The organism is Blautia sp. HCP3S3_H10_2 (genome assembly GCF_052122375.1).
Taxonomy (GTDB): domain Bacteria; phylum Bacillota; class Clostridia; order Lachnospirales; family Lachnospiraceae; genus Blautia_A.
On sequence record NZ_JBQKCL010000003.1, the window covers coordinates 115,344 to 320,580 of the forward strand.

Below are 205,237 nucleotides of genomic sequence, written 5' to 3' on the forward strand. Positions count from 1 at the left end.
GCGTTTCTGTAAAAGACAACGACAAGATTGTCGAGACCATGAAGGCAAATGAGACTGAAATCAAATCTGAGGTTCTGGCCGATGAAGTGGTTTATGGCGAGACCGATGGTTATGTGAAAGAGTGGAACATTAATAAAGAGCATGTAACTCTGGGTGTTACCAAACTGTAAGAAGTTGCGATTTAACAATGTTTTCACGTTAGTTTATATGTTTTGAGATAATTTTGCTTTATACTTAGAACGCAGTGTGTGAAATCTCAGCAAGGGAGAACCTGCTAAGATTTTGCACCTGTTGTTCTAACCTGCCGGATAAAGTATCATATCCGGTATTGCAATGGTTACAGTTACGGTTCACTGCATTGGCAAAGACCATGTCATTTGTCATGATCTTTTGCGGATGTTAATGAAACATATACAGGAGGGACAAAATGATTGATAAACAGTTTGACAAAGAAACCTTCAAAAAAAGTGTAAAAGATAACGTTAAGTTTCTTTACCGCAGAAAGCTTGAAGAGGCTACTCAGGAGCAGCTTTTCCAGGCTGTAAGCTACACTGTGAAGGATGTTATCATCGATAACTGGCTTGACACCCAGAACGCGTATGAAGAGCAGGATCCGAAGATCGTATATTATATGTCCATGGAGTTCCTGATGGGACGTGCCCTTGGAAACAACCTTTTAAACCTTGGTGCATATGGTGAAGTTAAGGAAGCTCTTGAGGAGCTTGGAATCGATATCAACGCACTTGAGGACCAGGAGCCGGATCCGGCACTTGGAAACGGTGGTCTTGGAAGACTTGCAGCATGCTTCCTTGATTCTCTTGCAACACTTGGATATTGCGCATACGGCTGCGGAATCCGCTATCGTTACGGTATGTTCAAGCAGGAGATCAGAGACGGATATCAGGTTGAGGTTCCGGATGCATGGCTTGAGAACGGCTATCCATTCGAGCTTCGTCGTCCGGAATATGCGAAAGAGGTACACTTCGGCGGATATGTAAGAGTTGAGTATGACCAGGCAACCGGCCAGAACAAATTCATCCATGAAGGATACCAGGCTGTAAAGGCTATTCCATATGATATGCCAATCGTTGGCTACGAGAACAATGTAGTAAATACACTTCGTATCTGGGATGCAGCTGCTATTGAGCAGTTCGGATTTGATTCCTTTGACAAAGGTGATTATAAGAAAGCGGTTGAGCAGGAGAACCTTGCAAAGGATATCGTAAATGTACTTTACCCGAATGATAACAAGATGTCTGGTAAAGAGCTTCGTCTGAAACAGCAGTACTTCTTCGTATCTGCAAGTATCCAGGCAGCAATCGAGAAATATAAAAAGACACATGATGATATCAAGAAGCTTCATGAGAAAGTCGTATTCCAGATGAATGATACTCATCCGACTATGGCTGTTGCAGAGCTTATGAGAATCCTCATGGATCAGGAAGGCCTTGGCTGGGATGATGCATGGGCTGTAACTACCAAGTGTGTAGCTTACACCAACCATACCATTATGTCCGAGGCACTTGAGAAATGGCCGATCGAGCTGTTCTCCAGACTGCTTCCGCGTGTATATCAGATCATCGAGGAGATCAACCGTCGTTTCATCATCGAGATTCAGAATAAATATCCTGGAAACTATGAGAAAATCAAAAAGATGGCGATTATCTATGACGGACAGGTTAAGATGGCACACCTTGCAATCGTTGCAGGCTTCTCTGTAAACGGTGTTGCAAGACTTCATACAGAGATCCTGAAGAATCAGGAGTTAAGAGACTTCTATGAGATGATGCCAGAGAAGTTCAACAACAAGACCAATGGTATCACCCAGAGACGTTTCCTTCTTCACGGAAATCAGAACCTGGCTGCATGGGTTACAGACCATATCGGACCAGACTGGGTTACAGATCTTTCCCAGATCAGCAAGCTGAAAGTATATGCTGATGATGAGAAAGCCCTTCAGGAGTTTATGAACATTAAATTCCAGAACAAGCAGCGTCTTGCAAAATACATTCTGGAGCACAACGGGGTTGAAGTTGATCCTCACTCCATTTTCGATGTACAGGTTAAGAGACTTCATGAGTATAAGAGACAGCTTCTCAACATCCTTCATGTAATCTATCTGTACAACCAGATCAAATTACATCCGGAGATGGAATTCTATCCAAGAACCTTCATCTTTGGTGCAAAAGCTTCCGCAGCATATGAGCGTGCGAAAAAGATCATCAAACTGATCAACTGTGTAGCTGATGTTGTAAACAACGATCCGGCTATTAACGGCAAGATCAAAGTTGTATTCATCGAGAACTACAGAGTATCCAACGCTGAGATGATCTTCGCTGCAGCAGATGTTTCCGAGCAGATCTCCACAGCAAGTAAAGAGGCTTCTGGTACAGGTAACATGAAGTTCATGCTGAACGGTGCCCTTACACTTGGAACCATGGACGGTGCAAACGTAGAGATCGTTGAGGAGGTTGGCCAGGAGAACGCATTTATCTTCGGTATGAGCGCTGACCAGATCATCAACTATGAGAATCATGGCGGATATGATCCGACCTTTATCTACAATACAGATACAGAGATCCGTCAGGTACTGATGCAGCTGATCAATGGTACTTTCTCCAGCGATACAGAGCTGTTCAGAGATATCTATGATTCTCTGCTGAGTACAAAGAACTGCTCCAGAGCAGACCAGTACTTCATCCTTGGAGACTTCAGATCCTATGCGGAAGCTCAGAAGAGAGTTGAGAATGCTTATAAGGATGAGAAGAAGTGGGCAAAGATGGCACTTCTGAATACTGCATGCAGCGGTAAATTCTCTTCCGACAGAACCATCCAGGAGTATGTAGATGATATCTGGCATCTGGATAAGGTTACGGTTACAAAGAGCAGCGAGGCAGCTGAGAAATAATAGAATCTGTGGATTCTGCGCAGCTGATTGTGTAAAAAGGAAATTTCAGACAGCACAGGATGTGCAAAAGAATAATAAGAAATGATAAAAGCTGTGTTCCGTCAGAATATATAAAGTTCTGGTAGGAACACAGCTTTTTTATAATTGCGCTCCAACTTTGGCATTGAGTTTGGTTTGTAGATATGCCATAATAAAGATATCACTGTAGTTATAAGAAATGTGGCAAAGAAAGCGGGAAATATTATGAAACCTGTTGTATCGATCGGAAACCAGAATTTTAAATCCATACGTGAAAATCACAATTTTTATGTGGATAAAACCGCATTCATTAGAGAATGGTGGGAGAATCAGGATACAGTTACTTTGATCACACGTCCAAGGCGTTTTGGAAAAACCTTGAATATGAGTATGGTGGAGCATTTTTTCTCTATCCAGTCAAAAGAAGATGGAAAGCTGTTTGAAGGGCTGGAGATATGGACGGAAGAAAAATACAGGAAAATTCAAGGACAGTATCCGGTAATTTTTCTTAGCTTTGCGTCTGTAAAGGGAGATACCTATGCAGAAGTAAGAGAAGGAATTATCCAGACTATTCTGGATCTGTATGCGAAATATGATTATCTGCGCCAGGGCGATGCATTAAACGAAAAAGAAAAGGCATATTTCGACTATGTAAATGCAGATATGTCGAATACGATTGCTGCTATGGCTCTTCGAAGATTATCTCTTTGCATGAATTTGTATTACGGTAAAAAAGTGTTGATCCTATTGGACGAATATGATACGCCGCTTCAGGAGGCTTATATAAAAGGCTACTGGAATGAACTGACTTCTTTTATGAGCGGCTTGTTTAACTACACATTTAAAACCAATCCGTATATGGAGAGAGGGCTGCTGACTGGAATTACCAGAGTCAGCAAAGAATCTATATTTTCAGATCTTAACAATCTGGAAATTGTGACAACAACCTCTGGTAAATACAGTACTTCATTTGGCTTTACAGAAGACGAGGTTGCGAGTGCCTTGCAATTATTTGGTCTGCAGGAAAAACAGTCTGAAGTAAAGAAATGGTACGATGGGTTTCATTTTGGCACACAGACAGATATTTATAATCCATGGTCTATAACGAAATATCTTGATACGGGAAAATTTGACAGCTATTGGGTAAATACCAGCTCCAATTCCCTGATTGGGAAACTAATTCAGGAAGGGGCTCCGGATATAAAAATTGCTATGGAGGATTTGCTGGATGGAAAATCAATGGAAACAGTTATTGATGAAGAAATTGTTTTCGAACAGCTGGAGAATAACAGCATTGCAGTGTGGAGTCTGCTGTTAGCCAGTGGATACCTGAAAGTAGATAAGGCTTCTGCTGATGGCGCAGGAGGGAAATATGTCCTTTCACTGACGAACTATGAAGTGAAAAATATGTTTCGGCGGATGATACAGGGATGGTTTGGAAAAGCCACAGTTAAGTATAATGATTTTATAAAGGCGCTGCTGTCTGATGATGTTGACTATATGAATCAATATGTGAATCAGGTGGCAATGCAGACATTTAGTTATTTTGATGCTGGCAAAACACCTGGAGAGCCAGAAGAGCCGGAACGTTTTTACCATGGTTTTATACTGGGGCTCATGGTAGAATTGGCAGATCAATACAGAATCACTTCTAATCGTGAAAGCGGCCTGGGAAGATATGATATCATGCTGGAACCGTTGGACAAGGGAAGACTGGCATATGTGATTGAATTCAAGGTGCACAAAGCCGGACGAGAGAAAGACTTGAAAGAGACAGCCAATAATGCTCTGAGGCAGATCAGGGAAAGAAATTACGATGTTGAACTTCTGGCGCGAGGAATTGAAAAAAGTAGGATTCGGTATCTGGGATTTGCTTTTGCAGGAAAAACAGTTTTGATAGAGCAGACGCTACTGTGAATGAACAGTAGCGTTCTATCATTCCTGGCATACGTAGTAATATTTAATAGTCTTCTTTCTGCCAATATTCGTAAGGCAGCATATGGTACATTTTCCTTACCGTTTTTCGCTGACTGGAGTATAACTCTGCCAGTTTTCGTTTCTGGATGTAGAGATCTTTCGGCATTTCTTCAAGGTCATATGGAACCTTGTCATTTACATAATATTTTTCAAAAGAATAAAAATCAGCTTTGCAATGGGCTGCCTTATATGCATTTTCTACAAGCTCATGAGTCATCTGGTGGTGGTGATGTCCATATTCGCCATGGGCATTGTGGGTGGCAACCTGCTTCCAGTTTTTATAATTCAGAATTGTGGTAATGTCCGCTTCCATGTCTTTTTTCCAGAATTTCCAACTGCTTCGTTTTTTCCCGATTTTATCCGGATAGGAAAGTATCAGGTATTTATCCCCCGTGGCGTCCATAACTGATTTGAATTCAGCACTGCGTACCGGGTCATTTCCTCTGGTCATACAGACTACCAGATAATTATCCTCGATCAGATGCCGACCGCCCCAGAGCAGATCATCATCTGGGTGGGCAACAAACATCACGTTATCGTAGCCATCCAGATTTAGGCTGTCCAGATCTGTGGTGGTTACATGTGGCAGATTCAGGTATGGGAAAACAAGATAAAGCTGTTTAGCACCCCAAATAATTGCAATTGCAAGTATTAGAAATAGCAGCAGTCGCTTCCAGTGGTGCTGCAGTTTTTGCAAAAGGGAAGATACTTTTTTTATTCCTTGATTCATAACAGGTACTCCAGTTAAGGTTATTTATTTTATAACTATATTCACAATTATACTAGGTTTTGAATGAGTTACAAGAGATATCATGAAAGCTTAAGAATTTTTAAGAATTTCCAACACACTTTAGTTAACGGTGGACATGGAAGTATTAAGACTGCTATACTAACAATAAAAGTTTAAATGCATTACGAAATACGAGGTAGAATGAAAATGAGAAAAATGGATATACTTTTCATTTTTGGCGTTATCGCCTGCTTTATTGCTGCATACCAGGGAATGGTATTCAGTCCGTCCTTTACAATGATATTTGTAGTGGTGGGAATGGGCTTTTGCATTGTGGGAGAACTACTACATATGCTACAAGAAGCAGAAGTGCCACAAGGAATAAAGAAAATATGTGGAATCGTCAGTGGTATTTTATGTGGAATTGGAATGATCTGGGCATTTCCAGCAGTGATCATATATGCCACAGGGGATGACTGGATGAACGGATGTATGAGAGCAGCAGGAATAGTCAGTGTTTTTTTGTGTGGAATATGGCTTGGATGGAAGTGGAAAAAAGGAGAAATCCGTCCCGCAGTATGTGGAAAAGCTGTGGAATTAATACTTTCGTTGGCAGCAGCCTGGCTGGCCGTATTTTGTGGACTCAACAGTGTGGCATTGCTGCCTTATGGGGTGGGACTTTTGTTGCTTGGGCTGTCCAGACAGCTGGAAGGAAAGAAGAGAACCCGGAAAATTGTATTTTTTGCGGGAATGGTGCTGATAGCAGTTTTCCCTGTTGCACTGATGATTTAGGCTAGACTTTCACTCATAGTGATGTCTGCGTAAGCAGACATGTCCGTTTAGTTAAAAGGTTATAATGCATGTAAATTGCGGATAGTATTTTGCGCACAATAAGGGCTTGTTAGGAGAAGCAATGTTAAGGATATCTATAAAATCAGCAGATTGTAACAGAAATAATAAAAAAAATGGATGGACACATCATATAAAAAGAGGCAGCATAGCAATTATATTTTCGCTGGCAATGATGACTTTAAGTGGATGTAGTCTTTATGATATTGCCGGTTTATTTTCAGGACTGGGAAAAGGAAGCGAGGCATTGTATGTAAATGAGGGCAGTCAGATGCCATTGGATGAAGGAAAAATTCAAAATGCGCAGGAACAGGATTCAGAGAATGAAAATCTGCCGGTGCAAGGAGAGAATTCTGGTGATGAAACAGAAATACTGCCAGGTGCCCTCTGGCTTGACACAGATGCAAACGTGATTCAGGCACATGGCGGGCAGATCCAGCTGATGCCGATACCGGATGGAACTGGTGGTAAAACAGAGAAATATGTATGGGTAGGAGAAGATAAATCGTCAGGGCATCTTGGCAATGATGTGGCAGTTTATACTTCTGATGATCTGTATCACTGGGAATTTCAAGGTGATGTACTCCGGGCGATAGAATCAAGAGAACAGCTGGATGAGGACTCCTACTTTCAGGAATTATATCAGGACTGTTCCAGTGAAGAACTGGATGAAATTTATAACTGTATTAACAAAAATACGGTTATAGAACGCCCTAAGATGCTATATAATCAGAAAACTGACAAATACGTGATCTGGTTTCACAGTGATGACAGTACGGAGAAAAACTCCTACAAGTATGACGTTGGCATGGCCGGTGTGGCAATCAGCGATTCACCGGCAGGTCCGTTTAAATTTCTAGGCAGATACAGACTGAGCCAGTGTCCCAAAGACCAGATCGACTGTTTTCCCTCTTCCAAGGGAGAAGCAAGGGATATGAATCTTTTCCAGGATGATGACGGAACCGGGTATATTATTTATACAAGCGAAAATAACAAAACCTTGTATATTTCCAGGTTAAATGAGGAATATACATATCTGTCCACAGAGCCGGAAAAGGCTGTTTATAAAGAAGATTTCATACGGATTTTTCCAGGCGCCATGCGGGAAGCTCCGGTTCTGTTTAAAGGGGACAATGGCAGGTACTATATCATGTCTTCCAGCACCACCGGCTGGATGTCCAACCAGGCGAGAGTCTGGTCTGCGGATGAGATCTTCGGTGAATGGAAAAATGATGGGAATCCATGTGTAGGTGAAGATGCAGATATTACCTTTGATACACAGAGTACCTGTGTGTTCCGGACGAAAGCTGGACAATGGATTTACTATGGAGACAGATGGAACAGCAGTGACCTGGCAGATTCCAGATATGTGTGGCTGCCCATTGAGTTTGCTGGAGATCAGGTGGAAATCAGGTGGAGTGCAAGTTGGAAAAATGTACTATAATTTTGTGATATAGTTTTTCTTCCAGAAGTTCCATAAAATCATAATAGGTTCATTTCTTCCTGGATGCGGTGAAACAGATGGGTGAGTGCAAACATAAGTGTTTCGTAATGCATATAGTCAAGTGTATTTTTATCTGCAAGAATCTGCAGGCTTGCCGGAAACTCTTCATCAGATTCCCAGAAGCGGATAATAAGTGGAAGAAACGGAAATAATTCCAGTTCACAGGCTACATCCCCTTTGTTTAGAGGCTTTCCATGAAGTGTCTGGCATGCGCGATGCAACTCTGCTGTTTTTCCATCAAAGAAATCTGCATTATGCTGAAAAAATCCGCCGTTTTGAGTGAGATTTCCGGTTTTGACAGAAGAAAGAGCACTGATATTAACAAACTCATGAGCCAGGTGACAGTGCTCCTTTGAATTGCAGAGAACGTCATATATGGTCATTGTTTCATTGTAATCAGCTGTATTGACAGTTTGGAAATTATCGTCAGACCATTGTACGTTTCCGAAAAATCTGTCAATGCGATAGATATGACCAACAAATGGCAGATATAAATAGTTCAGATTAGCTTTGAGGGAAAATTTTTGAATCATATGTTCCTGATCATAACTAAGAAATGTTTCGGCCATGATATTTTTCATTTTCTCATAATTTGAATTCGAATTTTGCATAAAAGTCTCCTTTGCGATATTTTGGTCTGGCGAAATCATCAATATTCATTTGTCCGCTTCCAACGAAAACTGCTCAGTAAGATAAGCCAGAAACTTACGTGTGGCAGCAGAAAGCTTTTGAGGTCTGTACATAACCAGTCTGTAGAACTCAAATGGAAAGTCTTTAATTTGAATTAGAGAAATCTTTTTTTCATAACCTTTAATGCTGTTGGCATTGAGAATGGACACACCCTGATTTTGAGAAATCTTCAGTAACTGACTGGGAGTATTCTCTACAGGGATAAATTGTGGAGCAAGGCCTCGAAGCTTAAACGCGGAAGAAGCATACTGCATGGCAGAAGGGGAAACATATGGCGGGAAAATAAGAAGTTTCTCGCTGGATATTTCCTTCATGGTGATGCTTCTTTTTCTGGCAAAACGATGCTCTCTGGAAACTGCCAGATAAAAAGGCAGATTATCCAGCTTTAGAAATGCGTGATCCTTTGCAATTGCATATTCCAGGTTATTGGAAAAGATAATATCAAGATTCTCAATCTGTTCTGTTAATTCATGAAGATTATAAATGTTAAAATCAATCTGAACTTCTGGGTGAAGTTTCTCAAAAGGAATTGCATAATCTGATAAAATTTTCTCAAAATCATATCCATCCAGAGCACCAATTCGTATAGTAGACAGCCGGTTCATGGAAAGCTCCTGGGCATCACGTATAGAGGCCTCAATTTCTGCAAGGAGCGGTTTCCAGCGGTCTTTCAACAATTCTCCGGCATAAGTAAGCTCAACAGACCGGCTGGTGCGCTGGAACAATTTAATACCCAGTTCAGCTTCCAGATGTTTGATCCATTTGGTGACTGTAGGCTGGGAAATATAAAGGACTTCTGCCGCTTTGGAAAAACTGTGATATTTGGCGGTGAGAAGAAATATCTGCATTTCTGACAGACTGATCTTGTACATAATAGTATCCCCTTTCGAGATCAAAACACAGGTTACATAAAATATTCTGCAAAAAATCGGAGTCTTAAGATGTTGTCATAAGTATACCACAATCTATTACGAATTAGAATAGATAGATGCGAAAAATGCTATTGGACGAATGAAAAGCAGAGAGTATATAATCATGCCAGATGGAATGTTAAAAAAATATCAAATATAAAATAAGAGAGTCTGAGAAGGGGGAAAGATGAAGAATAAATTAAATGCAGATACATGGACGCTGGCTCTGGGAATTGCTTTATTTCCACCATTATGGGCAGTGATCGCTCCATATCTCAAGGTGAGTACAGGCGCAGTTGCACTGATCTGTGCAGGACTTTATGTGACCAATGGAAATAAAAGAAAAGATGCAGTAAAAATTTCTGTCGGGTTCCTATTAGGAGATTTCTGGGCTGTTGCAGCTCTGAAGGTTATGGATACATTAAAGCTGAATGAAGATCTGGAACTTTTTGGAACCTTGTTTGTGCTTGGAGGTCTGGCAGTAATCATTTCCGCTCTGGTTCCAAAATATATTTTCTGCCCGGCATGGCTTTGCGGATGGGCAATCGGACTTACGATCCTGGCTCCAGGCGGCTGGGAGAATGTTGGGACTGTACCGGTTCAGATCGGAGTGGCAATGCTGGTGGGAATCTGGTATGTAGGGGTGTTTGTAGATCTGGTACAGAAAAAAACACTAAAATTTTTGGATAGCAGAAAGGAAAAGCAGTCATGAAAAAAGTAGGCGTAAGCAGAGAAGAAAAAGAACTGTCCTATTACAGATTTTTTGAGCAGGATCTGGCACAGATTCCGAAGGAAAAGATTCAGATTCTGGAAGCAGGAGCTGCAAAGGTCAAAGCGGTACCTTTTGATGAGAAAAATCTGTATCTGGAAGGAAAAGATGAAGAATATTGTCAGACCGGATATGGGATCATGGAGGACGGAACCGGATTCGTATGCAATACTACATACATGCCTAATGTAACGGTAGAAATGCTTGACTGGTGGTTCCCATGGCACAGTGTAGGCTCTGATCTTCGATACAAGATATGGGATCCGGAGGATCATTATTTTGCAAGAGCAGACCGTGTAGATTATGTATGTGATCCGTCAGTACCAATGAACGAGAAAACCTGGGGAGTCAGTCATTATATTATGGAAGATGTAGGACCGGGGCCGGAATTTCTGAAACTGAATTTCAAGAGACCGGCAGATTTTGGCTATGACGAAAGTATTATCGGAACAAAGAAATGCAGTTCCATGGTATGTGCGATCGGAGAAAGCAGCTGTGCGGCAGCAATGACTCATAAATGGTATCCATATAAAGATGGGGTAATGCTCTGTTCAAGATTCTGGATCGGAATGGGAGTTGTTGATGGAAAGATCGTAAAAACCCTTCCAGAAGGAGTTTCCATACCAGAAATTGTTCCGCAGGGACTGTTTGCCCATAGTATTAAAGAATTTTCCAATCTGGCAGCGATTTTGCCGGAGGTTTATGAAGAAAATAAAGGAGAACTGTAAAGAAAGGAGAAAAGTTATGATTTCATTAACCATTGATGGAAAAAAGATTCAGACAACAGAGGGTACTTCTGTGCTGGAAGCTGCTCTGCAGAATGATATCTATATTCCCCACATTTGCCATCATCCGGATCTGAGTGATATTTCTGCATGTAAGCTCTGCTATGTACAGGTAGAAGGACAGGAAAAACCGGTAACCTCCTGTTCTCTGAAAGCAGAGGAAGGAATGGTCATCACAACTGCAAATGAGAAGATCACACATCTTCGAAACCTGGCAATGGAGCTGATTCTTGCAGCACATCCGGAAGACTGTTCTACATGCCCGAAATATGGAAACTGTGAGCTGCAGAATCTGATTCAGTATATGGGAGTTTCCGCAACAAGAATGCGTGCAAGGGTAAAAGGTTTTGCCTGTGAAACAGGAAATCCGTTGTATGACCATGATATGAACCGTTGTATTACCTGTGGACGTTGTGTACGTGCCTGCAATGAACTTCGTGGTGTAGGAGTTCTTCAGTATAAGAAAAAAGATATGGAGAACTATATTGGTACTTTGCACGAGCGTCTGTTAAAAGATGAGGACTGCAGATTCTGCGGGGCATGTGCAGAAGTCTGTCCGACTGGAACGATCCGTGACAAGATAAATTATTCAGCAGTAGAAAGACAGGAAAAACTGGTTCCGTGCCGTGCAACCTGTCCGGCAAACACAGATGTTCCGCGTTATATCCGTTTTGTAAAAGAAGGAAAATACGAAGAGGCAGCAGCAGTTATCCGTGAAAAACTTCCACTTCCCAAATGTCTTGGTCATGTCTGCTCTCACGTATGTGAAAGCCAGTGCAGAAGAAAAGAAGTAAATGAAGCGGTTTCTATCCGGAATATCAAACGTTACGCTATGGAGCATGAAACAGGAAAGTACTGGAAAAACTGTGGAAAACAGCTTTCGGATACAGGGAAAAAGGTGTGCATCGTAGGCGGCGGCCCGGCGGGTATGACAGCAGCTTATTATCTGAGAAAACAGGGACATGCTGTAACAGTAAAAGAAGCACTTCCAAAAGCAGGCGGAATGCTTCAGTATGGAATTCCTTCTTATCGTATGCGAGAGAGATTGTAGATGAAGAAGTAGAATTTATGCTTCAGACAGGAATCAACCTTGAGACAAATACAAGGGTAGAAAACGTAACAGATCTGAAAAAGGAATATGATGCCGTATTAGTTGCCATTGGAAATCACACAGGAACACTTCTTCCGATGGAAGGAAATGATGCAACAGGAATTCTTCTGAACATTGATTTCCTCAGAAATGCATCTATGGGAAACGCAACGGGAATGGGCAAAAAAGTAATTGTGCTTGGCGGTGGAAATGTTGCTTTTGACTGTGCGAGAACAGCCAGAAGACTTGGAGCAGAAGAAGTTCATGTAGCATGTCTGGAAGCGCGGGACAAAATGACTTCTGATGATGAAGAAATCCAGCAGGCACAGGAAGAAGGAATTCAGGTTCATCCAGCACAGACTTTTGAGCGGATTCTGAAAACAGAGGAAGGTGCAGTTGCGGGAGTTGGATTTTCTGATATTGCTTCCTTTACGTTTGATGAAAACCGCCGTGCGATTATTGAAAAAGTAGAAGATTCTTACCATGAAATTCAGGCAGACACTGTTATTTTTGCAGTGGGACAGAGATGTGGACTGAATCCGGAAGCAGGGCTGGCAAGAGGAAGAGCTAACTCGATCGTGGCTGATCCGAAAACACTGGCTACAGATGTAGAGGGAATTTTTGCCTGCGGAGATGTTACCTATGGAACAAAATCTGTTGTTCTTGCGGTTGCAGACGGAAGAAAAGCAGCGGAATCCATTGATAAATATCTCGGCGGAAATGGAGATATTTCAGAAGTACTGGCACCTGTAGAGGAACATAATCCGTCGATTGGAAAGGCCGAAGGCTTTGGATATGAAAAACGCAGACAGCCGGAGGTTTTGTCGGTAGATGAACGTAAAGACAATTTCCATATGGTAGATCACGGAATTTGTGAAGCACAAATCTGTGGAGAAGCCTCACGTTGTCTGCAGTGTGATCTGAGAATGGACATCACGAAGAGTAAGATCTGGAGCGAGTATGGAAAGGAGGAAGAAACATGCTGTTAGAAAATACGAAAACAGATATGGTGATAAAAGAGATCAGTGAAAAAGACAGCCAGACACTTAGTGGATTTCTGGGAAATCTGACAGAGCATGTAACCGGTGAAATGGTTGCTGAACTGGTGCAAAAACCAGCAGAGCATATAGTGATCACTCTTGCGAATGCAGATGCAGATCAGATGCTTGCCGTTCTGTATGAGAAGTACGCAAAGGCTGTTATGGCGGGGGCAGCAGCTGCTGCAAAAATTTCTGGTGCAGATTCCTATATTGTAATTCTGCCGGAAAAAGCGCGTGCAGAATCTGTAGAAAAAGCAGCCAGTGAACTGAATATTTCCGGACAGACAGAAATTATCTATGGAACCTGTGTAAAAACAGCTTATAAAAAAGATATCATCCTTCATCCATTGACCTGTTTCAAGATAGCAGCACTTCTTGCAGGGGACAACGCGGATTTCTGCCTGTTGTCTGTGGATGGAAAAGAACCGGTAAAAGTTCTTTATGGAACAAAAATCAGAGATCTGGTACAGCCATCCAAAGGACTCCGGATCGGAAATCATCTGTATGGTCTTTCCGTACTGGATAAAACGATCGGAACAGAGATTCCAGAAGAAAACGGAGTTATGGAATCTGTATCTGATACACAATGTGCAGTTAATCTGGTTCAGAAAATGGTTCATACCATGAGGGAGAGAAGCTGTGGACGATGTGTATTCTGCAGGGAAGGTCTGGTTCAGATTGACAGTGCTCTTCTTGATCTGATGAATGGAAAAGGAAAACAGACAGATATTTCCCTGATGGAAGAAATTGCCGGAGTCATGGAAACAGAAAGCAACTGCAGTCTCGGACAGACAGGGGCAGGTAGTGTAAAAACACTGACAACAGAGTTTGAGAGTGAAGTAAAGGAACATCTTTCCGGAAAATGTTCTGCCAAAGAATGCCTGGGTCTGGTGCACTATTATATTGACCCGAAACTCTGCAAGGGAGAAGGTGCCTGTGCTGAAATCTGTCCGAAGCATGCGGTAGAAGGTGGAAAAGGATATATTTCCGTAATTGATGAGTATGAATGTGTGAAATGCGGTAAATGTGTAGATGCCTGCATTCACGGCGCTGTGAAATCTATAAGCGGACGACTTCCGAAACTTCCGGATGAACCGGTCGCAATTGGAGGAAACAGGAAATCAGAAACAGAAACAGTACGCAGAGAGCGTAAACGTGTACGTCCGTCTGCAAGGCTTTTTACAAAAAAAGTAAGTGGTGCATCTGCAGTGAAAGATATTGCTGCAGAATCAAAAATTACAGTAAAGGGGAATCTACCAATGAGAGAAATGAATGCAGACGTAATCATTGTTGCGGCAGGTCCGGCAGGTCTGGCAGCAGCAGTAACAGCAGGAGAAAACAACTGTCCTGCATCGTGATCGAGAAATCAAATACAACAGGTGGAGCTGCCAACATGGGTATGGGACCACTTGGTATTGACACAAAAGTACAGAGAAGACAGTTCAACCAGATTACAGTCGAGAAAGCCCTGGATCTGCATATGGATTATACTCACTGGAGAGTAGATGCAGATTTGGTATCCACATATTTCTCAAAATCAGCAGATACAATTGAATGGCTGGAAGACATGGGTGTGGAATTTGCCGGTGCATTTAAATATTTTGCAGAATCAGAAGCGACCTGGCATATTGTAAAACCGGAAAACGGAGTGATCGGACCAAGAGCAGCTGGCGGAATGGTAAAAGCCCTGACAAACCGTGCCAAAGAATTAGGCGCACAGTTTGAAATGGAAACAACTGTAACAGAACTGATTAAAGAAGATGGAAAAATCTGCGGCGTCATGGCTGTTGATAAAGAAGGTCAGCAGATCAAGGCAACAGGAAAAGCAGTTATTGTTGCAACTGGTGGATTTGGAAATAACAAAGAAATGCTGGAAAAAGAGTTCAATCTTCACCTTGGAGAAGACTATTATCCGTTTATGATCCCGGGAATCACAGGTGACGGTCTGAATATGATGTGGAAAGCAGGAGCCATGAAATATGGTGCAGGTATTGAGGCTATCTATCAGCTTCCGGACAACCTTAACTGGTTCCTTCTGGATGCAGTTCTGCGTCAGCCGAACCTTCTCATCAACCAGCTTGGTGAGCGTTTCATGAACGAAGACCGTATGGGAAATACAACTTTCACAGGAAATGCACTGGCACTTCAGCCAGGAAACTATGGATACTGCATCATGGATGGAAATATCCTGAAACATTATAAGAAAAATGGTCCGGATATTGAGGACATCGTACATCCGGCAGATGCATTCCAGGCATTTGAACAGCAGGCAGCAGTGGCTGTGGAACAGGGCTATGAGGCATACTTTGAGGCAGATACTATTGAGGAACTGGCTGAAAAACTGCAGATTGATGAAGCTGTGCTGCGAAATACAATTGAAACTTATAATGAAATGTGTGACATTCATTGTGATACACAGTTTAATAAAAATCCGAAGTTCCTTCATAAGATTACAGGAAAAGGCAAATATCTGGTGGGTAAATTCTATCTTGGAGCATATGGAACCATCGGCGGCATTCGTATCAACAAATACTGCGAAGTACTGAATGACGATTATATGCCGATTCCTGGACTTTATTCAGCCGGATCAGATGCCAATACTATTTATGGTGACAGTTATAACTTTACACTTCCGGGAAATACAATGGGATTTGCAGTAAACTCCGGACGTATGGCAGGAGAATCCGTAGCAGAATATATTAACGAAGAAAACTGAAGATGAGTACAGTCAGGCATACTGCCTGACTGCGTAAGAAAGGAAAAACTATGAGCTATAAAGTAATGGGTATCACAGCAGGAAGAAAAAACAGCAACAGTGAGATTTTACTGAAAGAAGCACTTATGGCATGTGAGGAAAAAGGTGCAGAAGTTACCATGATCAATCTGAAGGATTATAATATTCTTCCATGTACCGGATGTACTTCCTGTACAAAAAATATGTCCATGGGAAAAAATGCCGGAAGTATTCTTGACAAGAAAGACGATAAAAAGAAAATTATGGACGTTATGCTAGCTCAGGATGCAGTGCTTTTTTCCGCACCAACCTATGATCTGATGGCCTGTTCCACATTTATCACGTTTGCACAGAGAAGTCTGAGCTATGAGACATCATTTCTGGAGACCCTTGGTGCGATCGAGCATAAAGACCGCATTGCAGGTCTGATTGCCGTAGGTGGTTCAACAAGAGCATGGCAGTCTATGGCACTGGAGAGTATGCAGGCGGCTATGTTTACAACAGATATGAAAGTTGTGGACATGATTCTGGGAACCAGAGTCCCGGGAAATGCACAGTGTCTCCTTCAGGATGATCTGGTGGCACGAGCTCACAAAATGGGTGAAAATATTATGGAATGTCTGGAGCTTCCTGTAGAAGAACGCAGATGGATGGGCGAAGAAGATATGGGCTGGTGCCCGAACTGTCATTCCAATGCACTTGTTCTGGGGGAGAAGCAGTGGGATGGTCTTTATTATCCGGTAGAATGTCAGGTATGTGGTGCCGGTGGAACCCTGGAGCAGACAGATGGAGGAAAATGGATTTTCAAAATTCAGAAAGACGGACTGTTAAAAGACAGAACGACTGTAGCAGGACGTGCCAAACATCTGGAAGAAATTGCAGAAACACAGGGAGGATTTTTCTCCAACCCGGAAAGTATGAAACTTGTAAAAGAAAGACTGGAAAAGTATAAAAAGAAAACTTTCAAGACTGTATAAAGAAGAAAAACGGGCAATTGCTATGGGAATTCCAGACAGGCAATTGTCCGTTTTGTATTTTTCTTTTGTTTTGCAGATTAACAAAACACTTTGCAGGATATTATCTGCCGAATATTATATCAAATCCTCTTCAATTCATAACTCCGTGTACCAAGTCCAATCTTCTCCCCATGATCTAACGTAGCTTCCCATTCCACATTTGGATTGGAATCCATGAAGTGATTATGATGGCAGTGCCAGTCTGGTTTCGCAAGGTTATCACCAAGCTGGCTGTTGCGGATTGGTTCTGCTGCAAGACAGGCATCTACGCAGGCCTGGTCAAGGGCAATAGGATCGAAGCTTGCGAACATTCCGATATCCGGAAGGATTGGAGCGTCGTTCTCGCCGTGGCAGTCACAGTTGGGGCTTATATCCTGAACCAGGGCAATATGAAAGCATGGGCGGCCATGACAGACTGCTTTTGCATACTCTGTCATTTTGCGGCAGAGAAGCTCATTGGAATTGCTGTGAGGATTATGAATGGCATCAAAGCTGCAGGCACCGATACAACGGCCACAGCCTTTGCACTTATCATAATCAATAACAGCTTTTTTCTCAGGGTATGTAATGGCATCACTTCCGCATTCTTTGGCGCAGCGCTGGCATCCACGGCAAATGTCCGCTTCGATAACCGGCTTTCCGCTGTTGTGCTGGGCCATTTTTCCGGCACGACTTCCGCAGCCCATACCGATATTTTTGATAGCACCGCCGAAACCGGTAGCTTCGTGACCCTTGAAATGAGTAAGACTGATAAATACGTCTGCATCCATGATGGCGCGGCCGATTTTGGCTGTGTGGCAATATTCTGCATTTTCTACAGGAACCTCAATATCATCTGTTCCCCGGAGTCCGTCACCGATAATGATCTGGCAGCCTGTGGTAGTGGTATTGAATCCATTGAGATTGGCACAGTCCATATGCTCCAGGGCATTCTTACGGCTTCCAGGATAAAGGGTATTACAGTCTGTAAGGAAAGGCATTCCGCCCTGCTCCTTACAAAGATCAGCTACAACTTTAGCGTAGTTTGGACGAAGGAAAGCAAGGTTACCAAGCTCTCCGAAATGCATTTTGATGGCAATGAATTTGCCATCCATGTCAATGTCTTTGATTCCGGCTGCGATACAAAGCTTTTTCAGCTTGTCCAGCTGGCTGGTGCCTACTTTGCAGCGGAAATCGGTGAAATATACGGTTGATTTCTCCATGGGATCCTCCTTGTAAATCTGTTAGTTATATTATATTCCTGCAATCTGCCCGCTCCACTTTGCGAGAAATCTTACCTTCTTTCGGTTGGTGTAGCTCGCTGCACCAACCTCAATCGGACAAAATCTCCCACAAATTATGACGCACATTTTGCAAAAAGTCTTTTGGTGGTACGCTTTAGAAAAAGTGCAGAATTTCATCAAGTTCTCTGCGCTTCGGACGGCTTGGTTCTTCGCCCGCTTTACCAACAGCGATAACAGAAACGATAGTTTCCTCCACTGGGATGGAAAGAAGTTCGCGGATTTTATCAGCGTCGCGAAGTCCCATGATCAAAGTAGAAAGTCCAAGCTCTGTAGCTTTCAGAATCAGGTTTTCGTTCTGAAGTCCGAGGTCATAACAGCCCCAGCCATTGCCGAGTTCGTTGTCAGGAGTGCCATCTGTCTGGAAACCGGCGCGGTTATGTACGAAAGTGGTGACGATTAAAGCTGCGTACTCTGTTTTACTATCGTTGTTTGCATATCCGAGACATTCCTGGCGAATCTGAAGCTTCTTATCCTCTGATAAAACACAGTAATAGCGGCCGGTCTCTGTGTTTTTCCAGGAAGGTGCCTCCTGAGCTGCCTTTATAAGCTCCTGAATCTGCTCTTTAGTCACATTGGTGTCAGGACTGTACTTGCGTACAGTTCTTCTTTTTTCAATTAGTGTCTGAAAATCCATGATAAAACCTCCTCATTTGCTTTAATTATCTTTGGTATTAAGCCACTCCTGGATTGTTTCAGGGCTGACCTTGATGTAATGCGAAATTTTTTCAATTTTCACTCCGTCTTCTGCCATGGAAAGGGCGGTTTCTTTTGCAAGCTTTAATTTCCCTTGCTCTTTTCCAAGTTCAAATTCTTCACTATAAAGTTCTTCCAATTCACGACACATATACTTCATTCCCTTCGGTGTTTCTTTTAATTCAGATACTCGTTCAGCAAGAACTTTGCTATACATTCTCGCTTTGGGAATAGGTTTCTAATGTTTCAGTTTCCGAAAAAATCTTTTTTACCATATTCACTTCTCCTTTCCAGGAGACCTGAATATGTACTTCAAAAATCTCCTGCTCTTAGTTTGGTTTGAAATTAAAAGCATAGATTTCTGAATGATGTTTAGAATTTACAGATGATGCAAATGCACCTTGAAATTAGAGAAAATATGCTTTGGGTATATTCTAGCACAATTTTTTGTTTGTGAGAAGTACGATTTTATATGAAATAGATTCAACAAGTGTAAAGCTATTGGTTTTAAACATATCAGTTCCAAGTTATTTATAAAATTTTTGTAAAGAGAGAAAAAAAGGTTGTCAAATTATATTGAGATGCGTATACTGAATACAAGAACTAAAAGTTCTTTCTTCATCAAGGATGAGTCCTGTGACGGTTCTGACAGGACGGTAAACTAAAAAATGACCGAGAGATGAGTCCTGTGACGGTTCTGACAGGACGGTAAATAAAAAAATGACCGAGTGATGGAGACATAGTGGCGAGAGGAAAGTTCCTCTCGCTTTATGCTATTTGTATAATTTAGAAAGAGGGAAATTAGTGTATCTGCCAGAAAATGACTATCAGATACTAAAGCTAACGGATGCTTTTTTTCAAGCATACCCTAATCCACCTTATATAGAAATATTAAAGAAAAAAGAGAGAGCCTATAATTGTCTGTTATTTCAAACTCATTACAATTATTGTATCTGCATTCCATTTCGAAGTGAAATTTCCCATTTGTATGCATATCATTTTAAAAAATCGAAGAGATCAAAAAAACATAAATCTGGTTTAGATTATTCCAAGATTGTGATTGTGAAAAATCTGGAATATATAGGAACGCAAAATGCAATTATAGATCACGATGAATTTAAGGAGACAATGCGTCATATGGAAAGAATAAAAAAGGAATCGTTGAAATTTGTGGAAGATTATGTAGCGCATATGGACAAAAGACAGTTATTGCCAGAAAAAGAATTTAAAAGAAGGTATACATATTCAACTTTAAAATATTTTCATGATGAATTAGGAGTGAAAGAAAAATGATATACGAATTAAAAGATACAAGTAAAGCCTGCGCTCTTTTTACTGGCTGGCAGGACAGTGTAGTCTGGTCAGCTTTGCAGGGAGTGATGGGAAAAATATATGTGGATTCCCTGGAAAAGCCGGAGAGTGGTGCGGTTATGCTGGGGGATTTTTGTTTTCTGAGTGGGAGGCCTACGGAAGAAATGGCGCTTTTTTGCCCGGAAGACTGTGAATCTAAGGAGTTGATTCTGGTTCCACAAAATGAAGAATGGGCACAGATGATCGAGAAATGCTATGGAGAAAAGGCGGAAAAGACAGTCCGTTATGCGATAAAAAAGGAGCCTGGAATTTTTGACCTTGTGAAACTGAGTGAGGTAGCAGCAAGCTTACCGAAAGAATATGAGATGAGAGTGATCGACCAGAGTCTTTTTGAAATTTGCAGAAATACTCCGTGGAGTAAAGATCTGGCAGCTAATTATGAGGATTACAGTCAGTACGAGCTGTTTGGACTGGGAGTAGTAATTATGAAAGCTGGAGAGGTTGTAGCAGGGATTTCCTCATATTCGGGGTATCATGGAGGAATTGAAATTGAGGTGGTAACGCGGGAGGACTACCGCAGAAAGGGACTTGCGTATATCGGCGCAGCGCAGCTGCTTCTTGAATGTGATAAGCGTGGACTTTATGCAAATTGGGATGCTGCGAATAAAATGTCAGTAGGTCTGGCGGAGAAATTGGGATATCATTTTAGCCATGAATATTTTGTCTACAAAGTAAAAAGGCAGTGAAATATATATGTTCTGTTAAAGCTGCTATAGCGTAAAATTATGTAAATACATGATTTCTGCGTATTGTGAAGCGTGTTGCCGAGAATGGAGAGGTAACATTCAGTGGGGCGGTTACAGAAAACAGTAAGTTGAAACGAACTGAAAAATATGTTAAACTTATGCGCAGCTGTAAGAGCAAAATTAACGAGAAAGGGTAATTTAAGTTACAGATCACGGAATGAACAGTAACCAATCTCAGGCTATCTTTTTATGAAGATAGAGTTAAAATATGAAATTGATTAGAAACTTCAAGAACCGAAAAGAGGAGAACTTATGACTGGATTTGAAAAACTGGAAAACAGTTTAATAGATGTAATAAAAGAAGAACAGGCGAAGCTTGGCTTTAAAGAGGAGAAGATTCATTTATATTATCCACTTTCCTCTTTAAATCATTTCTTTTCCGCAAAGGACAGTGCAGAAGAAATGCTTATCCGTCTGCAGAATATGCCAAGGGAGCTGACACAGAAGCTGGGCGAAGTGTCCGTGTCCCATAAAGGGGACAGATTCTGCTTCTACATTCCGGAACCGGGAAGCGTCTATGTTCATGAAAATATGAAAGAAAATGAATTTATCAAGGTTCTCATCGAACTGGTTCAGCAGCATGACTGCACCAAGGAGAAACTGCTGTCGTTGTTTGCTTCCTACTGGGGAAAAACAGAGTGCCAGGAGATGGACAACGGAGAATTTGATTTTTATATCCGTTTTGTGGATAAGGCAGATGACACGTATTATTATTGCTTCAAGGATGAAGGCTTCCATTTCATCTATCATAGATTTCTGCCAGAGGACTACGAGGATTTTGGTTTTTGAGAAAACCCTGAAAGATCAGCTGATATAGATATTTATGATTTTTACTGGTAAAACTTTCTTTAATTAGAGAATAAAAGATTTTTAACGCTGATGTTATACTATACTGTTACAAGGCATATAGTATTCAATAAGAAAATGAAATTGGAAAAAATCGCTATGATGAATTATTTATGGGGCGGTATGATTCTTCTTGGAATTATCTATGGTGCCTTTGCGGGGAACCTTGACGCAGTAACCGAAACTGTTATAAATTCTGCAAAAGAAGCGGTAAGCCTGGTAATCGCTATTGCCGGAATCACTGCATTCTGGACCGGAATTATGAAAATCGGGGAGCAGGCAGGACTGGTGGAGAAGCTTGCGAAAAAAGCCAGGCCGCTGCTTCTTTTTTTATTTCCTGAATTGAAAGATCAGGAAAAAGCAAGCTATTACATATCTTTAAATTTTCTATCTAATTTTCTTGGACTGACACATGCCAGCACCAGCTCTGGGCTTTTGGCATTCCAGGAACTGGACCGGCTGAATGGACACAGTACCATAGCCAGCAGATCCATGTGTACGTTTCTGATCATCAATGTTTCTTCTTTACAGCTTTTACCAATCAACATGATCGCATACCGGGCACAGTATGGAAGTCCCGCTCCTGCAGCGATTGTAGGACCGGCTATTTTTGCCACCGGGATGAGTACGCTGGCAGCGGTGATTTTTTGCAAGGTGACAGAATCCAGGCATTAGAGCGCGTTCGTCCTGAGCACATTAAATAGCAATAGTATTATAGCAGGAGGCCTATGAAAGTTATCAATTATCTGTCCGATTTAATGATACCTTTTCTTTTATTCATCGTTATCAGTTCCGGCCTTTTGGCAAAAAGAAACATCTATCAGGATTTTCTGGATGGAGCCCGGGATGGATTGAAGACAGTAATTTCAATTTGTCCCACACTGATTGGACTTATGACGGCTGTAGGTGTCCTGCGCTCTTCCGGGCTTCTTGGTTTTCTGGGAAAATTCCTTGGAAAAGCAACTGGTTCTATTGGATTGCCAGGTGATATTGTTCCACTGACATTCGTGCGGCTTTTTTCCTCAAGTGCCGCAACCAGTCTGCTTCTGGACATTTTCAAAGAGCATGGAACAGAATCCTCCGTAGGTTTTATGGCTGCGGTTATTCTAAGTTCCACTGAGAGCGTGTTCTATTGTATGAGCGTTTATTTTGGTATAACAAAAGTGAGAAAGACAAGATTTGTTTTACCTGGGGCACTGATCGCAACAATCGCTGGAGTAGCAGCGGCAGTCTGGATTACGATTCTGGGAAAATATTAAAGTTCTATTTAACTGTTAATTTTAAAGTGCCGGAGGCTTCGGCGTCAATGGATGCTCTCTATAGTACATTCTTGTAAAGTTAAGGAATTTTTGCATATCCCCACTGATATATTTCCCCTTTTTCCACACCATTCCAATTTTTATGCGGATAGGTGGATTAAGGGGAATTCCTGTTATCCTCGCATCTGCGAACCGGTCAGTCATGCTGGAGTAAAGGAAGCAGCCATATTTTCCGGTTCTGACAAACTGCAGTGTGGTATAAATCTGACTGCTGCGCATGACGATGTTCGGAGTGTAGCCGTCCATTTCGAAGCGAGTCCTTAACAGCTGGTTCTGTACGGAATCAGCGTTGAAAAAAATCAATGCTTCTTTTGACATTTCTTTTGTAGTAACAAGTTCTTTGCCCGCCAGCGGGTGATCTTTACTTACACAGAAAACAACCTGGTCGTTGGCCAGGACAGCGTTGTAAAATTTATCAATATTGTACTGCTCCATATTTACCAGAGCCAGATCCAGGGTATCGTCCTGAACCAGATTACAGGCGCGGACGGAGCCATACTCTTCCAGGACTACAGCAATTTCCGGATATTCCTGATGAAATGCGGTGAGAAGGTCCGGGAAAAATACAGTGCTCAGCATTGGCGGAATTCCAATGCGAAGAGGTGGCTTTACTCTTGCCATGCTGGAGTAGTCAGCCTGGAGTTCTGTGCAGTACTGGAGAATATAGGTGGCTTTTTCATAAAGTGCCTCGCCTTCCTGTGTCAGGACCAGTTGGTTTCCCTTTCTATAGAAAAGGCTGATACCGAATTCGATTTCCAGGTCACGGATGGCTACGGAAACGGTAGGCTGGGTGACGTATAATTCTTCCGCTGCTTTGGTAATGCTGTGACAGCGGCTGGCAGTGCAGAAATATCGAAGCTGGTTTAGTGTCATGATGGCAAATACCTCAATTCTAATTCATCTTTCATAAAAATACCACATACATATAATAATTTCCATATTTATTTTAAATTCATATTGTTTCATGGTAATACTGCACAAAATATATCTGTAAAAATTGAGAATATAAAAAATTTTTATAGGGTTATGCAGACCATTAATTTGTTTTTTTATACATACAAGGACTATAATAAACTCATCAAAGGAAACGTGTACGGCCGGTACCTTTCAAGAGAGATTCATACAAGAAGACTGATAAGTAAGACAGAAGCGTAAAGTAAAAAATCAAGAATAAACGATATCACAAAGAAAAAGAAGTGAAAGGAGATCAATAAAATGTCTCACACAACAATCACACTGCTGTTTCTTGTGTTTACGATCATTAGCTTCATCCTTGAGAAAATTCCACTTGGACTTACAGCTTCGATCTGTGCGATCGGATTGACAATTACCGGAGTTTTGGATGTATCTACAACGTTTTCACAGTATGTAAACAGCAACGTAATCCTTTGTGTTGGCATGTTTGTGGTAGGACAGGCCCTATTTGAAACAGGAATGGCTAATAAAATCGGAGGGCTGGTTACCAGATTTGCCAAAACAGAAAAAATATTGATCATTGCAATTATGGTAATCGTAGGAGTAATGTCCGGGTTCTTATCCAACACAGGCACAGCGGCAGTGCTGATTCCGGTAGTCTGTGGAATTGCAGATGAATCCGGCTATTCAAGAAGCCGTCTTCTTATGCCGTTGGTATTTGCAGCAGCACTTGGCGGAAATCTTTCCATCATCGGTGCACCTGGAAATCTGATGGGAGTAAATGCACTTCAGGAAATGGGACTTTCCACAAGTTTTTTTATGTATGCACCAGTTGGAATTCCAATGCTTCTGATTGGAATCATTTACTTCATTCTCATCGGGTACAAGCTTCTTCCAGACGGAAAAGGAGCGAATGGAGCGGCTGTTGAGGAACAGAAAGACTTCAGCAACGTTCCGAAATGGAAACAGATTGTTTCATTAGTCGTTCTGGTACTTGTAATCCTTGCGATGATCTTTGAGGAAATGATCGGAATCAGCATTCAGCTTTCGGCATGCATCGGAGCGATTTTCCTGGTGCTGACAGGAGTTCTTTCTGAGAAAGAAGCGCTGAACTCTATTGATCTGAAGGTGGTATTACTTTTCGGAGGTTCTCTTACACTGGCAAAAGCCTTGGATACAACAGGTGCTGGAGAACTGATCGCAGATAAGATCGTAGGACTTCTTGGAGCAGATCCGAATCCAGTAGTACTTCTTCTGGTAATCTTTATTGTAACCTGTGCGCTGACAAATTTCATGTCAAACACAGCCACAACAGCGCTGATGATTCCGATTGCAGTTTCTCTGGCCAACAACCTTGGCGCAGATCCAAGAGCCGTTGTAATCGCCACGGTAATCGCAGGTTCCTGTGCATATGCAACTCCAATTGGAATGCCTGCAAATACCATGGTAGTAGGATTGGGCGGATATAAATTTAAGGATTATGTGAAATCAGGCCTGCCGCTGATTTTGGTATCCTTTGTAATCTGTATGGTTCTGTTGCCGATTTTGTTCCCATTTTATCCGTAAGAAACAGGAAGATAAACAGAAACGTAAAACGTAACCAAAAAGGCAATGTAAATTTAACATATATCAGGAGGTAAATCATGACTAAGGAAAATGGAGTTAAAGTATTAACAGACATGGTAGCAGATTTTGTTGCCCACATTGGAAAAAAATTACCAGACGACGTGGTGGCAAAGCTGGAGGAGCTTGGTTCCCAGGAAAGCGCAGCACTTCCAAAAGTACTTTATGAGACAATGACCAAGAACCAGGGACTGGCTGTAGAACTGAATCGTCCAAGCTGCCAGGATACAGGAGTTCTTCAATTCTGGCTTAAATGCGGAACTAATTTCCCATATATTAACGAACTGGAAGGGCTTCTGAAAGAGGCAGTGGTACAGGCTACCTTTGCAGCACCGTTAAGACACAATTCCGTAGAAACCTTCGATGAGTACAACACAAAGAAAAATGTTGGAAAAGGAACTCCGACTGTGTGGTGGGATATTGTTCCAAACAGCGACAAATGTGAGATTTACGCATACATGGCAGGTGGCGGCTGTACTCTCCCAGGAAAAGCAATGGTACTTATGCCAGGTGCAGGATACGAAGGTGTAACCGATTTCGTTCTTGACCAGATGACAACCTATGGTCTGAATGCATGTCCTCCGCTTCTTGTTGGTGTAGGAGTAGGTACTTCTGTAGAAACAGCAGCTCTCAATTCAAAGAAAGCGCTTATGCGTCCGATCGGTTCTCATAACGATAACGCAAATGCGGCAAAAATGGAGCAGCTTCTGGAAAACGGTATTAATGCAATTGGTCTTGGACCGCAGGGAATGGGTGGAAAATATTCTGTAATGGGTGTTAATATTGAGAACACGGCCCGTCATCCATCTACGATTGGTGTTGCAGTTAATGTGGGCTGCTGGTCACACCGCCGTGGCCACCTTATTGTAAATTCGGATCTTACAGTAACATGTGATACACATTCCACATGGAAATTTAATGCATAATCGGAGGGAAAAATCATGATAGAAATCAGAGGAGATAAAAAAGTTCTTATTACACCAATCAGTGCAGAAGATCTGGCTGATATTAAAATCGGTGATATTGTATGGCTGGACGGAGATCTGATGACCTGCCGTGATGTGGCACACCGCCGTCTGGTTGAGTACGGAAGAGAGCTTCCGTATGACATCAAGGACAAAGCGATTTTTCATGCTGGCCCGATTGTCCGTAAGATTGAGGGTACAGAGGATGAGTATGAAATGGTTTCTGTGGGACCGACAACCTCCATGCGTATGGAGAAATTTGAGTATGAATTTACCAAGCTTACAGGTGTGAGAGTAATTGTCGGAAAAGGTGGAATGGGTCCGAATACGGAGCGTGCGTGTAAAGAATTCGGTGCGATCCATTGTGTATTCCAGGCTGGCTGTGCAGTTGTTGCTGCCACAGAGGTTGAGAAAATCGTAGAGCATCACTGGGATGAGCTTGGAATGCCGGAAACCTTGTGGTGCAACAAGGTAAAAGAATTTGGTCCGCTGATCGTGTCAATCGATGCACAGGGACGTAATCTTTTTGAAGAGAACAAGGTTGTTTTCAATGAGAGAAAAGAAGCTGCAAAGCAGGCTATCTATCCGGAAGTTAAATTTATTAAATGATAAAAATTTCTTTTCTATTGTTTTTTAGAGAATAGATAAAAGAGCGATAATTGCAAATAAAAATATCCTGAAAGTTACAATAATTTTGGGTGGTATCAACATGGATTGTATCAACCTGGATGTTGTAACTTAATCAGGATATTTTTATTTTTAGAGAGGCGGGAGATTTATTTTCCCCCACCCTTCAGTTTGATATATCAGTCAATCTTCAGAATCAATTCTAACACACGTCTAGCGCAGTGCTCCAGCTGGGCACGTCCAAGCTGGCCAATTTCCATGGCTTTCTTTACACGGTCTGGGAAACCGGTTCCCATTTTTACATCATTTCCAGCCTGGATTTCTTTATAATGTTCTGCTCTTGTCCACCAGTCTGTGGTGACCATACCCTGGAAGCCCCACTCGCCGCGGAGTACATCTTCCAGAAGCTCACGGTTCTCGGAAGCACGGTGACCGTTGATAGCATTGTAGGAGGACATGATGGTCCATGGCTGTGCCTCTTTTACAATGATCTCAAATCCTTTCAGATAGATCTCACGAAGTGCTCTTTCGGAAACACGGGAATCACTGTGCTTTCTGTTTGTCTCTTTATTGTTAGCTGCAAAATGCTTTACAGAGGCAGCAATGTGCTGGGACTGGATACCTTTTACCATAGCAGCACCCATTTTTCCAGCGATCAGCGGGTCCTCGGAATAGTATTCGAAGTTTCTTCCGCAAAGAGGATTTCTGTGGATGTTTACAGCCGGGGTAAGCCATACGGCAAGGTTGTTTTCCTTGACTTCTTCTGCGCCAGCCTGTCCTACCTGCTGAACAAGTGCCGGGTTCCAGGTGCAGGCAAGAAGGGTTGCACATGGCCATGCGGTGGTATCCATGCAGCATTCGCCAGTGATACGAAGTCCGGCAGGGCCATCAGCTGTCATAATGGATGGAACACCATAATCCGGGAGATTTCCAAATCCAAAAGTATTGGAAACACCTACGTTTGGCTGGCCGCCAAGAAGATGAAGCAGATCATCATCGCTTAACTGGGCCATGAAGTCATCCAGGGAAAGTTTGCCTTCTGCAACGTCAATAAACTGCTTTTTGCCATAGTTATCAAACAGGGCACCTCGCGCACAGCCGCGTACACCAGGGGTAAGACCCTCTTCTGTGCCAGGCTCCATTTTTTCAAATACGCATTCGTTCATGTCGTGGCATTCAGACTGTGGAAGTTCCTCGAAGCTTCCGTCAGAGAGCATACGCTCTTTCAGGCTGGTTGGAACCAGATGGGCACTCAGCTGTCTGGTGATCACGTTTTCCTCAAGCTCCATGGCCTGGATTCCTTCTTCTGCATCTCTTACAGATGTTCCGATGTAGAAGTGGTAAGTACCTTTTTCCAGAATATATGCAGATTTCTGGATTTTTCCAAGGTCATCGTAGGATGCCATGTCAGCTTTTGCAAAGGAGAGGCGGATCAGCTGTGTCTCGCCTGGCTGAAGAAGCCTTGTTTTTGCAAATGCAGCAAGCTGGCGGGATGGTTTTTTCAGAAGCCCCTGAGGTGCTTCGAAGTAAAGCTGTACAACCTCTTTTCCAGCCATGTCACCGGTATTTGCTACCTGAACTTCTGCAAAAATCTGATCTTCGGTTTCCCACATGGCTGTGTTATCCAGGGAAAAGGTAGTGTAGGAAAGTCCGTATCCAAATGGGTAAATGACTTTTTCCTGTGCGCCTGGAATGGTTTCAAAGTAACGGTATCCTACATAAATGTCTTCTGTGTAGTTTACATAATCAAAAGATTCGTGGAAGTTTGCAGTAGAAGGATAATCATTAACATCTGCTGCAAAAGTATCGGCAAGCTTACCAGATGGATTTCCTTTTCCGGTAAGAAGCTCTGCCATGGCAAGTCCACCTTCCATGCCGCCCTGCCATCCAAGAAGAGCAGAGGAAATCTGATCGTCATTTTTTACCCAGGAAAGGTCAATGATTCCGCCGATGTTAAGAATGACTACAATGTCGTCGAAACGCTCTTTTACCATTGCCAGCATAGCCTTTTCGCGGGCTGTTAAGTAGAAATCGCCATCTGGGAAAACTTCGCCGGAGATTTTTGGCATGGTGGTTTCGTTATCCCATGGATTAAATTCGTTGTTGCACTCGATGCTGGAACGGTCCCAGCCTTCTCCTGAGAAACGGCTGATCACAACTACAGCAACATCTGCGAAAGCTTTGGCTGTGTCTGCAAGGGCAGCGGGAAGCTCTGGTTCCACAGTCATTCCAGGAGCTGCGCCTTTTTCATACTGGTGCATGATGTCGGTGCGATAAAATGTGGATAATGGCTCATAGATCTGAACTGCGTTTTCCTGCATTTTCAGTCCATCATAAAGGTTGTGCACATAAGCTACTTTAACGTCGCCGCTTCCGCCGCCGCCTTTTACATAGTCGAAACTGCCTTTGCCAAAAAGTGCGATGCGTGTACCTTCTGTGAATGGAAGCAGATTTTTTTCATTTTTTAACAGAACCATACCTTCTTTGGCTGCTTCTTTGGAAAGCAGGATGTGCTCCTTACTTGCGGTCACACGGCCTGTTTCTTTAAGGGGAAGGTTTGGCTGGAATTTAACGCGGGTCCATTTATTCATTTGATCGTGTCCTCCTGTTTTTTATTGAGATATGTTTGGTTTAAGAAATTAGTTCTCTGTCTTGATAAATTTTATTATAGGTGAATATATGGAGATATACTAGAGTATTTATTGCTTCTTTTATGGGATTTTATTGATATTTTGTACTGATTATTCTATAATTATATAGAAAATAGTGGTAGATTTTGATTTCATTCCTGTAATTCGTATTATCTGTTCCGGAATATATTTTGTGGGAAGTATTTTCAAAACACGCATTAAAGTTGAGGGGGAAGAAACAAATGCAGATTGAATATGAAAACGTATTGGACGATCACCTTGGAAAAATTCATTTCTCAGTTGTAAATACATGCGACATCTTGATCCCGGCACACTGGCATGAACATCTGGAAATCATTTATATGATAAAGGGTAACATTACGGCTGCTATTAATGATACAAATTATGAACTGAAAGAGGGAGATATTTTTCTGGTAAATACCAATGATATCCATTACACGCTCACTCATGGAGATTCCTGGTATTATCTGCTGCAGATTCCACCTGTTCATCTGGAACGGATTTCTGCCAGCTGGAAGGGAATGAAGTTCTTAGAATATATGCCTGCCAAACCAGAAGAAACAGAAGTGATAAAAGATATACAAGGGATAGAAAAAAGAGAAGAAACAGAACTGGCGAAGCTTCGGGAGTTGCTGAAAGCCGTATTTGAAAAAATCGCAGAATTGTATGATGAGAAAACGAAAGGCTATCATCTGTTGGTTCTTGGTGAGGTTTACCGGTTTTTGTATCTGCTTTATACGAAGGGAATCATAGCAGAAGAAATGGCAGAAGGAAGACAGAGCACCAGGCGTGATCTGAAGCGAATGAAAATGTGCATGGAATTTGCGCAAAATCATTATAGTGAGGATATTTCCCTGGCAGATGTGGCAGGTCTTTTATCTGTCACACCAGAACATTTCTGCCGCTTGTTTCGCAAATATACAGGACAGACCTTTCTTGCGTATGTAAATCAGATCCGGATGGATCATTTCTATAATGATCTGCTGGAGACTGACGAAAATATAACATTCCTTCTGGATAAAAACGGGATCACCAATTATAAGGGATTTTTAAAGAAATTCAGGGATATTTATGGGGAATCGCCGCGGGCTGTGCGACAGAAAAAAAGACAGTTGTCTTTGGGAATAACAGAAAGTTAATCCGGGACAGCTGTCTTTATACAGGCTGTTAAAATACGATCTGGATACTATAACTGCGCCTTGTTTTTTACCAGCATTTCATGAATGATATTCTGGGTATAAGCTCCCAGATGTTTCTTATCTTCTTTTTCCAGCTGATCGACGTAAATCGGTTTACCATATTCCAGAATGACATGGGTCTTTTTGATCTTTGGGAAATGGTTTTCCCAGATATCAGCAGAACCGCTGATCGCCATGGGAATGATCGGACAGTTGGTCTTGGTTGCAATCTTGAAGCTGCCTTCATGGAACGGCAGCATGTCCAGCTCACTCTCGTTTTTGTTGCGGGTACCTTCCGGGAAAATACAGATGGAAATACCGGATTTCACCTTTTCGATAGCGGTAAGGATGGTTTTCAGACCCTGCTTCAGATCCTTGCGGTCAAGGAAGAGACAGTGAAGACGCTTCATCCAGGTAGAAAGAAGCGGAACTTTTTCCATTTCTTTCTTCGCTATGTAACCAGTTCGGATCGGGCATCGCGGATAAGTAAGCGGCACATCAAAGAAGCTCCGGTGATTGCCGATGTATAGAACCGGTGTGTCTGTAGGAACATTCTCCTCGCCAATGACGGTAAGCTTCACACCTGCCACCCATAAGATGAACCGGAATACTGCCTGGACAATCCGAAGGGAACTGATTTCTTTTGCCATAGGATTGAATTTTCCAATAATCCACTCCACGAAAAGGATGGGGATGGAAAGAATCAGGAATCCAACCACTACGATCACGCATAAAATAAAACGAATCATATGATTTTCCTTTCTGTAAATATGTCTTTTATCCTTTTCTTCATTATATGTAATTTTGAAAAATCTTGCAATAAATCTTTTCTATCCCACATAGAATAAAATAAATGAAAACTGCAGCTGTGAGCGGCAGGGACTGGCTAAGGTGACCATGAAAAAAACGACAGCACATTTTATGGTTCTGATAGGGTGCTTATTTTTACTTAGTGGATGCCGGTTTATCCGGATTGAAGATGAGCCGCGCAAGCCTTTGGAATATTCCATTGTAAAAAGTGAAGACATACCACAAGAGTTAAAGACTTTAATACAGGAGAAAAAAGAAAAAGAATTCCAATTGACATATCAAAGTGAAAAAGACCTGTTTCTTATAAAAGGATATGGGCTGCAGATGTGCGGTGGCTACAGTATTTCAGTAGAAGAGCTGGGGGTGACATCCCAGGCTGTTTTTTTTAAGACCCAGCTGATCGGGCCATCAGACAGAAAAGCAGAGCTTAGCCCGCCCTCGTATCCGTATATTGTAATCAGGACAGAATATAGGAAGGAACCTGTAATTTTTGAGTAGGAAATAAAAAGGAGTGGAAAATCGTGGAATTAAGAAAAGAAAGTGTGCAGATGCTTCATGTAAAAAGCCGGGCAACCAGTCAGGTGACTTTTGATACGGATTATAATGTGCCTGATGCGAAGCCGGATATGGGAAGGCTGATCCAGAGTAAAGGGAATATTTCCATGGAGGAAGTACGCCTTAGCGATGGAAAAGCATTTATCAGCGGAAATCTGAACGTGGATATTCTTTATGTTGGAGAAGAAGACCAGAAAGTAAGCAGTCTGGCGGCAAAACTGCCTTTTGATGAGACATTGAACCTGGAAGGAATCGCTGGGGGTGATAAAATATGCCTGAAGTGGGAGATTGAGGATCTCAGTGTACACATGATCCATTCCAGAAAATTGAATATTAAGGCGATCGTTACCTTCTATGCAGTCGTGGATGAAATGACAGGTGTGCAGCTTCCCGTGGAAATCAGTGGAGAAAACGTTTCTGTAAAAAGAAAAAAAGTACGGTTAATGAGTCTGATGGTACATAAAAAGGACACTATGCGGATCAAAGATGAGATCACGCTTGTGTCCAATAAACCGAACATTGAACAGCTCTTGTGGTATACCATCGAAGTCCGCGGGATGGATCTTCGACCAGAAGATAATGTGGTGAAAGCAAGGGGAGAACTTTCAGTTTTTGTTTTATATTCTGGTGAGGATGAAGAAAATCCGCTTCAGTGGGCAGAATATACGTTGCCCTTCAATTCAGAAATGGAATGCACCGGCTGCACCGGAGATATGATCCAGGATATTGGCTATTCTGTTATCAATCAGAGTATTGAGGTGAAGCCGGATTCGGATGGTGAAGAACGGGTAATGTGCGTAGATGTGGTTCTGGAACTGGATATGAAGCTTTACCGGGAGGAAGAGCATGATCTGATCCTGGACGTATATTCTCCTTTGAAAACCTGTAATGTACAGGGAAAAGAGGTGTGCCTGGGAAGCCTGCTTGTCCGTAATGATTCCAAATGCCGCGTGGCTGACCGGATCGAGCTGAAAGAGAGCCAGGGGAAGATTCTGCAGATCTGCCACAGCCAGGGCCGGGTAAAAGTAGAAAAAACGAAGATCGTGGAAAACGGAATCCAGGCAGAGGGAATTGTATTTCTGAAAATCCTTTATATAACCGGAAATGATGATATGCCATTCTATTCGGTGGATGGAATGATTCCTTTTTCCCACATAATAGAAGCAAATGGAATAAAAGAAGACAGCATCTTTTTCCTTCAGTCGGATCTGGAACAGCTGTCCACGTCTATGATCGACAGCAATGAGATAGAGGTAAAAGCAGTGATCCGTCTGGATACGCTGGTGCTTCAGTGTGAGAAACAGCTGCTTATCGGCAAGGTGGAGGAGCAGCCCCTTGATATGCAGAAAATTCAGTCGATGCCGGGAATCACGGTGTATATGGTAAAAAACGGGGATACAATGTGGGACATTGCAAAACGATTTTACACCACTGTGGAGGAAATCTGCGCGCAAAATGAACTGGAGGATGACAAGGTTACACCTGGGATGCCATTACTTTTGGTGAAAAAGGTGGAAGGGTAGAATCTTTTTGGGAAAATATGGCGTGAAGCAAGGCGTGTAAGGAATGAGAAATTTCCTCGAATAAATGTATTGAAAAAAATACAAAAATATCTTACAATAAAAATATTGATAAATTGTATACAAAGTACAAAAGGTGGTTATTTTTTCACGGTAACCAAAAGCGGAGGGAATTATGCGTTTACGTGCACTTGCAAAAATAAATCTGGGACTTGATGTGGTTGGGAAACGTGCGGACGGATACCATGAAGTCCGTATGATCATGCAGACCATACAGATGTATGATGTACTGGAAATTGAGAAGAAAGCAGAGCCGGGGATCACACTTACTACGAATATTCCGTATGTTCCGACGGATGAGCGGAACCTTGTATATAAAGCGGCGAAAATGCTTATGGATGAGTTTCATGTGGAGGAAGGCCTTACCATGAATCTGGAGAAGTTTATTCCGGTGGCAGCTGGTATGGCTGGTGGAAGTTCGGATGCTGCGGCAGCTTTTGTGGGAGTGAATAAACTGTTTAATCTGGGGCTTTCTGAGGAAGAGCTGATGAAGCGCGCGGTGAAGGTTGGGGCTGATGTTCCTTATTGTGTGATGAGGGGAACTGCCCTTGCAGAAGGTATTGGGGAGAAACTGACCAGGCTTCCGCGGGTGCCTCATTGCTATGTCCTGGTTGGGAAACCTGGGGTAAATGTTTCTACGAAGACAGCTTATGAGAATCTGCGTCTGGATGATCCGGCAGTGGTGCATCCGGATATTGACGGAATGGTAACTGCTGTCCGTGAGGGGAATCTTGACGGACTGATCGCCAGGATGGGAAATGTATTTGAGCCGGGAATCATCGGGAAATATCCGGTTATCCAGGAAATCAAAGATCTGATGGAAAATAACGGAGCACGTAAGGCCATGATGAGCGGAAGTGGCCCTACTGTATTTGGGATTTTTGACAGCAAAGAGAAAATGGAGCAGGCAGCAGCTGTCCTTCGGGAGAGCAGACTGGCGAAGACTGTTTTTGCCACAGAAGTTTTTTAGGAGGGAACACAAATGACAAGTGATTTTACAGTGCATATGGACGAGTACCTTCCATTACGGGAAGTTGTTTTTAATACATTGCGTCAGGCGATTCTGAAAGGAGAGCTGAAACCAGGCGAGAGACTGATGGAGATCGCCCTTGCTGAGAAGCTGGGAGTGAGCAGGACTCCCATCCGGGAAGCTATGCGTAAGCTGGAGCTGGAAGGTCTGGTAGTGATGATTCCAAGACGTGGAGCCCAGGTTGCCAATATTACAGAGAAGGATCTGAATGATGTCCTGGAAGTGCGGATCACCCTGGAGAATATGGCCATTGAGAAAGCCTGCGCCAATATGACAGATGAGGATATACAGAAGCTGGAACAGGCTGCGAAGGATTTCCAGGACAGCACCGCAGATGGAAATCTGGTAAAGATGGCAGAAGCAGATGTGAATTTCCATGAGGTAATTTACCAGGCGGCAGATAATAAGAGACTTATGCAGGTTTTGAACAATCTTCGGGAGCAGATTTACCGGTATCGGGTAGAATATCTGAAAGAGGATGAATCCAGAAACCGTCTGGTGAAGGAGCATGAGGAGATTACCCAGGCAATCCGGAACCGGGATGTGAAGAAGGCACAGGAGCTGTCTTTTGAACATCTGGAGAATCAGCGTGTAGGAATTATTCAGGCGATTAAAGCAGAAGGATAATATCTGTGAGAAAGAGAATATAATTTTATAACTTGGGAAACACTGGGAGAGATACCTGGTGTTTCTTTTTTTATTAAATATTAGTTGATTGTAAAAAAATAAGAAAGCGACTGCAAGAAATGAATAAAAATGACAATATTGTTATAATTTCAAAAGACATTCGTGCCAATGAAAGATGCATAAGAGAGCGCCTGGCAGATTGCGGGGACATCCAGATCCGGAGGATGCGTCTTGGGGATGAGAGAAAAGTTGACTGCCTGATGGTTTATATAGAGGTGGCAACTTCCAATATGATGCTGGAGGATTCTGCTATTGGGAAGATGGTAGGGCATTTCTGGGAGATTTCACCGGAGGAGATCAAACAGTTTGTGGAATATAACAGTCTTGGAATTGCAGATGTAAAGAAGCTGACGGACATGGAGCAGGTGTTTGCAGGAGTGCTCTCTGGGGACGCCGTGTTCTTTATGGACGGATTTGACCAGGCTATGAAAATTTCCAGTGAGGGATATCCGAGTATGGGTGTCACGGAAGTGGAAATGGAAAAGGTGCTTCGTGGTTCCAAAGAGGGTTTTTCAGATTCCGTAAAAACAAATTCAGCACTGATCCGGAAGCGGCTGCGGGATACCAGACTGAAGGTGGTTGAATTTCACATGGGAGAACGCTCTCATACATTGGTGCAGATGGTTTATATGGAAGATCTGGTGCGTGAAGAATTTTTGGAACAGGTGAAGGAAAGGCTGGGGGCGTTTCGCATTGATGGAATCCTGGACAGCGGAATGCTGGAGCAGCTGACAGAGGATTCCTGGTTTTCCCCATTTCCTCAGTATCAGACGACAGAGAGACCGGATCGTGCGGCACAGGAAATCCTGAATGGAAAAGTGGTATTGTTGTGCGACAATTCCCCGGTGGCACTTGTTTTACCAGGCATTTTCAACAGTTTCATGGAGAGCAGTGAGGACTGGTATAATCGGTTTGAGATGGCGTCATTTCTCAGGTGTCTGCGGTATGTGGCACTGGCGGCGGCAACCTTACTCCCAGGGCTTTATCTGGCTGTGATCCGTTTTCACACGCAGATTTTGCCAACGAATATGATTCTGTCTTTTGCTCAAGCCAGAGAGGGAGTGCCTTTTTCCAGTATTGCGGAGTTAGTGCTTCTGGAGCTGTCTTTTGAACTGATCCGGGAGGCTGGGGTGCGAATTCCTGGCGCTTTGGGAAATGCTATGGGAATTGTAGGAGGACTGATCGTCGGTTCTGCAGCAGTAGAGGCAAACCTGGTCAGCCCTATTGTGGTCATGGTGGTAGCGATAACAGCACTAGGTTCGCTGGCGATACCTAATGAAGAATTTGCTTCAGCGTTTCGGCTGCTTAAGTATTTCTTTCTGTTTCTTGGCGGATATCTGGGAATTTTTGGAATTGTGACGGGAATATATCTGACAGTGTCACATCTGGCAGGACTTCTCAGCTTTGGTGTCCCATATTTGATGCCTTTTATAAAACAAAGTTCTGGAAATGGGACTGGAAGCGGGATTGTGCGTGTACCCTTCAGGAAAAGATGGAGAAGACCGCTGTATGCAAAGGAAGATGAGCGTGTGCGCTTAAAAAAGACAGAGAGTGGAAATTGTAAAAATGGAGGGGAGAGCGAATGAAATTTGCAGAAAACAACCGGATTTCCCAGCGGCAGCTATACAGGCAGATCGTGATCGCTTTCATTGCACCGTTTTTGTTATGTCTTTTTGGAAAAAGACAAACGCTGGGGCTTAGTGGGCTGACAGGTACAGTTTTAGCGCTAATTGCAGTTTTGTTCTATGTGATTTTTCTTGTTCGCCTCCGCCATGCTTTTGGGAATCCATGTAAAACAGCCGGTCAAATCGGGGGCCGGCTGGTGGGAGTATTCTTTCTTATATATTGTATTTGGGGAGCGACGTTTCTGCTGGATCTGTTGGGAGAAATCGTAGCGGTCAGTCTGGGAACTGGTGTAGCGAAGGGGTGGCTTTGTCTGCTTGCATTGCTGGTGTGCAGTATGGGAACACACAGGGGAATTCAGCGCCGGGGTAGAATCGGAGAAGTGTCAGGTGGCGTGGTACTGGCTGCGGTCTTGCTTATGCTGTTTTTGTCCATAGGGCAGGGGAAATGGGAATATCTTCAGGAGATGGTGTGGAATTCGTCGTTTTCAGAAAAAAAAATCCTGGAAAGTGGGTATGGAGTGATATGTGCATTTTCGGGACTGGGGATGTTGCCCTTTTCGCTGGACCAGACAGTGAGAAAAAAAGAAAACAGTACAGGAAAGACGGTAAGTCTTGCCGTTTTCACTCTGGGAGTTTTACTTATTCTTACAGAATTGCTGCTTTCGTCTGTATTAGGCTGGGGCCGTCTGAAATACGAGAACTATCCCATTTTACCCTTGCTTGCAGGCGCTGATCTGCCAGGAAATGTGCTGGCCAGATTCGACATACTCTGGATGGGATTTCTCTTATACAGTCTTTTGTTTTCTATAGGAAGTCTTCTGCATTACGGTCATTTAATTGTGGAAAAATCTGGTCTGGGAACAGGGCGGCTGTGGATACCGCTCCTTGTTTACGGGGGAATTGTGGCTGAAATGGGAGCCTGGAGTATCCGGGATTATTTCCCTTTATACCTGGAATATATATTTGTGCCTGGAATGTTGATTATTCAAATTGTATTTTTTATTATAGGAAAAAAGAGGTGGAAAAAGAAGCTTGCTGCAGCGGCATGTGCCAGCGCGATTTTCTTTCTGACTGGCTGCGGTGGCGTGGAACCGGAGAAGCGCTTGTATCCTTTGGCTCTTGGTGTTGACCTGAATGGTGGAAATCTCCAGGTGACTTATGGAGTTCCAGATCTTCCAAAATCCACTGGACAGGAGAAAAATGGAGAAGATCAGGGAAATGCCGCCCCTTCCATTGTGGGGGAAAGCTTTGAAGAGATTGAGAATCTCTATGGCCGTACACAGGAAAAATACCTGGATATGGGGCATCTGGAAATTTTAGTCCTTGGCCAGGCGTTATTAGATGGTGGTCGTTGGGAACAGGCGCTTGCTTATCTGAAACAGGAATCTGTCATAGGCGAAAATGTTTACGTGTTCTGTTGTGATAATGCTTCTGAAGCTGTAGCCTGGACAAGTCCTCAGGAAACTTCCCTGGGAGAATATCTTCTTGGACTTCTGGAAAATAATCCAAACGGAAGTCCTGGGCAGGCGGTGACACTCCGGGAGGTTTACCACGAATTTTACGACCGGGGCGCGTTGCCGTCATTGCCGGAAATTAAGATTCAGGGAGCGGAATTGGAGGTGATATTCTAAACGGACATGTCTGCTTACGCAGACATTACCATGAATGAAAGTCGATTGCTCCGCACCGTTGGCGCTCCCGCAATCGCCGACTGTATTCGTAATCCGGGCTATTGCCCTACTTACGCATACAGTCTAGCCCGTGCGATATCCATGAATCCACTATGCAAGCATGCTGGATTCATGGCTGCCGCACAGGACTTTCATAGTAAAAAATGAGGAATGGAGTATGCCATTAACAAAGACAATTCGGAATACATTTTTGCTGGCAGAGGGAAAGGTACTGGACTGGTATGAATAATTAAGAAAATACAGGAAATACTCCTGATAACAATAATTACTGGAAGTAAAGCCAGTAATAATAAAAGTTTTCGGGGGTATTACCATGTCATATTTAAGAAAAATTCAATATCATATATTAGCAGCGGTTTTACTGTCAGCATTGCTTTTCAAAAATCCGGAAGTGATAAATAGAAATTCAAAGGTTCTGGCCTGGTGGGGAACCATTTATCCACAGTTTTGTTTTATGGAAATGCATGAAGAGGAGAATATGCCACAGAAAGAACCCAAATTTCATTTCTGGATTGCGGAGAAAGTTTTGGAAATCATAGATTGATGGAATCCCATCTGTTTTCTGCCTTGCACCATAGTGACTTTGGTGTTAAAATGGGGGGACAAGATGGCAGAAATGACACAGGGAATGTTACTGGAGTGAATAGTAACCAATGATTTTCTGCCTATTTTAATATGAATTTGGAGACAGATAAATGAAAATAGACAGAGATGCTCCTGTAGGGGTATTTGATTCCGGTATTGGAGGGCTTACGGTTGCCAGAGAGATCATGCGAAATCTTCCGGCAGAGAAAATCGTGTACTTTGGAGATACAGCCCGCGTTCCATATGGAAGCAAATCCAAGGAGACTATTATAAGATATTCACGTCAGATCATCCGCTTTCTGAAAGAACAGCAGGTAAAGGCAATTGTGGTTGCCTGCAATACGGCAAGTGCCTTTGCCCTGGATGCAGTCCGGGAGGAATTTGACATTCCCATTCTTGGTGTGATCGAAGCTGGCGCGAAGGTTGCCGCGCAGGTCACCCGGAACAAACGGGTGGGAATAATTGGTACAGAGGGTACGGTAGGAAGCGGCATTCATGCAGAAATGCTGAAGAAAATTGATCCGGAAATCACAGTGATCGGGAAGCCTTGTCCGCTCTTTGTTCCGCTTGTTGAGGAAGGATGGACACACGATCCGGTGACGGTGGAGGTGGCAACCAGATATTTAAGAGAATTGCAGGAGAAAGATATTGATACTTTGATCCTGGGCTGTACGCATTATCCGCTGCTGCGTTCCACCATTGGTCAGGTTATGGGAGATGGGGTTCAGCTTGTGAATCCGGCGTATGAGACCGCATTAGAGCTTGGGAAACTGCTGAAAGAGCAGGACATGCAGAGCACAGGTCAGGGACAGTCTGATTTCCCATACCGATTCTATGTCAGTGATCTGGCTGAGAAATTTAAGGGCTTTGCTAATTCTATCCTGCCATTTGATGTAGAGAAGACGCAGAAGATTGATATTGAGAAATATTGAATAACGAAATCTAGTTGCAAGTAAAAGAAAAGTTGTGAAATCTGCTTTAGCAGATTGGAAGAAATGGAAAGATCATAATGGAAAAAGAAGTTTTAATTCATGTAAGAGGTTTACATATGATGGACACTCCGGAGGGAGATGAGCCTATCGAGATCGTGGTGCCGGGTGAGTATTATTTCCGCAACGGCAGCCACTATCTCCGCTATGAGGAAATGCTAGACGAGCATGGCGATCCTACTGTAAATTATATCAAGATTTCTCCACGGGGAATGGAAGTACGGAAAAAGGGACAGGTAAATACCCATATGGTATTTGAGCAGGGCAAGCGGAACATGGCACTTTATACCACACCGTTTGGCACTTTGGAAATGGGAATTTCCGCCACCAATCTGGAATTGAAGGAAAGTGACAGCAGGCTTGACATGAAAGTAAAGTATTCCCTGGATCTGAACCAGGAGCATGTGGCAGATTGCTGTCTGGATATTCATGCGCAGGAGAAGACTGCGTCAGGGTTTGTATTGTAGGTACTGTTGAGCTGAGATATTACAGAAACTATATAAAGATATTTTTATAAGAAGACAGCAGGCGTTCGTTTGATGGAATGAACTCCTGCTGTTTTCGATTTGGTAAGTTTAGTTTATTTTCCCTTTTATATTTAAAAATACTTTTCAAATATCGGCAGAACTGCTGCTATTTCCTGAATTGTTATCTGAAACGGTAGTGGCAGAATCCGGTATGGGAATCAGGATTTTCAGATGGAACCAGTGGTCACTGGCGCTGACATCCACCGCACCGCCGTACTTTTGGGCGACATACTGCACACTTTTTAATCCATATCCGTGGAATCTGGAGTCTCCTTTGGTAGTGGCAGGAAGTCCGGTATCCAATTTAATTTCGCCCTCGTAATAATTCTCGAAAAGAATGATCAGAAAATTCTTTCTGGAATGTGCATTAATGTGAATCAGCCTTTTTTCCTTATCTGCGATCCTGGTCTCGCATTCTATGGCGTTATCCAGTGCATTTCCAAAAATGGAGCTGATATCCATGGCGTTCATGAATTTGAAAAGGGTTCCGTCGATCACGCTGGTTATGGTAATCCCGTGTTTCTGACAATACATGGTTTTCATTGTGAGAACTACATCTATCACCGTATTTCCAGTCTTGTTCTGGGCTTCATAATTCAGGAGGTCTTCTTCCATCTGGTTTAGATATTCATTTCGCTTCTTGGTATTTTCCTCCGCACGTAAGACGATGATGTGATGCTTTAAATCATGATACTTGTAGTTGATCATTTCAATTGCATCACGGGCCTGTTTGTACTGTGCGTACTGATTGTGGAGAAGGTTCTGCACACTATCCAATTCGTAGCGGATACGCATATTCATACGCTGCACATGATAGGTATACATGATGGCGACACCACTTAAGTCCACCAGAGTGCGCGCATTATAAATCTGGTCGGAATAATTTCCATAGATCGGAAGTCCTGGGACAAGGAAGCCAAGGTTGCTCATAACGAAAACTGCAAGTCCTATAAATGCATAGGAAATAAGCTCGCCGGTGGTGATCAGTGCATCCTTTTCCTTTGGGTGGTAATGGTAGTATACGAAGTCAAATAGGGCAAATACAATTCCATAGCAGATGACTAGCACAAGGATTCTGACTGCCATGGAAGTTATGGGAGGGTCGTGATGCAGCAAAAGCAGTTCAAACTGCCATTCGAAAGAAGCTGCGAATTCTGCAATGATAAAGGAACGGATTGCGTAATAAGCAGCATCTCTTACGTTTACTTCTGCACACAGGTATATGAAGCCGTACATAATGCATAATGCTGCGACCATACACAAAAGCCATAGAACATTATTAAGATCAGGCGTCAAACCAAAAAGGGCAAGCTGTAAAACCAGAGTTCCTACAGCGGTAAACACAAATTTCGATGTGCTTATCCGGGGTCTGAGCAGTCTGAGGCAGATCATGCAGGAAAGCCATTCTGCAATTGCAGTATATATTCGAGGTATATTTGGTGATATTGGAAGTGGCAGCATATTAATGTTCTCCCCAATATTTCGTCAGATCCTGAAGAAATGCATTCTGGCGTGGCCGACCAAGGGGAAGGCTTTCTCCTTTTACCTGGGCGCATTTATCCTGGATACCGTCTACATGTGCAAGGTTGATCAGGTAACTTTTGTTTCCACGGGAAAATCCATAGTTACAAAGTGCTTTTTCGGCAGCGCTTATAGTGCCGGGAGAAATGTATTCTCCTGTGCAGGTATGGTAGATCAGATTGTGTCCCTGAACTTCTATATAGTAAATATCAGCTGTATCAAGGCGGACAACGCCTCCTTTTATCGGAACGACAACATAATGCCTGTCGCGTTTTTTTAGTTTAGTGATAGCCTGGCTGATACGCTCTGCAAATGCAAAGTAGGAGATGGGTTTCAGAATATAATCCATAGCACCTACTTTATATCCCTGTATGGCGTATTGGGTCATATTTGTAATGAAAATGATGACTACACTGGAATCAATATTTCGAATTTCTTGAGCGGCAGTCATACCATTGATAAATTTCATCTGAATATCCATCAGGATAATGTCAAATTGTGATTTATATTTGGAGGTGATTTCGTCTCCGTCATGATATACGGTCACAGCTATTTCTTCGTTGGAATTTCTCTGATATTCCTGTAGATAATCTGTTAGCTGCTGTACATATTCTTCTTCATCTTCTACGATAGCAATTCTGATCATATGTATTTCCTTTTTTTCTCTATATATAAATTGTAATTTTTTCTATATTGAGTGTGCTTAAAAGCAGAGCGTACTGAAAAGTGGTGAAATCATGTGAATGCATGAATTCTGTGAATCGCGAAGCGTGTTGTTGTGAACAGTTACAATTATATATAGTTTGCCAGATGTACGCAAGCGGTAAAATTATAGCATCTTTCTGAAAATAGTAAATATGCACAAAAATATAAAACAAAAATTGTAAAACAAGCACAATGCATATAAAGGCTTAACTTTGGTAATCAACAATTAATGCAAAAAAATAACAGTTCTTGCAAGAAATGGCAGCTGCAGAATTTTTTATGCTATATTGCATTCACGACAAGGGAACAAGAGATGTTCCAGAAAAAAAGGAGGACAACAATATGAAACAGAGAAGCAGACGTCTGATGGCACTGATGATTGCTGCAACCATGACAGCTGGTTCTGTTGCAGCAGTTCCGGTAGCTGCAGAGGATGATCCGTACAAGCAGGCTGAGGCAGCTTCTGACGAAGAAGAGGCTCTTGGCGGAATCGTGCCAAGTGCAGATGCAAAATATACAATTTCCGTTACAGAAGACGGATGGATCAAGGTTGAGAACGAAGGTGGAGATACACTTGGTCTGGCTGCTGATTCTGCAGTAAAACTTCTGGAAGTAGATGGATACGCTTTCAAGGATATGAACCAGAACGGTGAGCTTGATAAATATGAAGACTGGAGGCTTTCCACAGAAGAGCGTGCAGCTGATCTGGCTAGTCAGATGCAGGGCGAGGAAATCGCAGCAGTTCTGACACACGGTGGCTGGGGCGATTTCACAACTGAGTCTTTGACAGAAGACGATGGCTCTTACACTTATCTGATGCAGGGTGGCCGTGGCGGCGTTACCAGAAGCATCTCCCAGGGTGGTGCAGCTCATGCAAAATGGGCAAATGCAATTCAGGCAGTTGCAGAGCAGAGCTTCTATGGTATTCCGGCTATGATTTCTATTGACCCTGCTAATATTTCTGGTATGGTTGAGACTCTTTCCCTGGCTTCTACCATGGATACTGAGCTTGCAGCAGAAATCGGACAGGAAACAGCAAAAGAATATCGTGCAGCTGGTGTTACTGCACTTCTCGGACCGCAGGTTGATATCGCATCCCCGATCATGAGCCGTGCAGGTGGTACATATGGTGAGGATCCACAGCTTACACTTGATATTGCTACAGCATATGTAAACGGAATGCAGTCTACCTATGATGAAAACGGCGAAGACCTTGGTTGGGGCGATGAGTCTGTTTACTGCTTTACCAAGCATTTTGCAGGTGCAGGTGCTACAGAGGGTGGACGTGATGACCATGGAAACGGCGGACGTTACGCTGTATTCCCGGGAAATAACCTGGAAGCACATCTGATCACTTATTTTGACGGTGTATTTAATCTTCCTGGAAAAACAGGTTCCTCTGGTATTATGACAGAGTATGCAATTGACGTTGATGCTGATGGAAATCCATACGGCGGAGAGTGGGCTGGTGCTTACAACCCATATCTGAATGGTATGCTTGATGAAGCTGGATTCGATGGTCTTAAGATCACAGACTGGAGTGTATTCACATTCGCAGGTGTGTGGGGTGCAGAAGACCTTGAAGAGGCAGATCGTATTGCTACAGGCTGGGAGGCTGGAGCAAACCTTCTCGGTGGATATGATGATATCGACACTGCAAAAGAAGCATATAGCATTCTGGTTGACCGTGATGGACAGGATAAAGCAGATGAGATCATGCGTGCAGCAGCAGAGAAATTTGTCGGAACCATGATGAACCTTGAGATGTTTGAGCAGCCATACTGTGATTCTGCTTATGCTGAGTCTGTGATCACTACTGGTGATTCCAGTGACTTTGCAAAAGAAGGACAGAGAGAATCCATTGTTATGCTGAAGAACGACGGAACCATCAGCGAGAATGGTGCCGTATCTGAAAAGCCAACCGTATATGTTCCTTATGTATACAATACTGGCTGGAGCGCAACATGGACACAGGGTATTTCTGAGGGAACACCAAGCTGGACACCAGGAATGGATCTTGATAAACTGGGACAGTATTTCAACATTGTAACAGATACTCTTGGAGAGCCTACTGGTGAGGCAGATGCTGATGGAAATGCTACTTATACAAAAGATGACCTGACCCGTGCATCTGAAGAAGAAATCGCAGCTTGCGATTATGTACTTGTTGGTATGAGCGGCGCGTATGTAAATTCTTATGATTCCCGTATCGAAGGTGCATTCGGCGGAGATCCGGTTCCGGATGATGTAGAGGAAGTATGGTATCCGGCATCCCTTCAGTATGGTGAGTATGTAGCAGATAATGCTATTGAAACATCTATTGCAGGAAAAACTCTTGAAGATGGAACAAAAGAGAACCGTTCCTATAAGGGACAGGCTGCACATGAAGTTGCCAACTATGGTGATCTGGAAGCTCTTCAGTATGCATCTGAAGCAGCAGGCGATATTCCGGTAATCGTTTCCATGAAGATGGAAAGAGGAATGGTATGGAGCGAGGTTGAGCCGCTTGCAGACGTAATTCTTGTAAATTACAACCAGCAGAGAGAAGACATCGTTGCAGAAGTAATCCTTGGACAGACAGAGCCTACAGGACTTCTGGTATTCCAGCAGCCAGCAAATATGGAAACTGTTGAAACACAGGTAGTAGATGTTCCTCGTGATATGGAATGCTACACAGATGCAGCAGGAAATACATATGATTTCGCATTCGGTCTTAACTGGTCTGGAAAGATTGATGACGAGCGTACCGCTAAATATACAGCTGAGCCGCTTACAAAGGTTCAGAACTTCGATTATGAAGCATATGAGGCAGCAAACAAATAAGAAATAGCAACAAATAATTGTAACGACTCGGAGCTAAGCCTTGGCCAATGCTCTACATGGCCCGGCAGAGAGAAATCTTTGCCGGGCTTAAAATGTGAATGCTGGAAACAGCAGCCCGAGTAGTCAACAAAGAGGAGAAAAAAATGGTTGATTTATTAGTAAAACTTCTGGGTCCGTTTATGTACAGCCTGGGTGTCAGCGAAGCCGATCTGATCTCCTATCTTACACAGCTGGAAGGTTATATTTACGCGGTTATTGCCGCAGCTGTTGTACTGATAGCAGTTATGATCCTGGCGCATTTTGCCAAAAAAGGATTTCGCTGTGCAGTTCGTCTGGAAGCTCTTATGGCATTTTTAACAGCGATTCTGATTATTGTGAATTCCATCTGTTATGGACCGATGTATGCAAATGTTTCCGGATTTTTGAATGCATCCAAAGCAGAATTTTCAGAAGAAACAATTAAACAGAGTGAAGATACGATCCAGAAAATCGGAGAAGAAGGTATGGTTTTGGTAAAGAATGACGGACTTCTTCCATTGTCTTCTGATGTAACAAGCCTGAATGTATTCGGATGGGATTCCAGCTGTCCGATTTATGGAGGAACAGGCTCCGCAGGTTCTCATGCAGATGGAAATATCAGTATTATCCAGTTTCTTCAGGATGCCGTCTATGAAACAAACGAAACACTTACCAAGATGTACACTGATTACTGTGCAGAGCGTCCGGCAATCTCCATGTCCGCACAGGACTGGTCCCTGCCTGAGCCAAATATGAAGCACTACACAGATGACATCATGAACGAAGCAAAGGACTTCTCTGATACAGCAGTTTTAGTAATTGGTCGTCCTGGTGGCGAAGGTGCAGACCTTCCTACTAATATGAATGCCGTGATCAAAGGCACATACAATCAGGGACTTGCGACTTCAAATGCACCAGCGAACTGGCGTTATATGAATGCAAGCTATACCAACAATGGTGATTATGATGATTTCGAAGAAGGAGAATCTTATCTTGAGCTTTCTGTAACGGAAGAGCAGCTTGTAGATAAGGTCTGCTCCGAATTTGACAATGTAATTGTCGTAGTAAATGCAAATAATGCAATGGAACTGGGCTGGGTGGATGAGTATGAGCAGATCAAATCTGTTATCCTGGCACCTGGTGCAGGTGAAACTGGTTTCGAGGCTCTTGGAGAGATTCTGAATGGTTCCGTAAACCCGTCTGGAAAAACCGCAGATACTTATGTTAAGAATCTGCTTTCCACACACTACATTAACAACATCGGAAACTTCCCATACACAAATGTGGATGATCTGAAAGCACAGGCACTTGCAGCTGATTCTTCCTATAAGGGAAATATTTCTTTTGTAAACTATGTTGAGGGAATTTATGTAGGCTATAAATTCTATGAGACAGCAGCAGAAGAAGGGCTGATCAATTATGAGGACAGTGTGCAGTATCCATTTGGATATGGTTTAAGCTATACCACCTTTGATAAAGAAATGAAGAATTTCAAAGACAACGGCGATACCGTTTCCTTTGATGTTGAGGTAACCAATACCGGTGATGTTGCAGGTAAAGATGTGATTGAAGTTTATTACACACCTCCATATACAAATGGTGGTATTGAAAAGGCATCTGTAAACCTGATCCAGTTTGAGAAAACAGATTCCCTGGAACCGGGTAAATCCCAGACACTTTCTTTCGAGATTGCGAAAGAGGATATGGCTTCTTATGATTCCAGTGAGATTAAAGTTGCTGGCGGTGGATATATCCTGGAGGCAGGAGATTATACAATTTCTGTACGCTCGGATTCCCATACAGTAGTTGCTGAAGAAACCTTTACTGTTGATGAAGATATTGATTACAGTAAGGATGGACGTTCCAGCGATAATACAACTGCGGTAAATGTATTTGAAGATTATACACGTGGTGATTTTGTTGAACTTTCCAGAGCGGATGGCTTTAAAAATGCAGGAACCTCCTGGAGCGGTCCGACTTCTGAGACTGCACAGATGTCTAACGAGCTTCGTTCCCAGGTTGAAGAAAATATTTTCGGTATTTATGACAGCAGCAAGTATGATAATGCGGATGATGAGATGCCGACCATGGGCGCTGACAATGGACTGACACTTTTCGATTTGAAGGGTGTGGACTATGATGATGCGAAATGGGATGAGCTTCTTGACCAGCTTACCTATGAAGATATGACAACCATGATCAATGTAGGAGGATGGCAGACTGCAGAAGTTTCTTCAGTAGGCAAGATTGCAACTTCTGACTGTGATGGACCAGCAGGTCTGAACAACTTTGTAACCAAGACTTACGGAACTTCTTATCCGACAGAAGTGCTGCTTGCCCAGACCTGGAACAAAGAGCTTGCCCGTGAGGCTGGTGAATCCATGGGCCAGGAGTTTGCAGATGTTAAGAACTACGGTTGGTATGGACCGGCTATGAATACTCACCGTTCAGCTTTTGGAGGACGTAACTTCGAGTATTATTCAGAGGATGGTGTGCTTGCCGGATATCTTGCAGCAAATCAGGTAAATGGTGCAGCAAGCAAAGGCGTATACCCATATATCAAACATTTTGCTGTGAATGATCAGGAAACGAACCGTGAGGCTGTTCTGCTCACCTTTGTTTCTGAACAGGCTATGAGAGAAATTTACTTAAAACCATTTGAAATCTGTGTGAAAGGTTTTGAGGAAGGCTCTATGGCAGTTATGACTTCTTACAACTGGCTTGGAGGTGTTCCGGCTTGTGCGGATTCTGATCTGCTTCAGACGGTACTTCGTGATGAATGGGGCTTCCAGGGTATGACTATCACAGACTATGATGGCTCTTATGGCTATATGATTTCTGAGAACTGTGTAAGAAACGGAAATGATCTGATGCTTGGTTATGGCAATTCCGAGTCCAACCAGTTCCCGAATCAGAGCGCAACGGGTACTCTGGCAATGCGACAGGCATGCAAGAACATTATGTACACGATTGTAAACAGCGGTGCGTATGCTGGAGATGAAAATCCGGTTGGAGGCAAATCCAACATGGATAAGCTGTTTATGAAAGTGAATGTGACGGCAGGAATCGTAATCGGTGCGATTGCAATTCTTGTTCTGGTACATGCGCTTAGGAAGAGAAAGAAAATGAAAAAAGTTGAAATTACTGTAGAATAAGCTTTGGGAGAAAAGAGGCTGGCATAGAGATATGCTGGCCTCTTTTTAGGAAAGGAGCATTCCACTAGAATAAAAAGGTCCTAAACATAGTAGATTAATTCAACCTGAAATAGCACGTGCTTTTTCCGCGCCCTTCTTTTTTTAATTCACCAGCCGTAACCAGCTTCCGTAAGGCACTTTCGATGGAACTGTCACTGAGTGTAGGACAGAATTCGCGAATATCCTGTTTGGTAAAACGTCCGATTTTATTTTTGCTGGCACGCCGTACCATTTCAAGCGCAGAAAGTTTGGTTTCCACAAGGGATACACGGTCTTCAAAGTCTTTATATGCTGCCAGGATTGTTCCGAGAATATACTTGATAAAAGGCAAGGCATTTTCCGTCCCTTCATGCCATCCGGTTTGTGATTCTGCAAGGGCATGATAGTAGAGATCTTTATTTTGGGCAATCTTAGCTTCAAGAGAAATATATTTGCCAACATAGAATCCATTTCGATACAAGAGTAACGTGGTCAGCAATCTGCTCATTCTTCCATTTCCATCGTTGAAGGGATGGATACACAGGAAGTCATGGATAAAGACTGGAATTGCGATTAGTGGTTCTACTTCCATATTTCCGATTATCCGGTTATACTCTTCACAGATTTTATCCAGAACTTCTGGTGTTTCATATGGGGAAAGTGGTGTAAACAATGTTTCAACATGACCGTCTGGGTATGTGGCACTAATGTAGTTTTGTACAGTTTTTGTGCGACCGGCAATTGGATTGTTCATGTGACTATAAAGTATTTTGTGAAGCTGCAGGATATAATTCCGGGTGATCGGAATAGCATCAAAACTTTCATGTATAATATTCAGTACGTCACGATATCCAGCTATTTCCTGCTCATCACGATTTTTGGGGGTTGTCTTTTCTTCGACCAGTTGGCGGATTCGTGTATTTGTAGTGACTATGCCTTCAATAGCATTTGATGCTTCTGTGCTTTGAACTTTAGCGATTTTTACAAGCTTTTCAAGTTCTTCGGGGCGTTGTTTCAGGTATAATTCCTGTTTACCAGCTTCTTTATATATTGCAGCAACGAGCCCGAGGATGTCTGAATCCCATTTTTGCTCTTTGAGTGAGGAGTAATTAAAGATTCTCATTTCGCACCTCCTATCTTTTTCCCTTAAATAATACCCTAAAATAAGGGAAAGAACAATAGAATAAGGGAAAATTCCCTTAATATTACACCATAAATAAGGGAATAATATTCAGACAAGCTTTTTGAGTGATACGAAAGCGTAATCTGTAGCTTTTTAAACGTGGGATGTTGTGGACTATTGGGGAAATTCATTTTATACTATAGTTAAATTGTGAGTAGATTTACAAGGAAAGAGAAATGGTTACGGTTCAAAGATTGTGAACAGCAATAATTTACGGGAGGAAAACAAAAAATGGAAAATACATTTTGGATCTGGTATCCGGGAGATTTTGAATTATATCATGCAATGAAGCAGAATTTCAGCCGTGTGGAGAGAGGTTTTGGATGGCCGGCATTCTGGAAGAGTGAGGGCTTCCGTAATCGTGTGGCTTTCCGCCGGACTTATGAATTGGAGCAGGAGACCAGCTTTACTGTATTTTCCAATGCAATTGGCCATGTGCTTGTAACCTGGGAAAATGGGGAGAAGAAATATCCATTTGGAAAGAAGATCACAGTAGCTCCTGGAAAGGTGCGGATCTCTATTCATGCAGGCTGTGTGGAGGCATTTCCTTGCGCTTATGTGCAGGGTGAGGTGATCCATTCTGATAAAACATGGAAGGCAGAGGATTATTCCCAGCCATTAGTGCCGGTTGGAGTGTGTAAGTATTTTACCAAGCCGGGACAGAATCCTACTGTGTGGGAATATACAGAAAAAGAATGCAAGCCTGTAAAAATCAGCGAGATAAACGGTGGCGTGCTGGCTGAGTTTGAAACAGAGCTGACAGCAGCGGTTTATGTGAATGATAAACGTCAAAATAGTTCTGGGGTGGAAGTCTTCTGCGGCGAGTCCATGGACGAGGCTCTTGATCTGGAGCACTGCTACTATAGCTGGCAGCCGGATCCTGTCACAAAGAGATGCCCATGCTGTGCAGTTCGTTTTGCATTTATTCCTGATTGCAAAGCAGAAGATGTGGAAATCACAGCATTCTATCAGTATGTAGATTTCCCGAAACGCGCTTCTTTTAAGTGTAATGATGAGAAACTGAACAAAATTTGGGAAGTGGCAGAGCACACCTTCCGCCTTTGCAGCGGAATCTTTTTCCTGGATGGTGTAAAGCGTGATAAATGGATCTGGTCCGGAGATGCTTATCAGAGCTTTTTTGTAAACCAGTATCTGCTGGCAGATCCGGATATTGACCAGAGAACCCTTCTGGCACTTCGTGGAAATGATCCGATGACCAGACACATTAATACTATTATGGACTATTCCCTGTTCTGGATTCTGGGTGTGCTCTATCATTATGAGGCATACGGTGATCTGGAATTTGTCCGTCAGGTTTATCCGAAAATGTGCTCTCTTATGGAGTTCTGTGAGGGACAGCTGGATGAGAACGGATTCCTGGTAGGACGTGAGAATGACTGGATCTATATTGACTGGGCAGATATGGATAAGACCGGAGCACTTTGTGCAGAGCAGATGCTGTTTGCTGCATGCTGGCAGACCATGGCGAAGGTAAGCGCAGCCCTTGGCGAGGAGAACCCGGAATATATTGCAAAATATGAGAAACTGGTGGCTCAGATCCGCAAATTCTACTGGGATCAGGAAAAGGGCGCATTTATCGATTCCTTTGAATCCGGCAAGAGAAATGTTACCCGACATGCCAACATTTTTGCAATTCTTTTCCATATTGCAACAGCAGATGAGCAGGAGAAAATTCTGGAAAATGTGATCAGGAACGATGAAATTCCGGCAATCACAACCCCGTATTTCAATTTCTTTGAGCTGGATATGCTCTGCCAGACAGGAAATCTGGAATTTGTACTGAACAAGATCCGTAATTACTGGGGAGGTATGCTGGACCGCGGTGCGGTTACGTTCTGGGAAGAATTTGATCCGGAGGCGCCGGTGGAAGAGCAGTATGACATGTATGGCGACCGTTTCGGAAAGAGTCTTTGCCATGCGTGGGCAGCAAGTCCGATCTATTTCCTGGCGAAATATTTCATGGGGCTGAAATTTACCTCTGTAGGCGGTAAAACATTTGAAGTAGAGCCACATACAGAATTCTTTGACAGCTTCGACTGTACCCTTCCGGTTGCAGATGGACAGGTTCATCTTGTGTGGGATGGAAAAGAGCTGAAAGTGGAGACGAGTACAGACGGCGGCGTGCTGAAATGTGCAGGAAAATGTGAACAATTAAATGCCAAATGCTGTAATTCATGATTTTGTATGGGTTATGAGATATGTTACGGCGCAGACCGTGAATTGTACTTTGAATAGTTATTACAATTAATTCAAATTATAGGGTATATAAGATAGAAATGAAAATTCGTGGTAAGATGTAAGTATCTGAAGAAAGAGATGTGGAAATATTCTGGGAAAGATACAGACAGAATACCACGAATTTGTTTTATGTATTTTTACTTCTTTATAAGGGGTTTCCGAAAATGAAAAAGAAAATATCCCTGAATGTCAGACTGTTTCTGGTAACGATGTGTATTGCCATTCCAGTGATCGCGGCGCTTTTTTTCACAGGAATCCGGGAACGAGCATCAGCCAGAAAGGAAAAAATAAATGAGATACAGTCTGACGTGGAAATTGAAATGTCAGGAATTGATACACAGCTGAAATTTTTAAGAAACAGCCTGATCAATCTGGCAATGGACGACTCTGACTTCCGGAATATTGCTACATCAGAAGAGAAAAATACAGAATTCTGGCTGACGAATCAGAGAGTGCTTGAAAAAATAAATAATCAGATGGATGAAGTGGACAATGGATTTACAGTGTTTGCTTATTATCCGGAACCAGATGTGTTTTACAATTATCTGAAGGCACCTTCTGTTTCTGAATTTGTGAGAAAACAGGCGGAAGGTGAAAGGCAGACGCAGGCTTACAGCCAATGGAGCACAATCTGGTGTGAGGGAACTCCATATCTGTTCTTTATGCTAAATTATAACAGTTATTATATTGGTGCCTGGAGCTCTTATGAAAATATTGTAGCAAATTTACAGCTGGAAATGGAATCACCTGCGGAAACCAAAGCTGTAAATCCGATGGAAGTCTATCTGGTCTGTGACTCCAATGGCCGGATCATAACTCCTGCAACCGCTGAAAATACAGGATTATCTTTTGAAAAAAATACATATACGGATCCAGACAAAAACAAATGGTATTATGGCGGCGCAGTAAGTGAAATTGCAGATTTTTACCTTGTAAAACAAGTAGCAAAAAGCTTTCTGGAAGAACAGCTTCCTGCCGTTGGAAACGAAATTGCAGCGTTTGCAGCAGTGTTCCTCCTTCTGTTTCTGGTATATGGAATCTGTCTGTATTTATGGATTCTTACGCCTATGTCTCATCTGCAGAAGAGCATGAATGTGATCCAGCAGGGGGACCTGGATTACCGGATTCCGAAGCTTTCTAATTGCAGTGCTGAATTTGATTCTGTGATTCAGGAATTTAATTATCTGATGGATCATATCAAAAACCTGAAAATCCAGATGTACGAAGAGCGTCTGGCTGGAAAAGAGACAGAGCTACAATACTTAAGCAGGCAGATTCAGCCTCATTTTATTCTGAATACCTTAAATACCATTTATAATTACAGTGAAAGTGACGTGGAAACTACCAGACAACTGATCCGCCTGACCTCCGGTTATTATCGCTATGTAGTCAATGTAAATTCCAGGTATGTTCAGCTGGGACAGGAACTGGAACACATTGAGGATTACCTGAAATTACAAAAAATGCGGTATCCCAATGGATTTGAATATGAAGTAAACTGCGACGAGGCGATCAAGATCGTGCCGATTCCGCCTTTTATTATTGAGAGCTTCGTGGGAAATGCCATAAAGCATGGTTTGAAACCTGGAGAACTGACGAAGATTCAGGTAATCGTGAAACAACTGGAGGAGTTCCGGATTCTCATTCAGGTAAAAGACAATGGAACTGGTTTTTCGGATGACAACCTGGATGCAGTGGAGGAATTTCTGGAAAAAGGAATTGTGTCGGAGGAATTGGGGGTAGGAATCCGCAATTCTGTGGCAAGGTTGCGGCTGATCTATGGGGAAAAGTGTGAGATTCATATTTATAATCAGAAACCGTCAGGTGCAGTGGTGGAAATATTATTAAATCTACAGAAGCCAGAATCTATTTCGCAGAAACTGTGAGGTTCCGTTTGGGGGAATGTAGTATATTGAAAAGATATATCATAGTAACAAAATGCGAAAGATTTTTGGGATTTGGCACTGAAGCGTTGTAGAAATAGTTATTGAACAGGGAGTACAAAGATGGAAATAAAAGCTTTGCTTGTGGATGATGAAGAGCAATGTGTGAAAACCCTTAGGGAAGGAATTGACTGGGAAAAACTGGGAATCCAGGAGGTTTTCGGAGCCTACAATGCAGTGCAGGCCCGCGAAATCATGGAAAGGGAGACCATTTCCCTGATCCTTTGCGACATTGAAATGCCAGGGGAAAGTGGACTGGAATTTATATCAAGTGTACGGGAAAAAGCGGATTTGAATGATGAAAACGTAGAATGTATTATCCTCACCTGTTATCCAGACTACAAATTTATGCGCAAAGCCATGCAGATTGGCTGTAGTGATTATCTGATCAAACCTTTGGACGGTGAAGAAATGATGGCAGTTCTTGAAAAAGCTGTGGAAAAGATACGGAAGAAGTTTGAAAAAGATGAGAAAGAGAAGAAGCTTTTTCAGGAAGCTTCAAAGTCACCATTACCGGAGATGCAGCAGAATATCATTGATGGAAAAGTAATTCCATATATTAAGGAGCATTTTGCAGAGCCTCTGACTGTTGCGGAAATCGCAGATCATGCCGCACTGAATGCCCAATATATGATGCGCCTTTTCAAGAAAAAGACAGGAATTTCCGTGCTGGAATATGTGACGGACTGTCGTATGGAGAAGGCAAAAGAGATGCTTCGGGGAACAGACTGGAATAATGAGATTGTTTCTGAGAAGCTGGGTTATGCAAGCTCTGGCTATTTCATTAAGTTGTTTAAGAAAACCTATGGCGTAACGCCCCGTGAATTCAGAAAGGCTTCGAATTTATGAAAATCAGAAAACTAATAATTGGTATTGGTGCGGTTCTTTGCGCAGGTGCGATTCTTTAGGGATGCAGGAACAGGAAAAGCACCTCTTCTGTAACGGAAAATGCGGACGATGGAATCTGCGAAATTGCTATTGAAAATATGACGCTTGGTGCCAGTTATCCAGATACGGAGGAAGTTGAAAAAAAGATCAATGAAATTACAGTTCCGGCAATTTCCTGCAAAGTGAAGATTGTGAACTGCTTTATTGGAGACCATGCAAATATGGTAAAAAAATCCAAAATGGGGATTCAGCAGCTGGATTTAATCAATACGGGAACTACCACTTCTTTGTCAGAACTTGTGGCAGATGGAACGCTTTTGGAATTAAATGCTCTGTTGGATCAGTATGGAAGGGAGTTAAAAGAAAAAGAGGGAGCCCTTCTGAGGGTAACCTCTGTGGATGGTAAGATTTATGCAGTATGTGCTAATCTGAACCCAGGAAGAGCTTCTGGAATCGGATATAACAAAGAGCTTGCGGATAAATACAAGATTCAGGTTCCAGAGCAGATCGACTTAGAGGCTCTTACAGAAATTGGCATACAGTTGAAAGAAAAGAATACTGGTATCTATCTGATTTCTTTTGGAAATTCCGGAGCAGTTGAGGCTTCTGCCTTTGCGTCTTGGTTTGATATTGAAGACTTCGGTGGAGATATGAACTATGGCGTGATTTTTAATCCTCTCGATAGTATAAAGATTGAGAATGTCTATGCTTCAAAGGAATATCGTGAGTTTTGCAGAACCATGAAATTATGGAGAGATGAAGGATATATCCCAAGTGATTCCCTGTATAGTGGGGCAGATGCCCAGGCAATGTTTAACAATGGAGAAATGTTTCTGCAGTGGACCAGTGTATCGCCGGGAACTTTACATCTGGTGGAGAAAAAAGAGGTAGATTTTGATGAAATACTGGTGGCGATGACTCCCAACCGGATCACTACCTCACTGGTGCAGGAATTCACCTGGGGAATCAGCAGTTCCTGTAAAAATCCTGAGAAAGCGATGGAATTATTGAATCTGATCTATACCAACAGTGAGCTTGCGAATCTTCTTCAAAATGGCAGGGAAGGCATTGATTATGTGAAAACAGGGGAAAAGAGCATCGCATATCCTGCAGGGAAAACCAACAGTACAGTGGGATATTCCAGTTATTTTTCCTGTTTTGGTGACGGTGATGAGGTTTATCAGTTTGGAGAAAGTACAGGTGACTGGACTGCATACATAAAGAATTATTCAGAAGAATCGAAACCGTCCAAAACGCTGGGATATGTTTTCCAGACAGATAAAGTCGCACAGGAAGTGGACGCCGTCTCCAAGGTGGTAAACGAGTACCGGCCAGTACTGGAAACCGGGCTGTGTGAGGATGCAGACGAGACGCTGAATCAGTTTCTGGAGGCTTTGCAGGAAGCTGGAATGGCCAAAATTATAGGGGAAAACAGACGCCAGCTGGAAAGCTGGCTGGAAGAACAGGAGAAGTAACAGGCGAAAGATCCAAATGTTTTTTTGTACAAAATCCGTTTGGCTCTGAACAGTTACAAAAAGTCATTTTTAGACAGAAATTAAGTCATAATTGGACAGCCTGAAATTTTTATTATGTGATAATGTAAGAGAAATAGACAACCGGGGGCATAATGAATAGTCCCCGATTTTGTTATTTAATAACGTCATGAATTATATAAAGGAAATCAGGAGGCTATTATGCACAAGAAAAAATGGTTATCAGCTCTAATGGGAGTACTTATCGGAACTATGAGTTTGTCTGTATCAGCTTATGCGGCTGATTCCACAACCGCCCTTCCAAAAACAGAAGGAAAACCTCGTCTTCTGGTTACCCAGGACGGTGAAGTGGATGATATGAACACTCTGATTCACACCTTGCTTTATTCCAATGATATTGATCTGGAAGGAATTGTACAGACCAGTTCCAAGTTGCATTACAGCGGAGATGATACCACGGAGGCTTTAAGATGGATGGGAACGGACTGGATGTCTGAATTTCTGGATGCATATGCCCAGGTGTATGATAATCTGAAAGTGCATGATGAGAATTATCCTTCACCGGATGATCTTCGCGCCATAACAAAGGTCGGAAATATTAAAAATGTCAGTGATACTTCTGAAGAGACAGAAGGTTCTGAACTGGTAAAAGAGCGGATTCTGGCTGAAGATGACAGGCCTCTTTATATTGAAGTAGGCGGTGGTGCCAATACAGTGGCCAGAGCGCTTATGTCGATTGAAGAGGAATACAAAGATCAGGAAGGCTGGGAAGACCTTTATAACCGTATTTGTGAAAAAGTGATCCTTTTTGCATGGGGAATGCAGGATGATTGTTACCTGAATTATATTCAGCCAAACTGGCCATCTATGCGCATGGTAGATGTCTCTGGTTCTACTCTTGCATACGGCTACAGATGGGCAACTCTGGAAGAACTTTCCGACGAATCCAGGGAAAAAATGAGCAGTGCCTGGATGAAAGAAAATATTGAACAAAATCTTGGCGCCCTGATGGACAAATATGTGACATGGGGAGATGGAACTTATCTGGAAGGAGAAGCTGACACAGATCAGTATGGCACCAACGAGGCACTTCTTGGAGACGATACTCTCTGGGTAGGACATGCCTATGAGCAGTATGATTTCCTTTCAGAGGGAGATTCCCCGGCATGGTTTGTTACCATTCCAAACGGACTGCGTAGTCTGGAAGATCTTTCTTATGGCGGTTGGGATGGAAGATATGCTCTGAAAGAAAATGATGAGAATCCGGATGTTCGTCTGTATCAGGCTGCAAAAGGAAATGAAAAAGGAATTGCCCCATGGATTGCTGCAATCCAGAGTGACTTTGCCATGAGGGCAAAATGGTGTGTAACAGATAAATATGAGAATGCAAATCATCTGCCAACAGTTTCCGTAACAGAAGGAACCGACTTGACTGCAACTGCCGGAGAAGAAATCACACTTAATGGAACTGCTGAGGATCCAGATGGAGATACCACAACCTTCCGCTGGTATCATTATCCATACGGAGATACCTATGAGGAAGCTGAGGATGAGGATGGAAATCCTGTTGCAATCGAAGTGACAACATCCGGGGAAAACCAGGAGAACGCTTCTTTCATAATCCCTGAGGACGCAAAAGCAGGAGATACCATTCATATCATTATGGAAGGTGTAGATGGCGGAGGAACGAATCCGATAGCTTATCAGAGAGTGATCGTGACAGTAAATTAAAAAATTGAAAAAGCAGTCTGGAATAGAACCCGTGTATTACAATTGTATGCAACAGTATCTATCCAGGCTGCTTTTATTGGCTAAGTGTTGTAGACGGGATAACTGAGTATTCCTTAAAACTGCTTAAACAGTGGTTCTAAGTCATAATCGGTAAAATAGTTCCCCCATGCGGTGATCGTATCCGCGTCTACGTCCTTGGCAGCAGCAATGCCAACCGGAAGATTTTTTCGCAGATCATAATTTTTCCCGTCGCTGTCAAGAAAACAGGTTTGGTTTGGTGACAATGTGAAAGTGGTATCTTCCTGAATCCAGACGATATGTTTTGCCAGGATATTGCATATTGGCTGTTCTATCACATCATCTATCCAGTCCTGCGGATTCTTCCAGCATTTTTCAGAATGGAAGATGTCTGAAAAAGAAGTAGACTCTTTCTGGATATAGTCTGCTACCTGTTTTTTTGTTGTTTCAAAATGATAGTATGGCCATTTTCCATTAGCCGGATTGGCTGAATCTATAAAAAACGGAAGACTGTTTAATTCTTCATTTGTGTTTAAGTTTCTGGCACAAAGGGTAAGATCTTTGTCCAGGAAAGCAAGAAAAGTTTCGCCATAGTATTTATAAATTCTGCGTCCAGTGCAATCCAGCCAGAAGTACTGGAATGGGACATTGGAATCAATAGGTTCTGAAATAGACAGTTCTAATTCTTCAAGGATCTCCACTGCTTTTTTCGCTTTTTTCTCTTTTGCCAGATCTTTAAGCTGTGTACGGGTAGCGTCAGTGACTACACTCTTATAAAATAATACGAAGTTTGCGGCTTTTTGGAAATGAGCTGCCTTCCCTTCGTTTTGAAGAAGTTCAATAAAATATTTCACTGCCTGGTCTGGCTCAGCGGTTAACTTCATGCGGCAGTAGCTGACCAGAAATTTAGAATTCTGAAACAGGTATAAGGCAGCGTAATCCTTTAGATTTGCAGCCTCGGACCAGAAATTCCGCAGGAAGAACAGTGTATTAGCAGGAAGAGGACTGGAAGTCTGCAAATATCTGAATGGGAGATTGATCTTTGTATCTCTGGTTGTGCTTGTACTTTTTGTTTTGTCAAAGTCGGATGGGGAACACTCAAAGCGTTCCAGAGATTCTGGAAGATGGATGTTTCTTGATGACTTAACCCACGCACAACCTGTAAGGGTGACATTGCTGGGAATCACCTTAACTCCTTCGGTGATGATAATATCAGCATAACGTGCTGGTTTGGTATGGAGATATATTTTTTTGACCTCTTTCAGAATTCCATCTTCTATGATACAGCCATTTTCATCTGGTAGTGTTTGATAGTCCATATGATTCCTCCGTGTTTTTTAGAAAATTGGTGTTTCTTCAAGTATAAGTTTTGGGTGGAAATGTGTCAACAATGAGTGTGTAATTTATGCTTGCAAAACTGTTATACCGGCTGACTAAACGGGAGCATTACACTTGCAGTAAAATATCCCTTTTCATATTCAAAATTCAATACACCATTCTGATTTTCTACAGCAGAACGGACTATTTTTATTCCCAGACCATGATTGGGAACGTCTTCCTTGGTGGTGGAAAGTTCCGGATTTTCGGCGAGAACATTGTGCCCGATCTTATTGCTTATTTTACAGAGCAGATAGTTCTGAACACACTTAATGATAATCTGGATATCTGGTTCAGACTCTGTTTTACTGGCTTCAATGGCATTATCCAGAAGATTCAGAAGAATTGTGCATAGTACTTCTTCATTAATGGAAAGCTGGTCTGGAATAATGATTTCCGTGTAGGTTTTGATATGATATTTTTGTGCTTCCTGTATTTTCCTGTTAAGCAGATAGTCGATTAAGGTATTGCCAGTCTGGATATCTGTAAGTTTGCTCATTTTTTCACCAATAGCTTGGGAAATATAGGCATCGAGCTGTTCATATTTCTTATCGGCAAGGAGCGTCTGGATGTAAAAATAATTATTTTTCAGTTCATGGCGCTCTTTTTTCACCTGCTCCTGAATTTCCAGTGAATAACGGTAACGGGCTAACTGTGTACGGGTCTGGGTCAGGGCATCATCCAGTCTGCGCTGGTCTTCGTAAGAACGGATAATAGTGGCGAGAAAATAGTATATGATGGGGAGATTGGTAAGCAGGATACCGGAAAGTATGGCAATCTGCTGTACGGAATAAGTGGCTTCGCTATTAGAAGAAATCCCGAAAAAAAGTAAAAATCCAATAGGAAAGTAGAGAATAAGTGCTCCTTTAAAACGTGACATGGGAAAAGGAGTGGAAAATCTGACTTTTCGGAATAATCTGGACAAAAGAAAAAGTAAAATATATAAAATGAGTGTTGTAACCATATCAAGAGTACGGTATAAATTCGGTTCCATGGTAAATTCCCTGCTGTAAAGAGGAGAACATACCATTTTGTACAACTGGGTGAATGTCATAAAATACAGAACGTATACCAATTTTGAAAAAAGAGTACCTGCCAGGAAAATATGAGCACAGATAACGGAGATAAAGATAACGCATACAAAATAAAACCAATAAGGAGTCCGTTCGGCACTGGTGAAATTTAGGTAAATAAAAGAGAGTCCCAAGCGGACAGCAATGTATGGAAGTATGGAAAAAAGGATATACAGTATAGAAAAAACTATGTGATTACAGTGAATATTGCGAAAAATTTCTTTGAAACCGCAGAGTATCAGCAAAGTATAGGAAAGAAATGAAAAAATAACAAAGGAATCTAATGTCTGATAAAGCTGGTAAATAGAATTAAACATAAAACCTCCTAAAGCCTTCCTTTACTTCTTCAACTTTTCCACGACTGACGGGTAATTCCTGCCCGTTTGTGAGCTGAAGGGAAGTCTTTCCTATATAGAAAATATGTCGGCAGTTTACAAGATAGCTGCGGTGGATTTTAATAAAACCATGAGCAATAAGGCTTTCTTCCATATCTGAAATTTTGCATTGGACGGTGGAGGTACCACTTGCAGTTACGATCAGACAATTTTTTCGCTGGGCCTCAATATAAAGAATCATGCGGATGTCAAAGGAAAAAATATCACCAGAGCCTGGCTCTGTAATGAAAATAGAGTGTTTAGTCTGTTCACCAAGTTTTTGCGTAACTGCATCTGCAAGTGCAGGTAAAAGCTTCTGATATTCACTTTTCCGAATGAAGCGGAATGGTTGTACCTCGAATGTCTGAAAAACAAGTTCCTCTTTGTTTGAAATAAAAATAACAAGAGTATCAGGGGATTGCTGTCGTATTTTACGGCACACCTGAATGCCGTCAATTCCGGGCATTTCAATATCCAGAAAAATAACATCGTAGTGATAATGTCCATTATAGGTATGTAAAAAATCTTCTCCAGAGGAAAAACTGTCAAATGCAATAGAAACATGACGTTTATTAAATGAATTAATCAATGTATTTTTCAGATAGGACAGAATTTCACATTCATCTTCTACGATAGCTGCCTGGTACATGGTTTCCTCCTTGGAATTATTAATAAAATCAGAAAAATGTTATTTGGCTTCTAACGTTATTATAGCAAAGTATAACACAGTTTTTTCTGCAATTGGTACTCTATTTTAACAACTGGTACCAAAATCAGGAAAAGGGAATTTTTTGTGCTAAGATCTGGCTATCTCAAAGGAGGAGGAAAATATAAAATGATCAAATTAAACATGAGTGACGTAATCAGTGTCCTCAATATGTGCAAACCCTACATCATTACAATTGCCGTGATTCTGGTAATTGGTATCGTGGCTGCGGTTTTGTGCAGAAAACTGGAGCTTCCAAAAAGAAAGCTTGTGAGGGGAAATGCTATCCTGGCAATGATCCTTGGTATTGCGATCGTTGCAAACCTGATCTGTGCAGGACCTATGTCTACCTTACTTACACTGAGTACCCAGGCTGCAGAAACTGTTTCTGATGAGACAACAGAGCAGTCAAATGAAGACTGCAGAACGATTGCAGCAGAGGGAACAGTACTTCTGGAAAACGATGGGATTCTGCCATTAAAGGATAAAAAAAACATTAACGTCTTTGGCTGGGCAAGTGTAAATCCTATTTATGGTGGTTCCGGAGCAGGTGCGTTAAATGATCTGTATGATCGTGTAACCATGCTGGAAGGTCTTGAAAATGCAGGCTTTAAGCTGAACAGCGAGTTGACAGAGCTGTATACCGGCTATGGAAAAGAGCGTGCAAATTATGGAACTGACTGGTCTCTACCAGAGGTTCCTGCGGAAGATTATTCTGATGAACTGATTGAAAATGCGAAAGAATTTTCTGATACTGCCATTGTAACGATTGCAAGATGGGGCGGTGAAGGCAGCGATCTTCCTACAGATATGTCTAAGGTTTCTTACACAAATAATTCTGATTCTTATAATGATTTTGAAGAGGGGCAGCATTATCTGGAGCTTAGCCAGACTGAGAAAAATATGATCGATCTGGTATGTGAAAATTTCGAACATGTAATTCTGGTTTATGATGGACTTTCTACTTTTGAACTGGGATTTGTAGAGGACTATCCACAGATTGAAGGTGTACTCTGGTGTGCTGGTCCAGGACAGACAGGATTTGACAGTCTGGGAAAAATAATCAGTGGTGAGGTAAACCCATCTGGAAAAACTTCTGATACATTTTTATATGATTTAACAGAAACACCTACATGGAATAATTTTGGAGATTTCCAGTATGACAATATGGAAGAGTTCAAAATTGATGAAAGTGACCCATATGTTGGTGGTTGTGTACCGACATTTGTAAATTATGTGGAAGGAATCTATGTTGGATACCGGTTCTATGAGACCGCAGCTACAGAAGGATTTCTTAACTATGATAAGGTAGTAAAATATCCTTTTGGATATGGCTTGAGTTATACTGATTTTACCCAGGAACTGGAATCCACCAGTATGGAAGATGGTAATATTACTCTCAATGTAAAGGTAACCAATACAGGAGATACAGCTGGTAAGGATGTGGTAGAGGTTTATTATAATCCGCCATACACCAATGGTGGAATTGAAAAATCAACTGCAAATCTGATCGGATATGAAAAAACAGATGAGCTGAATCCTGGCGAATCACAGACTGTAACTGTGACTTTTACAGCAGAAGATATGGCTTCTTATGACTATCTGGAAAATGGCTGCTATGTATTGGAAGCAGGAGATTATGAGATCAGTATTAACAGCGATTCCCATAATGTAATTAATTCTGTGACCTATACAGTAAAGGATGACGTTATTTATGACGAGACAAATCCTCGTTCTACAGATCAGACTGCAGCAGTAAATCAGTTTGGTTATGCAGATGGACATCTCACGTATCTGTCTCGTGCAGATGGATTCAAAAATTACGCTGAGACAACAGCTGCACCGGCCAGCATGTCCATGCCAGAGGATTTAAAAGAAGGATTTATTGTTACTTCCAATTACGAAATGCCGGAGATTCCGGATGCCAAAATGCCAGTAACAGGTGCGGATAATGGAATGAAGCTGGCAGAACTCCGTGGTGCGGATTATGATGATGAGCGCTGGGAAACGCTGCTGGATCAGCTTACAATTGATGAAATGCAGGATATGATCGCACATGCTGGTTTCCAGACCGCAGAGGCAAAAAGTGTGGATAAAGTAGCTACTGTTGACTGCGATGGACCATCGGCGGTAAGCAATAACTTTACAGGTGCCGGCTCTGTTGGATTTCCGTCTAACGTTATGATCGCCTGCACCTGGAACAAAGAACTGGCACATACATATGGCTATGATATGGGGAAAATGGCAACTGAGCTTGGCTGCTCCGGATGGTACGCACCGTCTATGAACCTTCACAGAAGTGCTTTCGGCGGACGTACCTATGAATATCCTTCTGAGGATCCGGTACTTGCAGGAACCATGTCTGCGCAGGCTGTAAATGGAGCAGCAGAGAATGGTGTTTACGCATATATGAAACATTTTGCAATGAACGAGCAGGAAACAAATCGCTGGATCATGATCTGTACCTGGTCTAACGAGCAGGCAATGCGTGAACTTTATCTGAAACCGTTCGAGATTTGTGTGAAAAATAGCGATGTTACAGCTGCAATGTCTTCCTTCAATTACATTGGAAATGTATGGGCAGGTGGTAATTATGACCTTCAGACCACGCTTCTTCGCGATGAATGGGGCTTCAAAGGTTTTGTAGAAACTGATTATTTCGCAGGAGCATTTAACATGAATGCGGATCAGGTTATTGCAACTGGCGGCTCCTGTTGCCTTTCAACCTTTGATGTTGGAACAAACTTTGTTTCGGATACTTCAAATCCGTCAGCAGTCCAGTATATGAGAACTGCCTGTAAGAATATTATGTATACAGTTGTAAACAGCAATGCATATGCAGAGGATGCAACCGTAACAATGGCACTTTGGATAAAGATTATGATCGGTGTGGATGTGGCAGTTGCAGTACTTCTGCTCATTCTGGAAATTGTTCTGGTAAAGAAATATAGGAAAAGAAAAAATATCGTAATTATTTCCGAATAAAATCTGAAAAATGGCTCATAGGTTTTGCTTTTTATTGGCGGAACCTGTGAGCTGTTTTATTTGTGGGGAAAATTTTTTTTGGTGTACATTTTGCATAAAAAGAACAAATGCTATTTGTATAGAATGACAAATAAAAATTAAGACTGAAAATGTATTTTGTCGTTAACGTCAAAAAAAAGACTGTTCACGTCGTTCTTTCCCCAGTTGCTTCAAAATAAGTTACACTATACGCAGATTAAGATTGGAGAAGTCTGTGAGAATACGAAAGGAGCAGTTTACCTTATGCAGAAAATTGATTTTAATAAAGGCTGGATGTGCAAGTGTCTTACCCGTGAGGAGAAAGCCTATCCGGTGACTTTGCCACATGATGCCATGCTTAGCGAGCCACGTACCCAGGAGAGTACCGGTGAGGGCAATATTGGATGGTACATTGGCGGTGACTATGAATATACTAAGAATTTCTTTGTGCCAGAGGAGTACAAAGATAAGAAAGTTCTTATTGAATTTGAAGGCGTTTACCATAATGGAGAGGTTTACATAAATGGAAAAAAGGCTGCGTACCGTCCATATGGATACACAAATTTCTATGTGAATACAGATGGATTTTTTAAGTGTGGGGAAGAGAACGAAATCAAGGTAATTGCTCATAATGCAGACCAGCCAAACAGCCGTTGGTATCCGGGAACCGGAATCTACCGTCCGGCTTATCTGCATGTTGGCGGGGAAAAATATATCCCAGTAAATGGCGTGAAAATTCGGACCTTAAGCTATGATCCTGCGAGAATTGAGGTTGTGGTGAAGACTTCCATGCCAGGGGAGGTTTCTCTGAAAATTGAATTTGAAGGAAGCAAGGTGCTGACTGCGATTGGTGAGAGTGCAGAAGACCAGGCAATCTTCCAGCTGGATGTTCCAAACGCAAAACTCTGGGACACTGAGCATCCAAATCTTTATACCTGTAAAGCAACTTTCAGTGATGATGAAGTAACGGAAACCTTTGGAATCCGTGAATTAGTCTGGAACCCACAGGTGGGAATGACCATCAATGGAAAGCGTGTGATTCTCCGCGGAGCATGCTTCCACCATGACAATGGCGTGCTTGGAGCCTGCACTTATCCGGAAGCAGAAGAACGTAAAATGCGTATTTTCAAAGAAAATGGATACAATGCAGTCCGTTCAGCTCATTACCCATGTTCCAAGGCACTTCTGGATGCCTGTGACCGTGTGGGTATGCTGATGATGGATGAGTATGTGGATGTGTGGTATATCCATAAGACCAAGTATGATTATGCAGGACAGCTTGCTGACTGGTGGAGAGAAGACTTAAAAGACATGGTAGATAAGGATTATAACCATCCAAGTGTGATCATGTATTCTACCGGAAATGAGGTTGCAGAGACTGCCCAGAAGAAGGGAATCGCCCTTACAAAGGATATGACAGAGCATCTTCACAGCCTGGATTCCACCCGTCCGGTTACCTGCGGAATCAATATTTTCTTTAACTTCTTAAGTTCTATCGGACTGGGCGTTTACAGTGATGACAAGGCAGAGAAGAGTGCTGGAAATGCAGAGAAAAATGCAGCACAGGCAGAGAAAAAGAATGCCGGAAGTGGAAAAAACAGCGCGAATGAAGAAAATACACAGGGTGTTAATGCGAAACCTGCAAAGAAGAAAAAACCAGTAGGAAGTGAGTTCTACAATACCCTTGCCTGCCTGGTGGGAGACTATTTCATGAAATGCGGAGCCACCCTTTACCCATGCGATCTGAAGACAAAGGATGCCTACGCAAACATGGATATTGCAGGTTACAATTACGGTATTTTCCGCTACAAACATGACCTGAAAAAATATCCCAATCGTCTGATCCTTGGAAGTGAAACCTTCTGCAAGGATGCATACAGTTTCTGGGAGATTGCCAAGAAAAATCCACGTATTATCGGTGATTTCGTCTGGGCTGGCTGGGATTATATCGGTGAAGTTGGAGATGGCGCAGCCGAATACTCCGATTATAAATTTGAAGATCCATCCACCAGAATGACCGGTGGAAACGGTAGAATCGACTTGAATGGAAAACCTCGTGCAGAGGCTGCCTACACAAGGGTAGCGTTCGAAAGAGAGACAGGTCCGTTTATCGCAGTAGACCCTGTTTATCAGAAAGAAAAGCTTCGTCTTACTGGCTGGCAGCTTACAAAAGCTCTGGAAAGCTGGGCCTGGAGAGGGTGCAATGGCGAACCGGCGAAGGTAGAGGTTTATGCAAGAGCCGCCCAGGTAGAGCTGTTTATTAACGGCAAGAGCATCGGCAGAAAGGCTGTGAAAAAGTGCCGGGCAAACTTCAATACCACTTATCAGGATGGCGAGATCACAGCTGTTTCTTATGACGAAAATGGAAAAGAAATCAACCGTTATTCTCTTCAGACTGCAGGCAGTGATACCATTCTTCAGGTAAGACCAGAAGAAAAATCCGTGGAACCGGAAGGTCTTGCTTTTGTCCAGTTACAGTACACTGACAGCAAGGGTATCTGGAAGCCGATGGAGAAGCATAATCTGAAAGTAAGTGTTGAGAACGGAATTCTGAAAGGTCTGGGCAGCCCGGCTCCTTATGTGAAAGGAAATTACACAGACGATACAGTGGCAACTTACTATGGTGAGGCCATGGCGGTTGTTCGGGCGGATGGAAACGGGCCGGTGAAGGTGACTGTGACGGATGAGACGCGGTCCTATGTAGTTGAAATTCCATGTAAATAAAGCGTATAATTGCTATTTAATGTGCTGGATGTCGATTACCGGACGCGGTCTGGCAATGTATATTCACCGCCGTGCGGAGCAACGTTCCGCCGAACTAGCTACTAACTTCGACTAAGACGCTCGGGAGAGCTCTCGCGCCAAGTCTACGTAAGCATCGGATTTCAGCTACACTAAAACCGCTCCTGAAATGCACGGCTACGTGAATATACATTGCCAAATCGCTGGTTATCGACAACTGGTTAGAATCGCGATTTCTCAACACATTAAATAGCAAATCTGAATGAGTAATAAAAGTAGAAAGAGGCGTACCAAATGAAGAAAAAAGGTCTTATCATCGGCGGCATCTGTCTTGCCGCCGTAGCAGGAATACTTGGCTACAATCACGAGGCTGTACGTGTGGTTTTCCACAATGTGTATGATCCGGCGGTTAAATTAGATGATTCCACAGAATGGGCAGGAGGAAAATCCTACGAAAAACTCCAGTATTCAGAAGTATCCGAAAATGATTATTTGGACTTATATGTGCCAGAAAGTGATAAGCCAATGCCACTTATCGTATTGGTACATGGTGGCGGCTTCGTATTCAATGACAGCCAGTCACGTCAGGCGCAGCTGATGTACCGCTATTTCCGGGATCATGGATATGCATGTGCATCTATCAATTACCGTCTTGCCCAGGAAGCTGCATTCCCGGCAGGGGTGGAAGATGTAAAATCTGCGATCCGGTTCCTTCGTGCCAACGCAGAGGAATATGGCTACGATCCGGAACGCTTTGCTATCTGGGGAGAATCCGCAGGCGGTTATCTTTCTGTAATCTGCGGTGCGTCCAACGACGATGAATTTAACAGTGTGCCGTTTATCGGAGAAGACGAGAAGAACCCGGTTTCCAGCCAGGTACAGGTAATTCTGGATTATTATGGATGCATGGAATTTGGAACACAGGCAGCAGATTATAAGGAACTGAAGATCCCGAAGATTGTCCAGTGGGCTTCCGGCCTGTGGCTGACCGATGCTATTAAGGACACTGGATTTAATGATGTAGAATCCTACTGGATGCGCAAGGACGTAAATACCCTTACCCAGGAAGAAAAGGATGCTTATAGCCCATTGTATTATGTCAAAAAGAACTTTACCCCGGAAAACAGCCCGAATGTGCTGATCTGGCATGGGGATGCAGATTTGAGCGTTCCGTATCTACAGTCTGAGCGACTGAATGAGCTGATGACTGAGCAGATCGGAGCAGACAAGGTGGAGTACAGGCTTTTCCATAATTTCAAGCATGCGGCAGACCAGCTGTACAGTGATGAAAACCTGGGAATACTGAAAGCGTATCTGGATGAAAAATTATAATACTTATATCTGAACTGAAGAATAGATCATACAATTTAAAATTGTGTAAGAAATTGTAAAATGGAGACAGGCTTGTCTGGAAATTGAGTTTTCCAGATGCGCCTGTTTTTCTTCTGAAAACCTGTAAAAAAACCTCTGAAGCCTTGAAAATACAATGTTTTTTTGCTATGCTAATTATATTTGCGTAAGTGTAGTTATCAAGCATTATTTACAAACAGAGGAGTACCATGAAAATCGAGAAGAGACTATGGATATCATTGGTTGCGTTTGGAGTGTTTGCCATTTGTTTCAGTGGATGGATATTCAGCCAGAGTACAGCGAAGGAAAAATTATTCTGGGATAACACAGTCAGGTTTGCGACCAGAGAACTTAATGAGGAGGAAGTTACCACAGAAAGCATTTCGCTTCCTGCGGAATTTGATGTTCCAAAATCCATATTATTTAAAACAACCCATACCATTGCGGAAGTCTGGCTGGATGGAAAAATGATCTACCAGTATGGTGAGGAAGAAAGTGCACCTAAATTTATGAAATCTCCGGGAAGCTGCTGGCATATCGTAGACATTCCTGGAAACAGTGCAGGTAAAAGCCTGGAAATCCGAATCATTCCGGTCTATGATGATTTCACTGGAAATTTGGACAGTATTGTGTATGGAACCAGGGGAGACTGTATTCTGAAGATTCTCACAGACAGCCTTGCAATCCTGATTATCAGCTGTGGCATTTTGTTTATGGGTGTAATCAGTCTGATCCTTTATTTTACGGCGGTGCGCAAACGAAATAAAGAAAAAACAGAAGCAAAAATCGAGATGTTCTTGAACCTTGGAATCTTTTCCATGCTGGTTGCAATCTGGACTTTAGGACAGTGTGGTTTCCTACAGTTTGTGATACCGGATGGAAGAACCTTGTATTTTGTGGATTTCTTCAGCTTTTTCCTGTTTCCGGTGCCTTTTAATTTCCTGTTGTACGACATTTGCAAAAGCAAATACCGAAGAGGTGCATTATATCTGGCAATGCTTTACCTGACCAATATGGCGGCAGATATGCTGCTCCAGTGTCTGGGAATCGTGGATATTTTCCAGATCCTTTTTGTAACCCATATTCTGCTGATCGCAAATGTTATCTATATGATTGTGATCATTCATTATGAAGCCGGAAAGCTGGAAAATGAAAGTGCCAGGGAATTTAAATATCCCATGTATAGCATTATGCTGTTTGGCGTACTGGAGCTTATTCTTTATTATGTCCGGAAATTCCAGACTACATCCATATTTTTGCCAATCGGAACCATGCTGTTTATTATCATGCTGATCTGGATTCAGGTGTATCGTTATTATGACCAGTATATTCAGAAGCAGAAGCTGGTTTATCTGCAGAAAATGGCGAACATGGATATGCTTACGGAGGCTATGAACCGGAATGCTTACGAGAACATGATCAAATACCTGGATGAACAGGAGATTGAGCTTCAGACCACAGGTGTGGTATTGTTTGATCTTGATAATCTGAAGGTAATCAATGATAATTATGGCCATGCGAAAGGGGATGAGGCCCTGAAGCTTTGCTATCAGTGTATCAGAAGAGCGTTTAAGAATGAGACCAGCTGTTTCCGTATCGGAGGGGATGAGTTTGCGTATGTTTATCACAGTGAGGAAAAAGACCAGATTCCTGCGTGCATAAGCTCGTTAGAGCGCATTCTTGAGGAAACAGCCCAGACACTCAGCTATCCGTTAAGCGTTTCCACTGGGTATGCTTATTATATCCCGGATACGGATATTGATTTTAAGGATATTGTGAGACGAAGTGATACCATGCTGTACCGCCAGAAGCGACGGAAAAAAGTGGTGCGGTCAACGGAAAATGAGAGCTCCCTTTCCTATATGGAAAAGCGTCCCGCAGAAGATATAATTGACGAAGTAATCCTTCATGAGCAGAAATACCAGGATATGTCTTTGGATGAGCTGTGCAGGATCATTGACCTGATCAGCCCGACCACAGATAATTATCCCTATATCATTGATTTCAGAACGGATTTCTATTATATTGCACCCCAGGCTCTGGAGCGTTTCTGCATTCCGAAAAACGCGTTCCACAAGGTAATGGAATACCACAGACAGTTTGTATATGGCCCGGATTATGCGGATCTGAGAGCGGAATTTGATGATCTGATCAATACAGACCGTTGTCTTCACAGCATGGAGTACCGCTGGATGGACCTGAAAAAAATGCCAGTCTGGATCAACTGCAAGGGCTATGTGGTACGCGATGATGAAAAAAAACCAATTTATATGATTGGTTGTGTAAATGAGATCGGTGCGAAACAAAAAGCTGATAATGTAAGTGGTCTTCTGGGAGAAACAGGATTCCGGGAATATATAGAACAGCCGGTACCAGACTGGCAGAAAGGCTGCCTGCTGCGTGTTGGAATCGATCATTTCAAAGAAATCAACGAAAACTCCGGTCAGGAGTACGGGGACTTTGTTCTGAGGGAAACAGCAGCATGTATTTCCAGCTGTCTGTCCGCAGATCAGAAAATTTATAAATTGCTTGCGGATGAGTTTATGATACTGGACGTTTCCTCTAATAACGTTATGGAAATGGAAAAGCTATATACCAGAATCAGGGAAGCGATTGACGGTTTTATTGAGGACAATGATTTTGATGTTATGTTCACTGTTTCGGGAGGTGTTTTGCCCCTTCATGATTCCAGGGAGCTTTCCTATTCAGAACTTATGAAACTGACGGATTTTTCCCTGAATGAGGCGAAGAAGCGTGGAAGGAACTGTTGTTATGTATTTGATGAAAAAGATTATCAGAGATTTTTGCGGAAACGAGAGCTGACACAGGAACTGAGGGAGTCAGTAAGCGCTGGATGTAAAGGCTTTCAGGCGTTTTATCAGCCGGTGTTTGAATTTACAGATGGAAAGCTTTGCGGAGCAGAAGCATTGATGAGATATACCTCGGAAAAGCTTGGAATGGTTTCTCCGGTAGAGTTTATCCCTATTCTGGAGGAAACAGGCCTGATCATTCCGGCTGGCCGCTGGATGATGCGGGAGGCTATGAATAAATGTAGTAAGATCCGTGAGAAAATTTCCGGATTTAAGGTAAACATCAATATTTCCCAGGTACAGGCTGCCAAGTCTGATGTGATCCTGGACATCACTGCAGAACTGGAAAAAGCAGGACTTCCAACAGATGCGATCAATATTGAGCTGACGGAAAGCGATCTGCTTGAAACCAACATAAACGAGAAGCACTTCCTGACCGAGATGAAGCGGATGGGAATCAAGCTGGCACTGGATGATTTCGGAACCGGTTATTCCAATTTCCATTATCTCAGCGAGTTGAATCCGGAAATCATCAAAATAGACCGTTCTTTCACAGCAAGTGCTGTGGCAGACGAAAAAGAGTATTATCTGCTGAAGCAGTTCTGTACCATGATCCATAACCTTGGTCTGAAGCTTTGCATCGAGGGCGTGGAAAATGAGGAAGAATGGGCGAAGATCAAACTGCTTGCGCCAGAATTCGGACAGGGATACTTCTGGGGAAAACCCTGCGGGTATGAGGACTTCGTGAGACAGTTTGTGGAGAAGAATTAATTAAAAAATCTGGCATGCGGACAGTTAGTCCGGTGCCGGATTTTTTTGCTATAAAAGCAGGAAGAAAAAGTTTTTAAAACAGATTTTAAAAGCTTTGAAAAAATAGAAGTTTTTTAAATGCATTGTGAAAAGTATTTTCAAATCAGATGACATCTTCTATAATGAAAAAAGACGATATTTAAGAAAATGCATGCAAAAGATAAATTGCAGGGGTGGTTAAATGAAAAACCAATACAATAAAACGATTACAGCCTGTTTCGTAGGCTATATTGTTCAGGCAGTGGTAAATAATTTTGTACCATTGTTGTTTCTAATGTTTCAGAGAACCTATGATGTTCCGCTGAATCAGATCACATTGCTGGTAACATTTAATTTTGGAATACAGTTATTGGTGGACCTTCTTTCAGTGGGATTCGTAGATAAAATAGGATACCGTGCTTCCATGTTGCTGGCACATATTTTATCAGCTGCGGGACTGATCCTTCTTACGATTTTACCGGAGCTTTTACCAGTGCCATTTGTTGGAATATTGATTTCTGTAATGATTTATGCCATTGGTGGAGGACTTCTGGAAGTTCTTGTCAGTCCGGTGGTGGAAGCGTGTCCTTCGGACAACAAAGAAAAAGCAATGAGTATGCTTCATTCTTTTTATTGTTGGGGCCATGCAGGAGTTGTGCTGATATCAACCGTTTTTTTCAGTGTGGTGGGAATAGAGCATTGGAAAATATTAGCTGTTATCTGGGCTTTGATTCCAATTGGGAACGCTTTTGCTTTTGCGAAAGTGCCTATTGCACCATTGATCGAGGATGGTGAAGCCGGACTGGGCTTAAAGGAATTGCTGCGGATGAAAATATTCTGGATCTTACTGGTGATGATGATCTGTGCTGGGGCAAGTGAACAGGCAGTAAGCCAATGGGCATCTACATTTGCTGAAAAAGGTCTTAGTATTTCCAAAACAGCAGGGGATCTGGCAGGACCTATGGCGTTTGCGATTCTGATGGGATTGTCAAGATTGTTCTATGGGAAGTATGGAGACCGTATTCGTTTAGACCATTTTATGATTTATAGCAGTATTCTGTGTATATTGTCTTATCTGGGAATTTCCCTTTTCGAACTTCCGCAGCTTAGTCTGGTAGCCTGTGCTGTTTGTGGATTATCTGTTGGAATCATGTGGCCCGGAACGTTTAGTAAGGCTTCCGCTGCTTTGCCAAAAGGTGGAACAGCCCTGTTTGCTTTATTGGCCTTGGGCGGAGATCTGGGCTGTGCAGGCGGTCCGACGCTGGTGGGAATGATATCAGGAGCATTGGGAGACAATCTGAAGATGGGAATTCTGGCAGGTACTATCTTTCCGGTATTGTTGCTTGTGGGGATTGTTTTTTGTAGAAAGGTTAAAGCGGATTAGCATAGCGGCGAAGGTATATTTTGTAAGAGAAAGAAGCTTCATGGAGATTTGAATCCATGGAGCTTTTTTCTGTTTACGTATTACAAGAAAAAGCATAAATAATAGTTATAAAAATCTGCGCATAATCAGAAAAACTGAATAGTTAATACTTGCGTATAATTTGGAAGATTTATGGTATCTATTATAACTGATTCATAACAAAACGGTAATCTGTAGGTGTCATCTGAAAATTATTATAGAAAACCTGATTGAAATATTTGGTTGAAGTATACCCAACTTTTTCCGAAATATCGGATACCTTCATCGTAGTGTGGGCAAGAAGATCTTTGGCAGCTTCCATGCGCCGTTCCGTGAGCAATTGGGAAAAGCCCATGGAGAGCTCTTTTTTTAGCAGTCTGGAAACATAAGAACTGTTGCGATTGATAAACTCAGCGGCATCGTTCAGACCGATTTGTTTATCGTAATTTTTATTTATATATTCCATGACTGAGTTTACTATGATTCCGGTGTTGCGTGTGGTGGCACTGGACAGTTCTTGAATAATATTTTTAATACAGTTGGAAAAAACAGTCCGGCTATGTTCTGCACAAGGGCTTTCAAGGCAATAGCGGGTAATAGGGTGAGTAAGGTAACTGCTATCAGTTGGATCATCCAGAAAATTTTTTAATTGGATATGAAGGTTTAATTCTATCAGTTTAATAGCATCTTGCTGTGTAAGAAGATTTTCGTTATGTATCAAATCGAAGAAGGCATCGCCAACCTCTAACGCATCAGAAAGATTGCGTGTTTGAATTGCATTGATCAGGTTGGAAATAATTTCATTGATTTCAATAATGCTAGAACTGTAATCATTTATTTCTGCGAAAAAAAGAATACTGTCTTCCTGTGAGCATGCATCAGATGCTTTGTAAGAAAAGCAATACTGTATCTGTTTGTTAAGTTTTGGAAACTGTTGAATAGAATTTCCTGGTTCACTGATTCCTACGGTGATAGAAGAAAAAAGCTTTTCTTTGGCATAGCATACTAAAGAAGTGGCAAAATTTCTGGCTCTTGCGGCAGGATTTTCAGCAGTAACGGGCAACAGAATGTAAACGATATTTCCAACATAACAAGATGCAATTCCTTCGTATTCTTTATTAATCTTTTTGGACAAAGAATAGGAAATGTAATATTCCTGGTTTTGCAGAATATTCATGCGGTTTGTAGTGTTACATTTTATGCCAATTAAGTAAAAGAAATCCGGGTTTAATCCAAGCGAGATACATTGCCGGAGCAATTCGGGTGAAAAGCTTGTAATAGGATTAATCAACAATGTTTCCATAAACTGTTTTTTTAGGAGAGTCTGATTTTCTTTGAAAAATTTGGAAAGCATTTCCTTCTGCTTTTCTGTATTTTCCTGTTCCTGTAGAGTATTTATAGCTTTTTTTAGACAGCTAAGAAAAGTTTCGCTGTTTAAAGGCTTGAGAAGATAATCAAAAGCATCATATTTCAATGCTGCCTGTGCATATGAAAATTCAGAATATCCAGATACAAAAATAACGAGGAGTTTTAATTGTGTTTCATATATTTTCTGAAGAAGATCGATTCCATTTTCACATGGCATTTGAATATCTGTAAACAGAATATTTGGTTTTTCTGTCTGGATAATTGTCCAAGCATCAGATACATTATTGGCAGTCAAAAGCGCGTGGCAATTAAATTCAGATTGCTTTATTATATTTTCCATTGCCCGAAGTGCGATTATTTCATCATCTACAAGTAAGATTTTCATTTTTAAATTCCTGCTTTCTCAATAGGTTTTTCAACTAAAGTGAGTGGGAGACGGATGGTAATGCATGCACCATTGTTTTCATTATTACTTAGGATTAAGCCGTGTTTTTCGCCATAATAGAGCTTCAGCCGTTTATCAATATTGTAAAGACCGTAAGATGTAGCTGGTTTTTGTTTGGAGTTATCATCAAAATTATCAAGAAAATCTTGTGAAAAACCTGGCCCATTGTCTTTTACGCATATCTGAAAGTGTGCTTCCTTAATACTTCCTAGTATAGCAATTATTCCTTTGCCTGATATTTTCGAAGTGCCATGGATAACTGCATTTTCAATCAGAGGCTGAATGATAAGCTTAGGAATGTAGTAATGGTATAACGATTGAGGAATATCAATTAAGATAGACAGATTGTCTCCGAAGCGGAGTTTCTGTATGTAAGTATATTCTTTTACATAATAGAAGGTTTCTTCAATCGTGCTAAAAGGGTCGCCCTTTAGGGACATGCGTTCAATGTCTGCAAGAGCATTCAGTGCATGATGACATTCTTCTTTTCTGTCCATATCTACCAGACCGGAAATACAGTTTAAAGTATTATAGAGAAAATGAGGGTTTATTTGTGCCTGAAGACTTTCAATCTCTATATTTTTTGTAAGAATTTCCTGCTCATGAATTTTTTCGGACAGAGTATGGATTCTGGAAAGTGTCTGGTTATATACGTTTGACAGTTCTGCAAATTCAATGGAGCTATCCATATGGATGAAAGCATCCTTGTTAATTGCCTTGGTTTTATTCAGCTTTTTCATAAAATATCCAAATTCGTTTGCAATGCTTCTGGAAATAAAGCTGGTTGCAGTGATAATTGCAAATAGAGAAAGGATAGATGGAAAAAGCAGCAGGATAATGAACAGCCGTGCATCCTTATAAACTAGGGATTGGTTAGTTATCAATAACAATTTCAGATTGTTTATGTTAGTGGAAATTGGCGTTGCGGTGTATTTACAATTCTGAGCACTTAGGCTTTCAGAATGTATTAGATTTAAAATATTTTGAACGGAAAGCTCCGTAGTATTTCTAAAAATGTGATTATCGCTGTCAATTAAAACAAATTGGTATACATTATTGTTAAGAGAAAAAATTTTATCAAATACAAAACTTTTAGGTTCTACAATTAGGGTACCAAGATAATTTTTTCCTGTGGTTGCTGTTTTGCCAGTCCATTGGTAAATATTTCGGCACATATACAATTTATCTGAATTGTCAGGAGTTTTGAAAAGAAAAGGAAGCCCATGATAGTTTTCGCTTTTCCTCATAAGTTCATCTGTATAAGTGTGGGAAAAACCAGATACTGATTTTGAGGAGTAACTGGATGCCGAAATCAGTTTTCCACTGTTGGTGAGGAAAAATATATTGTCGGAATAGTTAGCACTTAAGGAAGGATAATATGGAGCATCGTTAAGCAAAAGTTGTTGAGTTTCCTGTCCATCATCTTTGTTAGCATTTACCAGTACGTTCTGGGTTGAGTTTTTATAAAAGAAAATATTTGAATCAGAGGTAAACTGATCAAAATAGGATTCCAGGGAAGCAAGGGCAGAACTGGTGTAGGCTGCCTCCTGATGAGCAGAAGATTCCCGTACAGAATGGAAATAAAACATTGTATCAATTGCCCCTATGGAAAGAAATGTGATCAATAAAATAGGGATTACATAACGTGTGTATTTTATCCGGATACTAACAGGGGAAGTTTTTTTCTTTTTCATAAAGACCTCTTTTCTATGTAAAAGCTATTTATGGATGTCTTACTTGATTTTTATTATAACATACTGAATTTAGAAAAAAAGAAGAGGTAAAAAAATTGGTAAAGGATGTCATTTTTCTGGAATCGAAAAGTAACGTATAAAGGAATATAATAAAGACATCAAAAAACAGGAGGGTTTTACTTATGAAGAAGAAAGCGATTAGCACCTTGTTGGCAATGGTAATGACCGCAGGATTGTTTGCTGGAAATGCATCAGCAGCATATGCAGAGGGACAGTCATCTGGAGATTACGAATATCAAGATCTGGAGGATACTGAAATTACTTATTTTAGTTTTTCTGTAGAAGGAAAAGAACTGTATGAGAAAGAAATTGCTGCTTACAATGAAGTTCATCCAAACGTGAAAATTAATCTTGAACTTGTTGGTGGCGGTACAGATTGGCGTTCTACGTTAAAGGCAGAGATTTCAAGTGGTCAAGCGCCTGATATCATTTTATTGGAAGGTGCATCTGATTTTGAGACATTTGGAGACATGCTGGAAGATCTTAGCAATCAGCCATGGGTAGAGCATGTATATGAGAACAGTATTAATGACTGTAAGATCGGGGATTCAATAGTAGCTTTACCTGCAGGTGTTGTGTGCTATGGACTTTTGTATAATAAAGCAGTTTTCGATGCTTGCGGTATTGACGGTTCTACGTTGAAGAGCTATGACGATATAGATGCAGCGTTTGGAAAAGTACAGGATGCTATTGATGCTGGTGATCTTGCAGATGAATTCCCGGATCTTGAAGCCGTTGTTTCACTTCCGGCAGCAGAAACCTGGGTCCTTGCAAACCATGGTGCAAATCCGGCTCTTCAGGCAGAGCTTGGAACTGCATTTGATACATATGAAGCGAAATCCGTTGATTTCACATATGCAGATGCATTAAAAGATTATATTGATCTAATGGTAAAATATTCACCAGATGCAGACAAGCCGGAAGCCTTAGTTGGTGTTGATTACGACAGTGCAATGGGTGGCTCCTTCTGTATTGGAAGAACAGCTGTCATTCAGATGGGACAGTGGGTAGCTCCTGTAATTGAAGAAATTGATCCAGAGCTTCTTGATAATATCGGTGTTCTGCCAATGCCATTGAAGGGTGTGGATGAGGATAATATCTGTTACGGCATTGCTTCTTATATGGCAGTAAATAAAGACGCGGATGATGCAAAAAAGGCAGCTGCAAAAGACTTTATGAATTGGCTTTTCATGTCTGATGAAGGAAAAGCACTGGTTACTTCTAACATCAGTGTTCCTATGGATAATTTTGACGATTTTCCATCTGCAAACGTAATCAGCCTTGCGTGTGAGCCATATGCAAAAGAAGGAAATACTTTCTCACTGGTATTTGGTGGGTATCCAGATGGTTGGTATGATCTGTTTGGTGCTGGAATTCAGAGCTATATTGCCGGAGATAAGGACTGGGATACAGTTATCGAAGAAGCCAAGACAAACTGGGCAGAAATGAGATAAAGAAGAAATTGTTTCAGGACAGCCGGAAAACTTTCTGGCTGTCCTTTTATGGAGGAAACGATATGCGTAAATCGAAAAAAGTATTCTGGCTTTTTCTTGCCCCATGTTTACTTACGTTTTGTATTGCAGTAGTAATTCCTACAATAACAGGTATTTACTATTCTTTTACAGACTGGGACGGAATTCATGCGAATTGTGATTTCGTTTTTCTGGACAATTACATTAGTGCGTTTCATGATAGCTATTTTCAGAATGCCTTTGTATTTACTTTTAAATTTGTAATTGTAGCAGTTATTGCAGTAAATGTGGTTGCATTTGCAACGGCTATGTTGGTGACACAAAATATCAAGGGAAAAAATTTATTTAGAAGTATTTATTTTATGCCAAACCTGGTTGGTGGTGTTTTGGTTGGTTTTGCATGGCAGTTCATTTTTTGTGATGTATTTGACAGTATTGGTGAAATGCTAGGAATAAACTGGCTCTGTGACTGGCTATCTACTCAATCTACTGGATTTTGGGGAATGGTTATTCTTGTTGTATGGCAGATGAGTGGGTATATGATGCTGATTTATATAGCACAGATTCAGAATATTCCAGAAAATTTGCTGGAATCTGCAAGAATTGATGGGGCAAGCTCTTTCCAGTGTTTCTGGAAAATCAAACTGCCATTGATGATGCCAGCTTTCACCATTGGTCTGTTTCTTACTTTGACGAATTGTTTCAAACTATATGATCAGAACTTGACATTGACTGGTGGAGGACCTGCAAAATCTACAGAAATGCTTACAATGGATATTTGTAATACTGCATTTTCCAGAAACATGTATGGAATGGCGCAGGCCAAGGGAATCATTTTCCTTGTGGTAGTTGCGCTTATTACAGTGAGTCAGTTAATGTTTACGAAATCTAAGGAGGTGGAGATGTAATGCAGAGGAAAAAAATGATATCAAAAACAGCAATTATTATATGTTGTATCATACTTGCTGCGTTTTTTATTTTTCCTATTTTGTTGTTATTTATCAACTCATTTAAATCTTTGAAAGAAATATATATGAGTGTACTTCAGCTCCCGAAGACTTTGAATTTTGATAACTATATTTCAGCATTTGAAGAACTGGATTATCTTAACGCAATTAAGAACTCTTTGATTGTAACCTGTACGGTAACTGTTGCAAATGTAATTTGCTGTTCAATGGCTGCATGGGTCTTGGTACGTTATAAAACGAAAACGAGTAAACTAATATTTACAATTTTTTCTGTTGCAGTGCTCGTTCCATTTCAGTGTGTTATGCTTCCTTTGCTGGCAGAAATGGGAAAATTGAATATGATTAATATGCCTGGCCTTATGCTTGTAAATCTTGGATTTGGATCGTCTATGTCAATTATTCTATTTCATGGATTTATAAAAAATGTTCCAGTGGAACTGGAAGAGGCAGCTGCTATTGACGGAGCCAGCCAGTCAAGAATTTTTTTCACGATTGTACTTCCTCTGATTAAGGGAATTGCAGTAACTGTTGCAATCCTCAATGTAATGTCCCTATGGAATGATTATCTGCTTCCATCTTTGACAATTAACCGAAGAGGAACACAGACACTTCCGCTTCGTACTTATTTATTCTTTGGTGCGTATACAAAAAAATGGAATCTTGGATCTGCCGCATTAGTTATGGCGATTATTCCGGTAATTATTTTCTATGTACTTTGCCAGAAACATATTATTAAAGGTGTAACGGAAGGCGCAGTAAAAGGTTGAGAACTATCTGAAGAAGTTACAGAAGGTTGGAAGAATATTTGAAGAAAAGAAAGGCGATAGAATATGTGCTGGACAGTGAATGAAATAAAGAGAAATGTATGGTATGTTGATGAGAGTGGTCTGGATGCCATGTACATAGTGAAAGGAAGTAAATTATCTGCAGTAATAGACACGGGGACAGGAATTGGCGATTTTAAGGGACTGATAGAGTCTTTAATTGATACTCCGTATATTGTATTGATCACACATGGACATGTTGATCATGCTGGCGGATGCGGGCAGTTTCGTGAGGCTTATATTAATGAAAAAGACTATCAGGCTGCGCTGGACATTACGGTTGAGGATAGAGAAGGATATCTGAAAAACATGGAAAGCGCTGGTGCTATTGCACCAGGCAGTCTGAAAATTACTGAAAAACTTAGAAACAATAATAAGCCAGTGTTTCATTTTATGAAAGACGGAGATGTATATGATCTTGGGGATAAACAGTTGATTGTATATGAGATGACAGGTCACACAGCTGGTTCAGTATGTCTGCTTGACGAAGCTGACAAAATATTATTTTCCGGTGATAATGTGAACGATCTGGAACTGATTTGCGCACCTGCAGAAAATCGCGAGACATTGTTAGGGGAATGGCTAAAGGCAGGAAAAAGAGTTTTTGCAAAAAAAAATAGCTTTAATATTTGTGGCGGTGGACATTGTTTGATTCCGATAGAAAAGGCAGAAGAGACGTTAACCTGTGGAGAAAAAATCCTTTCCGGGGAATTGTTGGCAAAGGTAGAAAAGGTTCATTTTTTTCATGCACCGTTTTATAAGTATAAAAACTGCAGGATTTACAATGGGGATTTTGCAAAATTACATTCAAAAGAATAAAGAATAAAAAACAAAATGAGTATATGAAAATAAAAATTTATTTCATATACTCATTTTGTTTTTGTTTATAAATTGACGTTAAGTTAGTTTTCTCCTATAATGAATTACAACTGATTAAGCCATATTCATGAGAAAATGGGGTGTGAGAATTGGGAAATTATCTGAATCCGGGAAACCAGTTGTTGCGAATATGTTGCCGCCATATTACAGCAAGGCTGTATTCTGCTGGTTGGAATTAACTATGATAAGAAGACGAAAGAACATCAGTGCAAAATTGAAAGTCTGCGCAAATGAGAACATGTAATATGACCGGGGCCGAACCCGGTCATAATAATATCTGAAGAACATTGAAAATGTAAATGGGAATAATGGGGGATTACAGTGGCAAGAGTATATTTTGTAAGAGAAGGAATCAGTATGGAGGTTCCTCTGGGGATGACAATTCTGGAAGCAGAAATCCAGGCAAATCTTGCTCCAGATGCTCCTTGTGGGGGAACTGGCAGCTGCGGGAAATGTCTGGTGAAAGTAGACGGAAAGCCAGTTCTGGCCTGTCAGACCAAGGTGGAAAAAGACTGTCAGGTGGAGATCCCAGGGAAGAAAAAAAGAGGGAAAATTCTCAGCGAGGGATTTTCCAGAAACATAAATTTCCAGCCAGAATTGCGGGTGAAAACAGTACAGTTGGAAAAGCCAAAGCCCGGGGAGAAAAGGTCAGAGTGGGAAAGGTTGCTGGAAGCGGTGTATGGAGAGGACAATGCTAATAGGGACAATGACCAGAAAAAGAAGCCTGGATTCCAAGGTGGGGAAAGCTGGAAGGGGAGAAAAGAGTACATTTCACCAGATGTTCATCTGGCGGGAAAGTTATATGAAAGGCGAAGCCTCGGCTCCGGTTGGAATGTGATTTACACGGACAATGAGATCTTGGAATTGTATCCAGATACGAAAGGCAGATGCAATATTTGCACAGCCGCCATTGATCTTGGTACTACTACGATTGTGGGCTATCTTCTGGATGGAAAAAATGGAAAGACATTGGCTGTGGAGAGCCGGATGAATCCGCAGGTACAGTATGGGGCGGATGTGATCCAGAGGGCAAATTATGTATTAGAGCATGGGGACGAAGGATTAAGTGTTTTGAGCAGAAGTGTGAGAGAGACAGTTAATGAGATATTGGAGAGCCTTATGGAGAAGGTGAAGAATCAAGGAAACGGGAAGGAATACAAAGAAGCTTGCAGGACAAATATTTATCAACTAAGCCTGGTGGGAAACACTTGCATGCACCACCTGTTTCTTGGTATCCCTTCGGCGTCACTTGTCCACGCACCTTATACGCCAGCAATCAGCCAGGCTCTTACTTTACATGCTGGAGACTATGATATTCATATTCACAGGAAGGGCCAGCTTATCCTGCTTCCCAACATTGCCGGATACATAGGAGCTGACACCAGTGGCTGTCTGCTGGCACTTCGTCAGGATCTGAAAGAAGAGATAACCCTTATGCTGGATATCGGAACGAACACGGAGATGATTCTTGGAAATAAGGATGGCCTGGCAGCCTGCTCCGCTGCGTCAGGTCCGGCTTTTGAGGGCGCGAAAATCCAGTGCGGAATGCGTGGACTTCCTGGTGCAATAGACCATGTGAAATATGAAAACGGAGAATGGACGTATACCACCATCGGTGGGGAAAAACCCATCGGTTTGTGCGGCTCCGGGCTGATTGATCTGGTGGCGGAGCTTTTACGCACAGGGCTGCTGGATGAAAATGGAATCCTGCACAGTGGGCAGGAGAAGCCAGATACTTTCGTACTTGTACCGCCAGAAAAAACTAAATATGTTTCACGGAATGAGGACAAGTACGTTATTCAGGCAGATAAAACAGGTGAATATAAAACAGAAACATATAAGATAAATACCCCTTATTTTGAAAGCACATATGAAGTTTATCTCACCCAGAAAGACATCGGTGAAGTACAGCTTGCCAAAGCTGCAATTGCAGCAGGAATCCAGTTGTTATTAAAGAAAATGAATGTTGAAGAATCCCAAGTGCAGACCGTATATCTGGCCGGTGGATTTGGCAATTACATGAATGCGGAAAATGCAGCAAGGATAGGTCTGATTCCTGAGAGCTTTGTAAAGAAAGTGCAGTGTGTAGGAAATGCAGCAGGTGAAGGGGCAAAAATTGCACTGCTGAATAAAAAGGAACGGCATGAAATCGAAGATGTGGTAGAGAAAATTGAATTTCTGGAACTGGCAGCGTGTCCGGAATTTCAGGACTGTTTTATAGATGAACTGGGATTTGGTGACTTTTATTTATGAACTTCAAAGATTTAAAACAATTATGCCTGGCCCATGGTTTTACCCATGTGGCCCCACTGGCCTGTGACACCATAGAATTGAAACCAGAGGTACGCCAGATGTGTGCCGCAGATTCCTGTCACAAATATAACAAATGCTGGAGCTGTCCGCCTGGATGCGGAACTCTGGAAGAATGTGAAAAAAGAGTAAGAAAGTTTAAACTGGGAATTCTGGTGCAGACAGTAGGAGAACTGGAGGACTCCCTGGACGGAGAAGGCATGATGCGGACAGAAGCCATGCACAAAGCCTCTTTTTATTCCCTGGAAAAGGAACTCCGGAACTTTTACCCGGATATGCTTCCGGTTGGCGCAGGCTGCTGTACCAAATGCAAAACCTGCACGTATCCAGATGCCCCATGCCGTTTTCCGAAAGAGGCATTTTCCTCCATGGAAGCCTACGGAATGCTTGTAATGCAGGTGTGCCAGGCGAATCATCTGGACTATTATTATGGACCGGGGAAAATTGCGTATACAAGCTGCTATTTATTAAAGTAAGGGCTTTGAAGAGTAACTCTGAATCGTTACAAGTTTTTTGGAAATGAATGCAAGTTGTGAAAATATTCACAGTAAGATAGTATAATTGAATGAGAAAAAAAGAGAAGCGGCTTTCCCGTTGTGTGATATAAAATGTACTTGTTAAAAGAAATGTCTTAGCGGAGACATTTCGATAGAGCGAACGAAAAAAGCGGAGAAATGTCTGAAGCTGTCTGGAAACAGTAGCTGACGGACAAGTACAACTGAATATCAGGAGGGAAAGCCATGATTATTATTGGGGAGAAACTGAACGGATCTATTCCGTCAGTTGCCAAAGCAATTTCTGAGAAGGATGCGGACCTGATCAGAGAGAGAGCCAGAATGCAGGCTGAAGCGGGAGCTACATTTCTGGACGTATGTGCCTCTGTAGAGGAGGATGTGGAAGTTGAAACCTTGAAATGGATGATCGATCTTGTGCAGGAAGTGACAGACACACCGATTTGTGTGGACAGTCCAAGTGCCAGATCCTGCGTAGCTGCGATTCCATTTTGTAAACGACCGGGACTTATCAACTCTGTATCCCTTGAAGGGGATAAAATTGACACTATTTTTCCAGTGATCGCAGATACTGACTGGGAGTGCGTAGCCCTTCTCTGCGACAATGATGGAATTCCGGATTCCGTAGAACGACGTATGAAAATTTTCTTCGGAATCATGGAGAAAGCGAAACAGTACGGCATTGCACCAAGCCGTTTACATATTGACCCATTGGTTGTAACACTGGGAACAGACCAGACAGCACTTACCGTATTTGCAGATTGCTGCAGACGGATTAAATATGAATATCCGGAGATTCACATTACCAGTGGACTTTCCAATATTTCCTTTGGACTTCCGGTGAGAAAAAATATTAACCAGGCATTTATGGTGCTGGCTATGAATGCAGGTATGGACAGTGCAATCGTGGATCCTACCAATAAAAACATGATTGGTATGATCTATGCGACAAATGCACTTTTGGAGCGTGATGAATACTGCCTGCAGTATATTGATAAATTCGGAAATAAGGTAGAAGAAGCAGTCCAGCCTGTACCTGCTTCTCCACTTGATGAGAAAATGCAGGCTGTATTCAAATTAACACAGGATGGTAAAAATAAAGAAATCGGACAGGCAGTACAGGCTGCTCTTGATGCAGGCTGTGATCCGACTGCGATTCTGAATGATGCCATGATCGGTGCTATGGCTGTAGTTGGAGATAACTTTAAGAAAGAGATTATTTTTGTACCTCAGATGCTGGCAGCAGCCAGAGCCATGAAAGCTGGCGTGGAGGTACTGAAGCCATATCTTGCCACAGGAGAAGCTGGAAGTGCAGGAACGATCATTCTGGGAACAGTAGCCGGAGATCTTCATGATATCGGTAAAAACCTGGTTGGAATGATGTTCGAAAGTGCTGGTTTCGAAGTAATCGATCTTGGTGTTGATGTGCCGATCCAGACATTCATTGATACCGTAAATGCTCACAAAGAAGCAAGTATTGTGGCACTTTCTGCGCTTCTTACCACCACCATGCCGTCTCTTCGCGATACAGTGGCAGCCCTTCTGGAGCAGCCATTTAGAAAACGTATCAAAATTATGGTAGGCGGTGCTCCTATTAATCAGGAGTTTGCAGATGAGATCGGAGCAGATGCTTATACAGAAGATGCCGCATCCGCTGCAGAACAGGCGAAGAAATATGCAGAATCCGGATTCTGTGCAAAGGCAGCAGCCGGTGAATTTGATGAAGAACCGGCAGAGAAATATGCCGCCGGAGCTACTGTTTCTACAGCAGCTTCCGCCCCGACAACGGTATCCGACACAAAATCAGCTGATAGCAAAAATGAAACAAATGCAGCTGACAGCAAAGCAGGAACTACAACAGGTTCTGCCAATTCTACAGATAAGGCAGAGAGCCAGACACCAGAAGAAAATAATTCTTCAGCTGAAAATGGCACCTGGATTCACAAACCAGTACAGGAAGAACCACATTTCGTAAAAGGTGAAGTGGATTTAAGCAAGATCCAGCTTCCAAAACCAGGCCAGGGTTACAAAGTAAATATGGAAGCAACCAAGGAGAAATTCCGCAATTACTGGGCACACAAAAACACTGGCAGACCGCTGATGTGTGTCATTGCAAGAAGACCGGAAGTAGAGCAGTATTCCGATGGAACTCCTGTAGAAGGCGGCTATCTGGATCAGATCTGCCAGGGTAAATATTACAATATGCCGGAAGAACTGAAATGGAAGGATATGGAGGATAAATACCAGAGTCCACAGCGGATCGTAGACCGTTACCGTTACTTCTGCGAGACACATGCCTTCCTGGGAGAAAGCTTCCCGAACCTGAACATTGATTTTGGACCAGGTTCCCTTGCTTCTTATCTTGGTTCTGAGATTGGATTCAAGGAGGATACCGTCTGGTTCAACAAATGTCTGGACAGCTGGGATGGAGTGCCGAAGCTGACCTTCGATCCGGAAAATAAATGGTTTAAGAAGCATATCCAGCTTGCAAAAGACTGCCAGGCACTTGCTGGGGATGATTTCTATGTAGATATGCCAGACCTTATGGAAAACATCGACGTACTTGCTTCCTTACGTGGAGCACAGGATATCCTTTTTGATCTTCTGGATGAACCGGAGATGATCGGAGAAAGAATCCAGGAAGTAACCGATATTTATTATGAATATTATGACCGCTTCTATGACATCATCAAAGATGAAGAAGGTGGAAATGCATATACTGTATTCCAGATCTGGGGACCAGGCAGAACCGTGAAGCTTCAGTGCGACTTCTCTGCCATGATGTCACCGGAAGATTTCCGCAAATACATTCAGCCATCCCTACGCACCCAGTCTGAAAATGTAGACCATGTACTTTACCATCTGGACGGACCGGCGGCAATCAAGCATATGGATGCTCTTATGGAGATTGACGGAATTGACGCTCTTCAGTGGACCAGTGGAGATGCAGGCCCGGACGGAACTCTTCCAGATTGGGATGTGATCTATGACAAAGCCATTGCAGCAGGAAAATCCATCTGGGTAAAGGTTTACTCAGGAGAGTTCGAGGATTGGATCCGCAACGTAGACCGTATCGTAAAAAAATATGGTTCCCACAGCCTTTTCCTTCTTTTCCCGGAAATGTCCATGGAGCAGGCTGCGTATCTTCTGGATTATGCAGACCGCAACTGGAGTGATGTAAAGGGAACATTTGTAGAGTCTTTAGGAAGGTAGGAGTTTTCCTGAAAGGGAAAAATTGGGAAATGGTTCAAAAGGAGCCAAAAAAGGAGCCAAAGTAAACATGTTATTTTGTTTACCCCATAATAAAATAAAACTATGCGAAAACGCTGGATACAACATCTGTCCAGCGTTTTTGCATTCTAAAGCTTGCCACAAAATCATTCTCGTAATGTGCACGCTCTACTTTATGGTATATTTTGCAGAAAGCCTTTTTCAAACAGGCTCTTGGAAATAGTACCAAAAATCAAACGAAATATATTCGTAGGAATAAATTGTCAAAAGGGACTGATTAATGACATTCTGGATATGAGTAAGATTGAGCACGGGGGCCTGAAGCTGAAAGAGGATATTTTTAGTTGTGATGAATTCGAGAGCTCCATAATACAGTGATTGGACCTCTTATGAATGAAAAATGCATTAATTTCGTCTTCCAGACGCCAGAGGATGTAGACTGCATCCGGGTTGACCGCCTGCGCTTCAGTCAGATTTTCTTTAATCTGCTATCCAATGCGGCCAAATTTACCCCGACAGGTGGTACCGTAGAATTTACTGGAAGAAAAGTTGCGCAGGAGGGCGAGAAGGTAAAAATGGAATTCCGTGTGAAAGATAACGGAATTGACGCTACTAAGGAGATCCGGGCGCTTTCCAGAAACGATGCGAAGACAGTACCAGTGATCGCCATGACAGCGGACGCATTTGATGAGGAACGGAAACAGACTCTGGATGCCGGAATGAATTATCATCTGTCCAAGCCGATCAATCCACAGCTTTTGTATAGCGTGCTTTCTAAATATATTTGCGCTTGTTGACAAGGGCATTGCTTAGAGCCGTTCTTTAAGACGATTGTTTTTATCTTGGTTACAACATTCACTCAATGATTGTTACTTATTGTGTTCATTATACCTCCAAATGCTTTATATTTCCCCGGTATTTTGTTGGCGTGGCGCAGGAGGATTGCGTGTGAACCGCAAGTCTGCTATACTGTGCTTATGTGATTTTCACAGGAGGCAGAGCATGAAACTGGAACGAGACACCATACCACTTGACAAAGAGTTTCCCTTTCAGATATCAGAGGTGGAGCTGAATCCTACCAACAGTCATCCGGGAACCTGGCACTGGCACAGCTATTTCGAGATTACCTGGGTCCTGGAGGGCAGGGGAAATTATTTCGTCAACGGGCAGGAATATACAATGGAAAAGGATGATATTATCATCTTCAATAACGTAGAGCCACACGGCTGGAAGCTTCTGGGCGGCAATATGAAGCTTCTGGTAATGATTTTTTCACCGGAATTTGTGGCAGAGAAGATCAGTGTCTTTGATACGGAATATCTGAAGCCTTTTGTGGAACGGGGCAGTAATTTCAAGAACCGGGTAGGACATGAGGAGACTGTGAATGGGGAAATCCGTACCAGCATCCGGGAAATTTACCAGGAGTGGAATGATCGTAAAGAAGGATATCCGTTGATGATCAAGGCAAATGTGCTAATAATCCTTACCATGCTGATCCGTGCCTACCAGGATGAGACAAAATCTGGTGAAATGCTTAAAGAAAAGAAAAATGCCATGAAGCGTCTGGAGCAGGCATTTACTTACATAAATGCCCATTACTGTGAGAAGATCACGCTGGAGGAGGTTGCTTCCTCAGTTTATATGAGTTCCAATTATTTCTCATCCTATTTCCGTAAAGTAACGAATATCAGCTTCAGTGATTATGTAACACGTCTGCGTGTGAACCGGGCGCGTGAATTGCTCCGGGAGGATGGGGCGAATGTAACGGAGATTGCCATGGAATGTGGCTTTAATAATATTTCTAATTTCTACAGATTATATAAAAAATATATGGGAAAAACTCCTGGAGATGAGAAAAGTAAAAATAATTAAAATTCAGGAGCGGATATGTCATAGACCGCTGGAAGGCTGGCATGTTAGGATGAAAGTAGGAAATTTTGTCCTGGCATGGCAGCTTTTTTTGACAGGAGTTTAATAAGCGGAGGAAGTAAAAATGGTGAAAACAGATAAGTATGCGGAAACAACGGCGGCAGGGCTGATTTATCGTCTGGTGCCTGTTACAGATGAGATCATCCGTTGCGTGATCGGAAAAGGCACAGTGAAAGAAATGGATTCTTTAATTATTGAAAAAAAAGAATACCCGGAAGTGGATTTTCAGGCAGAGGAAAAGGACGGAGAGCTTGTTTTGCGGACTGCGAAGATTCTTGTTGCTCTGGATTTATCTACTGGATGTGTAGAGTGGAAGCATCCGGACGGCAGCAGCTGGTGCACTCAGAATAAGTCGGATCTTACGGAAATTGATGTAGTCCGTTACACAACAGGCGGTGAAAAGCCCATTATCAACCGGGTGAAAACGGTTGATGGCGAACGCAATTTTATTCTGAATCTGAAGCCGGAGAAGGTGCGTGACGGGTATCGTGCCAGGGTGTTTTTTGACTGGAAAAAAGATGAGGAAATTCACGGACTAGGCCAGGGGGAAGAAGGTATTTATAATTACCGTGGACATAACCAGTATCTTTACCAGCATAATATGAGAATTCCAATGCCGCTTTTTGTTTCCACAGAAGGGTATGGAGTGCTGTTTGACTGTTGTTCCCTTATGACATTCAATGACGAAGGACGGGATTCTTATCTGTTTCTGGATACAGTGGATCAGATTGATTATTATTTTATGGGCGGCTGTACCATGGATGGAATCGTCCATGATTACCGCTATCTGACGGGAAAAGCGCAGATGCTGCCAAAGTGGGCGTATGGTTATATCCAGTCGAAAGAGCAGTATTATACAGCGAAGGAGCTGGAAGAGATTGTGCGTCATTATAGAGAAATCGGAGTTCCGCTGGATTGTGTGGTTCAGGACTGGAACACCTGGGAGCCAGGGAACTGGGGTGAGAAGATTCTGGATCAGAGCCGTTACGGGGATACAAAGGAATGTATGGACAGAATTCACGAAATGCATGCCCACAGTATGGTTTCTGTATGGCCAAATATGAATGCAGGAGGAAAGAACCACCAGGAATTTTTTGATGCAGGATATCTGCTTTATGATTATGCAACTTATGATGCCTTTAATGAAGAGGCAAGAGCGATGTACTGGAAGCAGGCGAAGGAAGGGCTTTTTGACCAGGGATTCGACTCCTGGTGGTGTGATTCCACAGAACCATTTTCCGGACCGGACTGGGGCGGTGCTGTAAAAAGAGAGCCGTGGGAGCGCTACAGCCTGGTTGGCGGTGAGCATAAGAAATATCTGGATCCGGCTGTGACAAATGCCTTTGCCCTGGAACACGCAAAGGGAATTTATGAGAACCAGAGAAAAGACAGGGAAGATATGCGTGTGCTCAATCTTACCCGTTCCGGTTTTGCTTCCGGGCAGAAATATGCTGCTATGCTGTGGTCTGGCGATACCTGCGCAGATTGGGAAAATCTGAAGATCCAGATTGTAGAAGGCTTGAATATGGGGCTGAGCGGCTATCCATACTGGACACTGGACATCGGAGCATTTTTTACAGTTGGAGATAAATGGCAGAACCGGGGATGCGGCTGTAACACAGATCCGTCACCGAAATGGTTCTGGCAGGGCAAATATAATGAAGGCGTGAAGGATAAAGGGTATTGTGAGCTTTATACCCGTTGGCTGCAGATGGGCACCTTTCTGCCTATGTTCCGTTCCCATGGAACAGATACACCGAGGGAAATCTGGAATTTCGGGGAAAAGGGAACCATGTTCTATGATGCCATTGAGAAGTTTATTAAGCTGAGATATCATCTTATGCCATATATTTACTCCCTGGCTGGAGCCGTACATTTTGATGATTATACGATCATGAGAAGTCTTTTATTTGATTTCCCGGAAGATCTGGAAGCGCGCAAGGTGGAGAATGAGTTTATGTTTGGCCCATCTCTTCTGGTCTGTGCGGTTACAGAGCCGATGTACTACGGTCCGGAGAATACGCCAATTGAGCGGGAAAAGACATGGAGCTGTTATCTGCCTGCTGGTACTCTCTGGTATGATTATTGGACAAATGAGAAATATGAGGGTGGACAGTATGTGACTGTGGAGGCACCTATTGACAGAATTCCGGTCTTTGTAAAGGCTGGTGCAGTGATTCCGGTTGCAGAGGGACTGGTTTACGCACAGCAGAAACCGGAGAAACCAGTGCAGATCATGGTTTATCCTGGAGCTGATGGTGAATTTGTGCTGTATGAGGATGAAGGAAACAATTATAACTTTGAAAATGGAGCATATGCGACGACCAGAATCGTCTGGAAGGATGCGGCAGGAAAGCTGATCATCGGAGAGCGTGGGGGAAGATTCCCAGGAATGTGGGAAGCAGAGTATGAGACTGTGATCGTGAAGTAGAAGGCAGGAGAGCGTATGCGTGTAGAGAGAAATAAGGCAGTATTTGCGGAGCCGCCGGTTGCAGTGCCAGACGGTAATGTGGATGTGTCTGGCGGGGGACGATGGAAAATCTGGCAGAATGCCGGTACGAAGATTGATGCGCCGATTCTGGGAAATGGAGATCTGCTGGCTGCTGTGGCCGGGAACGGAAGGTATCCCCAGTTCTGGTTTACCACCAATGATTTCTGGCAGATGGAGAGTGCAGCAAACTGGGAATTCTTTCATGATAACAGCTCTGCCAAATTTGATCCGGCAGTGAGCGGAGGAAGTCCAAGACCAGTAGGGCGCATGGTGTTTGATATTCCGGCTATGGAAGGTGCAAAGTGGTATACGGAGCAGAAATTTTCCACTGGAGAAACAATAACAATATTGACAAATTGTGACGGTAAAAAGTGCACTTTGAAAAGCTGGGCGGCAGCAGATGAGAATATTCTGGTGGTGGAGTTTGAGACTGAGACAGATCTGGATCTGGAGTTTGATTTTTATTTTCCAGATGAGCTGGGAAAAGGCTGTGAGAGAGGTGTGGATATCTGGGGAAGTGGCGAGTCAGATGAGGTTCAGAATGGAATGTTCGTGGGGACGGTGACTGGCAGGCCGCTGCAGGTGAAGAAGATTGGTGGCGGTATTGTAAGTGGTTACCGGCAGTTCTCGGATCATGTGGATATGCCGGTGAGAGTGGGATTTGCAGGTGGATTTCTGGTTGTTGATGAAAATATGTCATTTAGAGAGTGTTCCAGAAAATTTGGTAATATGAGTGACATGCGGAATCGGAATACCTGCAAAACAATAAAAGCAGGCGAAAAAGCTACTTTCGTTTTGCCAGTGCGTTCCTGGGCGAAATGCAGTAGACCTTATGAGTATGCTTTTTCAAGGGCAAGGTGGATAACATCAGAGGATGTGGAAAATTTGCGGGCAAGGCACCTGGCATGGTGGAAAAGATTCTGGTCTGTTTCGGAGATTTCCCTGGATGATCCAGTGATCGAACAGAGGTATTATCTGTCTAAGTATATGCTGGCAAGTGTATCCCGTGATTCAGAGTATCCGCCAAACATTCTTGGAATCAGTACCTTTGACCGTCCTGCATGGAATGGAAATTACAAGATTAATTATAATCATCAATCCCCATATTTGAATCTGATGGTTTCCGGACATTTTGCACAGTCTGATCCTCACGATGCGCCTTACCTGAAGCTGATGGAGATTTCGGATGAAATGAGCAAACGGCTGCTTCGTCATGAGGGACTGTATTATCCTTTGGGGTTGGGACCTCATGGCGTAGTCAGCGAGGCTCTTCTTTTACATATGAAATCACCGGCGCTTCACGGTGCACTGAATATGATTTACCGATATGGCATCACCGAAGATGAGGAATATGCCTGGAAGGTTTATCCATATCTTCGTGGAGTGGCAGATTTCTGGGAAAAGGATCTGGTTCTCCTGGATGGAGTGTATCATGTGGTGGAAGATGGTATGCATGAGCGGACAGATGGAAATATCCGGGAGAATGGTGTGCCTGAGGATCCGGTAAATACGCTGGGGTATCTGAAGACATTTTTTACATGGATTCCAAGGATAAGCGAAACGCTTGGAATAGATGAAGAAAAGCGGGAAACGTGGCGGGACATTGCAGATCATCTGGTTCCTTATCCAAAAGGTAAGGTGGGACAGATTCAGGACAATCCTACTTTATGGAAAGAAGTGGATGTGAAGCTGGAAGATCTTTTACCCGAGGAAATGCTGGAAAAGGAAATTTATTATGACGAAGGTGTAGGCGGCAAGTGGTCTTTTCATTTCCCTGGGAATATTATGCACATTTATCCGGGAAATGCAATTGGTCTGGGAAGTGATCCGAAGGAACTGGAAGTGGCGAAAAATACAGTGCATATTCATGCACTTGTAGAGAATGCGCTTGGAGAACTTGAATATAAAAGAGCAATTGAGACCGGTAAGAATAAGAAAAATGAGAAGATAACAAAGAACGTACGAAATGAGAAAACTGAGAATTTATTCCCAAATAGAAATGAGTTTACGAAGAATGAAAGGCTTGTAAGTGATTCTGGGAATAGCATAAAAAATATTTCTGTGAAAGATAAACATTTTTACAAGGCTGGTGCTTTTAATGCTTCCAACTTAAGTTGCGTGTTTTTCACCGCCGCTGTGCGGGTGGGCTATGATCCGGATATTATCTGGGAGGAAATGCGGGAGATGATTATTCACCGCGGAATTCCCAATGGGTTTCTGAAAGAAAATCCACATGGGATTGAGCAGCTGAATACCATTCCAGATGCGATTCAGGAAATGATGCTGCAAAGCTATGAAGGAATTATCCGTATTTTCCCGGTATGGCCGCGTGCGAAACATCCAAATGCTTCGTTTAGAGGATTCCGGGCGTGGGGCGGATTTGAAATCAGCGCCTCCTTGAAGAACGGGGATGTGAATGAAATTATAGTTTGTAGTCACAAAGGGCATAATTGTAAAATCGAGAATCCATGGCCAGGTCAGAATGTGAAAGTGGTTTATGAATACAGCCAGACAGAAGAAGTGCATTTTGGGGAGTTACTGGAGATTGAATTGCATAAAGAAGAAAGTGCGATAATAATTGCTTGCTAAATATTAAAAGGTATGCTGTGAAAAAATAATCAGGGCCTTAAAACAGATGAAAACACAGTTCGAAAATGGCTTGCAGAATGAAAATATTACTATGAAAGTCCTGTGCGCAGCCATGAATCCAGCATGCTCGCGTGTTGGATTCATGGATATTGCACAGGACTTTCATTCATGGTGATGTCTGCGTAAGCAGACACATTCGTTTCATCCGCGGAATTCCAGCGGACTTTTTCCTGTATGCTTTTTAAAAATCCGGCTGAAATATCCCTGGTCGTGATATCCACACATTTCTCCGATCTGTTTGATAGACAGCCCTGGTTCGTGAAGAAGCAGCCGCTGGGCATGGCTCATACGCAGGTTGATCAGATATTTGGATGGCGTACAGTCGTAGACCTGACAGAAAATTTTTGTCAGGTAGCTGGGACTGTAGTTCATATTATCAGCGATCAGGTTCAGATTGATGTCCTCACTGTAATTTTTTACAATGAAATCCTTGAGCAGGGCTGCAATCTGTGGTGGCGTTAAAGCTGCTGTCTGGGCATTGAATACCTCTTCATAATCATTTCCTGCAATCTGGAATTCCTTTTTGATCTTGGAAAGAGCTTCTTTTAATTCATCTGAATCAACAGGCTTCAGCAGATAATCAGAAACCTTTAAGGTGATGGCTTTTTTCGCATATTCGAAGTCTGAAAATCCGCTTGTGATAATAAATCTGGTAAATGGAAACTGCTCCCGTACTTTTGTGAGCAGGGTGATTCCATCCATGACAGGCATACGGATATCCGTAACAATAAGATCCGGACTGAGCTTTTCTACCAGTGTCAGTGCCTGATCACCTGTCTGTGCAGTTCCTGCGACCTGAAAATCCGGATCCGCTTTCTGGATTTTCTGGACAAGATTGTTGAGCAGAAGTTCTTCATCCTCCGCAACGATGACAGTGTACTTCATACTATTTTGAGTCCTTTCTAAATTTGTGATATATCTGAAAAATACCTGCCAATTGACACGATTCCATGCCCTTCGGCAGTATTTCCATATCTGAAAATAATCTCTCCTTTACAAAATATTTTCCATCTGAGATACACGTTTACGGTCCCCAGCCCATTTATCTTCAGCTCCGGAAGTCCCGGATTCTGAATGGCTTTCATAATATTGGCAGTGATCCGTTCCTTGGCTTCCTCCGTAAAGCCAGGGCCGGTATCGGTCACCTCGATCTGCCAGCTTCCCGGCGTAACCACACTTGTAATGGAAATATTCCACGGAGGTGCGCAATCAGACCCGTACCGGATGGCATTTTCTACAATTGGCTGAATGATCAGCTTGGGAACCGGCTGGGAGAGAAGGCTTTCGTCCACGTCAATGGAATAATTCAGGCTGGACTGGTACCGGACCTTCATGCAATACAGGTATTTCTGTACATAGTCCAGCTCGTCCTTTAAGGTAACCGTAGTTTCCACTGTGCTGGTGATATACCGCATGATCTGGGAAAGATTCCGGCACATTTTCACCACTGTTTCAGAATCGCCATTCTCCGCCAGAACCATGATACTGGATAAAGTGTTGTAATAAAAATGTGGATTGATCTGGGTCTGTAAAGCCATGCTTCTGGCTTTCATTTCCTGTTCCTTTGCCTGGTTCAGCTGCTCCATGGAATCCTTCAGATTATCACTCATCAGCTGAAATGCCTGGTAAAGCTCTTCCAGCTCATTGACGGAAACCGGATAGGCGGTAACCTTTTCCTGACCAAGAGTGTCAAGCTCCATACGTTGGATAATGTGCTTCAGATGCTTTACCGGTTTTACAACTGTGCGGGAAAGACGGTAAGAAATAAAAATGGAAACCGCCAGAAGAAGTGCCACGATCGCAGCCAGAATACGGAGCAATTCGTAAACTGGTGCCAGCACCACTGTTTCGGGCAAAATGGTCAGGTAGGTATAACCTGTGTAAGTGGATACTGCTTCCGCCGCATATTCTGTTTTTCCGGTAAGGGGGCTGGTCAGCGTAATGTCTGAATCATCACCCTGGGTAAGCTCATAGTAAGGCAAAAGAGCAGTTCTTTCCTTATCAGAAATATCATATGGATAAACCAGATTTCCGCTGTTGTCAAAAACATAGACGCTGGCGGCATCTTCGTGGTTCTTTTTTTCATAGGTGATAATACTTTTAAATATGGACTTGCACTGCTTGGCTGTTTCAATTACACCAACACTGCGCTTGTACTGATTGTTAAAGGATCGGTACAGGGAAATAAACCACTGGTTGTATTTGGCCGATTTGGAATACTCCATGGTACAATAGGGCTGGGTGAGAACCTTTTTCCCTTCTAATTCACGGGCTGTCTGGATCCATTCTTCTTTCGAACCATCGGTGCGCTTTACCAGTGTGGAGATTCCGGCTTCCAGCACATATCCGGAAAAGTCATAAAGGTTTACCTGGTCAGCCTTCAGCTCTGTTCCGGAAAGGGAAATGAACAGGTCGGACATATCAGAAAGCATATCATTGGAAATGCTAAGCCCGAAGGACTGATCCAGTATGGACTTGGACTGATTACTATAGTTGATATTCACAGATACCGCATCCAGATTACGGATTGCCGAATCTACCTGTGTCTGAAAGCTGGAATTCAGGGTATTCATGGCACTGATCTGGCTGTCTTTGAGCTGGCTGGAAACAAAGGCGTAGAAAAAGACCGCGAAGGAAAACAAAATCAGGCAGGCCAGACTGATATATGCAAGAAAAAGTTTGGATTGCAGACTTCGTGTTTTCATCTGGCAGGACCTCCCTGTGATTATTTGTGTGAATTATAACGTCAGGTAATTGGTAAGATTCGTAGCTTACCGGTGTATTGCAAAAACTGTTCAATGCAAACATCATATCATATTTGTACAAAAAGTACAAATGTGAAACGAAAATCTAAACATATAATATGAAAATATTTGCCTGATGAGGCTCTAGCCGAGTATTATAATGTGAAAAAAGTATAATTCATGGTGAAAAAAGTACAAATTCAAAGTAAGAATATCCATGGAACAGTAGAACGGCAGCTGGTAAAATAAAACCATCAAAAGAAGGACGGAATCAGCGGAGATTCCAACAGACATGAAAATGCCATTTAATTAAAAGGAGGACATGTAAATGAAAAGAAAGAGTTTTGTAGCAGTAGCTTGTGCAGCAGCAATGATCGCATCTATGACAAGCGGAATTACTGTATTTGCGGAGGAGAACACAGATTTTTCCGGTGAGGAGCTGAGCATTCTGGTTTCAGCAGGCTGGATGGATAACAGATATGATGCAACCATCGAGCGTTTCGAGGATACCTACGGGGTAACCGTAGATCTTCAGACAATCCCGGCTGACCAGTATTCCGACTTGCTTCAGTCTAAGCTGGCTACAGATTCCTGTGCAGATGTTTTCTGGATTCAGTCTAATCCATTTGCAATCGAATCTACTATCGTTGATCCTGAGAAATATTGCATCGACTTTACAGGAGCACAGTGGGAAGACCTTATGCCGGAAGCAAGAAAGACTTCCTGTGTATACAATGATAAATTATACGGACTTCAGATCTGGCACAATTCCCCAGAGTATGTAATGGTTTATAATAAGACTCTGTTTGAAGAAAACGGCTGGGCAGTACCGACCAATTATGCAGAGCTGAAAGATCTCTGTGCACAGATCGCAGATGCAGGAATTACACCATGGTTCATGCCAGGTGCAGACGGATGGCAGCATCAGCTGGCATTCTTCCAGATCGGCGGTGTTTACGAAGAAGCTACACCAGGTCTTTATGATGCACTGAATACAAACCAGGCAACCTTCGCTGACAATGAGAAAATGCTTGAAGTTCTCAATGAGTTTAAAGAGCTTTCCGACAACGGCTACTTCGGAGAGGACTGGATCGGAACAGACAGCACCAACATGGCAAATGAATTTGGTGACAGAAACATTGCAATGGCAATGGCAAACTCCAGTTACATCCAGCAGATCAAGGATGACACAGGCACAGAAGATGAATTCGGTATGTTCCTGATTCCTCTTGGTGACAATACCTGGTATCCGACCAACCCGGCTGGACCTACCATGTTTGGTTATAAAGGAACAGAGCATGAGGATCTTGTAAAAGAATTCTTTAACTTCGTTACAACAACAGAGAGTCTTCAGGAAATCCTCGATAACTCTCCTGCATATACAAACGTTGATATGAACGACGACGCAGTTGAGCAGCACTGGCTTCCAGAAGAGGAAGAGTTCCTTGCAACTGTAGACGACAGCAAGAAGAGCGTATCTGTTCTTCAGACCGGTACCAAATATACAAATGATTACTGGATGCAGTTTGGCCAGGATATGGTTGCATTCTGCCAGGGTGAAATGGAAGCAAATGATGTTCTTGCAAACATGGATACCAACCGCGCAGAAGCTGCCAAGACAGTTGGTGATGCAAACTGGAACTAAATCCTTAATAAGTGTATATCTTCAGTGCGAAGGAAATATTCCTTCGCACTGTTTGATAATAGGAGGTACCGCCTGTGAACAAAAAGAAAATTTATCCTCAGTGGTTTTTGATCCTGCCACTGGCTTTATACATCATCTTTTTCCTGCTTCCCAGTGTAATGGGTGTAGCGTATTCCTTTACAGACTGGAATTCACGAAGTGTGTTAAATGGTGTACATTTTATAGGACTGGAAAATTTTAAAGAGATTTTTACATCGAATAAAGATTATTTAAGCGGTATTGGAAATACCTTGAAATTCACTATTATTTCCAATATCGTGAAGCTGATTCCTGCGCTTCTGATCGCCATTATGCTTCAGGAGGGATTAAAAGGAAAGGGACTTTACAGAACCCTGCTTTATCTGCCGTCTATTCTTCCTTTTGTTATCATCGGTCTTGTTTTCAAATCCATTCTTAACTACAACAATGGTCTGTTAAATGCCATTCTGGATGCACTGCATCTGGGAATCCTGAAACAGAAATGGCTGTCAGACCTCGGGGTTGTATGGAAATCCATTTATGGGGTGGATGCATGGAGAGGTATCGGTTATGTTATGACTATTTTCCTTGCAGGATTGAATACTATTCCGAAATCCTATTATGAGGCAGCAGAGATCGACGGAGCCAATTTCTGGCAGAGACTCCGCTATGTGACGCTCCCAATGCTCAGCGGTGCGATCATGATCAACATGGTATTTGGTATTACATACGGCCTGAAAGTATTTGATATCGTTTACGTTCTTACCAACGGTGGCCCGGGACATGCTACAGAGGTTCTTACTACTTATGCATTCCAGCTTTATTCCAGAGGGCAGTACGGAATGTCCTCTGCATTGAATAGTATTTTGCTTCTGATCACTGCGATCGTTGGTGTTGTGATCGTTAAGACTTTGGGAAAACAGGAGGTGCAGCAATGACAAAGAAAAAATTTCAGACTCTGCTGAAGCATCTGGTCTGCATTTTGTTGTGTCTGACCGTTATCCTGCCTTTCTATATGGTAGTTGTAAACTCCTTTAAGAGTAAAGGTGAGGCATCCAGGATGAGTCTGGCCCTGCCGAAGGAATGGCTGTTTTCCAATTACACAGAGGTTATTGACAAGGGAAATCTGATCCAGGGCTTTTCTAACAGCCTTCTCTATGCACTGGTGGCAACCACTCTTGGTGTTGTGCTTTGTGCCATGGCAGCCTTTGTAATGTGTCGGAAACGTACGAAACTGAATGTATTCTTATATTATTTCGTACTCTGCGGACTGTTTTTCCCGGTCAACTATGTAACTCTGGTAAGAGTGCTTAGCACCCTTCATCTGAATGATACACGCCAGGGCATCATTATGGTATTTACCAGTGCCATGATTCCGTTCTGCGTGTTTACCATCCGTAACTTCGTTGTTTCTGTTCCTGTGGAGCTGGATGAGGCAGCTGTCATTGACGGCGCAGGCCCATTAAGTCTGTTTTTTAAGATTATCATGCCTCTTCTGAAACCGACAATGGTTACCTGCTTTATCCTGCAGTTTATGGGCGTATGGAGCGATTTCCTGACTCCTTTGTATCTGTCCAGTAAGAGCAAAATGTTCCCGATGACTATGGCAGTTTACCAGTTCTTTGGGAAAAATAAGAGCTACTGGAACTATATTTTCGCAGATATCGTGCTAACCTGTATTCCGGTTGTAATCGTGTATATGATCGGACAGAAGTATATTGTGGGTGGTATGACATCTGGAGCAGTGAAAGAGTGATAAGTTTTTTCTCACAAATGATAAATTCCTTCAGGAGCGTGTGAAAAATCAGGCCCCAGGCCGGAAATATTTCTTTGAGTTATCAAAAGAAATATTTCCGGTTATTTTTATGTAATAGGAAATTCCGTCGGAATCTCCTATTACATAAAAAGCCCTGCCGGGCAGGATCGCACTGCGGCGGAGAGGCAGATGTCGCATGAAGCGACCCGCCGCAGGCGAAGAATCCTGCAAAGCAGGATTCTTTCTTGTGTAATAGAAAATTACAAAAATTTGACGGAAAGAGGTATTTAAAATATAATAAACAATAAATGGGTACGGTGCCTGTCAGCTTGGCTGGTGGGTGAAAGAGGAAGAAATTTGTGATGGAAGTGGGGCGGAGTTTTTATGCCAAAATTCAAGGAATTATTAAGGGTTGCAATTGTAGAGGATGATGATTCCTATGCAGAAACCCTGCAGGAGTATCTGAACAAATATGAGCAGGAGAATGAGGTAAGATTTCAGGTTGTCCGCTATGAGGATGGAGCAGACCTGGTGGAAAAGTATCATGGGGATTTTGACATCCTGATCATGGACATTGAGCTGAAGTTTATGGATGGAATGACGGCAGCCCAGCATATCCGTAAGATGGATTCCAATGTTATTATTATTTTTGTGACAAATATGCCCCAGTTTGCCCTGAAGGGCTATCAGGTTGATGCACTGGACTACGTGCTGAAGCCAATTTCCTATTATGCTTTTTCCCAGAGGCTGGAACGGGCATTGGAGCGTATGGAGAGAAGAAGTGCGAAAAAATATATCACACTTCATTTGAAAGGAAGAGTCCAGAAGGTCAATATTTTAAACATTATGTATATTGAAGCTTTGCAGCATGACCTGATCTATCATATGGATAAGGACGGCGTTACCTATACGGTACGTGGAATCATAAAAGATCTGGAAGCTACCTTGAAGGACTATTATTTCTTCCGGTGTCATAAAGGGTATCTGGTGAATCTGGCCTATGTGGAAAGCGTAGGAGAGGCAACGGTGCAGATCGGAGAAGAGCAGATTCCGGTGGCGAAACTACGCAAGAAGGAATTGCTGAATGAATTTAACCGGTATATCAGTGAGGTGAGCAAATAATGACAACGACAGATGGAACCCCAGGACTTTATTATGCATTTGCATATGCGCTATATTCTGCACTGGTAATGTTGCTTCTAAATAAAGACAGAAAATGGAAAAAAGAGATTCCAGGAACTATCCTGATGACGTTCCTTATCTTCTGGATCATTATCGTAACGGATGGTTATCAGAGTATCAGCCAGGCCTTGTATGTGCCCATCAGTGGATTTATTGTTCTGGTGCGTTTCTTCTATTTGAAATTTGCATGTGAAAGAAGCTGGATAGAAACCTGGTATTATACTGCGTGGGCGATTATGCTGTCAGAATGCTGTGCCGCGATCCAGTGGCAGCTGTACTACTTCTTTGTGGATGGAGATGTAAAGTCGCAGACACTTTTGACGCAAATTCTGATGTTGCTGGTTATTCATGGCATTCTTCTGGTGATCTGCTGTGTGGCAGGACGCGAAATCCTATATAAATGGGAACAGCCTGAGATCCGTCTGCATGAAGTTTTCAGTACCGGATTTATTGTACTTCTGGTGCATCTTGCCAGCAACATCAGCTGCTTTTGGTCCAACACCCCGTTGTCAGCGGCGACATCCAGGGAATTTTTCCTGCTGCGTATGGTAATAAATCTCTGTGGCGTGGCGGCTCTTTATGTGATACATATGCGGATGATGGATGAAAAATGGCGCTATGAAGTGCAGATTCTGGAGAAGACATTGCAGTTCCAGAAGGATAACTATCAGACAATGGAAAACAGCACCAATCTGGTAAATCAGAAATATCATGACCTGAAACATTATCTCAATGTATTAAAGTCAGAGGCTGGTGAAGAAACGGTACGGCAACGTCTGCTGGAAATGGAAAATGAAATAAAAATATATGAGGCGCAGAATAAAACCGGAAATAAGGTCCTGGATACAATTTTAACAGCGAAAAGCATTGAATGTCAGAGTAAAAAAATTCAGATGAACTGCATTGCAGATGGCAAGATCCTGTCGTTTATGGATCCCTTTGATATCAGCATTTTGATCGGGAATGCCCTGGATAATGCAGTGGAAGCGGTTATGAAATTCCAGGATCCGGATAAACGTCTGATCTACATTACCATTGAACAAGTGAAGCATTTCGTAAGAATCCGTATCGAAAATACAGTTGCCGAGGTTCCGGCATTTGACCACGGCATTCCCCTGACAACCAAAAAAGATAAAGAAAATCATGGATTTGGAATGAAAAGCATGGAGACCATCGTAAACAAATATGACGGTTCCATTATGGGAAAAGTAAACGGGGAATGGTTTGAACTGCAGCTGCTTTTGCAGATGCAGGAAAAGATGTCCGTAAATTAAAATCAGAAAAAGACCAATAAAAAGTAAGCGGTTTATACAGCAGGCAGACCGCTTACTTTTTTCGTATCTGGAGTAAAAAATGTGAATCTCTTCGCAACAGAATTATTTGTGTCAAAAAAAGGCGATTATATGACAAAGCCGGAAATATCTGGCCTTTATAGTGTATGCTTGAAAAAAGGAGGAGGAAGAGATGTACCATAGTTTTAAACCAGGGAAGAAGTGGCTGGATACTGAAGGAAAAGCGATCCAGGCTCATGGCTTTTCGGTTTTTTACAGTGAAGAAGATGGAACGTATTACTGGTATGGCGAAAACAAGGAATATACCAAGGGCGGCCCTTCTAATACGATCTGGCACTGGGGTGTAAGAGCCTATTCATCGAAAGATCTGTATAACTGGAAAGACCTTGGACTTATCATTCACCCGGATCCGGATGATCTGAACAGTCCACTGCATCCTACCTACTGTATGGACCGTCCGCATATTGTGTATTGCAAAAAGACCGGAAAATATGTGGCATGGCTCAAGATCATGGCCGGTGTGACAAGCCAGTTTATGTGTGTGTTGCAGGCAGATGATTTCATGGGACCCTATGAATATGTCCATAAGGTGTACAAGCCGCTGAAAATGGACACCGGGGATTTTACCATCGCAGTAGACAAAAACACAGGGAAAGGGTATCTGATTTTTGACAGACCACACTTTCAGCTTGTAACGGCTACACTTTCGGAGGATTTCACAGAGGTGACCGGAGAGTACTCCGTTCATTATGACGGGCTGCATCCGCCATATACCAGAGAAGCCCCCACTTATTTTGAAAAAGATGGAAATTATTATCTTTACACAAGTGGAACTACTGGTTATTATCCAAACCCAAGTAAGGTGTGCCGGATCACAGACTGGCATGGGAAATATGAGGAATTAGGGGATCCATGTATAAAGGATACTACGAAAAGCTCATTTTTCAGCCAATTTACCAGTGTGTTAAAGGTACCGGGGACAGAATTGTATATCGCAATGGCTGACCGCTGGATGCCTACATTTCTGGGAAAGGCAATCACAAGACTGTCCTATCCGTTTGCAGAGCGGACCTTGAAAGCAAGCGGAGCATGGACGGTGGACACTTCGGAGAAAGAAGCGGTCGAATTGCCGGGGGTAGAAATCAAACATAAAGAAAACACAAGCATTTCCACATACGTATGGCTGCCGGTAGAATGGATCGACGGTAAGCCAATGATCCGCTGGTATGATGAATGGAAATGGGAAGACTTTGGAGGGGGAAAGAAATGAAACATTTGAAAAAGCAGGCAATGCAGGGACTTGCAACCGTATCGGCGTCTGTGTTAGTACTGTCAATGGGCGTAGAGACGCTTGCAAACAGCAGAGCACAGTTTATCAACGGTAGATTGGGAACGACCAATTACCAGGTAATCCAGACAGACAGTGAATCAGATGGAATTTATTATAAATCTGAGTTTAACAGTCTGGAAGAAGTATTAAATGCAAAGAAAGAGCTGGCAACACAGTTAAGCGCAGAGGGTTCCGTATTATTAAAGAATGACGGAGCGCTTCCGGTGAAAAAGGACAGCGAAAATATTACTTTATGGGGATTAAACTCCATCAATCCTACTTTAGGTGGAATGATCGGTTCCTCTGTTGCTGTTGATGATGAAAATGGGCAGATTGCATATTCCCTGCAGCAGGCACTGGAAGAAAAGAAGTTTACACTGAATCAGACTATGCTGGATCTTTACAGCAGTGAAGAAGTAAACGATACCTATGGAAGAAAAGGTGGACACTCTTCCATGCCAAGCTTTGGAATGACATACGAAAATACTCCAATGTACAAGGTTGGTGAAGCTCCGGCATCTGTTTATACAGACGAAGCGTTAAAGTCCGCAGATGATACAGCCGCTGTTGTCGTACTTTCCCGTGACAGTTCAGAAGCAACGGATTACAATCCAAATATGGTAAGCGGAGATGAAAGTGACAGCTTTGAGCGCCCGCTGGCATTGTCTGACAATGAGAAGGCTATGATCGAGCTTGCGAAAGCACATAGTACAAAGGTTATTGTACTGATCAATTCAGACAACCCTATGGAACTTGGTGATCTGGAAAATGACGCAGAAATTGATGCAATCCTTTGGGTAGGTGAGCCTGGAATGAATGGCTTCCTTGGAGTAGCAGATGTGCTTTGCGGAGATGCCAATCCGTCTGGTCATCTTTCTGACACTTATCCGGCTAACACTGCTTCTTCCCCATCTATGGTAAACTGGGGCGTTTATCTTTACACAAACAGCACACAGGCTGGAAAAGATGCTGTCCTGACAGAAGCAAATAAAGCAGACTGGTATCTGGTGGAATCCGAAGGTATCTACAGTGGATACAAGTATTATGAAACAAGATATGAGGATCAGATCCTGGGACAGGGCAATGCAGATACCAAAGAGGGTTCTTCCACTGGTGACGGATGGGATTATGCAAATGAAATGGTATATCCATTTGGCTATGGACTTTCCTATACTACTTTTGAACAGAAATTAAAATCTGTAGATGTAGCCATCGGCGGCGAAGGAACTGCTGTGGTAGATGTAACCAATATAGGTGATGTAGCCGGAAGCAGTGCTGTAGAGCTTTATGTGCAGGCTCCATATACAGAAGGCGGAATTGAGAAAGCGGCTGTTCAGCTGTTAGACTTCGGAAAAACCAAAGTACTGGAGCCAGGTGAAACAGAAACCGTTACCATTACCTTTGCTCCACAGTATATGGCAAGCTATGATGAGGATGCTGTAAAAGAAAATGGAACACAGGGTGCATGGGTACTGGATGCAGGTGATTATTATTTTGCAGTTGGAAATGGTGCACATGAAGCATTGAACAACATTCTTGCCAAAAAGACAGGAAGCACAGATAATCTGATCGCCATTAATGAAGATGAGAATATTACAGCGGATAACGCAATTGTATGGAATCTGGGAGAGAAGAACCAGGAAACCTATTCTGTAGGTGTTGAAAATGCCCTTCAGGATGCAGATATCAATAACTTCATTGAGAACACAGTAGAATATACCACACGTTCTGACTGGAGCAAGGGCTGGACACCTGTAGAAGCAATCACTCCTACTGAGGAAATGATGGTTGGTCTGACCAATAATACTTATTCATTAACTGAAAATAGTGATTATAACGAAGTATGGGGAGCTGACAATGGATTACAGCTTGCTGACTTCATTCTTACAGATGAAAATGGAAACACTACCGGAGTTCTGGAATATGATGATCCACAGTGGAATCAGCTTCTGGATCAGGTGACACTGGATGAGGCGATTAATTTTGTGGAAGCTGGCGGTGATGATTTCGAAAATATTGACAGCATTGGATATCCAAGAACTTACGCAAATGATGGACCAATCGGATTTGTAAGAGACCAGGTTCCGGGATATTTTGTAAAATGGAATAAGACAAATTCAGATGAGCCTACTTATGTAGCAGAAGAGGATGAGTATTCCGGATATGGAATGGCAGGAATGCCTACAGAGCCGGTAGTAGCAGCTACATTTAACAAAGAGCTGGTACAGCGTGAAGGTGAGATCTTTGGCGAAGACAGTTTATGGAGCAATATTGCATCAGTCTTCGGTCCTGGTTTAAATAACCATAGAACTCCGTATTGCGGAAGAAACCATGAATATTATTCTGAGGATTCCATGCTTACCAATTTAATGGGAGTTGCAGTCTGCACAGGAGGAACTTCAAAGGGAATGATGATGTCTCCGAAGCATTTTGCATTCAACAATATGGAATTAAACCGTTCCGGATTATCTACCTTTATGACAGAGCAGGCCGGAAGAGAGATGGAATTAAGAGGATTCCAGGGCGCAATGCAGAAGAACGTTGCAAAAGGAATCATGACAGCATTTAACCGTGTTGGTACTGTTTTCGTAGGTGCAGATGAAGGTGTTCAGACACAGATCGCAAGAAATGAGTGGGGATACACTGGCTGGATCGTTACTGATATGATCAATGGTGCCGATTATATGAACTGGAAGGATTCCCTGCTGGGCGGCGGCGGAACGATGCTGTCCAACCCGACTACTTATGAAGAAACAGAGTGGGGCGCTATGACTTCTGATAAGAATATGAAGAAGATCAAAGCAGATTCCCTCTTCCAGCACAAGATGAAAGAAATACTTAAGACTTATGTCTATACAACTGCCCAGAGTAATGCCATGAACGGCATTTCTGCAGGAACCCAGATCGTCTATGTAAATACCTGGTGGCAGAATCTGATCGCAGGTATCAAGTATGCGTTTGGTGCACTTACAGTTATTTTGGTAGTACTTTATCTTGTAAGTCTGAAAAAGAACGGAAAGGAAAAGGAGTAAACGGTTATGAAGGAGACGAAAAAGCTTTCAACCAGTAGCTGGCTGACTCTGGCAGCAGCGGTACTTGGGATTATCGGACTGGTAGCATATTCCACTTCAGAGGTTGCAGTAAAACAGATTGGAATCATTGCAGCAATTGCTATTGTATTAAATATTATTACCATTGTAGTTAGCATGAAATATTCTTTTGGTATTTTGAATCTTTCTTCCACTGTAAGTGCAATCCTGTTTTCCGCTGCATTTGTATATGGCTTCGCATCACAGCTTGATCCGCTTGGATGGGCTGTCTCCGGGCTGTATACATGGGGACAGGTAGCCGGATTCCTGGTATTCGCGGTACTGACCTTTGCAGCCCTGATCTTAGAATTTGTAGTGTCATTTAAGGGATTGGTAAAATAGCTTATGTTAAAAAAAGATTCTGTTTCGTTGCCTGAGATGGCGCTGGGGTATTTCTTAGGACCATTTGGCGTACTCATCGTGAATGCAGTATTTACCTGTTTCCTGAACCGTTTCTACACAGATGCCCTGGGCTTGTCTGGAAAATTTATTACGGCATTACCTCTGGTGTGCACGATTTTTGTAACAATTGCAAACATCATTCTGGGAATCCTTATTGACAGGACCAGAACGAAAATGGGAAAGGCAAGACCTTACCTGCTGGTTGCGGCTCCGCTGATGGTTGTTTCATGTGTACTGATGTTTTCTGTTCCTACAGGAAACATCAGACTGGAGCTGATCTGGATCGCAGTGTCCTATAACTTGTACTTTGCAGTTGCCTACCCGATTTATTTTCTTTCGCACAGTATGATGGTTCCGCTGTCTACCAGGGACAGTGCGGCAAGAGGAAAGCTTTCTGTTATCAGCAATGCTGCCAATATGGGGGCTGCCGGATTATTTGCATCCATTCTGTTTCCGATGCTGATCTATCCCAGACTGAAAAACCAGAGGGCATGGCTGATCTGCATGAGTATCATGGGAGCAGTGGCGCTGGCAGGAGCACTTGTGGAATTCTGCTTTACCCGGGAACGTATTACAGAAGAGCTGTATCTCAAAAAACAGGAAGATCTTTCCGGTGAAAAAGCTTCAAAAGAAGAGCTTCCCCTGAAACAGCAGCTGAAAGGTGTTGTAACAGATAAATACTGGTGGATGATTATTGTATTTTACCTGTTGTTCAATTTATCAGGCGGAATGAAAAATCTTTCCATGAGTTATTACTGTGATTACATAGTTGGAAAATATCAGGATGGAATTACCCAGACGCTTTTGGCTGTCTTTTCCGGTATTCCCATGGTTCTTGGAATGTTTACCGCATGGCCGCTGGCAAAGAAATTCGGTAAGAAGAATTGTACAGTTGCTGGTTTATGGCTGGCAGTTGCCGGGGGAGTGATCAGTTTTATCAACCCTACCAATTTTATAATGGTGGCCATCGGGGTTACCATTAAAACCCTGGGAACGATTCCTGCCTGCTATGTTATGATGGCATTGTTTGCAGATGTACTGGATCATCTGGAAAGAAAAAATGGCTACAGAAGTGATGGACTTTCCATGTCACTTTATAGTATTATCACAGTATCTGCTGGTGGAATCATGACTGCAGTTTTTAACGGACTGATCTCTCTTAGCGGATATCAGCCCCCACAGCTGGTAAATGGTGTTATGGAAGCAGCAGTACAGAATGATGCTACAAAATGGGTGATCATTATGGGCTTCCTTGGGGCAGAAATGATCGCGTATGCGATTCTGGCAGTGACCACATCATTTTTGAAGGTTGAGGAAGAACAAAAATAAAGAGAAAGCTGGCGCAGAGAATATTTGCGTCAGCTTTTTATAATGGAAAAATCATTTGGAATATTGTATTTTGCTCACATATCATATTTTTGCCTGAAATCCGGTTATATTTGCCAGCCTCACCATAGAAAATCTGTTTTGTTATAGATTTAGTGAAAAGCTTTTAATCAGATACAAAATCTGGTAAACTGATTTCGGTAAGGTGGTAATAGAAATGAAAAAAGAACTTGAAGAAAAAATTAATATTATGGAAAAGACAACAGAAAAAACGGAACATGTGAGGAAATGGATTTGTTTCATTCCAGCTGTTATTCTTATGCTGTTGTCTGGTATCGATATCCTCCGTTTCGCAATCCTGGGGGATAAAACTGCATTTATTACATTTGCTCTGATCGCGGGTCTGTTTATTCTGGTGGCTTATACGGCATGGAAAAGCAGGATGCCGGTTTTGTATCTGGTGATTGCTGTGGCGGCATTTGTTCTGTATTTTAATACAAACTTCTCGACCAGCACGTATTATTTCAATTGGCTGTTTCTGGTGGAAGCCGTTGTGGCAGCACTTGGTGGAATCCTGGAGATTGCAGCAATAATCAGGATGAAGATAGTGGCAGGAATGATTTCTAAGGGAAAGACTTTAGAAGGAAAAACATCGGCAGAGAAGGTATTGACGAATAAAAAAACGGAAGAGAAAGTTCTTTTTGCGAGAATGTTATCGGAGAAAAAGCCAGAAGAGAAACGGTTAAAACGAAACACACCCCTAATGGTATATTTCCCGGCGATGATGGCAGTCGTTATCCTTGCAGGCTTTCTGGGATTCTGGAAAGTGAGATACGAAGCAGCACACAATGCCCAGGGACAGGCAAGAGACGAACTGTGGGCAGTTCCTGCCAAATATGACGAAACAGAACCAAAGCAGGTTGGAACAGTAGAAGAAGTAGTTTATAATACAAAGGCTTATGCAACAGACGAGCGGGATGTAAAAAAGACTGCTTATGTTTATCTTCCCTATGGCTATGACAGCGAAAAAGAGTATAATATTCTTTATCTGATGCATGGAACCGGGGATGATGAGAAATACTGGCTGAAAACCAATCCATATAATAAGATCATGCTTGACAATATGATTGCGGATGGAGATATACAGCCCTTGATCGTCGTGACACCGACTTTTTATGTGGAAGATGACTGCGCGGATGATCTGGATCAGCTGACCTATTCTTTTGCGAAAGAGCTTCGCAATGATCTGATGCCGGAAATTGAGTCTTCTTATTCAACTTATGCGAAATCAGCAGATGATAAGGGCTTTTCCGAGAGCAGGGATCACAGAGCGTTTGCAGGCTTATCAAGAGGCGCGGTGACGACTTATCACTCTGCAATCTGTCAGAGCCTGGATTATTTTTCCTGGTTCGGTACATTCAGCGGCAGCAGAACAGATGCACAGCAGTTTCAAGATACCATTCAGTCAGGCACGTTTGCAGATTTGCCGATTCATTACCTGTATGTGGCAAGCGGCAACTTTGATTTTGCATTGCCAGGACAGGTGCAGGACTATCAGGCACTTCTTGACATAGAGCCAAGACTCCGGGCAGGAGTGAATACTTGCTTTGATGTATTTCCCATGAGATATCATTCTATGGGAAACTGGCATCTGGCGTTGTATAATTATTTGCAGAAGATATTTTGATGATACCAGAGTCAAAAGGTCAAAAAGTTGTTCGTGCTTGCACGATAAAGCTTTTGATCTTGGGACTCGCCAAACATGAGAAAGTAGCGATTTACGCAGTAAATCAGCGGATTTCGAATGCCCCCCCGGATTGTGGGAGCAGCGTAGCTGCGGAACAATCCGTGGTATCAAGTTAGTGTCAAAAGACCTTTTGACACTAACATCATTTTGATGAAATTTATTGAAAATATGACAGGGGGTATTACCATGGACAAAATTATAGGAACCAATCTTGGCAACTGGCTGGTACTGGAGAAATGGATGCAGCCATTTATCTTCCAGGGAACAGGTGCGGAGGATGAAACCTGGCTGAACCGTAATGTGCCAAAAGAAAAGCTCTGGCCGATGATGAAGCAGCACAGGGATACTTACGTGACAGAGGATGATTTCCGGAATATTGCTTCTCATGGACTTAACACAGTCCGCATTCCGGTTCCGTATTTTATTTTCGGAGACAGAGAACCATATAGTGGCTGTATCGAATATCTGGACAAAGCTTTTGACTGGGCAGAAAAGTATGGCCTGAAGGTTCTTGTAGATCTGCATACGGCACCTGGTTGTCAGAATAGTTATGACAATGGCGGCTTGATGGGAGTTTGTAAATGGAGCCAGATGCCGGATGAGGTGGAATTTGTATTGACTGTACTGGAAAGACTGGCAGAAAGATATAAGGACAGAGAAGGTCTGTTTGGAATCGAGGTTTTGAATGAGCCAATCAGTTTCAGTGTTTATATGACTGCGCCAAGCAGGAAAATGGCTGCGGATAAAGACGAGGCGAAGGGTTCCCATCATGTTTCTACCAGATTTCTGAAAAAGTTTTATGTGGATGCTTACAAGAGATTGCGCCGGATTTTGCCGGAGGAGAAAGTAATCGTATTTCACGATGGCTTCCGTCTTGGAGTATGGAAAGACTTCTTTGTAAAGCAGCATATGAAAAACGTAATGCTGGATACCCATATTTATATTCAGGCAATGGAGGATGTGACGCACATCCACAAATTCTGGGCATATCGGGCATTTATCGCATATCAGCATCATCTGTTGAAAAAAGCACAGAAATATACACCTGTTTTCGTCGGGGAATGGTGTGTGTGCAATGAGCTTGCGGATAAGAAAAAAGGGCATGAAGTAATCCTTGACAGCTACGAGGTTTACCGTAAAAAATGGTATAAAAAGGCAGCTGTGCTTCAAATGAATGCATGGAAGGATACCGCCGGATTTTTCTACTGGAATTATCAGTTGTACAGAGACAAAGAGGTTTCCATGTACGCCAGCAGACTTGATTCCTGGGATCTTTGCAGATGCTGGAAGAAGGGTTGGATGCCAGCAAGACTGGATAAATATATGGAGAAATTGTAACAGTTTGCGTGTATTTTATAGCAGGTTGCGCTTTGAATAGTGCAGCCTGCTATTTGTTTGGTAAAATCCAGGTATAAATTATGTGAAATGTTGTAACTGTTCAGAGACTGTCTCCGAAATGGTTTACATTTTGTTGGTGCGGTGAATCCACCAAATGGATTGAAAATAGCAATTTAGCTGTTAAAAAGAAATATATGAATTTCAGGAGGTAATTATGAAGCTGTCATTTAACGAGAATTGGATATGCTATAAAACAGGGGAAAAAGAAGATGCTTTTGCGGTTACACTTCCTCATGATGCCATGCAGCTGGATGAGAGAAGCGAGACAAGCGCAGGCGGAGTAAATACCGGATGGTACGAGGCTCAGGATTATACCTATGAGAAAACTTTTACACTTCCCAAAGAAGCAAAAGAAGAAAAAGTAATCCTGGAATTTGAAGGCGTTTACCGTAAAGCAACTGTATATATCAATGGTGAAAAAGTGGCTTATCACTCCTATGGATATCTTGGATTTTATGTAGATGCAACAAAACATGTAAAGTTTGGTGAGGAAAATGTGATTCGTGTAGAAGTGATCAATCATGACCAGCCAAATAGTCGCTGGTATTCCGGTACCGGAATTTACCGCCCGGTATGGCTTTACACAGTACCGAAAAAGCATCTTCGTTTTGACAGTGTAAAGATTACAACTCTTGATTATAAAGCGCCGAAGATCCGTGTGGAAGCATGGCCAAATGAAGCTGGTGAAGTGAAGATTGAGATTCTGGAAAGAAAAGTAAATCAGGGTGTTTCTAAGACAGAAAATGAAGTAGATCTGACGGATAATATCGTAGCTATGGCAATCCTTCAGGCAGACGGCAAATGTTCCTGTGAGATCGCACTTCCTGGAGCCCAGTTATGGAGCCCGGAAACTCCAAATCTTTATACCTGTCGTGTGACCTTTGGGGACGATGTACAGGAAGAAGCTTTCGGAATCCGTATGGTAAGCTGTACTCCTGAAAAAGGTCTTCAGATCAATGGGAAAAATGTCCTCTTAAAAGGCGGCTGTATCCACCACGATAATGGCCTTCTCGGAGCATGTGCATATGAATTTGCAGAGCGTCGTAAGATCCGCATTCTTCTGGACGCTGGTTATAATGCAATCCGTTCCGCACACAATCCTTGTTCTAAAGCACTTCTTCGTGCCTGCGATGAAATGGGAATGCTGGTAATGGACGAGTATATTGACGGTTGGTATATTCACAAGACTAAATACGATTATGCAGATGAGATACTGGATAACTACAAAAAAGACTTAAAGGACATGGTAGATAAGGATTACAATCATCCATCAGTCATCATGTACTCTACAGGAAACGAGGTATCCGAGACTGCTCAGAAGAAAGGAATTGCCCTTACGAAATCCCTTACAGACAGACTGCATGAGCTGGATTCAACCCGCCCCGTTAGCTGCGGAATCAATATTTTCTTTAATTTCTTAAGCTCTATGGGCTTCGGTGTTTACAGCGATAAAAAGGCAGACGAAGCAGCTGAAAATGCTAAGAAGAAAAAAGCAGTAGGAAGTGAGTTCTATAATACGGTTGCCGGAATTTTTGGTGCCGGATTTATGAAAACAGGAGCAACTCTTTATCCATGTGATGTGAAAACAAGAGATGCTTACGCAAATATGGATGTTGCAGGATATAACTATGGAATCAAGCGTTACCGTCATGATCTGAAAAAATATCCGAAGAGAATCATTCTTGGAAGTGAGACTTTCTGCGCAGATGCCTATCAGTTTATGCAGGAGGCAAAAAGAGATAAACGTATCATCGGAGATTTTGTCTGGGCTGCACAGGATTATCTGGGCGAAGTAGGAATTGGTGCATGGGAATACAAGGATTATGCACCACGTTTTGACGGTGGCTGCGGCTGGGTAAGTGCAGGCTCCGGAAGAATTGACCTGACTGGAAAGCCGCTTGGAGAGATGGCTTATATCAGGGTCGCATTTGAACTGGAAGACCTGGCAATCGCAGTTATGCCGGTAGATCATACAAAAGATGTCCATTCCCCATCTGCATGGAAAATGACCAATGCCATGGAAAGCTGGTCCTGGGACGGATGTGATGGAAATGCAGCTAAGGTCGAAGTTTATACCCGCGCAGATCATGTAAAGCTTTATGTAAATGGAGAGTGTGTAGGCACCAAAAAGCCGAAAAACGACTGTAAGGTATTTTTTGACACTACTTATCATAATGGTGAGATCAAAGCAGTTGCATATGACGCAAATGACAATGTGATCGCTGAGAAATCACTGAAAACAGCTGGAAAAGAGACAGTACTTCGTGCAGAACCGGAACTTACAAAAGTGAATGCAGACAGTGATCTTTGCTATGTAAGAATGCGTTATACAGATGAAAACGGCGAGACGAAGCCACTGGCACGAGGCAGGATCAAGCTGGAGATAGAAGGCGGAGAGCTTCTTGCATTCGGAAGTGCATGCCCATATTATCCGGAGAGATACCAGAGCGATGAGACGGACACCTATTATGGCGAGGCTTTGGCAATCATCCGTCCACAGGCTGGTGCTGGAAAAGTGGTTGTGAAGGCACAGGCCAAGGTGGGTGAAGCTGTGGCAGAAGTGGAAATTCTGGGCTAAGAACGTACATTGCCAGGGAAAGAAAAATAAAGACGGCACTATTATAAAAAAGTAAGATATATCGAAAGATAAATGTAAAGTGGCGTGTTATGCAATCGGTTCATTCCAGGCATAACATGCCATTTTAATTTCCCGTATTACTATCATGTACTATTGGCATCCCGAAAAATAGGTTGCTACATACAAAAAATAGAATTAAAATCATAAGTAAAAGATATAGATAGTGTTAAAAAAGTGCAGAAAGCCCTTTTCAAATATACCCGGGTAAAGTGGAGAATTGGTTTTATCTTAGAAACAGGAGGAGTCAAGTTGTATGCTCACAATTGCAATCGTAGAAGATGATCTGGAATATCAGAAGCAGCTTCAGAAATACATAGAACAGTACGGAAAAGAACACGAACTGCAATATAAGATCACAGTATTTCAAAATGGATTGAACTTTCTGGAGGATTACAAAGGCGACTGTGATCTGATCTTTATGGATATTGCAATGCCTCATATGGACGGTATGGAAACAGCAGCCAAGTTGCGCAAAAGAGGGGATGAGACCTGTCTTATTTTCATTACAAGTATGGCGCAATATGCGCTGAAGGGATACGAGGTGAACGCTTTTGATTTCCTTGTCAAACCGCTGGTTTATGAACTATTCTGTATCAAATTTGAAAAAGCACTGTCACATATAGACAAAAAAGAAGCTTACTACATTAAAATACCAAATGGCGCCAAAAAGGTTTCTCCCGGGCAGATCGCATATATAGAAAGTAATAAACATTATCTGGAATTTCATGTCCATGGAGATGTTTACAAAATGCGTGGGACAATGAAAGAGATACAGGAGTATTTTCTGGCAAGCCATTTTGCATTGATAAATAGTTCTGTTCTGGTGAATCTTTCTCTGGTGGATGAATGGAAGGGAAATGAGATCAAAGTGGCAGAGCAGATGTTTGTGATTTCGCAGAAGTATAAGCGGGAATTCCTGGACAGGCTGACGGCATATATGGGTCAATAGCGTAAAGGAGAGAATAGAGCTAATAATGTGGTAATGTAAACGAGGCAGTAACGCTAACAAGGAATATATAAAAGAACAATAACGCATATGGAGCGATAAAATGGGAAAATTGGACGTATTTAAAATCACGCAGGCACACGGATATATTTTTCAGATACTGACCGCTGAAGCATTGTGTATAGGGCATTTGCCAAAAAGAAAAAACTATCTTTTGCGTTTACTGGCAGGAGGAATTACATTTCTTTTGCTTGCTGTTATTTTGCCCAATATTATAACCTATTATGTGTCGGGGCTTTTTTCTGCTACGGTGTTTTTTCTGAGCCTTGGCTTCTGGCATTTTTGCTGCCAGGCAGACATACGGGAAATTCTGTATAGTGGTATGCTGGCACTATTTATCCAGAATTTGTCTTCTAATGTGTATAATCTTGTTTTTTATTCTATTTATAGAAATATTTCTATAGTGGGGCAGTTTTTCCTTTCTGTATTTTTGATGGTGCTGATATATGGGATTTTCTATTTTCAGATTATAAGACGGTTCGCCAGGGAAAGACTGGAAAATATGCTGAGTAATGTAGCGTGGATCTGGCTGATCGCCGTTGGAATCTTTGTGTTTTTTCTGCATTATTTATTCTGGGTTTATGGAATTCGGGAGGTATGGGTGGTATATCCACCGCTGATCTTGTGTGATATTCTGGGGCTTGGTGTTGCCCTTGGATTTGTGGAGCTACGGACGAGAAATGCAGATAATGAAAAGCTGCGGCAGCTTCTGGAACTGGAAAAAAAGCAGTTTGAAATGACCAAAACCAATGTGGAATTTGTGAACCGGAATGCCCACGACCTGAAACATTATATCCATAAGTTGCAACGTCTGGAAAATCCTGAAAATCAGGAACTGGAGGAAGTTCTGACACAGGTGGAGGCGTATGAAAGTGCATTTCAGACTGGAAATGCAGCGCTGGATATTGTATTGACGCAGAAGAAAATGGTATGTCAGCAGGAGAGGATTTCTTTTACCTGTATGGCAGATGGCACAGCACTTCATTTTATGAAAACATTGGATATTGCTTCTTTGTTTGGAAATGCGTTGGATAATGCCATTGAACATGAGAAAAAAGAAAAGGCAGAGAACAGATATATCTTCTTAAAAATTCTTCGAAAAGGGAAAATGGTAAGCATAAGAATTGAGAATTACTGTGAGACTTTTCCGGAACTTTCCGAAGCAGGACTACCGGTCCACTCTTCAAAAAAAGATTCTGAACTGCATGGCTATGGAACAAAAAGCATGCAGTATATTGCAGAAAAATATGGAGCAAATTTCAGGATCTTTTCGGAGAAAAATCTGTTTGTGGTGAGTATGCTGTTTCCTATAGAGTAATATATCTCTTGATAAAGCTATAGTGTAAGGAGTAGAAGAATCCATTTTATAGATGAACGATAGTCCAGTAAATTAGATTGATAAAAATGATAGCCTGGTTTTGATATGTACCCCTTTTGTTGGACAGCAGTGAAATGGGAACAATATCATTTGAGGGAACGGGGCGATTATTTCGGTGGCGCTTCACAGGGATGAGACAATAATTTTGCCAGAAATCCATGTGAATTTGCCACCTTTTTCGATACAGGCTCTTTTCGTGATAATGTAGAGACAAATATGCGGGAAACGCAAAGAAAAGGAGAAGAGCCAATGAAAAGAAAGGCAGTTATTATGGCAATGATAATGTGTATGATGGGTACCACAGTTGGGGAAGCAGGTACAGTTCTGGCGCAGGCCGAAGCGGCAGACACAACAAATGCGGTCGAAGAAGGCCAGGTACTTCTTCCGGCAGCAGATGCTACATTCACAGAAGGGGAAGGCGTGGGCCCGGATAACGAAAAAGAGCCAACCTCTTATGATGAAGAAACCGGTATGATCCGGGCAGCAGCACAGGGCACCGAGATTGTATACACGGTACCAGAAGGTACAGAGGGAACTTTTGATCTGTATCTTACAGTATCTAAGGTTCTGGCAGCATTCAGTTCCCAGCCATTTACATTTACGATCAACGACGGGGAAACCTTCTCCGTACCGGTAGATCTTCAGGTTCCGGCAGATTCACCAGCTTCTTATAAAGACGACGGAGAGTATGATGAAGGAAGCCTTACAGATTCCGGAAGATTTCTTATTAAACAGAATTTGGAATTAAAGGCAGGGGATACCATTAAAGTGACTTGTGCATTTGGCTGCAAAGCGCCGACCTTAAAGGGAATGGTTTTCCCATATGTAGGAGATGTGCTTCTTGCACCAGCTGGAAGTGAAGTAGCAACCGGATATGATAATACGGTAAAAACGATTCCAGAGGCAGATCCATCCGATCCACTTGCCGGACTTGACATTATCTGGCTTGGCTCTTCCGTAACTTATGGAGCACAGGCTGGCGGACATTATTCCATGGTAGATGCGATTCAGGACAACCATCCGGGAACTGTGTGTGAGAAATATGCGATCAGTGCCACTACACTGGTAAATGAAAAAGAAGATTCTTATGTTTCCAGAATGAAACTGATCAGCAAAGACGAAACACCAGATCTGTTTGTAGTCCAGTTATCTACTAACGATGCAACCACAGGAAAACCGATGGGTGAAGTGACAGACAGTACAGATCCGGCTGACTTTGATGATACCACAATTGCAGGTGCTATTGAGACCATTATTTCCTATGTACAGGATACCTTTGGCTGCCCGGTCGTATTCTACACTGGAACCTATGCAGAGAAGGAAAACTATGAGGAAATGGTAGATCTGCTCCTTCAGATTCAGGAAAAGTGGGGAATCGGAGTTGTGGATATGTTCCATAATGAAGAGATGACAGCAATTTATGGTACAGATCTTTATAACGAATACATGCATGACGAGGTTCATCCGTTCCGTAAAGGATATGTGGAGTGGTGGACTCCGGTAATTGAAGAGTATCTGACGGAGTTTCTTGCAAAATAGCCAGGAAATATAATAACCGATCATGACGCTAAAATGACGGTTTGTGCCAATCATATTGCGAATAATATAGTATTTGCTTAACATGTCATTATTGAATAGAAATCTGTCACGATTGGACAACATTACCAATTGCTTTTGTGCTATACTACCAAAAAATAAGCAAGATTTTTGGTAAAATAGACAAAAGCGGCTGCAATTTGCGTATGAAAATTGACAGTCTGCGCAAGAAATGTACCGTGAACGGTAAAATCTGTTATAGTACTACCATAAAAGATAAGCTTACGCAACACCCAGGCATAAATGGAAAGGACGGCTGTCCAAATATGCCGAGGTGGTGCAAATGATAAAAGGAGGGAGCTTATGAGCAACAAGAAAAAGTCCGCAGGTCTGTGGAGAGGACTTACATCTGTATCAGCCAGTCTTCTTGCAGTGACCGTGGGCGCATCGGCTATCGTGGATGCCAATGCGGCATTCATCAATACACGTCTTGGAGTTTCCAGCTACAAGGTCGTAGATACCAGTAACGGAGAGAAAACAGATTCCACTTATTTCAAATCTGAGTTCTCAAGCCTTGATGAGGTAATCGCAGCAAAAGATGCTCTCGCAGCAGAGATCGCATCTGAAGGAACTGTATTATTCAAAAATGAAGATACAACCCTTCCTCTTGATACTTCTTCTGACAAGGTCACCCTTTGGGGATTAAACTCCATTAATCCTACTCTGGGTGGTATGATCGGATCCTCTGTTTCCATCGATGCGGAAGCAGGTCAGAAGCAGTATGATATCCAGACCGCACTGACCGAGAAGGGCTTCTCACTGAATCAGGATATGCTGGATCTGTACAGCAGCGAAGATGTAAACGGTACATATGGCAGAAAGAATGGACATTCCTTACAGCCATCTTTTGGAACCATGTATGAGAATCCGGCAGCTTATAACGTTGGCGAAGCACCGGAGAGCATTTATGATGATGACGTTCTGAAATCAGCAGACGACACAGTTGCACTGGTTGTGATTTCCCGTGATAGTTCAGAGGCTTCTGACTATAACCCGAACATGACAAGCGCAAATGAGGAAGACAGCTACGAGCGTCCTCTGGCACTTTCCGATAATGAGAAAGCTATGATCGAGCTTGCGAAACAGCACAGCACAAAGGTTGTAGTTCTTCTTAACACAAACAACCCGGTTGAGATCGACGACCTGAAGAACGATGATGGAATCGGTGCAATCGTATGGGCTGGCGAGCCAGGTGCAAACGGATTCCTTGGTGTAGCAGATGTTCTTTCCGGTGAGGTGAACCCATCTGGTCACATCTCTGACACATATGCAGTAAATTCCACATCTGCTCCGGCAATGGTAAATTATGGTGTATATCTTTACACTAACAATTCCCAGGCTGGTTCTGATGCAGTTCTTACAGAGGAAAACAAAGGTGACTGGTATCTGGTAGAATCCGAAGGAATCTACACCGGTTACAAATACTATGAGACAAGATACGAAGACGAAGTTCTGGGACAGGGAAATGCAGACACCACAGAAGGTTCTTCAAGCGGTGATGCATGGAACTATGCAGAGGAAGTAAGCTATCCATTTGGATATGGACTTTCCTATACCACATTTGAGCAGAAGCTTGAATCTGTAGATGTACAGGTTGGTGGAACTGCAACAGCTAAGGTTAACGTAACCAACACAGGTGACGTTGCTGGTAAATCTGTAGTTCAGCTGTATGTACAGTCTCCATATACAGAGGGCGGCCTTGAGAAATCTGCTATCCAGCTGATCGGATATGGAAAAACACAGGTTCTTGAGCCAGGTGCTTCCGAAGAAGTAACCATCGAATTTGATCCTCTTTACATGGCAAGCTATGATGAGGAAGCTGTGAAAGCAGACGGAACACAGGGTGCATGGTCACTGGAAGCCGGCGATTATTATTTCGCAATTGGTAACGGTGCACATGAGGCTCTGAACAATGTTCTGGCAAACAAGAACGGAAATGAAGATGGACTTGTAAAAATTGCTGAGACAGACGAGATCAATGCAGACAATGCAATCAAATGGAATCTTGCAGATACAGATATTGAGACCTATTCCACTGGCGTTCAGAATGAGCTGCAGGATATGAACATCAACAATCTGATTGAGAACACAGTTGAGTATACTACAAGATCTGACTGGTCCAAGGGCTGGGAGCTTGTAGAGGCTATCACACCTACAGATGCTATGATGGTTGGTCTTACTGATCAGCTGTATGAGCTTACCGAAAATGACGGTGATGGCAATGGCATTACCTGGGGTGCAGACAATGGTCTGAAACTGATTGACATGATGAAGCTTGATGAAAACGGCAACTATGCCGGGGCAATCGACTTCGATGATCCGATGTGGGATCAGCTTCTGGATGAGGTTACTCTTGATGAGGCAATCCAGTTTATTGAAAAAGCAGGTGATGACTTTGAGAATATCGATTCCATCCAGCTTGCAAGAGTTTATGCAAACGATGGTCCTCTGGGATACACCGGTGACCAGGTTGGCGGTTACTTCGTAAGATGGTCCAAAGACCTTTCTGATGAAGACTACTACACTGAAGAAACAGACGATAAGGCTACTTACCGTATGGCAACCATGCCGACAGAGCCGATCGTTGCAGCAACCTTCAACAAAGAGCTTGTTGAAAGAGAAGGTGAGCTTCTCGGAGAAGATGGTCTGTGGGCAAATGAGAGTTCTATCTTTGCACCAGGTCTGAACCTTCACAGAACAGTTTATTGCGGACGTAACCATGAGTATTATTCAGAGGATTCCGTCCTTACAGCTAACATGGGAAATGCTTTTGCAATCGGATGCAAGAACAAAGGAACCATGTCAGAGCCGAAGCATTTCGCATTTAACCATCAGGAAGCAAACCGTTCCGGTCTGTCTACATTCATGACAGAGCAGGCAGCCCGTGAAAATGAGCTTCGTGGATTTATGATGTGCATGAGTAACAACAATGCACAGGGTGTTATGACAGCATTTAACCGTGCAGGTACTTCTTTCGTAGGTGCTTACAAGAACCTTCTTGACAACATTGCAAGAGGTGAGTGGGGTTACCAGGGATGGTTTGTAACCGATATGATCAACGGTGCAGACTACATGAACTGGAGAGACGTTACAGCAGCAGGCGGCGGTGGAACACTGACATCTTCCGCATATGATACTTCTACAATCGGTGCTATGGCAGATTCCAAGAAAGCAATCGAGAAGGATGTAAACTTCCAGCAGATGATGAAGAAGAATCTGAAATACTTCCTGTATCAGCTGGTACAGAGTAATGCAATGAACGGAATCAGTTCCACAACTGAGATCCAGGCTGTAAGAACCTGGTATCAGAATGCACTGGTTGGCGCAGAAGCAGCATTCGCTGTACTGACAATCCTGTTCCTGATCATGACGATCCTGAAAACCATTAAACCTAAAAAAGAAGCGTAATCGGAGGTGCGGATGATGAATAAGACAAAAAAATCAATCGGACTGTATCTGACGCTTGTAGCAGGCATTATCGCCATTGTAGAAGCAATTTACTATGGCAAAGTAATGTATACTTTCCAGCCAGTATATTATTTCCTGGCAGCAGCAATCGTCCTTGCGGTACTTTCCTTTGTACTGGTTGGTTTCAACAAAGTGATCACCGGATTTATCCCGGTTGTAAATGCAGTATTAATGGCAAGCGCAGCAGTATGGAGCGCTTCCGTAATGGTAAACCAGATCGGTTATGTAGTATCCGGACTGGACGGAATTGACACAATCATGAGCTTTATTATCTTCTGCAGCCTGGCAGTAGTTGGTATGATCATTAATATCGTAGCATCTTTCCTGCCGGTAGCTAAAGAAGCAGAATAAGAAATATCTGGAAATAAAAGTTTAGCTACAGTCACTGGGAACAGGCGCGTAGGCGACCTGTTTCCAGGATGAAGATGTAAGAAGTTAACTGCGCGGCATGCAGTTACAATAGAAAAGGAGAGAAAATCATGAAGAAAAAAGTTTTAGCACTTGTACTTGCAGCATCTATGGCAGCATCTATGGCAGCAACCGTTTCTGTATTCGCAGAGGCAGCTACTGCAACAGAGGCAGATCTTCCGGCAGAGGCACAGTTCGAGCCAAACAAAGACTACGACAAATACACAGTAGTTGAGTATACAATCGAAGACATCCAGGCTGATCTTGTTTGCACAGTATCTGCAAAAGAAGACAACAGCGAGTTCTATCTTGAGTGCAACTTCTATGGTGACGACCAGATGACAAGAACTACTTATGATGGAAAAGAGTTCAAAGTAGAAGAGGATAAGACAGGCTTCATGGCTGGAGATACACCTGCAATCCTTCAGAAAGCAATCGACCAGAACGTATGGGTAGCAATCGGTGATGGCGCAGCAGCTGACGATGCAGCAGCAGACGACGCTAAAGCAGACGACGCAAAAGAAATCAAAGGTGTAACAGAGGACAAGCTTCCGGCTGAGCCACAGTTCGAGGCTAACAAAGACTACGACAAATGGACAGTAGTAGAGTACACAATCGAAGACATCCAGGCAGACCTTGTTTGCACAGTATCCGCAAAAGAAGATGACAGCGAGTTCTATCTTGAGTGCAACTTCTATGGCGATGACCAGATGACAAAGACAACCTATGACGGAAAAGAGTACAAAGTAGAAGAAGATAAGACAGGCTTCATGGCTGGAGATACACCGGCAATTCTTGACAAAGCTCTTGAGCAGGATCTTTGGGTATACTTCGATAATGGAGCAGACGCAGCTGATGATGCAGCAGCTACAGATGCAGCAGCTACAGACGGAGCAGCAGCTACAGCAGCAGACCTTCCGGCAGAAGCACAGTTCGAGCCAAACAAAGACTATGACGAGTACACAGTAGTAGAGTATACAATCGAAGACATCCAGGCAGACCTTGTTTGCACAGTATCTACAAACAAAGATCACACAGAGTTCTATCTTGAGTGTAACTTCTACGGTGATGACCAGATGACAAAGACAACCTATGATGGAAAAGAGTACAAGGTAGAAGAGGATAAGACTGGCTTCATGGCTGGAGATACACCTGCAATCCTTGACAAAGCAATCGAGCAGAACATCTGGGTTCCGATTGAGAAATAATTATCTGATTTAAAGATAAGCTTACACTTAAAATTTTATATACAGCATTTCGGTAACTGAGGTGCTGCAGCGAAAAGGGTGCCTTTGCCATGGGGCACCTTTTTCGCGTAAAAAGAAATATTATGGGGGATTTGCTATGTTGAGGGTGGCAATTGCAGAGGATAATCCAAAGGATCGGGAACGTCTTCAATCCTTTTTAAAACAATATGAAACAGAAAAAAATACGCAGATAGAAATAGCAGAATATACAGATGGAAGTAAGCTCCTGGAACAGTACCGCCCGTGCTATGATGTGATCTTTCTGGATGTGGAAATGCCGGAAATGGATGGCATGAAAGCAGCCGAGAAAATCCGGGAAATGGATGAAGAAGTCATTCTGATTTTTATAACAAATATGGCGAAATACGCCATCCGGGGCTACCAGGTTCAGGCTCTTGACTATGTACTGAAACCAGTAAAATACGAAGCCTTTTCTGTAAAAATGGATAAGGTAAAACGTCTTGCGGAAAAGAAAAAAGATAAGAGCATTACCATAAAAACAGGTACTACGACTCATCGGTTACAGCTTTCCCATATCCAGTATGTAGAAGTGGTACAGCATCTGCTGATCTTTCACACAGAGGATGGGGATTTTTCTACAAGAGGCGTATTGAAGGATGTAGAGTCTGTTCTTGAAGAGAACGGTTTTTATAAGTGTAATAAATGTTATCTGGTAAATCTGCGTCATGTGCGGAGTGTGCATGATGGGATGGCACTTGTAGGAAATGAGCAGTTACAGGTAAGCAGGGCACGAAAGAAAGCATTTACAGAGGCTGTGGCGGATTATATCGGAGATATGCAAAGTATCTAAAACGTTATTGTTCATAGAATGAATAGTAGTTCTAAGGATGCTTATTAGATAATGGTTCAATAGACAATAATTGTAAAGATACTAAGTGAAATTAATTAGGCAGGACAGGAGAGAAAAATGGAAAATTGGCTGCAGGGAATGGATGGCTTTTCCTATTGCATAGAGATGTTGGCGGCATCTTTTTGCTTCTTCATTTTTTTGAAAAAAAGAAATCATTTCTGGATTCGGGTTGTAATCAGCGTAGGGGTACTGTTTGCGGCAAGCTTGATCATTTATCCATATTTTACAGATATTACGAATGTATATAATTGGGTATGGTTTGTTTTTATTTTTGCATTAATAATTGCCATATGTTTTTTTTGCTGTGAGATCACGTGGAAAGACGCTGTTATGGCAGCTTCCTGTGGTGCATTGCTTCAGCATACAGCCTCTTCTCTTTTTATTGTAGTATTTTATCAGGGGATTATTCCAGAATTTTCTGGAATAAGATACTGGGGAATGTTTGCAGGCGTATATTTTCTGGGGACCTTTTTAATAGCGAGAAAGCTTCCAGATCAGGGGCATTATCATGTGAGTAAGGCTAATGCTGCGATCATGGCTGTTACAGTGCTAACAATTGTTCTGGTACTAAGTGTACTGGTGAAAAGTACCACCATTGATGTAATTGGAGTTGGAACAGCAAACAAAGAATATATAAAATTGTTCCGCTTAAATCAGATTTATGCACTTGGAGCCTGTGTTCTTGTGCTGGCGTTGGAAAGTATTTTGCAGCGTGAACTTCGTATCCAGCAGACCCTATCCGAGAATAAAAACCTGTGGACACAGCGTCAGCTTCAGTACGAAATGTCCCGTGAAAATATCGCTATGATCACCCGCAAATGTCACGACATGAAGCATCAGATCGAGGCACTGATCCAGACAGAAAGCCATTCCCAGAGACGCAGAAATTTCATAGAAGAAGTTCAGGATATGATTCAGGTTTATGACAGTGATGTACATACCGGAAACGAAGCGTTGGATACAATATTAATGGAAAAAGGACTGTATTGTAAGGTACATCATATTGACTGGACCTGTGTGGCAGACGGAAAATTATTGGAATTTATGGATGTAGTTGATCTGTTTACAGTCATGGGAAATGCTCTTGATAATGCTGTAGAAAGCGTGGAAAAACGTGACAAGGACCAATACAAAAGCATTGGTGTACGGGTGTGGAAAAAAGATCTTTTTGCAGTGATTCAGGTGGAAAACTCCTTTGAAGGGGAGCTGAAAATGAAGAACGGTCTGCCCCTTACCAGCAAAGCAGACAAAGAAAATCATGGAATCGGAATCCGCAGTATCAAGTCAATTGTGGAGAAATATCAGGGAACTGTCAGTGTCCGTGTACAGGATGGAAACTTCGTTCTGACTATACTATTACCGATCATGTCATGAAAATGACGGTTCATTCCAAAGCCCTTGCGAGGGCTTTTTCTTTTGCTATAATTTACCATAAATAAAAAAGGAGAGGAAAAAACATGGAGAAGAAAGCCAAAAAGCGAATGGGCAACAAAGCCTTTGCAGGAATCTGGGGAACCGTTCTTGCAATCCTTCTGATCGCGGTTCTGGTTGGTAACTATTTCGCAATGAAATATACCACAATCATTACCCGTTCACTTGGACACACAACAACAAAGGTTACCACCACAGGTGATGGAAGTGGTGACAATGAGTACTTTAAAAGTGATTATGCCAGCCATGATGAACTGGTAGATCACGAGACCGAATTCAGCAAACAGCTGGTAGCAGAGGGTATCGTCCTTATGAGAAACCAGGACAATGTACTGCCTCTGGAAAGCGGCAAAAAGATCAGTCTTTTCGGACTTGGTTCTGCGAAATTTGTATACAGCGGACTTGGTTCTGGAGCCATTGATACCACAAAAACAACCAGCCTGAAGGACGCACTTGAGGCAGAAGGCTTCCAGGTAAACCCAGATCTGTATTCTGTCTATGAGAAATCTGAGTCCCGTGTAGGAAAAGAGGAAGATCCATCTACTTATCTGGATTCCGTAGCAGATTCTGTAAAAGAATACAATGATGCTGCAATTGTGGTAATCTCCAGAAACGGAGCAGAGGCACAGGATCTTACCGAAGATCAGCTCTCTCTTTCTGACGCAGAAATGTCACTTGTCAAATATGCAAACGATAATTTCGACGATGTAATCGTAATGCTGAATACAGCAAATGCCATCGAAATGGGATGGTCTGATTCCAGATTTTTCCCGAATATTAAAGGCTGCATGTGGGTTGGATATCCAGGACAGGAAGGTATCACTTCTATCGCAAAAGCACTGACAGGAGAGGTAAATCCATCCGGACGTCTGGTTGATACCTATGCATATGATGCAATGAGCGCACCGGCAACTCAGATCTTTGAGTATGGTGAATGGACAAACACAAACAACGAAGAAAACGGTCCGAAGAACGCTTATACCGTATATGGTGAAAGCATTTATGTAGGATACCGTTACTATGAAACTCGTTATGAGGACACTGTCCTTGGACAGGGAAATGCTTCCACAGCAGACAGTGAATATGATTATACCAAACAGGTTCAGTACCCGTTTGGATATGGAATTTCCTATACACAGTTTGGTTACAGTGACTTCTCCCTGACAGAAAACGGAGACAATTTCACTGCACAGGTAACCGTTACAAACAACGGTGATGTAGCTGGAAAAGATGTTGTTGAGGTTTATTTCCAGTCTCCATACACCGATTATGACAGAGAAAATCTGGTTGAAAAATCAGCTGTTGAGCTTTGCGGATTTACAAAAACAGGTGAGATCGCACCTGGAGAAAGCGAGACAGTAAGCGTAGATATTCCAAAAGAAACTCTTCGCGCATATGATTATAAGAATGCAAAAACTTACATTGTAGATGATGGTACATACTATTTTGCAATCGGTGATGACTGCCATCAGGCACTGAACAATATTCTTGCTGCAAAAGGTTACACAACTGCAGACGGCATGGATGCAGAGGGAGATGATTCCCTAGTTGGAACTTACGAGCAGAAAGAATTTGACAACACAACCTATGCAAAAGATGCCACAACAGGCAATGAGATCACAAATCAGTTTGATTATGGAAACATTCAGACTTATGACGATTCATATGTATATCTGACCAGAAATGACTGGACAGGAACATGGCCGACCATTTACGGCGAGCCAGGAGAAAAAGGCAGATACAATGCGGAAGCAACCGATGAATTCGTACAGTTAAGCCAGAATAACATTTATCAGGATGATCCGAACGCAGAGATGCCGACAACCGGTTCCGGTGATAACATCAACCTGATCACCATGCGTGGAAAAGATTATGATGACGAAGGCTGGGATGCAATCCTGGACTGCCTGACTGTAGATGAGATGGTAGAAATGGTTCGTCTTGGTGGATGGCAGACAATGGCAATCGACAGCATCAGCAAGCCAATGTCCAGTGACCAGGATGGCCCTGCAGGTATTTCCGGTGAGCTGATCATGAGTGATGTAGACTGCATGGGATATCCAAATCAGGAACTTCTTGCAGCCACATGGAACAAAGATCTGGCACTTGAATTTGGTAAATGTATCGGTGAGGACGGACTTTCTGTAAATGTACAGGGCTGGTATGCACCTGGTGCAGGAACCCACAGAACACCGCTTGGCGGACGTAACTTCGAGTATTATTCTGAGGATACTTACCTTGCAGGGGCAATGTGTGCAAACGAAGTTTCCGGTGCACAGAGTAAGGGAATGTACTGCTATCTGAAGCATCTGGTACTGAATGACCAGGAACAGAGACGTTATGGTATTTCTACATTTACTACTGAGCAGGCACTTCGTGAGCTGTATCTGACACCATTTGAAATGGCTGTAAAGGATGCTGACTGCCATGGTATGATGGCTGCATTCAACGGTATCGGCGGTATCTGGTGCGGTGCAAGCAAAGAACTGATCACCAATGTCCTTGGAAATGAGTGGGGCTTCCACGGTATTATCGTAACCGACTACGCTTCTGCAAACGACGGTTATATGTTCATTGATGCAGGTCTTCAGGCAGGAACTGACCTGTGGCTGAATACAGATTCCGATGTTTATAAAATGGGAGATGTATCTGGCAATGCAACCTTAGTAACAGCTCTTCGAAATGCTTCCCATGACATTCTTTACACAGTTGTAAACAGCTCTGCAATGAATGGAATCGATGAGAATGTGGTAGTTAAGAAAGTGCTTCCACTGTGGCAGTACTGGCTGATCGCATTTGATGTAGTGATGGCTGTGATCATCATCGGCAGTGTGCTTCTGGTAATCAGAAGATGCAGGAAAAAAAACGCGGTTGTGATCGTAGTGGAAGAAGAAAAAACAGAAAATAAATAGGTTTTCAGATTTAAGAGAGGCGCTTTCCCAGTGAAATGGGGAGGCGCCTTTTAGACATTCCAAGCCAATTTTCGACATTTGGGTATATAAAAAGATATGAGTAATCACGAAAACTGACAAATTAAAAAGTCAGTTTCGAACCATAAAATAGTCATAATTGGTTAACTTGAGAGAAAAATCATGTGTTATGATTCATACAGAAATAGAAAATATTCTTGAAGTTTGTAATCATGGAAAAGGAGAATTATGGCTATGAAGAAAAGAATAATGGCACTGGCTTTAATCGGCGTTATGGTGTTTGGCACAGCTGCACAGGTACAGGCTGGAAGAATCGTAAAGCCAATAGATGAACAGCTGGCTGAAAGAGAGGTGCTTACAACTCCGCAGGAGAAACGCATCCGTCTTGGTGAGGATGGGAAACCACGTGTTATCATCACCTCAGACTTGGAAATAGATGACATGAATTCCTTTATTCACCAGAGCCTGTTTTTTAACGAGATTGATCTGGCTGGAATCGTTGTATCCGGATCCTTCTGTCACTTTACCGGAGACGGGGAACATACCCAGAAAGAAGTAAACGACCATATCCAGAACCGCGAAGAAGGAGCCCTGGATATGAAAGAATTCCGTGCCCAGCCACTGGACTGGCTTTCCAATCTCTGGAATAATGAGTATGCAGAAGCATATGAATATCTTTCCCAGAATGCGGAAGGATATCCTACACCGGATTATCTGACCAGCATTACCAAGATTGGAAATGTGCAGTTTGAAGGAGATGTAAGAGAAGATACAGAAGGTTCCAACCTGATCAAAGAAGCGATTCTGGATGATGATGAAAGAAACCTTTTCATCCTTAACTGGGGCGGATTTAATACGGTAGCAAGAGCATTACTCTCCATTTATGAGGAATATTCTGAGACAGACCAGTGGGATGAAATTTACCAGAAGGTATGTGATAAAGTTCTGATCAGCGGAAATGGACAGGATTTCACATTTGATGATTATATTGCAGATAAATACCCGGATCTTGTACTGGCACATGGTAACTGCGGGTATGCCGGATATTCCACTGCAATTAACGGACAGGCAGATGCTTTGTATACTTTCCAGGCAGACTGGCTGAAAGAGAATATCAAATTTGACCATGGTTCTTTGATGGGCTTATATAAACTGGTAAATGATGGACAGCATCTTGAAAATGAAGAAGACAGATTCCAGTTTGGGGAAACCAATACCGTATACGATAAAGAATACAATGACTATGATTTCATTGCAGAGGGAGACAGCAGCAGTATTATCGGCCTGTATTCCTGCGGACTCCGTGGATTTGAAAATGGTGCATTCGGAAGCTATGGCGGAAGATATTCTTATACAAAAGCAAATGGTGAAGATGCAGGTTATCTGTCCACATTATCTGGCGGCGTAGTTCCTACCCAGTATGTGAATCCGGAAACAAACAATATCGAGAAATACAATCCATTCTTACTGGATCTCCAGCTTGAGTGGGCAGCACGTGCTGACTGGTGTGTAAATACTTACGAAAATTGCAATCATGCACCAGTTGTAGAAATGGAAGAAAAAGACTTCACTGCAGCACCAGGAGAGACAGTTTCCTTCGCTGCAACCGTATCTGATTCGGATGGGGATGATTGCACAGCTGTGTGGACAACAGAGCCAACTGGCGGTGTATATAGTGGAAAAGATGAAACTATTTACAACTGGACCCAGGACAGTGCGGAAGGTTCTTTCACAATTCCAGAAGATGCAGCTTCCGGTGACTGCTTCTGCCTCACACTGAAGGTTCAGGACAATGCGGATGCGGTAATGACAAGATATGCACAGGTTATGGTTACCGTAGCTTAATTGAATTTTAGAAGATAAAAGAGAAATACTTTTCTTTTGAAAGAGGGGTATTTCTCTTTTTAAATTAATAGAAATCCAATGATTAGTAATGCAAAACTATTGGATTTTTTGCTATTAATGTGATGGTCGAGAAGGTGATATTCCTGAACTGAAAATGTTTCTTGTAATCTAAGTTATGCCATGTTACTATAAATTTGTAAATATCTTTTGATCTGTGCCATGTTTTCGATAGGGAGGAACAATGGGAAAAATGATGCAGAACAAAAGAAAAAAAGATACGATCTACCATCCTGAACTGCATACGAAAGATGTAAACAGCAGAGAAATATTCAAAAATGATAAACTGACCAGTCAGTTTTTGAGAAACTACACAAATATTCCCCTGTTTGCAAATGTGAACCCAGAGGATATTGAGGATGTATCTAGGAAATATCGGGCGTTTCTGGGTGTCGAATATGAGTCTGATACGATTAAGAAAGTGCATATTCGTCGGCAAGACAGCACTGAGGAAAGTGAAGTATATGTGATTTCTCTGATTGAGAATAAAAGCGACATTGACTATGATGTTGCAATGCAGCTTCTTAAATATATGACTGTAATTTGGCAGGAATATAAAAAGAAACGAGAAAAAGGGAATAAGAATGTCAGTAAACGAAAAAATTTCCGGTATCCTTTGATTGTTCCAATTGTATATTATGAAGGTGCAAAAAAATGGACTGCTGATTTTCATTTGAAAAATCGCATAGAATATGCAGAACAGATGGAAAAATACATTCCGGATTTTATGTATCAGGTAGTAAGTGTCAATCAATATACGAATGAAGAACTCAGCAGAAAATGTGATGAAATGGCATTGGTCATGCTGATAAATAAAATACAGACGCCGGAGGATTATGAAGAATTTAGGAAAGTTTCAGAAGAACTGATTAATTCTATATATGGAAATGCTTCGGAAGAGATAAAGGAAATATATCAAAATATATTATGGTCATTACTAATGAAGATGAATGTGCCCAGTGAAGAAGCGAGAGAATTAATGGGCGAGATTGGAGGTCGTGGAATGGGATATTTATTTGAAAATATGGAAAAAATGGACATCCAGGCTGAAAGACGAAATACACAAAGAGAAAAGATAAGGGCAGATGAGGCTTCTAAGAGAGCAGAAAAGGCAGAAAATGAAAAGAAACAGATGGAACTTGAAATACAGCAGCTAAAGCAAGAACTCGAAAGGATGAAGAAAAAAATCTAACTTAATAATTATAGTTTTGATAGGAAACAAAGCAGAGATAAAGATATAAAAATTTGACAGTTAGAGTATAAAAAGAGAAATACTTTTCTTTTGAAAGAGAGGTATTTCTCTTTTTTTAGTTTACGCTGAAAAAGTGCAAGGTTATGCAAAATGCATTGCGGGTATTCGCTTTTTTAGATAAATTTTATACATAATATTTAAAGATGTCAGCGACAAATTAAGTTTTGTTCGCAACATTATTTAATAAGGAGAATGCTACAAATAAAACTGGGGAATGAAAAGGAGAGGGCAAATGAAAAGAAAACTGGTTATTTTACTGGCAGCAGCGATGCTGGCACAAACAGGAGTGAGTGCACTTCCGGTATGGGGCGAAAGTGCAGAAGCAACAACAGAAAATGAAGATTATCGCCTTATCAGTGAGGAGGGTGCTGTAATCCAAGGTGATGGCTATAGTATGGAAATTGCCTGGTGTGGTGAGGCAGGAAAAAGAGCGTTCGGACGCATTTATTATCCGGCCGATTTTGACTCCACAAAACAGTATACAACTGTGGTATTAAACCACGGTGGCGGTGTAAATGCAGATTTCTGGGATAAATGCTATGCACCAGAGTTGGCTAAGCAGGGATATGTCTGCTATACGTTTGACTGCCGCAGCGCGACAGAAGGTGGACGCGGTGTTTTCAGTGATCCTACAGAGGATGGAGTGGCAACAGTTGCGACTTATTCAGAAGATCTAAATGCAGCTATGGACCTTATGGAAAGCAAAGAGTTTGTAGATAAAAGCCACTTATATCTGATGGGACAGAGTATGGGCGGTGTTACGGTACAGAATGTGGCTGCGGCAAGAAATGATGAGATTGCCGGTATGATTGTTTTATATGGAAGTATTTCTGATGATAATAAAGACATGCTTCCAGACTATGAAAGTGTAAAAAAGAATCCGTATCACAATGGTGAAGTCTTATTTGTCCAGGGCGCACAGGATGCATCCCTTCCAGTTGACAGAACACTTGAAAATATGAATTGGTATGAAACAAGTTCCATCGTGTACATAAATACGGCGTTTCATGGATTCGGCGTACAATCTGACAGCCCTGCCAATATCTGCATTGAAAATGTAATATATTATTTGAAACGTACAGAAAATGCCAGTGATGAAATGCCGTCATTACCGAGCATTTCCACAGAGGAAGATCTTCTGGCAGATGAAGAGGGTTACACTGCATCTGGAGAAAAATATTCTTTCACAGTTCACTATTGCGGAGAAGAAGGTTCCAAAGTATTTGGAAGAATGTATTACCCGGCTGATTTTGACGAGACCAAAACCTATCCGGCATTGATCGTATGCCACGGTGGGAATGGAAATGCAGACAGCCAGGATAAGGTGTATTGTCCCACACTGGCAGAAGCAGGATATATCTGTTATGCCATTGACTGCAGAAGTGAAGCAAGCGGTGGAAGAGGAAGCTATGGAGACCCTACAGAAAGTGGAACAGCAGATGTAGCGTCTTATTCCAGAGATGTGAAATCAGCACTGGATTATGTAGAAAGTCTCGGCTATGTGAATAAAGACAGCATCTATCTTATGGGTGGCAGTATGGGAGGTGCTACCTGCCAGGTAGTTGCATCCCAGCGTGCAGATGAAATTGCAGGCTTGATTATTTTATCCGGAAGTCTTGGAGATGACATGGGAACTTCCATGTATCCGGATTATGAGGAAATCAAAGCCAATCCGTACGATGGGGAAGTCCTTTTTGTGCAAGGCCTTGATGACCAGCAGTGCATTCTTTCCCGTACTCTTGAAAATATGGAATGGTATCCAAACAGTTCCCTTACTGCAATTAGCGGAATGGGGCATGGATACGGCTATCAGATGGATAGACCGGCAGTGATGACCATGGACAATGTGAAAGAGTTTCTTTACAGGACAGTGAATCATATTGGGGAGAAGCAGGAATGAGAAAGTGAACTGTAGGCGGTGTCGCAAGAAAATGCCATTGTGATGCCGCTTTTTGCACAAAGGAGATTCTTGGAGATGCCCCCGAAAGGTCGTCTCCATTTTGCTAATATTATTTTGGGAGTTTTGAAATGAAGAAAAAAGTATTGATGATATTATTAACGACAGTGTTGATTTTCGGTTATACAACTCTGCCGGCAATGGCAGAGTCCCAGGAAGCAGAAAATACAGAATCAGCGGATGCGGAAGCAGAATCTGACCCATCCCTGGAAGAGGGATACACAGAAGAGAATGATGGATGCACATCTGTAGTTGCCTGGGCAAAAAACGGAGAGAATGACATCTATGGAAAATTTTATTATCCGGCAGATTATGAGGAAGGAAAAACATATCCGGTTGTGATTATGAGCCACGGCGGTTCAGTAACCCACGAATTTTATGAAAAAGCCCAGTGGACAAATTATGTGACTGGTCTGGGATATATCTGTTATGCCTATGATTTTTGTGGCGGTTCGGACCAGAGCAAAAGCAGTATGACAACCGAAGAAATGTCCTGCCTTACTGAAAAAAGCGACCTGAATGCAGTCCTTGATTTTGTGGAAAGCCAGCGCTTCTGTGACCAGCAGCAGATCTTTCTTATGGGACAAAGCTTTGGTGGTTTTGTTACAGGAATTACGGCACCGGAAAGACAGGATGAGATTGTTGGTGTGATGCTTCTTTATCCGGCGCTTAGTGTGGTAGATGTACTGCATGAGCAATATCCGACGAAAGAAGATTTACCTACAGGTGAAGAAGAATCAGAGAACTTCGGAACCAAAGTAGGAGCGCAGTATTATACGGATATGTATGATATTGATGTGATGGGAACGTTGGGGCAGTATGAAGGAGATGTGCTGATTATTCATGGAGTAAATGATCAGACAATTCCTTATACCTATTCTGTCCAGGCAATTGAGGAAGCTTATCAGAATTCATCCTCAGAGCTTGTGCTGATTGGTGGAAAACAGTCTGTACATGCATTTGAAGTGTTTAATGAAGATGGCAGAGCAGAAGCGCAGGAGGCTGTGGGCGATTATTTGTCCAGACATAAAAATTCAGCAGGAGAGTAAGACAATAATGTTTCAAAAATTGATGCAAAGCTAATGCCTGATGCGGAATATGTTAAGATTAATAAGGCTGTATGAGTGTGGCTAAAATTTATAGCTATAGCAATATAGTAAAAATTCATAGCTATATTTGAATTGGAAATTCAATTTACGTACAAATATATGCACTTTGCGTTTGAAACATTATTTTTACTGTGAAAATGCTACAATGTATTTTAGTAAAGTGAGAAAATTACGAAAGTGATTGACGAACTGCAGCCTATATGATGAAAGAAAAGGCATAGAGTATTTTATTGCAGGTGTTTCCTGCGAGCTATTACGAATCAAGGAGGAGAAATTCATGAGTATGAAACGAGTGCTTGCCGCATTTATGTGCGTGACACTTATGGTTGGGAACGGTCCGGTTTCTGTACTGGCCGAAGAAACCGAGCAGGCGGCAGAAGCAGCAGCCAGCACACAAATTGTAAACCTGGAAACCCAGGGACGTACCAATCCTATCGGTGTGGACGAAGCCAATCCGGCATTTTCCTGGCAGATGGAGTCAGGCCAGATCGGTGCTGCCCAGAAGGCATACCAGATCGTGGTACAGGATCCGGAAGGAAATGTAGTCTGGGATTCCGGTGTGGTAGAGAGCAGCCAGTCCAATGAAATCAAATACGAAGGAAACGGCCTTACTCCTGCGACACAGTATAGCTGGAACGTAACTGTGACCGATAATCAGGACAATGCCATTCAGTCTGAGACCGCAACCTTTGAGACCGGTTTAATGGACACATCCACAGCTTCCTGGGATGGTGCGAAATGGATCGGAGCAGGAGAGCTTTCCCTGGATGCAGCATCCAAGGCTGTATTCAATATTTCCGCAGACGTCCAGGTGGCAGAGGGCAGCAACGCAGCCTCCTTCATTCTTGGCGCAGACGATTTCCGTCTGGAAAATAAAGTGTTCAACAGCGAGATGCAGGAAGGTGAGAACTACGTTCGTGTCGAACTGGATCTGTCTGGTGTTGGTGCAAATGGTGGAGCGAAGATCAATGCTTACCGCATGGGCTATGCCAAAGACGATGATCCGTTTACTCCATTTTTCACAATTGAGGATGACGAAGATATGAATGGTCTGATCACAGACCAGAATAAAAATGATGTGCACCACATTAACATTTTCTGTACAGCAAGTACACTTTCTATCAGTGTGGACGGAACCAAGGTGGGCGATGATATTGTCGTAAATACCATGGAAAATGGAAACACTTTCCCGAACCTGAATTCTGTAGGTTTTGCAGCAAATGCAGGGGATAGTGCTACATTTACTGATTATAAGATTGAAAATGGCGGCAGATATGCCACAGGAACCCTTCTGGATGAGGGCACAGGCGCAACCTATGCGATCTTCGATGGAATGGACGGTGTATCTGTTGATGGAAATGTGATCACAGTGAACGGTGGAGATGCAGGAACTCTTGGATATGCAGATCCATCCTATGCAGCAGCACCAATGGTTCGTACTGATTTTGAAGCGAAATCCGAGATTGAGTCTGCAAGACTTTACCTGACTGCACAGGGTATTTATGATTTCTATATTAATGGACAGAAAGTAGCACCGGATGAATGGTTTAATCCTGGCTCCACAGAATATGATACCATTCTGGCATATAATTCCTATGATGTAACAGATTACCTTCAGACTGGTGAAAATGCAATGGGAGCTGTCCTTGGCGAAGGCTGGTGGACTGGTATGACTACTTTTGAATGCCTGAACAACAACTACTATGGTGATCAGCCGGCACTGATGGCGAAGCTGGTAGTAAATTATACAGATGGCTCCAGTGATGTAGTAGTAACAGATGACGGAAGCTGGACCTATTACAATGATGGTCCGGTACGTCTGGCTTCCCTTTTCCAGGGCGAAAGATATGACGCGACCAAAGAGGCTGCTGTAGATGGCTGGACAGAGGCTGGCTATGATGATTCTGCATGGACAGCATCTTCTGAGATCGAGACAAGAAAACAGTTTGCAGATTACCAGCTGGTATCCCGCTATGATGATCCGGTTCATGTGATTCGCACTAACGATGTAAAAGAAGCCCTTGGAGAGACAAAAGAGGGATCCGGTTCCTATATTTATGATATGGGTGAAAACGTATCCGGTGTTCCGGTAATCACTATTCCGGAAGAATATGCAAAGCCAGGTGAGACTGTAACTGTTCGTTTTGCAGAGATTCTTTATCCGGAGCTGGAAGAGTATACAAATGAAGGCGTAGACGGAATGCTGATGGTGGAGAACTACCGTACAGCAATGGTAACTGATTTCTATACCATGAAAGAGGGCGAGAATGTATTCACACCAGATCTGACTTTCCATGGTTATCGTTACATTGAGATCACCGGACTGGATCAGGAACTTCCGGCAGATTGCATTAAAATGCAGGTACTTTCCTCTTTGGATGCAAATGCAGAATATGAGTCCTCCAATGAGCTGACGAACCAGTTATTTACCAATATTACAAACTCCACAACAAGCAACTACATCTCTATTCCTACAGACTGTCCGCAGCGTGACGAGCGTATGGGATGGACCGGCGATGCGCAGATTTTTGCACTGTCTGGTTCTTATGTAGCTGACACCTACAACTTCATGCGTCAGTGGATGGATACTGTCCGCGCAGACTGTGGAGAGACAGGAATGTCTTCACAGTATTGTCCTGCTTTTGTCACCTATGATCCGGAAGCAGATGACAAAATCCCTCATAACGGACAGAGCTTTGGTATTACCTGGAACTGCCTGGTGGTAACAATTCCATACAATCTGTATATGCAGACAGGCAAGCTTGATATTGTAAAAGATAACATTGATAACATTTACGCATATGTGGATCATCTTGCTTCCACACCAATGAGTTACAAGGATGAGAACGGGGACAAAAAAGAGGATGCACGTCTCACTGGTGAGACTGGTACTCTTTGCGATCACCTTTCCAGAATCCCGACAGATGGTGTAATGCTTGGAAATGCACTTTACATCAATTGCCTGGATCAGGCAGCTGTACTTGCTGATGCGGTAGGAGATACCGAGAAAGCAGAAGGCTACCGTGAGACTGCTGCAACTGCAAGAGAAGCATGGAATGAGTTCTTCATTGATCCGGATACCGGAAAAACAAAGAACACCAAGGGAGAAATCCAGGATACACAGGCTTCCTATGCTACACCACTTCGTTTCCATGTAGTGAGCGATGAGAATCTGGAAAAAGTTCTGGAGAATTATAATGCAACGATCGCAGAGGCTTCCGGTGAGGATGGTGATGGAATGCCAATCGTTCCGTATACTTTGACAACTGGATTTAATGCAACAGGAAATCTGCTGAATGCACTTTCTGATTATGGCCTTAACGATACTGCTTATAAACTGTTTGAGTCTACAGACTATGCATCCTGGCTCTACCCGGTAACACAGGGCGCAACCAGTATGTGGGAGCGTTGGAATGGCTATACAAACGAGCTTGGTTTTAATGGAAATAACAGTATGAACTCCTTTAACCATTATTCACTTGGTGCTGTTTATGAGTGGATGGTTGCTTATCAGCTTGGAATCAAAGCAGATGAAACACAGCCTGGATATCAGCACTTTATCCTGCAGCCGACTGTCGGCGGAGATTTCACAGAAGCCAAAGGAAGCTATGAATCTGTTTACGGAACAATTAAGAGTGGATGGAGCGCAGCTGACGGTGTGATGACATCCTATGATGTGACCGTTCCTGCAAATACTTCCGCAACCTTATACCTGCCAGTATCCGGTGAAGTGTCAGCATGCGACGGTGTGACTGCAACTGGCGCAGCTACACATAATGCAATGGATACTCAGCAGATGGAACTGGTAGCTGGTACTTATCACTTTGAGATCGCAGATGGAAATGTGACTGTAACAGCTGCATAATTATTAAAGCTTTGTAACTTATCATAGATAAAATCCTCCACTTTATTATGATAAAAGATAGAAAAATGTCAGGAATGGGAAGAAAACTGTTCCTGGCATTTTTTCTGCATTTTAAACTGTTTCTTTCAAAAGTCATGTTATCATTTTGATTGTGGATGTGTGGAAATGCGTGGAAACTTTTACTTGCTAAATCGTAAAAGTCTGTTAGAATATGTATAATTAAACGTATAGGTAATACTGGTAACGCTCATTATGGTGGCGTAAAAAAACTTTTTTACACATGTTCGCAAGACGAGGTGACGATTATGGTTACATTAAACGACTATTTATATTCAGGAGACACAGTTTTAAAGATTTTACAAAGATATACAGAGGATTTGCGAAAGGAAGCCAAAAAGACACACAACGAGATTGATCTTGTGCACAGTAATTTCCTGATCCAGATCACTGAACTGCTGGAACATAACGATTTCCTTACCGCCCAGTCCCAGAAAATTCGCGAATTTTATAAATATATGGCACATGAGTATCCTTTTCTTGCTTTTACCTTTAAGGGAAGAATCAAGTCGCTGATCCGGGCAGAGGAGAAATTTAACGGCTACATTGTGGAATACATTTATGATTATTACCGGGAGAAAGGAACCTATCCGCCAGTAGCGGAGCTGAAAAATAAGCTAAGTTGTTTCCGGGATTTTATTGCATATAGGATTGTAGTCTGTATGCCAAGATGCCATCTGAAGCCTGGGGAAGACCAGGAGCAGGCATCCATTCGTTATCTATATCAGATTGCCAATGTGTTGCCGGGATTTCTGGAGGAGCGGGGATTTACAGCGGAGCCTGCCCATGGTGTGAAGCTAAGTTCTTCGGATTTACTGGATGACAATGTGAAGCCTTATTACAGAGACTATATCTGTGGCACCAGCGAGTACGGATACCAGTCCTTACATATCACCTTCTACGATAACAGTTCCAGATCTTATATGGAGGTACAGCTGCGTACGCAGAAGATGGATGACATTGCAGAAATCGGGCCAGCCAACCATCTGGGCTATGAGAAGCGGCAACAGGATGAGCGTGCCAGAAGAGATGTGATTCCGGAAGGGGAATGCGTTTATTTTGATGAGGCATATGAGAGAGGAATGCGGCTTCTCTCCTTGGAACTGGCGGATCTGGATGTGAATATGTTTTCCGCAGTGAACAACAGTCTGATCAATGATGGATGTGGGCTGTTCCGTGGACGGCTGATTTTGCCTTATGAGCATTTATCCAGGTTTCAGAATGATGTGATTGATTAAAAGAGTTTGTTTAGTTTTGGGTTTGACATTAATTAAAAATGGGAGTCCTGCTGACGCTATGTAGAGTAGCTGCAGCAGGGCTTTTTTGTACGCTTTAGAGTGCACAAAAAAATCATTCCTGCAATCTGCACGCCCCACTTTGCTGTATATTTTTCGCTCTTTTAGTTGGCATAGCATGTATGGACAATTGTGCAATGTGCACATCTATATCTCCGTACACGGCAAAAAAACAACAAATTACGTTAAAATGAAATTTATAAAAGATAAAATGCTATAATTGTGCACAAGATAATATACGGAAATCAATACATGAACCTATGTGCTGGAAAATGCTATTTATCGGAGAACGGCAATTTTGAAGGAGGAAACAATGCTTCGCATCGCAGTCGTAGAAGATAACGATACAGATAGAAAAGTCATAACAGACGCAATCGCAACCTTTGAAAAGGAAGAAAATGAAAACTTTCATATTTCAGAATTTCACGACGCCATGGATTTTCTGGAACAGAGGAAAACAGATTTCCAGATTGTTTTTATGGATATTCAGATGCCCTATATGGATGGTCTGGAGGCTGCAAGGAAATTCAGGGAAAGAAATACAGAGGCCGCGTTGATTTTTATAACCAGTATGGCACGGTATGCAGTGCACGGCTATGAAGTAGATGCCATGGACTATATTGTGAAGCCATTGAATTATTATAGCTTCAACCTGAAAATGAAAAGAGCTGTGAAATACGTCCATTCCAGGGAGCAACAACAGTTTATCATTCAAACGAAGAATGGTCTGGTGAAGGCCTCTATTGGGGACATAAAATATGTGGAAGTGCTAGGCCATAAAGTAATCTACCATCTGGAGGAAAAAGATGTGGAGGCATATGGCAGTATGAGAAAAGTGATGGAAGAGCTTCCAGAGAACACTTTTTCATTATGTAATAACTGCTATTATGTGAATTTATACTATGTAACATCTGTAGAAGGATACATAGCAAGTCTGGGAGATATTCAGCTGCAGATCAGCCATCCGAGAAAGAAAAGCTTTATGAAAGCATTAAACGATTACGTGGGAGGCTGCAGCGCATGACGGTATGGGACACGATATGGAAATGTGAGCTTGCATTTGAAATGCTGTTATTCAGCTTTATAATGTGTCGGCATTTTGTGAAAAAATCTTTTTTCTGGCTGCGTGTAATCGCAGGAAGCGGAATCTGTCTCTTTGGCTCGGCACTGATTGTTAGTAGCACAAGGACCATGTGGGAAAGCATTCCGGGAGTGATCATCATATTTTTGCTCAGCATGCTGACCATGGTATTCTGCTATGAAAATCCTGTGAGGGAAATCTTTTTTACCAGTGTAGCGGCATATATTACCCAGATTATCTTATATAGCGTGTTTATTCTTTTGCAAACATTTTTGAATATAAGCGGTGGAATTGCATTTATTGGTTTATATGTGGTCTTGCTTCTGGTCGCGGTATGTCTGGTGCTTCATTTTATGGAAAGAAAGCTGGAAGAAATGGAGCATATTACGGTTCAGCCAGGGTTCCTTTTGTTGTTGCTGTTTACGGCGGGGATGCTTGATACTGTGTTTAAATTTTATATGGTGGACAACATGCTGGGAATAGAATCCAAGGAAATTTTTCTGGCATGGAAATCTTTTTCCATGGTTGCCTGTCTGCTGCTTCTGGCTGTACAGTTCGGAACCTTGAAACGAAATTCTATTTCTGCACAGAAACAGCAGCTTGAGAATTTGCTTTACCAGAAACAGCAGCAGTACGAGCTTTCCAGGAAAAATATGGAACTGATCAATATAAAATGCCATGATCTGAAGCACTGGTTTAAAAGGATCCAGGGGTTATCGGGGAGCGCATACGAAAAAGAAGCACAGGAAATACAGAAGGCACTGACGATTTATGACTCCATGTTCCAGACTGGAAACCAGGTGCTTGATACGATTCTGACAGAGAAGAAACTGTACTGCGAATATAACAAAATTAACATGACCTGTATTGCAGAGGGCGAAAAACTGGATTTTTTATCGGAAAGTGAGATCTGTTCCCTGTTTGGAAATATTGTGGACAATGCAGTGACTGCAGTTTCCCATCTAAAAGACGAAGAAAAGCGTACCATTAATATTCTGGTTCGGACGCGGGGGAATTTTCTCTCCATTCATGAAGAAAATTATTTCGAAGGAGAACTGAAGGAGTCGGCAGATGGTTTCGAAACGACGAAGAAGGATAAGGCGCATCATGGCTTTGGGCTGAAGAGTATTCGAATGATTACAGAAAATTACCACGGGAACATGTCGGTGACGGCGGAGAATGGGGTATTTAATATTAATATCCTGATTCCACTGGTCACGCCGCTGAAAGAGGGCAAAATCGTCAGTAAAGTGGGGCGTGCAGATCGCAGGAATGATTTTGGGGGCACACTCTAGATTAGACAAGATATTTGGCGATGTGTTTGAAGTTTATGCTATAAAAATACAAGGTTACGCAATAAAAGTAGAAACTGATGTTTCTTTATGCTAAATTGAAAGTAAAAGACGCACGTAGAAAGCACGATTTTCAATTCGGTGGAAACCATACAAAGCAGTGGGATTCTGTGTGCAATCAGGAGAAAATGGAGGAATCAAGCATGTTGAAAAAAAGAATGTTAATTGTTTTGGGGATGGCAGCAGTATTAAGTGCAAGCTGTGTAAGTGCAACTGTATGGGCAGAAGAGAATGCAGAGACACAGACAGAATCTGAAACGGAGACTACAGATGAGTCCGTGACTGAAAATGATTCTACAGAAGAGACCGGAGAAGAGGCAGCAGAAGCGGACGTTGCAGAGGAAGAGAATCCAGAGATCCAGGAGGGCTACACTACAGAATTAGAAGGTTGTACCAAAGTGGTTTCCTGGTGTAAAAATGGCGATAACAATATTTATGGTCAGTTTTACTACCCTGCAGATTTTGACGAAACGAAAACTTATCCAGTGGTTATCATGAGCCATGGAATCGGTTCTACTTCCCAGATGGTAGAGCGTGCCAAATGGCCGGAGAAAGCAGCGCAGGACGGATATGTGGTTTATACCTTTGATTTCTGTGGCGGATCTTTAAATGGAAACAGTGATGTAGACTTTATGGATATGACTGTAATGACTGAAAAAGAAGACTTAAGCGCTGTTATGGACTTTGTGAAATCAAAAGATTATGTAGACCAGGAGCACCTGTTTCTTCTGGGACAGAGTCAGGGAGGACTGGTCAGTGCATTTACAGCTGCTGACAGAAAAGAGGATGTAGCGGCAATGGTGCTGGTTTATCCGGCACTTTGCATTGCTGATAATGCCCGTGAAACCTACGCTTCAGCAGAGGATATCCCGGAAGGTCAGGCGGAAATGCCTGTTGGAACAGTTGGATCTGAATATGTGAAAGCTGTGTACGATCTTGATGTATATGGAACAATCAGTGCATACGATGGAGATGTAATGATCATTCATGGAATTAACGATATGCTGGTTCCATACAGTTATTCTGAAAAAGCAATTGAGGAAGCATACACAAGCGAGGGCTCTGTGCTGGTACCAGTCTATGGAAAACGTTCTACTCATGGATTTGAGATGAATTTTGAAGAGGGCAGAGATTATGCCGAGACAGTTGGAATGGAATTTCTGGATGCCCATCTTGGAAACGAATAAGTTTGTAAGAGATAATCGGTAAACTATACTGACTTCCAAATAAGTCATTTTTGAAATGGAAAAAGGTCATTATTGTTATACATTGAAATACGAGAATGTGTTATTTTGAATTATGCAAATTGAGATCCTGTTTGAAAAATATAATGTAAAAAGGGGAAAAAGATGGAAAGAAAAAAGCAAACAGCATGGAAACGAAAACTAACTGTCACTGTTATTCTGGCGGCAATGGCAACTGCATCCGTGCAGTCTCCGTTGCTGATGGTGTATGCCGGGGACAATAACGGAAACGCAGACGATTTTGCCGCACAGATAGCGGCAGACTACGCCCAGCCGGAGATGAAATACCGCCCATATGCCCGCTGGTGGCTGGCAGAGGGTTCTCACACAGATGAGACCTTGAAGGAGTCTGTACAGGAGCTTTATGATGACGGATATGGCGGAATCGAATTTGTAACTTTGGATGAGTCCCAGTATTTGGACAATGAAACCTATGCCTGGGGGTCACCGGAGTGGATTCATGACACGAAGGTTATCATTGAAGAATGCAACCGTCTGGGAATGAGTGTCAGCATGACAAGTGGAACCCACTGGTCCACCGCAAACCTGGTTTCTATTACACCGGATGAAGAGGCTGCTTCCCAGGAATTGGGATATACAGTGCTGAGCGTGACCGGAAGTGCAGATGAAAGTGGTACAAATGATAGTGAAAGTTCAGGAGGGAAAACAACCTACGACGGCTATCTCCCATACTGTAAACTTCCTGCAAACGTTACCAAACAGACCTTGGTGAAGGTAATCGCAGCCAAAGTCACAGAACGAGGCAGTGCCCCGGAAGAAAAGAACGTAGTTCCATCCAAAATTGATATATCCTCACTGAAGGATGTAACGGATATGGCTTCTGACGACAATGAAGATGGAATCTACGGAATCCATTTCACAGCAGAGGACGATGGGGATTACGATCTGTTTGCTTTTTACCAGTATGGTACAGGCGAGTCTTACAAACCAGCTATTTCCCCGAGTTACACCATCAACTATCTGGATCAGGAAGGCGCCAATGCCTTAATCGATTACTGGAATTCCAATGTGCTTACTGATGATGTGCAGGAATTGATCAATGGAATTGATGAATGTGATATGTATATGGATTCCCTTGAGCTTTCCACTCATGGAACCAACACTACCGGCCAATTGTGGTGTAAGGACATGGAAGAACAGTTTGAAAAAAGACAGGGATACAGTATGGAAGAAATGTTGCCGCTTCTCGTTCTTACAAGTGGAAGAAGTGGCTGCTTCGGAGAGCCTCTTGCCTACCGTTATGAACCGGATAAGGAAGAGGATGTCCAGTATGTGGAAAATCTGAGAAGGGATTTTTGCCAGACACAGACGGAGCTTTATACGGAGAACTGCCTGAATGTATTAAGTGACTGGCTTCACTCTAAGAATATGAAGCTCCGTGCAGAAAATTCCTATGGTATGCGTTTTGAAATTTCAGAACCGGCAGCCGCACTGGATTATATTGAGACCGAGTCCATGGAGTTTGCCAATGAGCTGGACAGCCACAGAGGGATGGCAGGAGCAGCCCATTTGCTGAACAAGCGTATGTCCAGCGAGACTGGTGCCTGGGTTTCTAAAAACTATGTATATAACAATGAATACTACCGTCAGATCTTTTACATGCAGTATGCAGCTGGCATACAGAAAACAGTCACACATGGTTATTCTTCCGAATATGGTCCGGAAGACAGGGTGAAATGGCCTGGCTACGAGGGAATGAGTGATGAGTGGTCTGACCGTTTCAATAAGCGCCAGCCGGCATCCCAGGACTATCCGGAGCTGAATGCCCACCTTTCCAGAATCCAGAAAGCTCTTGAGCAGGGCGTTCCGCAGATGGATCTTGCAATCCTTAGAACAGATTATGCATACAATAATCAGCTTACTCCAGGCGGTTTGATGGCATTTGTGCAGAATGGCGTTTATTCTAATAAGGCGCATAATCAGGACGCCTATTACTGGCGTGATATGGAGCTTCAGAATGCAGGATATACCTACGATTACTTTTCTCCATATCTGCTCACAAATGAGAATGTGACCAGCGCGGATGGACTTCTGAATCCGGATGGAGCCGCTTATCAGGCGGTAATTCTTATGGAGGACGAGCTTCCTTATGAGGCTGCCGAAAAGCTGCTTCAGTGGGCAAAGGATGGTCTGCCTGTAGTATTTGTGAACAATGCATCTGAGATTGTGGCAAATAATGATGTGACAAAGGATAATACAGTAGCGGGCGGTACAACCGGTTCCAATGATGGAAATGAAGAGGCACTGGCAGAAATTGTAAAAGAGATGAAAACACTTTCCAATGTGAAGACAGTGGAGGCTGAGAGTGATGCCTATGAGGCTCTGCAGGAACTTGGCGTGTATCCAAGAGTGCAGTACAAAGAAGCCAATACGAAACTTCTTCCAGTTATGAGAAGCGCGGAGGATGTGGAGTATCTGTATCTTTATCATTACATGTATGAGGATGAGGAGAATTACGAAGGGGATGTTTCCCTGGAGGGAAATTATGAACCTTACGTGCTGGATACATGGAGTGGAGATGTAGATAATGTTCAGAATGTAAGCTATGAAAGCGGCAGAACTGTGATTCATGTGGATCTGGCACCGGGGGAGACAATGGTGCTTGCGCTGAAGCATGGTGAGGGAGAATTGGATAATGTGGTTGAGGATACAGAGAAGGCAGAAGAAATTGCCGAAAATACAGAAGAAAATGTAACTGAAGATATCACAATGTCTGAACAAACAGAGGAAAATGGTGAACAGAATATGCCACAGGATGGAGTGGAAAAAGACCTTAGTCTTACCGACTGGACATTAGTTGTAGATTCCTACGAACCAGGTGAGAAAATCATCCGTGCCGAGGAAAATGAAGATACTGGAGTTACCACAACGGAAGCAACTTATACCACCAATCGTGTGGAAATTGACGCAGGAATCTTAAGTGAACTGATTTCCTGGAAGGATATAGATAAGATTGGTGAAAAGGTTTCCGGAACAGGAACTTATACTACCACATTCACCCTTCCGGAAAACTGGTCAGACACAGGAAAAATCCAGTTCCAGGCAGACAGCTTCCAGGGCGGAACTGCTGCTGTATGGATCAATGACACCAAAGTTCCAGTGAATATGGACAGACGTACCGCTGATCTTACCCCATATGTACAGCCAGGTGAAAATACGATCACAGTCAGAGTGACCAGTTCCCTGCGTAATGTGATGATCGTTCAGGGATACGAGGCCGGATGGGTCTTTGGTGCACCAGAGCCTGATGATTATGGAATGACTGGGGAAACGAAGCTTTTATATACAGAGTAGAAGTATAAACAAAGGCCTTGCAGGAAATTGAAACTCCTGCAAGGCCTTTGAAATTTATTTCTCTGGAAACATCTTTCTGAAAATGAAACGGATAAACGGTCCGCAGTAGATGAGCTGCCAGAAGAAAGCAACTGGGAAGTTCATGAAGGTTGTCTGAAGCCATACAGCAACGAACTGGGAACCTGCATTTTTAAATAAAAGTGTAGCAATCAGGCTCATGATCGGGCACATGATGCAGCAGATCATAATGGAAATCGCAAGTATGATAACAATCGGTCTGTCCTGTGGTGTAACCATACGGAATGCAAGCTTGTGAGCAAGGTTATCTACAAAGAAGAATTCCAGGATAAATGCAACCGGCCACATGATTCTCATTTCACCGAAAGCCATCAGGAATACCTGGTTGCTCATCCCACCGATATTCAGGGAAATGTTGTAGCAGATCATGGCATAGACCATCAGGAAAGCCATCATCAGGGTAAAAATAACGTTTTGAAATTTTGTCTTTGGCATAAAATTGTTCTCCTTTTTCTAAAAATGGGTACAAAAAAGACACATGTGTTGTTCGTTATCAAGCGTACACTTGTGTCGTTTCCAATTTTATACCAGTTCTGTTTTGTTATTTAATTGTTTACCGAGTGACTATTATATCAGAAAATGTAGAAATTGCAATTAAAAAATATGTCCTTATAATGGGAAAATTTTGGTTGACTTTTCCAAAAAAGTAAAAAGGTGCAACAATGAACTTTGAAAACTAAGTTCTGTTGTTGCTCCTTTTCTTTCTTTCGTCAAAAGAATAACTAAATGAAATGACAGAAAGCAATTATTCATGGGAATCCAGCCATAAATCCAGCTGCCGCTGATTTTCCTGGATGATCTGTCCGATTCCGGCGTCACTTAAGAGCACGTTCATATTTTTTACAGCTCCCTTCACATCTGCAATCATACCGCATTCCAGTGGTGGCAGATATTCAGAAAGAACCCGCATTACAGCAGTGTATTCGGAAGCAACAGGTGTAACATCAAAGGTGTAGCCCAGAAGAGGACTGACTGTCATCTGGCTTTGGAAGTCCTTTAACTCCTGGTAAAAATCTTCCGTAACAGGCTGCCACTGATAGATATCCATGAAGTCTCCGAAAACGGAAAAATAACGGCTATACCCAATATTGTTAGCGGATACTTGCTCCGGGTAAGTGATGATGTGGTCACTGATCTTCTGATATTCCTGTCCCTCAATTCCATTCATGAGAAGATTGGAGATCTCAGAATTGGAATACATCAGATTGAGAAATTCCATTGCCTTTTCCGGATTTTTCGAGGTGGAGCTGATTCCCCAGCCATCCTCCTGAACCTGACTGGTGCGAAGAGGTGTCTGACTGGTGGTGGCAAACATATCTACGGAAAAAGAATAATTTTTTTCCTGCAGGGCTTCTTCTACTGGATTTACGGTAAGCCAGGTCATAAAGATTTCCTGATTCTGGAAAAGCTGGTTTACCAGCAGACCAGAAGTCAGGGAGTCATCCGGGATCCATCCGTTTTCTTTCCAGCGTCTTAGCATCTGGCAATATTCCAGGTATTCTTCTGTCTCAAATACATTTTTTATATCCGTTCCGGAATCACCGGAAACCGATACCCCGTTTGCATACATATTACTGCCTACTGGTACAATTGCAGGGAAAAAGGTTCCGAGGAGAACCGGATTATTGCTTCCGTCTCCTTGGGAAAGCAGATACTTTCCGTGAGTGTGCAGCGTGCTGGCAATGGATTCAATTTCTGCAATGGACACAGTTTCGGAAAGGTTTAAGCCGTATTTGTCTGCCATGTTCTGATTGTAGAGAAAGCCTGAATTTCCACCGCAATAAAGGTTCGCGGGGATGGCGTACGTCTGGTTATTGATTAAATTTGCTTCAAGAAGCTTGTCTGCCTTATCAAGAAGATCAGTTCCATATTGGTTCAGAAGGTCATCAAGGGGAAGAAGTGCTCCATCTGCAACAAGCTCAGAGAGTGAGATGGTACGTCCGGTATTGATGATATCAAGCTGGTCGTTCTGGGCAGACATCAGGCTGATTCTGGTTGCATGGTCTGCAATTGGGATATTTTCAATCTTTACGGTGCAATTGATCGCTGGAAGGGTGATCGCGCTGACGGCATCTTCCACAGCCTGAAGGTCGGGCATAGGGACATCCCCCAGGGTGAGATGTTCAATGACAATCTCACAAGAGTGAGAGTCCGTGGTGCTGGCAGTGGAAGAATTATGCAGCACAGCAGCGGAGCAGCCACACATAGGCAGAAAAGCGAGTAAAGTCAATTGTATTATAGAAATCCTACCGAAAATCTTTCTTGAAAATTGATTCTGTATAAATTGTTTGAATGAAAATTGTTTTCGCTCAAAATGAGCTATCTGTAATGTTTTTTTCTGTCTATATTTATTTTCCATATTGTTTCCTGTATTGTCCCGGACTCATGCCGGTGCTTCGTTTAAACACTTTCATGAAATAGGTGTAATTATAATAACCAAGCTGGACGCCAATGTTTTCAATGGAATTATCTGTGGAAAGCAGCAGTTCTTTTGCCTTAAGAATCCGTTGCTCGGTTACATATTCCAGTATGGACATATCTGTCTCTTTTTTGAAAAGACGCATCATATACTGGGGATTCAGGGAAACGCTGTCTGCAAGTTCGGAAACGGTAAAGGGCTCCGTCAGATTTTGCTGAATATAAGGGAGCACCTTCTGACGGATGATATCCCGGCCAGATTCCGGTTCCTTCGGGGGATTCTTTGAGGCTGTCCTGGTGCGGACATTTAGAGTTTCTACAGCTTTTTTCAGGCTGGTTTCCAGATCCTCTTCATCTACAGGCTTCAGCAGGTAATCCTGGCAGCCAAGCTGCATGGCTTTGCGGAGAAAACTGTATTCCGGGTGGCAGGTAAGCATGATGCAGACCATGGGATCTTTGCTGAATCTTGCATATTCCATGGCCCATTCCACCAGATCCAGACCGTTTTCACCTGGCATTTCGATATCACAGATAAGAATGTTTACGGGATTTTTTTTCAGAAATTCCTTGGCCTGGCGGACGGAATAGACGCCATTTACCTGGGAAATGCCGCAGTCCTGCCAGGCAATGTCTTCTATAAGTACTTCAACAGAAAATTCCTCATCGTCAAGAATGAGAGCTGAGTATGTATACATGACAGACCTCCTTGTATACTAAAGTAAGAGAAATTGGTAACAGCCTGCTGCGCTGTCCTCAATCGGACAAAATCTTCCACAAATTGTGACGCACATCTTGCAGAAAGTCTTTTGGGCGGCATGCTCTAGGGAAGCTCGGCCTGGTTCAGATGAATCGTAATCTCCACAACAGCGCCATGGGGTGTCCCATTATAGCATCGGATGTTGGCGCGGTTCTGATAAATAAGGGAAAGCCGCTCCATACAGTTATAAATACCGGTTCCCAGAAGTTCGTTTTTTACATGGGATTTCTGGTATTCCCCGATAGCCTCCAGAATTTCAGGAGAGAAGCCTTCGCCCTGATCCTGTATACATATCTGAATCACAAATGGTTCAATCTGTGTAGCCTGAATGCGCAGCATAATCTGATCGTTTTCGTCCTGGCCGTATTTCAAACTGTTTCCAACAAAGCTTTCCAACAGAAACGGTGGAATCGGAACGATATCAATTCCATTTTCGCATTGGATTTCGTAGTTTAGTTTTCTTGGAAAACGGATTTTCTGGAGATTAAGAAAATTCTCAATATGCTCCAGCTCTTGCCCAAGATTTACATAACGGGATTCCACATTTACCACATAACGGTAATATTTGGAAAGAAGCCGGATGATCTTCCGTGTGGCTTCCACATCCCGGTTGCTGTAGGTATACAGCGTATTCAGGGAGTTCAGGATAAAATGAGGCTGGATTTGCTGGGAAAGATAACGCAGCTTGGTTTCGTTCTGCTCCAGCTCCTGCTGGTAGATCTGAATCTGCATATCTTTTAACTGTTCCATCATGTGATTGAACTCTGTTTCGATTTTCTGAAACTCCAGACTGGCTCCAGGCGTTGTCTGGATGCGGTGGTCGATATCGCCGCCCGCAATCTGCTCAATGCCTTGTGTCAGACCTTTCACCGGAGTAAGTACCCAATGGGAAATGGCAAGGATGACACATAAGATCAGTAACAGGGAAAGGATTACCACAGCAAGAAAATTATGGGAGTACCAGTGCTCGGAAAGGGAAAAATCAGTATCTCCTAATATTCTGACAATGTAAACTCCAGGGTGGAGTACCTGGCGGGAAAGGGTAACCTGGTTTTGTTCTTTCACAGTTGTTCCCAGTGTTTCCCTGGAAATTGAGGTTATATTCTGTCCCTGTGCTGGATGATTCTGCCTGGAAGTCAGTACATTTCCTACAAAATCGGTGAGCAGGTATCCTGTATTGTCGGTCTGGAAATTGCCGCTTTCATTCTGACAGATATAGGAAAGCAGTGCATCATAGGAAATCCAGGCGCCGAGACAATAGCCGTCTTTTGGGTAAAGCCAGTACAGATAGTAACCGTTTTCGGTGGAAATTGTATGCCAGAGCCTGGCAGCCGTTTTTGTTTCCTCATTTTGAGTCGTTGCATCTTTGATAACAGTAGTCATCTGCGGGTTTACCTGATCGTTGAGAAAAAGCTCCTGATCCGGATAATAAACGAAGATGTTCTCCATAAAAGGATAGATTTCCTTTATGGAAGAAAGCTGTTCTTTTATACTGATCACCAGGCTCCAATGCTTCTGGGTGTCTGACTGGGGAAAGGCGGTCAGCTGATGAAAACTGCTGTTGTTAATAGGAAGATATAAAAGGGTTTCTTCCAACAGGTCAAAAATATGATCCATGGAAGAGGCGTATAATGCAAGCTCGTCTTCAGCCTTGGTAATCTGCTGCTCCTGCCAAGTGTCACGGGTAGTACTACCATTCAGATAGACAATGAAAATAACAGGAAGGACGATCAGCAGGATGACGATGGTGATCTTGCCGGTAAGTGTCTGGATAAAATGTTTCATGGAAATCCTCATAAAATAGTGAGTTTATTTACTATGAAAGTCCTGGACGGTATGAGTAAATAAGGCGATAGCCCAGATTACGAATACAGTCGGCGATTGCGGGAGCACCAAAGACGCGGTACAATCGACTTTCATTTCTAGTGATGTCTACGTAAGAAGACATGTCCATTTAATTATAAAGGTATAGCAAAATAGAAAATCCGTCAATAGAAAGTCATAATTGGAAAGGTTTCAGTCACTTCCGTACATTATATAAAGAAGAAATTGCTGATAAGATAAAGGTAACAAAAGGAAATGGAATGTGTTTGCATTCTGGAGTTTTTTATGCGATGAAAAGGAGCGAGAGAGAATGAAAAAGTTAATTGTACTGGCTATGACAGGTTCTCTTCTTCTGACCGGAAATGCGGTAAACGTGCTGGCAGAAGAAAACGTTGAGACAGTAGAAGAGGGTGCAACCGAAGCGGACAATGCAGCAGACGAAACCAATGCAGATTCTAATGAGGCAGAAGCCACAGATGAGTCTTCTACAGACGGCATTTCAAAATACCGTGCCTGCGAGCATACCAACAGCTATAAGCTTGCTGAGGACAGCCACGAGGCAACTGACACAGAGGGCGGTCTCCGTCATTATGTGTGCAGCGAGTGCGGAGCGGAGTATTCCTATCAGACAGATCCGCTGGTGTATGATGTAAACCCGAAAACAGGTGAGCCGGCAGACCAGTCTGGTGCAAGCAATCCTCTTCTTCCGTCCTGGGAATATGTACCGGATGGAGAACCGCATGTATTCTGGTCAAGAGATGATGAAGAGTGGCGCGTATATCTTTATGGTTCCCATGATAAAGAGGGAAAAAGCATGTGCAGTGCCGAGCAGGTTCTGTGGTCTGCGCCGGTTTATGATTTAAGTGACTGGAGATATGAAGGGGTGATTCTGGACATTTCAGAAGGAAACACCTATGGCGGAAATATGCTGTTCGCACCGGATGCAGAATACGATGTAACTACAGATACTTATTACATGGTATCCAGCCAGGTATTTGACAATTCTGTACTTCGTTCTTCCACAAGCCCGGCAGGCCCATGGGATCCGGAACAGGCTCTTCTTACCATTCCGATCAAGAACAGCTATGATCCAAGTCTTTATATCGAAGATGGAACGATTTACATGGCAGTTTCCAATATGACCTCCGGCTATGCGGATAACGAAGAAATCAGTAAAATGGTAGAGGAAGACAACTATACAACTGGTATGAAGCATGTTGCGTCTATCTACAAACTGGATGGAAATGCAGATGATGGTTACGAAATTGCAGAGACAACCTGGTGCCCAACCGATGAGCGCGGTTACCTGCCGATTTTCGAAGGTCCATCCCTAACTGGATATGTGGATGAGCTTGGTGCGTACGTCCTTCTTTATGTAAGCTATGAAGTTGGTGCTGACGGAGCATTCTATAATTCTGCTATTTCTTATGTATGGACAGATGACCTGATGAATGGAACCTGGCATTATGGCTCCAATGGAATTGATAATGATGTGGTAGGATATGACACAAGTGTGCTGGTCAGTGGAGATCACGGCAATGTGATTTCTGATACAAGTGGCCGTTATGTGAAGAATCAGGAAACCGGAGAGATGGAATTTACTGATTTTGCAACTTACATCAGTGGAAACAACCATGGTGGTATGGCAAAAGTAAATGGAAAATGGTATTTCTTCGGACATCGCCAGACGAATGCAAGCAATGCTTCTCGTCAGGCAATCGTAGGTCAGATCGGTGTTGGAACTGCTGAGGATGGAAGCCCTGTGATCACACCAATGGAATTTACCTCCTGTGGCGCAGCCGACAGCCTGGACGCATTTTCAACCTGGAATGCAAATGCTACAACCTATCTTCTTGAGGCAGAAGATCATGCGGCACCATCTACAGAAGCGAATAATGTACATAGTGACTGTCTGGCAAATGGGCCATACATTGTAGCAGACCGTGATCAGGAGGCTGTTCACACAACATGTGTTACCAACCTGAAAGATAATAACATTGTAGGTTATAAATATCTTGACTTTGGAGAAGCTGGAAATGTTGCCCTGAATCTGCTGGTATCCAAAACAGGAGACTGTGCAGATGGTACTGTTGATATTTATCTGGATGCACCGTCAGAGGACCAGGGTGGAACCCTTGCAGGAACAATGGAACTGACTGCTGACGCTGTAGAAAATGCAGAAAACAAAGAAGAGGGTTCTGACGGTTCCTCCTGGAGCTGGCTGAGCGCAGACTGCCAGCAGGAGATGTCAGGAGTACATGCAGTGTACTTTGTTTTCCATGGTGGAGACGGCAAAATGATCTGCAGCATGGATCAGTTTGGATTTGAGAGAAAGTAAAAGACACAGAAACACATTATGAAAAACTGAAGTATTTATAAAAAGGCATTGTGAAAGTTGTATACTTTCCCGATGCCTTTTTTGCTGTTGTACACTTTACAGCTAAAAATTGTTCAACGGAATCTTGTTTCGATTTTATGGCTTTGTACTATTTGCGATAAATTTATTACACTTTACGTCAAAAACACGCACATAAATTTCCGGATGTTATAATGACATCATAATATAGATCATGCTGTCTGCTGACTGGAAACGAAGAAAAAAGGCGGCAGCAGAGCAAAAACAATAAATGGAGGATGAAGGTATGAAAACAAAGCAGGCTGTAAATCCGTACCTGCCAAGCTGGGAGTACGTGCCGGATGCGGAACCACATGTTGTGGATGGGCGTGTATACATATATGGTTCTCATGATCTTTTTAACGGCTTGAATTTCTGTCTGGGCGATTATGTATGCTGGTCAGCCCCGGTAGATGATCTGGGAAATTGGCACTATGAGGGCGTTATTTTTAAAAGAGAGCAGGATCCGGCGGCACCGCGTATTCGTCTCACCAATGGTCTGGCAGCCCCGGATATGATTCAGGGACCGGATGGAAGATTTTATCTTTACTACTTCATGGGCGGCACCAAGATGATTTCTGTAGCTGTCTGTGATAAGCCGGCTGGCAAATACGAATTCTATGGTTATGTAAAATATGCAGATGGCACACCGATTGGAAAGAAGGGAGAGCCGCTGCAGTTTGATCCTGGCATGTTCATGGATGATGATGGAAGGCTGTATCTTTACAGCGGATTCGCACTTCAGGGAAATCCACTTCTGCTGGATGGTTCCAAGCCTACCGAGCATGGTTCGATGTGCTTCGAGCTTGATCCTGCAGATATGCTTACTGTGAAAATGGGACCGAAATATATCGGAATCGCCAGTGAGAAGGAAGCACCGGGAACCTCTTATGAGGGACATCCATTCCTGGAAGCAAGCTCCATGCGTAAATTTAACGGAACCTATTATTTCATTTACAGTTCTTTAAACAGTCATGAGCTTTGCTATGCAACAAGTGACAACCCTACAGAAGGTTTTGAATTTGGCGGTGTTCTGGTCAGCAACGGAGACATCGGCCTTCCTGGAATCACTGATGTAAAGAATGCGAGAAACTGCACCGGAAATACCCACGGAAGTCTGATCGAGATCAACGGAAATTATTATGTCTTCTATCACAGACACAGTAACCGCAAGCAGTCCTCCCGTCAGGCCTGTGCAGAACGTATCCGCTTTGAGGATGGGAAATTCTATCAGGCTGAGATGACTTCCTGTGGTCTCAACGATGGCCCGTTAAAAGGCAAGGGCAATTATCCAGCATACATCGCATGTAATGTGTATGGCAAAAAAGGCACCCGTTTCCTCAGCATGATCAAGCATCCGAAGTCAGGTCACCCTTATCTTACCCAGGAGGGAAAAGACCGTGAGCAGGGACCAGACCAGTACGTTGCAAACGTATGTGACGGAGCTGTTATCGGATACAAATATTTTGATCTGAGAGAGACTTCCAAAGTGCGCATTAATATTAAGGGAAAAGCAACTGGAGTTGTATATGTAACGACAGAAGAAGGCGGCAAGCCAGTAGCACAGATCCAGGTAAAACCATGCAAAGAGCAGCATGGATACGGAGCTGACATCACCGGACTTGGGGAGAAGGAAGCACTGTATTTCAGCTTTAAGGGAACTGGCTCATTTGACTTTATGTCATTTGACCTGAAATAAAATACATGATTTCAGGGGCAAAATTTTTTGCCCCTGGCATTAATACATTGAATGAATTAGGAAAGAGAGTTTTAAATAAAAACCTCAGGAGGCGAAACACTTGAACATTACAAATTTTGCAAAAAAAATTGCGGAAAAGCCGGTTTTTAAAACCAGGATCAAATCTGACCAGGTGAAGATCCCGGAAATGATCATCGGTTATTTCCTGGCTCCTTTTTGTGCCATGTTTGCAAACTCCATTTTCGGTGCTTATCTGAACCGCTATTATGTGGATGTACTTGGCTGGACCAAATTCGGAGCATTTGCCACACTTCTGCCGATCGTATCCGTGATCTTCGTAGTTCTTGGAAACTTAATGATCGGACAGTGGATCGATAATACCAGAAGTACCCAGGGAAAAGCAAGACCGTATCTGATTCTTGCTGCTCCGATGCTGATCGTGGCGATCATTCTTATGTTTATGACGCCAACAAAGGGCAACAATGCTATTCAGATGATCTGGATTGCAGTGTCCTATAACCTGTACTATGCACTTGCATATCCATGCTTTTACTGTGCACACAGCTCCATGGTTTCCCTTTCCACCAGAAATTCCGAGAGCCGTGGACTTCTTGCAACACTGTCAAATGCGGCTATGGTTGCTTCCGCAGGAGTTGGAGCCAGCATTATCGTGCCGATCCTTCTTCAGAGCTTCCTGTTCGTGACAAAGGATGGCGGAATCGATGTGGATGCCAGCTATGCACACTGGAGAATCATTTCCATCGTGCTTTGCCTTGTAAGTGCATTCGGTTGTCTTCTGGAGTACTATTTTACAAGAGAGCGTATTACAGAAGAGACTATAGACCTGAATGTAAAAGAAGAGAAGTTTCCGCTAAAAAAACAGCTGGAAGGCTGTATTCATAACAAATACTGGTGGATCATCATTCTCTATTTCCTGATCTTCCAGTTTGGACAGCTGATCAAGAACAGCTCCATGAGTTTCTATGTAAGATGGATGTTTGACAGTGTAATTAGTTCCTCAAATCCGGAACAGACTTCCGGTGCGCTGATGTCTACACTTGGTCTGGTTGGTGGAATTCCTACTGCTGTTGGTATGGTGGTGGCATGGCCGATCGCCCGTAAGCTTGGTAAAAAAAGAGCTGTTGTTTCCGGCCTTTGCTTCTCTGTTGTTGGCGGACTTGTATGCTTCTTAAATGTCCACAGCTTCGGAATGGTTGCAGCAAGTATGGTACTGAAGGGAATCGGAAGTATTCCGGCTATGTATGTAACCATGGCACTTCTTTCTGATGTATTGGATCATCTGGAAGCGAAGAATGGTTTCAGAAGTGATGGTTTTACAATGTCTGTTTACAGCTCCATTATGGTAGGTCTTAGCGGACTTTGCATTGGTGTGCTGAACAGCCTTCTTACATTTGCAGGCTACAGCAATACTGGTATTGCATGCAATCCGCAGACTCTGGAGATTATTGACAATGTGGCAAATTACACAGGCCAGGTGGTATACCGCCAGATGGGCGGTGTAGAGCAGGTGCTTGCATTTGCATTCCTGGCAGCAGACGTGATCACATATGCGATCGTTATCATTCTTATGAGCCGTCTGGATGTAGAAAAACACATTGAAGAGGATCAGAAAACAATTAAGGAAAACCAGAAAAAAGCAGCGGAAAGAAAGTAAAAAAGTACGGTTGCAATCCAGAATTTTCATTAAAATATAATTGTTTCAGAACCTGTTTCCTGTTATACTATTACTATCTTTAGTTAGTGTAAGTGATTCCGGCCTTCTGGTGCAGCGTCACTGTACCGGGAGGCCGTTTTTCGTAATTTTAGCGGGGGATTTTGAATTATTGTGTGTCTGTTTTTACAGACTATAGATAACAACGATCAACAGGACGGGTGAGAAACAATTATGATAAGAATTGCAATTGTGGAAGATGACCGGCATGACCGGGAAGCATTGAAAAAGTGCCTGAACCGTTATGAAAAGGAGAACCAGGTGAAATTCTCTGTAACGGAATTTCAGGATGGAGAAGATATTGTGACGGATTACACTGCCAGCTATGACCTTATTATTCTGGATATTGAGATGACTTTTCTCAATGGAATGAAAGCTGCCCAGAAAATCCGTGAACTGGATACAAATGTGATTATTATTTTTATTACCAATATGCCCCAGTATGCCATTGAGGGGTATAAGGTAAATGCGCTGGATTATATTCTGAAGCCTATTTCCTATTTTTCATTTTCTGAGATCATGGCGAGAGCTTTGACCCGGGTGAAAGCGCCGGAGAAAGAGTACATTACCATTGTGCTGAAAGGTGGAAAAAAGAAGCTGGACGTGGCAAGGATCTGTTACGTGGAGGTTCAGGATCATGTGTTGATCTATCATACGCTGGACGGTGATTTTGAGACGAAGGGCACCATGCGTGATACGGACAATCAGTTTGATCCGAAGAAATATTTTCGGTGCAATCGTTGCTATCTGGTGAATCTGGAATTTGTAGAGACTTATCAGGGCAGCGATATCATGGTAAATGGCGATACCATTCAGGTAAGCAGGAGCAGACGTAAGCCGTTCCTGGATGCTTTGAATGAATACATGAATGAGGTGGGAAAATGAGTGGCACAGTAGTTAATACTCCAGGGTATTACTATGCGATTTCTTATTTTCTGTCTGCATTAGTGATCGTTGTAGTGGACGGCAGATGGAAAGAGCGGAATGCACTGTGGTATCTGTACAATGTGCTGGGGTTTGTCAGCATTTTCTGTGCAATGTTTTTTACGGATGGAATCAAGCAGATTTTCTTCATCCCGCTTATGCTTTGTGTTTTTGGACTTATGTTCTTTTATATAAAAATAGCCGGAGAGCTTTCTTGGCGTGAGACTGGATTTTTCTGTGCGAAAGCATTTATTAGTGCGGAATTTGCGGCTTCCCTTTGCTGGCAGATCATATATTTTTACACAGGAGATTTCTCGATTTATGCAGCAGAGAAAGGGGAGACTGTTCAGATCATCTGGCGGGCTGTTCACATGTTTGTGATTTATGCAGTGCTTTATTCTCTGATCTATATGATCGAACGCTATTTGAAAAGGGATATAGAAGAATTGCAGATCAGCAGACGGGAGATGTTTGTTGCATGTATTGTAACGGTTATTGTGTATAGTATCAGTAATCTCAGCTATGTAGATGCAAACAGTCTTTTCAGCGGCGGAACTGCTATGGATGTGTTCATTATCCGTACCCTGGCAGATCTTAGTGGAATGGCAGTGCTTTACGCATATCATATCCAGGTGAAGGAGATTCAGCTGCGCTTCGAGAAGGACACCCTCCGGAGCATTATGAATATGCAGTACAGCAATTACAAGCTTTCTAAGGAAAGCATTGACATTGTAAACCAGAAATACCACGATCTGAAGCATCAGATCAATCTGTTGAAGAGCGGCGCCGATTCTGAGAAATCTGGGGAATATCTGGAGCAGATGGAGCGTGAGATCAAGATTTATGAAACCCAGAATAAGACAGGAAATAAAGTTCTGGATACCATTCTCACCAGTAAAAGTATGCATTGCCAGAGACATGGTATCGAGCTGAAATTCATGGGAGAAGGACAGCTTCTGAATTTTATGGAAGATATGGATATCAGTGCCCTTTTTGGAAATATGTTGGACAATGCCATTGAGAGTGTTGTAAAGATCAAAGAGCGTGAGAAGCGTCTGATCGCACTTCACGTGATCCAGGATAAACAATTTATTCGCATCCGTACAGAGAATTATTGTGAGGAAAACGTCCAGTTCCAGGACGGACTTCCCATTACGACTAAGAAAGATAAACGATTCCATGGTTATGGAATGAAGAGTATGAAGAAAATCGTGGAGAAATATGGCGGTTCGGTTGTGGCGGATAAAAAGGACAACTGGTTTGAACTGAAAATATTGATCCCGATGAGACGATAATTTAGGAGGAAACAAAATGCCATCATACAGCATTATTGAAAATTTTGAAATACATAAAAATAACCGTTTTCTGGAAATTGCAGAGTCTTTGAAACCGGAGCTTCATCATAAAGAAATCCAGGCGGCCAAGGAAATCATGGTGGGGAAAGACCGCCAGATGAGAACAATCGTGACAGAGGAACATCCTATTGAACATCTGTACGAAAAATCCCTGAAGAGAAACGATACCGTGTATGTGGATTTCGGAGATCATGCAGTTGGCTATGTGACTCTGGAGCTTAGCAAAACAGGAAGTCACCAGGATGCGCCGGTTTATTTTTATCTGAAATTCGGGGAACGTCTGGAGGAAATGACAGATAAAACCGCTGATTACGATGGCTGGCTCAGCCGTGGATGGATCCAGGAGGAGTATATTCATGTGGATGTGCTTCCGGCGAAAGTGAAACTGCCAAGAAGATATTCTTTCCGCTACATGGAGCTTCGTGTGATCGATACCTCTGCCAAATTCCAGCTGAAAATTGATGGGGTTTCCTGTGATACAGTTTCTGCAGTTGATATGGATTCCGTAGAGAATATTGATTTCGGGGATCCGCTCCTGAATCAGATCGATCTGGTCAGCCGTAAGACCTTGAAAGAATGTATGCAGGATGTATTTGAAGATGGACCGAAGCGAGACCGCAGAATGTGGCTTGGAGATCTGAGACTTCAGGCAAGAGCCAATTATTATACATTTAAGAATTATGATCTTGCGAAACGCTGTATGTATATTTTTGCAGGATTACTTTTTAATGAGGGCAAATTGAGCGCCTGTGTATTTACAGAGCCGGAGCTTGAGCCAGATGATACTTATCTTCTTGACTATGCCCTGTTTTTCACATCTGTGCTTCTGGATTATTATGAGGCAACCGGCGATATGGAAACTTTGAAGGATCTGTATGATGTGGCAATAGACCAGATCCGCATCGCTATGACACAGCTGAATGAAAAAAATGTTGTAGAAGATCTGGGAGATGCATTCTGGTGCTTCCTGGACTGGGGAGATGGTCTGAATAAGCAGGCAGGCGCTACAGCAGTGCTGATCTATTGCATCCGTTACGGAATCCGTCTGGCGAAAATCCTGGATAAGCAGGATGATATCAAGTGGCTGGAGGAGAAGCAGGAAATGCTGAAGGAGGCTGCTGTAAAGGAATTCTGGGATGAGGAGCTTGGAATGTTTGTAAGTGGTTCGGACCGCCAGGTTTCCTGGGCAACACAGATCTGGATGATTCTTGCACGTGTATTTGATAAGGAAACCAACCGCAGGCTGATCCATCACGTGATGGAAGTGAATCCGCGAATCCGTATGGTAACACCTTATATGTATCATCACTATATCGATGCTCTGATCCGTTGTGATGAGAAAGAACTAGCACTTGAGGAAATGAAACGCTACTGGGGTGAGATGATCCATGACGGCGCGGATACTTTCTGGGAACTTTATAATCCTTATAACAGGGAAGAATCTCCATATGGTTCCAGTATGGTAAATAGTTATTGCCATGCATGGAGCTGCACACCGACTTATTTCCTTAGAAAATTTTATATGAATAATGAGAAATAATCGATGATGATTGAAAAAACAGCCCCACTATAAGCGGGGCTGTTTTGTAATCAACAATATGATCATTTCTTGGATTTCTTAGATTTCTTACTTTCATTCTGGGCTGCCTGAGCTTCCTCGGCAGATTTCTTAAAGCGGGCAAAGAAGCCTTTTTTCTTCTTAACCGGAGCGTCCAGGTTACCACGGATCCCTTTCACACCTACTATGTAAAGACCACTTACTTCAGCCTTGATCTCTTTCTTCACAGGGATAAGGTCGAATACCTTTTCATCTGCAATAAGGATGGAAATCTTCGGACCAACCTTCGCCTTAACGATCGGAAGCTTGGAACGACGGAGAAGCTTAGGAGTCTGGTCGATGACCATCTGTGGGAGACCTGATTCCTTAAGTGGCATTCTCTTCTTATCAATAACGAGCATGGAAACGGTCTGTTTACTTGCCTCGATCTGTGCCTGCTGTTCTTCCTGTTTCTTCTGGGTCTTCTTACCAAAGAAATATAAACCAACCAGTAATCCGATGAGGATTACGAGAATCACCAGAAGGACGATTGTTACTGGATGCATACTTATCCTCCTACCATATAAAGTTTCTTGTTATTACATAAAAAGTATTTTAACATCATTTTTCTGAAAAGGCAATTATAATTAGAAAATATTAACACCGGATAATTGTAAAGGAGAGGTGGTAATTAAAAGGAAATTCATGTATAATGAAATCTGCTGATTACAAAATGGATAAGATTATCTGATATGGTTAAAATAATAAAGCTGGCAATACTTTATGAGGGGAACTAACAGATAAGGAGTTATACGATATGAAGAAATCTGATACAGAGCAGCAGGAAAAGGCTCTGGAAGAGGAGAAAGTTCCCAAGGAAAAAATAGCAGAGGAACTTGATGGGGAATTACAGGAGCAGGAAGAAAGCCGCAGGGAAGAAGCGTATTACGAAGAGCGCAGGCGCCTGAGGCACGAACGGAATCTGAAAAGAAAGAAGAGGCAGATACGGAACCGTAATCTGGCTCTTCTTATTACTGCGCTATTGGTAGCCGGGTGTGCTGGATATTATTTCAGAGACCAGCTTGGTCTGCAGGAGAAAGCGGAGATACTGATCGCCAGGGCGAAGGAACTGTTTCCAGAGGAAAGTGAAGAGAAAACGGCTTCTGGCGGCAGAGCAGATGGAACTACGACAGAAGACAACGGAACCGAAATCGAAAAAGAGGAAAACCAAGGGGAAGCTTCCGGAAATCAGGAACAGTCCCAGCAGGAGGTAACCCAGACTGCAGCAAAGGATGTAAACGGCGTGATGCCGCAGGCAGCGGCCGCCGGAGCCGGCATCATCAGAAGACAGATCCGCCATGAGAAGAAGGTTCTGACCACAGCGAAGGAGAAGGCAGCCCAGTACGATTATGATGGAGCTATCAGTCTTCTTCAAAAGGACAATGCATATGTGAGAAATGTGCATTTCCAGAATGCAGTACAGAAATTCCAGGAGACAAAGGATAATTGCGTGGCCTGGTCTCCGGAACAGGTGACCCATATCTTTTACCATTCCCTGATCGTGGATACCTCCAAGGCATTTGATGGAGACTATAAGACCGATGGTTATAACCAGGTTATGACCACTATGGACGAGTTTAATAAAATTACCCAGACCATGTATGACGAAGGGTATGTGATGGTAAATCTTTATGACCTTGCAGGGCTGGATGAGAATGGAAATATGAAGGCGAAGCAGGTTTATCTGCCGAAGGGAAAGACGCCTTTTGTCTTGTCCCAGGATGATGTGTGTTATTACCATTCCCAGGATGGGGACGGCATTGCGACGAAACTTGTAGTGGATGAAGAGGGAAAAGTACGGAATGAATATGTACAGGATGATGGAAGCACGGTTGTGGGAGATTATGACGTGGTACCTCTGATCGACCGGTTTGTAGAAGCCCATCCGGATTTTTCCTATCATGGACATAAGGGAATCGTGGCACTTACCGGCTATAACGGGATACTTGGATACCGGACCGATATCAGTTACCAGACAAGGCCGGATGATCTGAATGATGATAAGAAGGCATGGCTTGAAGCCCATGCGGATTTTGACCTGGAGACAGAGCGTACCGGAGCGAAGAAAGTTGCAGATGCCATGAAGGCAGAGGGATGGACTTTTGCAAGCCATACATGGGGGCATAAGAATATGTCCACGGTTTCCATGGAGCGCCTGGAGACAGATACCCAGAATTTTAAGGAAAATGTGGATCCGCTTATTGGGGGTACAGATATCATTATTTTTGCTTTTGGCGCTGACATCAATCAGGGCGGCGAATATACAGGGGATGAGAAATTCCAGTATCTGAAATCCCAGGGATATGATTATTATTGTAATGTAGACTCTAACAGGTATTTCGTGCAGATTACAGACAAATATTTCAGGATGGGACGTAGAAATGTAGATGGGTACCGGATGTATTATAATCCGGATCTTCTTGCTGATCTGTTTGATGCAGGTGAGGTATTTGATTCGTCCAGACCGACACCGGTACCGCCTATGAATGGTGGTTGATACCTTTCTTAAGAAAAGAATGGATGGAATTGCATCAGTAGGCTTCCTTTTTGGAAGAAAATATGATATTTTATATAAGAGTAACTGAAGGGAGTATGAGATGAAAAGAAAAGCATATTTAGCAGCATTGGTAATGTGTATGGCACTTGCCGTAAATGGCTGCGGAAGTGATAAAGAAACAAGTACTGGAAGTGATAACACTGCAACCGAACAGCAGACCACAGAAGATGCAAATACAGAGGATACAGCCGTTTCTTACACAGATTCCACAGGTGCTACACGCCTTGTTTCCGTGGATAATGTGGAGAAATATATCACGATCGCGGAGTATAAGGGGATAACTCTTGATAATTCGGTACAGGAAGTGACAGATGAAGATATAGATAACCGTGTTTCAGAGAACCTGAAGGACAAATCTGTAGAAGTGACAGATGAGAATGCTACTGTACAGAATGGAGATACGGCTACGATCAATTTTGTGGGAACGAAAGATGGAGAGGCATTTGAAGGCGGTACTGGCAATAATTACGATCTTGTAATTGGAAGTGGAACCATGATCCCTGGATTCGAAGAGGGAATTGTGGGAATGAAAAAAGGCGAGACCAAGGATGTGCCGGTTACTTTCCCGGAGAGCTACAGAAGCACAGAGCTTGCTGGCCAGGATGCGGTGTTCCAGATTACAGTGCAGAGCTTTAAGAGACCACCGGAACTGACAGACGACTGGGTGGCTGAGAATACAGATTATAAGACAATTGACGAGTATAAGGCTTCTGTTCGTACACAGCTTGAGCAGGAAGCCCAGGATCAGGCAGATAGCAGTCTGCGCAGTACAGCGTGGACTACGATCTTTACCAATTCTGAGGTTATGGAATATCCGGAGAAAGATGTGGAAGAAGCGGCTAAAACCTTCAGAAAACAAGCAGAGGCTTATGCGAAACAGGGAAATATGGAACTCAAGGACTTTGTAGAGTCACAGGGTGTTTCCATGGATGATTTCGAAGCACAATGTCAGCAGTATGCACAGGCGAAAGTGAAGCAGGATCTGATCATTCAGGGAATTATGGATGCGGAAGGAATGACTCTGGAGGATGATGAGAGCCTTGCAATCCAGAACCAGCTGGTAGAGCAGTATGCTTCCGGAGACCTGGCAACCCTGATCGATACTTATGGCCAGGTTGCGGTAGACGAGAGTATCGGACTTATGAGAGTACAGGATTTTATCATTGCAAACGCAAATTATGACCAGACTGTTGCAGGAGATGCTTCCGCTGAGGCAGATGCGGCAGCTGCAGATGCAGATGGTCAGAGTGCGGACAGTGAAGACACAGCCGCTGATACAACTGCAGACAATCAGGCTGGGCAGGATACAAATACAGAGAATTGATCCCAGGAGGGACGATAGAATCATGATTATTAGAAATGGTGAAGTATTCCAGGAAGATGGAAGCTTTAAGATCCAGGATTTATATGTTGAGAATCATAAGCTGGTGGCTTCCATGGATGAGATTACAGATAAGACAATTGTAGATGCAACGGGACTAAAAGTGATTCCAGGACTGGTAGATATTCACAGTCATGGGGCATTCGGACATGATTTTTCAGATGCAGATCCGGAAGGTCTGAAGATTATACTGAAATATGAGAAGGCTCACGGAATTACATCTTACTGCCCTACATCCATGACGTTGCCGGCAGAAGAACTGAAAGATATTTTTTCCACTATTAAGACAGTGGGGGAAGTGAAAGATGGTGCCACTGTCAGAGGAATCAATATGGAGGGACCCTTTCTGGATCCTAAGAAAAAGGGTGCCCATGTAGAAGAATATATCCGTAAAGCGGATGCCGGATTTTTCAGGGAACTCAACGAATACTCTGGAAATATGGTGAAGCTTGTAACTCTTGCCCCTAATATGGAAGGGGCAATGGAGTTCATAGATGAAGTACATAATGAGGTGTGCATTTCCCTGGGACACACCAGTGCAGATTATGACATTGCAGCAGAAGCAATGAGAAGAGGGGCACATCATGTGACTCATCTGTATAATGCCATGCAGCCGCTGGCACATAGGGCACCGGGACTTATCGGAGCTGCTTCCGATGATGAACAGTGTATGGTGGAAATGATCTGTGACGGAATTCATATTCATCCGTCTGTGATCCGGGCTACATTCCGGATGTTCGGCCCGGAAAGAATCGTACTGATCAGTGATTCCATGATGGCTACCGGAATGGAGAATGGAACTTATCAGCTGGGGGGACAGGAAGTCACCATGAAAGACTGTAAGGCTACTTTGAAAGATGGTACGATTGCAGGGTCTGCAACGAACCTGTATGACTGCATGCGTAAAGTGGTTTCTTTTGGTGTGCCGATGAAGGAGGCAATCTGGGCGGCTACGCGTAATCCGGCGAAAAGTATAGGAATTTATGATGCAGTAGGTTCTCTTTCCGTGGGAAAGGAAGCGGATATTCTTCTTGTAACAGATGATCTGGAGTTGAAGAAAGTATTATAATAATATGTGCCAGAGCTTGTCTGGAAAAATTTTTCAGCGAAATATGCTATTGTAAGCGTAACTCGTTTTACGGGCTTTGGCTGGGTAACTATGGATAAAGAGGGAATATAAATGGATAGAAGGGTATTGCGCGAGAGGATGCGCAGAAAACAGCGCCAGATACGGAGAAGGAAGATTATCAAGCTAGTCACCTATGTTGTTGCGTTGGTGCTGGCGGTAATATTTGTGATACGCGGCGTGATTTTCCCAATTGTAAGCCGGATTGGAGGGAAGAGCACCGGGGAGTCACAGCAGGTACAAGCCGATGCAGATACAACTGGGAACAGTGGTGGAAGTTCCAATGAGGCACTACGACAGCCATTGAAGGGACAGAGTGATGTTACGAAAGTTGCGTCTCTGACTCCTGGATGGCATGAGGATGATAATGGACGCTGGTATCAGAACGCAGACGGTACATATTATGCAAATGGTTTTGCACAGGTTGATGGTGTAGAATATTCATTTGATGAAAATGGATATATGCAGACCGGATGGGTTACAAAGGGCTCAAAGGACTATTATTTCAATGATGACGGATCCTATAATGAAGAAAAGAAGCGTCCTATGATCGCTCTTACGTTTGATGATGGACCAGGGGAGTACACATCTGAACTTCTGGACTGTCTGGAAGAGAATAATGCCCATGCTACGTTTTTTATGCTGGGACAGAATGTTGAACTTTATCCGGATGAAGTGAAGCGTATGGTGGAGCTTGGTTGTGAGATCGGCAACCATTCCTGGGATCATGCCAATATGTTTGAACTGGATATTGACAGTGTGGTGAAGCAGTTTAGTGACGCAGACCAGGCGCTGATCAATGCATGTGGCCAGGCATCTACCGTAGTCAGGGCTCCTTATGGAAATGCCAATGAAGATATTATGGCAGCTGTAGGCAAGCCGTTCTTTATGTGGTCCTTGGATTCCCTTGACTGGAAATATAAAGATGTGGATCTGGATTATAAGTCCATTATGGAAGACAACAGCAGTGTTATCAAGGATGGAACCATCATTCTGATGCACGATATTCATGAGCCATCTGTAAAAGCAGCTGAGAGAATCATTCCGGAGCTTATCAGCATGGGGTACAAGCTGGTTACAGTCAGTGAAATGGCAGAAGCTAAGAACGTTACCCTTCAGGTAGCATCATATAATAACTTCTGGCAGGATATCCTGGACTCAGGACAGGTACCGGGATATGCCGGAAACAGTTCTTCTGATGCCTCTTCTGAAAACGGATCCGACAGCAGCGGTTCAGAGGATTCTTCAGGCGACAGCCAAGGAGAAGATTTCAGTGATGGCTCCGGTGATGAAGGCGACAGCAGTGAAAATGATGGATACACGGATGGCAGCGAAGACAGCGAGGGCGATTTCAGCAGCGATTCGGAAGGATGACACCTGATAATATAATTTGATGGGATAAGATACGTCTGTACTTAAGAAATATGAAAAGTACAGGCGTATTTTTTTACAGTAATAATTGATTTGCAGACTTGTTTTTTATGAATAATAGACAAATTTGTGGTGGCATGGGTGAAAAGAGTATGCTATAATGTGCATAAGAAATTGAAAGTTTAGGGAGGTAGCTTTCTGATGGGAGAAAAATTACAGTTTACAGAGCTTGACCAGTATCTGTTTGGTCAGGGAACCCATTATGATATTTACAGGAAGCTTGGTGCACATCCGGTGAAAGATGGGGATGAAGAAGGCGTTTATTTTGCAGTATGGGCACCGAATGCACAGGCTGTTTCCGTAATCGGCGAGTTTAACAATTGGGATGAAGAAGCTGACCAGATGACAAAGGTTGGACCCATTGGTGTTTTTGAGACCTTTGTCCCGAAAGCGAAGATTGGTCAGCTGTATAAATTTTTCATTATCGGAATAAACGGAGAGCATATTTATAAAGCAGATCCTTACGCAAATGAAGCAGAGCTGCGCCCGGGAACCGCCTCCAGGATCACTGACATCAGGGATTATAAATGGAAAGACGGTACCTGGATGAAGAACCGGCAGAAATTTGACGAGACGAAAGATGCCATGGCTATCTATGAAGTACATCCAGGTTCCTGGATGAAGCACCCGGCGACGGAGGAGAATGAAAAAGGCTTTTACAATTACAGAGAGCTTGCAGTAAAGCTTGCCCAGTATGTGAAGGATATGGGCTATACACATGTGGAACTGATGGGAATCGCGGAGCACCCATTTGACGGATCCTGGGGCTATCAGGTTACCGGTTATTATGCTCCTACCTCCCGTTACGGAACTCCACAGGATTTTAAATATATGGTAGATTATCTTCACAGACAGAAGATCGGAGTCATTCTGGACTGGGTGCCGGCACATTTCCCGAAGGATGCGCATGGCCTGGTGAATTTTGATGGAACGGCTGTTTATGAGCATGCAGATCCCAGACAGGGAGAGCATCCGGACTGGGGAACCAAGATCTACAATTATGGCAGACCGGAGGTCAAGAATTTTCTGATTGCCAATGCTTTGTTCTGGATTGAGGAATGTCATGTGGATGGTCTTCGTGTTGATGCAGTTGCATCCATGTTGTATCTGGATTATGGCAAAAATGATGGACAGTGGGTTGCCAATAAATATGGTGGAAACCAGAATCTGGAAGCGATTGAATTCTTCAAGCATCTGAATACCGTTGTCCTTGGAAGAAACCATGGAACTGTGATGATCGCAGAGGAATCTACTGCGTGGCCGAAGGTGACTGGAAAGGCTGAGGATGATGGCCTTGGATTTTCCCTGAAGTGGAATATGGGCTGGATGAATGACTTCCTGGAGTATATGAAGCTGGATCCTTATTTCCGTAAATTTAACCATAATAAGATGACCTTTTCCATGACTTATGCGTATAGCGAGAAGTATGTGCTGGTGATTTCCCATGATGAGGTGGTTCATCTGAAGAAGTCCATGCTGGAGAAAATGCCAGGAGAGCCAGATGATAAGTTCCGGAATCTGAAAGCAGCATATACATTTATGTTCTGTCATCCTGGAAAGAAGCTTTTGTTCATGGGACAGGAGTTTGGCCAGCTCCGTGAATGGAGTGAGGAGCGGGAGCTTGACTGGTTCCTTCTCGGAGAAGAGAAGCATCGTGACCTGAAGGATTTTGTGCAGGCACTTCTTAAGATGTACCGCAAATATCCGGCACTTTACGGAATGGACAATGACCCATCCGGATTTGAGTGGATCAATGCAGACGACGGAGACAGAAGTATCTATAGCTTTGTGAGAAAGTCACCTACTGGGCGGAATAATCTTCTGGTAGTATGTAATTTTACACCTGTAGACCGGCCGGATTACCGCGTAGGGGTTCCGAAGAAGAAGCAATATACACTGGTTCTGGACGAGAATGGATCAAGTGCAAAGAAGGTATTTAAAGCAGAAAAAAGTGATTGCGACAATCGGCCGTTTTCTTTTGCGTATCCGCTTCCTGCTTATGGAGTGGCGGTTTTCCAGTACTAGAGCATGTTAAAAGGCTTTTTGTAAGCTGTGCGTTGGAATCTGCACGCTCCGCTTTACGGTATACTGGATTTTTCTGTATGAAAAATGCCGAAAGAACGAGGAGAAACAAGGTCCTGTTTGTGACTGTTGGGGATTTTTCTCAGAAGGTCAAAAATTTGTTGATATTTGGGAAAAGTTGCGCTATAATGAGCCAGAACGAAAAGAAATGGAAAAAGTTGTACATGTTGAAAGGAGAATATTGACATGAAGGTATCTAATATTAAAGACATTCAGAAATTTTTTGATGTAGTAGACAGCTGCGCTGGTAAAGTAGAGCTGGTAACTGGTGAAGGTGACAGACTGAACCTGAAATCTAAATTATCACAGTATGTATCTCTTGCAAACATCTTCTCTAACGGTGAGATTCCGGAACTTGAGATCGTTGCATATGAGAAAGAAGATATTGATAAACTTATGCACTTCATGATCAACGGCTGATCTGCATAAATCTGTGAAATCAGGATAATATATCAGGGGGATGTGACATAGTCATGTCCCCTTTTCTAACAGTAAGGAACCAGGGGGTATATGTGCTTCCTGGTCATAGCATTTTGTGCAAAAATAGAAAGGGGAAATATAAAATGGTAAAGATTGACATTATTTCCGGTTTTCTTGGAGCCGGTAAGACAACTCTTATTAAGAAACTTCTGAAAGAAGCTTTTGCAGGTGAGCAGGTAGTGCTTATCGAGAATGAGTTTGGTGAGATCGGCATTGATGGTGGTTTCCTGAAGGATGCTGGAATTGAAATCCGTGAGATGAATTCCGGATGTATCTGCTGCTCTCTGGTTGGCGATTTCGGTGCTTCCCTGAAGGAAGTTGTAGAGAAATACCATCCGGACCGCATCCTGATCGAGCCATCCGGTGTAGGCAAGCTTTCTGACGTTATCAAGGCTGTACAGGGAGTAGAAGAGGATGTTGATATCCAGCTGAACAGCTATACAACTGTTGTAGATGCGAAGAAATGCAAAATGTACATGAGAAACTTTGGCGAATTTTTCGATAACCAGGTACAGTATGCCGGTGCCATTATCATGAGCCGTACTGATATTGTAGATGAGAAGAAGGCAATGGAGTCCATGGAGCTTCTTCGTTCTATTAATGAGAAGGCTGCAATCATCACTACCCCTATTGAGAAGCTTGATGGAAAGAAAATCCTGGAGGTTATGGAGCATCCGGTATCCTTAGCTGACGAGCTGCTGGAAGAAGAGCATGAGCATCATCATCACCATCACCACGACCATGACGATGAGTGCGGTTGCGGACATGACCATGATCATGAGCACCACCATCACGACCACGATGAGGAATGCGGTTGCGGACATGACCATGATCATGAGCACCACCATCACGACCACGATGAGGAATGCGGTTGCGGACATGACCATGATCACGAGCACCACCATCACGACCACGACGAGGAATGCGGTTGCGGACATGACCATGAGCATGAGCACCACCATCACGACCATGATGATGAGTGTGGCTGCGGACATCACCATGACCATCACCATCATCATGCAGACGAAGTATTTACCAGCTGGGGACGTGAGACGATTAAGAAATTTACAAGAGAAGGCCTTGAGAAGATGCTTGAGAGCCTTTCTGCTTCAGAGGAATATGGCGTGATCCTCCGTGCGAAGGGAATGCTTCCGGCAGAGGACGGAACCTGGATTTACTTTGATATGGTTCCGGAAGAAACTGAGATCAGGGAAGGATCTCCGGAATATACCGGACGTCTTTGCGTGATCGGTTCCAAACTGAACGAGGACAAGCTGGCAGAGTTGTTCGGCGTAGCCTAAAAAGGAGGTTTCTGTAACATGGACGAAATTACAGTACCGATTTATCTCATTACCGGTTTCCTGGAAAGCGGCAAGACCTCATTCCTCAGCTTTACCCTCCAGCAGGATTACTTCCGTACAGAGGGTAAGACACTTCTCATTCTCTGCGAAGAGGGCGAAGAAGAGTATGATGAGGAAGCTCTTGCAAAAGATAATGTTGTAGTAGAGGTTATTGAGAAAGAGGAAGACTTCACACCAGAGCGCCTGCAGGCGCTGGATATCATCCATCAGCCGGAGCGTGTAGTCATGGAATATAATGGAATGTGGCTGGTAAGCAAGTTTGAAGAAATGAAAGCCCCGGCAGGCTGGGGAATCGAACAGCACATTACCTGTGTTGACGCCAGCACTTTCCAGGTATATATGCAGAATATGAAATCCCTTTTCATGGATATGGTCCGCAATGCAGACATGGTTGTATTTAACCGTTGCAGGAAAGAATATCCTCTTGCGAACTTCCGCAGAAGCATTAAGGTTGTAAATCCAAGTGCTGAGGTTATTTTTGAGGACGAAGAAGGAGAGATGACAGATATTTTTGCAGACCAGATGCCATTTGACCTGGATGCTGATATCGTAGACATCCCGCCGGAGGATTACGGAATCTGGTTTGTTGATGCTATGGATCACCCGGACCGTTATGTGGGAAAAACCCTCCGCTTCAAGGCACGTGCAAGACGCCCGAGAGGAATGGGAAGCAAGTTCTTTATTCCGGGACGTACTGCCATGACTTGTTGTGCAGATGACACTTCTTTCCTTGGATATATCTGTAAAAGTGCTTATGCACCGAAGCTGAAGCCAGGTGAGTGGGTAGAAGTTACGGCTAAGGTAGCATTTGAGAGCCGCTCAGAGTACCAGGGAGAGGGAATTGTTCTCTATGCAGAGAATGTGACCCCATGTGAGCCCCTGGCTGACGAGATGGTTTATTTTAACTGATGATCGTGCTGCCGGCAGGTTGACTGCCGGCAACGTGTTGTTTGAATATAAGGATTATAATATATGTATTTAGTTGTTGGACTGGGAAACCCAGGGAAGCAATATGAGGCGACCCGCCACAATATGGGTTTTGACACTATTGACGTGCTTGTGGAGCGTCATAAAATCCCACAGGGAGGCGTAAAATTTAATGCCATGTACGGCTCCGGTATCATCGGTGGGGAAAAGGTTATGTTCATGAAGCCACTGTCCTTTATGAATTTAAGTGGCGGTCCGGTGCAGGAGATGGCGGCCTATTTCAAAATTGATCCGGAGAGTGAACTGATCATCATCCAGGATGATATTGATCTGGAGCCGGGACAGCTGCGTATCCGCAAGCAGGGCAGTGCTGGTGGCCATAATGGACTAAAAGATATTATCAGCAGACTGGGCACCCAGAAATTTATGCGTGTAAAGATAGGCGTGGGAGCAAAACCAAAGGGATGGGATCTTGCAGACCATGTGCTTGGCCGCTTTTCACCAGATGACCGGAAACTTGTGGACGAAGCAATCGAGCTTGCCGCAGATGCAGTAGAAAAAATTATAACAGATGGCCCGGATGCGGCCATGAATGAATACAACCGAAAGAAGTCCAGTTAATAAGCTGGGCTTCTTTTTCCCCTTACTGAGTGATAAAGGGAGAAGCTGATCAAAAAGAGATAGACAGCTGTTCTATGGAAATATAGCGATAAAGGAGGAAAGCCATGCTTTCATTTATCCAGCCCCTTAAGGGAATGGTGGAATTTGAAGAAATAGAAAAAAGTCTGGAGAAGAACCAGGGAATCGTTCAGATCACAGGCTGTCTGGAATCCCAGAAGGCACACCTGATACATGGGCTTTCCGGTAAAGCTTCCATGCGGCTTGTAATCGCAGGGGACGAGCGGCAGGCCAAGGAAATTTATGAAGATCTGCGCTTTTATGATAAAAATACCATGTTTTATCCTGCCAAGGATCTTTTGTTTTTCCAGGCGGATATCCAGGGAAATCTGCTGATCCGCCAGAGGATGTGCGTGGTAAAGGCACTTCTGGAACAGGAAGAGCTTACGGTTGTTACAAGCATTGACGGATGTATGGATTATCTGATGCCTCTGGAAGAAATCGGCAAAAGAGTGCTCCACTTTTATGCTGACAGTGTGATCAATATGGATGTGTTGAAAAATACACTGGTGCAGCTTGGCTATGAGCGTGTAGGCCAGGTAGAAATGCCAGGCCAGTTTTCCGTGCGAGGGGGCATTGTAGACATTTACTGTCTTACAGAAGAGAACCCCTGGAGAATTGAGCTGTGGGGAGATGAGGTGGATTCCATCCGAAGCTTTGACGCAGAAAGCCAGAGATCCCTGGAAAACCTGGATGAAATCGCCATCTATCCGGCGGTGGAATGGACCAATGGCAAGAAGATGGTCTCCTTTGCAGATTATTTTCCAAGGGAAAAAATGCTTTTGTTCCTGGATGAACCAAATCGTATTCTGGAAAACGGAATGGGTGTGGAGGAAGAGTATGAGCAGAGCCGTATGCACAGAGAGGAAAAAGGAGAACAGGATCTTCCCGTACAGTGGCTTTGTCAGTTTGCCAAGGTCCAGAAGGAACTGAACAAGTGCCGTGCGGTGTCCTTGTCTGCTCTGGAACCAAGAGGTGTGGAGTGGAACTTTGCACCGGAGAAATATAATCTGACGGTGCAGAGCGTAACCTCTTATAACAGCAGTTTCGAGCTTCTGGTAGAGGATCTGAAGAAATACAAGAAAAAGGGATATCAGATCATTCTGCTGTCCGGTTCCAGGACAAGGGCAGAGCGTCTGGCGAAGGATCTCCAGGAGAATGAACTGAACGCCTTTTACGGTTCTGATTATGACCGTGTGATAAATGCAGGGGAGATCATGGTTCTGTACGGACATGCCCGGAAGGGATTTGAGTATCCACTGATCAAATTTGCAGTTATTACAGAGTCTGATATTTTCGGCCAGGAACAGAAAAAAAAGAAAAAGAAGAAAACCTATAATGGCAAGCGAATCCAGGATTTTGCCGAGCTGTCCATCGGTGATTATGTGGTGCATGAGAAACATGGACTTGGAATTTACCGTGGAATTGAAAAAGTAGAAGTAGACAAGGTGGTAAAGGATTATATCAAGATTGAATACCGTGACGGCAGCAATCTGTATATTCTGGCAACCCAGCTGGATCTTCTGCAGAAATATTCCGGTGCAGATACGGCGAAAACTCCGAAACTGAACAAGCTTGGTACCCAGGAATGGAACAGAACCAAATCCAAGGTAAAAGGTGCGGTCAGAAATATTGCAAAAGAGTTGGTGGAGCTTTACGCCGTACGCCAGGAAAAGGAAGGGTATGTATGCGGTCCGGATACAGTATGGCAGCGGGAATTCGAGGAAATGTTCCCGTATGAAGAGACGGAAGACCAGCTGAATGCCATCGAAGATACGAAGCATGACATGGAGAGCACCAAGATCATGGACCGGCTCATATGCGGGGATGTAGGATATGGCAAGACGGAGGTTGCCCTTCGTGCTGCTTTTAAAGAAGTACAGGAGAGCAGGCAGGTTGTCTATCTTGTGCCCACCACCATTCTGGCACAGCAGGTATATAACACCTTTGTCCAGAGAATGAAGGAATTTCCGGTGCGTGTAGATCTGCTCTGCCGTTTCCGTACTCCTGCCCAGCAGAAAAAGACCATCCAGGATCTGAAAAAAGGACAGGTGGATATTGTGATCGGTACACACCGGGTCCTTTCCAAGGATGTGGAATACAAAAATCTGGGTCTTCTGATCATTGATGAAGAGCAGCGTTTTGGTGTTACCCACAAGGAGAAAATCAAACAGCTGAAAAAAGATATTGATGTCCTAACCCTGACTGCGACTCCCATACCGCGAACCCTTCATATGAGTATGATCGGAATCCGTGACATGAGTGTGCTGGAGGAGCCCCCTATTGACCGTATGCCGATTCAGACTTATGTGATGGAATACGATGAGGAGACGGTCCGGGAAGCTATCGGAAGAGAGCTTAGACGAGGCGGCCAGGTTTATTACGTTTATAACCGTGTCACGGACATTGATGAGGTGGCTCTTCGGATTTCCAGGCTGGTGCCGGATGCAAGAGTGGATTTTGCCCATGGACAGATGAGTGAGAGAGAATTGGAACGGGTTATGTATGACTTTATCAATGGGGATATTGATGTGCTGGTTTCCACCACCATTATTGAAACCGGGCTTGATATTTCCAATGTAAATACCATGATCATTCATGACTCGGATAAATACGGACTTTCCCAGCTTTACCAGCTGCGTGGCCGGATCGGGCGCTCTAACAGGACTGCGTATGCGTTTCTTATGTATCGGAGAAATACCATGCTCAGGGAGGTAGCAGAGAAACGGCTTTCTGCCATCCGTGAATTTACAGATCTGGGAAGCGGCTTTAAGATCGCCATGCGTGACCTGGAGCTTCGCGGTGCAGGAAATCTTCTTGGGGCGCAGCAGCACGGGCATATGAATGCAGTAGGCTACGATCTGTACTGTAAAATGCTCAGCGAGGCAGTCAAGGAGGCGAAGGGTATTCACACTATGGAAGACTTCGAGACTACCATTGATCTGAATATGGATGCGTTTATCCCGGATACTTACATCAGCAATGAATTCCAGAAACTGGATATTTACAAGCGTATTGCCGGGATTGAGTCCCAGCAGGAATACGATGATATGCTGGAGGAGCTGATCGACCGGTTCGGGGAGCCGCCGAAAGCCGTGCTGAACCTTCTTGCCATCGCCAGGCTGAAGGCGCTGGCTCATCAGGGTTATATTACGGAAATCAAGCAGATGCAGCGGGAAATCCGTATTACTCTTTACGAGAATGCACATCTGAATCCGGAGGGAATTCCGCCCCTTGTGGCCAAGTACCGCAGACAGTTACAGTTTAAACCGGATAAAGAGCCGAAGTTCCTGTTTGCACCGATTGGAGATATTGTGCAGGCACTGACAGTATTTGCCAAGGAGCTGGTGGAACTGGTAGAAGAAGACCAGATTGGAAAAAAGGACCAGACAGGGAAAAAAGAGCAGGAATAAGGAAAAACGGTAACCATCCAGCGCAAGTTGCGAAAATTGTGTGAATTATGTCAGAAATTATGGCGGAAATTCCCCTTTTTACTTGCCCTTATGGAAAAAAAGTTTTATACTCTTATTAACGTGTCTGTAAAGTGGGCGTACTGAGCGTAGGAATGATTTTTGGGGTACGTTTCTGGTTATTGCGTAGTTTATCATGGGCAGTAATGAACCGGCATATCAGTGAAAGGGTAATTGGTGATCAATATGAAGAAAATCGTGAAAAACACAACCGTAGCAGCATTGGCTGGCGTAATGGCGATGGGGATGCTTTCCGGCTGTGGAAGTAAAACAATAGATGGAGAGAAGACGGTTGCAACTGTAGACGGCACAGACATTCCTATGGGAATTGTAAGCCTGTATGCCCGCGAATCACAGGCACAGACCGTTGCTATGTACAAGAGCTTTATGGGAAGCGCAGGTAATATCTGGAGCCAGGTGGTAGATGAAGAATCTGGCAAAACATATGGTGAGCAGGCCGTAGAGCAGTTTATGGAGCAGGTTGAGCTGATGTACATCATGAAAGAGAAAGCAGCAGATTATGGCGTTGAAGTTACTTCTGATGATGAGACTGCCATTGCAGATGCAGCTTCCCAGTTTATGCAGGATAATGATGAGGAGACTCTGAAAGAACTGGCAGTGACAGAAGACCAGGTGAAGACACTTCTGGAGCTTGAGACCTACCGCCAGAGAATTTATGATCCGATCCGTAACGAAGCAGAGGTTAACATAACAGACGAAGAGGCGCAGCAGTCCTCTTTCAGTTATGTAAGTATTTCCATCAGCGGAGAAGATCTTTCCGATGATGATATTGCCACCCGTAAGGAGCAGGCGCAGGAGATCCTGGATAAGATGAAGGAAGATCCCACAGCAGATATGGGAGAGACAGCTAAGGCTGTAGATGAAAGCTATAGCGGACTGACCGGAAGCATCTTTGCAAATGACAGTGATGACGAGGACATCTCCAATTCTTATGATGACGCGGTTGTTGAGGCACTTAGAACCCTGAAGGACGGCGAGGTTTACGACGAGCTTGTAGAGACAGACACCAATGTATACGTTCTTCGTATGGACAAGGTAAACGACGAGGATGCGACTGCCTCTAAGAAAGAAACTCTGGAGAATACAAAGCGTAGCAATTATTATACAGAGACAACTCAGAAATGGCTGGATGATGCCGATGTTACTGTAAATGATAAAGTACTTTCTACTTTGACAATTACAGATGACCACAGCTTCACGATCAAAGAGACCACTGCGGACAGTACTACAGACACAACTGCTGATACAACAGAGTCCAGTACAGATGCAGCCACGGACACAAGTGAGGCTTCTGATACAGAGGAAGACAGCAGTGCAGACAGTGCCGCAGAAGATACGAATGAGGCGGACACCACAGATGAGACTGCTTCTGACGCAGAGACAGACAGTGAAACAGAGGAAACAGCCAAGGACAGCGGTGCAGATGCAAGTGCTGACGACGCAGAAGAGACAACAGAAAATAACTAAGTTTTAATGAAAATAAGCCTGCCTGGGGAGATTCGGGCAGGCTTTTTCTAATGATAAATGAGGTGGGATGGATGAGAAAAAGAAGTATATTTGCCGCATTATTACTGGGTGTTATTTTAACTGGTGTTCCGGTAAATGCGCAGACAGTATTTGATGAAAAAGAGGTGGAAATTCCGGGAATTCAGAAGGAATACACCATTGCTGTAGTGAACGACCAGCATATTATCGTGGAAGATGGAGATTATACGAAAGAAAAAGAAGAGGAAGTAGAAAGCCGCCATGACCTTTTCTGCGATTTGGATGGAGTCCCCTCGTCAGAAGCCTGGAAGGGGATTGTGGCAGCGGTAAATGATCTGCAGCCAGACGGTGTGATCCTGGATGGAGATATGGTGGATTTCTTTTCCCAGGCCAATCTGGATTGTGTCATGGAAGGACTGAATGAGATCGAAGTACCTGTCATGTATATTCGAGCGGATCATGATCTGGCATCCTGGTACAGTGACACTCTGACAAACAAGGAAATACGGAAAAAGGAGAAGGCTGCCTGGGAAATGGATTCTGTAATGGTGCAGGATTATGGCGAATTTCTGGTAGTGGGAATCAATAATAATACCAGCCAGCTTTCTAAGAAAGGTCTGAAGAAAATAAAGGAAATCTGGCAGCAGGACAAGCCTGTTATCCTTGCCATGCATGTACCGCTGCAGTCCACGATCAATGATGAATTGGACAAAGCGTCCAGGGAAGCATGGCAGGACAGAGCACTTATCTGGGGCAATAAGGACTGTTATTATGAACCAAATGAAGTAACCAGGGAATTTCTGGATATGGTTTATGCTGTGGATAGCCCGGTGGTGGCTGTGATCGGGGCGCATCTCCATTTTGCCCATGAGGATCAGCTGAATGAGAAGATGATTCAATATGTATTTGATGCTTCTTATAAAGGAACCGTTGGGGTTGTGAAAGTGAAGGGTACGGAAAATTAAAAGAACCGGAGGAACCTGATGAAAAAAATACTTCTTATTGCAACTGGAGGCACCATTGCTTCCAAATATACGGCAGAAGGTCTGGCACCTCAGATTTCTGCAGAGGAATTACTTGAATATATTCCGGAGGCGAAGGAATTCTGTACCATTGACACGGTACAGCCATTTGCTCTGGACAGTACCAATGTGTGTGCAGATCACTGGCTGAAGCTTGCCAGACTGATCGAATCCAAATATGAATTTTATGATGGCTTTGTTTTGTGTCATGGGACAGATACTATGGCTTATACAGCTGCGGCACTGTCATATCTCATCCAGAATAACCGTAGGCCGATCGTGATCACAGGAGCACAGAAGCCCATTGACCTGGCCATTACAGATGCGCGCTCCAATCTTCTGGACAGTCTGCGATTTGCATCCCATGACCGTGCACATGGAATTTCTATTGTATTTGGTGGAAAAGTGATTGCCGGAACCAGAGCAAAGAAGGAATTTTCCAAGAGCTATAATGCATTTTCAAGTATCAATTATCCGGATATTGCATCCATTCACGACAATAAAATTATATTCTATATCGATGACAAAGACCAGTCCACCAGACCTCTTGTGTTTTTTCATGAAATGAATCAGAAAATATTTCTGTTGAAGCTGATACCGGGAATTGACGGGAAGGTACTGGACGCCCTTTTTCCATCTTATGATGGGCTGATCATTGAGTCCTTCGGAGTAGGCGGTCTTCCTCATTATGAAAATGATGATTTTCTGGAGGAAATCGGCCATTGGATTGAAGCGGACAAGCCGGTCTGCATGGCGACGCAGGTTACCCATGAAGGCAGTGACATGGAGGTTTATCAGGTGGGGAAGATCATCAAAGAGAGATTCCCGGTGCTGGAATCTTATGATATGACGCTGGAAGCTTCTGTGACGAAGATGATGTGGGCTCTTGGCCAGACAAGGAATATGGAAAAATTTAAAGATTTGTTTTATACTACCATTAATCATGATCTGCTGTTTTTGTGAGAGAAACTTTGCAGCTGTAGTTACAAGGATTTATGGTTACAAAAAATACAAGGAGTCAGATAGATGAATAAAAAAGAAATTTCCGAGATCAAGAAGCAGTTTACGCCAGCTAATTGTAACATTACCCGTATTTGCGGATGCTACGTGGATGGCGATAAAAACAAGAAAACAGAGCTGAAAGAGGCATTTCTCTCTCTTTCCGAGGAAGAAATGTTCAAGTATTTTGACATTTTCAAAAAATCACTTTCCGGTACATTGGGAAAGAACCTGATGAACATGGAGTTCCCATTACAGGAGGAAAAAGAAGGGGGCAAGCATGAATTCCTCATGAAGCTTCGCACCAGCAAGCTGAAGGATGATGCCCTGCTTGAGAGCTTTTATGACAAAATTATCGAAAATTACGATTATCCGGAAAATTACTACATAATTCTGGTCCACGGGGTATATGATATTCCGGGAAGAACCTCTGACGGTATTGATATGGATGATGCTTCAGAGGAAATTTATGAATATATTTTGTGCAGCATTTGCCCGGTGAAATTATCAAAAGCAGGGCTTTGCTATAACGCGGAAGCCAACCTGATCCAGGACCGCATCCGCGACTGGTTAGTGGAAATGCCGGAAAATGGTTTCCTTTTCCCGGTATTTAATGAGAGAAGTACAGATATTCATGGCATGCTCTATTATTCCAAGAATGCAGAGCAGCTTCATGATATTTTTGTGGACGAGATGTTTGGGTGTACGGCACCTCTTTCCGCAGGCGGTCAGAGAGATTCCTTCAATATGCTGGTGGAGGAAACCCTTGGGGATGACTGTCAGTACGATACTGTGGTAAATATCCATGAGAAGCTGAATGAGATCATTGAGGCGCAGAAAGACTCACCGGATCCGGTAGTGCTCACCCAGTCTGAGGTGAAGCGCCTTTTCGAAGACTGCGGGGTAGAAGAGGAGAAGCTGGAAACATTTGATAACCAGTATGAAGCTGTTGCAGGAGAAAAAGCAACGATGGTTGCCTCGAACATAACCAATACCCGTAAATTCGAGATCAAAACGCCGGATGTGGTGATCCATGTAGAGCCGGAGAAAGTGGAGCTGGTGGAAACCAGGATCATTGACGGGCGTAAGTGCCTGGTGATTCCTATGGAAGATGTGGAAATCAACGGAATCCGGGTGAGAATGGGCAGTGATGAAAGCGATGACAGCGATAACTATGAGGAGGAATCTGTATGACATTGGCACAACTCCGATACGCCATAACGGTAGCCAATTCCAATTCCATGAATGAGGCGGCCCGCACCCTTTTTATTTCCCAGCCAAGTCTTTCTTCCGCAATCCGGGAACTGGAGGAAGAAATCGGGGTGGAGCTTTTCCGCAGGACTAACCGGGGAATTTCTGTCACTCCTGAGGGTGAAGAATTCCTGGGTTATGCCCGACAGGTGGTAGAGCAGTACGAGCTGATCGAGTCCAAATATGTTTCCAAGGAACACACCAAGAAGAAATTCAGTGTATCCATGCAGCATTATACCTTTGCGGTAAATGCTTTTGTGGAAATGGTAAAACAGTTCGGAATGGATGAATACGAATTTGCAGTCCATGAGACACGGACTTATGACATTATTACGGATGTAAAGGATTTTAAAAGTGAGATCGGTATTCTTTACCTGAATGAATTCAATCATAAAGTCCTGGAAAAATTATTCCATGAGTTTAATCTGGAATTTCATCCGATCCTGGAATGCAGTATTTATGTCTATATGTGGAAAGGACATCCCCTTGCAGACCGGGAGCTGATCACACTGGAGGATCTCCGAGAGTATCCCTGCCTTTCTTTTGAGCAGGGAACCTATAATTCCTTCTATTTTGCAGAGGAGGTTCTGAGCACTTATGAATATAAGCGTCTGATCAAAGCCAATGACCGTGCCACTCTGTTGAATCTGATGGTTGGTCTCAACGGTTATACACTTTGCTCGGGAATTATCTGTGAGGAACTAAATGGTTCTGATTACTGTGCTGTCAAGCTGGATTCTGATGAGGTTATGACCATCGGTTATCTTGCACGCAAAGGCACTACGATCAGTAAGCTGGGCCAGAAGTATTTGGAGGAGATCGCGAAGTACAAGGATAAAGCACTGCGTTAGAGCGTGTTTGAAAAGTCCTCCACAAATAGCTATAGCTTTAAACTATAGCCAGCCCTAAATTTTAAGAATTAACACTTTTACTCCAGAAGTGTTATAGTAACCTTATCGACGATGAAACAAAGATGGAAGGCCTGAAAGAAAATGATTTTCAGACCAGCCCAATTAAGGAAAGAGGAAAGACATGTCTTCAATATTAATCCAAGATGTGAGCAAAACCTTCGAAACCAAAGACGGTTCCGTACAAGCCCTGAAACATGTAAGTCTCTCCATAGAATCCGGAGATATTTACGGAATCATCGGAATGTCCGGTGCAGGAAAAAGTACCCTGGTACGTTGTATGAACTTTCTGGAGGTTCCATCTGAAGGTAACGTTCTGATAGACGGAAAACCACTTAGTGGATTTTCTCCAAAAGAGCTCCGTAAGGAGCGGGAAAAAATAGGAATGATCTTCCAGCATTTTAACCTGCTGATGCAGAAGAATGTTATGGAAAATGTCTGCTTCCCACTGTACATTCAGGGGAAGAAAAAAGCAGATGCAAGAGCAAGAGCCATGGAGCTTCTGGAAATCGTAGGCCTGGCAGACAAAGCAAAAGCTTATCCGGCCCAGCTTTCCGGTGGACAGAAACAAAGAGTAGCCATTGCCAGAGCACTGGCTTCAGATCCGCAGATTTTACTCTGTGATGAAGCTACTAGTGCGCTGGATCCACAGACCACATCCTCCATACTGGAGCTTTTGCAGGATATTAACCAGAAATTCGGAATCACCATTGTGATCATTACCCACCAGATGTCAGTTGTCCGTGAGATCTGTACCCACGTGGCAATCATGAAGGATGGTGAAGTGAAAGAACAGGGCCTGGTAGAAGAAATCTTCAGTCACCCGAAATCACAGGTTGCCAAAGAGCTGATCAGCCGGGATACAGGATCTGACCTTGAAAGCCAGAAGCTTACCCAGTCTGAGATCCAGAGCGGCGAAGTCATCCGTGTGGTATTTTCCGAAAACTCCGCATTCGAACCGGTTATCGCAAACCTTGTACTTACCTTCCACGAGCCTGTAAATATCTTAAAGGCAGACACCAAAAATGTAGGTGGTGTGGCAAAGGGCGAGATGATCCTTCAGTTTATGAGTGGTAGCACTCATGTACAGGAAATGAAAGATTATCTTACAGAACGTGGACTTGAGATAGGGGAGGCGAACTGATTATGTGGACAAAGCAAGTAACAGATATGATTATCGCAGGTGTAGGGGAAACCTTATATATGACTCTGTTTTCCACTTTTTTCGGATATGTGTTTGGAATGCCGTTGGGCATTCTGCTGAAAGTATCTGATAAAGAAGGCCTGCGGCCGAATCCGGTACTATACAAGATCCTGGATGTGATTGCCAATATTTTCCGAAGCATTCCCTTCCTGATCCTTCTGATCCTGCTCATTCCATTTACCAGATTTCTGGTTGGAAAAAGCTATGGAACAACGGCTACGATCGTCCCTCTTACCATTGCAGCGATTCCTTTTATTGGACGTATGGTAGAGTCTTCACTGAATGAAGTAGACCCGGGAGTTATCGAAGCAGCCAGATCCATGGGAGCAAGCAATCTTCAGATCGTATTCAAGGTAATGCTGGTAGAGGCCAGGACATCCCTGATCTCAGGAGCTACCATTGTGACAGGAACCATTCTTGGCTACTCTGCAATGGCAGGAACGGTCGGCGGTGGTGGACTTGGAGATATCGCAGTCCGTTATGGTTACAACCGCTGGCAGACAGACATCATGCTGGTTACCGTTATCCTTCTGGTAGTACTGGTACAGATTTTCCAGACAATTGGTATGTTCATTGCCAACAAGCTGGATAAACGAAAGTAGATAATCGACAGGCTTTTTAGAAAGCCTGTTCATTATAAAATGAATGCAATGTAACAATTTAATATATCAAAAAACGAGGAGGAACTTTATTATGAAAAAATTAATCGCAGCAGCTCTTACAGGAGCATTGGTACTTGGAACTGTTGGAACATCCGTTGTATTTGCGGCAGACGATGACAAAACCATCACAGTAGCAGCTTCAGAGACACCACATTCTGAGATTCTTGAGGCAGCGAAGCCAATCCTTGAGGAAGAAGGCTATGACCTTGAGGTAACTGTATTTGATGACTATGTACAGCCGAACGAAGTTGTAGAGAGTGGCGATTTTGATGCTAACTACTTCCAGCATATTCCATATCTGAACAGCTTTAACGAAGAGAAAGGAACACACCTTGTAAATGCAGGTGGAATTCATTACGAGCCATTCGGAATCTATCCGGGAACAAAAACAAGCCTTGACGATATCGCAGATGGTGACACGATCGCAGTACCAAACGATACCACCAATGAAGCCAGAGCACTTCTTCTCCTTCAGGATAATGGAATCATCACACTGAAAGATGGCGTTGGTCTGGAAGCAACTGTAAATGATATTGAAGAGAATCCATACAATGTAGAAATAGTAGAGCTTGCAGCTGAGCAGGTTGCACGTGTTGCAGAAGAGACCTCCTACATTGTACTTAATGGAAACTATGCACTTCAGGCCGGATATTCTGTGTCCAAGGATGCCCTTGCATATGAGACTTCTGATTCTGAGGCTGCAAAAACATATGTAAACGTAATCGCAGTAAAAGAAGGCAATGAGAACAGCGATAAGATCAAAGCTCTTGTAGACGTATTAAAATCTGATGAGATCAAAGACTTCATCAATGAGAAATATGACGGCGCTGTAATCCCATTTGATGATAGCGATACTGCTGAAGCTGATGCTACAGAAGAAGCAACAGAAGAGAATGCAGATGAAAGCGCAGATGCAGAGGCTGATACAACAGCTGATGCTGCAGAAGAGACAGACGCTGAATAAACAGCAGAGTTGCAGCAAGTGAAAGAAGGAAAATTATTTCTGCAATATTTCCAATAACAAAATAGGTAAGAATAACAGGCTGAAGAGATATTTCCACAGGGAGATACTTCAGTCTGTTTTTATGTAATAGGAAATTTTGCTGGAATTCCCTGCTACAGCATGTTCAAGAAAAACAGTTGAAAATACAGTAAGAATCTGCTATTATAGATACGAATTTTTTCAGGTATCGAGGTGAGGCCTAGTGCAGAAAACTGAATGTCGAAACCGTCTGGTCTGTCTGTTTTTCAGTATGATGATCGCGGTTTTATGCGTATTCTTTGCAGGCATGGAAGCAAGGAATATCACGTACGTTTATGATCTGGCTCCGGCCTCCGCTTCTTTGATCTCACCAGAGCTTTCCAGAAGCACCCAGACAAGTGCAGAAGAACTGACAGGACTTCGGCAGGTGTCTGTAAGGCTGGAGGCGGACCAGCGCCTTGGCCGCAGGGGCAGTGTGGAAATACTGGTGCTCATCATGCTTGCAGTTCTGCTGGCGAATACCGTATTTTATAAAGCCAGGAAGCGTCTGAACACAAGAAACGACGCGGATGGCAGAAAATTTATCATCTGTTATATCCATCATCAGGACGGACAGAAACGCTGAAAATCGTATACTGTTGTTTAAATATTGCGAATTGCTGTGATCGTATTTGTTTATAAAAATACCGCAGCTTTAAGCAATTATTTTCCATGTAAACAAACGTATATGATTGGAGGTATGACACTATATGTTACTTAATATTTTTATAGGAATACTGATTGTTGTTTCCATCGCTGTTGGTCTTTGGATGGCGTGGTATGACAGTCGTGGAGGAAAGAAATGATAGCACAGATTTTAGCAGTAATTATTTTCCTGGCGATGTTCATTCTGATCATCACAGAAGTCTGGGAAAGACATATTGTTACCTTGGGATGTGCTGTTCTTACACTGGTTCTCGTATTTGGACTTTGTATGCACAGCCCTTCCGCAATTATTGAAACCCTGAATATACATAGTATATTTTCTACTGGATTCTGGCACACAGCTGGTGAGGCCAGCGAAGCTTCCGCCGGAATCAACTGGGAGACCATCGTGTTCATCGCTGGTATGATGATCATGGTGGAAGGAATGGCAAACTCCGGATTTTTCCGCTGGTTATGTATGAAAATCGCGAAAATGGTTAAATACCAGATCATCCCGATCTTCATCACATTTATGCTCCTGTCCTTTGTACTTGCCATGTTCATTGACAGTATCACCGTAATCCTGTTCCTGGCAGCAGTTACTGTAGAGCTGTCGCAGCTTTTGAAATTTAATCCGGTACCGATGATCCTTGCAGAGATCTTCTGTGCCAACCTTGGTGGATCCGCTACCATGTGCGGAGACCCGCCGAACATTATCATCGGAACATCCCTTGGATTTTCCTTTGCTGACTTTGTGACAAATACAGGTCTGATCGCAGTTGTAGCACTGGTATTGGTTGTAATCTATTTCTATTTTATTTTCCGCAAAGAGCTGACTGAGAATGCAGGAAAGATTGATCCATCCACATTGCCGGATCCGGAAGAGGCAATTGTGAGCAAGAGAGGCTTTACAATCAGCTGTGTTATCTTCCTTTGCGCAGTTGTTCTTCTGGTAACTCATTCACAGACTGGTCTTACCGTATCCTGTATCGGTGTATTTATCGCAGCTGTGACACTGATCACATCCGGAAAAGATGCACTGGATCTTCTGAAAAAGGTTGATTACAAGACTCTGCTGTTCTTTGTAGGACTTTTTGTAGTAGTCGGTGGTCTGGAGCAGACTGGTATCCTTACTATCCTGGCTGGATTTATCGGTAAGGTAAGCGGCGGTAACCTGAAGGTTATGATCGCGATCATCATCTGGGTATCGGCTATCGCCAGCGCATTTATTGACAACATTCCGTTTGCAGCTACCATGATCCCGGTTATCGATAGTCTGGCAGCAGCACAGGGAATTGATATTTCCATTCTGGCATGGGCTCTTGCAATGGGTACTGACATTGGCGGAAGTGCTACTCCGATCGGAGCTTCTGCAAACGTAGTTGGTATTGCAACAGCTGCGAAGAGTGGTCACATGATCAAATGGGGCAAATATTGTAAGGCTATGGCACCTGCTACGATTCTGGTAGTCCTTGTTTCCATGCTGATGATTTACGCAAGATATTTATAATTTCAGGTGACTGTTCAGCGCTTGTTCTGTTATGAGAAAATAGCAAAGCGGATCATAAATATCCGTTTAATGCCAGGGATATCTGCAAAAAAGCAGGTAGCTCCGGCTAGAAGGGAGGATACCATGAAACCACAGAAACAGGTGATCATTTCCATCGGACGAGAGTTCGGAAGTGCAGGACATGAGATCGCAGAGCGAATCGCGAAACGCTACGGTCTTTCCCTGTACGATCACAATCTTTTAAGAGAGGTGGCAGACAGCCATAATGTAAAGACTGAAGAGCTTGAAATCTTTGACGAGATGAAGCATAACAAATTCCTTTACCGTACTGTTAAGGGAATGAGCAGTTCTCCGGCAGATAACGTAGCTCTTATGCAGTTTAATTTCCTTCGTGAGAAGGCAGATAAAGGCGAGTCCTTCGTAGTTGTTGGACGATGCTCCGAGACGATCCTGAAGGATTACCCAAGCCTGATCTCCATTTTTATTCTTGGTGATATGGAGCATAAGGTAGCGCGTGTAGCCCGCCTTTATGGAAAATCAGACAAAGAAGCAGAGCGCTTTATCAAAGAGAAAGACAGAAAGAGAAAGAAATACCACGACAGCCACTGCAATTCCAAATGGTCAGAGGCACATACTTATGACCTGAGCCTGAACAGCAGTACACTGGGCGTGGAAGGAAGCGTTGAATTTTTGTCTGAGTATATTGACAAAAGGATATCGAGAATGAAATAATAAGATTAATGACAAAGGTTCTGCCAGGACGCATGGGAGTGTCATGGCAGGACCTTTGTGTATACAAAAGGGCTAGAGCGTGTTTGAAAAATCATTCCTGCAATCTGCGCGCCCCACTTTGCGGTATATTTTGCCCTCTTTCAGTCAGCGTAGCCCGCTACGCCTCCCTCAATCGGACAAAATCTCCCACAAATTGTGACGCACATCTTGCAGAAAGCCTTTTTCAAACACGCTCTAAAAATGGTAAGAGAGAAAATAAGCCATTGGGAAGCTTTTGTATTTGAAAAGGATGAGAAGGAGAACGACATGTTTCTTGAAAAAAACAGAGACCGGATAGAAAAAGACTTTGAAGATTTTTCCAGGGAACTGCCCCAGAAAGCCGAAGAAATAAAGAAAAGAATGGAAGCCCTAAACGCAGATATTGTGATTGGAATGAAATATCTGTACAGCAATATGCCTTACAGCGACGTAGGTAATTACACTTTTGATACCTACCTGGATTATGTGCAGCAGGGAATCTGTCTATGGGAAAATTCCCCTTATGTGAAGAAATACCCGGAGCTTTATTTCCTGAACTATGTGCTGTTTCATCGGACAAATGACGAGGAAATCAAGCCCTGCCGTACTTTTTTCTGGGAAAAGATAAAGGAGCGTATTCAGGGCATGAATATGATGGAAGCAGCGCTGGAGATCAATCACTGGTGTGCCGGGGAAGTAATGTATCAGGGTACAGATATGCGGACCGGTTCTGCACTGGAGATTTACAGAAGTGGAGTCGGACGCTGTGGAGAGCAGGCTGTTTTTGTAGTAAATGTACTGCGAAGCGCGGGAATCCCAGCCAGAATGGTGTATGTACCAAGGTGGTCCCATCGTGATGATAATCATGCCTGGGTGGAAGTCTGGTGCGATGGCGACTGGCATTATCTGGGAGCCTGTGAGCCAGAACCAGTTCTGGATAAGGGGTGGTTTACAGGTGAGGTATCAAGAGCGATGATGATCTGCTCCAGATGGTACGACCGGGCGATGCCTGATGAAGAAGTAATCGGCAAGGTGGGAATGAATCGCATTCTGAACCTTCTTGGAAGATATGCAAAGACCAGGCGGATCACCATCCAGGTGGAAGATCTGGATGGAATGCCGGCAGCGGGAGCAAAAGTGCAGGCTGAAGTGATGAATTACGGTGGATTTTCCCCGGTGGCACAGATGCTGACAGATGAAAATGGATGCATTTCTTTTGAAACCGGGCTGGGCAGCTTATTGATCTGCGCTGTTTATGAGGGAGCTTACGGGGAAAAGGTAGTTGATACAAGAGAAGCAGAGCGCTTTGTGTGTACCCTTGGCGAAGAGTATGCAGATGAGCTGTGGGTGGATTTCGATATGAATGCGCCGGAAGAAAACTGCCAGACCAGCTGGGCTGTTTCCAAAGAGCAGGAGAATGAAAATAATCTCCGCGTAGCTGCAGAAGCAGAACATTGCCGTGAAAAAATTGAGAAATTCCAGCCACTGTGGAAGCGTTGCCTGTTTGGTCATACCCTGGAAGAAGTGGAACCTATGATGGCTGTTTTGTCAGAGAAAGACAGGAGGGATGCTTTTCCAGAAGTACTGGAGGGACATTATCAGGAGGCGTCCGTTTACCGGGAATTTAACCCGGACGAGATTTACATTCCTTATGTATGGAATCCACGTGTAGAAAATGAGGTCCTGACGAAGTGGAGAAAGAAAATTCTTGGCTACTTTGACAAAAAGCAGCGGGACGCTTTTGAGGCGGATCCAAAGAGAATCTGGACCTGGATCCAGGAAAATATTTCCGTGCGAAATGACAAAGAACATCTGACTGCATATACCACTCCGGGAGCAGCCCTGGATCTGAAAATTGCGGGAGAGAAGTCCCAGAAGGTATTGTTTGTGGCGATCGCAAGATCCCTTGGAATTCCGTCCCGTCTTAGCCCAACTGATGGAGCGATTGAATACTGGGATGGAATGAAATTTGTAGCGGTACTTGAAAAGAGCCGCAAGGAAGCCCATCTGGTCGTTATTGCAGAAAAAAGTGAGGACTGGGTTTATCATCAGAACTGGACACTGGCAGTAACAGATGGACAGGGATATCTCACACTGGATTTCGGCGAATGTACATGGAAAGATGGAAAGCTGGAACTGGATATCATGCCTGGTGATTACCGGATTCTCACCGGAAGCCGTCTGCCAGATGGGAATATCCTAGGGAAAAGATATGATTTCCATATAGAAAAGAATGAAGTGAAAAAGGTGGAACTGGAGCTTCGCGTGAGGTAAAGTGCATGAACAGAGACCAGATCAAATATATAGCTATGTTTACCATGCTGCTGAATCACATTGCGAACATATTCCTGAAACCAGGCACAATCCTTTTCGAGGTGATGGTGGATATTGGCTATTTTACAGCCATTACCATGTGCTATTTCCTGGTGGAAGGTTACGGATACACCCATTCAAAAGAGAGCTACGGTAAGCGGTTGCTTTTGTTTGCTATAATCTCAGAAATTCCGTTTTGCCTGGCGTTTACAGAAGAAGGAATTATCAGCTTCGTAAGCATGAATATGATATTTACCCTGTTTCTGTGTTTTCTGATCCTTTATGTCCGGGAAAAGCTTCCTGCGGGCACTCGCCAGACGCTTGTTATATGGGGGCTGGTGCTGGCTTCGGCATACAGCGACTGGGCAATTCTGGCACCAATTTTTACCTGGTGGTTTGCAGTATGCAGGGACAGGTCGGTACAAACTGGATCAGTTGCTGGGAAAAACGTTGGCAGTTTACCAGAAAAAGAACGCAGAGAAAAACTGTGGGGTGTTTTCGGAAAAGCTATGCTGCTTTTCGGCATTTTAAGCTTTATAGAAAATATAGAAAACATGCCACCAGCTATGAGCTTGCTCCGGGCACTGGGGGCTGTTCTGGGAATTTTCCTGTCGGGGCTTTGCATCATTTATCTGTACAATGGCAGACGGGCTGTGAAGGGCAGGAATTTTTCAAAGTGGTTTTTCTATATTTTTTATCCGGCACATTTGCTGGTGCTGGGGATTTTGCGGGTGATTTGCAGATAGGGGATATTATGGTTTGAATTTCAGACACAGTGTTTCGGAAATTTGCCATGGCAGCCTGCAGAAAAACTTGTGCAGCCAAAACGACTGTGTTAAAATACAAATAACTGGCTCTGACAGTTTCAAATAGAGTAAGATTTTAGGGGCAAAGTAATTTGCCCCTTCTATTATATTGTAAGAAGGATTTTCAAACACGTTTAGTACCAAAAGCGTGTTGCAAATAGAAAGGACACAACCTATGTTTCATGTAATTCCGGGCAATTTTTTTGTCCCATTGTCCTCACCCAACCGGATCGTATACTGGGAGTGCATCAGCCGGCTTTTTTCCATAATGGAGCATCAGCTTTCCTTTGGCGTGGAAAGAAATGTACTGGTAGACGAACTGGAATTTTATTTTGACCAGGAAAATGCGGCGCAGCTGGTAGAAGAGGAATTCGAGTCCAGCGACAGCAGAAGCCGGGCAAACGGCATTCTCCGTCGCCTGGAATATTACGGCTGGATCGAAGTGGAGACAGATAAAAGCTATGTGCAGCGCGTGAATTTCAAAGAATACGCGGTGAAAGTGATCAAGACGCTGCTGGATATCGCAGACGGTAAACAAATTGAATATCAGGGCTATATTTATACCATTTACAGCCTGGTGCGGGGAAATATGGACAAGCCTGGAATTGTGCTTATGCAGATCTGGGAAAACACAGATTATCTGATCACCGGTCTTAAGAACCTGAATTCCAATATCAAGCATTATATTGACGATCTGACCAGACACAGAACAGTGGCAGAAATTATGGATGCCCTGTTTAATGACTACATTACGAACATTGTGGACAAAGCCTATCACCGTCTTCTGACCTCGGACAATGTCTCCAAGTTCAGACCGGAGATCATCGAAAGGCTGGAGAGTAAGAGCCGTAATGAAGGTTTTCTGGAAAACGCAGCGGCAGAAATCGCTGCAATCCGTGAAGTCTCCATAGAAGAAGGACGGGAGATGACTTACCGCTATCTTCATGAGATCATAGAAGCCTTTCGCAACATGGATGAGATTCTGCAGGAAATCAACCAGAAAAACACCCAGTATCAGCGTGCAGCCATTAACCGTGCCAAGTTTCTCCTTGCAGGAAATGAGGACGTACGTGGCCAGCTGAAGGAGATTCTTATGGGCATTAATGAGGAAATCAACCGGGAAAATATGGACCTTGGCGGAATATACCGTATTGATTTTCTGGACGACCTGGTGCGAATTTACCAGTGCGCGATCCTGGAGCAGAGCTCTCTTTATCTGGCCGTGGAAGGCAAGCGTGAATTTACGCCGGCCAGCGTGGATATGGCAGAACCGGACGAAGAACTTCGCAGGGAAAAAATGAGAAGAATGGCGGAGAAGATCCAGAAGGTCATCAGTGTGGAAAAAATCCAGACCTATGTCAATCACCAGCTGGAAGGAAAAGAGGAAATGGAAGCCAGCCAGCTTCCTCTTAATAATGAAGATGATTTTATCAAACTGATCTATGTGCGCCTTTACGGTCAGCGTAAAAAGATGGGTTATACAGTAGAGACACTGGAAGAACGGGAAGTAAACGGATACCGGTTCAAAGATTTTCGGATACGGAGGAAAGAAAATGGAATTTCTGGAAGGAATGCTGCAAAAGGACAAGGATAATTTCGGCAGAGTCTGCAACCGCCTTCTGGGAACCTGCTTTTTGTGCAAGGGCAACCAGAATACCAGAGGTGACTATTATTTTGTGCTGAAATACAGAAAAGAATTTAAAGAATACCTGGGAGTCCTGGGGTATCGTCTTGAAATAAATGAGGAATATGGAGTGATCCAGCTGACCAGTCCAAGGGGCTATAACCGAATGAACCTGAAGCTTTACGACTCCATTGTTCTTCTTATTCTGAGAATCCTTTATGATGAGAAAAAGCGGGAGCTCTCTGCAATTGAAGAAGTGATCGTAAATCTTGGGGATATTCAGGATAAGTTCCTGAGCCTGAAGATCCGGGACAAGATCATTGACAAAACAACCATGCGTAATGCCCTTAGTCTGTTCCGCAGATACCAGATCGTGGAGCTGCTGGATAAGGATATGGGAGATGAGGAATCCAGAGTCCTGATCTACGATTCCATATTAATGGCGGTGCGTGTAGAGGACATTAAGGCTGCATATGAGAAGCTGGAGACATACAGAAAGGGAAAGAATACTAACGATGAAGAAACTGACGAGGATGAAGCTGATTAACTGGCACAGGTTCAATAACTGTACCATAGATTTTGGAGATTCCACTCTTTTGTCTGGTGAGAACGGTGCTGGAAAATCCACTCTCCTGGATGCGATCCAGTTTGTGATTATCTGTTCTGCCAGCAATTTCAACAAGGCTGCGCATGAAAACGGCAAGCGTAAACTCTCGGGATATATCCGCTGTAAATCTGGAAAAGAGAACCAGCCATACCAGCGTACCGGTGAGATCAGTGCCCATGTAGCACTGGAATTTTATGAGGAAAGCAAAGACCGGTATTTTATTCTGGGAGCCGTGGTGGATTCCGCTTCCGAAGAGCAGGAGACCACAGTGCGTTATCTGATAGAGAATACAAGGCTTTCAGACGACCTTTTCCTGTATGGAAACCAGGTGAAATCCATTGCCGAATTCCGTGCCTCTAATATTGATATCCGCCAGTGGTGCAAGACCCAGGTGGAGGCCCGCAAAATGGTCACAGCAAGGCTTGGAAGAATCGAGGATAAGTTCTTCCGGCTGATTCCTAAAGCCCTTGCATTTAAGCCCATAGATGATATTAAGGACTTCGTTTATTCCTATGTGCTGGATGAAAAAGAGGTCAATATTGATGTGCTCCGGGAAAATGTGCGCACTTATCAGGATATGGAGCGTACCCTGGATAATGTGAAAAAACGGATGAAAAAGCTGGAAAATATTGAAAGTCTGTATCAGCGTGTGCAGGAGCGCATTGAGAAGGATAAGATGTATGAATACTTCCTGAAGCGCAGCAATTTGGACCTTGTGGAAGGGCAGTTAAGGAGCACGGATACGGCGAAAAAGAATGAAGAAATCCGCCTTTCACAGGCCCAGACTCAGTTGGAAATGCTTCAGAAGGAGCGGAACGAGAAGCAGGAAATGGCTACCAATATCCGTGTAGAGCTGCGCCATAACCAGGAATTTGTAGCCCTTGAAGAAGAGAAAAAGGAACTGGCAAGACTCTGGGACAAAGAGAAAAATGCCCTTGCGGAAGAGGCAGAATTGAAGAAAAGCGTGGTACAGGCTGCAAGAAACTGCGAAGATTTGTTGAAGGCTGTGCAGGAGCAATCACTGCATGGGGAAAATGCAGGCGCATCTGTGGAGGATACAGATTTCCTGACTTGTATCAGGGAATACCGTCAGCAGCTCCAGCTTCTGGAAAAGGAGGGGAATACTGCCCAGCTGAGAAGCCTTACCGATGATGTGATCCATTACAAACAGAAACATTTCGGAGAACTGCAGGGAGAGCTGGCCAGACAGCAGATTGAGCTGAACCAGAACCGTACAGAGCTGGAAAAACTGAATAAAAAAATCAATAAACTGAACCGCAAAAAGCTTACATATCCATCTGGGGTAGAGCTTCTTGTGGAAACTGTCCGGGAGGAATTTGAGCATCTGGGAAGAGAAATCCAGCCAGGAATCCTTTGCGAAATGCTGGAAATCCAGGACGAAGAATGGCGGAATGCAGTGGAAGGTTACCTGAATACACAGCGTTTTTATGTGCTTGTAGAGCCAGAAAGCTTTGACATTGCACTTGGCATTTATGACCGTCTGCGCCGGGAGAAAAAAGTGTATGGAGTAGGTCTTATCAACACCAGAGACCTGGAAAATTATAACACTGCACTGGCAGGAACCCTTGCAACCATGGTGACGTCCCAGAACAAATACGCCCGCCAGTATTGCAACATGATCCTTGGAAAAGTACAGATGTGTGAGGACTATGAAGATCTGAAAAAGTACTCTATTTCTATTACCAAAGGCTGTATGAGATACCAGAACCGGGTGGCAAGTGCCATTAAACCGGAGGTATTTAAGGTTCCTTTTATTGGAAAAAACGCGTTCAAGGTACAGCTGGCACAGGCGGAAGAAGAGCTTAAGAAGCTTAGTGAAATCATAGAAAATCAGAAGAGTCAGCAGAATAAGACCATGGAGATTCTGGGGCTTCTTTCTACGGAATGCGATGTGGATATCAAGTACCGCCTGGATGTGATCAATACCCTTCGCATGGTGAAAAAAGCCATTTCCAAATGTGAAGAGAACATCCGGAAGCTGAAAGAAAATTCCACATTGATCCAGAAGCAGATACAGCTGGAGGAACTGGATAAGGTATTAAGGGGACTGGAGCAGTCGATCAGCTCTGATACAGAAAAAATAGGTGGAATGCGAACAAGAATTCAGGATCTTATTGCCAGGAAGCAGGCACTTCTGGAAAAACAGGTCACAGATAAAGCGGCAGTAATTTCCCTTGGAGAAGAGGCAGGCAATATCTTAAACAGCTGGAATACAGAATATGAAAAGGCTCTGGGAACAAGACCAATTGAGCAGTTCCAGAGTGAATATTTCTATAGACAGCCTTCTAATAAAAGAAAATATAATAGTGACAGGTGCCAGATCGCGAAAGATGCAATGGTAAATGCCATGGTAGAATACAAAACAGAGCATGACTTTGGCGCGGCGGCTACTCTGGAGGGATTCCCGGAATTTGCAGCAGTTTATGAAAGGCTGAAGAACTCGGAACTTCTTGATTATGAAGAGAAAGTGCAGTCTGCACGTGAGGCTGCAGAAACGGAATTCCATGAGCAGTTCCTGGCAAAGCTGCAGGAGAACATGAAGCTGGCACAGGGTGAGTTTAAGGAGCTGAACAAGGCATTAAAGGGCATTGATTTCAGCAGTGAACGTTATGAATTCCAGTTTATGCCAAGCAAGAAATACCGCAGCTATTACGAGATGATCATGGATGATTTTAATGTAACCCAGGGAGAATCCCTGTTTTCAGGAATCTTCCATGAGGCGCATAAGGATGTAATCGAGGAGCTGTTTGAGCGTCTTTCCTTAAGTGGTGAAAACAGTGCGCAGACACTGGATGAGTTTACGGATTACCGTACTTATATGGATTATGATATCAAGATCATCCACAATGATGGAAGTTATTCTTATTATTCTAAGGTATGTGAAGAGAAGAGTGGTGGAGAGACACAGACCCCGTTCTATGTGACCGTTGCAGCGTCTTTTGTACAGCTTTACAGTAACAATATTGGCGGCGAGGCAGCCGGACTGGTGTTATTTGATGAGGCATTTAACAACATGGATGACGAACGAATCGGCGGTGTTCTGGAATTTCTGCGCCGTCTTCCGTTGCAGCTTATTATTGCTGCGCCGCCGGATAAGATCCAGTATATTGGCCCGGCTATGGATGAGATCATGCTTGTTATGACAGACCAGAAGCGCAGTTATGTGGAGGAATATCATAATGCAGTATGACAGGCTGCTGCTGAATAATCTGATGGATTCCTATGAAAAAAGTCTGCTTTCTTCCGGGAAAAATAAGGTTCAGATTCGGATTGCCATGACTTTTTCCAAAAGAAATCTGCTGGAATATTTTGATGAAAGTTCCATGGTTTATGAGGAAATCCATGTGGCTGCGAATGAACTGGAAAAGCGCGGATTCCTTACGATTCAGTGGAAAAACAGGAAAACGGGAACCATTATTGAGAAGATTATTCTCAATGCCGAAAAGGTGGACGAGATCTATCAATACCTTGGGCGGACTCCGAAAGCGGATGATGAGAAGCTGACAAGGGAGATTCTGGAAGAATATCTGACAAAATCCTGTTCTCCGAATGTATTTCAGCAGCGTTCAGGCTCAAAAAAGTCAGTGCAGCAGTTTGCAGGAAATGTAAATTGCAGTGCATATTTTGATGATGATTTTCCAAAAGACCGCACGGGGATAACAGAAAATTTTGTCCACTATCTCCTGCAACGTCTGGATTTGGGAAAATCAGTAAAAGAATATATTGATATCTCGGATCAGGCAGAGACCAGAGATTTGCTAAGAGTTCTGAAAGCAATTGAAGGAAATCAGAAGGAATCATATATCCGTGAATTTTCTATAGAACATCTGGGAGATTCGAAAAAGCTGGAAAATATGCTGGGGCTGATTGGCAAGATTATGCGTAGATTTGGCAGCGGATATGAGGATATGGGAACAGAGGAAATTCTGGCTGAGTATCAGATTTACCATACGCCAAACTATGTGTATTTTAAAGGAGATTGCTGCCTGATAAAAAACGCATGGGATATAGAAAAGAAAACGATTCAGATAGAGGCTGGCTTGGAAGAAGATAATCTGGAAAGCTGTGCTGCGGTAGAAACTGAATTGGAGAAAAAGAGGTTATCAGATAATAAACTATACATTAACCTTTCGGCATTGCAACAGGGGATTGGCATTTCTGGAGAAGATATCGAAAGCTTATGTTTGTCCGAAACTTCCCATATTAAACAGGTGATCACAATTGAAAATCTGACCACTTTTTACCGCTGGAACGAGCCGGGCAGTATTTTAATTTATCTTGGCGGTTATCACAATCAGGTGCGCCGGAATCTTTTACAGATGATCTATCAGCAGCTTCCTAATGCGAAATATCTTCATTTTGGAGATATTGATGTGGGCGGCTTTGAGATATATCTTGATCTTTGCAGGAAAACCGGCATTCCATTTCAGCTGTACCACATGGGAATCCAGGAGCTGAAAAAGTATGCGAAATATGGCAGAAAGCTTACAGAGAATGACAACCGACGGTTAGATAAATTGTTGGAGAAAATAGAAAGAAGAACAGCCGAAAAGATGCCGGATAAAGCAATTGGAAAAACAGCGGAAAAAATGCCGAATAAAGTAATAGAAAAAACGTTTGGTGAAATATCTGCGCAAATTCAGGAAAATCCTGCAGATAGCAGTTGCCAGGAAATTGCCGGGGTATTAAAATATATGAAAATAACGCAGCTGAAACTGGAGCAGGAGTGCATGAATCTACGTGATTTTATCGACTGATTCTGTGTATCTGGAAAACAGCCGCAAAAAGGAGGTACCATATATGACTACATTGGAAATTCTGGACCGTCTTCAGTGTGATGCCCTGAAAGATGGCGAGCTTCGGAAGAAGCTTTTGTCAACCCGTTTGGAAAAGGATCCTCTCACTGTTTTTTGCAGGCTGTGCAGGAGTCTTGGTTATGAACTCTATGAAATGGATCTGGTATCTGCGGGAGAAGATTTCTATGCGACCATGCGTCGTAGTACTAATGGTGGTGGGGAGAATTCTCCTAAGCTGGAGGGGGAAGACGATTTCTACGAGCTTCTGATGGCAAGCCTGGAGGCTGCGGAGAAAAATTAAATAGCAAGAAACGGAGCATGAAAATGGATGAATTAACAACGCTGCAGAAGCAGTTATTCGAATTACAGGATTTAAAATACCGTGATTTCCACAGCAAATTAATGCCCGGGACAGACATAGAAGCAGTCATCGGAATCCGTATTCCGGTGCTTCGGAAATTTGCGAAAAAATTTGCGAAAACTCCAGAGGCAGAAGCCTTCCTACAGCAGCTTCCTCATCAATTTTATGAGGAAAACAACCTTCATATGATGCTGATCACCGAAATAAAAGATTACCAGACCTGTATGAGGGAGATAAAAAGATTTCTTCCCTATATAGACAACTGGGCTACCTGTGATTTCTCAGAGCCAAAATGCTTTCGGGCACATAAAGCCGAGGTGCTGGCTGAGGTAAAAAACTGGATCCGCTCGACGGAAACCTACACTATTCGTTACGGAATCGGTATGCTTATGCGCCTTTTCCTGGATGAAGACTTTTCTCCGGAATACCTGGAACTGGCAGCAGGAGTAAAATCGCAGGAATATTATGTAAACATGATGATCGCCTGGTACTTTGCAACGGCACTTGCGAAACAATGGGATGCCACAGTTCCCTATATTGAACAGCATAAGTTATCTGACTGGGTACATAGAAAGACCATTCAGAAGGCCGTAGAAAGCTACCGGATCACACCAGAACAGAAGGTGTACCTGAAAAGCTTCCGATAAAAAATTGAGACAGTTTATAATATGTCAAATAAAGTGCGTGTATTTTTTGGCTTTTAATAATGGAAAAAAGGATTAAAATATAAAAGAAAAAGCAGTTGATTGGTGAATGTGATCACGGATCAGCTGCTTTTTCAGTACTTACTTTTTAGCGGAAGCTCTTCAGCCAGTTAACCAAAGAATCATGCCAGATATTATCATAAACGGTTTTCTTCATCTGGTCAGTGACCGGACCGTTATTTGCCATCTTGGCGAGGATTCCGGCCTGGAGTTCTTCTACAGTCATATCCTCCGGACGTTTGGACCAGTCTACGGTGATTTCGGATTTCTCAGAATCGGTAGGCTGGATACTTGAAGAAACTGTAGTTTGTGCCTGGGCAGTTTCATTTGAATTAGTCTGTATCTGTGAATTTTCCTCCGAAACAAGTGCATTCGCATTTACGTCATTCTGTTCAGTTTTCTGTCCTGCTTCCTGCTCTGCGACTGTGGCAGCAGCCTCTGCTTTTGCTTTTTCTGCATCGGTCAATTCAGATTTTTCAGCTTCTGCCTTTTCCGGCATTTTTCCATTCATTTCTACAGGTTTATATTCTGGCATATCACCTGCCGGAACCCAGATATTTCCGCTGTTTCCGGCAACAGATATATTGATACGGCCGTTTTCTACCGGTACTTTTTCACCAGTCAGGGTGCCAACATATTCTGCTGCGTTTCCAGCAGGTAAACTCATGGAAGAAGCATTATCATCATTATTTACGGTCACGATCACACGCACGCCATCGAGATCACGGGCGAAAGCGTACTGACGGTTGGTGAGCATCAGCTCAGCATAGCTTCCGTAATTCAGTGCTGGTGTATTCTGGCGTACTTTTCCAAGGGCTGCAACAAGTGCTGTGCATGGATTTTTCTCTATGGCATCCTTGTAATCATCGAGATTCAGTGCCGGCCGCAGGCTGTCATCAGAAGTTCGTTCTTTGCGTCCCTCGATTCCGAATTCAGAACCATAATAAATACTTGGCACACCTGGAAGTGTGTAAAGAAGTACATGGACAGGAGCGAAATGTGCCTTGTTGGAAAGCTTGGTGTAAATACGCTCCACATCATGGTTGTCCACGAAATTGTAAAGATCAAGATCGCCCATGTTCTGCAGATATTTCACAGTGTGTGCAATCTCGAAATAGTTGTGGTCATTATGACCGCTGTAAAGGGCTTTATGGAGGGCATAGTTGGTAACACTGTGAAGAGTGCTGCCGTTTACCCAGCGGCTGTAATCTCCGTGGATTACCTCACCCATCAGCCAGAAATCAGGTTTCACTTCTTCAGCAGTGCGGCGGAGCTGTTTCATGAAATCAAAATCCAGAACGTCCGCAGCATCAAGACGGATACCGTCTACATCGAACTCGGAAACCCAGAAACGGATCACATCACAGATGTAATTCTGCACCTCAGGATTGCGCTGGTTTAATTTTACCAGAAGGTTATAGCCGCCCCAGTTTTCATAGGAAAAACCGTCGTTATACTCGGTATTTCCGGAAAAATTCACATTACAGTACCAGTTTACATAAGTCGAATGCTCGCGCTTCTCCTGAATATCCTTAAATGCGAAAAAGTCACGCCCAGTGTGGTTGAATACGCCGTCAAAAATAACTTTAATCCCTTTTTCATGACAGGTGGCAACGAAATTTTTCAGATCTTCGTTGTCCCCCAGACGGGAATCCAGCTTCCGGTAATCTGTAGTTTCGTAACCATGTCCCACACTTTCAAATAAAGGACCTATATATAATGCGGTGCATCCGATTTCTTTGATATGGTCGATCCATGGAAGAAGAGTATTCAGTCTGTGAACAGGCTGTCCATAATCATTCTGCTTCGGTGCGCCGGTTAAACCCAGTGGATAAATGTGATAAAAAACTGCTTCGTTATACCAACTCATGTCTGTCACCTCTGTTGTTAAAATAAATTTTTATGCTCAACATCCTATATAATAGCAGATTTGGGCAGTTTATTCCATATAAAAATGAGATGGTTATTGTTCACTTCATTCACAGCAACATGCTTCGCGATGCACAGAGATCATGCTTTCGCATGATTTCGCGCCGTAAATTCAAAAGGGCTAAAATTTTACTACACTGTAGTTTTTTTAATAGAAGATTTGGTACAATGCTGTCAAAAGAGAAAGCGAAATGACGGGATATGCTTAAAAATTGTAATAGAAGATTCCAACGAAAAAAATGATTCCTGTTCATGTGATTAAGGAAAGAAATGTTGTGGAAAGAAATTGTTCTATAATAATGGAGGACGTTCACGTTGAAAAATAAAAAATGGAAAAAGTTCCAGAATCTTACTGACAAATGCCATAGTAATATGATTGGTTTTAGTGAAGATAGCAGAATTGGAAAAACTGGAGGATGATATGGATTACGCATATGATATTTCAGGATGGCTGGACGACTGTCTGGATGAAATGGATATGCGTGAAGAGTACGAAAACCTTTTAAAAATGTGCGAAGACTTATTGAATTTGTTTGGCTGGCCAGAGTACACTGGTTCAGATTTGAAACTGCGTAAAATATTTGCGTTGCTGCATCTTGGAAGAAAAGAAGAGGCTGGCCACTTTTTCGAAAGAATGATATTATTTTTACTGCCGCTTCTAAGTTTTATGAAAAGACTGGAAATAAAAAGGCGAAGAAGCAGATTGATAAAGCTTTGGATGAATATGAAAAATACCTGGAGCGGTATTTTGCGGGAATGGAAAATGACGAGTTCGATTTTGCTGATGAGGACTTCCATTTAATTGATCAGGTAAAGTTATGTCTTGGATTTTTTTGAGAAAAAGGATTTTGGAATCAGAGTTACGCTTACATTGGGTGAACCTTCGGGGCGGTTTCATTTTGGGTAAAATCACAAGCCTGCTCATTTATAGTTTTCATATAATTATATTGCCTCTGCATACACTGTAAAAACAGCGTCTTCGGAGGCATTTCTTTTGAAAGAGTATATTGAGGAACGGGCAGTGGAAATTGGAAATTATATTGTGGAAACAAGAGCGACGGTACGTCAGACTGCGAAAAGATTCGGGATAAGTAAGAGCACGGTACATAAAGATGTAACCAGTCGTTTGATGAGCTTAAATCCAGCACTAGCCAGACAGGCGAGAGCAGTTCTGGATGTAAATAAGTCAGAACGGCATATTAGAGGAGGCATGGCAACGAGGGAGAAATATTTACATCAACATAATAAGTAGTAAAACTTTTTGAAAAAGCGTTTTGAAGTACACCATATGAACAATTTGTAAAAAAGGTACACAAAATAGACACCAAAAATGGTGCACAAAAAATATTGAAACTTTTTGTAAAAAATGCTTGACGATTCCTTGCGACAGTGGTATAGTAAACAAGCTGTCACAAGGAATTGCTTCTGAAACACTGAAAAATAAAACAGTTTTCAGAAAATTTAA

General features: G+C 43.0%; 146 protein-coding genes and 7 pseudogenes (1 of these 153 running past the window's edge). 125 read left to right on the top strand and 28 right to left on the bottom strand.

The annotated features are described in order from the left end of the window. The 3 genes from ileS to ACTQWB_RS04090 all read left to right on the top strand — a co-directional run. Positions 1-170: the end of an isoleucine--tRNA ligase gene (ileS, locus tag ACTQWB_RS04080; RefSeq protein ID WP_441500491.1), read on the top strand. The gene continues 2,983 nt to the left of window position 1, outside the view; only the last 170 of its 3,153 coding nucleotides appear in the window; its start codon lies off the left edge, out of view; its stop codon occupies positions 168-170. A 257-nt stretch (positions 171-427) separates the two neighbouring features. After that, a complete protein-coding gene (locus tag ACTQWB_RS04085; RefSeq protein WP_441500492.1) occupies positions 428-2,908 on the top strand; it encodes a glycogen/starch/alpha-glucan phosphorylase in 2,481 nt (826 codons plus the stop codon). A gap of 243 nt (positions 2,909-3,151) precedes the next feature. Beyond that, positions 3,152-4,843 carry an AAA family ATPase gene (locus ACTQWB_RS04090; protein ID WP_441500493.1) on the top strand — a complete coding sequence of 564 codons (1,692 nt, stop codon included), beginning with the start codon at positions 3,152-3,154 and terminating at the stop codon, positions 4,841-4,843. A 43-nt stretch (positions 4,844-4,886) separates the two neighbouring features. Here the strand turns inward: ACTQWB_RS04090 and ACTQWB_RS04095 are convergent, their stop codons facing one another. Continuing rightward, positions 4,887-5,633: a PIG-L family deacetylase gene (locus tag ACTQWB_RS04095; protein ID WP_441500494.1), complete on the bottom strand. Its 747-nt coding sequence runs from the start codon at positions 5,631-5,633 to the stop codon at positions 4,887-4,889. Between the two features lie 201 nt (positions 5,634-5,834). Here ACTQWB_RS04095 and ACTQWB_RS04100 point away from each other — a divergent pair, with 201 nt between their 5' ends. Together ACTQWB_RS04100 and ACTQWB_RS04105 are read left to right on the top strand one after the other, a co-directional pair. Then, positions 5,835-6,425, top strand: a complete 591-nt coding sequence (locus ACTQWB_RS04100) for a hypothetical protein (protein ID WP_441500495.1) — start codon at positions 5,835-5,837, stop codon at positions 6,423-6,425. 121 nt (positions 6,426-6,546) lie between these two features. Then, entirely contained in the window at positions 6,547-7,926 is a 1,380-nt protein-coding gene (locus ACTQWB_RS04105; RefSeq protein WP_441500496.1) for a glycoside hydrolase family 43 protein, read from the top strand. Between the two features lie 38 nt (positions 7,927-7,964). Here the strand turns inward: ACTQWB_RS04105 and ACTQWB_RS04110 are convergent, their stop codons facing one another. Beyond that, entirely contained in the window at positions 7,965-8,597 is a 633-nt protein-coding gene (locus tag ACTQWB_RS04110; RefSeq protein ID WP_441500497.1) for a DUF3786 domain-containing protein, read from the bottom strand. Between the two features lie 45 nt (positions 8,598-8,642). Continuing rightward, positions 8,643-9,548 carry a LysR family transcriptional regulator gene (locus tag ACTQWB_RS04115; RefSeq protein WP_441500498.1) on the bottom strand — a complete coding sequence of 302 codons (906 nt, stop codon included), beginning with the start codon at positions 9,546-9,548 and terminating at the stop codon, positions 8,643-8,645. A 226-nt stretch (positions 9,549-9,774) separates the two neighbouring features. Here ACTQWB_RS04115 and ACTQWB_RS04120 point away from each other — a divergent pair, with 226 nt between their 5' ends. The 7 genes and pseudogenes from ACTQWB_RS04120 to ACTQWB_RS04150 all read left to right on the top strand — a co-directional run bounded on the left by ACTQWB_RS04120 (position 9,775) and on the right by ACTQWB_RS04150 (position 16,982). Continuing rightward, entirely contained in the window at positions 9,775-10,299 is a 525-nt protein-coding gene (locus tag ACTQWB_RS04120; RefSeq protein ID WP_441500499.1) for a DUF1097 domain-containing protein, read from the top strand. After that, positions 10,296-11,084, top strand: a complete 789-nt coding sequence (locus ACTQWB_RS04125; RefSeq protein ID WP_441500500.1) for a DAPG hydrolase family protein — start codon at positions 10,296-10,298, stop codon at positions 11,082-11,084. The genes ACTQWB_RS04120 and ACTQWB_RS04125 overlap by 4 nt, the downstream gene beginning before the upstream one ends. 16 nt (positions 11,085-11,100) lie before the next feature. Beyond that, a pseudogene (locus ACTQWB_RS04130) lies at positions 11,101-12,099 on the top strand (2Fe-2S iron-sulfur cluster-binding protein); the annotation flags it as partial. Then, positions 12,042-13,220: an FAD-dependent oxidoreductase gene (locus ACTQWB_RS04135; protein ID WP_441500501.1), complete on the top strand. Its 1,179-nt coding sequence runs from the start codon at positions 12,042-12,044 to the stop codon at positions 13,218-13,220. The pseudogene ACTQWB_RS04130 and the gene ACTQWB_RS04135, both read left to right, overlap by 58 nt. After that, the gene (locus ACTQWB_RS04140) at positions 13,211-14,629 is read left to right on the top strand and encodes an NADH-ubiquinone oxidoreductase-F iron-sulfur binding region domain-containing protein (protein WP_441500502.1); all 1,419 of its coding nucleotides are present in this window, start codon (positions 13,211-13,213) and stop codon (positions 14,627-14,629) included. Before ACTQWB_RS04135 ends, ACTQWB_RS04140 begins: the two co-directional genes overlap by 10 nt. Beyond that, entirely contained in the window at positions 14,626-15,987 is a 1,362-nt protein-coding gene (locus ACTQWB_RS04145; protein ID WP_441500503.1) for an FAD-dependent oxidoreductase, read from the top strand. Before ACTQWB_RS04140 ends, ACTQWB_RS04145 begins: the two co-directional genes overlap by 4 nt. Before the next feature lie 50 nt (positions 15,988-16,037). After that, a complete protein-coding gene (locus ACTQWB_RS04150) occupies positions 16,038-16,982 on the top strand; it encodes a flavodoxin family protein (RefSeq protein ID WP_441500504.1) in 945 nt (314 codons plus the stop codon). A gap of 119 nt (positions 16,983-17,101) precedes the next feature. Here the strand turns inward: ACTQWB_RS04150 and ACTQWB_RS04155 are convergent, their stop codons facing one another. Both ACTQWB_RS04155 and ACTQWB_RS04160 read right to left on the bottom strand, forming a co-directional pair. Beyond that, positions 17,102-18,223 (bottom strand): DUF362 domain-containing protein, encoded by a 1,122-nt coding sequence (locus tag ACTQWB_RS04155; RefSeq protein WP_441500505.1) that lies wholly within the window; start codon positions 18,221-18,223, stop codon positions 17,102-17,104. Between the two features lie 30 nt (positions 18,224-18,253). Further along, positions 18,254-18,373, bottom strand: a pseudogene (locus tag ACTQWB_RS04160) (DUF6783 domain-containing protein); the annotation flags it as partial. Here ACTQWB_RS04160 and ACTQWB_RS04165 point away from each other — a divergent pair. Continuing rightward, positions 18,320-18,478 (top strand): annotated as a pseudogene (locus ACTQWB_RS04165) (hypothetical protein); the annotation flags it as partial. The pseudogenes ACTQWB_RS04160 and ACTQWB_RS04165 sit on opposite strands and share 54 nt — an antisense overlap. Here the strand turns inward: ACTQWB_RS04165 and ACTQWB_RS04170 are convergent. Further along, positions 18,474-18,938: pseudogene (locus ACTQWB_RS04170) on the bottom strand (nitroreductase family protein); the annotation flags it as partial. The pseudogenes ACTQWB_RS04165 and ACTQWB_RS04170 sit on opposite strands and share 5 nt — an antisense overlap. Positions 18,939-18,959: 21 nt before the next feature. Continuing rightward, positions 18,960-19,148: a hypothetical protein gene (locus ACTQWB_RS04175; protein ID WP_441500506.1), complete on the bottom strand. Its 189-nt coding sequence runs from the start codon at positions 19,146-19,148 to the stop codon at positions 18,960-18,962. Positions 19,149-19,801: 653 nt separating this feature from the next. On the opposite strand from ACTQWB_RS04175, the gene tenpIN reads away from it, so the two are divergent. The 5 genes from tenpIN to ACTQWB_RS04200 all read left to right on the top strand — a co-directional run bounded on the left by tenpIN (position 19,802) and on the right by ACTQWB_RS04200 (position 23,219). Next, the gene (gene tenpIN / locus ACTQWB_RS04180) at positions 19,802-20,290 is read left to right on the top strand and encodes a type III toxin-antitoxin system TenpIN family toxin (protein ID WP_441500507.1); all 489 of its coding nucleotides are present in this window, start codon (positions 19,802-19,804) and stop codon (positions 20,288-20,290) included. Further along, complete coding sequence (locus ACTQWB_RS04185) at positions 20,287-21,054, top strand: GNAT family N-acetyltransferase (protein ID WP_441500508.1); 768 nt, start codon at positions 20,287-20,289, stop codon at positions 21,052-21,054. The genes tenpIN and ACTQWB_RS04185 overlap by 4 nt, the downstream gene beginning before the upstream one ends. 312 nt (positions 21,055-21,366) lie before the next feature. After that, positions 21,367-21,903 (top strand): DUF3877 family protein, encoded by a 537-nt coding sequence (locus tag ACTQWB_RS04190; protein WP_441500509.1) that lies wholly within the window; start codon positions 21,367-21,369, stop codon positions 21,901-21,903. A 156-nt stretch (positions 21,904-22,059) separates the two neighbouring features. Next, positions 22,060-22,635, top strand: coding sequence for a nucleoside recognition protein (locus tag ACTQWB_RS04195; protein WP_441500510.1), 576 nt, complete (start codon positions 22,060-22,062; stop codon positions 22,633-22,635). Positions 22,636-22,688: 53 nt separating this feature from the next. Continuing rightward, positions 22,689-23,219 (top strand): nucleoside recognition domain-containing protein, encoded by a 531-nt coding sequence (locus ACTQWB_RS04200; protein WP_441500511.1) that lies wholly within the window; start codon positions 22,689-22,691, stop codon positions 23,217-23,219. 21 nt (positions 23,220-23,240) lie between these two features. Here the strand turns inward: ACTQWB_RS04200 and ACTQWB_RS04205 are convergent, their stop codons facing one another. Beyond that, a complete protein-coding gene (locus ACTQWB_RS04205) occupies positions 23,241-24,152 on the bottom strand; it encodes a LysR family transcriptional regulator (protein ID WP_441500512.1) in 912 nt (303 codons plus the stop codon). 342 nt (positions 24,153-24,494) lie between these two features. Between ACTQWB_RS04205 and ACTQWB_RS04210 the strand changes: the two genes are divergently transcribed. From ACTQWB_RS04210 to ttdB, 3 genes are all read left to right on the top strand, one after another. Further along, positions 24,495-25,760 (top strand): SLC13 family permease, encoded by a 1,266-nt coding sequence (locus ACTQWB_RS04210; protein ID WP_441500513.1) that lies wholly within the window; start codon positions 24,495-24,497, stop codon positions 25,758-25,760. 77 nt (positions 25,761-25,837) lie between these two features. Further along, positions 25,838-26,743, top strand: a complete 906-nt coding sequence (ttdA, locus tag ACTQWB_RS04215) for a L(+)-tartrate dehydratase subunit alpha (RefSeq protein ID WP_441500514.1) — start codon at positions 25,838-25,840, stop codon at positions 26,741-26,743. 15 nt (positions 26,744-26,758) lie between these two features. Further along, the gene (gene ttdB / locus ACTQWB_RS04220) at positions 26,759-27,391 is read left to right on the top strand and encodes a L(+)-tartrate dehydratase subunit beta (protein ID WP_441500515.1); all 633 of its coding nucleotides are present in this window, start codon (positions 26,759-26,761) and stop codon (positions 27,389-27,391) included. 197 nt (positions 27,392-27,588) lie between these two features. Here the strand turns inward: ttdB and ACTQWB_RS04225 are convergent, their stop codons facing one another. Next, on the bottom strand, positions 27,589-30,000 hold the full coding sequence (locus ACTQWB_RS04225; RefSeq protein ID WP_441500516.1) for a glycoside hydrolase family 3 C-terminal domain-containing protein: 2,412 nt from the start codon (positions 29,998-30,000) through the stop codon (positions 27,589-27,591). Between the two features lie 281 nt (positions 30,001-30,281). Between ACTQWB_RS04225 and ACTQWB_RS04230 the strand changes: the two genes are divergently transcribed. Continuing rightward, positions 30,282-31,199, top strand: a complete 918-nt coding sequence (locus ACTQWB_RS04230) for an AraC family transcriptional regulator (RefSeq protein WP_441500517.1) — start codon at positions 30,282-30,284, stop codon at positions 31,197-31,199. 47 nt (positions 31,200-31,246) lie between these two features. Here the strand turns inward: ACTQWB_RS04230 and ACTQWB_RS04235 are convergent, their stop codons facing one another. Beyond that, the gene (locus tag ACTQWB_RS04235) at positions 31,247-31,987 is read right to left on the bottom strand and encodes a lysophospholipid acyltransferase family protein (protein ID WP_441500518.1); all 741 of its coding nucleotides are present in this window, start codon (positions 31,985-31,987) and stop codon (positions 31,247-31,249) included. A 247-nt stretch (positions 31,988-32,234) separates the two neighbouring features. Here ACTQWB_RS04235 and ACTQWB_RS04240 point away from each other — a divergent pair, with 247 nt between their 5' ends. The 9 genes from ACTQWB_RS04240 to ACTQWB_RS04280 all read left to right on the top strand — a co-directional run bounded on the left by ACTQWB_RS04240 (position 32,235) and on the right by ACTQWB_RS04280 (position 41,257). Then, on the top strand, positions 32,235-32,546 hold the full coding sequence (locus ACTQWB_RS04240) for a protease complex subunit PrcB family protein (RefSeq protein WP_441500519.1): 312 nt from the start codon (positions 32,235-32,237) through the stop codon (positions 32,544-32,546). 23 nt (positions 32,547-32,569) lie between these two features. Beyond that, on the top strand, positions 32,570-34,126 hold the full coding sequence (locus tag ACTQWB_RS04245; protein WP_441500520.1) for a DUF3794 and LysM peptidoglycan-binding domain-containing protein: 1,557 nt from the start codon (positions 32,570-32,572) through the stop codon (positions 34,124-34,126). A 172-nt stretch (positions 34,127-34,298) separates the two neighbouring features. Beyond that, positions 34,299-35,153 (top strand): 4-(cytidine 5'-diphospho)-2-C-methyl-D-erythritol kinase, encoded by an 855-nt coding sequence (gene ispE / locus ACTQWB_RS04250; protein ID WP_441500521.1) that lies wholly within the window; start codon positions 34,299-34,301, stop codon positions 35,151-35,153. Positions 35,154-35,165: 12 nt separating this feature from the next. After that, a complete protein-coding gene (locus ACTQWB_RS04255; protein WP_441500522.1) occupies positions 35,166-35,840 on the top strand; it encodes a GntR family transcriptional regulator in 675 nt (224 codons plus the stop codon). A gap of 119 nt (positions 35,841-35,959) precedes the next feature. Further along, complete coding sequence (locus ACTQWB_RS04260; protein WP_441500523.1) at positions 35,960-37,486, top strand: spore germination protein; 1,527 nt, start codon at positions 35,960-35,962, stop codon at positions 37,484-37,486. Further along, complete coding sequence (locus tag ACTQWB_RS04265) at positions 37,483-39,156, top strand: GerAB/ArcD/ProY family transporter (protein ID WP_441500524.1); 1,674 nt, start codon at positions 37,483-37,485, stop codon at positions 39,154-39,156. Before ACTQWB_RS04260 ends, ACTQWB_RS04265 begins: the two co-directional genes overlap by 4 nt. Before the next feature lie 373 nt (positions 39,157-39,529). After that, the gene (locus ACTQWB_RS04270) at positions 39,530-39,760 is read left to right on the top strand and encodes a hypothetical protein (RefSeq protein ID WP_441500525.1); all 231 of its coding nucleotides are present in this window, start codon (positions 39,530-39,532) and stop codon (positions 39,758-39,760) included. Between the two features lie 151 nt (positions 39,761-39,911). Further along, entirely contained in the window at positions 39,912-40,733 is an 822-nt protein-coding gene (gene murI, locus ACTQWB_RS04275; RefSeq protein WP_441500526.1) for a glutamate racemase, read from the top strand. Between the two features lie 77 nt (positions 40,734-40,810). Continuing rightward, positions 40,811-41,257: a DUF1934 domain-containing protein gene (locus tag ACTQWB_RS04280; RefSeq protein WP_441500527.1), complete on the top strand. Its 447-nt coding sequence runs from the start codon at positions 40,811-40,813 to the stop codon at positions 41,255-41,257. Between the two features lie 144 nt (positions 41,258-41,401). Here the strand turns inward: ACTQWB_RS04280 and ACTQWB_RS04285 are convergent, their stop codons facing one another. Further along, positions 41,402-42,553, bottom strand: a complete 1,152-nt coding sequence (locus ACTQWB_RS04285) for an ATP-binding protein (protein WP_441500528.1) — start codon at positions 42,551-42,553, stop codon at positions 41,402-41,404. A 226-nt stretch (positions 42,554-42,779) separates the two neighbouring features. Continuing rightward, positions 42,780-43,484, bottom strand: coding sequence for a LytR/AlgR family response regulator transcription factor (locus ACTQWB_RS04290; RefSeq protein ID WP_441500529.1), 705 nt, complete (start codon positions 43,482-43,484; stop codon positions 42,780-42,782). 401 nt (positions 43,485-43,885) lie between these two features. Here ACTQWB_RS04290 and ACTQWB_RS04295 point away from each other — a divergent pair, with 401 nt between their 5' ends. Together ACTQWB_RS04295 and ACTQWB_RS04300 are read left to right on the top strand one after the other, a co-directional pair. Beyond that, positions 43,886-46,366: a glycoside hydrolase family 3 N-terminal domain-containing protein gene (locus ACTQWB_RS04295; protein ID WP_441500530.1), complete on the top strand. Its 2,481-nt coding sequence runs from the start codon at positions 43,886-43,888 to the stop codon at positions 46,364-46,366. 143 nt (positions 46,367-46,509) lie between these two features. After that, complete coding sequence (locus tag ACTQWB_RS04300; protein WP_441500531.1) at positions 46,510-49,539, top strand: glycoside hydrolase family 3 N-terminal domain-containing protein; 3,030 nt, start codon at positions 46,510-46,512, stop codon at positions 49,537-49,539. Between the two features lie 94 nt (positions 49,540-49,633). Here ACTQWB_RS04300 and ACTQWB_RS04305 read toward each other — a convergent pair whose 3' ends face one another. Then, positions 49,634-50,680 (bottom strand): Fic family protein, encoded by a 1,047-nt coding sequence (locus tag ACTQWB_RS04305; RefSeq protein WP_441500532.1) that lies wholly within the window; start codon positions 50,678-50,680, stop codon positions 49,634-49,636. Between the two features lie 291 nt (positions 50,681-50,971). Between ACTQWB_RS04305 and ACTQWB_RS04310 the strand changes: the two genes are divergently transcribed. The 5 genes from ACTQWB_RS04310 to ACTQWB_RS04330 all read left to right on the top strand — a co-directional run bounded on the left by ACTQWB_RS04310 (position 50,972) and on the right by ACTQWB_RS04330 (position 59,054). Beyond that, the gene (locus ACTQWB_RS04310) at positions 50,972-52,939 is read left to right on the top strand and encodes an alpha-L-rhamnosidase-related protein (RefSeq protein WP_441500533.1); all 1,968 of its coding nucleotides are present in this window, start codon (positions 50,972-50,974) and stop codon (positions 52,937-52,939) included. A 224-nt stretch (positions 52,940-53,163) separates the two neighbouring features. Continuing rightward, positions 53,164-54,885: a sensor histidine kinase gene (locus ACTQWB_RS04315; protein ID WP_441500534.1), complete on the top strand. Its 1,722-nt coding sequence runs from the start codon at positions 53,164-53,166 to the stop codon at positions 54,883-54,885. A 120-nt stretch (positions 54,886-55,005) separates the two neighbouring features. Then, the gene (locus ACTQWB_RS04320; RefSeq protein ID WP_441500535.1) at positions 55,006-55,791 is read left to right on the top strand and encodes a response regulator transcription factor; all 786 of its coding nucleotides are present in this window, start codon (positions 55,006-55,008) and stop codon (positions 55,789-55,791) included. Positions 55,792-56,051: 260 nt separating this feature from the next. Next, positions 56,052-57,305, top strand: a complete 1,254-nt coding sequence (locus tag ACTQWB_RS04325; protein ID WP_441500536.1) for an ABC transporter substrate-binding protein — start codon at positions 56,052-56,054, stop codon at positions 57,303-57,305. Positions 57,306-57,524: 219 nt separating this feature from the next. Further along, entirely contained in the window at positions 57,525-59,054 is a 1,530-nt protein-coding gene (locus ACTQWB_RS04330; protein ID WP_441500537.1) for a nucleoside hydrolase-like domain-containing protein, read from the top strand. Positions 59,055-59,167: 113 nt separating this feature from the next. On the opposite strand, the gene ACTQWB_RS04335 is transcribed toward ACTQWB_RS04330, so the two are convergent. The 3 genes from ACTQWB_RS04335 to ACTQWB_RS04345 all read right to left on the bottom strand — a co-directional run bounded on the left by ACTQWB_RS04335 (position 59,168) and on the right by ACTQWB_RS04345 (position 62,545). Beyond that, entirely contained in the window at positions 59,168-60,391 is a 1,224-nt protein-coding gene (locus ACTQWB_RS04335) for a DUF4132 domain-containing protein (protein WP_441500538.1), read from the bottom strand. Positions 60,392-60,492: 101 nt separating this feature from the next. Further along, a complete protein-coding gene (locus tag ACTQWB_RS04340) occupies positions 60,493-61,443 on the bottom strand; it encodes a sensor histidine kinase (protein WP_441500539.1) in 951 nt (316 codons plus the stop codon). A gap of 388 nt (positions 61,444-61,831) precedes the next feature. Next, complete coding sequence (locus ACTQWB_RS04345; RefSeq protein WP_441500540.1) at positions 61,832-62,545, bottom strand: LytR/AlgR family response regulator transcription factor; 714 nt, start codon at positions 62,543-62,545, stop codon at positions 61,832-61,834. Between the two features lie 186 nt (positions 62,546-62,731). Between ACTQWB_RS04345 and ACTQWB_RS04350 the strand changes: the two genes are divergently transcribed. The 5 genes from ACTQWB_RS04350 to ACTQWB_RS04370 all read left to right on the top strand — a co-directional run bounded on the left by ACTQWB_RS04350 (position 62,732) and on the right by ACTQWB_RS04370 (position 74,680). Further along, a complete protein-coding gene (locus ACTQWB_RS04350) occupies positions 62,732-65,587 on the top strand; it encodes a glycoside hydrolase family 3 C-terminal domain-containing protein (protein WP_441500541.1) in 2,856 nt (951 codons plus the stop codon). A 282-nt stretch (positions 65,588-65,869) separates the two neighbouring features. Beyond that, positions 65,870-68,329: a glycoside hydrolase family 2 TIM barrel-domain containing protein gene (locus ACTQWB_RS04355; protein ID WP_441500542.1), complete on the top strand. Its 2,460-nt coding sequence runs from the start codon at positions 65,870-65,872 to the stop codon at positions 68,327-68,329. Between the two features lie 312 nt (positions 68,330-68,641). Further along, the gene (locus ACTQWB_RS04360) at positions 68,642-69,679 is read left to right on the top strand and encodes an alpha/beta hydrolase fold domain-containing protein (protein ID WP_441500543.1); all 1,038 of its coding nucleotides are present in this window, start codon (positions 68,642-68,644) and stop codon (positions 69,677-69,679) included. Between the two features lie 227 nt (positions 69,680-69,906). Then, the gene (locus ACTQWB_RS04365; protein ID WP_441500544.1) at positions 69,907-73,278 is read left to right on the top strand and encodes a bifunctional diguanylate cyclase/phosphodiesterase; all 3,372 of its coding nucleotides are present in this window, start codon (positions 69,907-69,909) and stop codon (positions 73,276-73,278) included. A 220-nt stretch (positions 73,279-73,498) separates the two neighbouring features. Then, entirely contained in the window at positions 73,499-74,680 is a 1,182-nt protein-coding gene (locus ACTQWB_RS04370) for an MFS transporter (protein ID WP_441500545.1), read from the top strand. Positions 74,681-74,861: 181 nt separating this feature from the next. Here ACTQWB_RS04370 and ACTQWB_RS04375 read toward each other — a convergent pair whose 3' ends face one another. Beyond that, positions 74,862-76,451: a response regulator transcription factor gene (locus tag ACTQWB_RS04375; RefSeq protein ID WP_441500546.1), complete on the bottom strand. Its 1,590-nt coding sequence runs from the start codon at positions 76,449-76,451 to the stop codon at positions 74,862-74,864. Between the two features lie 2 nt (positions 76,452-76,453). Beyond that, positions 76,454-78,205 (bottom strand): sensor histidine kinase, encoded by a 1,752-nt coding sequence (locus ACTQWB_RS04380; RefSeq protein ID WP_441500547.1) that lies wholly within the window; start codon positions 78,203-78,205, stop codon positions 76,454-76,456. A gap of 182 nt (positions 78,206-78,387) precedes the next feature. On the opposite strand from ACTQWB_RS04380, the gene ACTQWB_RS04385 reads away from it, so the two are divergent. From ACTQWB_RS04385 to ACTQWB_RS04435, 11 genes are all read left to right on the top strand, one after another. Next, positions 78,388-79,719 carry an ABC transporter substrate-binding protein gene (locus ACTQWB_RS04385; protein ID WP_441500548.1) on the top strand — a complete coding sequence of 444 codons (1,332 nt, stop codon included), beginning with the start codon at positions 78,388-78,390 and terminating at the stop codon, positions 79,717-79,719. Between the two features lie 62 nt (positions 79,720-79,781). Continuing rightward, positions 79,782-80,645: a carbohydrate ABC transporter permease gene (locus ACTQWB_RS04390; protein WP_441500549.1), complete on the top strand. Its 864-nt coding sequence runs from the start codon at positions 79,782-79,784 to the stop codon at positions 80,643-80,645. A gap of 125 nt (positions 80,646-80,770) precedes the next feature. After that, complete coding sequence (locus ACTQWB_RS04395) at positions 80,771-81,472, top strand: carbohydrate ABC transporter permease (protein ID WP_441500550.1); 702 nt, start codon at positions 80,771-80,773, stop codon at positions 81,470-81,472. A 63-nt stretch (positions 81,473-81,535) separates the two neighbouring features. Continuing rightward, a complete protein-coding gene (locus tag ACTQWB_RS04400; RefSeq protein ID WP_441500551.1) occupies positions 81,536-82,348 on the top strand; it encodes an MBL fold metallo-hydrolase in 813 nt (270 codons plus the stop codon). 381 nt (positions 82,349-82,729) lie between these two features. After that, positions 82,730-84,661, top strand: a complete 1,932-nt coding sequence (locus ACTQWB_RS04405) for an ASKHA domain-containing protein (protein WP_441500552.1) — start codon at positions 82,730-82,732, stop codon at positions 84,659-84,661. Then, positions 84,658-85,194, top strand: a complete 537-nt coding sequence (locus ACTQWB_RS04410) for a DUF2284 domain-containing protein (protein ID WP_441500553.1) — start codon at positions 84,658-84,660, stop codon at positions 85,192-85,194. The genes ACTQWB_RS04405 and ACTQWB_RS04410 overlap by 4 nt, the downstream gene beginning before the upstream one ends. 264 nt (positions 85,195-85,458) lie before the next feature. Further along, the gene (locus ACTQWB_RS04415) at positions 85,459-88,443 is read left to right on the top strand and encodes a cobalamin-dependent protein (RefSeq protein ID WP_441500554.1); all 2,985 of its coding nucleotides are present in this window, start codon (positions 85,459-85,461) and stop codon (positions 88,441-88,443) included. A 407-nt stretch (positions 88,444-88,850) separates the two neighbouring features. Next, positions 88,851-89,258, top strand: a complete 408-nt coding sequence (locus tag ACTQWB_RS04420; protein ID WP_441500555.1) for a hybrid sensor histidine kinase/response regulator — start codon at positions 88,851-88,853, stop codon at positions 89,256-89,258. 205 nt (positions 89,259-89,463) lie between these two features. Further along, positions 89,464-90,333, top strand: a complete 870-nt coding sequence (locus ACTQWB_RS04425) for an AraC family transcriptional regulator (RefSeq protein ID WP_441500556.1) — start codon at positions 89,464-89,466, stop codon at positions 90,331-90,333. Between the two features lie 121 nt (positions 90,334-90,454). Further along, positions 90,455-92,821: a TIM-barrel domain-containing protein gene (locus ACTQWB_RS04430; protein WP_441500557.1), complete on the top strand. Its 2,367-nt coding sequence runs from the start codon at positions 90,455-90,457 to the stop codon at positions 92,819-92,821. A gap of 15 nt (positions 92,822-92,836) precedes the next feature. Further along, positions 92,837-95,470 carry a glycosyl hydrolase family 95 catalytic domain-containing protein gene (locus tag ACTQWB_RS04435; RefSeq protein WP_441500558.1) on the top strand — a complete coding sequence of 878 codons (2,634 nt, stop codon included), beginning with the start codon at positions 92,837-92,839 and terminating at the stop codon, positions 95,468-95,470. A 201-nt stretch (positions 95,471-95,671) separates the two neighbouring features. Here ACTQWB_RS04435 and ACTQWB_RS04440 read toward each other — a convergent pair whose 3' ends face one another. Together ACTQWB_RS04440 and ACTQWB_RS04445 are read right to left on the bottom strand one after the other, a co-directional pair. Further along, on the bottom strand, positions 95,672-96,415 hold the full coding sequence (locus tag ACTQWB_RS04440) for a response regulator transcription factor (RefSeq protein ID WP_441500559.1): 744 nt from the start codon (positions 96,413-96,415) through the stop codon (positions 95,672-95,674). A gap of 17 nt (positions 96,416-96,432) precedes the next feature. Further along, positions 96,433-98,235, bottom strand: coding sequence for a sensor histidine kinase (locus ACTQWB_RS04445; RefSeq protein ID WP_441500560.1), 1,803 nt, complete (start codon positions 98,233-98,235; stop codon positions 96,433-96,435). A 367-nt stretch (positions 98,236-98,602) separates the two neighbouring features. On the opposite strand from ACTQWB_RS04445, the gene ACTQWB_RS04450 reads away from it, so the two are divergent. From ACTQWB_RS04450 to ACTQWB_RS04580, 27 genes are all read left to right on the top strand, one after another. Beyond that, entirely contained in the window at positions 98,603-99,919 is a 1,317-nt protein-coding gene (locus ACTQWB_RS04450; protein WP_441500561.1) for an ABC transporter substrate-binding protein, read from the top strand. Positions 99,920-99,993: 74 nt separating this feature from the next. Further along, positions 99,994-100,875: a carbohydrate ABC transporter permease gene (locus ACTQWB_RS04455; RefSeq protein WP_441500562.1), complete on the top strand. Its 882-nt coding sequence runs from the start codon at positions 99,994-99,996 to the stop codon at positions 100,873-100,875. Further along, on the top strand, positions 100,872-101,693 hold the full coding sequence (locus tag ACTQWB_RS04460) for a carbohydrate ABC transporter permease (protein ID WP_441500563.1): 822 nt from the start codon (positions 100,872-100,874) through the stop codon (positions 101,691-101,693). The genes ACTQWB_RS04455 and ACTQWB_RS04460 overlap by 4 nt, the downstream gene beginning before the upstream one ends. A 384-nt stretch (positions 101,694-102,077) precedes the next feature. Continuing rightward, a complete protein-coding gene (locus ACTQWB_RS04465; protein WP_187565214.1) occupies positions 102,078-102,815 on the top strand; it encodes a LytR/AlgR family response regulator transcription factor in 738 nt (245 codons plus the stop codon). After that, positions 102,815-104,149: a GHKL domain-containing protein gene (locus ACTQWB_RS04470; RefSeq protein WP_441500564.1), complete on the top strand. Its 1,335-nt coding sequence runs from the start codon at positions 102,815-102,817 to the stop codon at positions 104,147-104,149. The genes ACTQWB_RS04465 and ACTQWB_RS04470 overlap by 1 nt, the downstream gene beginning before the upstream one ends. A 190-nt stretch (positions 104,150-104,339) precedes the next feature. Then, positions 104,340-105,437, top strand: a complete 1,098-nt coding sequence (locus ACTQWB_RS04475; RefSeq protein WP_441500565.1) for a family 43 glycosylhydrolase — start codon at positions 104,340-104,342, stop codon at positions 105,435-105,437. Then, positions 105,434-108,529, top strand: coding sequence for a glycoside hydrolase family 3 C-terminal domain-containing protein (locus tag ACTQWB_RS04480; protein ID WP_441500566.1), 3,096 nt, complete (start codon positions 105,434-105,436; stop codon positions 108,527-108,529). The genes ACTQWB_RS04475 and ACTQWB_RS04480 overlap by 4 nt, the downstream gene beginning before the upstream one ends. A gap of 6 nt (positions 108,530-108,535) precedes the next feature. After that, positions 108,536-108,928 carry a hypothetical protein gene (locus tag ACTQWB_RS04485; protein ID WP_441500567.1) on the top strand — a complete coding sequence of 131 codons (393 nt, stop codon included), beginning with the start codon at positions 108,536-108,538 and terminating at the stop codon, positions 108,926-108,928. Positions 108,929-108,931: 3 nt separating this feature from the next. Then, positions 108,932-110,317, top strand: a complete 1,386-nt coding sequence (locus ACTQWB_RS04490; RefSeq protein WP_441500568.1) for an MFS transporter — start codon at positions 108,932-108,934, stop codon at positions 110,315-110,317. 214 nt (positions 110,318-110,531) lie between these two features. Then, positions 110,532-112,001 (top strand): alpha/beta hydrolase-fold protein, encoded by a 1,470-nt coding sequence (locus tag ACTQWB_RS04495; RefSeq protein WP_441500569.1) that lies wholly within the window; start codon positions 110,532-110,534, stop codon positions 111,999-112,001. Between the two features lie 246 nt (positions 112,002-112,247). Next, positions 112,248-113,399, top strand: a complete 1,152-nt coding sequence (locus tag ACTQWB_RS04500; protein WP_441500570.1) for a glycoside hydrolase family 5 protein — start codon at positions 112,248-112,250, stop codon at positions 113,397-113,399. Positions 113,400-113,613: 214 nt separating this feature from the next. Beyond that, complete coding sequence (locus tag ACTQWB_RS04505) at positions 113,614-116,037, top strand: glycoside hydrolase family 2 TIM barrel-domain containing protein (protein ID WP_441500571.1); 2,424 nt, start codon at positions 113,614-113,616, stop codon at positions 116,035-116,037. Between the two features lie 313 nt (positions 116,038-116,350). Continuing rightward, a complete protein-coding gene (locus ACTQWB_RS04510) occupies positions 116,351-117,046 on the top strand; it encodes a LytR/AlgR family response regulator transcription factor (protein ID WP_441500572.1) in 696 nt (231 codons plus the stop codon). Positions 117,047-117,146: 100 nt separating this feature from the next. Beyond that, entirely contained in the window at positions 117,147-118,421 is a 1,275-nt protein-coding gene (locus tag ACTQWB_RS04515; protein WP_441500573.1) for a GHKL domain-containing protein, read from the top strand. A gap of 309 nt (positions 118,422-118,730) precedes the next feature. Next, positions 118,731-120,020 (top strand): SGNH/GDSL hydrolase family protein, encoded by a 1,290-nt coding sequence (locus ACTQWB_RS04520; protein ID WP_441500574.1) that lies wholly within the window; start codon positions 118,731-118,733, stop codon positions 120,018-120,020. 360 nt (positions 120,021-120,380) lie between these two features. Beyond that, positions 120,381-123,485, top strand: a complete 3,105-nt coding sequence (locus tag ACTQWB_RS04525) for a glycoside hydrolase family 3 C-terminal domain-containing protein (protein ID WP_441500575.1) — start codon at positions 120,381-120,383, stop codon at positions 123,483-123,485. 12 nt (positions 123,486-123,497) lie between these two features. Further along, positions 123,498-123,896 carry a hypothetical protein gene (locus tag ACTQWB_RS04530; protein ID WP_187565191.1) on the top strand — a complete coding sequence of 133 codons (399 nt, stop codon included), beginning with the start codon at positions 123,498-123,500 and terminating at the stop codon, positions 123,894-123,896. A 128-nt stretch (positions 123,897-124,024) separates the two neighbouring features. Next, positions 124,025-125,161, top strand: a complete 1,137-nt coding sequence (locus tag ACTQWB_RS04535) for a hypothetical protein (protein ID WP_441500576.1) — start codon at positions 124,025-124,027, stop codon at positions 125,159-125,161. 136 nt (positions 125,162-125,297) lie between these two features. Next, on the top strand, positions 125,298-126,011 hold the full coding sequence (locus ACTQWB_RS04540; protein ID WP_441500577.1) for a LytR/AlgR family response regulator transcription factor: 714 nt from the start codon (positions 125,298-125,300) through the stop codon (positions 126,009-126,011). A 117-nt stretch (positions 126,012-126,128) separates the two neighbouring features. Beyond that, the gene (locus tag ACTQWB_RS04545) at positions 126,129-127,445 is read left to right on the top strand and encodes a GHKL domain-containing protein (protein WP_441500578.1); all 1,317 of its coding nucleotides are present in this window, start codon (positions 126,129-126,131) and stop codon (positions 127,443-127,445) included. A gap of 83 nt (positions 127,446-127,528) precedes the next feature. After that, entirely contained in the window at positions 127,529-130,414 is a 2,886-nt protein-coding gene (locus ACTQWB_RS04550; protein ID WP_441500579.1) for a glycoside hydrolase family 3 C-terminal domain-containing protein, read from the top strand. Between the two features lie 252 nt (positions 130,415-130,666). Continuing rightward, the gene (locus tag ACTQWB_RS04555; RefSeq protein WP_441500580.1) at positions 130,667-132,277 is read left to right on the top strand and encodes a nucleoside hydrolase-like domain-containing protein; all 1,611 of its coding nucleotides are present in this window, start codon (positions 130,667-130,669) and stop codon (positions 132,275-132,277) included. A 253-nt stretch (positions 132,278-132,530) separates the two neighbouring features. Then, positions 132,531-133,526 (top strand): Rpn family recombination-promoting nuclease/putative transposase, encoded by a 996-nt coding sequence (locus ACTQWB_RS04560; RefSeq protein ID WP_441500636.1) that lies wholly within the window; start codon positions 132,531-132,533, stop codon positions 133,524-133,526. 292 nt (positions 133,527-133,818) lie between these two features. Beyond that, positions 133,819-135,486, top strand: a complete 1,668-nt coding sequence (locus tag ACTQWB_RS04565) for an alpha/beta hydrolase family protein (protein WP_441500581.1) — start codon at positions 133,819-133,821, stop codon at positions 135,484-135,486. A gap of 128 nt (positions 135,487-135,614) precedes the next feature. Beyond that, positions 135,615-136,592, top strand: a complete 978-nt coding sequence (locus ACTQWB_RS04570; protein ID WP_441500582.1) for an alpha/beta hydrolase family protein — start codon at positions 135,615-135,617, stop codon at positions 136,590-136,592. A 337-nt stretch (positions 136,593-136,929) separates the two neighbouring features. Further along, entirely contained in the window at positions 136,930-140,517 is a 3,588-nt protein-coding gene (locus ACTQWB_RS04575; protein WP_441500583.1) for a family 78 glycoside hydrolase catalytic domain, read from the top strand. 305 nt (positions 140,518-140,822) lie between these two features. Beyond that, on the top strand, positions 140,823-141,812 hold the full coding sequence (locus tag ACTQWB_RS04580) for a guanosine polyphosphate pyrophosphohydrolase (RefSeq protein WP_441500584.1): 990 nt from the start codon (positions 140,823-140,825) through the stop codon (positions 141,810-141,812). 56 nt (positions 141,813-141,868) lie between these two features. On the opposite strand, the pseudogene ACTQWB_RS04585 reads toward ACTQWB_RS04580, so the two are convergent. Next, a pseudogene (locus ACTQWB_RS04585) lies at positions 141,869-141,967 on the bottom strand (DUF6783 domain-containing protein); the annotation flags it as partial. A gap of 215 nt (positions 141,968-142,182) precedes the next feature. On the opposite strand from ACTQWB_RS04585, the gene ACTQWB_RS04590 reads away from it, so the two are divergent. From ACTQWB_RS04590 to ACTQWB_RS04610, 5 genes are all read left to right on the top strand, one after another. After that, complete coding sequence (locus tag ACTQWB_RS04590; RefSeq protein ID WP_441500585.1) at positions 142,183-142,893, top strand: LytR/AlgR family response regulator transcription factor; 711 nt, start codon at positions 142,183-142,185, stop codon at positions 142,891-142,893. Further along, on the top strand, positions 142,890-144,245 hold the full coding sequence (locus tag ACTQWB_RS04595) for an ATP-binding protein (protein WP_441500586.1): 1,356 nt from the start codon (positions 142,890-142,892) through the stop codon (positions 144,243-144,245). The genes ACTQWB_RS04590 and ACTQWB_RS04595 overlap by 4 nt, the downstream gene beginning before the upstream one ends. Further along, positions 144,208-144,339 (top strand): hypothetical protein, encoded by a 132-nt coding sequence (locus ACTQWB_RS04600; RefSeq protein ID WP_441500587.1) that lies wholly within the window; start codon positions 144,208-144,210, stop codon positions 144,337-144,339. The genes ACTQWB_RS04595 and ACTQWB_RS04600 overlap by 38 nt, the downstream gene beginning before the upstream one ends. Positions 144,340-144,445: 106 nt before the next feature. Next, the gene (locus ACTQWB_RS04605; RefSeq protein ID WP_441500588.1) at positions 144,446-145,489 is read left to right on the top strand and encodes an alpha/beta hydrolase family protein; all 1,044 of its coding nucleotides are present in this window, start codon (positions 144,446-144,448) and stop codon (positions 145,487-145,489) included. A gap of 162 nt (positions 145,490-145,651) precedes the next feature. After that, a complete protein-coding gene (locus ACTQWB_RS04610; RefSeq protein ID WP_441500589.1) occupies positions 145,652-148,861 on the top strand; it encodes a glycosyl hydrolase in 3,210 nt (1,069 codons plus the stop codon). 54 nt (positions 148,862-148,915) lie between these two features. Here ACTQWB_RS04610 and ACTQWB_RS04615 read toward each other — a convergent pair whose 3' ends face one another. From ACTQWB_RS04615 to ACTQWB_RS04625, 3 genes are all read right to left on the bottom strand, one after another. After that, positions 148,916-149,374: a DUF2798 domain-containing protein gene (locus tag ACTQWB_RS04615; protein ID WP_441500590.1), complete on the bottom strand. Its 459-nt coding sequence runs from the start codon at positions 149,372-149,374 to the stop codon at positions 148,916-148,918. Between the two features lie 310 nt (positions 149,375-149,684). After that, positions 149,685-151,037 carry an ABC transporter substrate-binding protein gene (locus ACTQWB_RS04620; RefSeq protein WP_441500591.1) on the bottom strand — a complete coding sequence of 451 codons (1,353 nt, stop codon included), beginning with the start codon at positions 151,035-151,037 and terminating at the stop codon, positions 149,685-149,687. Between the two features lie 250 nt (positions 151,038-151,287). After that, a complete protein-coding gene (locus ACTQWB_RS04625; protein WP_441500592.1) occupies positions 151,288-152,052 on the bottom strand; it encodes a response regulator transcription factor in 765 nt (254 codons plus the stop codon). 33 nt (positions 152,053-152,085) lie between these two features. On the opposite strand from ACTQWB_RS04625, the gene ACTQWB_RS04630 reads away from it, so the two are divergent. Then, complete coding sequence (locus tag ACTQWB_RS04630) at positions 152,086-152,181, top strand: DUF6783 domain-containing protein (protein ID WP_441500593.1); 96 nt, start codon at positions 152,086-152,088, stop codon at positions 152,179-152,181. Here the strand turns inward: ACTQWB_RS04630 and ACTQWB_RS04635 are convergent. Next, complete coding sequence (locus tag ACTQWB_RS04635) at positions 152,178-153,899, bottom strand: sensor histidine kinase (RefSeq protein WP_441500594.1); 1,722 nt, start codon at positions 153,897-153,899, stop codon at positions 152,178-152,180. The genes ACTQWB_RS04630 and ACTQWB_RS04635 overlap by 4 nt on opposite strands. 349 nt (positions 153,900-154,248) lie before the next feature. Between ACTQWB_RS04635 and ACTQWB_RS04640 the strand changes: the two genes are divergently transcribed. The 6 genes from ACTQWB_RS04640 to ACTQWB_RS04665 all read left to right on the top strand — a co-directional run bounded on the left by ACTQWB_RS04640 (position 154,249) and on the right by ACTQWB_RS04665 (position 163,583). Continuing rightward, complete coding sequence (locus ACTQWB_RS04640; RefSeq protein ID WP_441500595.1) at positions 154,249-156,276, top strand: family 43 glycosylhydrolase; 2,028 nt, start codon at positions 154,249-154,251, stop codon at positions 156,274-156,276. Positions 156,277-156,580: 304 nt separating this feature from the next. After that, positions 156,581-158,032, top strand: coding sequence for a family 43 glycosylhydrolase (locus ACTQWB_RS04645; protein ID WP_441500596.1), 1,452 nt, complete (start codon positions 156,581-156,583; stop codon positions 158,030-158,032). A gap of 100 nt (positions 158,033-158,132) precedes the next feature. Beyond that, complete coding sequence (locus tag ACTQWB_RS04650) at positions 158,133-159,707, top strand: MFS transporter (protein WP_441500597.1); 1,575 nt, start codon at positions 158,133-158,135, stop codon at positions 159,705-159,707. A 231-nt stretch (positions 159,708-159,938) separates the two neighbouring features. Then, positions 159,939-160,649, top strand: coding sequence for a LytR/AlgR family response regulator transcription factor (locus ACTQWB_RS04655; RefSeq protein ID WP_441500598.1), 711 nt, complete (start codon positions 159,939-159,941; stop codon positions 160,647-160,649). Further along, positions 160,646-161,983, top strand: coding sequence for a GHKL domain-containing protein (locus ACTQWB_RS04660; protein WP_441500599.1), 1,338 nt, complete (start codon positions 160,646-160,648; stop codon positions 161,981-161,983). The genes ACTQWB_RS04655 and ACTQWB_RS04660 overlap by 4 nt, the downstream gene beginning before the upstream one ends. A 16-nt stretch (positions 161,984-161,999) precedes the next feature. Continuing rightward, positions 162,000-163,583, top strand: a complete 1,584-nt coding sequence (locus tag ACTQWB_RS04665) for an alpha-L-rhamnosidase-related protein (RefSeq protein WP_441500600.1) — start codon at positions 162,000-162,002, stop codon at positions 163,581-163,583. A gap of 62 nt (positions 163,584-163,645) precedes the next feature. Here ACTQWB_RS04665 and ACTQWB_RS04670 read toward each other — a convergent pair whose 3' ends face one another. Next, positions 163,646-164,146, bottom strand: coding sequence for a hypothetical protein (locus tag ACTQWB_RS04670; protein WP_441500601.1), 501 nt, complete (start codon positions 164,144-164,146; stop codon positions 163,646-163,648). Between the two features lie 251 nt (positions 164,147-164,397). On the opposite strand from ACTQWB_RS04670, the gene ACTQWB_RS04675 reads away from it, so the two are divergent. The 21 genes from ACTQWB_RS04675 (at position 164,398) to ACTQWB_RS04775 (ending at position 190,593) form a co-directional block, all read left to right on the top strand. After that, positions 164,398-166,137 carry a polysaccharide deacetylase family protein gene (locus tag ACTQWB_RS04675; RefSeq protein ID WP_441500602.1) on the top strand — a complete coding sequence of 580 codons (1,740 nt, stop codon included), beginning with the start codon at positions 164,398-164,400 and terminating at the stop codon, positions 166,135-166,137. Positions 166,138-166,237: 100 nt separating this feature from the next. Beyond that, the gene (tig, locus tag ACTQWB_RS04680) at positions 166,238-167,521 is read left to right on the top strand and encodes a trigger factor (RefSeq protein ID WP_441500603.1); all 1,284 of its coding nucleotides are present in this window, start codon (positions 166,238-166,240) and stop codon (positions 167,519-167,521) included. Between the two features lie 22 nt (positions 167,522-167,543). After that, on the top strand, positions 167,544-168,647 hold the full coding sequence (gene nagA, locus ACTQWB_RS04685) for an N-acetylglucosamine-6-phosphate deacetylase (protein WP_441500604.1): 1,104 nt from the start codon (positions 167,544-167,546) through the stop codon (positions 168,645-168,647). Between the two features lie 111 nt (positions 168,648-168,758). After that, a complete protein-coding gene (locus ACTQWB_RS04690; RefSeq protein WP_441500605.1) occupies positions 168,759-170,078 on the top strand; it encodes a polysaccharide deacetylase family protein in 1,320 nt (439 codons plus the stop codon). A 198-nt stretch (positions 170,079-170,276) separates the two neighbouring features. After that, complete coding sequence (gene glgB, locus ACTQWB_RS04695) at positions 170,277-172,160, top strand: 1,4-alpha-glucan branching protein GlgB (RefSeq protein ID WP_441500606.1); 1,884 nt, start codon at positions 170,277-170,279, stop codon at positions 172,158-172,160. 243 nt (positions 172,161-172,403) lie between these two features. Beyond that, positions 172,404-172,637: a polya polymerase gene (locus ACTQWB_RS04700; RefSeq protein WP_118577545.1), complete on the top strand. Its 234-nt coding sequence runs from the start codon at positions 172,404-172,406 to the stop codon at positions 172,635-172,637. A 143-nt stretch (positions 172,638-172,780) separates the two neighbouring features. Next, positions 172,781-173,998: a CobW family GTP-binding protein gene (locus ACTQWB_RS04705; protein WP_441500607.1), complete on the top strand. Its 1,218-nt coding sequence runs from the start codon at positions 172,781-172,783 to the stop codon at positions 173,996-173,998. An 18-nt stretch (positions 173,999-174,016) separates the two neighbouring features. Continuing rightward, a complete protein-coding gene (locus ACTQWB_RS04710; protein ID WP_441500608.1) occupies positions 174,017-174,967 on the top strand; it encodes a TIGR03943 family putative permease subunit in 951 nt (316 codons plus the stop codon). A 63-nt stretch (positions 174,968-175,030) separates the two neighbouring features. Next, positions 175,031-175,606, top strand: coding sequence for an aminoacyl-tRNA hydrolase (pth, locus tag ACTQWB_RS04715; RefSeq protein WP_441500609.1), 576 nt, complete (start codon positions 175,031-175,033; stop codon positions 175,604-175,606). 104 nt (positions 175,607-175,710) lie between these two features. Continuing rightward, positions 175,711-179,076 (top strand): transcription-repair coupling factor, encoded by a 3,366-nt coding sequence (gene mfd, locus ACTQWB_RS04720; RefSeq protein ID WP_441500610.1) that lies wholly within the window; start codon positions 175,711-175,713, stop codon positions 179,074-179,076. 243 nt (positions 179,077-179,319) lie between these two features. Next, positions 179,320-180,621, top strand: a complete 1,302-nt coding sequence (locus ACTQWB_RS04725; RefSeq protein WP_441500611.1) for an FKBP-type peptidylprolyl isomerase — start codon at positions 179,320-179,322, stop codon at positions 180,619-180,621. 71 nt (positions 180,622-180,692) lie between these two features. Continuing rightward, positions 180,693-181,604, top strand: coding sequence for a metallophosphoesterase family protein (locus tag ACTQWB_RS04730; protein ID WP_441500612.1), 912 nt, complete (start codon positions 180,693-180,695; stop codon positions 181,602-181,604). Positions 181,605-181,622: 18 nt separating this feature from the next. Next, entirely contained in the window at positions 181,623-182,624 is a 1,002-nt protein-coding gene (locus tag ACTQWB_RS04735) for an asparaginase (RefSeq protein ID WP_441500613.1), read from the top strand. A gap of 63 nt (positions 182,625-182,687) precedes the next feature. Continuing rightward, positions 182,688-183,854, top strand: a complete 1,167-nt coding sequence (locus ACTQWB_RS04740) for a DUF4317 domain-containing protein (RefSeq protein ID WP_441500614.1) — start codon at positions 182,688-182,690, stop codon at positions 183,852-183,854. After that, positions 183,851-184,762: a LysR family transcriptional regulator gene (locus ACTQWB_RS04745; RefSeq protein WP_441500615.1), complete on the top strand. Its 912-nt coding sequence runs from the start codon at positions 183,851-183,853 to the stop codon at positions 184,760-184,762. Before ACTQWB_RS04740 ends, ACTQWB_RS04745 begins: the two co-directional genes overlap by 4 nt. 181 nt (positions 184,763-184,943) lie before the next feature. Further along, the gene (locus tag ACTQWB_RS04750; protein WP_441500616.1) at positions 184,944-185,963 is read left to right on the top strand and encodes a methionine ABC transporter ATP-binding protein; all 1,020 of its coding nucleotides are present in this window, start codon (positions 184,944-184,946) and stop codon (positions 185,961-185,963) included. A gap of 2 nt (positions 185,964-185,965) precedes the next feature. Beyond that, positions 185,966-186,625, top strand: coding sequence for a methionine ABC transporter permease (locus ACTQWB_RS04755; RefSeq protein ID WP_441500617.1), 660 nt, complete (start codon positions 185,966-185,968; stop codon positions 186,623-186,625). Between the two features lie 91 nt (positions 186,626-186,716). Continuing rightward, positions 186,717-187,649 (top strand): MetQ/NlpA family ABC transporter substrate-binding protein, encoded by a 933-nt coding sequence (locus tag ACTQWB_RS04760; protein ID WP_441500618.1) that lies wholly within the window; start codon positions 186,717-186,719, stop codon positions 187,647-187,649. A gap of 241 nt (positions 187,650-187,890) precedes the next feature. Next, entirely contained in the window at positions 187,891-188,292 is a 402-nt protein-coding gene (locus ACTQWB_RS04765) for a hypothetical protein (protein WP_441500619.1), read from the top strand. A gap of 216 nt (positions 188,293-188,508) precedes the next feature. Continuing rightward, complete coding sequence (locus tag ACTQWB_RS04770) at positions 188,509-189,861, top strand: SLC13 family permease (protein ID WP_441500620.1); 1,353 nt, start codon at positions 188,509-188,511, stop codon at positions 189,859-189,861. A gap of 123 nt (positions 189,862-189,984) precedes the next feature. Then, positions 189,985-190,593 carry an AAA family ATPase gene (locus ACTQWB_RS04775; protein ID WP_441500621.1) on the top strand — a complete coding sequence of 203 codons (609 nt, stop codon included), beginning with the start codon at positions 189,985-189,987 and terminating at the stop codon, positions 190,591-190,593. A gap of 41 nt (positions 190,594-190,634) precedes the next feature. Here ACTQWB_RS04775 and ACTQWB_RS04780 read toward each other — a convergent pair. After that, positions 190,635-190,799: pseudogene (locus tag ACTQWB_RS04780) on the bottom strand (DUF6783 domain-containing protein). On the opposite strand from ACTQWB_RS04780, the pseudogene ACTQWB_RS04785 reads away from it, so the two are divergent. The 9 genes and pseudogenes from ACTQWB_RS04785 to ACTQWB_RS04825 form a co-directional block, all read left to right on the top strand. Further along, a pseudogene (locus ACTQWB_RS04785) lies at positions 190,737-190,877 on the top strand (DUF6783 domain-containing protein); the annotation flags it as partial. The pseudogenes ACTQWB_RS04780 and ACTQWB_RS04785 overlap by 63 nt on opposite strands. A gap of 22 nt (positions 190,878-190,899) precedes the next feature. Beyond that, positions 190,900-192,885 carry a transglutaminase domain-containing protein gene (locus ACTQWB_RS04790; RefSeq protein WP_441500622.1) on the top strand — a complete coding sequence of 662 codons (1,986 nt, stop codon included), beginning with the start codon at positions 190,900-190,902 and terminating at the stop codon, positions 192,883-192,885. 5 nt (positions 192,886-192,890) lie between these two features. Beyond that, positions 192,891-193,670: a TraX family protein gene (locus ACTQWB_RS04795; protein WP_441500623.1), complete on the top strand. Its 780-nt coding sequence runs from the start codon at positions 192,891-192,893 to the stop codon at positions 193,668-193,670. A gap of 235 nt (positions 193,671-193,905) precedes the next feature. After that, the gene (locus ACTQWB_RS04800; protein ID WP_441500624.1) at positions 193,906-195,324 is read left to right on the top strand and encodes a Wadjet anti-phage system protein JetA family protein; all 1,419 of its coding nucleotides are present in this window, start codon (positions 193,906-193,908) and stop codon (positions 195,322-195,324) included. Next, a complete protein-coding gene (locus tag ACTQWB_RS04805) occupies positions 195,284-195,901 on the top strand; it encodes a DUF4194 domain-containing protein (protein WP_441500625.1) in 618 nt (205 codons plus the stop codon). Before ACTQWB_RS04800 ends, ACTQWB_RS04805 begins: the two co-directional genes overlap by 41 nt. After that, a complete protein-coding gene (locus ACTQWB_RS04810) occupies positions 195,870-199,172 on the top strand; it encodes an ATP-binding protein (protein WP_441500626.1) in 3,303 nt (1,100 codons plus the stop codon). Before ACTQWB_RS04805 ends, ACTQWB_RS04810 begins: the two co-directional genes overlap by 32 nt. Further along, positions 199,162-200,739 (top strand): Wadjet anti-phage system protein JetD domain-containing protein, encoded by a 1,578-nt coding sequence (locus ACTQWB_RS04815; protein ID WP_441500627.1) that lies wholly within the window; start codon positions 199,162-199,164, stop codon positions 200,737-200,739. The genes ACTQWB_RS04810 and ACTQWB_RS04815 overlap by 11 nt, the downstream gene beginning before the upstream one ends. 43 nt (positions 200,740-200,782) lie before the next feature. Continuing rightward, positions 200,783-201,079, top strand: a complete 297-nt coding sequence (locus ACTQWB_RS04820; protein WP_441500628.1) for a hypothetical protein — start codon at positions 200,783-200,785, stop codon at positions 201,077-201,079. Between the two features lie 23 nt (positions 201,080-201,102). Then, complete coding sequence (locus ACTQWB_RS04825; protein WP_441500629.1) at positions 201,103-201,786, top strand: DNA alkylation repair protein; 684 nt, start codon at positions 201,103-201,105, stop codon at positions 201,784-201,786. 145 nt (positions 201,787-201,931) lie between these two features. Here ACTQWB_RS04825 and ACTQWB_RS04830 read toward each other — a convergent pair whose 3' ends face one another. Further along, complete coding sequence (locus tag ACTQWB_RS04830) at positions 201,932-203,713, bottom strand: alpha-amylase family glycosyl hydrolase (RefSeq protein WP_441500630.1); 1,782 nt, start codon at positions 203,711-203,713, stop codon at positions 201,932-201,934. Positions 203,714-204,193: 480 nt separating this feature from the next. Between ACTQWB_RS04830 and ACTQWB_RS04835 the strand changes: the two genes are divergently transcribed. After that, entirely contained in the window at positions 204,194-204,574 is a 381-nt protein-coding gene (locus ACTQWB_RS04835; protein ID WP_441500631.1) for a hypothetical protein, read from the top strand. A gap of 192 nt (positions 204,575-204,766) precedes the next feature. After that, positions 204,767-205,024, top strand: coding sequence for a sporulation transcriptional regulator SpoIIID (gene spoIIID / locus ACTQWB_RS04840; protein ID WP_441500632.1), 258 nt, complete (start codon positions 204,767-204,769; stop codon positions 205,022-205,024). The last annotated feature ends 213 nt before the right edge of the window (positions 205,025-205,237 follow it).

Coding starts and splice junctions, on each gene's coding strand:
- ACTQWB_RS04085 (WP_441500492.1), top strand. CDS start 428: ATGATTGATAAACAGTTTGACAAAGAAACCTTCAAAAAAAGTGTAAAA.
- ACTQWB_RS04090 (WP_441500493.1), top strand. CDS start 3,152: ATGAAACCTGTTGTATCGATCGGAAACCAGAATTTTAAATCCATACGT.
- ACTQWB_RS04095 (WP_441500494.1), bottom strand. CDS start 5,633: ATGAATCAAGGAATAAAAAAAGTATCTTCCCTTTTGCAAAAACTGCAG.
- ACTQWB_RS04100 (WP_441500495.1), top strand. CDS start 5,835: ATGAAAATGAGAAAAATGGATATACTTTTCATTTTTGGCGTTATCGCC.
- ACTQWB_RS04105 (WP_441500496.1), top strand. CDS start 6,547: ATGTTAAGGATATCTATAAAATCAGCAGATTGTAACAGAAATAATAAA.
- ACTQWB_RS04110 (WP_441500497.1), bottom strand. CDS start 8,597: ATGCAAAATTCGAATTCAAATTATGAGAAAATGAAAAATATCATGGCC.
- ACTQWB_RS04115 (WP_441500498.1), bottom strand. CDS start 9,548: ATGTACAAGATCAGTCTGTCAGAAATGCAGATATTTCTTCTCACCGCC.
- ACTQWB_RS04120 (WP_441500499.1), top strand. CDS start 9,775: ATGAAGAATAAATTAAATGCAGATACATGGACGCTGGCTCTGGGAATT.
- ACTQWB_RS04125 (WP_441500500.1), top strand. CDS start 10,296: ATGAAAAAAGTAGGCGTAAGCAGAGAAGAAAAAGAACTGTCCTATTAC.
- ACTQWB_RS04140 (WP_441500502.1), top strand. CDS start 13,211: ATGCTGTTAGAAAATACGAAAACAGATATGGTGATAAAAGAGATCAGT.
- ACTQWB_RS04150 (WP_441500504.1), top strand. CDS start 16,038: ATGAGCTATAAAGTAATGGGTATCACAGCAGGAAGAAAAAACAGCAAC.
- ACTQWB_RS04155 (WP_441500505.1), bottom strand. CDS start 18,223: ATGGAGAAATCAACCGTATATTTCACCGATTTCCGCTGCAAAGTAGGC.
- ACTQWB_RS04175 (WP_441500506.1), bottom strand. CDS start 19,148: ATGTGTCGTGAATTGGAAGAACTTTATAGTGAAGAATTTGAACTTGGA.
- ACTQWB_RS04185 (WP_441500508.1), top strand. CDS start 20,287: ATGATATACGAATTAAAAGATACAAGTAAAGCCTGCGCTCTTTTTACT.
- ACTQWB_RS04190 (WP_441500509.1), top strand. CDS start 21,367: ATGACTGGATTTGAAAAACTGGAAAACAGTTTAATAGATGTAATAAAA.
- ACTQWB_RS04195 (WP_441500510.1), top strand. CDS start 22,060: ATGATGAATTATTTATGGGGCGGTATGATTCTTCTTGGAATTATCTAT.
- ACTQWB_RS04200 (WP_441500511.1), top strand. CDS start 22,689: ATGAAAGTTATCAATTATCTGTCCGATTTAATGATACCTTTTCTTTTA.
- ACTQWB_RS04205 (WP_441500512.1), bottom strand. CDS start 24,152: ATGACACTAAACCAGCTTCGATATTTCTGCACTGCCAGCCGCTGTCAC.
- ACTQWB_RS04210 (WP_441500513.1), top strand. CDS start 24,495: ATGTCTCACACAACAATCACACTGCTGTTTCTTGTGTTTACGATCATT.
- ttdA (WP_441500514.1), top strand. CDS start 25,838: ATGACTAAGGAAAATGGAGTTAAAGTATTAACAGACATGGTAGCAGAT.
- ttdB (WP_441500515.1), top strand. CDS start 26,759: ATGATAGAAATCAGAGGAGATAAAAAAGTTCTTATTACACCAATCAGT.
- ACTQWB_RS04225 (WP_441500516.1), bottom strand. CDS start 30,000: ATGAATAAATGGACCCGCGTTAAATTCCAGCCAAACCTTCCCCTTAAA.
- ACTQWB_RS04230 (WP_441500517.1), top strand. CDS start 30,282: ATGCAGATTGAATATGAAAACGTATTGGACGATCACCTTGGAAAAATT.
- ACTQWB_RS04235 (WP_441500518.1), bottom strand. CDS start 31,987: ATGATTCGTTTTATTTTATGCGTGATCGTAGTGGTTGGATTCCTGATT.
- ispE (WP_441500521.1), top strand. CDS start 34,299: ATGCGTTTACGTGCACTTGCAAAAATAAATCTGGGACTTGATGTGGTT.
- ACTQWB_RS04255 (WP_441500522.1), top strand. CDS start 35,166: ATGACAAGTGATTTTACAGTGCATATGGACGAGTACCTTCCATTACGG.
- ACTQWB_RS04260 (WP_441500523.1), top strand. CDS start 35,960: ATGAATAAAAATGACAATATTGTTATAATTTCAAAAGACATTCGTGCC.
- ACTQWB_RS04265 (WP_441500524.1), top strand. CDS start 37,483: ATGAAATTTGCAGAAAACAACCGGATTTCCCAGCGGCAGCTATACAGG.
- ACTQWB_RS04270 (WP_441500525.1), top strand. CDS start 39,530: ATGTCATATTTAAGAAAAATTCAATATCATATATTAGCAGCGGTTTTA.
- murI (WP_441500526.1), top strand. CDS start 39,912: ATGAAAATAGACAGAGATGCTCCTGTAGGGGTATTTGATTCCGGTATT.
- ACTQWB_RS04280 (WP_441500527.1), top strand. CDS start 40,811: ATGGAAAAAGAAGTTTTAATTCATGTAAGAGGTTTACATATGATGGAC.
- ACTQWB_RS04285 (WP_441500528.1), bottom strand. CDS start 42,553: ATGTACGGCTTCATATACCTGTGTGCAGAAGTAAACGTAAGAGATGCT.
- ACTQWB_RS04290 (WP_441500529.1), bottom strand. CDS start 43,484: ATGATCAGAATTGCTATCGTAGAAGATGAAGAAGAATATGTACAGCAG.
- ACTQWB_RS04295 (WP_441500530.1), top strand. CDS start 43,886: ATGAAACAGAGAAGCAGACGTCTGATGGCACTGATGATTGCTGCAACC.
- ACTQWB_RS04300 (WP_441500531.1), top strand. CDS start 46,510: ATGGTTGATTTATTAGTAAAACTTCTGGGTCCGTTTATGTACAGCCTG.
- ACTQWB_RS04305 (WP_441500532.1), bottom strand. CDS start 50,680: ATGAGAATCTTTAATTACTCCTCACTCAAAGAGCAAAAATGGGATTCA.
- ACTQWB_RS04310 (WP_441500533.1), top strand. CDS start 50,972: ATGGAAAATACATTTTGGATCTGGTATCCGGGAGATTTTGAATTATAT.
- ACTQWB_RS04315 (WP_441500534.1), top strand. CDS start 53,164: ATGAAAAAGAAAATATCCCTGAATGTCAGACTGTTTCTGGTAACGATG.
- ACTQWB_RS04320 (WP_441500535.1), top strand. CDS start 55,006: ATGGAAATAAAAGCTTTGCTTGTGGATGATGAAGAGCAATGTGTGAAA.
- ACTQWB_RS04325 (WP_441500536.1), top strand. CDS start 56,052: ATGGTAAAAAAATCCAAAATGGGGATTCAGCAGCTGGATTTAATCAAT.
- ACTQWB_RS04330 (WP_441500537.1), top strand. CDS start 57,525: ATGCACAAGAAAAAATGGTTATCAGCTCTAATGGGAGTACTTATCGGA.
- ACTQWB_RS04335 (WP_441500538.1), bottom strand. CDS start 60,391: ATGGACTATCAAACACTACCAGATGAAAATGGCTGTATCATAGAAGAT.
- ACTQWB_RS04340 (WP_441500539.1), bottom strand. CDS start 61,443: ATGGAACCGAATTTATACCGTACTCTTGATATGGTTACAACACTCATT.
- ACTQWB_RS04345 (WP_441500540.1), bottom strand. CDS start 62,545: ATGTACCAGGCAGCTATCGTAGAAGATGAATGTGAAATTCTGTCCTAT.
- ACTQWB_RS04350 (WP_441500541.1), top strand. CDS start 62,732: ATGATCAAATTAAACATGAGTGACGTAATCAGTGTCCTCAATATGTGC.
- ACTQWB_RS04355 (WP_441500542.1), top strand. CDS start 65,870: ATGCAGAAAATTGATTTTAATAAAGGCTGGATGTGCAAGTGTCTTACC.
- ACTQWB_RS04360 (WP_441500543.1), top strand. CDS start 68,642: ATGAAGAAAAAAGGTCTTATCATCGGCGGCATCTGTCTTGCCGCCGTA.
- ACTQWB_RS04365 (WP_441500544.1), top strand. CDS start 69,907: ATGAAAATCGAGAAGAGACTATGGATATCATTGGTTGCGTTTGGAGTG.
- ACTQWB_RS04370 (WP_441500545.1), top strand. CDS start 73,499: ATGAAAAACCAATACAATAAAACGATTACAGCCTGTTTCGTAGGCTAT.
- ACTQWB_RS04375 (WP_441500546.1), bottom strand. CDS start 76,451: ATGAAAATCTTACTTGTAGATGATGAAATAATCGCACTTCGGGCAATG.
- ACTQWB_RS04380 (WP_441500547.1), bottom strand. CDS start 78,205: ATGAAAAAGAAAAAAACTTCCCCTGTTAGTATCCGGATAAAATACACA.
- ACTQWB_RS04385 (WP_441500548.1), top strand. CDS start 78,388: ATGAAGAAGAAAGCGATTAGCACCTTGTTGGCAATGGTAATGACCGCA.
- ACTQWB_RS04390 (WP_441500549.1), top strand. CDS start 79,782: ATGCGTAAATCGAAAAAAGTATTCTGGCTTTTTCTTGCCCCATGTTTA.
- ACTQWB_RS04395 (WP_441500550.1), top strand. CDS start 80,771: ATGAGTGTACTTCAGCTCCCGAAGACTTTGAATTTTGATAACTATATT.
- ACTQWB_RS04400 (WP_441500551.1), top strand. CDS start 81,536: ATGTGCTGGACAGTGAATGAAATAAAGAGAAATGTATGGTATGTTGAT.
- ACTQWB_RS04410 (WP_441500553.1), top strand. CDS start 84,658: ATGAACTTCAAAGATTTAAAACAATTATGCCTGGCCCATGGTTTTACC.
- ACTQWB_RS04415 (WP_441500554.1), top strand. CDS start 85,459: ATGATTATTATTGGGGAGAAACTGAACGGATCTATTCCGTCAGTTGCC.
- ACTQWB_RS04420 (WP_441500555.1), top strand. CDS start 88,851: ATGAATGAAAAATGCATTAATTTCGTCTTCCAGACGCCAGAGGATGTA.
- ACTQWB_RS04425 (WP_441500556.1), top strand. CDS start 89,464: ATGAAACTGGAACGAGACACCATACCACTTGACAAAGAGTTTCCCTTT.
- ACTQWB_RS04430 (WP_441500557.1), top strand. CDS start 90,455: ATGGTGAAAACAGATAAGTATGCGGAAACAACGGCGGCAGGGCTGATT.
- ACTQWB_RS04435 (WP_441500558.1), top strand. CDS start 92,837: ATGCGTGTAGAGAGAAATAAGGCAGTATTTGCGGAGCCGCCGGTTGCA.
- ACTQWB_RS04440 (WP_441500559.1), bottom strand. CDS start 96,415: ATGAAGTACACTGTCATCGTTGCGGAGGATGAAGAACTTCTGCTCAAC.
- ACTQWB_RS04445 (WP_441500560.1), bottom strand. CDS start 98,235: ATGAAAACACGAAGTCTGCAATCCAAACTTTTTCTTGCATATATCAGT.
- ACTQWB_RS04450 (WP_441500561.1), top strand. CDS start 98,603: ATGAAAAGAAAGAGTTTTGTAGCAGTAGCTTGTGCAGCAGCAATGATC.
- ACTQWB_RS04460 (WP_441500563.1), top strand. CDS start 100,872: ATGACAAAGAAAAAATTTCAGACTCTGCTGAAGCATCTGGTCTGCATT.
- ACTQWB_RS04465 (WP_187565214.1), top strand. CDS start 102,078: ATGCCAAAATTCAAGGAATTATTAAGGGTTGCAATTGTAGAGGATGAT.
- ACTQWB_RS04470 (WP_441500564.1), top strand. CDS start 102,815: ATGACAACGACAGATGGAACCCCAGGACTTTATTATGCATTTGCATAT.
- ACTQWB_RS04475 (WP_441500565.1), top strand. CDS start 104,340: ATGTACCATAGTTTTAAACCAGGGAAGAAGTGGCTGGATACTGAAGGA.
- ACTQWB_RS04480 (WP_441500566.1), top strand. CDS start 105,434: ATGAAACATTTGAAAAAGCAGGCAATGCAGGGACTTGCAACCGTATCG.
- ACTQWB_RS04485 (WP_441500567.1), top strand. CDS start 108,536: ATGAAGGAGACGAAAAAGCTTTCAACCAGTAGCTGGCTGACTCTGGCA.
- ACTQWB_RS04490 (WP_441500568.1), top strand. CDS start 108,932: ATGTTAAAAAAAGATTCTGTTTCGTTGCCTGAGATGGCGCTGGGGTAT.
- ACTQWB_RS04495 (WP_441500569.1), top strand. CDS start 110,532: ATGAAAAAAGAACTTGAAGAAAAAATTAATATTATGGAAAAGACAACA.
- ACTQWB_RS04500 (WP_441500570.1), top strand. CDS start 112,248: ATGGACAAAATTATAGGAACCAATCTTGGCAACTGGCTGGTACTGGAG.
- ACTQWB_RS04505 (WP_441500571.1), top strand. CDS start 113,614: ATGAAGCTGTCATTTAACGAGAATTGGATATGCTATAAAACAGGGGAA.
- ACTQWB_RS04510 (WP_441500572.1), top strand. CDS start 116,351: ATGCTCACAATTGCAATCGTAGAAGATGATCTGGAATATCAGAAGCAG.
- ACTQWB_RS04515 (WP_441500573.1), top strand. CDS start 117,147: ATGGGAAAATTGGACGTATTTAAAATCACGCAGGCACACGGATATATT.
- ACTQWB_RS04520 (WP_441500574.1), top strand. CDS start 118,731: ATGAAAAGAAAGGCAGTTATTATGGCAATGATAATGTGTATGATGGGT.
- ACTQWB_RS04525 (WP_441500575.1), top strand. CDS start 120,381: ATGAGCAACAAGAAAAAGTCCGCAGGTCTGTGGAGAGGACTTACATCT.
- ACTQWB_RS04530 (WP_187565191.1), top strand. CDS start 123,498: ATGATGAATAAGACAAAAAAATCAATCGGACTGTATCTGACGCTTGTA.
- ACTQWB_RS04535 (WP_441500576.1), top strand. CDS start 124,025: ATGAAGAAAAAAGTTTTAGCACTTGTACTTGCAGCATCTATGGCAGCA.
- ACTQWB_RS04540 (WP_441500577.1), top strand. CDS start 125,298: ATGTTGAGGGTGGCAATTGCAGAGGATAATCCAAAGGATCGGGAACGT.
- ACTQWB_RS04545 (WP_441500578.1), top strand. CDS start 126,129: ATGGAAAATTGGCTGCAGGGAATGGATGGCTTTTCCTATTGCATAGAG.
- ACTQWB_RS04550 (WP_441500579.1), top strand. CDS start 127,529: ATGGAGAAGAAAGCCAAAAAGCGAATGGGCAACAAAGCCTTTGCAGGA.
- ACTQWB_RS04555 (WP_441500580.1), top strand. CDS start 130,667: ATGAAGAAAAGAATAATGGCACTGGCTTTAATCGGCGTTATGGTGTTT.
- ACTQWB_RS04560 (WP_441500636.1), top strand. CDS start 132,531: ATGCAGAACAAAAGAAAAAAAGATACGATCTACCATCCTGAACTGCAT.
- ACTQWB_RS04565 (WP_441500581.1), top strand. CDS start 133,819: ATGAAAAGAAAACTGGTTATTTTACTGGCAGCAGCGATGCTGGCACAA.
- ACTQWB_RS04570 (WP_441500582.1), top strand. CDS start 135,615: ATGAAGAAAAAAGTATTGATGATATTATTAACGACAGTGTTGATTTTC.
- ACTQWB_RS04575 (WP_441500583.1), top strand. CDS start 136,930: ATGAGTATGAAACGAGTGCTTGCCGCATTTATGTGCGTGACACTTATG.
- ACTQWB_RS04580 (WP_441500584.1), top strand. CDS start 140,823: ATGGTTACATTAAACGACTATTTATATTCAGGAGACACAGTTTTAAAG.
- ACTQWB_RS04590 (WP_441500585.1), top strand. CDS start 142,183: ATGCTTCGCATCGCAGTCGTAGAAGATAACGATACAGATAGAAAAGTC.
- ACTQWB_RS04595 (WP_441500586.1), top strand. CDS start 142,890: ATGACGGTATGGGACACGATATGGAAATGTGAGCTTGCATTTGAAATG.
- ACTQWB_RS04605 (WP_441500588.1), top strand. CDS start 144,446: ATGTTGAAAAAAAGAATGTTAATTGTTTTGGGGATGGCAGCAGTATTA.
- ACTQWB_RS04610 (WP_441500589.1), top strand. CDS start 145,652: ATGGAAAGAAAAAAGCAAACAGCATGGAAACGAAAACTAACTGTCACT.
- ACTQWB_RS04615 (WP_441500590.1), bottom strand. CDS start 149,374: ATGCCAAAGACAAAATTTCAAAACGTTATTTTTACCCTGATGATGGCT.
- ACTQWB_RS04620 (WP_441500591.1), bottom strand. CDS start 151,037: ATGCCCGACCTTCAGGCTGTGGAAGATGCCGTCAGCGCGATCACCCTT.
- ACTQWB_RS04625 (WP_441500592.1), bottom strand. CDS start 152,052: ATGTATACATACTCAGCTCTCATTCTTGACGATGAGGAATTTTCTGTT.
- ACTQWB_RS04635 (WP_441500594.1), bottom strand. CDS start 153,899: ATGAAACATTTTATCCAGACACTTACCGGCAAGATCACCATCGTCATC.
- ACTQWB_RS04640 (WP_441500595.1), top strand. CDS start 154,249: ATGAAAAAGTTAATTGTACTGGCTATGACAGGTTCTCTTCTTCTGACC.
- ACTQWB_RS04645 (WP_441500596.1), top strand. CDS start 156,581: ATGAAAACAAAGCAGGCTGTAAATCCGTACCTGCCAAGCTGGGAGTAC.
- ACTQWB_RS04655 (WP_441500598.1), top strand. CDS start 159,939: ATGATAAGAATTGCAATTGTGGAAGATGACCGGCATGACCGGGAAGCA.
- ACTQWB_RS04660 (WP_441500599.1), top strand. CDS start 160,646: ATGAGTGGCACAGTAGTTAATACTCCAGGGTATTACTATGCGATTTCT.
- ACTQWB_RS04665 (WP_441500600.1), top strand. CDS start 162,000: ATGCCATCATACAGCATTATTGAAAATTTTGAAATACATAAAAATAAC.
- ACTQWB_RS04670 (WP_441500601.1), bottom strand. CDS start 164,146: ATGCATCCAGTAACAATCGTCCTTCTGGTGATTCTCGTAATCCTCATC.
- ACTQWB_RS04675 (WP_441500602.1), top strand. CDS start 164,398: ATGAAGAAATCTGATACAGAGCAGCAGGAAAAGGCTCTGGAAGAGGAG.
- tig (WP_441500603.1), top strand. CDS start 166,238: ATGAAAAGAAAAGCATATTTAGCAGCATTGGTAATGTGTATGGCACTT.
- nagA (WP_441500604.1), top strand. CDS start 167,544: ATGATTATTAGAAATGGTGAAGTATTCCAGGAAGATGGAAGCTTTAAG.
- ACTQWB_RS04690 (WP_441500605.1), top strand. CDS start 168,759: ATGGATAGAAGGGTATTGCGCGAGAGGATGCGCAGAAAACAGCGCCAG.
- glgB (WP_441500606.1), top strand. CDS start 170,277: ATGGGAGAAAAATTACAGTTTACAGAGCTTGACCAGTATCTGTTTGGT.
- ACTQWB_RS04700 (WP_118577545.1), top strand. CDS start 172,404: ATGAAGGTATCTAATATTAAAGACATTCAGAAATTTTTTGATGTAGTA.
- ACTQWB_RS04705 (WP_441500607.1), top strand. CDS start 172,781: ATGGTAAAGATTGACATTATTTCCGGTTTTCTTGGAGCCGGTAAGACA.
- ACTQWB_RS04710 (WP_441500608.1), top strand. CDS start 174,017: ATGGACGAAATTACAGTACCGATTTATCTCATTACCGGTTTCCTGGAA.
- pth (WP_441500609.1), top strand. CDS start 175,031: ATGTATTTAGTTGTTGGACTGGGAAACCCAGGGAAGCAATATGAGGCG.
- mfd (WP_441500610.1), top strand. CDS start 175,711: ATGCTTTCATTTATCCAGCCCCTTAAGGGAATGGTGGAATTTGAAGAA.
- ACTQWB_RS04725 (WP_441500611.1), top strand. CDS start 179,320: ATGAAGAAAATCGTGAAAAACACAACCGTAGCAGCATTGGCTGGCGTA.
- ACTQWB_RS04730 (WP_441500612.1), top strand. CDS start 180,693: ATGAGAAAAAGAAGTATATTTGCCGCATTATTACTGGGTGTTATTTTA.
- ACTQWB_RS04735 (WP_441500613.1), top strand. CDS start 181,623: ATGAAAAAAATACTTCTTATTGCAACTGGAGGCACCATTGCTTCCAAA.
- ACTQWB_RS04740 (WP_441500614.1), top strand. CDS start 182,688: ATGAATAAAAAAGAAATTTCCGAGATCAAGAAGCAGTTTACGCCAGCT.
- ACTQWB_RS04745 (WP_441500615.1), top strand. CDS start 183,851: ATGACATTGGCACAACTCCGATACGCCATAACGGTAGCCAATTCCAAT.
- ACTQWB_RS04750 (WP_441500616.1), top strand. CDS start 184,944: ATGTCTTCAATATTAATCCAAGATGTGAGCAAAACCTTCGAAACCAAA.
- ACTQWB_RS04755 (WP_441500617.1), top strand. CDS start 185,966: ATGTGGACAAAGCAAGTAACAGATATGATTATCGCAGGTGTAGGGGAA.
- ACTQWB_RS04760 (WP_441500618.1), top strand. CDS start 186,717: ATGAAAAAATTAATCGCAGCAGCTCTTACAGGAGCATTGGTACTTGGA.
- ACTQWB_RS04770 (WP_441500620.1), top strand. CDS start 188,509: ATGATAGCACAGATTTTAGCAGTAATTATTTTCCTGGCGATGTTCATT.
- ACTQWB_RS04775 (WP_441500621.1), top strand. CDS start 189,985: ATGAAACCACAGAAACAGGTGATCATTTCCATCGGACGAGAGTTCGGA.
- ACTQWB_RS04790 (WP_441500622.1), top strand. CDS start 190,900: ATGTTTCTTGAAAAAAACAGAGACCGGATAGAAAAAGACTTTGAAGAT.
- ACTQWB_RS04795 (WP_441500623.1), top strand. CDS start 192,891: ATGAACAGAGACCAGATCAAATATATAGCTATGTTTACCATGCTGCTG.
- ACTQWB_RS04800 (WP_441500624.1), top strand. CDS start 193,906: ATGTTTCATGTAATTCCGGGCAATTTTTTTGTCCCATTGTCCTCACCC.
- ACTQWB_RS04805 (WP_441500625.1), top strand. CDS start 195,284: ATGGAATTTCTGGAAGGAATGCTGCAAAAGGACAAGGATAATTTCGGC.
- ACTQWB_RS04810 (WP_441500626.1), top strand. CDS start 195,870: ATGAAGAAACTGACGAGGATGAAGCTGATTAACTGGCACAGGTTCAAT.
- ACTQWB_RS04815 (WP_441500627.1), top strand. CDS start 199,162: ATGCAGTATGACAGGCTGCTGCTGAATAATCTGATGGATTCCTATGAA.
- ACTQWB_RS04820 (WP_441500628.1), top strand. CDS start 200,783: ATGACTACATTGGAAATTCTGGACCGTCTTCAGTGTGATGCCCTGAAA.
- ACTQWB_RS04825 (WP_441500629.1), top strand. CDS start 201,103: ATGGATGAATTAACAACGCTGCAGAAGCAGTTATTCGAATTACAGGAT.
- ACTQWB_RS04830 (WP_441500630.1), bottom strand. CDS start 203,713: ATGAGTTGGTATAACGAAGCAGTTTTTTATCACATTTATCCACTGGGT.
- ACTQWB_RS04835 (WP_441500631.1), top strand. CDS start 204,194: ATGGATTACGCATATGATATTTCAGGATGGCTGGACGACTGTCTGGAT.